Source organism: Rhizobium sp. Leaf262 (assembly GCF_001422245.1).
Classification (GTDB): Bacteria; Pseudomonadota; Alphaproteobacteria; order Rhizobiales; family Rhizobiaceae; genus Agrobacterium.
Window position 1 is genome coordinate 115,343 of sequence record NZ_LMMM01000021.1, and the last position, 230,686, is coordinate 346,028.

Annotated in this window: 204 protein-coding genes and 3 riboswitches (2 of these 207 cut by a window edge); of the genes, 96 read left to right on the plus strand and 108 right to left on the minus strand. The window is 58.2% G+C overall.

The window, feature by feature from the left end; all coding sequences use genetic code 11:
• Nucleotides 1-128, plus strand: partial view of a DUF1737 domain-containing protein gene (locus ASF29_RS22650; protein WP_062452936.1) — the 3' portion only. 79 nt of this gene lie to the left of the window's left edge; the window shows 128 of its 207 coding nt (coding positions 80-207); its start codon lies off the left edge, out of view; its stop codon occupies nucleotides 126-128.
• 27 nt (nucleotides 129-155) lie between these two features.
• On the opposite strand, the gene ASF29_RS22655 is transcribed toward ASF29_RS22650, so the two are convergent.
• The gene (locus ASF29_RS22655) at nucleotides 156-596 is read right to left on the minus strand and encodes a metallopeptidase family protein (protein WP_062452937.1); all 441 of its coding nucleotides are present in this window, start codon (nucleotides 594-596) and stop codon (nucleotides 156-158) included.
• Between the two features lie 328 nt (nucleotides 597-924).
• Between ASF29_RS22655 and rplU the strand changes: the two genes are divergently transcribed.
• The 14 genes from rplU to ASF29_RS22725 all read left to right on the plus strand — a co-directional run bounded on the left by rplU (nucleotide 925) and on the right by ASF29_RS22725 (nucleotide 13,002).
• Nucleotides 925-1,239 (plus strand): 50S ribosomal protein L21, encoded by a 315-nt coding sequence (rplU, locus tag ASF29_RS22660; RefSeq protein ID WP_045230876.1) that lies wholly within the window; start codon nucleotides 925-927, stop codon nucleotides 1,237-1,239.
• 40 nt (nucleotides 1,240-1,279) lie between these two features.
• On the plus strand, nucleotides 1,280-1,549 hold the full coding sequence (gene rpmA, locus ASF29_RS22665) for a 50S ribosomal protein L27 (RefSeq protein ID WP_062452938.1): 270 nt from the start codon (nucleotides 1,280-1,282) through the stop codon (nucleotides 1,547-1,549).
• A 129-nt stretch (nucleotides 1,550-1,678) separates the two neighbouring features.
• The gene (locus ASF29_RS22670; RefSeq protein WP_062452939.1) at nucleotides 1,679-2,311 is read left to right on the plus strand and encodes a GNAT family protein; all 633 of its coding nucleotides are present in this window, start codon (nucleotides 1,679-1,681) and stop codon (nucleotides 2,309-2,311) included.
• A gap of 14 nt (nucleotides 2,312-2,325) precedes the next feature.
• On the plus strand, nucleotides 2,326-2,898 hold the full coding sequence (locus ASF29_RS22675; protein ID WP_244473630.1) for a GNAT family N-acetyltransferase: 573 nt from the start codon (nucleotides 2,326-2,328) through the stop codon (nucleotides 2,896-2,898).
• A gap of 179 nt (nucleotides 2,899-3,077) precedes the next feature.
• Complete coding sequence (obgE, locus tag ASF29_RS22680) at nucleotides 3,078-4,145, plus strand: GTPase ObgE (protein ID WP_062452941.1); 1,068 nt, start codon at nucleotides 3,078-3,080, stop codon at nucleotides 4,143-4,145.
• Nucleotides 4,142-5,311, plus strand: a complete 1,170-nt coding sequence (proB, locus tag ASF29_RS22685) for a glutamate 5-kinase (RefSeq protein WP_062452942.1) — start codon at nucleotides 4,142-4,144, stop codon at nucleotides 5,309-5,311. The genes obgE and proB overlap by 4 nt, the downstream gene beginning before the upstream one ends.
• Nucleotides 5,304-6,590 (plus strand): glutamate-5-semialdehyde dehydrogenase, encoded by a 1,287-nt coding sequence (locus tag ASF29_RS22690; protein WP_062452943.1) that lies wholly within the window; start codon nucleotides 5,304-5,306, stop codon nucleotides 6,588-6,590. The genes proB and ASF29_RS22690 overlap by 8 nt, the downstream gene beginning before the upstream one ends.
• A gap of 42 nt (nucleotides 6,591-6,632) precedes the next feature.
• Nucleotides 6,633-7,217: a nicotinate-nucleotide adenylyltransferase gene (locus ASF29_RS22695; protein ID WP_062453138.1), complete on the plus strand. Its 585-nt coding sequence runs from the start codon at nucleotides 6,633-6,635 to the stop codon at nucleotides 7,215-7,217.
• 49 nt (nucleotides 7,218-7,266) lie between these two features.
• Entirely contained in the window at nucleotides 7,267-7,752 is a 486-nt protein-coding gene (rsfS, locus tag ASF29_RS22700) for a ribosome silencing factor (RefSeq protein ID WP_113086096.1), read from the plus strand.
• Nucleotides 7,753-7,854: 102 nt separating this feature from the next.
• Nucleotides 7,855-8,337 carry a 23S rRNA (pseudouridine(1915)-N(3))-methyltransferase RlmH gene (rlmH, locus tag ASF29_RS22705; RefSeq protein WP_062452944.1) on the plus strand — a complete coding sequence of 161 codons (483 nt, stop codon included), beginning with the start codon at nucleotides 7,855-7,857 and terminating at the stop codon, nucleotides 8,335-8,337.
• 127 nt (nucleotides 8,338-8,464) lie between these two features.
• Nucleotides 8,465-9,871, plus strand: a complete 1,407-nt coding sequence (locus ASF29_RS22710) for a murein hydrolase activator EnvC (protein WP_062452945.1) — start codon at nucleotides 8,465-8,467, stop codon at nucleotides 9,869-9,871.
• Nucleotides 9,861-11,189 (plus strand): S41 family peptidase, encoded by a 1,329-nt coding sequence (locus ASF29_RS22715; RefSeq protein ID WP_062452946.1) that lies wholly within the window; start codon nucleotides 9,861-9,863, stop codon nucleotides 11,187-11,189. Before ASF29_RS22710 ends, ASF29_RS22715 begins: the two co-directional genes overlap by 11 nt.
• 66 nt (nucleotides 11,190-11,255) lie before the next feature.
• Nucleotides 11,256-12,458, plus strand: coding sequence for a divergent polysaccharide deacetylase family protein (locus tag ASF29_RS22720; RefSeq protein ID WP_062452947.1), 1,203 nt, complete (start codon nucleotides 11,256-11,258; stop codon nucleotides 12,456-12,458).
• A gap of 31 nt (nucleotides 12,459-12,489) precedes the next feature.
• Entirely contained in the window at nucleotides 12,490-13,002 is a 513-nt protein-coding gene (locus tag ASF29_RS22725; RefSeq protein ID WP_082453708.1) for an RNA pyrophosphohydrolase, read from the plus strand.
• Nucleotides 13,003-13,049: 47 nt separating this feature from the next.
• Here ASF29_RS22725 and bfr read toward each other — a convergent pair whose 3' ends face one another.
• The 4 genes from bfr to ASF29_RS22745 form a co-directional block, all read right to left on the minus strand.
• Entirely contained in the window at nucleotides 13,050-13,541 is a 492-nt protein-coding gene (gene bfr / locus ASF29_RS22730; protein WP_062452949.1) for a bacterioferritin, read from the minus strand.
• Complete coding sequence (locus tag ASF29_RS25130) at nucleotides 13,507-13,818, minus strand: (2Fe-2S)-binding protein (protein WP_062452950.1); 312 nt, start codon at nucleotides 13,816-13,818, stop codon at nucleotides 13,507-13,509. Before ASF29_RS25130 ends, bfr begins: the two co-directional genes overlap by 35 nt.
• A gap of 255 nt (nucleotides 13,819-14,073) precedes the next feature.
• Nucleotides 14,074-14,799 (minus strand): acetoacetyl-CoA reductase, encoded by a 726-nt coding sequence (gene phbB, locus ASF29_RS22740; protein WP_062452951.1) that lies wholly within the window; start codon nucleotides 14,797-14,799, stop codon nucleotides 14,074-14,076.
• A 121-nt stretch (nucleotides 14,800-14,920) separates the two neighbouring features.
• Nucleotides 14,921-16,102 carry an acetyl-CoA C-acetyltransferase gene (locus ASF29_RS22745; RefSeq protein ID WP_062452952.1) on the minus strand — a complete coding sequence of 394 codons (1,182 nt, stop codon included), beginning with the start codon at nucleotides 16,100-16,102 and terminating at the stop codon, nucleotides 14,921-14,923.
• A gap of 226 nt (nucleotides 16,103-16,328) precedes the next feature.
• Between ASF29_RS22745 and phaR the strand changes: the two genes are divergently transcribed.
• A complete protein-coding gene (gene phaR / locus ASF29_RS22750) occupies nucleotides 16,329-16,904 on the plus strand; it encodes a polyhydroxyalkanoate synthesis repressor PhaR (protein WP_062452953.1) in 576 nt (191 codons plus the stop codon).
• On the opposite strand, the gene ASF29_RS22755 is transcribed toward phaR, so the two are convergent.
• Both ASF29_RS22755 and ASF29_RS22760 read right to left on the minus strand, forming a co-directional pair.
• On the minus strand, nucleotides 16,895-18,280 hold the full coding sequence (locus ASF29_RS22755; protein WP_062452954.1) for an MFS transporter: 1,386 nt from the start codon (nucleotides 18,278-18,280) through the stop codon (nucleotides 16,895-16,897). The two genes, phaR and ASF29_RS22755, sit on opposite strands and share 10 nt — an antisense overlap.
• A 73-nt stretch (nucleotides 18,281-18,353) precedes the next feature.
• Nucleotides 18,354-23,117, minus strand: coding sequence for an NAD-glutamate dehydrogenase (locus ASF29_RS22760; RefSeq protein ID WP_062452955.1), 4,764 nt, complete (start codon nucleotides 23,115-23,117; stop codon nucleotides 18,354-18,356).
• Between the two features lie 544 nt (nucleotides 23,118-23,661).
• On the opposite strand from ASF29_RS22760, the gene ASF29_RS22765 reads away from it, so the two are divergent.
• On the plus strand, nucleotides 23,662-24,231 hold the full coding sequence (locus ASF29_RS22765; protein ID WP_062452956.1) for a CarD family transcriptional regulator: 570 nt from the start codon (nucleotides 23,662-23,664) through the stop codon (nucleotides 24,229-24,231).
• An 84-nt stretch (nucleotides 24,232-24,315) separates the two neighbouring features.
• Here ASF29_RS22765 and ASF29_RS22770 read toward each other — a convergent pair whose 3' ends face one another.
• The 7 genes from ASF29_RS22770 to ASF29_RS22800 all read right to left on the minus strand — a co-directional run bounded on the left by ASF29_RS22770 (nucleotide 24,316) and on the right by ASF29_RS22800 (nucleotide 32,608).
• On the minus strand, nucleotides 24,316-25,794 hold the full coding sequence (locus ASF29_RS22770; RefSeq protein ID WP_062453140.1) for a M48 family metalloprotease: 1,479 nt from the start codon (nucleotides 25,792-25,794) through the stop codon (nucleotides 24,316-24,318).
• A gap of 306 nt (nucleotides 25,795-26,100) precedes the next feature.
• On the minus strand, nucleotides 26,101-26,817 hold the full coding sequence (locus ASF29_RS22775; RefSeq protein ID WP_062452957.1) for an ATP-binding cassette domain-containing protein: 717 nt from the start codon (nucleotides 26,815-26,817) through the stop codon (nucleotides 26,101-26,103).
• Nucleotides 26,814-28,433 (minus strand): thiamine/thiamine pyrophosphate ABC transporter permease ThiP, encoded by a 1,620-nt coding sequence (thiP, locus tag ASF29_RS22780; RefSeq protein WP_062452958.1) that lies wholly within the window; start codon nucleotides 28,431-28,433, stop codon nucleotides 26,814-26,816. Before thiP ends, ASF29_RS22775 begins: the two co-directional genes overlap by 4 nt.
• A gap of 16 nt (nucleotides 28,434-28,449) precedes the next feature.
• Nucleotides 28,450-29,463: a thiamine ABC transporter substrate binding subunit gene (gene thiB, locus ASF29_RS22785; RefSeq protein ID WP_062452959.1), complete on the minus strand. Its 1,014-nt coding sequence runs from the start codon at nucleotides 29,461-29,463 to the stop codon at nucleotides 28,450-28,452.
• A gap of 41 nt (nucleotides 29,464-29,504) precedes the next feature.
• Nucleotides 29,505-29,613, minus strand: a riboswitch (TPP riboswitch).
• Nucleotides 29,614-29,657: 44 nt separating this feature from the next.
• Complete coding sequence (locus ASF29_RS22790; RefSeq protein ID WP_062452960.1) at nucleotides 29,658-30,050, minus strand: VOC family protein; 393 nt, start codon at nucleotides 30,048-30,050, stop codon at nucleotides 29,658-29,660.
• An 82-nt stretch (nucleotides 30,051-30,132) separates the two neighbouring features.
• Nucleotides 30,133-31,953 (minus strand): ABC-F family ATP-binding cassette domain-containing protein, encoded by a 1,821-nt coding sequence (locus ASF29_RS22795; protein WP_062452961.1) that lies wholly within the window; start codon nucleotides 31,951-31,953, stop codon nucleotides 30,133-30,135.
• A gap of 4 nt (nucleotides 31,954-31,957) precedes the next feature.
• A complete protein-coding gene (locus ASF29_RS22800; protein ID WP_062452962.1) occupies nucleotides 31,958-32,608 on the minus strand; it encodes a thiamine diphosphokinase in 651 nt (216 codons plus the stop codon).
• A gap of 91 nt (nucleotides 32,609-32,699) precedes the next feature.
• A riboswitch (SAM riboswitch) is annotated at nucleotides 32,700-32,776 on the plus strand.
• Between the two features lie 80 nt (nucleotides 32,777-32,856).
• Between ASF29_RS22800 and metA the strand changes: the two genes are divergently transcribed.
• Nucleotides 32,857-33,783 carry a homoserine O-succinyltransferase gene (gene metA / locus ASF29_RS22805; protein ID WP_062452963.1) on the plus strand — a complete coding sequence of 309 codons (927 nt, stop codon included), beginning with the start codon at nucleotides 32,857-32,859 and terminating at the stop codon, nucleotides 33,781-33,783.
• A gap of 71 nt (nucleotides 33,784-33,854) precedes the next feature.
• Nucleotides 33,855-34,877 carry an aldose epimerase family protein gene (locus tag ASF29_RS22810; RefSeq protein WP_062452964.1) on the plus strand — a complete coding sequence of 341 codons (1,023 nt, stop codon included), beginning with the start codon at nucleotides 33,855-33,857 and terminating at the stop codon, nucleotides 34,875-34,877.
• Between the two features lie 5 nt (nucleotides 34,878-34,882).
• On the opposite strand, the gene mtgA is transcribed toward ASF29_RS22810, so the two are convergent.
• A complete protein-coding gene (mtgA, locus tag ASF29_RS22815) occupies nucleotides 34,883-35,629 on the minus strand; it encodes a monofunctional biosynthetic peptidoglycan transglycosylase (protein WP_062452965.1) in 747 nt (248 codons plus the stop codon).
• Nucleotides 35,630-35,799: 170 nt separating this feature from the next.
• Between mtgA and ASF29_RS22820 the strand changes: the two genes are divergently transcribed.
• The 5 genes from ASF29_RS22820 to ASF29_RS22840 all read left to right on the plus strand — a co-directional run bounded on the left by ASF29_RS22820 (nucleotide 35,800) and on the right by ASF29_RS22840 (nucleotide 41,013).
• Nucleotides 35,800-36,699: a polyprenyl synthetase family protein gene (locus ASF29_RS22820; protein ID WP_062452966.1), complete on the plus strand. Its 900-nt coding sequence runs from the start codon at nucleotides 35,800-35,802 to the stop codon at nucleotides 36,697-36,699.
• A 139-nt stretch (nucleotides 36,700-36,838) separates the two neighbouring features.
• The gene (locus ASF29_RS22825; protein WP_062452967.1) at nucleotides 36,839-37,627 is read left to right on the plus strand and encodes a DeoR/GlpR family DNA-binding transcription regulator; all 789 of its coding nucleotides are present in this window, start codon (nucleotides 36,839-36,841) and stop codon (nucleotides 37,625-37,627) included.
• Between the two features lie 33 nt (nucleotides 37,628-37,660).
• Entirely contained in the window at nucleotides 37,661-38,851 is a 1,191-nt protein-coding gene (locus ASF29_RS22830; protein ID WP_062453141.1) for an MFS transporter, read from the plus strand.
• A gap of 177 nt (nucleotides 38,852-39,028) precedes the next feature.
• Nucleotides 39,029-40,279: a flavodoxin-dependent (E)-4-hydroxy-3-methylbut-2-enyl-diphosphate synthase gene (gene ispG / locus ASF29_RS22835; RefSeq protein WP_062452968.1), complete on the plus strand. Its 1,251-nt coding sequence runs from the start codon at nucleotides 39,029-39,031 to the stop codon at nucleotides 40,277-40,279.
• Between the two features lie 68 nt (nucleotides 40,280-40,347).
• On the plus strand, nucleotides 40,348-41,013 hold the full coding sequence (locus tag ASF29_RS22840; protein WP_062452969.1) for an OmpA family protein: 666 nt from the start codon (nucleotides 40,348-40,350) through the stop codon (nucleotides 41,011-41,013).
• Nucleotides 41,014-41,090: 77 nt separating this feature from the next.
• Here ASF29_RS22840 and pyc read toward each other — a convergent pair whose 3' ends face one another.
• The gene (gene pyc / locus ASF29_RS22845; RefSeq protein ID WP_062452970.1) at nucleotides 41,091-44,552 is read right to left on the minus strand and encodes a pyruvate carboxylase; all 3,462 of its coding nucleotides are present in this window, start codon (nucleotides 44,550-44,552) and stop codon (nucleotides 41,091-41,093) included.
• Nucleotides 44,553-44,671: 119 nt separating this feature from the next.
• A complete protein-coding gene (locus tag ASF29_RS22850) occupies nucleotides 44,672-45,409 on the minus strand; it encodes a LuxR family transcriptional regulator (protein WP_062452971.1) in 738 nt (245 codons plus the stop codon).
• Between the two features lie 353 nt (nucleotides 45,410-45,762).
• On the opposite strand from ASF29_RS22850, the gene ASF29_RS22855 reads away from it, so the two are divergent.
• Nucleotides 45,763-47,538, plus strand: coding sequence for a glucan ABC transporter ATP-binding protein/ permease (locus ASF29_RS22855; protein WP_062452972.1), 1,776 nt, complete (start codon nucleotides 45,763-45,765; stop codon nucleotides 47,536-47,538).
• Nucleotides 47,539-47,621: 83 nt separating this feature from the next.
• Here ASF29_RS22855 and ASF29_RS22860 read toward each other — a convergent pair whose 3' ends face one another.
• Nucleotides 47,622-48,326, minus strand: a complete 705-nt coding sequence (locus tag ASF29_RS22860) for a DUF1013 domain-containing protein (RefSeq protein WP_062452973.1) — start codon at nucleotides 48,324-48,326, stop codon at nucleotides 47,622-47,624.
• 234 nt (nucleotides 48,327-48,560) lie between these two features.
• On the opposite strand from ASF29_RS22860, the gene acs reads away from it, so the two are divergent.
• From acs to ASF29_RS24770, 5 genes are all read left to right on the plus strand, one after another.
• Nucleotides 48,561-50,519, plus strand: a complete 1,959-nt coding sequence (acs, locus tag ASF29_RS22865) for an acetate--CoA ligase (protein WP_062452974.1) — start codon at nucleotides 48,561-48,563, stop codon at nucleotides 50,517-50,519.
• 159 nt (nucleotides 50,520-50,678) lie between these two features.
• Entirely contained in the window at nucleotides 50,679-51,575 is an 897-nt protein-coding gene (locus ASF29_RS22870; RefSeq protein ID WP_062452975.1) for an NAD(P)-dependent oxidoreductase, read from the plus strand.
• Between the two features lie 161 nt (nucleotides 51,576-51,736).
• Nucleotides 51,737-53,170, plus strand: a complete 1,434-nt coding sequence (locus ASF29_RS22875) for an aldehyde dehydrogenase family protein (RefSeq protein WP_062452976.1) — start codon at nucleotides 51,737-51,739, stop codon at nucleotides 53,168-53,170.
• A 116-nt stretch (nucleotides 53,171-53,286) separates the two neighbouring features.
• Complete coding sequence (locus tag ASF29_RS22880; protein WP_062452977.1) at nucleotides 53,287-54,264, plus strand: threonine/serine dehydratase; 978 nt, start codon at nucleotides 53,287-53,289, stop codon at nucleotides 54,262-54,264.
• A gap of 336 nt (nucleotides 54,265-54,600) precedes the next feature.
• Complete coding sequence (locus ASF29_RS24770) at nucleotides 54,601-54,744, plus strand: hypothetical protein (RefSeq protein WP_200925569.1); 144 nt, start codon at nucleotides 54,601-54,603, stop codon at nucleotides 54,742-54,744.
• Between the two features lie 57 nt (nucleotides 54,745-54,801).
• On the opposite strand, the gene ASF29_RS22885 is transcribed toward ASF29_RS24770, so the two are convergent.
• Complete coding sequence (locus ASF29_RS22885; RefSeq protein WP_062453142.1) at nucleotides 54,802-55,980, minus strand: M20 aminoacylase family protein; 1,179 nt, start codon at nucleotides 55,978-55,980, stop codon at nucleotides 54,802-54,804.
• A 565-nt stretch (nucleotides 55,981-56,545) separates the two neighbouring features.
• Here ASF29_RS22885 and ASF29_RS22890 point away from each other — a divergent pair.
• Entirely contained in the window at nucleotides 56,546-65,038 is an 8,493-nt protein-coding gene (locus ASF29_RS22890; protein ID WP_062452978.1) for a glucoamylase family protein, read from the plus strand.
• 324 nt (nucleotides 65,039-65,362) lie between these two features.
• Here the strand turns inward: ASF29_RS22890 and ASF29_RS22895 are convergent, their stop codons facing one another.
• Entirely contained in the window at nucleotides 65,363-66,022 is a 660-nt protein-coding gene (locus ASF29_RS22895) for a YggS family pyridoxal phosphate-dependent enzyme (protein ID WP_062452979.1), read from the minus strand.
• A gap of 207 nt (nucleotides 66,023-66,229) precedes the next feature.
• On the opposite strand from ASF29_RS22895, the gene leuS reads away from it, so the two are divergent.
• Genes leuS through holA form a run of 3 tightly spaced genes read left to right on the plus strand, consistent with a single transcriptional unit; the run spans nucleotide 66,230 to nucleotide 70,446 of the window.
• Complete coding sequence (gene leuS, locus ASF29_RS22900) at nucleotides 66,230-68,860, plus strand: leucine--tRNA ligase (protein ID WP_062452980.1); 2,631 nt, start codon at nucleotides 66,230-66,232, stop codon at nucleotides 68,858-68,860.
• Nucleotides 68,850-69,398: a hypothetical protein gene (locus ASF29_RS22905; protein WP_244473631.1), complete on the plus strand. Its 549-nt coding sequence runs from the start codon at nucleotides 68,850-68,852 to the stop codon at nucleotides 69,396-69,398. The genes leuS and ASF29_RS22905 overlap by 11 nt, the downstream gene beginning before the upstream one ends.
• A gap of 10 nt (nucleotides 69,399-69,408) precedes the next feature.
• Nucleotides 69,409-70,446: a DNA polymerase III subunit delta gene (holA, locus tag ASF29_RS22910; RefSeq protein WP_062452982.1), complete on the plus strand. Its 1,038-nt coding sequence runs from the start codon at nucleotides 69,409-69,411 to the stop codon at nucleotides 70,444-70,446.
• 152 nt (nucleotides 70,447-70,598) lie between these two features.
• On the opposite strand, the gene fdxA is transcribed toward holA, so the two are convergent.
• The 4 genes from fdxA to ASF29_RS22930 form a co-directional block, all read right to left on the minus strand.
• Entirely contained in the window at nucleotides 70,599-70,937 is a 339-nt protein-coding gene (gene fdxA / locus ASF29_RS22915) for a ferredoxin FdxA (RefSeq protein ID WP_042615693.1), read from the minus strand.
• A 238-nt stretch (nucleotides 70,938-71,175) separates the two neighbouring features.
• Nucleotides 71,176-71,586: an RNA-binding S4 domain-containing protein gene (locus tag ASF29_RS22920; protein ID WP_062452983.1), complete on the minus strand. Its 411-nt coding sequence runs from the start codon at nucleotides 71,584-71,586 to the stop codon at nucleotides 71,176-71,178.
• 101 nt (nucleotides 71,587-71,687) lie between these two features.
• Nucleotides 71,688-74,756, minus strand: a complete 3,069-nt coding sequence (locus ASF29_RS22925) for a helicase-related protein (RefSeq protein ID WP_062452984.1) — start codon at nucleotides 74,754-74,756, stop codon at nucleotides 71,688-71,690.
• A 285-nt stretch (nucleotides 74,757-75,041) separates the two neighbouring features.
• Nucleotides 75,042-76,283, minus strand: a complete 1,242-nt coding sequence (locus tag ASF29_RS22930) for a ubiquinone biosynthesis hydroxylase (RefSeq protein WP_082453711.1) — start codon at nucleotides 76,281-76,283, stop codon at nucleotides 75,042-75,044.
• Between the two features lie 59 nt (nucleotides 76,284-76,342).
• Here ASF29_RS22930 and tesB point away from each other — a divergent pair, with 59 nt between their 5' ends.
• The 6 genes from tesB (at nucleotide 76,343) to ASF29_RS22960 (ending at nucleotide 83,753) form a co-directional block, all read left to right on the plus strand.
• On the plus strand, nucleotides 76,343-77,227 hold the full coding sequence (gene tesB, locus ASF29_RS22935) for an acyl-CoA thioesterase II (protein ID WP_062452985.1): 885 nt from the start codon (nucleotides 76,343-76,345) through the stop codon (nucleotides 77,225-77,227).
• Between the two features lie 213 nt (nucleotides 77,228-77,440).
• Nucleotides 77,441-77,791, plus strand: a complete 351-nt coding sequence (locus tag ASF29_RS22940; protein WP_042615577.1) for a P-II family nitrogen regulator — start codon at nucleotides 77,441-77,443, stop codon at nucleotides 77,789-77,791.
• Nucleotides 77,792-77,819: 28 nt separating this feature from the next.
• Nucleotides 77,820-79,181, plus strand: coding sequence for an ammonium transporter (locus ASF29_RS22945; RefSeq protein ID WP_062452986.1), 1,362 nt, complete (start codon nucleotides 77,820-77,822; stop codon nucleotides 79,179-79,181).
• 216 nt (nucleotides 79,182-79,397) lie between these two features.
• Nucleotides 79,398-82,022 carry a DNA translocase FtsK gene (locus tag ASF29_RS22950; RefSeq protein ID WP_156462797.1) on the plus strand — a complete coding sequence of 875 codons (2,625 nt, stop codon included), beginning with the start codon at nucleotides 79,398-79,400 and terminating at the stop codon, nucleotides 82,020-82,022.
• Between the two features lie 168 nt (nucleotides 82,023-82,190).
• Nucleotides 82,191-82,856 carry an outer membrane lipoprotein carrier protein LolA gene (locus ASF29_RS22955; protein WP_062452987.1) on the plus strand — a complete coding sequence of 222 codons (666 nt, stop codon included), beginning with the start codon at nucleotides 82,191-82,193 and terminating at the stop codon, nucleotides 82,854-82,856.
• A 93-nt stretch (nucleotides 82,857-82,949) separates the two neighbouring features.
• A complete protein-coding gene (locus ASF29_RS22960) occupies nucleotides 82,950-83,753 on the plus strand; it encodes an exodeoxyribonuclease III (protein WP_062452988.1) in 804 nt (267 codons plus the stop codon).
• A gap of 3 nt (nucleotides 83,754-83,756) precedes the next feature.
• Here ASF29_RS22960 and ASF29_RS22965 read toward each other — a convergent pair whose 3' ends face one another.
• A complete protein-coding gene (locus ASF29_RS22965; protein ID WP_062452989.1) occupies nucleotides 83,757-84,212 on the minus strand; it encodes a cyclic nucleotide-binding domain-containing protein in 456 nt (151 codons plus the stop codon).
• A gap of 115 nt (nucleotides 84,213-84,327) precedes the next feature.
• Entirely contained in the window at nucleotides 84,328-85,011 is a 684-nt protein-coding gene (locus ASF29_RS22970) for a response regulator transcription factor (RefSeq protein ID WP_062452990.1), read from the minus strand.
• Between the two features lie 193 nt (nucleotides 85,012-85,204).
• Here ASF29_RS22970 and ASF29_RS22975 point away from each other — a divergent pair, with 193 nt between their 5' ends.
• Complete coding sequence (locus ASF29_RS22975) at nucleotides 85,205-85,750, plus strand: L,D-transpeptidase (protein ID WP_062452991.1); 546 nt, start codon at nucleotides 85,205-85,207, stop codon at nucleotides 85,748-85,750.
• A 41-nt stretch (nucleotides 85,751-85,791) separates the two neighbouring features.
• On the opposite strand, the gene leuC is transcribed toward ASF29_RS22975, so the two are convergent.
• A complete protein-coding gene (gene leuC, locus ASF29_RS22980; protein WP_062452992.1) occupies nucleotides 85,792-87,201 on the minus strand; it encodes a 3-isopropylmalate dehydratase large subunit in 1,410 nt (469 codons plus the stop codon).
• Between the two features lie 425 nt (nucleotides 87,202-87,626).
• On the opposite strand from leuC, the gene ASF29_RS22985 reads away from it, so the two are divergent.
• Together ASF29_RS22985 and ASF29_RS22990 are read left to right on the plus strand one after the other, a co-directional pair.
• Complete coding sequence (locus tag ASF29_RS22985; RefSeq protein ID WP_062452993.1) at nucleotides 87,627-88,919, plus strand: MFS transporter; 1,293 nt, start codon at nucleotides 87,627-87,629, stop codon at nucleotides 88,917-88,919.
• Nucleotides 88,920-89,039: 120 nt separating this feature from the next.
• On the plus strand, nucleotides 89,040-89,555 hold the full coding sequence (locus tag ASF29_RS22990) for a nuclear transport factor 2 family protein (protein ID WP_082453713.1): 516 nt from the start codon (nucleotides 89,040-89,042) through the stop codon (nucleotides 89,553-89,555).
• A gap of 1 nt (nucleotide 89,556) precedes the next feature.
• Here the strand turns inward: ASF29_RS22990 and ASF29_RS22995 are convergent, their stop codons facing one another.
• From ASF29_RS22995 to ASF29_RS23035, 9 genes are all read right to left on the minus strand, one after another.
• On the minus strand, nucleotides 89,557-90,372 hold the full coding sequence (locus tag ASF29_RS22995) for an amino acid ABC transporter permease (protein ID WP_062452994.1): 816 nt from the start codon (nucleotides 90,370-90,372) through the stop codon (nucleotides 89,557-89,559).
• 33 nt (nucleotides 90,373-90,405) lie between these two features.
• The gene (locus ASF29_RS23000; protein ID WP_062453146.1) at nucleotides 90,406-91,149 is read right to left on the minus strand and encodes a transporter substrate-binding domain-containing protein; all 744 of its coding nucleotides are present in this window, start codon (nucleotides 91,147-91,149) and stop codon (nucleotides 90,406-90,408) included.
• A gap of 189 nt (nucleotides 91,150-91,338) precedes the next feature.
• Nucleotides 91,339-92,133, minus strand: coding sequence for an ABC transporter ATP-binding protein (locus ASF29_RS23005; RefSeq protein WP_062452995.1), 795 nt, complete (start codon nucleotides 92,131-92,133; stop codon nucleotides 91,339-91,341).
• Nucleotides 92,130-93,011, minus strand: coding sequence for an ABC transporter permease (locus ASF29_RS23010; protein WP_062452996.1), 882 nt, complete (start codon nucleotides 93,009-93,011; stop codon nucleotides 92,130-92,132). The genes ASF29_RS23005 and ASF29_RS23010 overlap by 4 nt, the downstream gene beginning before the upstream one ends.
• Before the next feature lie 156 nt (nucleotides 93,012-93,167).
• A complete protein-coding gene (locus ASF29_RS23015) occupies nucleotides 93,168-94,121 on the minus strand; it encodes an ABC transporter substrate-binding protein (RefSeq protein ID WP_062452997.1) in 954 nt (317 codons plus the stop codon).
• Nucleotides 94,122-94,226: 105 nt separating this feature from the next.
• Nucleotides 94,227-95,420 carry a 23S rRNA (adenine(2503)-C(2))-methyltransferase RlmN gene (gene rlmN, locus ASF29_RS23020; protein WP_200925570.1) on the minus strand — a complete coding sequence of 398 codons (1,194 nt, stop codon included), beginning with the start codon at nucleotides 95,418-95,420 and terminating at the stop codon, nucleotides 94,227-94,229.
• A 246-nt stretch (nucleotides 95,421-95,666) separates the two neighbouring features.
• On the minus strand, nucleotides 95,667-96,170 hold the full coding sequence (locus tag ASF29_RS23025) for an invasion associated locus B family protein (RefSeq protein ID WP_062452999.1): 504 nt from the start codon (nucleotides 96,168-96,170) through the stop codon (nucleotides 95,667-95,669).
• A 279-nt stretch (nucleotides 96,171-96,449) separates the two neighbouring features.
• Entirely contained in the window at nucleotides 96,450-96,827 is a 378-nt protein-coding gene (locus tag ASF29_RS23030; RefSeq protein WP_062453147.1) for a YkvA family protein, read from the minus strand.
• 52 nt (nucleotides 96,828-96,879) lie between these two features.
• Nucleotides 96,880-97,185 carry a 4a-hydroxytetrahydrobiopterin dehydratase gene (locus ASF29_RS23035; protein WP_062453000.1) on the minus strand — a complete coding sequence of 102 codons (306 nt, stop codon included), beginning with the start codon at nucleotides 97,183-97,185 and terminating at the stop codon, nucleotides 96,880-96,882.
• Nucleotides 97,186-97,216: 31 nt separating this feature from the next.
• On the opposite strand from ASF29_RS23035, the gene ASF29_RS23040 reads away from it, so the two are divergent.
• Nucleotides 97,217-97,696 (plus strand): low molecular weight protein-tyrosine-phosphatase, encoded by a 480-nt coding sequence (locus tag ASF29_RS23040; protein WP_062453148.1) that lies wholly within the window; start codon nucleotides 97,217-97,219, stop codon nucleotides 97,694-97,696.
• Here the strand turns inward: ASF29_RS23040 and thpR are convergent.
• Nucleotides 97,630-98,223 carry an RNA 2',3'-cyclic phosphodiesterase gene (thpR, locus tag ASF29_RS24220; RefSeq protein WP_082453715.1) on the minus strand — a complete coding sequence of 198 codons (594 nt, stop codon included), beginning with the start codon at nucleotides 98,221-98,223 and terminating at the stop codon, nucleotides 97,630-97,632. The genes ASF29_RS23040 and thpR overlap by 67 nt on opposite strands.
• Nucleotides 98,224-98,291: 68 nt before the next feature.
• Nucleotides 98,292-98,942, minus strand: a complete 651-nt coding sequence (locus tag ASF29_RS23045; RefSeq protein WP_062453001.1) for an arylesterase — start codon at nucleotides 98,940-98,942, stop codon at nucleotides 98,292-98,294.
• 83 nt (nucleotides 98,943-99,025) lie between these two features.
• On the opposite strand from ASF29_RS23045, the gene ASF29_RS23050 reads away from it, so the two are divergent.
• From ASF29_RS23050 to ASF29_RS23060, 3 genes are all read left to right on the plus strand, one after another.
• A complete protein-coding gene (locus ASF29_RS23050) occupies nucleotides 99,026-99,736 on the plus strand; it encodes an ABC transporter ATP-binding protein (RefSeq protein WP_062453002.1) in 711 nt (236 codons plus the stop codon).
• Nucleotides 99,736-102,291 (plus strand): ABC transporter permease, encoded by a 2,556-nt coding sequence (locus ASF29_RS23055; RefSeq protein WP_062453003.1) that lies wholly within the window; start codon nucleotides 99,736-99,738, stop codon nucleotides 102,289-102,291. Before ASF29_RS23050 ends, ASF29_RS23055 begins: the two co-directional genes overlap by 1 nt.
• A gap of 239 nt (nucleotides 102,292-102,530) precedes the next feature.
• Nucleotides 102,531-103,268: a Bax inhibitor-1/YccA family protein gene (locus ASF29_RS23060; RefSeq protein WP_062453004.1), complete on the plus strand. Its 738-nt coding sequence runs from the start codon at nucleotides 102,531-102,533 to the stop codon at nucleotides 103,266-103,268.
• A gap of 78 nt (nucleotides 103,269-103,346) precedes the next feature.
• Here ASF29_RS23060 and ASF29_RS23065 read toward each other — a convergent pair whose 3' ends face one another.
• The 3 genes from ASF29_RS23065 to acnA form a co-directional block, all read right to left on the minus strand.
• Nucleotides 103,347-103,739 carry a DUF2794 domain-containing protein gene (locus ASF29_RS23065; protein WP_062453005.1) on the minus strand — a complete coding sequence of 131 codons (393 nt, stop codon included), beginning with the start codon at nucleotides 103,737-103,739 and terminating at the stop codon, nucleotides 103,347-103,349.
• A gap of 287 nt (nucleotides 103,740-104,026) precedes the next feature.
• The gene (locus ASF29_RS23070; protein WP_062453149.1) at nucleotides 104,027-104,779 is read right to left on the minus strand and encodes a thioredoxin family protein; all 753 of its coding nucleotides are present in this window, start codon (nucleotides 104,777-104,779) and stop codon (nucleotides 104,027-104,029) included.
• Between the two features lie 211 nt (nucleotides 104,780-104,990).
• Complete coding sequence (gene acnA / locus ASF29_RS23075) at nucleotides 104,991-107,684, minus strand: aconitate hydratase AcnA (protein ID WP_062453006.1); 2,694 nt, start codon at nucleotides 107,682-107,684, stop codon at nucleotides 104,991-104,993.
• Nucleotides 107,685-107,957: 273 nt separating this feature from the next.
• On the opposite strand from acnA, the gene ccmA reads away from it, so the two are divergent.
• From ccmA to ASF29_RS23105, 5 genes are all read left to right on the plus strand, one after another.
• The gene (ccmA, locus tag ASF29_RS23080) at nucleotides 107,958-108,599 is read left to right on the plus strand and encodes a heme ABC exporter ATP-binding protein CcmA (protein ID WP_062453007.1); all 642 of its coding nucleotides are present in this window, start codon (nucleotides 107,958-107,960) and stop codon (nucleotides 108,597-108,599) included.
• A 229-nt stretch (nucleotides 108,600-108,828) separates the two neighbouring features.
• Nucleotides 108,829-109,488 carry a heme exporter protein CcmB gene (gene ccmB, locus ASF29_RS23090; protein ID WP_062453009.1) on the plus strand — a complete coding sequence of 220 codons (660 nt, stop codon included), beginning with the start codon at nucleotides 108,829-108,831 and terminating at the stop codon, nucleotides 109,486-109,488.
• Nucleotides 109,489-109,533: 45 nt separating this feature from the next.
• Complete coding sequence (locus ASF29_RS23095; protein ID WP_062453010.1) at nucleotides 109,534-110,304, plus strand: heme ABC transporter permease; 771 nt, start codon at nucleotides 109,534-109,536, stop codon at nucleotides 110,302-110,304.
• The gene (ccmD, locus tag ASF29_RS23100) at nucleotides 110,301-110,477 is read left to right on the plus strand and encodes a heme exporter protein CcmD (RefSeq protein ID WP_062453011.1); all 177 of its coding nucleotides are present in this window, start codon (nucleotides 110,301-110,303) and stop codon (nucleotides 110,475-110,477) included. Before ASF29_RS23095 ends, ccmD begins: the two co-directional genes overlap by 4 nt.
• On the plus strand, nucleotides 110,474-111,076 hold the full coding sequence (locus ASF29_RS23105; protein WP_062453012.1) for a DsbE family thiol:disulfide interchange protein: 603 nt from the start codon (nucleotides 110,474-110,476) through the stop codon (nucleotides 111,074-111,076). Before ccmD ends, ASF29_RS23105 begins: the two co-directional genes overlap by 4 nt.
• 161 nt (nucleotides 111,077-111,237) lie before the next feature.
• Here the strand turns inward: ASF29_RS23105 and ASF29_RS23110 are convergent, their stop codons facing one another.
• The 6 genes from ASF29_RS23110 to ASF29_RS23135 form a co-directional block, all read right to left on the minus strand.
• Nucleotides 111,238-111,819: a DUF2585 domain-containing protein gene (locus tag ASF29_RS23110; RefSeq protein WP_062453150.1), complete on the minus strand. Its 582-nt coding sequence runs from the start codon at nucleotides 111,817-111,819 to the stop codon at nucleotides 111,238-111,240.
• Between the two features lie 11 nt (nucleotides 111,820-111,830).
• Nucleotides 111,831-112,481 (minus strand): septation protein A, encoded by a 651-nt coding sequence (locus ASF29_RS23115; protein ID WP_062453013.1) that lies wholly within the window; start codon nucleotides 112,479-112,481, stop codon nucleotides 111,831-111,833.
• Nucleotides 112,482-112,483: 2 nt separating this feature from the next.
• Entirely contained in the window at nucleotides 112,484-113,932 is a 1,449-nt protein-coding gene (gene ftsY / locus ASF29_RS23120; protein ID WP_062453014.1) for a signal recognition particle-docking protein FtsY, read from the minus strand.
• Between the two features lie 21 nt (nucleotides 113,933-113,953).
• Nucleotides 113,954-115,228 (minus strand): tRNA (N(6)-L-threonylcarbamoyladenosine(37)-C(2))-methylthiotransferase MtaB, encoded by a 1,275-nt coding sequence (mtaB, locus tag ASF29_RS23125; protein WP_062453015.1) that lies wholly within the window; start codon nucleotides 115,226-115,228, stop codon nucleotides 113,954-113,956.
• Nucleotides 115,225-116,127, minus strand: coding sequence for a diaminopimelate epimerase (gene dapF / locus ASF29_RS23130; protein ID WP_062453016.1), 903 nt, complete (start codon nucleotides 116,125-116,127; stop codon nucleotides 115,225-115,227). The genes mtaB and dapF overlap by 4 nt, the downstream gene beginning before the upstream one ends.
• Before the next feature lie 1,827 nt (nucleotides 116,128-117,954).
• Nucleotides 117,955-119,025 carry an MBL fold metallo-hydrolase gene (locus tag ASF29_RS23135; protein ID WP_062453017.1) on the minus strand — a complete coding sequence of 357 codons (1,071 nt, stop codon included), beginning with the start codon at nucleotides 119,023-119,025 and terminating at the stop codon, nucleotides 117,955-117,957.
• Nucleotides 119,026-119,167: 142 nt separating this feature from the next.
• Here ASF29_RS23135 and ASF29_RS23140 point away from each other — a divergent pair, with 142 nt between their 5' ends.
• The 6 genes from ASF29_RS23140 to trmD all read left to right on the plus strand — a co-directional run bounded on the left by ASF29_RS23140 (nucleotide 119,168) and on the right by trmD (nucleotide 123,734).
• Nucleotides 119,168-119,749, plus strand: coding sequence for a hypothetical protein (locus ASF29_RS23140; protein WP_062453018.1), 582 nt, complete (start codon nucleotides 119,168-119,170; stop codon nucleotides 119,747-119,749).
• 276 nt (nucleotides 119,750-120,025) lie between these two features.
• Entirely contained in the window at nucleotides 120,026-121,603 is a 1,578-nt protein-coding gene (ffh, locus tag ASF29_RS23145; RefSeq protein WP_062453019.1) for a signal recognition particle protein, read from the plus strand.
• An 8-nt stretch (nucleotides 121,604-121,611) separates the two neighbouring features.
• On the plus strand, nucleotides 121,612-121,929 hold the full coding sequence (locus ASF29_RS23150) for a chorismate mutase (protein ID WP_062453020.1): 318 nt from the start codon (nucleotides 121,612-121,614) through the stop codon (nucleotides 121,927-121,929).
• Between the two features lie 32 nt (nucleotides 121,930-121,961).
• Nucleotides 121,962-122,339, plus strand: coding sequence for a 30S ribosomal protein S16 (gene rpsP / locus ASF29_RS23155; RefSeq protein ID WP_062453021.1), 378 nt, complete (start codon nucleotides 121,962-121,964; stop codon nucleotides 122,337-122,339).
• Between the two features lie 119 nt (nucleotides 122,340-122,458).
• The gene (gene rimM, locus ASF29_RS23160; protein WP_062453022.1) at nucleotides 122,459-123,031 is read left to right on the plus strand and encodes a ribosome maturation factor RimM; all 573 of its coding nucleotides are present in this window, start codon (nucleotides 122,459-122,461) and stop codon (nucleotides 123,029-123,031) included.
• Nucleotide 123,032: 1 nt separating this feature from the next.
• The gene (gene trmD, locus ASF29_RS23165; protein WP_062453023.1) at nucleotides 123,033-123,734 is read left to right on the plus strand and encodes a tRNA (guanosine(37)-N1)-methyltransferase TrmD; all 702 of its coding nucleotides are present in this window, start codon (nucleotides 123,033-123,035) and stop codon (nucleotides 123,732-123,734) included.
• Here trmD and ASF29_RS23170 read toward each other — a convergent pair.
• The gene (locus ASF29_RS23170) at nucleotides 123,716-124,462 is read right to left on the minus strand and encodes a sulfite exporter TauE/SafE family protein (RefSeq protein WP_062453024.1); all 747 of its coding nucleotides are present in this window, start codon (nucleotides 124,460-124,462) and stop codon (nucleotides 123,716-123,718) included. The genes trmD and ASF29_RS23170 overlap by 19 nt on opposite strands.
• A 274-nt stretch (nucleotides 124,463-124,736) precedes the next feature.
• On the opposite strand from ASF29_RS23170, the gene rplS reads away from it, so the two are divergent.
• Complete coding sequence (gene rplS / locus ASF29_RS23175; protein ID WP_062453025.1) at nucleotides 124,737-125,282, plus strand: 50S ribosomal protein L19; 546 nt, start codon at nucleotides 124,737-124,739, stop codon at nucleotides 125,280-125,282.
• A gap of 308 nt (nucleotides 125,283-125,590) precedes the next feature.
• Here the strand turns inward: rplS and ASF29_RS23180 are convergent, their stop codons facing one another.
• Nucleotides 125,591-126,238: a LysE family translocator gene (locus tag ASF29_RS23180; protein ID WP_062453026.1), complete on the minus strand. Its 648-nt coding sequence runs from the start codon at nucleotides 126,236-126,238 to the stop codon at nucleotides 125,591-125,593.
• A 104-nt stretch (nucleotides 126,239-126,342) separates the two neighbouring features.
• Nucleotides 126,343-127,197 carry an SDR family NAD(P)-dependent oxidoreductase gene (locus tag ASF29_RS23185; protein WP_062453027.1) on the minus strand — a complete coding sequence of 285 codons (855 nt, stop codon included), beginning with the start codon at nucleotides 127,195-127,197 and terminating at the stop codon, nucleotides 126,343-126,345.
• Between the two features lie 242 nt (nucleotides 127,198-127,439).
• On the opposite strand from ASF29_RS23185, the gene ASF29_RS23190 reads away from it, so the two are divergent.
• A complete protein-coding gene (locus ASF29_RS23190) occupies nucleotides 127,440-128,663 on the plus strand; it encodes an argininosuccinate synthase (RefSeq protein WP_062453151.1) in 1,224 nt (407 codons plus the stop codon).
• 46 nt (nucleotides 128,664-128,709) lie between these two features.
• On the opposite strand, the gene ASF29_RS23195 is transcribed toward ASF29_RS23190, so the two are convergent.
• Nucleotides 128,710-129,888, minus strand: coding sequence for a multidrug effflux MFS transporter (locus tag ASF29_RS23195; RefSeq protein ID WP_062453152.1), 1,179 nt, complete (start codon nucleotides 129,886-129,888; stop codon nucleotides 128,710-128,712).
• 17 nt (nucleotides 129,889-129,905) lie between these two features.
• Nucleotides 129,906-130,376, minus strand: coding sequence for a MarR family transcriptional regulator (locus ASF29_RS23200; RefSeq protein WP_062453028.1), 471 nt, complete (start codon nucleotides 130,374-130,376; stop codon nucleotides 129,906-129,908).
• Nucleotides 130,377-130,581: 205 nt separating this feature from the next.
• Here ASF29_RS23200 and ASF29_RS23205 point away from each other — a divergent pair, with 205 nt between their 5' ends.
• The 7 genes from ASF29_RS23205 to leuB all read left to right on the plus strand — a co-directional run bounded on the left by ASF29_RS23205 (nucleotide 130,582) and on the right by leuB (nucleotide 138,387).
• Entirely contained in the window at nucleotides 130,582-132,642 is a 2,061-nt protein-coding gene (locus ASF29_RS23205) for a M3 family metallopeptidase (protein WP_062453029.1), read from the plus strand.
• Nucleotides 132,643-132,751: 109 nt separating this feature from the next.
• On the plus strand, nucleotides 132,752-132,931 hold the full coding sequence (locus ASF29_RS23210) for a hypothetical protein (RefSeq protein WP_062453030.1): 180 nt from the start codon (nucleotides 132,752-132,754) through the stop codon (nucleotides 132,929-132,931).
• Nucleotides 132,924-133,589: a Fic family protein gene (locus tag ASF29_RS23215; RefSeq protein ID WP_062453031.1), complete on the plus strand. Its 666-nt coding sequence runs from the start codon at nucleotides 132,924-132,926 to the stop codon at nucleotides 133,587-133,589. The genes ASF29_RS23210 and ASF29_RS23215 overlap by 8 nt, the downstream gene beginning before the upstream one ends.
• 167 nt (nucleotides 133,590-133,756) lie before the next feature.
• Nucleotides 133,757-135,577, plus strand: coding sequence for a translational GTPase TypA (gene typA, locus ASF29_RS23220; protein WP_062453032.1), 1,821 nt, complete (start codon nucleotides 133,757-133,759; stop codon nucleotides 135,575-135,577).
• A 236-nt stretch (nucleotides 135,578-135,813) separates the two neighbouring features.
• Complete coding sequence (locus ASF29_RS23225; RefSeq protein WP_062453033.1) at nucleotides 135,814-136,320, plus strand: GNAT family N-acetyltransferase; 507 nt, start codon at nucleotides 135,814-135,816, stop codon at nucleotides 136,318-136,320.
• Nucleotides 136,321-136,472: 152 nt separating this feature from the next.
• Nucleotides 136,473-137,078, plus strand: coding sequence for a 3-isopropylmalate dehydratase small subunit (gene leuD / locus ASF29_RS23230; RefSeq protein ID WP_062453034.1), 606 nt, complete (start codon nucleotides 136,473-136,475; stop codon nucleotides 137,076-137,078).
• 196 nt (nucleotides 137,079-137,274) lie between these two features.
• On the plus strand, nucleotides 137,275-138,387 hold the full coding sequence (gene leuB, locus ASF29_RS23235; protein WP_062453035.1) for a 3-isopropylmalate dehydrogenase: 1,113 nt from the start codon (nucleotides 137,275-137,277) through the stop codon (nucleotides 138,385-138,387).
• On the opposite strand, the gene ASF29_RS23240 is transcribed toward leuB, so the two are convergent.
• The 4 genes from ASF29_RS23240 to ASF29_RS23255 form a co-directional block, all read right to left on the minus strand.
• The gene (locus tag ASF29_RS23240) at nucleotides 138,368-139,606 is read right to left on the minus strand and encodes a cytochrome-c peroxidase (protein ID WP_062453036.1); all 1,239 of its coding nucleotides are present in this window, start codon (nucleotides 139,604-139,606) and stop codon (nucleotides 138,368-138,370) included. The genes leuB and ASF29_RS23240 overlap by 20 nt on opposite strands.
• A 103-nt stretch (nucleotides 139,607-139,709) precedes the next feature.
• Nucleotides 139,710-140,090, minus strand: coding sequence for a hypothetical protein (locus tag ASF29_RS23245; protein ID WP_062453037.1), 381 nt, complete (start codon nucleotides 140,088-140,090; stop codon nucleotides 139,710-139,712).
• A 10-nt stretch (nucleotides 140,091-140,100) separates the two neighbouring features.
• The gene (gene yghU, locus ASF29_RS23250) at nucleotides 140,101-140,997 is read right to left on the minus strand and encodes a glutathione-dependent disulfide-bond oxidoreductase (RefSeq protein WP_062453038.1); all 897 of its coding nucleotides are present in this window, start codon (nucleotides 140,995-140,997) and stop codon (nucleotides 140,101-140,103) included.
• 104 nt (nucleotides 140,998-141,101) lie between these two features.
• Nucleotides 141,102-142,415: a cobyrinate a,c-diamide synthase gene (locus ASF29_RS23255; protein WP_062453039.1), complete on the minus strand. Its 1,314-nt coding sequence runs from the start codon at nucleotides 142,413-142,415 to the stop codon at nucleotides 141,102-141,104.
• A gap of 226 nt (nucleotides 142,416-142,641) precedes the next feature.
• Between ASF29_RS23255 and ASF29_RS23260 the strand changes: the two genes are divergently transcribed.
• Entirely contained in the window at nucleotides 142,642-143,772 is a 1,131-nt protein-coding gene (locus ASF29_RS23260) for a cobalt-precorrin-5B (C(1))-methyltransferase (RefSeq protein WP_062453040.1), read from the plus strand.
• Here the strand turns inward: ASF29_RS23260 and cobM are convergent.
• The 3 genes from cobM to ASF29_RS23275 are packed head-to-tail and all read right to left on the minus strand — an operon-like array spanning nucleotide 143,727 to nucleotide 146,127.
• Nucleotides 143,727-144,500, minus strand: coding sequence for a precorrin-4 C(11)-methyltransferase (gene cobM, locus ASF29_RS23265; protein WP_062453041.1), 774 nt, complete (start codon nucleotides 144,498-144,500; stop codon nucleotides 143,727-143,729). The genes ASF29_RS23260 and cobM overlap by 46 nt on opposite strands.
• Nucleotides 144,497-144,892 carry a cobalamin biosynthesis protein gene (locus ASF29_RS23270; RefSeq protein WP_062453042.1) on the minus strand — a complete coding sequence of 132 codons (396 nt, stop codon included), beginning with the start codon at nucleotides 144,890-144,892 and terminating at the stop codon, nucleotides 144,497-144,499. The genes cobM and ASF29_RS23270 overlap by 4 nt, the downstream gene beginning before the upstream one ends.
• Entirely contained in the window at nucleotides 144,871-146,127 is a 1,257-nt protein-coding gene (locus ASF29_RS23275) for a bifunctional cobalt-precorrin-7 (C(5))-methyltransferase/cobalt-precorrin-6B (C(15))-methyltransferase (protein ID WP_062453043.1), read from the minus strand. The genes ASF29_RS23270 and ASF29_RS23275 overlap by 22 nt, the downstream gene beginning before the upstream one ends.
• On the opposite strand from ASF29_RS23275, the gene ASF29_RS23280 reads away from it, so the two are divergent.
• Nucleotides 146,126-146,893, plus strand: coding sequence for a cobalt-precorrin-6A reductase (locus tag ASF29_RS23280; RefSeq protein ID WP_062453044.1), 768 nt, complete (start codon nucleotides 146,126-146,128; stop codon nucleotides 146,891-146,893). The two genes, ASF29_RS23275 and ASF29_RS23280, sit on opposite strands and share 2 nt — an antisense overlap.
• On the opposite strand, the gene ASF29_RS23285 is transcribed toward ASF29_RS23280, so the two are convergent.
• Genes ASF29_RS23285 through ASF29_RS23315 form a run of 7 tightly spaced genes read right to left on the minus strand, consistent with a single transcriptional unit; the run spans nucleotide 146,860 to nucleotide 155,191 of the window.
• Complete coding sequence (locus tag ASF29_RS23285; RefSeq protein WP_062453045.1) at nucleotides 146,860-147,621, minus strand: precorrin-3B C(17)-methyltransferase; 762 nt, start codon at nucleotides 147,619-147,621, stop codon at nucleotides 146,860-146,862. The two genes, ASF29_RS23280 and ASF29_RS23285, sit on opposite strands and share 34 nt — an antisense overlap.
• The gene (locus tag ASF29_RS23290) at nucleotides 147,618-148,400 is read right to left on the minus strand and encodes a precorrin-2 C(20)-methyltransferase (protein ID WP_062453046.1); all 783 of its coding nucleotides are present in this window, start codon (nucleotides 148,398-148,400) and stop codon (nucleotides 147,618-147,620) included. Before ASF29_RS23290 ends, ASF29_RS23285 begins: the two co-directional genes overlap by 4 nt.
• Nucleotides 148,397-149,029 (minus strand): precorrin-8X methylmutase, encoded by a 633-nt coding sequence (locus ASF29_RS23295; RefSeq protein ID WP_062453047.1) that lies wholly within the window; start codon nucleotides 149,027-149,029, stop codon nucleotides 148,397-148,399. Before ASF29_RS23295 ends, ASF29_RS23290 begins: the two co-directional genes overlap by 4 nt.
• Nucleotides 149,026-150,390, minus strand: coding sequence for a precorrin-3B synthase (gene cobG, locus ASF29_RS23300; protein ID WP_062453048.1), 1,365 nt, complete (start codon nucleotides 150,388-150,390; stop codon nucleotides 149,026-149,028). The genes ASF29_RS23295 and cobG overlap by 4 nt, the downstream gene beginning before the upstream one ends.
• On the minus strand, nucleotides 150,387-153,731 hold the full coding sequence (gene cobN / locus ASF29_RS23305; RefSeq protein ID WP_062453049.1) for a cobaltochelatase subunit CobN: 3,345 nt from the start codon (nucleotides 153,729-153,731) through the stop codon (nucleotides 150,387-150,389). The genes cobG and cobN overlap by 4 nt, the downstream gene beginning before the upstream one ends.
• A gap of 3 nt (nucleotides 153,732-153,734) precedes the next feature.
• On the minus strand, nucleotides 153,735-154,772 hold the full coding sequence (gene cobW, locus ASF29_RS23310) for a cobalamin biosynthesis protein CobW (protein WP_062453050.1): 1,038 nt from the start codon (nucleotides 154,770-154,772) through the stop codon (nucleotides 153,735-153,737).
• Entirely contained in the window at nucleotides 154,766-155,191 is a 426-nt protein-coding gene (locus tag ASF29_RS23315) for a DUF1636 family protein (RefSeq protein ID WP_062453153.1), read from the minus strand. Before ASF29_RS23315 ends, cobW begins: the two co-directional genes overlap by 7 nt.
• Before the next feature lie 114 nt (nucleotides 155,192-155,305).
• Nucleotides 155,306-155,515: riboswitch (cobalamin riboswitch) on the minus strand.
• A gap of 106 nt (nucleotides 155,516-155,621) precedes the next feature.
• Here ASF29_RS23315 and cobO point away from each other — a divergent pair.
• Nucleotides 155,622-156,239 (plus strand): cob(I)yrinic acid a,c-diamide adenosyltransferase, encoded by a 618-nt coding sequence (gene cobO, locus ASF29_RS23320; RefSeq protein WP_062453051.1) that lies wholly within the window; start codon nucleotides 155,622-155,624, stop codon nucleotides 156,237-156,239.
• A gap of 3 nt (nucleotides 156,240-156,242) precedes the next feature.
• A complete protein-coding gene (locus ASF29_RS23325) occupies nucleotides 156,243-157,700 on the plus strand; it encodes a cobyric acid synthase (RefSeq protein WP_062453052.1) in 1,458 nt (485 codons plus the stop codon).
• Here the strand turns inward: ASF29_RS23325 and cbiB are convergent.
• Entirely contained in the window at nucleotides 157,687-158,652 is a 966-nt protein-coding gene (gene cbiB, locus ASF29_RS23330) for an adenosylcobinamide-phosphate synthase CbiB (RefSeq protein ID WP_062453053.1), read from the minus strand. The two genes, ASF29_RS23325 and cbiB, sit on opposite strands and share 14 nt — an antisense overlap.
• Here cbiB and cobD point away from each other — a divergent pair.
• Nucleotides 158,651-159,715 carry a threonine-phosphate decarboxylase CobD gene (gene cobD, locus ASF29_RS23335; RefSeq protein WP_062453054.1) on the plus strand — a complete coding sequence of 355 codons (1,065 nt, stop codon included), beginning with the start codon at nucleotides 158,651-158,653 and terminating at the stop codon, nucleotides 159,713-159,715. The genes cbiB and cobD overlap by 2 nt on opposite strands.
• Nucleotides 159,716-159,806: 91 nt before the next feature.
• On the opposite strand, the gene ASF29_RS23340 is transcribed toward cobD, so the two are convergent.
• From ASF29_RS23340 to ASF29_RS23370, 7 genes are all read right to left on the minus strand, one after another.
• Nucleotides 159,807-161,084 carry an L-fuconate dehydratase gene (locus ASF29_RS23340; RefSeq protein ID WP_062453055.1) on the minus strand — a complete coding sequence of 426 codons (1,278 nt, stop codon included), beginning with the start codon at nucleotides 161,082-161,084 and terminating at the stop codon, nucleotides 159,807-159,809.
• A 58-nt stretch (nucleotides 161,085-161,142) separates the two neighbouring features.
• A complete protein-coding gene (locus ASF29_RS23345; protein WP_062453056.1) occupies nucleotides 161,143-162,153 on the minus strand; it encodes a zinc-binding alcohol dehydrogenase family protein in 1,011 nt (336 codons plus the stop codon).
• Between the two features lie 3 nt (nucleotides 162,154-162,156).
• A complete protein-coding gene (locus ASF29_RS23350; RefSeq protein ID WP_062453057.1) occupies nucleotides 162,157-162,978 on the minus strand; it encodes an amidohydrolase in 822 nt (273 codons plus the stop codon).
• Between the two features lie 2 nt (nucleotides 162,979-162,980).
• Nucleotides 162,981-163,994 (minus strand): aldo/keto reductase, encoded by a 1,014-nt coding sequence (locus ASF29_RS23355; protein WP_062453058.1) that lies wholly within the window; start codon nucleotides 163,992-163,994, stop codon nucleotides 162,981-162,983.
• A gap of 98 nt (nucleotides 163,995-164,092) precedes the next feature.
• Complete coding sequence (locus ASF29_RS23360) at nucleotides 164,093-165,034, minus strand: ABC transporter substrate-binding protein (RefSeq protein ID WP_062453154.1); 942 nt, start codon at nucleotides 165,032-165,034, stop codon at nucleotides 164,093-164,095.
• A 96-nt stretch (nucleotides 165,035-165,130) separates the two neighbouring features.
• Nucleotides 165,131-166,153, minus strand: coding sequence for an ABC transporter permease (locus ASF29_RS23365; protein WP_062453059.1), 1,023 nt, complete (start codon nucleotides 166,151-166,153; stop codon nucleotides 165,131-165,133).
• Entirely contained in the window at nucleotides 166,143-167,693 is a 1,551-nt protein-coding gene (locus ASF29_RS23370) for a sugar ABC transporter ATP-binding protein (RefSeq protein ID WP_062453155.1), read from the minus strand. Before ASF29_RS23370 ends, ASF29_RS23365 begins: the two co-directional genes overlap by 11 nt.
• 276 nt (nucleotides 167,694-167,969) lie before the next feature.
• Here ASF29_RS23370 and ASF29_RS23375 point away from each other — a divergent pair, with 276 nt between their 5' ends.
• Together ASF29_RS23375 and ASF29_RS23380 are read left to right on the plus strand one after the other, a co-directional pair.
• Nucleotides 167,970-168,662, plus strand: a complete 693-nt coding sequence (locus ASF29_RS23375; RefSeq protein ID WP_062453060.1) for a FadR/GntR family transcriptional regulator — start codon at nucleotides 167,970-167,972, stop codon at nucleotides 168,660-168,662.
• Nucleotides 168,663-168,697: 35 nt separating this feature from the next.
• Nucleotides 168,698-170,230 (plus strand): altronate dehydratase family protein, encoded by a 1,533-nt coding sequence (locus ASF29_RS23380; RefSeq protein WP_062453061.1) that lies wholly within the window; start codon nucleotides 168,698-168,700, stop codon nucleotides 170,228-170,230.
• 62 nt (nucleotides 170,231-170,292) lie between these two features.
• On the opposite strand, the gene purH is transcribed toward ASF29_RS23380, so the two are convergent.
• The 4 genes from purH to htpX form a co-directional block, all read right to left on the minus strand.
• Entirely contained in the window at nucleotides 170,293-171,909 is a 1,617-nt protein-coding gene (gene purH / locus ASF29_RS23385; RefSeq protein WP_062453062.1) for a bifunctional phosphoribosylaminoimidazolecarboxamide formyltransferase/IMP cyclohydrolase, read from the minus strand.
• Nucleotides 171,910-172,055: 146 nt separating this feature from the next.
• A complete protein-coding gene (locus ASF29_RS23390; RefSeq protein ID WP_062453063.1) occupies nucleotides 172,056-173,678 on the minus strand; it encodes a heparinase II/III family protein in 1,623 nt (540 codons plus the stop codon).
• A 285-nt stretch (nucleotides 173,679-173,963) separates the two neighbouring features.
• Nucleotides 173,964-175,277 carry an RsmB/NOP family class I SAM-dependent RNA methyltransferase gene (locus tag ASF29_RS23395; protein WP_082453719.1) on the minus strand — a complete coding sequence of 438 codons (1,314 nt, stop codon included), beginning with the start codon at nucleotides 175,275-175,277 and terminating at the stop codon, nucleotides 173,964-173,966.
• A gap of 65 nt (nucleotides 175,278-175,342) precedes the next feature.
• Nucleotides 175,343-176,302, minus strand: a complete 960-nt coding sequence (gene htpX / locus ASF29_RS23400; RefSeq protein ID WP_062453065.1) for a zinc metalloprotease HtpX — start codon at nucleotides 176,300-176,302, stop codon at nucleotides 175,343-175,345.
• A 107-nt stretch (nucleotides 176,303-176,409) separates the two neighbouring features.
• Here htpX and ASF29_RS23405 point away from each other — a divergent pair, with 107 nt between their 5' ends.
• Nucleotides 176,410-176,610, plus strand: coding sequence for a DUF1674 domain-containing protein (locus ASF29_RS23405; RefSeq protein WP_062453066.1), 201 nt, complete (start codon nucleotides 176,410-176,412; stop codon nucleotides 176,608-176,610).
• Nucleotides 176,611-176,659: 49 nt separating this feature from the next.
• Here the strand turns inward: ASF29_RS23405 and ASF29_RS23410 are convergent, their stop codons facing one another.
• The 8 genes from ASF29_RS23410 to hemE all read right to left on the minus strand — a co-directional run bounded on the left by ASF29_RS23410 (nucleotide 176,660) and on the right by hemE (nucleotide 185,423).
• On the minus strand, nucleotides 176,660-177,544 hold the full coding sequence (locus ASF29_RS23410) for a ParB/RepB/Spo0J family partition protein (RefSeq protein WP_062453067.1): 885 nt from the start codon (nucleotides 177,542-177,544) through the stop codon (nucleotides 176,660-176,662).
• A 51-nt stretch (nucleotides 177,545-177,595) separates the two neighbouring features.
• Nucleotides 177,596-178,387, minus strand: a complete 792-nt coding sequence (locus ASF29_RS23415) for a ParA family protein (protein WP_062453068.1) — start codon at nucleotides 178,385-178,387, stop codon at nucleotides 177,596-177,598.
• Nucleotides 178,388-178,406: 19 nt separating this feature from the next.
• Nucleotides 178,407-179,027, minus strand: a complete 621-nt coding sequence (gene rsmG / locus ASF29_RS23420; protein WP_062453069.1) for a 16S rRNA (guanine(527)-N(7))-methyltransferase RsmG — start codon at nucleotides 179,025-179,027, stop codon at nucleotides 178,407-178,409.
• Between the two features lie 11 nt (nucleotides 179,028-179,038).
• Nucleotides 179,039-180,919: a tRNA uridine-5-carboxymethylaminomethyl(34) synthesis enzyme MnmG gene (mnmG, locus tag ASF29_RS23425; protein ID WP_062453070.1), complete on the minus strand. Its 1,881-nt coding sequence runs from the start codon at nucleotides 180,917-180,919 to the stop codon at nucleotides 179,039-179,041.
• Between the two features lie 47 nt (nucleotides 180,920-180,966).
• The gene (gene mnmE / locus ASF29_RS23430; protein WP_062453071.1) at nucleotides 180,967-182,289 is read right to left on the minus strand and encodes a tRNA uridine-5-carboxymethylaminomethyl(34) synthesis GTPase MnmE; all 1,323 of its coding nucleotides are present in this window, start codon (nucleotides 182,287-182,289) and stop codon (nucleotides 180,967-180,969) included.
• Nucleotides 182,290-182,392: 103 nt separating this feature from the next.
• On the minus strand, nucleotides 182,393-183,658 hold the full coding sequence (rho, locus tag ASF29_RS23435) for a transcription termination factor Rho (RefSeq protein ID WP_112501108.1): 1,266 nt from the start codon (nucleotides 183,656-183,658) through the stop codon (nucleotides 182,393-182,395).
• Between the two features lie 188 nt (nucleotides 183,659-183,846).
• Complete coding sequence (gene hemJ, locus ASF29_RS23440) at nucleotides 183,847-184,392, minus strand: protoporphyrinogen oxidase HemJ (protein ID WP_062453072.1); 546 nt, start codon at nucleotides 184,390-184,392, stop codon at nucleotides 183,847-183,849.
• Nucleotides 184,389-185,423 (minus strand): uroporphyrinogen decarboxylase, encoded by a 1,035-nt coding sequence (gene hemE / locus ASF29_RS23445; RefSeq protein ID WP_062453073.1) that lies wholly within the window; start codon nucleotides 185,421-185,423, stop codon nucleotides 184,389-184,391. Before hemE ends, hemJ begins: the two co-directional genes overlap by 4 nt.
• A 405-nt stretch (nucleotides 185,424-185,828) precedes the next feature.
• On the opposite strand from hemE, the gene ASF29_RS23450 reads away from it, so the two are divergent.
• From ASF29_RS23450 to dnaQ, 5 genes are read left to right on the plus strand one after another with little or no spacing between them, the layout of a single operon-like run.
• The gene (locus ASF29_RS23450) at nucleotides 185,829-186,650 is read left to right on the plus strand and encodes a pyruvate, water dikinase regulatory protein (RefSeq protein WP_062453074.1); all 822 of its coding nucleotides are present in this window, start codon (nucleotides 185,829-185,831) and stop codon (nucleotides 186,648-186,650) included.
• A gap of 33 nt (nucleotides 186,651-186,683) precedes the next feature.
• Nucleotides 186,684-187,283, plus strand: coding sequence for a Maf-like protein (locus tag ASF29_RS23455; RefSeq protein WP_062453075.1), 600 nt, complete (start codon nucleotides 186,684-186,686; stop codon nucleotides 187,281-187,283).
• A complete protein-coding gene (locus ASF29_RS23460; RefSeq protein ID WP_062453076.1) occupies nucleotides 187,276-188,139 on the plus strand; it encodes a shikimate dehydrogenase in 864 nt (287 codons plus the stop codon). The genes ASF29_RS23455 and ASF29_RS23460 overlap by 8 nt, the downstream gene beginning before the upstream one ends.
• Nucleotides 188,136-188,744 (plus strand): dephospho-CoA kinase, encoded by a 609-nt coding sequence (gene coaE / locus ASF29_RS23465; protein WP_062453077.1) that lies wholly within the window; start codon nucleotides 188,136-188,138, stop codon nucleotides 188,742-188,744. The genes ASF29_RS23460 and coaE overlap by 4 nt, the downstream gene beginning before the upstream one ends.
• Entirely contained in the window at nucleotides 188,737-189,435 is a 699-nt protein-coding gene (gene dnaQ / locus ASF29_RS23470) for a DNA polymerase III subunit epsilon (RefSeq protein WP_062453078.1), read from the plus strand. Before coaE ends, dnaQ begins: the two co-directional genes overlap by 8 nt.
• 50 nt (nucleotides 189,436-189,485) lie before the next feature.
• On the opposite strand, the gene secB is transcribed toward dnaQ, so the two are convergent.
• Together secB and ASF29_RS23480 are read right to left on the minus strand one after the other, a co-directional pair.
• Nucleotides 189,486-189,974 carry a protein-export chaperone SecB gene (secB, locus tag ASF29_RS23475; RefSeq protein WP_062453079.1) on the minus strand — a complete coding sequence of 163 codons (489 nt, stop codon included), beginning with the start codon at nucleotides 189,972-189,974 and terminating at the stop codon, nucleotides 189,486-189,488.
• Between the two features lie 81 nt (nucleotides 189,975-190,055).
• Complete coding sequence (locus ASF29_RS23480) at nucleotides 190,056-190,568, minus strand: FxsA family protein (protein WP_062453080.1); 513 nt, start codon at nucleotides 190,566-190,568, stop codon at nucleotides 190,056-190,058.
• Nucleotides 190,569-190,822: 254 nt separating this feature from the next.
• Between ASF29_RS23480 and ASF29_RS23485 the strand changes: the two genes are divergently transcribed.
• The 5 genes from ASF29_RS23485 to gyrB all read left to right on the plus strand — a co-directional run bounded on the left by ASF29_RS23485 (nucleotide 190,823) and on the right by gyrB (nucleotide 196,183).
• On the plus strand, nucleotides 190,823-191,521 hold the full coding sequence (locus ASF29_RS23485) for a Tim44/TimA family putative adaptor protein (protein WP_062453081.1): 699 nt from the start codon (nucleotides 190,823-190,825) through the stop codon (nucleotides 191,519-191,521).
• Complete coding sequence (locus ASF29_RS23490) at nucleotides 191,518-192,636, plus strand: murein transglycosylase A (protein ID WP_062453082.1); 1,119 nt, start codon at nucleotides 191,518-191,520, stop codon at nucleotides 192,634-192,636. The genes ASF29_RS23485 and ASF29_RS23490 overlap by 4 nt, the downstream gene beginning before the upstream one ends.
• On the plus strand, nucleotides 192,636-193,226 hold the full coding sequence (locus tag ASF29_RS23495) for a Smr/MutS family protein (protein WP_062453083.1): 591 nt from the start codon (nucleotides 192,636-192,638) through the stop codon (nucleotides 193,224-193,226). The genes ASF29_RS23490 and ASF29_RS23495 overlap by 1 nt, the downstream gene beginning before the upstream one ends.
• Nucleotides 193,223-193,588, plus strand: a complete 366-nt coding sequence (locus tag ASF29_RS23500) for a helix-turn-helix domain-containing protein (protein ID WP_062453084.1) — start codon at nucleotides 193,223-193,225, stop codon at nucleotides 193,586-193,588. The genes ASF29_RS23495 and ASF29_RS23500 overlap by 4 nt, the downstream gene beginning before the upstream one ends.
• A gap of 159 nt (nucleotides 193,589-193,747) precedes the next feature.
• On the plus strand, nucleotides 193,748-196,183 hold the full coding sequence (gene gyrB, locus ASF29_RS23505) for a DNA topoisomerase (ATP-hydrolyzing) subunit B (protein ID WP_062453085.1): 2,436 nt from the start codon (nucleotides 193,748-193,750) through the stop codon (nucleotides 196,181-196,183).
• Nucleotides 196,184-196,296: 113 nt separating this feature from the next.
• On the opposite strand, the gene ASF29_RS23510 is transcribed toward gyrB, so the two are convergent.
• A complete protein-coding gene (locus ASF29_RS23510) occupies nucleotides 196,297-196,899 on the minus strand; it encodes a nitroreductase family protein (protein ID WP_062453086.1) in 603 nt (200 codons plus the stop codon).
• Nucleotides 196,900-197,094: 195 nt separating this feature from the next.
• Between ASF29_RS23510 and ASF29_RS23515 the strand changes: the two genes are divergently transcribed.
• The 8 genes from ASF29_RS23515 (at nucleotide 197,095) to ASF29_RS23555 (ending at nucleotide 205,565) form a co-directional block, all read left to right on the plus strand.
• Nucleotides 197,095-197,937, plus strand: coding sequence for a fumarylacetoacetate hydrolase family protein (locus ASF29_RS23515; protein ID WP_062453087.1), 843 nt, complete (start codon nucleotides 197,095-197,097; stop codon nucleotides 197,935-197,937).
• Between the two features lie 433 nt (nucleotides 197,938-198,370).
• Nucleotides 198,371-199,606 (plus strand): polyhydroxyalkanoate depolymerase, encoded by a 1,236-nt coding sequence (locus tag ASF29_RS23525; RefSeq protein WP_062453089.1) that lies wholly within the window; start codon nucleotides 198,371-198,373, stop codon nucleotides 199,604-199,606.
• Nucleotides 199,607-199,651: 45 nt separating this feature from the next.
• Nucleotides 199,652-200,419: a M48 family metallopeptidase gene (locus tag ASF29_RS23530; RefSeq protein ID WP_062453090.1), complete on the plus strand. Its 768-nt coding sequence runs from the start codon at nucleotides 199,652-199,654 to the stop codon at nucleotides 200,417-200,419.
• A gap of 103 nt (nucleotides 200,420-200,522) precedes the next feature.
• Nucleotides 200,523-201,179, plus strand: coding sequence for a phosphoribosylanthranilate isomerase (locus ASF29_RS23535; RefSeq protein WP_062453091.1), 657 nt, complete (start codon nucleotides 200,523-200,525; stop codon nucleotides 201,177-201,179).
• Nucleotides 201,180-201,181: 2 nt separating this feature from the next.
• A complete protein-coding gene (trpB, locus tag ASF29_RS23540) occupies nucleotides 201,182-202,402 on the plus strand; it encodes a tryptophan synthase subunit beta (RefSeq protein ID WP_062453092.1) in 1,221 nt (406 codons plus the stop codon).
• Between the two features lie 2 nt (nucleotides 202,403-202,404).
• On the plus strand, nucleotides 202,405-203,244 hold the full coding sequence (gene trpA / locus ASF29_RS23545) for a tryptophan synthase subunit alpha (protein WP_062453093.1): 840 nt from the start codon (nucleotides 202,405-202,407) through the stop codon (nucleotides 203,242-203,244).
• Between the two features lie 37 nt (nucleotides 203,245-203,281).
• On the plus strand, nucleotides 203,282-204,175 hold the full coding sequence (gene accD / locus ASF29_RS23550) for an acetyl-CoA carboxylase, carboxyltransferase subunit beta (RefSeq protein ID WP_062453094.1): 894 nt from the start codon (nucleotides 203,282-203,284) through the stop codon (nucleotides 204,173-204,175).
• 46 nt (nucleotides 204,176-204,221) lie between these two features.
• Entirely contained in the window at nucleotides 204,222-205,565 is a 1,344-nt protein-coding gene (locus tag ASF29_RS23555) for a folylpolyglutamate synthase/dihydrofolate synthase family protein (protein WP_062453157.1), read from the plus strand.
• A gap of 118 nt (nucleotides 205,566-205,683) precedes the next feature.
• Here the strand turns inward: ASF29_RS23555 and trxA are convergent, their stop codons facing one another.
• From trxA to chvI, 12 genes are all read right to left on the minus strand, one after another.
• A complete protein-coding gene (trxA, locus tag ASF29_RS23560; RefSeq protein WP_062453095.1) occupies nucleotides 205,684-206,004 on the minus strand; it encodes a thioredoxin in 321 nt (106 codons plus the stop codon).
• Nucleotides 206,005-206,080: 76 nt separating this feature from the next.
• A complete protein-coding gene (gene addA, locus ASF29_RS23565) occupies nucleotides 206,081-209,638 on the minus strand; it encodes a double-strand break repair helicase AddA (protein WP_062453158.1) in 3,558 nt (1,185 codons plus the stop codon).
• Nucleotides 209,628-212,804: a double-strand break repair protein AddB gene (gene addB, locus ASF29_RS23570; RefSeq protein WP_062453096.1), complete on the minus strand. Its 3,177-nt coding sequence runs from the start codon at nucleotides 212,802-212,804 to the stop codon at nucleotides 209,628-209,630. The genes addA and addB overlap by 11 nt, the downstream gene beginning before the upstream one ends.
• Nucleotides 212,805-212,829: 25 nt before the next feature.
• Nucleotides 212,830-213,549 (minus strand): nucleotidyltransferase family protein, encoded by a 720-nt coding sequence (locus ASF29_RS23575; RefSeq protein ID WP_062453097.1) that lies wholly within the window; start codon nucleotides 213,547-213,549, stop codon nucleotides 212,830-212,832.
• 10 nt (nucleotides 213,550-213,559) lie between these two features.
• Entirely contained in the window at nucleotides 213,560-215,074 is a 1,515-nt protein-coding gene (tsaE, locus tag ASF29_RS23580) for a tRNA (adenosine(37)-N6)-threonylcarbamoyltransferase complex ATPase subunit type 1 TsaE (RefSeq protein ID WP_062453098.1), read from the minus strand.
• Complete coding sequence (locus ASF29_RS23585; protein ID WP_062453159.1) at nucleotides 215,071-217,557, minus strand: PAS domain-containing sensor histidine kinase; 2,487 nt, start codon at nucleotides 217,555-217,557, stop codon at nucleotides 215,071-215,073. The genes tsaE and ASF29_RS23585 overlap by 4 nt, the downstream gene beginning before the upstream one ends.
• 302 nt (nucleotides 217,558-217,859) lie before the next feature.
• Nucleotides 217,860-219,260 (minus strand): adenosylhomocysteinase, encoded by a 1,401-nt coding sequence (gene ahcY, locus ASF29_RS23590; RefSeq protein WP_062453099.1) that lies wholly within the window; start codon nucleotides 219,258-219,260, stop codon nucleotides 217,860-217,862.
• A gap of 128 nt (nucleotides 219,261-219,388) precedes the next feature.
• Nucleotides 219,389-219,664: an HPr family phosphocarrier protein gene (locus ASF29_RS23595; protein WP_062453100.1), complete on the minus strand. Its 276-nt coding sequence runs from the start codon at nucleotides 219,662-219,664 to the stop codon at nucleotides 219,389-219,391.
• 16 nt (nucleotides 219,665-219,680) lie between these two features.
• Nucleotides 219,681-220,082, minus strand: a complete 402-nt coding sequence (locus tag ASF29_RS23600) for a PTS sugar transporter subunit IIA (RefSeq protein WP_062453101.1) — start codon at nucleotides 220,080-220,082, stop codon at nucleotides 219,681-219,683.
• Between the two features lie 125 nt (nucleotides 220,083-220,207).
• Nucleotides 220,208-220,672: a serine kinase gene (locus ASF29_RS23605; protein ID WP_062453102.1), complete on the minus strand. Its 465-nt coding sequence runs from the start codon at nucleotides 220,670-220,672 to the stop codon at nucleotides 220,208-220,210.
• On the minus strand, nucleotides 220,662-222,455 hold the full coding sequence (locus ASF29_RS23610; protein WP_062453103.1) for a sensor histidine kinase: 1,794 nt from the start codon (nucleotides 222,453-222,455) through the stop codon (nucleotides 220,662-220,664). Before ASF29_RS23610 ends, ASF29_RS23605 begins: the two co-directional genes overlap by 11 nt.
• 54 nt (nucleotides 222,456-222,509) lie before the next feature.
• Nucleotides 222,510-223,235, minus strand: coding sequence for a two-component system response regulator ChvI (gene chvI / locus ASF29_RS23615; RefSeq protein ID WP_103587306.1), 726 nt, complete (start codon nucleotides 223,233-223,235; stop codon nucleotides 222,510-222,512).
• 336 nt (nucleotides 223,236-223,571) lie between these two features.
• On the opposite strand from chvI, the gene ASF29_RS23620 reads away from it, so the two are divergent.
• Together ASF29_RS23620 and arfB are read left to right on the plus strand one after the other, a co-directional pair.
• Entirely contained in the window at nucleotides 223,572-225,182 is a 1,611-nt protein-coding gene (locus tag ASF29_RS23620) for a phosphoenolpyruvate carboxykinase (protein ID WP_062453105.1), read from the plus strand.
• 112 nt (nucleotides 225,183-225,294) lie between these two features.
• Nucleotides 225,295-225,729 (plus strand): alternative ribosome rescue aminoacyl-tRNA hydrolase ArfB, encoded by a 435-nt coding sequence (arfB, locus tag ASF29_RS23625; protein WP_062453106.1) that lies wholly within the window; start codon nucleotides 225,295-225,297, stop codon nucleotides 225,727-225,729.
• 25 nt (nucleotides 225,730-225,754) lie between these two features.
• Here the strand turns inward: arfB and coaA are convergent, their stop codons facing one another.
• From coaA to hisB, 7 genes are all read right to left on the minus strand, one after another.
• A complete protein-coding gene (gene coaA, locus ASF29_RS23630; protein ID WP_200925571.1) occupies nucleotides 225,755-226,738 on the minus strand; it encodes a type I pantothenate kinase in 984 nt (327 codons plus the stop codon).
• Nucleotides 226,739-226,752: 14 nt separating this feature from the next.
• Complete coding sequence (locus ASF29_RS23635; protein WP_062453108.1) at nucleotides 226,753-227,076, minus strand: phosphoribosyl-ATP diphosphatase; 324 nt, start codon at nucleotides 227,074-227,076, stop codon at nucleotides 226,753-226,755.
• Nucleotides 227,077-227,097: 21 nt separating this feature from the next.
• Nucleotides 227,098-227,874, minus strand: coding sequence for an imidazole glycerol phosphate synthase subunit HisF (gene hisF, locus ASF29_RS23640; protein WP_062453109.1), 777 nt, complete (start codon nucleotides 227,872-227,874; stop codon nucleotides 227,098-227,100).
• Nucleotides 227,871-228,605: a 1-(5-phosphoribosyl)-5-[(5-phosphoribosylamino)methylideneamino]imidazole-4-carboxamide isomerase gene (hisA, locus tag ASF29_RS23645; protein ID WP_062453110.1), complete on the minus strand. Its 735-nt coding sequence runs from the start codon at nucleotides 228,603-228,605 to the stop codon at nucleotides 227,871-227,873. Before hisA ends, hisF begins: the two co-directional genes overlap by 4 nt.
• A 1-nt stretch (nucleotide 228,606) precedes the next feature.
• The gene (hisH, locus tag ASF29_RS23650) at nucleotides 228,607-229,257 is read right to left on the minus strand and encodes an imidazole glycerol phosphate synthase subunit HisH (RefSeq protein ID WP_062453111.1); all 651 of its coding nucleotides are present in this window, start codon (nucleotides 229,255-229,257) and stop codon (nucleotides 228,607-228,609) included.
• Between the two features lie 2 nt (nucleotides 229,258-229,259).
• Nucleotides 229,260-229,751 (minus strand): DUF2628 domain-containing protein, encoded by a 492-nt coding sequence (locus tag ASF29_RS23655; protein ID WP_062453112.1) that lies wholly within the window; start codon nucleotides 229,749-229,751, stop codon nucleotides 229,260-229,262.
• 74 nt (nucleotides 229,752-229,825) lie between these two features.
• Entirely contained in the window at nucleotides 229,826-230,422 is a 597-nt protein-coding gene (gene hisB / locus ASF29_RS23660; protein WP_062453113.1) for an imidazoleglycerol-phosphate dehydratase HisB, read from the minus strand.
• Between the two features lie 198 nt (nucleotides 230,423-230,620).
• Between hisB and hslV the strand changes: the two genes are divergently transcribed.
• A protein-coding gene (gene hslV / locus ASF29_RS23665) for an ATP-dependent protease subunit HslV (RefSeq protein WP_062453114.1) crosses the window boundary here: on the plus strand, nucleotides 230,621-230,686 show its start. The gene runs 462 nt beyond the window's last position; 66 of the gene's 528 nt are visible here — the first part of the coding sequence; the start codon lies at nucleotides 230,621-230,623; its stop codon lies off the right edge, out of view.

Consider the following 230,686-nt stretch of genomic DNA (forward strand, 5'->3'; position numbering starts at 1 on the left):
GGGAACTCGCTGGCTCCCCCACCTATGCCTTCAACGCGGCAACGGGCGTGATGCACTGCGGCCAGCCGGTCATCAAGACTGTAGAAGGTAAGGAATATCATCCGGATATGAAGCTGGGCGAGCAGTAAGGGCCAAAACGCTGACGCAACGGCGGATCAACGATCCGTCGCTGCCTCGTCGGCGCTTTCTTCGATCCGCTCCATGTCGTCATCCGACAGGCCGAAATGGTGGCCGATTTCGTGGATGAGGACGTGGGTGATGATGTCGCCCAGCGTTTCCTCGTTTTCGGCCCAGTAATCCAGGATCGGGCGGCGATAGAGGGTGATACGGTTCACCATCTCGCCGGTTTCCATGGTAAAACGCTCGGAGATGCCGCGCCCTTCGAACAGGCCGAGCAGATCGAACGGCGTTTCGAGTGCCATGTCCTCGAACACCTCATCGGTCGGGAAATCCGCGATCTCGATGATCAGGTCCTTGGTCAGTGCGCGAAACTCTTCCGGCAGATGGCCATATGCCTCGATGGCAAGCGATTCGAACGCTGAAATTGTCGGCGCGTGGCGATCCCGCCAATCGTCGGTTTTGTCTATGCGGGCCATTTCTGCTCCTTGTTGTGAGGCCCATATAAACCCTTGACGTAAAAATTTCGAGGCCTCTTTGCCACAAGCAGCAAAATCGCCCCAGAATCTTGCGCATCAGGGTTATTTTTCAGGGCCTGATGACCTTGACAGAAAGGGGCTCCTCGCATATCCCACACGCAAATTGATGGCGTATTGCGCCTTCTGTTTGCATCGCTTTGTCAAAAGCGGTTTCACCGGCAGGGTTTCAAGAGGTCTCGAGCCTCCCAAATCTCCGCTATTCGACTGATAAAAAGACGGCCAGACCGCATTTGCGGGCAGAGCCGGAACGAACATGAAAGGATAAAAAATGTTCGCAGTCATCAAGACCGGCGGTAAGCAGTACCGCGTAGCGGCCAACGACGTGCTCACAATTGAAAAGTTGGAAGCAGACGCTGGCGCAACTGTAGAATTCACCGAAGTTCTCGTGATCGGCGTTGGCGCTGACGCACAGTTCGGCGCACCTTTCGTTGCGGGCGCAACGGTCAAGGCCGAAGTTGTCGAACACAATCGCGGCAAGAAGGTCATCGCCTTCAAGAAGCGTCGTCGTCAGAACTCCAAGCGTACGCGCGGTCATCGTCAGCATCACACCGTCGTCCGCATCACGGACATCGTTGCTGCCTAATCGGCGCGACACGGGAAACTAGGTTTAAAGGAGCAATCCAATGGCACATAAAAAAGCTGGTGGTTCTTCGCGTAACGGTCGCGATTCCAACTCCAAGCGCCTTGGCGTAAAGAAGTTCGGCGGCGAAGCTGTCATTCCAGGCAACATTATTCTGCGCCAGCGCGGCACGCAGTGGCATCCGGGCGCCAATGTCGGCCTCGGCAAGGACCACACGATTTTCGCGCTGACCGCCGGTAATGTATCCTTCCGCACGAAGGGCAATGGCCGCGTATACGTGTCTGTGGCACCGAAAGCGGAAGCAGCAGAATAAGCCGGTAGCGTCATATGCAGCCGGTGTCCCAATGACCCGGCTGAGACGTAACAGGTTCAGTCACAAAAAAGGGGAGTTGGGGCACCACCCAACTCCCCTTTTTTCTTAACCTCATGGAGGGACTGAACCATGCAAGCTGAATTGTTAAGGGTAGACCAATCACGGTCACCCGAAGAACGGCCGAGACCCGATCGGTCAAGGAGCGATTGCCCCGTCTTATTATCGTCAAGGCTCGTTATGCGCGCCCCTCACGAAGAAGACATTGACGCCCTTGCCCATCTTGCCAACAACGCCAATATTGCGACCATGGTGTCGCGTATGCCGCACCCTTACACGGCCAAAGACGCCGCGGATTTCGTGCGACGTGCAAAAGTGGGCGAGATTGGCAAGTGCGTCTATGCGATTACCCGCATGGAGAACGGCGAGTTTATGGGCTGCTGCGGGCTGGAACCGCAGGAAGACGGCAAGACGCTCGAAATGGGCTACTGGCTGGGCGAACCTTACTGGAACAACGGCTACACCACCGAAGCGGCTCATGCCCTGATCGACATGGCCTTCCGCACGCGTGACATCGAGCAGATCGATGCCCGTTGCCGCGTCACCAACATCGCATCGCGCCGCGTCATACAAAAGTGCGGTTTTCAGCTTCAGGGTTCCGGCATGGTCGGTTCTCTGGCGCTTGGCGGCATGGTTCCGGTCGAATGGTACAGGCTGGATCGCAAGACATGGGTATCGCTCAGAAGCTGGGGAGATATGCGATGAGGACGGCTCAATCGATGCGGTCCCCAGCCGCCGCGACAGCGGCTTCGCAAAGCCCCTGCCCGACATTGAAGACCAACCGTCTGGCGCTGCGCCCGCAGCGCCTTGCGGATGCGGGCAGCATTGCGGAATCGTTGAGCGATTTTCAGGTCACGCGCATGTTGGCGCGTGTTCCGGCCCCCTATTACAAGCAGGATGCTCTGGAATGGCTGATCCTTCGCACGTCCGGCACCCTGCCGGATTGGGATTTCGCCATAACCTGCGGCGATGACACGCTGATCGGGGTCGTCTCGATCGAACGGCTTCATGACGAGTGGCGTCTTGGCTATTGGCTCGGTCGCGCCCATTGGGGCAAGGGCTACATGACTGAAACCGTGGCTGCGGTCGTTGAGCATTTCTTCGAGCGCAAGCCCGGCGAAGTGCTCTATTCCGGCGTGTTTGCCGACAATCCTGCCTCGTTGCGGGTGCAGGACAAGCTCGGTTTCCACATCAACGGATGCAAGGAAGTCTATGCGGTTGCCCGGGCAAGCATGGTCACGCATCTGGATACCGCACTGACCGCAGAGGCATTTCGCGCGGCCCGACCATGAAGAAATCGAAACGAGGCCGGTTTCATCGCAAACCGGCCTTGCTCTATCGGCTCTCACGCCACGATAATCTTTGACCTTGAGAGCCTGCGCCTATATTTGGATCGGCAGATCCTTTTTTAAAAAGCAAGACCGCAAACCTTTGCTGGAATTGCCACTAAGCTGACAGAACGGCCAAGACGATGAAATTTCTCGATGAAGCAAAAGTTTATATTCGCTCCGGCGATGGCGGCGCGGGTGCCGTGTCCTTCCGGCGTGAAAAATTCATCGAGTTCGGTGGCCCTGATGGCGGTGACGGCGGACGCGGCGGTGACGTCTGGGTCGAGGTCGTCAATGGCCTCAACACGCTGATCGATTTCCGCTTCCAGCAGCACTTCAAGGCCACCATCGGCCAGCACGGTATGGGCAAGACCCGCACCGGCGCAAAAGGTGCCGACGTCGTCTTGCGCGTGCCCGTCGGTACGCAGATCTTCGAAGAAGACAATGAAACGCTGATCATCGACCTGACCAAGGAAGGCCAGCGTTTCCGCTTGGCCGCCGGTGGTAACGGTGGTTTCGGCAATGCCTATTTCAAATCCTCCACCAATCAGGCACCGACCCATGCCAACCCGGGTCTTGCAGGCGAGGAAAAGACAGTCTGGCTTCGCCTGAAGCTGATTGCCGATGCCGGTCTGGTCGGTCTGCCCAATGCGGGCAAGTCTACTTTCCTGGCTACGGTCACGCGCGCGCGCCCCAAGATCGCCAACTATCCCTTCACCACGCTGCACCCGAACCTCGGCGTCGCCACCATTGATGGGCGTGAATTCATTCTGGCCGATATTCCCGGCCTGATCGAAGGCGCGCATGAAGGTGTCGGCATTGGCGACCGTTTCCTCGGCCATGTCGAGCGCACCCGCGTTCTGCTGCACCTTGTTTCAGCGCAGGAAGAGAATGTCGGCAAGGCTTACAAGACGGTCAAGAAAGAGCTCGATGCCTATGGCGGCGGGCTGACGGAAAAGCCTGAAATCGTAGCACTTTCGCAGATTGATGTTCTCGACGAAAAAGAGCTGAAGAAGAAGGCGAAGGAACTGGAGAAGGCCTGTGGCCGTCCACCGCTTCTTCTGTCTGCCGCAGCTCATATCGGTATGCTCGAAGCCCTGCGCGAGCTTCGCGACATCATCGTATCCGACAGCCGTGGCGGCAGCACCGCCATGCCTGACCGTTCCATGCCAGTCGAAGACGAGATCGAGGATGGAGACGACCGCCTATGACATCGGCGCGAAAACCTCTCGGCAAACATCACCGAATCGTCATCAAGATCGGTTCTGCCCTGCTGGTTGACCGCAAAAGCGGGTTGAAGACCGACTGGCTGGATGCGATCTGCGAGGATATCGCGGCACTGAAAAAGAATGGCGCGGATGTGCAGGTCGTATCGTCAGGCGCCATTGCACTGGGTCGCACCGTTCTTGGCCTGCCCTCCGGCGCCTTGAAGCTGGAGGAAAGCCAGGCGGCGGCGGCTGTCGGCCAGATCGCACTGGCACGGGCATGGTCGGAAAGCCTGTCCAAGCACGAGATCGTCGCAGGCCAAATTCTGCTGACGCTGTCGGACACGGAAGAGCGTCGCCGTTACCTTAACGCGCGCGCGACCATCAACCAGTTGCTCAAGATCGGCGCGATCCCGATCATCAACGAAAACGACACGGTTGCGACGACAGAAATCCGCTATGGCGACAATGACCGTCTGGCAGCACGCGTCGCCACCATGACGGGCGCAGACCTTCTGGTCCTGCTATCCGACATTGACGGGCTTTACACCGCACCGCCGCATCTTGATCCCGATGCGCAGTTTCTGGAAACCATCGCCGAAATCACGCCTGAGATCGAAGCCATGGCAGGCGGTGCGGCGTCGGAACTGTCGCGTGGCGGCATGCGCACCAAGATCGATGCGGGCAAGATTTCGACAGCAGCCGGTTGCGGCATGATTATCGCCTCCGGCAAGACGCTCAATCCGCTGAAAGCCATCGAAAACGGCGCGCGCTCCTCTTGGTTTGCACCATCGGGCACGCCCGTCACAGCCCGCAAGACCTGGATTGCCGGGCAGCTTCAGCCTGCTGGCGAACTGCATGTGGATGCAGGTGCGGAAAAGGCGCTTTACGCTGGAAAAAGCCTCCTGCCTGCCGGTGTGACGCTGGTGAAAGGCAATTTCGGTCGCGGTGACGCCGTCGCCATCATGGGCGCGCAGGGCCGCGAGATTGCCCGTGGTCTTGCCGGTTACGACGCCGAAGAGGCACGGCAGATCAACGGCCACAAGTCCAACGAGATCGAGGCGATCCTCGGTTATGTCGGTCGCGCCGCGATGATCCATCGCGACGATCTGGTGATGACGGGTGTGTCCGTCAAAATAAACGATACGAAGAAGGATGAAGTCGATGCCTGAACAGGCCGTGAAGCAGAGCCATGATATTGAAACGCTGATGATGTCCATCGGCGCTCAGGCAAAAGCTGCTTCGCGACCGTTGTCCATCGCGAGCGCAGATCAGAAGAACCGCGCTTTGCTGGCGATGTCATCTGCCATCGAGGCTTCGAAAGACAGAATTCTCGAAGCCAATGTCAGAGACCTCGCTGCCGCCGAAAGTACAGGCGTTGTCGCCTCCTTCATCGACCGCCTGAAACTGGACGATGCACGGATCGCAAGCATTGCCGAGGGCATTCGCTCCATCGCAGCCCTTGCCGATCCCGTCGGTGAAGTCGTCGCTGCCTGGGATCGCCCCAATGGCCTCAAGATCGAGCGTGTTCGCACGCCGCTCGGCGTCATCGGCGTCATCTATGAAAGCCGCCCAAACGTGACGGCGGATGCCGGCGCGCTATGCCTCAAAGCAGGCAACGCCGTGATCCTGCGCGGCGGCTCCGATTCGCAATATTCATCGCGTGCTATCCATGCCTGCCTCGTGGAAGGTTTGAAGATCGCGGGACTTCCAGAGCATGCGATCCAACTCGTGCCCGTCACAGACCGCGCCGCGGTCGGCAGCCTGCTTGGTGGTCTGCGCGGCACGGTGGATGTGATCGTTCCACGCGGCGGCAAAAGCCTCGTTGCACGCGTGCAGTCTGAAGCGCGCGTTCCCGTCTTCGCCCATCTGGAAGGCATCTGCCACGTCTATGTCGATCAATCCGCAGATCTAGATATGGCGAAGAGAATTGTGCTGAACGCCAAGATGCGTCGTACCGGCATTTGCGGTTCTGCGGAAACGCTGCTGGTCGATGCCGCTGCCGTATCCACGCATCTGGAACCGTTGGTCAGGATTTTGCTGGACGCCGGTTGCGAAGTGCGTGGCTCCGAGATCGTGCATAAATCCGTCGAAGGTGTGAAAGCAGCGACGGAAGAAGACTGGCGCACGGAATATCTCGACGCCATTATTTCGGTCACCGTCGTGGACGGTATTTCCGGTGCGATCGAACATATCGGCACCTATTCCTCCAATCACACCGAAGCGGTGATTGCAGAAGATTCCACTGTGGTCGAACGTTTCTTCAACGAAATCGACTCAGCCATCCTGCTGCACAATGCCTCGACGCAATTTGCCGATGGCGGCGAGTTCGGCATGGGTGCGGAAATCGGCATTGCCACCGGCAAGATGCATGCGCGAGGCCCTGTCGGTGTCGAACAGCTGACGTCCTTCAAATACCGTGTGCATGGCACCGGCCAGACGCGGACATGATATGTGACTGACGATACCGGTCTGAACAAGCACCACCTCACCATGCCGCATACGGAGCGCGGCATGGTCATCGGCCTGTTCGGCGGGTCGTTCAATCCACCCCATGCGGGCCATGCGCTGGTTGCCGAAATCGCACTGAGGCGTCTCGGCCTTGATCAGCTGTGGTGGATGGTCACACCCGGCAATCCCTTGAAAAACAAGGCAGAGCTTGCACCGCTGAAAACCCGCATCGAGGCCTGCGAAAAGCTGATGAGCGATCCGCGCGTCAAGGTCACGGCGTTCGAGCAATCGCTCGGCATCAGTTACACGGCCAATACGCTGGCGAAGATCAAGGCCAGAAATCCGCATGTGCATTTCATCTGGATCATGGGCGCGGATAATCTGCGCACATTCCATCGCTGGCAGAAATGGCGCAAGATCGCTGAAACCTTCCCGATTGCCGTCATCGACCGGCCCGGCGCGACCTTGGCCTACCTGTCCTCCACCATGGCGCAGGCTTTTAGCCATGCGCGGGTGGATGAGGACGATGCCGGTGTTTTGTGGACCAAGACCGCGCCCGCCTGGGTTTTCATCCACGGACCGCGCTCGACGCTCAGTTCCACGGCGCTGCGCAACGGTCATAGATAAAGTATGACGTGCGGATTGCGTCCCCACATCTTGAAAACTTAACGCTTTGATGCCAACTTTACTCTGTGGCGTGAAGAATCGCTGCACAGTATCTGGTTTGTCATTTCGGAAAGGGAAACCACTGACAACAGTACACACCAAGGGAAGAGCTTTCAGCGCTATCCCAAAGAGCATGGAGAGTGGCGTTGATGCTGCCCGTCGTGCCCTCGGAACCGTCCTCGCAAGCGTAGAGGACTCCAAAGCAGAAGACATCGTTTACCTGAACATTGCCGGAAAATCGGCGCTTGCGGACTACATGGTTGTAGTCTCCGGGCGATCCAACAGGCATGTCTCGGCCATTTGCGAGCATCTCATCTCCGATATGAAGGATGAGGGCTTCGGCCACTCCCGCGTCGAAGGCTTAGAAGCCGGTGACTGGGTGGTGATCGACGCAGGCGATGTCATCATCCATGTGTTCCGTCCCGAAGTCCGAGCGTTCTACAACATCGAAAAGATGTGGGCCGCCCCTGACATCGAGGAAGAAACGCTGCATTGATGCGGTATCAAGGCCGATGCGCCGCATCGGCCGCATAGAAATCCGCCGCCTGTCCTGATAGATACGCAAACGACTGAGTTTGCGATATGGATGGATGTGTGAATGCGGATTTCAATTTTTGCGGTGGGACGGCTTAAATCCGGCCCTGAAAAAGATCTTGCGTCGCGCTATCTGGACCGTTTCGCCAAAACGGGACCGGCCATCGGTCTCGAATTTTCCCGTGTCATAGAGGTGGCGGAAAGCCGCGCCTCCAACGCCGAAACGCGCAAGCGCGAAGAAGCTGCGATGCTCGAAAAACATCTAGCCGACGGCGCTGCCCTCATTTTACTCGACGAGCGCGGCAAGGCGCTCGACAGCCCGGCCTTTGCCGATCTGTTCGGCAATATGCGCGACAGCGGCAAGCGCGATCTGGTGATCGCCATCGGCGGCGCGGATGGGCTTGACCCTTCACTTTACGACAAGGCCTCCGCCACCCTGTGTCTCGGCAAACTCACATGGCCGCACCAACTCGTGCGAATCTTGATTGCGGAACAGCTTTATCGTGCGGTGACGATCCTATCCGGCCATCCCTATCACCGCGTTTAAAGTTTCCCGAAGCCGTATCTCGCCACAAATCCGGCCATCATATTGCCTAGTCCGAGGACGACCCTCTTGGCGCGACGCGCCGAAGCAGCGTATGGTCGCCAATCTTTTCGACGGTTAGACATATTCCATGGCAGATGCACCCCGCAGACACAGGTGGACGACCCTTTCGGGCGCGATCCTTGCTGCCTGCATGGTCGCCTCCTATCCGGCTCTTCGCGCATGGGCTCAGGAAGACGTTGCGCCAGCCACGACAGAGGGTGCGGCCCAACAGCCAAACGATCTCGATGCGCTCGAAAAACGCCGCGACCAGAACCGGGAGGATTTGCAGGAACTGGTCGATAGTATCGGCCTGTCCGAAGACAAATCCCGTCAGCTGCAAGACAGTATTGCAGCGCTCAATCAGGATACGGCCCGCATCAAGGACGAGCTGATCGCTTCGGCCGCACGCCGCAAGGATCTGGAAGACAAGATCAGCGATGGCGAAGATCGCCTTGCCAAGCTCGGTATTCGCGAAGATGAGGTCAAGGCGTCTCTGCAAGAACGGCGCGACGTGCTGGCAGAGGTGTTGGCCGCGCTGCAACGCATGGGCCGCAATCCGCCCCCCGCCCTTCTCGTTTCGCCGGAAGATGCGCTGGCATCCGTCCGCAGCGCCATCCTGCTCGGCGCCGTCGTTCCGGGCATTCGCTCGGAGACGGACAAGCTGGTTTCCGCTCTCAAAGAGTTGACCGACCTGCGCCAGGCCATCGCGGGCGAAAAACAACAGCTGACCGGCACAATGACGGCGAGCCTCGAAGAAGAAAAGCGGCTCGATCTTCTGCGGCTCGAAAACGAGAAACGCAACACGCAAACGGCGAGCGATCTGGAGGCAGAACGCAAGCGTTCTGAAGAACTTGCAAGCAAGGCAACCAGTCTCGAAGGGCTGGTTTCATCGCTTGAAAGCGAGATTTCCTCGGTGCGGGAAGCCAAAGAAAAAGAGCGTCTGGAGCAGGAAAGACTGGCCGCTTTATCGCAGTCCGAACGGGACAAGGTGCAGGCCGAAACCGACGCCGGAATGCCCGATAAAAACCGCATTGCGCCCGCATATCCGTTTTCGAGTCTGAAGGGCAAGCTGGCCATGCCGGTCTCTGGCGATGTGCTGCGAAAGTTCGGTGATGCCGACGGAACCGGGCATTTTTCCAAGGGAATCGTCGTTGCAACCGGCCCCGAGGCACTGGTGACTGCGCCTGCTGATGGGTTCGTCGTTTTCGCCGGGGAATTTCGCAGTTATGGCCGCATGATTATTCTCAATGCCGGTGACGGTTATCATCTGGTGCTGACAGGCATGGACAATGTGAGGACAAGGCAGGGCATGTTTGTGTTCGCTGGCGAACCCATTGCCTCCATGGGCGCAAAAAGAGTGGCGAGTGCCGCTGCATTGGCGCTGGAAACTGACAGGCCGACACTTTACATTGAATTCAGGAAAGACGGCGTACCAGTTGATTCTCAACCATGGTGGACCGTAAAAAATACCGGAAGGGCGCGCAATGATTCGTAAGGCTTCACTTCTCCTCATTGGTGGACTTATGGGTGCCACAGCGATGAGCGTTATCTACTCGGCAAGCATGCCGGCACAGGCTGCCGGTCCTTCGACGTATAAGGAGCTGTCGATTTTTGGTGACGTCTTCGAGCGTGTGCGTGCCCAATATGTGACGCCCCCCGATGACAAGAAGCTGGTCGAAAATGCCATCAACGGCATGTTGAGCTCGCTCGATCCGCATTCGAGCTTCCTGAACGCCCAGGACGCCAACGACATGCGTTCGCAGACCAAGGGTGAATTCGGCGGTCTCGGCATCGAAGTGACGATGGAAAACGAGCTGGTCAAGGTGATCTCCCCAATGGACGATACGCCAGCAGCCAAGGCCGGCATTCTTGCCGGCGACTTCATCTCCGAAATCGATGGCCAGCCGGTGCGCGGCCTGAAGCTGGAAGATGCCGTCGAAAAGATGCGCGGTGCGGTCAAGACGCCGATCAAGCTGACGATCATCCGCCAGGGTGCCGACAAGCCGCTCGACATCACCGTCATGCGTGAGATCATTGCCGTACGTGCCGTCAAGTCGCGCGTCGAAGGCGGCGATGTCGGTTATCTGCGTGTCATCTCCTTCACCGAAAAGACCTATGACGATCTCGAAAAGGCGATCAAGAAGATCAAGGAAGACGTTCCAGCCGACAAGCTGAAGGGCTACGTCCTCGATCTGCGCCTCAATCCGGGCGGTCTTCTCGATCAGGCCATCAACGTCTCCGACGCCTTCCTCGAACGCGGCGAGGTCGTTTCGACCCGCGGTCGTAACCCCGAGGAAACCCGCCGCTTCAACGCAACGGCTGGCGATCTGACCGATGGCAAGCCCGTGATCGTTCTCGTTAACGGTGGTTCGGCTTCCGCGTCTGAAATCGTGGCCGGTGCGCTTCAGGATCTTCGTCGTGCAACGGTTCTGGGAACCCGTTCCTTCGGCAAGGGCTCCGTCCAGACGATCATTCCGCTGGGTGATACCGGTGCGCTTCGCCTGACGACGGCGCTCTATTACACGCCATCGGGCAAGTCCATTCAGGGCACGGGCATCACGCCTGACATCAAGGTCGACCAGCCACTGCCGGAAGAGCTTCAGGGACGCGTGCGTGCCGAAGGCGAATCCAGCCTGCGTGGCCACATTCAGGGCCAGAGCGAGACGGAAGAAGGTTCGGGCTCTGCAGCCTATGTGCCGCCGGAAGCCAAGGACGATATCCAGCTCAACTACGCGCTGGACCTGTTCCACGGCACCAAGACGGATCCGTCCTTCCCGCCAAACCCTGAAAAGGCTGTCGTCAACAAGCAGTAAGATGAGGGCGCATCGGCTCAAGCCGGTGCTCTTTCTCTCCGCTCGCAGTCAGTCACGGATAGTTCATTGCCTTCAGACCTGCGCAAACCGCTCATGGGTCGACAGAGAAAAAAAAGCGCCGGCTCGTTCCGGCGCTTTTCTGCGCTTGCGGCTCTGGCCGTTGTTGTCATCGGAGGCATTGGCGGCCTTTCGATCTATACCGCTCTGTCTCCCGGCAATCTGGAAAAGAACTCCACCGCTCCTGATGTCGTTGTGAACGACACGGCGACAACCCCGGACGAGACTGCAAAAGCAGAGACCAGCGCCGAAAATGGCGGTGCATTCTCGCCGCAGAGCGGTCGCTCTGGCGCCAATGTACAAAGAAACACCATGCCGGATGGCAATGTCGTTTCGGTCTTCTCACCGCGCACACGCGATGCCGATGGCCCGGTGCTGATGAGTGGCCAGACCTACGGGCAGGACATCCGCATCGCCGCGCAACCCAATGAGGATTTGCTGGAAGATTCCGCCTTTGGCAGGTTGCCGAAAGTCAGCGCCGATGGTCTGCGCCCGATGGAGCAATATGCCCGACCGTGGTCGGGCGCCAGAGGTACACGCATCGCCATCATCGTCGGCGGGTTGGGGCTCAGCCAGACCGGAACGCAAAAGGCCATCCGCGATCTGCCGCCCGAAGTCACACTCGGCTTTGCCGCCAGCGGCAACAGTCTACAACGCTGGATGCAGGAAAGCCGCCGCAAGGGCCACGAAATCTTGCTTCAGGTTCCATTCGAACCCTTCGGTTATCCCGGCACCAATCCAGGGCCAGACACGCTGCTGGCATCCGATCCCGCCAAGCTCAATCTGGAACGTCTGCACCGCTCCATGGCGAAGATCACCAATTACACCGGCATCATGAACTATCTCGGCGGGCGCTTTATGGCCGAAGACAAGGCGCTGGAGCCGGTCATGCGCGATATCGGCGCGCGTGGCCTGCTTTTCTTGGACGATGGCTCATCGGCCCAGTCGAAAAGCGGGCCCATCGCCAAGGCGCTCTCGGCACCGGCAGGCTTTGCCGATCTGCAGCTGGATGATCAGGTCAATGAAAACGCCATTCTGCGCAAGCTGGACGATCTGGAGCGTATCGCACGACGTAACGGCTCCGCAATCGGCGTCGCCTCCGCCTTCGATGAGAGCATCGGCGCAATTTCCAAATGGTCTGTTGAAGCAGCAGGCCGCGGCATCGAGATCGTTGGCGTTTCCGCGCTTGTCTCGGAGCAGGCCGCGCAGTAAGCCATTCACCTGTTCAATGAAGAGGTTCGAGATGACGATCAAGGCAGACGATCTTCCCTATCGCCCCTGCGTGGGAATCATGGTTCTGAACGCAGAGGGGCTCGTCTGGGCCGGTCGGCGTATTTCGGCTGAGAACTCGGAATTCGATGGCTCTCCGCAGCTATGGCAAATGCCACAAGGCGGCATAGACAAGGGCGAAAACCCGCTTCCCGCCGCTCTTCGTGAGCTTTACGAGGAAACGGGCATGAAGACGGTCACGCTTCTGGCGGAAGCGCCTGATTGGATCAATTACGACCTGCCGCCACAACTGATCGGCATCGGCCTGCGCGGAAAATATCGCGGCCAGACCCAACGCTGGTTTGCCTTCCGCTTCGAAGGCGACGAAAGCGAAATCCAGATCAACCCACCGCCGGGAAGCCACACGGCGGAATTCGATGACTGGGGTTGGAAACCCATGGAAAGCCTGCCGGACCTGATCGTGCCGTTCAAGCGCGGCGTTTACGAAAAGGTCGTCGCAGAGTTTAGACACCTCTCGGACAAATAAACAAAAAAGGCGGCCCGAGAGCCGCCTTTTTCAATAGAATGATCGTCTTATTCGGATTCGGCAGCGTCGGCAGAATCTGCGTTGAGCTGGCCGTACTTGGCCTCACCGATCTTGTTGAGAAGATCGAGCTGGGTTTCGAGGAAGTCGATGTGACCTTCTTCATCGATAAGCAGGGTTTCGAACAGCTTCATCGAAACATAGTCACCCGCATCATGACAGATGTCGCGCGACTTCTTGTAAGCCGTGCGGGCGTCGTATTCGCCAGCGAGGTCGGCTTCCAGAACTTCCTTGACGTTCTGACCGATACGCAGCGGCGCAACGGTCTGAAGGTTCGGGTGGCCTTCGAGGAAGATGATACGGTCGATGATCTTGTCGGCGTGCTGCATCTCTTCGATGGATTCGGCACGCTCTTTCTTGGCGAGCTTCGTGTAGCCCCAGTCGTTCAGCAGTCTGTAATGCAGCCAATACTGGTTGACCGCACCGAGTTCGAGGAACAATGCCTCATTAAGCTGCTCGATGACTCTTGTGTCGCCTTTCAATGTCCGCTCTCCTGTTGTCTTCATGCAATTGTCTCAGGCGGGACATAAAATCAAAAACGTCGGCCTCCGTCGAGTGGCGACGGGCATGATATTCTTCGGTTGTCTTGATAATCAGTTCGACGACGGTCGGAAAGCAGCCACAGCAACGGCCACGCTTTGCCATCGCGTGATACACTTTCGCCGGCACGATCAACTGCCAACAGTCCTCATCGAGCATCTCGTTGATGACGTCGCGGATATCGTTATCAGTGATGTAATTGCAGCTGCAAACGAGCATGGATCATTGCCTGTGTGACGCAACACTTTGTTTTCATTCTTAAACCAAAACAGGACCGTTGGTGTCAAGTAAAACCTCTAATATTAAGATATCGAGCATATTAGACTCACTCTAAACTAAACGAAAATCCTCTTATTTTCATAAAGTTAGCAGGCTCTTACATGAGAAAGCATGAAGTCAACTTTTGTTGAGAGACTGTTTGAGTGGAATTCAAATCACGGAAATTTTACTGGGGATAAGGTTTTCTCTGACACCTTAGACGAAATACTGCCCACCATTCGCCGTCACCGTTGACCCCGTGATAAAACCTGCATCATCTGATGCCAGAAACAGGACGCAGCGGGCAATTTCTTCTGGCTCTCCCAGACGCCCTACTGGAATTTGCGGTAAAATACGCTCGTTCAGTATGTTTTCAGGGATAGCACGCACCATTTCCGTACCGATGTAACCGGGGCAGATGGCGTTGACGGTGATGTTTCGTGACGCCCCTTCCTGAGCAAGAGCCTTGGTCAGGCCGATATCTCCAGCCTTGGCGGCGGAATAATTGGCCTGCCCTGCCTGGCCCTTTTGGCCGTTGATGGACGAAATGTTGATGATGCGCCCGAAGCCGCGCTCGCGCATTCCGGGCCAGACAGGATGCGTCATGTTGAATGCCCCGGTCAGATTGGTATCGATGACATCGCGCCATTGCTGCGGTGTGATCTTGTGAAACATGGCATCACGGGTAATACCCGCGTTGTTGACCAGAATTTCAACGGGGCCGAGGTCGCTTTCGATTTCTGCGATGCCAGCCACGCAGGCGTCGTAATCGCGAATATCCCAGCAATAGGCGGGAATGCCGGTCTCGCGGCGAAAATGCTCGGCGCGATCTTCGGTGAATGCATAATTGACAGCGACTTTGTAGCCTGCGGCTTGAAATGCCTTTGCGATGGCCGCGCCTATACCGCTTGTTCCACCCGTTACCAATGCCACCCGGTTCATTTCAAGCCCCCTGTTGTTAAGTCTACCGACCTCAGCGCGTCGCATATCGAAGATGTAGTCCCCTGCGCCAAGGAGACCGCTAACAAGAAGGCCAAAGTGGCATTTCGATGATCGAAGACCGTCACATGCCTTCAATACACATGGCGACACCCATGCCGCCGCCGATGCAAAGCGTGACCAGCCCCTTTTTCGCGCTCCGGCGTTTCATTTCGAACAGAAGCGTGTTCAAAACGCGGGCACCCGATGCACCGATAGGGTGACCGATCGCTATTGCGCCGCCATTGACGTTGACGATGTCAGGATCGAGCCCAAGCTCACGCACCACCGTGCAGGATTGCGCGGCAAAGGCTTCATTCGCCTCCACAAGGTCAAGGTCGGACACGGCCCAGCCGGCTTTCGACAACGCCTTGCGCGACGCAGGGATGGGACCGGTGCCCATGATTTGCGGATCGACGCCTGCCGTTGCCCAGGATGCGATTCGCCCCAGAGGTTGAAGACCGCGCCGGTCTGCCTCCGCTTCGCTCATCAAAAGTACCGCGGCCGCACCATCATTGAGTCCCGAGGCATTGCCCGCGGTGACGGTTCCGTTCTTGTCAAAGGCGGGGCGCAGTTTTGAAAGCATGTCGAGCGAGACACCGGCACGGATATATTCATCCTTATCGAGGCTGACGTCGCCCTTACGGCCCTTGATGGTGAAGGGTACGATCTCGTTGACAAACCGCCCGCCACTCTGTGCGGACTCCGCCCTGTTTTGCGACGTTACCGCGAACTGATCCTGCTCTTCTCTGGAAAGCTGCCACTTGCTTACGATGTTTTCTGCCGTAATGCCCATGTGATAGCCATAAAAGGCGTCCGTCAGACCGTCCTTTAACATGGTGTCGGTCATCGTGAAATCACCCATTTTCACGCCACCGCGCAGATGCGCGCAATGCGGCGCCATCGACATGGATTCCTGACCACCGGCGACGATGATGGAAGCATCGCCGGTAGCAATCTGCTGCATGCCGAGAGCGATTGCGCGCAAGCCAGAGCCACACAACTGGTTGATACCGAAAGCAGTCGCTTCCTGCGGTATACCCGCCTGCATTGCGGCTTGTCTCGCCGGATTCTGACCAGCGCCCGCCGTCAATATCTGGCCCAGAATAACCTCATCGACCTCGTTTGATTGGATGCCAGACCGGTCGAGCACAGCCGTGATGGCAGCGGCACCCAGTTCATGCGCGGGAGTGTTGGCAAAACTCCCATTGAAAGAACCGACTGCCGTGCGTGCTGCACTGACAATAACGATAGACGTCGACGCCATTCCATATCTCCCATTTTGCAACGCGAGATTGGCAAAGCTTCGAGACCGAGTCAAACCGTCCCATGCCACCATCGCAGCTGCGTTCATCGTAAAATGCTGCGCAAAAAATTGACTGTTGCAACGCACAAAACGTTTGTCAGCACGCCTGATTTCAGCATAATCTTAAAAACGGGAAGAGCAAAAACACCTGATAAAAAGAATATACCGGCGTCGCGAGGAGGCGAGCATGGCAAAACATACTGGCGAGACCATCATCAAAAAATACGCCAACCGGCGGCTGTATAACACCGGCACCAGCACTTACGTGACGCTGGAGGACTTGGCGAAAATGGTTAAGCGTGGGGAAGAGTTCAAGGTTCAGGATGCCAAGACGTCCGAAGATATCACGCACGCCGTTCTGACACAGATTATCGTGGAGCAGGAAGCGAAGACCGGCAACACACTTTTACCGACAGCTTTCCTGCGGCAGCTGATTTCCTATTATGGCGATCAAATGCAAATGGTCGTGCCGACGTTTCTCGAACACTCGATGAAAACCTTTTCCGAACAACAGAACCAGATGCAGGAGCAGATGGCAAAAGCCTTTGGCGACACCTCCGCATCCAAAAGCTTCGCCACGCCTTTCGGCTTCATGGAAGAACAGGTGAAGCGCAATACCGAACTCTTTCGTCAGGCCATGCAGGTCTTCACGCCCTTCCCCGTACCACCGGCACCGAAGGAAACCAAGAAGCCGGACGCGTCCGAACTTGACGATTTGAAGGCACAGCTTCGCACACTGCAAACCAAACTCGATCAGCTCTGACGCGCTTCTGCCCGCTCGGATACTTGCAGCAACAGAATAAAACCCACACCCAGGAAAATGGTCAGCATCGCCATGCCCATATGGGCTGATCCCGTCATGGCGGTGACGACGGAAAAGGAAAGTGTTGCCATGAAACTCGTGGCGCGGCCAGACAGCGCATAGATTCCAAAATAGCGCCCAGCCTCAGCGACGGTGACATTCCGGGCGAGATAAGACCGGGATGACGCCTGGACCGGGCCAAAGGCGATACCAATCAACATGCCATATAAGAGATAGGCTTTTTCCGCACCCGTGGAAAACAATCCCTCATGGGTGCCGGTGGGTAGCGGAATGAGACCGAACAAGGTCGAATCTGTCTGCGTCGACACGATACCGATCGTTGCGCAAAGAAGGAGAGCAAGACTGATCAGGACAGTCGTTTTCGAGCCCAGTCGCTGGTCGACCCGACCGGCGGCAAGGCAACTTCCTATGGCGACGATATTGAGGATGATGCCATAGATGCCGATTTCCATAGTTCCCCAACCGAACAGCCCCGCCGCGAACGCGCCGCCGAGGATCAGAACACCGTTCACCCCATCCTGATACAGCATCCGGGCAATCAGGAACCGTGCGATCATCGGGCGCTGTCGAAGCTCGCCTATCGTTGCCTTCAGCTCCGTCAAACCGGAATGAACCGCCTTGGCAAGCGGCAACCCTTTTTTGACATCAGGCGTAAAGAAAAACATCGGCAGGATGAAAACCAGATACCACAGCGCCGCAATCGGTCCGGTTATACGGGCATCTTCTCCGGTTACCGGGTCGAGACCGAACAAAGGCGGAATGCCTATGATGGTGACGCCCGTGCTGGGAGAGGCCGCCAGAAACAGCACCACGAAAATGAGAACCACCATGCCGCCGAGATAACCCAGCCCCCAGGCCGTATTGGAGATCCTGCCGACATTTTCAGGCGTCGTCAGTCTGGGCATCATGGAATCGTTGAAGACGATCGAAAACTCTGCCGCGATCGACGCGAGGATCATGAAGGTGACGGGCCAGATGATTGCTGAACCCGGCGCTGCAAACCACAACATCGCCAGACTTGTGATCTTGAAAGCCGCGAAGAAGGCTATCCAGGGCTTTCTTGACCCGGATTGATCGGCAATGGACCCGAGGATGGGTGAGAAAATGGCGATGACGACAGAGGATATGGTCGCCATGTTGCTCCACGTCGTCTGAGCGGCGATCGGATCAGACGTCAGCCTGGCAACGAAGTAGGGGCCGAAAATAAAGGTCGTCACCACCGTAAAGAACGGTTGCGCCGCCCAGTCGAACAGCATCCAGCCCCAGATGCCGCGCTTGGTCACCGCAGGTGCGGTCGGAAGGGAAGGTGAGGCCATGGTTGCCCTTTCGGCCGCGGTCGTGAATCGATGGAAACTGCCCGGCGCACTGCCGGGCAGTTGACGCCCGATGTCAGACGTTTCGAGCCTGGACTATATCCGAAAGCAATCCGGCAGCAACCGTTAGCCGTGCAAGGTTCGTCTCGCCGCTGTCGCTCAATGCCGCCAGCTCCGAGACGATACGGTTGACCCGTACCCGGTCCGCCGCATACCAGGCCTGAACCGGATTTTTCTCCTTCGAATATTCGGTCAGGGCAGAGACGACGATCCGTCGACGCGAAGACGAGATTTGATCCTGGCTGCGCAGCAGCGCAAGGCTCTCGTAATGGTCGGCAGGGGTGACGCGCTGACCCGCCTCGAGCAGTCGTGCGACGCGGAATGTGGTCGAAACTGCTCCGTAACTGTCGGCGGCGCGCGCCAGCGTGGTATTCGCCTGTTCGGCTATCAACATGATCTCCGGTACGTAAACGAGCAGGGACAAGGTCTCCAGTTCGCGCACCAGCTCAGGCGCCACACCATCGATCTCGGTAAAGCCGACCTCTTCCTTGTATTTCACGGCACCCGGCGAAAGCGACTTGATCGCTGCCTTCAACCGTTCGATCTCGTCCGTCATTGTTGCGGATGCAGCGCTGGCTGTCTGAAGGTAAAGACGCGTCGCATCCGTGTAGATGCGTGCCACCATCGCGTAGAGGCCATTCTGAACGTCACCGGAAATGCTCCCATCCAGCCTGTCGATTTCGCTCCACAGCCGTTTCAGGCCCAGACCATCTTCGACGATCATGGCCGCCTTGACGACCGCCGGTGCCAGCATGCCGCTGGCATCAGCCAGCTTTTGGACGAAGCCTGGCCCACCCCGATTGACGACTTGGTTGGCAAGCGACGTCGCGACGATTTCGCGGTGGAGGCGATGGCTTGTGATATCGCCTGCATAGGTTTTCTGCATCTTGCTCGGGAAGTAGTCCGTCAGGAGGTGCTGGAGATAGGGCTCGTCAGGCAACGAGCTGGCCACAAGCGTATCGAACAGCGTCAGCTTGGCATAAGACAGCAAGACGCCGATTTCGGGTCTGGTCAGTGGTTTCGCAGCCGCATAGCGTTCTGCGAACTCGGCATCGTTGGGCAACGTTTCCACTTTACGGTTCAGCTGCCCGGCGGCCTCCAGAGCCGCCATCAGGCGACCGAGCTCTTCGCGATTTTCGATGCCACGCCGCTCCGTGAGCGATATCGCCAGCGACTGGAGATAGTTGTTGCGCAGCACGAGTTGCGCGACCTCGGACGTCATCGAGGCAAGAAGCTGGTTCCGCTTGGGCAAGGTCAGCCGACCGTCATTAACAGGGGATGCCAGGGCAATCTTGATGTTGACTTCCACGTCGGACGAATTGACGCCAGCCGAGTTGTCGATTGCGTCCGAGTTGCACCGTCCCCCTGCAAGCGCATAGGCAATGCGCGCCTTCTGCGTAATACCCAGATTGGCACCTTCACCGATGACCTTGGCGCGAACTTCGGTCGCATTGATGCGGATCGGATCGTTGGCGCGGTCACCGACCTCCGCATTTGTCTCAACGGCAGCCTTCACATAGGTACCGATGCCGCCAAACCAGAGAAGATCGACAGGGGCCTTCAAAATCGCCGTCATGATCTCGAACGGTGTGGCTACGGACTTGTCGAGACCAATGGCGGCAACCGCCTCAGGTGTCAGTGCCACTGATTTCTCAGATCTCGAAATGATCATGGCACCTTGCGAAAGTGCTGCGCGATCGTAATCCTGCCAGCTGGAGCGGGGAAGATCGAACAAACGCTTCCGCTCAGCAAAAGACTTGGCGGTATCGGGCGTCGGATCGATGACGATATCGCGGTGATCGAAGGCCGCAATCAGTTCGATCTTTTCCGACAACAGCATGCCGTTGCCGAAGACGTCACCCGACATATCGCCCACCCCGACGACCTTGAACGGCGTCGTCTGGATATCCGTATCCATCTCACGGAAATGCCGCTTGACGGTTTCCCACGCGCCGCGCGCGGTGATGCCCATTTTCTTGTGATCGTATCCGGCAGAGCCACCGGAGGCAAATGCATCGTCCAGCCAGAACCCTGCTTCGCGCGCCAGCGCATTGGCAGTATCCGAAAATGTCGCCGTGCCCTTGTCCGCAGCAACAACGAAATAAGGGTCATCCCCATCCAGTCGCAACGTGTCGGCAGGCGGCACGATGTCATCGCCGACAATGTTGTCGGTTATCGACAGCAATGTGCGGATATAGGTCTGATACGCGTCCTTACCCGCTGAAAAAATCTCGTCGCGATTGCCACCGACGGGCAGGTTCTTGGGAAAGAACCCACCCTTTGCGCCAACCGGCACGATAACAGCGTTCTTGACCTGTTGGGCCTTCACCAGACCCAGCACTTCGGTACGATAGTCCTGACCACGGTCCGACCAGCGGAGACCACCGCGGGCAACCTTGCCGAAGCGCAGATGCACCCCTTCGACTTCCGTTCCGTACACGAAGATTTCCCGGAAAGGACGGGGATCGGGAAGTCCATCCAGAAGTTTCGGATCAAACTTGAAGGCCAGCATCGGCTTGGGCGATCCATCCTCATTGCGCTGGAAGTAATTGGTGCGAAGCGTCGAATCCACCGCGTTGACATAGCGGCGAAGTGTGCGGTCCTCATCAAGGTTGGGAACACCTGACAAGGCTGCCTCGATGGCCTTGTGAACATCGGAAAGTTTGCGCAGACGCGGCTTGTCACCCAGCTTTGGATCGAAGCCATGGGAAAAGAGCTCGAAAATCCTGACGGCAATGGCGGGATATTTGAACAGTGTTTCGGAAATATGCTCCTGCGAATAGACGATACCGGTTTGACGGAGATAGCGTGCATAAGCGCGCAATACCGAGACTTCCCGCACGTTCAGCCCTGCGGTGAGAACAAGACGGTTGAAATTGTCATTGTCGACGCGCCCGTCGAAGGCAGCCAGAAACGCTTCCTCCAGTCGTGACCCATAGACGGAAAGATCAAGCTTTACGCCCTGCTGAACCCTCAATTCCATATCGTGCAGCACGATGGTGCGGGTGTCGTTACCGGACACAACACCGACATCAAAGGTGCGTTCGCTGATCACGCTGAAGCCGAGATTTTCCAGCAGTGGCACGCGGCGGGACAATGGCAGATGACCATCCCGGTGGAAAATCTTCAAACTCAGGACATCGTTCGCCTGATCGTCGCGCCTGTAAAACTCGATGCGAACGGGTTCACCGCCAGCGGTGGCGGTGATGTCGGCCATATCGCCGATCGCCTCATCAGGGGTGAAAGCTTCCTGATAGGCCTGATCGACATCCAGCACCGGCGCACCTGATGGAGACAGCGCTACGAAATGATCGATCCAGCGCGCAGCGATATCGCCAACCGCGTCCTCGAGCTTTTCCTGAGCCACACGCGGTGTCTTGTCATTGGTCCTGCCCACAATGAAATGGACGCGCGCCACCGCTCCTTCCGGGAAGGCAGGGTAGTAGGCGGAAATATGTCCGTCATATACCTGCGCGAGGTACTCGCCGATCTTCTCGCGCACATAGGAATTATACTCCTCGCGCGGAACGAAGATGATGACCGATACGAAACGATCGAAACGGTCGATACGTGGCAGGACGCGCACGCGAGGGCGATCGCTCAGCTCCATGATCTGCTCGATGAAACGGATCAGAAGATCTGCGTCGATCTGGAAGAGATCGTCGCGCGGGTAGGCTTCCAGTGTGTTGTGCAGGATGCGGCCAGAATGGCTGTTCGGGTCAAAGCCGAAATGATGCTCGACATCAGCGACCTTGGCGCGCAGCAATGGAATATGCCTCACGGAATGCGTATAGGCCGTGGCCGTAAACAGGCCGACGATGCGCAGCTCTCCCACCACGTTGCCATCGGCGTCGAAACGCTTGATGCCGATATAATCCATGTAGGCCCGGCGGTGGACGATGGATTTGACATTGGCCTTGGTGACGATGAGAAAATCGGGACCATCGAGAAAGGCCAGAATTTCCGGCGTGGTCGTGACGGCATCCTTGCCAAGCCGCAGGACACGCACATTCGGGTCGGTCAGGGTACCAAGTCCGCTGCCTTCACCACGCTCGACCCTGGCGTTTTTGCCCTTGCCGGAATAGCTGTAGTCGCGCATGCCAAGGAAAGTGAAATTATCGTTGCGCAGCCACTCCAGGAAAGCGACCGCCTCGCTGCGTTCCGACTTGCGCCGGCTGGAGCCGCGTGCCTTCAGCTCCTCGAGCGCCTCATCCAGTTTGGCCAGCATCGGCTTCCAGTCGCTGTAGGCCGACTGGACCTGCGACAAAACGAAGCGTATTTTTTCTTCCAGAACCTCGGCGGATTGCGCGGTCACAGGGGCGATGTGCAATTGGATAACACTGATATTGTCTTCAGGCGCGTCCGTTTCCGGGTCGGCCAGACGGTAGCCGCCTGAAACGGAAGCGTCTGAAACCAGGATCGGATGGACCGCCAGATACAGATTGCGATAGCCGCTGGTCACTTCTCCCATCACCGAGTCGTACAGGAACGGCATATTGCGCCCGATGACCGTAAGAACAGACACAGGAATATCCCGCGGCGCAACATCGTCTAATTGCGTGATGCCAATATAGGGCTTATCTTTTTTCCAGCGTTTGAGTTCTTCCGCTGTGTGATGGGCAGCGGCTGCAAGCATTTCTGGAGAGTAATATTGAATATCATCTCCGCTCGCTCGGCCAAAGACGATAAAAGGATCGAGGAAGGGCTTTCCGGATGCTTCTGCCAGTTTTCTGGATTTTTCGAGTTGTTTGTCGCGTTTTGGATTGTTCCGATAGCCCATTTTGCCTTTTTCCTCTCAAAGAATGAGGGTTTATGAATGAAAGTCGAAATTTTGCGTCGTTTTCATCAAATTCGAATCGGATATTGGCGCGGAATTATGAATAGTTTAAGTGGCCATCTATGCTTTAACCGACATCTGCAACATTTATTCGATTGAAATCTGCTGGTGTCGCGTTCAAAACAAATTGGAAAGTATCAATTGCGCCATTCCCGTTAATGAGCGAGCGACCCTATTGTGACGCTATAGTCACGATTGAAGCAAATTATTGATTTCCACGTATTTTTGTGGTACACCTTAGAAACTGATCCACAGCGTGGCATTTGCGTGCCCAAAAACACCACGAAAGCAACTCATCACTTGCACGCGGTTTCCGTGACATATCGAACGTTTGTGTTGTCGACCTGCCGGTTGCAAGGTGATTTATTTTTGAGCGCACGTCTGTACCAGTACGAAGTCACCTGACGGTTTCCCCCGTCTCATCCGGGCCTGACCGACCCGACCCCCGGAAATCCCGGGTGTATGTAACAGGGAGTTTTTAGAACGAATGACCATCCAGCAGAAAAAATCTCCAGCGCGTCACGGTTTCAAGACCGGCGAAGCGATCGTTTATCCCGCTCATGGTGTCGGTACTATTTCGACGATTGAAGAACAAGAAGTTGCGGGCATGAAGCTCGAACTTTTCGTCATCGATTTCGAAAAGGACAAGATGCGCCTTAAGGTTCCGGTAGCAAAAGCTGTCAGCATTGGCATGCGCAAGCTTTCCGAAGGGGATTTCGTCGAGCGCGCGCTGAAGGTTGTTCAGGGCAAGGCCCGCGTCAAGCGCACCATGTGGTCGCGTCGCGCGCAGGAATATGATGCCAAAATCAACTCCGGTGACCTGATTGCTATCGCTGAAGTCGTACGCGATCTTTATCGCGCCGAAAATCAGCCTGAGCAGTCCTATTCGGAACGCCAGCTTTATGAAGCAGCTCTTGATCGCATGGCTCGCGAAATCGCAGCCGTGAACAAGATGTCTGAAACGGAAGCTGTTCGCCTCGTTGAAGTCAATCTCAACAAGGGTCCCAAGCGCGGAAAAACCGTCGAAGAAGACGACGCACAGGAAGAAGCCGCCTAACCGATTTCTTTTTGACCGATCAAACCCGGCCTTTGAATTTCATCTCGCAATCGACGCGAGATTTAAGTCAAAGGCCGGGTTTTTTTATTCCGAAATGATTTTAACCCGCTCACCGGCTTGGATAGTGGACGTCGCACTCATGGCGTTCAGGACGCGGAAAAGTTCGACTTTCCGGTCTGTTCCCATCATTCGGGCAGACAGAGAGGCCACCGTATCACCGGGTTTCGCGGTGATGACGCGGACACGCAGAGGCTTCAAGGCAGAAATTTCAGCAGGCGTCATCTTGCGGAAGCTCGTCCGCAGCACGTTTGAAACACTGTCCAGCTGTGCACTACCCTTGGGTACCGCAGTCAGGAAACGGAAAATCTGCGACCCGACACGGATGACGGTCACATCGAAATCCCACTTATCGGCACTAGCACGGGCCGTCGCGGCGGGCAGTCCGTTGATCTCGGTTTCCCGAACGGTTTCCGGCACAAGCCCAGCAACCCAACCGCTGGTGAGATAATTGGCAAGGCTGGTCTGTTTGGGGTCGGCAACACCATCGAAGCGGATCGCCATTTCCCCGGGACCGGTGGCAAGAACGGCCTCCACCTTGTTGTCGATCTGAAAACCGTCCGGCACGTCGAAGCGAATGCCCAATGTGCCATGCAGGAACGTATTGCCGCGCACATAACCTTCCTGCGGGCTGTCGCCGTACAGAAGGCCGTCGATACCATTCAAAAACCAGTCGCGTCCCTTGTCTCCAACCTGCCCTTCCTGACCGAAAGCGCGGGCATGGCGTTTTGCCAGCTCGATGCGCTGCGGCGTGTTGGGGTGGCTGGACAGGAAGTCGAGGCTCTGGTCGCTGTCGGGATCGGCGGATGTGAAGCGGGCATAGGCCGCCATGGAATCCAGGAAGCGTGGTGAAGCATAGGGATCATAGCCCGCCTCACCCAACATCCGCACACCGATGACGTCGGCTTGTAACTCCTGCTGCCGCGAGAAAGCTGCAAGACGCAGCTTGCCCCGCGCCAAGGCTTGTTTTCCGGCCAGATCGCTGGATAGAACCTCGGCGACCACACGGCTGGCGATGACCTCGGCTTCCTCGCGACGCTGCCGCTCGATCCCATGGTTGGCCGTGACATGACCCATTTCGTGGGACAGCACCGCCGCCACTTCGGATGCATCATTGGCAAGCGCCAGAAGACCACGCGTCACATAGAGATAACCGCCGGGAAGCGCAAAAGCATTGATGGCAGGTGAGTTCAGAATCGTGATGCGATAGGACTGCTGGGGATTCTCGGAAACGGCGGTCAGGGCGCCAGCGATGCGGGCAACCAGGCGTTCGGTCTTATCGTCGTGATACTCGCCGCCGTAACTGGCAACGATGCGTGGATGCTCACGTGCACCCATCTGCGCGCGCGGATCGTTTTTCTGGACCTGCTCCACGGTCTGCGGATTGTCAGAAGGCTTCAGGCTGGACTGATAGGCCGGGCTGAAAAGAGACTGACAGGACGACAGCACGAGACCAGCAGTCGCCAGCGTCAGCACACGCCCTGGGAGCCTGGCCTTTTCCCGCACATTCTGACCGGAGGTGTGGCTCTGCAGAGCCTTCACACACGTCATCATCCTGCTCGTCTGCTCCTAACGTTCCTGATCATCCGTTATGTGCAGACCAGTGTACCATATTACCCCTAGGGGCATGTGAATGCGCAAACAACGAAAACGATCCTTCATACGAAGATATTTCATCGGGACCAATTGTTTGCATAGTTTTTCAAGCAGTTGTTACAAATTCGCAAGTGCAAAAATGGTGCATCGACATTGTGTTTTTGCAGACTTGACAGCCGCCCGCGTCGAAATTGTGGCCTTTACCACGCCGATTCTTCAAGCCGCCAGAAACGCCCCTATCTCTCCAATGTCCGTGGCTGAAAAGAAATCGTCAGCCGCACCTTGAAAGAGCGCCCGACCTTTCGACAGAAACACGACGCTGTCTGCCAGTCTGCGTATGTCGTCTGGATGATGCGTGACCAGAAGAACGGTATTGCCCAGTTCGGCATGAAGGTCCTGCAAAAGGCCAGTCATGCCGGAGCGAAGGCCGGGGTCGAGCGCTGCGAAAGGCTCGTCCAGCAGCATGACGGGGCGACGCCTCACCAGAGCTCTCGCGAGCGCTGCCCTCTGTCTCTCACCGCCCGACAGGCTGGATGGAAGCCGCTTGTCGAAGCCACCAAGTCCCACCCTGTCCAGCGCAAGCGCTATTGCGGCCTTGTCTTCTGCTGTAAGCTTCAGGGATGGACTTATACCAAGCCCGACATTGGTCAAGACGTCGAGATGAGCGAAGAGATTGTTATCCTGAAAGATCAGCGACACCGGGCGCTGCGAGGGACCGAGCCCGCTCATGTCGAGACCATCGATAAACACACGGCCCTTATCCGGTGTTTCGAAACCTGCCACGAGATTGAGAAGTGTGGACTTCCCCGAACCCGACGGACCAACAACGGCCGTTACCCTGCCGCGTTCGAAACCGCAATCGAAGGCAAAAGCCTGCTCACCCAGTTTGAGCGACAGATTGTCCAGTTTGACACCTAGCTCATGCCCGTTCATGCGTTGGCCCTCATTTGCTGACGAGGGACGCCACCGGCGGCAAGAAGAAGGCAGATGACGCCAAGAATGAATGCGTATCCGGCCGCATCGTTTGTTCTGTAGCTACCCATATTGCTGTAGATCAGCCAGGGCAGCGTGGTGAAACTTTCCGAGCCGAATAAGGCTACGGCTCCAAGGTCACCCAGCGAAAGCGCCATCGCAAAGGAGAAAGCCATCGCCAGCGGCCTCCACAAGACCGGCCAGTCTACAAAACGAAACCGCGACAGCCCTTCCATCCCCAGACTGGCGGAGAGCCGGCCGGTTCTGGCCTGATGGGTGGTGAAGGCAGGCTCCAGCACACGCATGACGAATGGCAGCGCCATCAGCATATTGATTGCACAGACAAGGGCAGGGGCAAACATTGCAACATCGCCGAAGGGGCGAAGCAGCAGGAACCATCCACTGCCCAGAACCACGGGCGGCACCAGCAGGACAAGAGAAGAGCCTGCCCCACTCACGAGATAAAATATGCGCAACGCTCTTGCCGGGTGCCGCTGCACTTGAACAACTTGGCGCGCGCGGATGAGCGCAACCGAAACCAGAAGCGAAAGAGCCGCTGAAGCAAGGGCGATGATCAGGCTCGTTCTGGCCGCGCCGAGAAAGGCCTCGGACGAAGCCAGCCGAAAAATATCCGCCCTTAGACCCGAAGCGGTAACGGCAATAAGCGGAAGGCCGACGAGGACCAGCGCCAGAGCAATGACGGCCCCATCCCACAAACGTGACGGGATAGCTGCGCCATCGAAACGGCGAACCGCCTTTCCGTGACTGGAAGCCTCGGCGTCGACGGATGGCAGACGCGCGAGCAATGTCAGCAAAAACCCGGTCATGGCGATCTGCATGAGGGACAGAGCGATGGCGCGTGGCGGATCGAAATCAAAGCGAAGCGCCTGATAGATCGCCACTTCGATGGTTGTCGCCGCAGGGCCGCCACCCAAAAGCAGAACCAGTGTGAAGCTGGTTGCACATAACATGAAGATCAACCCGGCCACACCAGGGACGAGCCGGACGACAGCAGGCCATTCGATGAAGCGGAAGGTGGAAAGCGAACCGAGATTAAGGCTCGCCCCCATACGCCAATATTCCGCAGGCACCCGTTCAAGCCCGGCCAGAAAAAACCGTACCACCAGCGGCAGGTTGAAGAACACATGGGCAATCAGAATCCCCGAAAGCCCGTAAATGCTGAAGGGCTGCGACAGTCCGATATCCAGCAGCATCGCATTGAATACCCCCTGCCGTCCCCAGATCGCGATAATACCCAGTGCACCGACAATAACGGGCAACCCCATCGGCACGGCCATAAGACGAATGATCCAGATGCGCCCTGGAAAACGCGCCTGGCGGGCAAGTGCCAGAGCCACCGGCAATCCGAAGAGGATCGAAAGCAACGTGGAAAGCGTTGCCTGCCAGAGCGTGAACTGAAGAATGCGCAAAGTGTAGGGATCGGTCAGCGAGGCGGACGCCGCGCCCGTATCGAAGGAAGACAGCGCGGCAATGGCAAGCCCTATGAAGAGGAGAACGACGGTAAATGCCACGACCCCGAGGCACACGAACCTGCGGCTTTCTCGACGCTCGAACATGGCGGCAGCGTTCCGCCTAGTTTCCGCTCATGGCGGCTAGCCATTCGTCGATCCAGGCTTTTCTATTTTTGGCGACCTCTTCGGGAGACATCAGAAATGTCTTGGAAGGCTGGACGAGTTTCGAAAACGCCTCAGGCAAGGGTGAGGATGTGTCGGAAACCGGCATCATCCAGTTGTTCTCGGGAATCGCATCCTGAAAGCCGGGTGTCAGGGAAAAGGCCAGAAACTGTTTCGCCAGTTCTTTTTGCGGCGCATTCTTCAAGATGCCCGCCACTTCTATCTGGATGTAATGCCCTTCCTCGAAGGCTGCGGCCTGATACCGTTCGCTGTGTTCGGCCACCATGTGATAGACGGGCGATGTCGTGTAGGACAGTACCATCGGCACTTCGCCTTTGGTGAAAAGTCCGTAGGATTCGGACCAACCCGGCGTCACCGTCAGTACTCGGTTCTTGAGTTTTGCCCACGCTTCAGGTGCCTTGTCACCGTAAACGGACTTCATCCACAACAGCAGGCCAAGACCAGGCGTCGAGGTTCGCGGATCCTGAATGGCGATCTTTTGAGCCGGATCGCCTTCCACGAGTTCCTTGAGGCTTTTGGGTGGATTCTTGAGGGTCTGCGTATCGTAGACCACGGCGAAATGCCCATAGTCGTAAGGAACGAAAATATCATCCTTGAAGCCGCCGGGGACCTTTGCTGCGGAGGCATCGACCCCGGATGCCTCAAACAGTCCCGTTTCCCTAGCTTCGGCGATCAGGTTTGTATCGAGACCAACGACGACATCCGCCTTGGAACCTTCGCCTTCCAGCTTCAGTCGATTGAGAAGCGCCACACCGTCGGCAACGCCGACGAAATTCACCGTGCAGTCGCACGTCTTTTCAAAGGCAGCCTTGACCTTGGGACCCGGGCCCCATTCGGACACGAAGCTTTCATAGGTGTAGACAGTCAGCGTCTTCTTGTCCTGCGCGTAAAGAACGCCTGGCAACAGGAAGGACGCAACGACAAGACCTTGGACAAAAAAGCGACGATGCATTCAGACAGCCTCCTCAAGTGGACAAACGGGAGTAGGCGTCTGGATGGAAGCCGTCTAATCCCTCCGCCGGTGTTAACCGGATCAGGTTCTTCGGGTTGGCGAAAGCCTCTCAGCCCTGCCCAAAAAGACAAAGCACCCCGTTAGATCTGGCTAAATCTCTATTCTCTCGCTGCCAGCTTGGCAAGGAAGGAATCTCAGGCTTGCTCTGTCATGTGAACCAGTTCCCAGACGTGACCATCCGGATCCTGAAAACTGCCGCCATACATGAAACCATGGTCCTGAACCGGCTTCCATTCGCGACCACCCGATGCAAGAGCCTTGGCAAGCATCGTATCGATCTCTTCGCGACTGGAGGCGGAAAGACAGTTGAGCACCTCCTTGGTGCCTGAGGCATCGGCTATATCGCCGTTGATGAACTCCCGGAACCTCTCTTCCTGAAGCAGCATGACGAAGATGTTCTTCTCCACGATCATGCAAAGAGTACGCTCATCGGAATATTCCGGATTGAAGCTGAAGCCCAGACCGGTAAAAAAAGCCTTCGATATCTCGATATTCTTGACCGGCAGGTTGATGAATAGCATACGCATATCTTAACTCCTCCATGCAGCGACAGGAAAACGCACTTTCGCATGCTTGTCAAAACACGGCTGGCGTCTCACCTGGAAAGGATCAGCCCTCCATTTCCTCACGCAGCATTTCCAGCTCAAGCCATTCCTCTTCCATCGCCTCCAGCTTTTCGCGGAGTTTCGACATTTCATCGGCCAGCGTGTTGAACGTGGCAGGGTTCTTGGCAAAGAGTTGCGGGTCAGCCATGCGCTCCTCGCGTTTGGCAATTTCGGCCTGGGTCTTTTCCATTTCCTTTGGCAGATTTTCCAGTGCGAATTTCTGCTTGAACGACAGCTTGGCTTTCGCTTTTACCGGCTCGGTGCTCGCTGTCGATGACGACTTGGCCTTTTCCTGCTTATCCGCCTTCTTCTTTTCGTCCGAGGCGCCCTTGCGCTGCGCCATCATATCCGAATAACCGCCCGCATATTCGATCCAGCGTCCGTCAGGCGCATCCGGGTTTGCAGGCGCAATGGTCGAGGTTACCGTACGATCGAGGAAGTCACGGTCATGGCTGACGAGGATGACGGTGCCGGAAAAACCGGCGACGATTTCCTGCAACAGATCCAGCGTCTCGATGTCGAGATCGTTGGTCGGTTCGTCGAGGATCAGAAGATTGGTCGGCCGCGCCAGAATGCGCGCCAGCATCAGACGCGCGCGCTCGCCGCCCGAGAGATTGCGAATGGGCGTGCGTGCCTGCTCCGGCTGAAACAGGAAATCCTTCATATAGCCGGTGACGTGTTTCAGCTCGCCATTGACCAGCAAATTTTCGCCGCGACCATCTGTCAGATAATGCGCCAGCGTATCGTTGGGGTTCAAATCCTCACGCTTCTGGTCCAGTGTGGCAATTTCCAGATTGGTGCCGAGCTTGACCCAGCCGCTATCCGGCTCCAACTGACCCGTCAGCATCTTCAAAAGCGTCGTCTTGCCCGCACCATTGGGGCCAACGAAGCCGATGCAATCGCCGCGATGCACGCGAAGCGAAAACGGCGCAACGATCGTGCGCTCACCGTAGGACTTGGTGATCGTATCGGCCTCGATCACCAGCTTGCCGGATTCGCGGCCTTCCGCAGCCGTCGCCTGTACGGAGCCCGTTGGCCCCTTGTGCCCGCGATATTCGGCGCGCATGGCCTGAAGCTCACCCACACGGCGCATGTTGCGCTTGCGGCGGGCGGTGACACCATAACGCATCCAGTGTTCTTCGCGCTCGATGGCCTTGCCCAGCTTGTGCTGCTCCAACTCTTCCTCTTCCAGCACCTTGTCGCGCCATTCTTCGAAATGGGCAAAGCCGCGGCTGAGGCGACGCGACGTACCGCGATCCAGCCAGACAGTGGCGGTTGAGACTTTTTCGAGAAAACGACGGTCATGCGAAATCAGAACCAGCGCGCTACGCGTCTGCTGCAATTCGCTTTCCAGCCACTCGATGGTCGGCAGATCCAGATGGTTGGTCGGCTCGTCCAGCATCAGAATGTCAGGCTCTGGGGCCATGACGCGCACGAGCGCGGCACGACGCGCCTCACCACCCGAAAGGCTGGACGGATGTTCCTGGCCCGTCAGGCCCAGATGTTCCAGCAGATAGGTAACGCGATAGGCATCGTCCCCCGGTCCCAGACCCGCTTCCGCATAGGCCTGCACCGTCTCGAAACCGACAAAATCCGGCGCCTGTTCCAGATAACGGATCGTCGCGGAAGGGTGCCGGAAGATTTCGCCCGACTGCGCTTCGACCAGACCGGCGGCAATCTTCATCAGCGTCGATTTGCCCGAACCGTTGCGGCCAACGAGGCAGATGCGATCTCCCGGCTCCACTTGCAGATTGGCACCATTGAGCAGCGGGGTAACGCCGAAGGTCAGCTTGATATCGTCGAGTTTCAGAATGGGGGGTGCCAAGGGTTCAGGCTCCGGTCAAATCGTAAGGACGGGCAAGCACGATGGCTTTGCCGCTTTTGAGGCGAAGGCGCAAAGGCCCTTCCGCCACGTTGGAAATAGTGCGCGACGAGCCGAAAGCAAGCGCGAAATCGATCAGAGGATAGCGGGCATTTTCAATATCGAGACCATCTAACGCTGTGAAACCGGCCACCGAAAACAGCGATCCGGCTGGCAGATCAAGCGAGCGCTTACCCTCCAGCAGCGGATAGGCCTCTTCCTCGCCGGAGGTCAGCACGACCTCTACACCGCTCTCGGCAAGCGAGACGGCATAGAGCAGATGAAACACCGCGTGGTCCGATCGCTCGCCCGCCAGCGCACCGACCAGCGTCAGCCGCGTTGCGCCGCGCGCCAGCGCCTCGGTCACCGCAATCTCTCCATCCGTCACGCCTTTTTCGGCGGGAAAGGGCTGCTGCTCGACACCGGGCCAAAGCTGCTGCAAGGCCTTGTCGGAAGAGTCGAAATCCCCCACCCACAATTCCGGTGTGAGACCGAGCGGCTGTGCATGGCGCATGCCGCTATCTGCCGCAATCACGCGCGTCTCCGCCACCGCCTTTTGCAGGCGGTCGGTGACGGTAATGGTGCCGCCGAGCAGAATGGTGAAGTGGGTGGTCGTCATGCCCCTGCCATAGCCCGGAACGGTGGCGAATGGAAAGGCCGAAACGCCGGATAAGACGGCGATATTGATTTTCTGCCCGCACAGGATTATGACACCTGCCAGTGGTCATTTGCCGGTCGGCTTGCAGCCACTTTAAAGAAATTGCTAAAGGACCGAGGAAACAGGCAATTTCCCAGGACCGGTTGCGATTTCGCCGCCGGTTTTTTTGTTTCGCGGTGACCTAGGTACCGCCGGAAGTGAGTGTGGAAATGCCAATCAAGATTCCCGATACGCTGCCCGCTTTTGAGACCCTCGTAAATGAGGGCGTGCGGGTCATGACTGAAACAGCGGCCATCCGGCAGGATATCCGCCCGCTTCAGATCGGGCTTCTCAACCTCATGCCGAACAAGATCAAGACCGAAATCCAGATGGCGCGCCTTGTCGGCGCCTCGCCGCTACAGGTGGAACTGTCGCTGATACGCATCGGCGGTCACCGCGCCAAGAACACGCCGGAAGAGCATCTGCTGTCCTTCTACGAGACATGGGAAGAGGTGCGCCACCGCAAGTTCGATGGCTTCATCATCACCGGTGCACCCGTGGAAACGCTGCCCTATGAAGACGTGACCTACTGGGACGAAATGCAGAAGATTTTCGACTGGACGCAGACCAACGTCCATTCGACACTGAATGTCTGCTGGGGCGCGATGGCCGCCATCTACCATTTCCACGGCGTGCCGAAACATGCGCTGAAAGAAAAAGCCTTCGGCGTTTACCGCCACCGCAATCTCAGCCCCTCGTCAATTTACCTCAACGGTTTCTCGGATGATTTTCAGGTGCCCGTGTCCCGCTGGACGGAGGTGCGCCGCGCCGACATCGAGCAGCACCCGGAACTGGAAATCCTGATGGAATCCGAAGAGATGGGCGTGTGCCTTGCGCACGAACCGCAGGGCAAGCGGCTCTATATGTTCAACCATGTGGAATATGATTCCACATCGCTGTCCGACGAATATTTCCGTGACGCCAATGCGGGCGTGCCGATTAAGCTGCCGCATGATTATTTCCCGCATAACGACCCGGAACTGACACCGCTGAACCGCTGGCGCAGCCATGCCCACCTGTTTTTCGGCAACTGGATCAACGAGATCTACCAGACGACCTCATACGATCTGGATGAGATCGGAAAAGACCGAGGCTAATTCGGTCATTGCGAAGGGCTGGAAAATAACGCAACGTCCGGCCCTGTTTTATCGATTGGGAGAGTGACACGATGAGCGAAGCCGGTACACGGGAAAATTTCGGATTTACGTCTACGGGCGAGAAGGTCGAGCGCGTAACGATTTCCGCAGGTGGTTTGACCGCACATGTCATGACCTGGGGTGCCGTCATTCAGGATTTGCGCCTTGAAGGCCACCAGCCGCCGCTCGTTCTCGGCTTCGACAAGTTCGATGATTATCCGAAATACTCCTCCTATTTCGGTGCCACACCGGGCCGGAATGCCAATCGCATCGGCGGTGGCAAGTTCTCCATCGATGGCAAGGCCTATCAGCTGGAACTGAACGAAAAAGGCGTTACCCACCTTCACGGCGGCAGCGACAATATCGGCAAACGCAACTGGCTGATCATGGAACATGGCCCAAGCCATGTCGTGCTGCAGATCGTCGATCCCGATGGCCGCGCCGGTTATCCCGGCAATTGCGCAATCACTGCAACGTATACGATCCGTGAGGGTGGCGTGTTGTCGGTCGCTTATGAGACGACCACCGATCAGCCGACGCTCGCCAATGTCTGCCAGCATTCCTATTTCAATCTGGATGGCGCCGAATCTGCACTCGGCCACGAAATCGAAATCGCTGCCGATCACTATCTTCCAACGGACGAGCGACAGATTCCGACCGGCGAAATCCGCCCCGTGGATGGCACCGTCTTCGACCTGCGCAAGTCCACCCCGATGCGGCGCGAAGAAAACGGCCAGCAGGTCGGCTACGACCACAATTTCTGCCTCTCGCCCCAGCGCGTGGCAAAGCGCAAAGTGGCGCGCGTCTATGCCCCTGCCTCAAACATCACAATGGATGTCCACACCACAGAGCCGGGCGTGCAGTTCTACTCGGCCTTCAAGCTCAACGTCGCCGTACCGGGCCTCGATGGCCGCCATTACGGGCCCGTCGCAGGCTTTTGCCTGGAAACCCAGATATGGCCTGACGCCGTCAATCAAGAAGGCTTCCCCGACGCCATTCTGCGCCCCGGCGAAACGTTGCGGCAGGAGACGGACTACATCTTCAAGAAGAGCTGAGAATTTTAGTTCAGCACGCAGCCGACATAGGCGCCGGAACCACGGGCTCGTCGTTCGATGAGCCCCGCCAGCCGCTGCATTCCCCGACCCGGTTTGCTGGCAACGCGGTCGATGGGGTTTGGAAGCGCCACCGCCAGAAGTGCGGCCTGTCTGGAACTGAGCTTCGAAGCCGGAACCTTGAAGTGGTATTGCGCCGCCGCCTCGATGCCATAGATGCCCGGTCCCCATTCGGCTACGTTGAGATAAATCTCCATCATCCGCTTTTTCGACCAGACGAAATCGGACACCACTGCCAGCGGCAATTCCAGCCCTTTCCGCAGGAAAGAACGACCATTCCAGAGAAACAGGTTTTTTGCCGTCTGCATGGGAATGGTGCTGGCACCGCGTGTCGCCTCGCCGTCCAGGGCGCTGCTGACAACCGTCTGCATCTGGCCCCAATCCACGCCTGAGTGAGAACAAAACTGACCGTCTTCGGACATCATCACCGATTGAACGAGGCGCGGAGAGATATTTTCAAGCGGCACCCAGCGGCGATCATAGCCCTGAAACGTCACCAGATCAGCCAGCATGAGAGTGGAAACCGGGCGCATGAAAGGCAGAGCATAGACCGGTATCAGCAGATAGGGCAGAGCCAGCAGGACGATGACGACCAGCAAAACGCGTCTGATGAGGCTTCGAACATCCACCTTCGGTTTACTCCCGCTTTCGGCGAGCGCTTCATAATCCGTCTCGCTATCCGGCGTGCTGCTCAAAAAACCTGCCCCCACTTGGCTATTGCTCAAAGCCTTTCATATTCCGCATGACGCATCAAGGCTACTGACGATAACGAAGTTCCACATCGTCCTCACAAAAACGATTGCCAGCCATTTTTCCCCATGCGAAAGAGCCAATCGTCACCTGATAGGGTAAGGAAACTGGCAAGATGACATTCGAGATGCGGCTGCGCGACAATGCGGCAAGAACCGAAGCCTTGCTCGGCGAACTCCTGTCCGGCAATGCACGCGCCGACGAGATCACCCGCCCGCAAAACCTGCTGGAAGCCATGCGCCATGGCGTTCTGAACGGCGGCAAGCGGCTGCGTCCCTTTCTCGTCATCGAAACAGCCGCACTTTTGGGCGGCGACGCGAAAGCCGCCCTGCATGTCGGCGCAGCGCTGGAATGTCTGCATTGCTATTCGCTTGTTCATGACGACCTTCCCGCCATGGACAATGACGACCTGCGCCGCGGCCAGCCCACGGTTCACAAGAAATTCGATGAAGCCACGGCCATTCTGGCAGGCGACAGCCTGCTGACGCTCGCCTTCGATATCATCGCCTCCACCGACACCAGCCTGCCCGATGATCGCAAGGCCGCACTCGTGCTGGCCTTAGCAAAAGCCGCCGGTATCGGCGGCATGGCAGGCGGTCAAGCGTTCGATCTGGCCGCCGAGAAGAATGCGCCTGATGAGAACGGTATCATTACATTGCAGGCTATGAAAACCGGCGCGCTCATCCGCTTTGCCTGCGAAGCCGGTGCGATCATCGCTGGACGTGATGCCACCGAACGCCAGCGGTTGCGCCATTTCGGTGAAAAGATTGGCCTTGCCTTCCAGCTGGCCGACGATCTCCTCGACCTCACCTCCGACGCCGCCACCATGGGCAAGGCCACCGGCAAGGATGCCGCCCGCGGCAAAGGCACCCTCGTCGCCCTACGCGGTGCGGACTGGGCAACCACCCGTCTACGCGAGCTGGTGAAAGAAGCCACGGACCTGCTGGCACCCTATGGTGACCGCGCAGAGATTCTCATCGAGACGGCGTGCTTCGTCGCAGAGCGGAAGAGCTAAAGCGACCACGACATCATCGCTTCAGGTTTCAATCGCGAACCAGCGTGGGTCCGTGTTACCGCCCCTCGCTTATTTCGCTTGAGAAACTTCTCTTACCGGGTTATGCATGTTTATGCACGTTTTATCCGATTGAGTCACGATGTCCAAAACCGATCATTTCGTCAGCGAGCGGCAGGCTCTCATTTACGCGCAGTTGCAGCAGCATGGCCGCGTGCTGGCGCAGGAGCTTGCGCAAACCTTTGACGTGTCGGAAGACACGGTGCGGCGCGATCTGCGGGAGATGGCGGCACGGGGTGAATGTGAGCGGGTCTATGGCGGCGCTTTACTTGCGTCCGGCACCACCGTCCCGCTGAAAACCCGCATCGTCGAAATGCCGGATCGCAAGGCAAGACTTGGCAAGACAACCGCCTCGTTTTTGAACGAAGGCATGAAAGTCTTTCTCGATGCTGGCTCTACCAATCTGGCCGTTGCAAAACATCTGGTGCCGGGTGTTAAACTCACCGTCATCACCAACACGCCAGCCATCGCCGCAGAACTTGCCGGGAACATCGATGTCGAGCTCATTCTGATCGGCGGCAGGGTCGATCCGGCGGTGGGTGCGGCCATCGATACGACCGCGATTCGCCAGCTGGAGCAAATTCGGCCGGATCTCTGCATTGTCGGCGTCTGTGGCCTGACGGTTGATCGAGGTCTCTGCGCCGATATCTATGAGGACGCCGTGTTCAAGCGGCTGGCCTGCGAGACCAGCGGCAAAACGCTGGCCGCCATCACCTCCGAAAAGCTGGGAGCGACGGCACCGTTTCAGGTCTCACCGCTTTCCGCAACGCTGACACTGGTTGTCGAAGAAGATGCCGATCACGCGATGATCGATGCCTTCGCCGCCAGCAGTGTCACCATTCATCAGGCCGAATCGAATTCCGGCGCATAACCCTATCAAGCAATGATCGAAGGACCAGTCGCGATGACCGGAACTGCCACGCAAACGCCAACGACCGCCCGCCTTCCCTATATGACCAGATCGCGACTTGGCGTCGCGCTGCTGTTTCTCATGAACGGTTTCATGATGGGCTCCTGGGCACCGATGATCCCGGAATTCGCCAAGCGCTTTGCGCTCAGCGAAAGCACGCTGGGCCTCGTCATCCTTGTCTACGGCCTCGGCTCCCTCTCCTTCATGCCCATTGCCGGTTCGCAGATCGGTCGCCTTGGCTCGCGAACCGTCACACTGACGGTGGCTCTCATCATGGTGCCGACGCTGCTCTTGATCACGCTCGCCAATTCGCTCTGGGCTGGCGTCATCGCCGTCTTTCTGTTCGGCGGACTGACGGGGGCCATGGATGTGGCCATGAATGCCAATGCCGTCGTGGTGGAACGCAGCATGCGCCGCGCCATCATGTCGTCCTGCCATGCCTTCTGGAGCCTGGGCGGCTTGATCGGGGCGGGTCTTGGCGGTCTGCTGATCACCAAAACCGGCATTTACGGCCACGCCATTGCCGTCACGATCATCGCCGCAGCCCTGCTTGCCGTCGCATGGCCACGGGTGCAGGTGGATCGCCCTCACCCGGAAGAAGAACGCCCCAAGGGTGGCCTGCCGATGACACCGCTTCCCTGGATCATCGGCATCATGGCCCTGTTTTCGATGATCCCGGAGGGTGCCATTCTCGATTGGGGCGCGCTTTATCTGCGCAATGAGCTCGGCGCGTCCATCACCCTGTCCGGCTTCGGCTTTGCGGCCTTCTCGCTCACCATGGCCATCATGCGCTTTGCAGGCGATCTGGTCCGTGACCGGTTCGGTGCCGTCCGTACGCTGCAATTCTGCTCGACCATATCCATCGTCGGTCTGTTGATTGCTGGTTTCGCACCCAATGCCTTTATCGCCATTACAGGCTTTGCCATTGCCGGGATCGGCATTTCCAACATGGTGCCGATTGCCTTTTCGGCGGCAGGCAACATGCCGGGCATGGCGCCGGGCATCGCGCTGTCCGTGGTCACGACCATGGGCTATTCCGGTATTCTCGTCGCACCATCGGCCATCGGCTTCATTGCCGAACATACCGGCCTTGCCGCCGTGTTCATCGGCCTGCCCGTGCTACATCTGGTGGTGCTGTCGCTTTCCAGACTGGCGCGCCATGCGGATGGCGCAAGCGCCCATTAAGGACGCCCGCCACACGATTGATGGCGAAATTTGCGAAACTCTGAGGCCTCAGCTTCACGCAGTCTCGAATTTCGCCATGATTGCGGTAAAGTAGGAGTTGATCGCTTCGATGTTGACAAGGCGCGCGCCTTGTTCCACCTGAAAGAGTAGATTTCACCGCAATTGTCCGAGAAAACCATGACGTCACACGCCGATTTTGATCCCAAGCCGCGCCGCGCCTCCGTTGCTGTCGATGTCGGTGGCGTTATCGTCGGCGGCGGCGCACCGGTCGTGGTGCAATCCATGACCAATACGGATACGGCTGACATCGATGCCACCGTGCAGCAGGTGGCGGCCCTGTTTCGCGCCGGGTCCGAAATCGTGCGCATCACCGTCGACCGCGATGAAAGTGCCGCTGCCGTTCCGAAAATCCGTGATCGCCTACTGCGTCTCGGCCTGAATGTGCCGCTGGTTGGCGACTTCCATTATATCGGCCACAAGCTGCTGGCAGATCATCCCGCCTGCGCCGAGGCACTCGCCAAATACCGCATCAATCCCGGCAATGTCGGTTTCAAGGACAAGAAGGACAAGCAGTTCGGCGATATCGTCGAAATGGCGATCCGTTACGACAAGCCGGTGCGAATCGGCGTCAACTGGGGCTCGCTCGATCAGGAGCTTCTGACAACCCTGATGGACAAGAACAAGGATGAAGGTTTTCCCTTGTCTGCCCGTCAGGTCACCCGCGAGGCCATCGTCCAGTCCGCCTTAATTTCCGCAGAGCTTGCCGAAGACATCGGCCTGCCGCGCAACCGCATCATCCTGTCGGCAAAAGTCAGCCAGGTGCAGGACCTGATTGCCGTCTACTCCATGCTGTCCGAGCGCTCCGACCATGCCCTGCATCTCGGCCTTACCGAAGCAGGCATGGGCTCGAAGGGCATCGTCGCCTCCTCTGCGGCCATGGGTTACGTGCTGCAACACGGTATCGGCGATACCATTCGCGTATCGCTGACACCGGAGCCGAATGGTGACCGCACCCGCGAGGTGCAGGTCGCGCAGGAAATCCTGCAGGTCATGGGCCTCCGCCAGTTCATTCCCGTCGTCGCAGCCTGTCCCGGCTGCGGGCGCACCACCTCCACTGTGTTTCAAGAACTGGCGCAGAACATCCAGAACGACCTCCGGAAGAACATGCCGGTCTGGCGCGACAAATATCCGGGCGTGGAAGCGCTCAACGTCGCCGTCATGGGCTGCATCGTCAACGGCCCCGGCGAAAGCAAACATGCCGATATCGGCATTTCACTGCCCGGCACCGGCGAAAACCCGGCCGCTCCCGTCTTCATCGATGGGGAAAAGGCGCTGACGCTGCGCGGTCCTGACATCGCCAAGGATTTCGAGGCACTGGTCATCGACTACATCGAAAAGCGTTTTGGCCGAAAGGACGCGGCGGAGTAGGTTTCGACCCTGAAAATGCCGAAATTCATCTGTCTTACGTAACGTGAACTCACGGAGCACTGGAATTCATGATCAAGAAGTTTGTCGTTCTTGCGCTTGCCGCAACCTACCTTTCCGCCTGCACCACCACCGACCCTTACACCGGTGAGCAGAAGGTTTCCAACATGGCGGGCGGCGCTGGCATCGGTGCGCTGGCAGGTGCGGTCGGCGGTCTGGCCATCGGTGGCGGCAACAAGGGTCGCAATGCCTTGATCGGTGCCGGTATCGGCGCGCTGGCCGGTGGCGCCATCGGCGGTTACATGGACAATCAGGAAGCCGAACTTCGCCAGCAGCTTCAGGGCACCGGCGTATCGGTGACCCGTCGCGGCGACAGCATCGTTCTCAACATGCCGTCAAACGTCACCTTCGCAACGGATCAGGATCAGGTCATTCCGCCGTTCTACCCGACGCTGAACTCGGTCGCCATCGTGCTGAACAAGTTCAACAAGACCTATATCGACATCAACGGTCACACCGACTCCACTGGCAGCCTTGCCCATAACCAGGGCCTGTCCGAGCGCCGTGCGGCATCCGTCGCCAACTATCTCGGCGAACGTGGTGGCGTAGACCAGCGCCGTATCTCCACCATGGGCTTCGGTCCATCGCAGCCGATTGCATCCAACGCAACAGCCGATGGCCGTGCCCAGAACCGTCGTGTGGAAGTGCTGATCTCGCCACTGACGCAGAACGGATGATCGGGAAGACGCGGCTGACGCCACCCGCACAAAAAAGCCCACCTTTCGGTGGGCTTTTTCGTTTCTATTGCATCGCCTCACTCGCCATAGGCGATCAGCAAATCCTTGGCATCGATCTGGTCGCCGGGCTTGACCAGCACTTCGACCACCTTGCCATCCCGCTCCGCATGAAGCGCCGTTTCCATCTTCATGGCTTCAATGGAAACCAGCACGTCGCCCGCCTTCACATCCTGCCCCTGATTGACGAAGACGCGGGAGATGACGCCCGGCATCGGCGCACCCACATGGGCGGCATTGCCGGGTTCGGACTTACGACGTACGGCAGAGCCGGATGCGCCATGCGCACGATCCGGCACCTTGATGCGGCGCGGCTGGCCGTTGATCTCGAAGAACACCGTAACCATGCCCTTGTCATCGATACCGGATGAGGCCTGATTGACGATGACAAGCGTCTTGCCGCGCTCGATATCGGCAAACAGTTCCTCGCCATCCTGCATGCCGTAGAAATAGGCGGGCGTCGGCAGTACCGAAACCGGGCCATAGGTCTCAGACGCAAGCGCAAAATCGGTGAAGACCTTGGGATACATCAGGTAGGACGCAAATTCGAAATCATCGACCGGGCGCTCCAGCTTGGTCTCGATCTCCTTGCGCTCCGCATCCAGATCGGCATCCTCCAGCAGCGAGCCGGGACGAACCGTATAGGGCTTGTCACCCTTCAGCGCCTTCTTCTGCAAGGCCTCCGGCCAACCGCCCGGCGACTGGCCGAGATCGCCCTTCAGCATGGAGACGACCGAATCCGGGAAGGAGACTTCCTTGTCCGGGTTTTCGACATCCGCTACCGTCAGATCCTGAGAGACCATCATCAGCGCCATATCGCCCACCACCTTGGAAGACGGGGTGACTTTGACGATATCGCCAAACATCTGGTTGACGTCCGCATAGGTCTGCGCGACCTCATGCCAGCGGCTTTCGAGACCCAGCGAGCGGGCCTGTTCCTTGAGATTGGTGAACTGACCACCGGGCATTTCGTGCAGATAGACTTCCGATGCCGGCCCCTTGAGATCGCTCTCAAAGGCCGCATATTGGCCGCGCACCGCTTCCCAATAGAAGGAGATACGACGGATCCATTCCGTATCGAGACCGGTGTCGCGTTCGGTGCCTTTCAGCGCCTCGACGATAGAGCCAAGGCATGGCTGCGAGGTGTTGCCCGAGAGCGCATCCATGGCCGCATCCACGGCATCCACACCCGCCTCAACTGCCGCAAGCACGGTCGCTGCGGAAATACCGGACGTATCATGCGTGTGGAAATGGATCGGCAGGCTGGTCGCCTCACGCAGCGCCTTGAACAGAACCCGCGCGGCAGCAGGCTTCAACAGCCCCGCCATATCCTTGACGGCGATGATATGCGCGCCCGCCTTTTCCAGCTCGACCGCCAGATTGGTGTAATATTTGAGATCGTATTTCGGGCGAGCGGAATTCAAGAGATCGCCTGTGTAGCAGATGGTCGCCTCGCAGAGCTTGTTCTCTTCTGCAATCGCATCCATCGACACGCGCATATTCTCCACCCAGTTCAGGCAGTCGAAAACGCGGAACAGATCGATCCCGCCCTTTGCCGCCTGACGGACGAAATATTTGACGACATTGTCGGGATAATTCTTGTAGCCGACGCCGTTGGCACCACGCAGCAGCATTTGCAGCAGCAGGTTTGGCGCACCTTCGCGCACCAGCGCCAGACGCTCCCACGGGTCTTCGGTGAGGAAGCGCATGGACACGTCAAACGTCGCACCGCCCCAGCATTCCAGCGATAGAAGCTGCGGCAAGGCCTTGGCGTAAACGCTGGAAACGCGAGCGATGTCATGGGTTCGGACGCGGGTTGCCAGCAGCGACTGGTGTCCGTCGCGCATGGTCGTATCGGTCACCAGAACGCGCTTTTCGTTGCGCATCCACTCGGCAAAACCCTTAGGACCAAGCTTGTCGAGAAGCTGCTTGGTGCCGTCAGGTGTCGGCTGGTCGATATAGGGAACGATGGGTGCCGGTGCATTGGCAGCAGGCTTCACGCGACCCTTGGTTTCGGGATGGCCGTTAACCGTCACATCGGCCAGATAGGTCAAAAGCTTGCTCGCGCGGTCCTGTCGCTTGACCTGCTCGAACAATTCAGGCGTCGAATCGATGAAGCGCGTGGTGTAGGTGTTTCCGACAAAGCTCGGATGGCTGATGATGGCTTCCAGGAAGGTCAGGTTCGTTGCCACGCCACGAATACGGAATTCGCGCAGCGCACGATGCATGCGGGCAATGGCTTCGTCAGGCTGCGGAGCCCAGGCTGTCACCTTGACCAGCAGCGGGTCGTAATAGCGGGTGATGATCGCGCCCGAATAGGACGTGCCGCCATCCAGACGGATGCCGAAGCCCGAAGCGGAACGATAGGCGGTGATGCGGCCATAATCGGGAATGAAGTTGTGCTCGGGGTCCTCAGTCGTGATACGGCACTGAAGCGCATGGCCGTTGAGACGGATGTCCTTTTGCGCTGGCACGCCCGATTCCGGCGTACCGATGGTTTCGCCCTCGAGAATATGGATCTGCGCCTTGACGATATCGATGCCGGTGACCACTTCGGTCACCGTATGCTCCACCTGAATGCGCGGATTGACCTCAATGAAATAGAATTTGCCGGTATCGGCATCCATCAGATACTCGACCGTACCAGCGCCGATATAATTGGTGGCACCGGCAATCTTCAGCGAATAATTGGCCAGTTCCTGACGGCGTTCCTCGGAAAGATATGGCGCAGGCGCGCGTTCGACCACCTTCTGGTTACGCCGCTGGATGGAGCAGTCACGCTCGAACAGATGCACGACATTGCCGTGGGTATCGCCGAGAATCTGGCTTTCCACATGGCGGGCACGTTCCACCAGCTTTTCCAGATAGACTTCATCCTTGCCGAAGGCTGCCTTCGCCTCGCGCTTGGCTTCCGTCACCTCGCGGGCAAGGTCTTCTCGTCTGCGGATGGCGCGCATGCCGCGGCCACCGCCGCCCCAGGAAGCCTTGAGCATCACGGGATAACCGATCTCTTCGGCCATGCGCTCGACCTCGGCCATATCATCAGGCAGCGGTTCGGTTGCGGGAACGACGGGCACGCCGACGGAAATTGCCAGATTGCGCGCGGCAACCTTGTTGCCGAGGCGGCGCATCGTATCTGCGGTCGGTCCGATGAAGATGAGACCCGCTTCGTTGCAGGCCTCCACGAACTCAGGGCTTTCCGACAGAAGGCCATAACCGGGGTGGATGGCATCCGCACCCGACAGCTTGGCAACGCGGATCACTTCCTCGATCGACAAATAACTCTCGATCGGCCCCAGATCCTTGGCCAGATGGGGGCCGCGACCGACCTGATAACTCTCATCCGCCTTGAATCGGTGCAGCGAAAGCTTGTCTTCTTCTGCCCAGATCGCGACCGTTTTTATGCCAAGCTCATTGGCGGCACGGAACACACGGATCGCAATCTCCGAACGATTGGCGACAAGGATTTTCGATATTTTCAAGACGGCCTCCCAAACCTCGCAGGCAAATGTATTTGCTGCACCGCGAAATTAAGCAGTAATTGCCGCGGTTGGAAAGGCCAATTTTAGCAATGTCCGTACTCTTGGGTACCGGAAACGTTTCAGGAAATTATGCCGTGACGCAGCGCAATCGCTACCACGTGCTGGCGGTTTCTCGCATCCAGCTTGCGCTGTATTCCATTAATGTACCAGTCGACCGTGTGACTGGAAATGGAAAGACTCTTGCCAATTTCCGGCGATGTGCGGCCCTGCGCCAAAAGGGTCAACACATCCAGTTCGCGCCGAGTAAATTGTGTTTCTGCCAGATCCGGCAATTGCAGAACGGCGTTTGATTGGTCGGAAAACTCCAGAAGACGCCAGAACGTCACACGCATGGCCGAGTCGACGATCAGCAGTTCTGAATTGGAAAGGGGTCGGCCCTCCCCCAGAATGAAAACGCCGCCCAAAAGTCCGCTGCGACCATGGATAGGGAAAGCATAACCCTCTCGAAGGCCGAATCGCGCTGCATCCTGAAATAGTTTCGCCGCCCGTTTGCGTTGTGTGGCTTGCGGAAGAAGGTTCACCATGTCACGACAGCGAAACGGTTGATGCAAAAGACCGAGAGCCCGCTTGACGGGGTCGAGATTGCCGTATTTCTTGGCGTGGTAGACTTCCTTCCAGCCACTAGGCAGATGTTCCGCCAAAACCGTCCCCGTGAAGGTCAGATCCTCGGGATCCCTCTGCATCACGCGGTAGAAATTGAAACCAAGGCGACGTATCAGCTCATGGAAAGCGGAAAGAAACCGCTCCTCGGTTTTTGCCTCATAAGACAGAGCCAAAAACTGAAAAACATTGTGCATAGAAGCGAATACCCTGCAAGAAATGAAACACTTGTCGACTTCTGCTGAAAGACATTCCTGATAACCGGAACCCAACTGCCTGGATGAATCGCCTGCGCTAGGTTGTACCTTATAAGGTAATCAAACATTAAAACCATACCGCGAATTCTTGTACGGGTCCCGAAATGCGTTTTTGCAACCATGTGGTCTTTTTTTGCATCAGATCTGAAAGCAGGAGCGCCCGTTAAGCGCCCATTCATGTGGAAAGAGCGATAAAACAACGGCTTGCATAATCTTCGGTGATTTTTGAAACCGTGCAGGCACTTGGCGCTTTGAGTGGCGCTGAATGATGAAATGAAGACGGGATTTGGGAATTGACACTGTTTCAGGTTTATACTCGCGCCCTGCGCTACCTCGCCGACAACAAGTGGCGCGTCACCGTCGTCGTCGTTGCGAACATCATTCTCGCTGCGATCACCATTGCCGAGCCGGTACTGTTCGGGCGCATTATCGATGGGCTGTCATCCGGCACTATACCGGTGAACATCCTTATCCTTTGGGGTGCTTTTGCCCTCTTCAACACGGTCGCCTATGTCGCTGTGGCGCGAGAGGCAGACCGGTTGGCCCATGGTCGCCGTGCATCCTTGCTCACCGAGGCCTTCGGCCGGATCATTTCCATGCCGCTGTCATGGCACCACCAGCGGGGTACATCCAACGCGCTGCATACGCTTCTGCGCGCCAGTGAAACGCTGTTCGGCCTTTGGCTGGAATTCATGCGAACCCATCTCGCGACCTTCGTTGCACTGGTTCTTCTCATCCCCACCGCCATCTCCATGGACGTCCGCCTCAGCTGTGTCCTGTTGGCGCTTGGTATTGTCTACTGGTTTATTGGCAAATGGGTGATGGAGCGGACCAAGGAAGGTCAGGCTTCCGTCGAAGAACATTATCACACTGTCTTCGCGCATGTCAGCGATTCGATCAGCAACGTTTCTGTCCTGCACAGCTACAACCGCATTGAAGCGGAAACCAAAGCGCTGAAGTCATTTACCGAGCGCCTTCTCAGCGCGCAGTACCCGGTTCTCGACTGGTGGGCCTTTGCAAGTGCCTTGAACCGGACCGCCTCTTCGGTTTCGATGATGGTCATCCTCATCATCGGTGCGATTCTGGTGAAGAACGGCGAGTTGCGGGTTGGCGACATCATTGCCTTCATCGGCTTTGCGAACCTGCTGATTGGTCGTCTGGACCAGATGCGCGCCTTCGCTACCCAGATCTTCGAGGCCCGCGCCAAGCTCGTGGACTTCTTCAAGCTGGAAGATTCCGTGCAGGAGCGCGAAGAGCCGACGGGCGCGATCGAACTTGGCCACGTCTCCGGCAAGGTGGAGTTCCGCAACGTCGATTTCGGCTTCGCCAACACGAAACAGGGCGTGCACGACGTCTCGTTTACTGCCAATGCTGGTGAAACAGTTGCTATCGTCGGACCGACAGGCGCTGGCAAGACCACGCTCATCAATCTGCTGCAGCGTGTGTACGACCCCAATAATGGGCAGATATTGGTGGATGGAACGGATATCTCGACCGTTACGCGCCAGTCACTGCGTCACTCCATCGCCACGGTCTTTCAGGATGCAGGTCTTCTCAACCGCTCCATCCGCGACAATATTCGCCTAGGACGGGAAACGGCCACGGATGACGAGGTGGCGCAGGCTGCCGCTGCCGCTGCGGCGACCGATTTCATCGACAGTCGGTTGAATGGCTACATGACGCAGGTCGGCGAGCGCGGCAACCGCCTCTCCGGCGGCGAGCGCCAACGTATCGCCATTGCCCGCGCCGTGCTGAAGAACGCGCCGATCCTCGTTCTCGATGAAGCGACCAGCGCGCTCGACGTCGAAACCGAGGCCCGTGTCAAGGACGCCGTGGACGCCCTTCGCAAGGACAGAACCACCTTCATCATCGCCCACCGCCTCTCCACCGTTCGCGACGCTGATCTGGTCCTGTTCATGGATAACGGTCGCATTGTCGAAAAGGGCACGTTCGATGAACTCAGCATGCGTGGCGGCCGCTTCTCCTCGCTGCTGCGCGCCAGCGGTTTGCTGAACGATGATGAAAAGACCGGTGCGCCGGTGCTTTCCCTGCCTGCAAAGTCGGCGTGATCGCCGACTTACCTCATGGCATCAGCTCAAACAAAAGCCCCGGTCGATGCCGGGGCTTTTTCGTATCTCGATGGCGATAAAGATCAGTAGTTGTTGTCGTCGTCTTCGTCGTCCTTGCGCGTCGACTTGAGCGAGCTGAGCTTGGCGAAAACGGCGTTGGCGTCGATTTCTTTTTCGTCTTCGCGCTCGTAGTTGAAGCCAAGGCCTTCGGTCGCGGCGGCTGGCTGCAGCGTTGCGTCCAGCTCTTCCTGCGTTGGCAGCGGACGGCCGCGCGATGCACGCTCGACTTCAAGATCGAGATCGATCTGGCTGCAAAGGCCCAGCGTGACCGGGTCCATCGGCGTGAGGTTCGCCGAGTTCCAATGCGTACGGTCCCTGATCTGTTCGATGGTGGACTTGGTGGTGCCGACGAGGCGCGAAATTTGCGCGTCCTTCAATTCGGCGTGATTGCGCACCAGCCACAAAATGGCGTTTGGGCGATCCTGGCGCTTGGAAACCGGCGTATAACGCGGACCACGGCGCTTGGATTCAGGCACGCGAACCTTAGGCTCGGAAAGCTTGATCTTGTGAGCAGGATTGGCTTCGGCGCGCGCGATTTCATCGCGGGAAAGCTGTCCGGTGGAAATAGGGTCGAGACCCTTGATGCCCTGTGCAGCTTCGCCGTCGGCAATAGCCTTGACTTCAAGCGGATGCAGTTTGCAGAACGTCGCAATCTGTTCGAAAGACAGCGCAGTGTTGTCTACCAGCCAGACGGCCGTCGCTTTCGGCATAAGCAATGTTTGAGCCATAGATACAGTCCTTCTGTCCGTCCGCTCCGGGGGGCGCGGGCCGTGGATGTTAACCACTAATTTCCGGGATATGAGCGGTCTATAGCTCCATTGCATCAGAATTGCAATTCTTTGCGAAACAAATGACCTTTGTCTAATTGCCTGAGGTCTCCGAACTGCTATGAATCTGGCACATGACTGGAGATGAGGAGTCTCTGGTATGCCGTCAAGACGCATTGGCCTGAGGAGGAATTCATGTCTGCAAAAATCTATCCAGTTCTGAAATCGGCAAAGACGCGCACGCTGATCGACAATGATCGCTATCTGAAATGGTACGAGCAGAGCGTGGAGGACCCGGATGCATTCTGGGGCAAACATGGCAAGCGGATCGACTGGTTCAAGCCCTACACGAAAGTGAAGAATACATCCTTCAAGGGCAAGGTGCCGATCAAGTGGTTCGAGGACGGCCTGACCAACGTCTCCTACAATTGCATCGACCGTCATCTCAAAACCCACGGAGAGCGCACCGCGATCATCTGGGAGGGCGACAATCCCTATATCGACAAGAAGATCACCTATAATCAGCTTTACGACGCCGTCTGCCGTCTGGCCAATGTGATGAAGAAGCACGGCGTCAAGAAGGGCGACCGCGTCACCATCTATATGCCGATGATTCCAGAGGCTACCTATGCGATGCTGGCCTGTGCGCGTATCGGCGCTGTCCATTCGGTTGTCTTCGGCGGCTTTTCCCCGGATGCGCTGGCAGGCCGCATCGTTGACTGCGAATCGACCTTCGTCATCACCTGTGATGAGGGTGTGCGCGGCGGAAAGCCGATTCCGCTCAAGGAAAACACCGACAAAGCCATTCACATTGCTGCCAAGCAGCATGTCATCGTCAACAAGGTGCTGGTGGTGCGTCGCACCGGCGGCAAGACCAACTGGGCGCCCGGTCGCGACCTCTGGTACCATCAGGAAGTCGCCAGCGTAAAAGGCCATTGCGAGCCAGCAAAGATGAAGGCGGAAGACCCGCTGTTCATTCTCTACACGTCTGGTTCAACCGGCAAGCCGAAGGGCGTGCTGCACGCCACCGGTGGCTATCTGGTCTACGTCTCGATGACGCATGAATATGTCTTCGATTATCAGGATGGCGACATCTACTGGTGCACCGCCGATGTCGGCTGGGTGACAGGGCACTCCTATATCGTCTACGGACCGCTCGCCAATGGTGCGACGACATTGATGTTCGAAGGTGTGCCGAATTTCCCGGATCAGGGTCGCTTCTGGGAAGTCATCGACAAGCATCAAGTCAATATCTTCTATACCGCACCAACCGCATTGCGCTCGCTGATGGGTGCAGGCGACGAATTCGTCAAACGCTCCTCGCGCTCCAGCATTCGACTTCTGGGAACGGTCGGTGAGCCGATCAACCCCGAAGCATGGGAGTGGTATTACCATGTCGTGGGTGAGGATAAGAGCCCGATTGTCGATACATGGTGGCAGACGGAAACCGGCGGGATCCTGATCACACCGCTACCGGGTGCGACCGACCTGAAACCCGGTTCGGCAACCCGTCCATTCTTCGGCGTCCAGCCGCAACTGGTCGATGCCGAGGGCACGGTGCTGGAAGGGGCAGCGGACGGCAATCTGTGCATCGCTGATAGTTGGCCGGGCCAGTCGCGCACGGTCTATGGCGATCACCAGCGTTTCATCGATACCTACTTCTCGACCTACAAGGGTAAATATTTCACCGGCGATGGTTGCCGTCGCGATGAGGACGGCTATTACTGGATCACCGGTCGTGTCGATGACGTGCTGAACGTCTCGGGCCACCGGCTTGGAACGGCGGAAGTGGAATCGGCGCTTGTCTCCCACAATCTGGTCTCGGAAGCAGCCGTGGTGGGGTATCCGCATTCCATCAAGGGTCAGGGCATCTATTGCTATGTCACCCTGATGGCCGGGCATGACGGCGACGATGCCCTGCGCCAGGAGCTGATCAAGCATGTACGCAACGAAATCGGACCCGTGGCAACGCCCGACAAGATCCAGTTTTCCCCCGGCCTGCCGAAAACCCGCTCCGGCAAGATCATGCGCCGCATCCTGCGCAAGATCGCCGAAGACGATTTCGGCGCGCTCGGCGACACATCGACGCTGGCAGATCCAGCCGTTGTCGATGACCTTATCGAAAACCGGCAAAACAAGGCAGAGGCGGCGTAAAAGTCCTGTGTCTCACCCGGCGGCGACAACGCTGCCGGGTGTTTTGATTTTTGGCATGGGCTGAAAACAAATTCGGACGTGCCGAACCAACCCATATTCAAATGACCTTTCAGAGGCAGCGTTAATGTGCACACTGACGCCCATTCGGGAGGACTGCCTATGACCAAAGACAATAGCCGCGTGATCGCCTTTATCGGGACGGGCCTGATGGGCGGGCCCATGGCGCGCAATCTCTTGAAAGCTGGATTTACAGTCCGGGTCTGGAACCGCAGCACCGAAAAGGCGAAGGCGCTGGTGACCGACGGTGCGGTGCTGGCCTCGTCTCCGGCAGACGCCGCCAAGGGGGCCGATGTCGTCATCACCATGTTGAGCGATGGCAAGGCGGTGGGCGACGTGCTGTTCGATAGCGGCGTGGCGCAGGTGCTGGAAAAAGGTGCGGTCGTCATCGACAGCAGTTCGATTGCCCCGCCTATCGCGCGTGACCATTCCGGCAGGCTGAACGAACTCGGCATCGGTCACATCGATGCGCCGGTATCCGGTGGTGTCGTCGGCGCAAGTGCGGGCACGCTGGCCATCATGGCGGGTGGTGATGAGACGCTGGTCGCTAGCTTTTCGGATGTTTTTGCCGCCATGGGCAGGCTGACCTATGTCGGCCCCTCGGGTGCCGGGCAACTCTGCAAGCTGGCCAACCAGCAGATCGTTGCCATTACCATCGGTGCCGTTGCCGAGGCGATGATGCTGGTGGAAGCAGGCGGTGCCTCGCGCGAAGGGTTCCGCAATGCCATTCGCGGCGGTTTTGCCGAAAGCCGGATATTGGAACTGCACGGCGAGCGCATGGTCAAACGCGATTTTGCGCCCGGCGGTCCTTCCAAATTCCAGCTGAAGGATCTGAACGGCGTGCTGGCGACGGCGAAAGACCTGTCGCTGGATTTGCCGCTGACGCAGACGATCACGCAAGAGTTCGATCATTTCGTCGGCGATGGCGGTGCAGATATCGACCATAGTGGCCTCCTTCTGCACCTCGAAAAAATGAACGGTCGGCAGCGATCTTCATAAAATCTGATAATATTATGATATGGTGACTTTTCCAGACAGATAAGATGACATAAGGTCGCGACCAATTTTGCCGCTTATCCGCGCGGCTAGCTTTTGGCCGGTTGGCCTTGGACGAAAGAGGGTGACGAGATGTCGCCGCTCGACATCACAGGGAGCACTTCATGACAGTTCACCAGAATCTTATCAACGGCGAGTGGATCGGCGCCGACACGTCGAAAAACATCAACCCGTCCGACACTAACGAGGTCGTTGGTCTTTATGCGCAGGCAAGCGCAGAAGATGCAAAAGAGGCGATTGCTGCCGCCAAGGCCGCCTTTCCGGCATGGTCGCGATCCGGCATTTTGGAACGCCATGCGATTCTGAAAAAGACCGCTGACGAAATTCTGGCCCGCAAGGAAGAACTCGGCGCGCTTCTGGCCCGTGAAGAGGGCAAGGTTCTGGCCGAAGGTATCGGCGAGACCATCCGCGCCGCGCAAATCTTCGATTTCTTTGCCGGTGAAGCGCTGCGCCTTGCTGGCGAAGTCATTCCCTCTGCCCGCCCGAATATCGGCGTCGAAATCACCCGTGAACCGCTGGGCGTCATCGGCATCATCACGCCATGGAATTTCCCGATTGCCATTCCGGCCTGGAAGATCGCGCCAGCGCTTTGCTACGGCAACAGCATCGTCTTCAAGCCTGCCGATCTGGTTCCGGGCTGCTCCTGGGCGATTGTCGACATTCTCCACCGCGCCGGCCTGCCGAAGGGCGTTCTGAACCTGGTCATGGGTCGCGGCTCTGTCGTCGGTCAGGCCATGCTCGACAGCCCGCATCTGTCCGGCATTACCTTTACCGGCTCCACAGGCACAGGCCAGCGCGTTGCAGCATCTTCGCTGCCATTCAACCGCAAATTCCAGCTGGAAATGGGTGGCAAGAACCCCTTCGTCGTGCTTGACGATGCCGACCTCAACGTTGCCGTGGAAGCGGCGGCCAATTCCGGTTTCTACTCCACCGGACAGCGCTGCACGGCGTCTTCGCGCATCATCGTCACCGAAGGCATTCACGACAGGTTCGTCGCCGCCATGACCGAGCGTCTGGCCAAGATCAATGTTGGCCACGCCATGGATAAGGAAACCCATGTCGGCCCGGTCGTTGATGAAAAGCAGCTGAAGCAGGACACCGATTACATCGAGATCGGCAAAAAGGAAGGCGCCAAGGTTGCCTTCGGTGGCGATCTCGTCAAGCGCGAAACACCCGGCTTCTTCCTTCAGCCGACGCTGTTTACCGAAGCCACCAACAGCATGCGCATTTCGCAGGAAGAAATCTTCGGACCTGTCGCGGCCGTCATCCGCGTCAAGGATTATGACGAGGCGCTGGCCGTTGCCAATGACACGCCATTCGGCCTGTCTTCCGGCATCGCCACCACTAGTCTGAAGCATGCGACCCACTTCAAGCGCAATGCGGAAGCGGGCATGGTGATGGTCAACCTGCCGACCGCAGGCGTGGACTTCCACGTTCCCTTCGGTGGCCGCAAGGCATCCTCCTTCGGCCCGCGTGAGCAGGGCAAATACGCGAGCGAGTTCTTCACCACGGTGAAGACGGCCTATACGCTGGCCTGACATCGGCATCTAAAAAAACGATCCCCGGCACTGTCCGGGGATTTTTTTTGCCTCTTTTCCGGAGGCGATTTCTGCCTATGGTGGGAGCGCAAAACAGGTAGAGAGACAGGGACAGCATGACAGATATTTCGATGATCGAGGCGGCACGCCAGCGTATTGGTTCCGAGGCGGTCCGCACGCCGTTGCTGTCATCGCCCTTTCTGGACGAGATTGCCGGGCGCAGAATTCTGGTAAAGGCCGAATGCCTACAACGCACCGGTTCTTTCAAATTTCGCGGCGGCTGGTCTGCCGTTTCAGGCATTGCCGAGGATGTGCGCCAGCGCGGCGTCATCGCCTTTTCCTCCGGCAACCACGCGCAGGGCGTGGCGCTGGCTGCAGCCTTGCATGGTGTTCCCGCCGTCATCATCATGCCGCAGGATGCGCCGAAGATAAAAATCGACAATACCAAAGCCTACGGGGCCGAAGTCGTCCTGTTCGACCGCTCCAAAGACGACCGCGACGCCATCGGCGCGAAACTTTCGCAGGAGCGAGGCCTGACGCTGATCAAGCCCTTCGATGAACCCCTGGTCATTGCCGGGCAGGGCACGGTGGGTCTAGAAATTGCCGAGCAGGGGCAGGAGCTGGGCATCGATGAGGCCGAGGTTCTGATTCCCTGCGGTGGCGGCGGCCTGACATCGGGCATCGCGCTGGCCCTGGAAGCTAGAGCACCGCGTTACACGGTGCGGACCTGCGAGCCGGAAAAATTCGATGACGTTGCCCGCTCGCTGGCATCGGGCAGAATAGAGCGCAATCAGGCACTGTCAGGTTCGGTCTGCGACGCGATCATCACGCCGCAGCCTGGCAATATCACCTTTCCACTGATGGTGACGCGCTGCGGCAAGGGAATAGCCGTTTCGGAAAACGAGGCTTTGAAAGCCATGGTTCTCGCCTTCCTTAGATTGAAGATCGTCGTGGAGCCCGGTGGAGCGGTTGCGCTCGCCGCAGCGCTCTTTCACCCCAATGAATTCGAAACGGACACGATGATCGCGGTCGCGTCGGGCGGCAATGTCGACCCTGATGTCATGGCGTCAGCCCTGTCGCGTTTTGCGACTTAACCGTCTTCTTTCTCGACAGGCAAACAAGGGCAGCCAGCTGGGTGGCAGCCATAGTTCTGGTTCGGAAACCGGCGCGAAAGGTTCCGACAATCGGGGCCGATGCCTAACACGTTACTCAACCGTTAACATTCGCGTTGAACCGAAGACGCTGCTGCGCGTTATTTCGCCAAGATCGGAAAGATCGATAGGGGTTGGGAGGCCCTCACGATCAGTATTTTTCCCGATTGTGGCAACATATGGAAAATCATCTCTACAGAATAGTCGGAAATAGCGATATTCTAACGTCCATGATCGCAGTGCCGTTCAATCGGCCAAGTGTCAACGAGGGAGGGTTCGATGTCTTATTCCAAAGCCGGAAAAATCAGAGATTTCACGCCATCGCCCGCACCGGTACGCGGTTGGCAAGCAGCACTACACACCGCCATTGTCGGCTTGTGCTTCGCATTCGTCGGTGCCGTCATCTTTGGTCTGGTGCCCTGATCCGCACACACCGACCAAAAAAAGCCCGGTATATCCGGGCTTTTTTGTGAGAGAAATTCACACCTTCAAATAGTCTTCTGCCAGTTCAACCCAAAATGCCGTGCCGATCGGCAGAATATCGTCGTTGAAATCGAACTTGGGGTGATGAAGCGGCGGATCGTTCTCCGTTCGCTGGGTTCCCAGAAAGAAATAGGCGCCAGGACGCTCTTCAAGCATATAGGCGAAATCTTCTGCCCACATGTTTGGCCGTGGCATCTGGCTAATTTTGCCCGCGCCTGAAAATCGCGTCGCCAGATCAATAATGTAGTCGGTTTCCGCCTTGTGATTGACCGTGGGGTTGTAACCGCGCTGATAATCGAGCGTCACCTGCATGCCGTAGCTGGCCGCCTGCCCTTCGGCGATAAGACGGATACGCTTTTCCAATTCGTCGCGGGCGTCGGGATCGAATGAGCGAATTGTCAGCAGCATTTCCGCCGTCTGCGGAATGACGTTGCTGGCCACGCCGGCATGGAAAGCACCGACCGTCACGACGGCTGGAGTCAAAGGATGGATGTTGCGGGAAACGATCGTTTGCAACGCCATGACGATGCTGGCACCAGCAACGATCGGGTCGAGGGCGCTCTGCGGTTCGGCACCATGCCCACCATAACCATTCACGGTGATCTTGCACTCGTCGACGGCGGCCATGATCGGCCCATCCCGCAAGACGAAATGACCAAACGGCAGGTTCGGCTCGTTATGAAGGGCAAAAACGGCATCGCAGGGAAACCGTGTGAATAGGCCGTCATCGATCATGAGCAACGCGCCGCCGAAATTTTCTTCCGCGGGCTGAAAGATCAGGTGAAGCGTGCCATCGAAATTGCGGCGCTCGGCAATGATCTTCGCTGCCCCAAGAAGCATGGCGGTGTGCCCATCGTGGCCACAGGCATGCATGACACCCGGATTCTCGCTCGCATAGTCGGCACCCGTTTCCTCGTGAATTGGCAAGGCGTCGATGTCGGCGCGAATGCCGAGAGAACGCTGGCTGCTGCCGTTGCACAACGTCGCAACCACACCCGTACCGGCCAAACCGCGTGTGACCTCATAACCCATGTCCACCAGCCTGGAGGCGATGAAATCCGACGTCTTGAATTCGGACAAGCCGATTTCCGGATTGCGATGCAGATGATGACGGATCGCCATCACATCCGGCATGTGGTTGGCAAGGGCGGCAACAGGGTCAAGCGATTTCGTCATGGGAAAGTCCGGCATGGTTATGAGGCACTGTATTTTACTGCAGCCTTGCTTAGCAGTGTTGCGCGCTGCTGATAAGCCGCATCCCGAGACGAAACATCGGCTTCAGCTAATCGGCTCCATCACGGCTGGTCTTTAATTCACCCCTCGGCATGGAACGGATAGCGGCTGAACTCATTCCACCCGTGGGCCATTCTGCTGCCAAGCAAAAAGACGTGGACATCGGGGAATTTTCATGACCGAATGCAATACGATCAGTACGGGATGTTTCGCTTCGGGGGAGTACGCGAAACAGGCTCAGACACCACTGCCGCAACTCCGCGCAGGAACAGAATATGCTTCCCAAATGATTGTTTTTCTTGGAGACATGAGTACCCATGCCTAAAAACGCCACGATAGTGGGCAACGACATGTCCTGCAACCATCGTTCGCGGGTCCGCGATGGTTCAGCAAAGGTTCAGGATCGGCACGAAATAAAGCCTTCAAAGTTGTTTCAATTTCGAAAAGCAATCTGAAACAAGTTCCGGTTAGATAGACCAGACCCTCACAGAGTGCAGAATACGAGCCGATGTCATTTCATATTACGCCGACCGCCGCCGCCCGTGATTCCGAAGCAAAGCAGATCGATCACAATGATTCGATCCGTTCCGTCTACTTCACAATAGAGGAGTTGAGGGACTGCGGAGCCGAATTGTCGAAATCGGGAGCAGACGATCTCCCCGGTTTCATGGAGTTCGACTTCTTCGCGCGCCATCGTGAAAACGAAAAGGAAATCCTGCGCGTTTACCGCACCACGGCTGTCGATGCCGAAAACGGCGCGACGATCACGCCTGCTGCGGAATGGCTGCTCGACAATCATTACGTCATCGAAGAAGCCATTCAGGAAGTGCGCCGTGATTTCCCGCGCAAATTCTACCACCAGCTACCGACGGTAAAGATCGGCAATTCGGAAATACCACGCGTCATGGCGCTGGCCTGGCTCTATGTGGCCCATACGCACAGCACGATTTCCCGCGAAAGCATGACGGCACTGGTCGAAGGTTACCAGACGTCGAAGACGCTCCAGATCGGCGAACTCTGGGCCCTCCCCTCGATCCTGCGTTTCGTTCTCATCGAAAATCTGCGCCGTATCTCCATTCGCGTCGAGCGTTCGAGACGCATGCGCCAGCGCGCCAATGAGGTCGTCGATGAGATCATCCGCCTCAACGACGCCGAAGGCTCTGCGGAACTTCTCAAGCAGATCGATTCGCTCGTGGAAGACCCGACCTTCTCGACGCAGTTCCTCTATCGCCTCAGAAACGGTTCGCAGACGTCCGGTTTCGCTCTGAACTGGCTGGAAGAGCGCCTTCGCAGCGCTGGCACGGATGCTGAAAACACCATGATGGCGGAGCATAATCGCCTCGCCTCCGGCAATGTGACGATGGGTAACATCGTTCGAAGCCTGCGTGAGATCGACGATACGGAATGGTCTGTCTGGTTCGAGGAAGTCAGCCATATCGACAAGGTCATGCGCGAGCAGACCGATTACGAGACACTGGATTTCGGATCCCGTAACACCTACCGCAACACCATCGAACTTCTGGCGCGTCGCTCGCCCAAGACTGAAATCGAAGTGGCGCAGGCTGCCGTCGACATGGTGGCAGAAACGGCCAACTCGACTGAAAAGCATCCGCATGCGCCGAATGTCGGAAGTTTTCTGATCGGTCAGCGCCGCAAGGAACTGGAAGAGCGGATCGGTTACAATCCGCTGTTTGCGCAGCGGGTCGTTCGCTTCATGCGCAAGTTTAACTGGCTATCCGTTGCCGTGCCGGTCATTGCCCTGACGGCTCTGGCGATGGCAGCGGTAGGCTGGTTCCTGGCGGATGCAGGCATGCCATGGTACGTCGTGACGGCATTCCTGCTGATGTTTGCGTTGCCGGCATCGGAAGGCGCAACCGGCCTGTTCAACACCGTGGTCACCTTCTTCGTGAAGCCGTTCCGTCTGGTCGGCTACGAGTTCAAGGAAGGCATTCCGCAGGACGCACGCACGCTCGTTGCCGTTCCCTGCATGCTGACGAGCCGCGACAGCGTCGACGAGATGGTTCGCAATCTCGAGGTTCACTATCTCGCCAATCCGCACGGTGAGATCTCCTTCGCACTGATCAGCGACTGGCGCGATGCGCAGTATGAGCAGTCGTCGGAAGACGTCGAGATTCTCGAATATGCCAAGCGCGAAGTCGCCGCATTGTCAGAGCGATATGCGTTCGACGGCAGAACACGTTTCTTCCTTCTGCATCGTCGTCGCCTCTACAATCCTGCAGAAGATTGCTGGATGGGCTGGGAGCGCAAGCGCGGCAAGCTGCATGAGCTGAACATGCTGCTGCGTGGCGACAAGGACACGACCTTCCTCAACGGCGCAAATATGGTGCCTGAGAACGTCAAATACGTCATGACGCTGGATGCCGACACGCGCCTGATGCGCGATGCCGTGACCAAGCTCGTCGGCAAGATGCACCACCCGATCAACCGCCCGGTCCATGACCCGGTGACAGGACGCGTGATCCATGGCTACGGACTGCTTCAGCCGCGCGTGACGCCATCGCTGACGACAGGCAAGGACGCCTCCGTCTTCCAGCGGGTCTTCTCCATCAATCGCGGTATCGACCCTTACGTCTTCACCGTTTCCGATGTCTATCAGGACCTCACCTCCGAAGGCACCTTCACCGGCAAGGGTCTTTATGACGTCGATGCTTTCGAGACCGCCCTGAAGGGCCGGATCGATGAAAATGCCGTTCTCAGCCATGACCTTCTCGAAGGCTCGTTTGCGCGTTGCGCGCTGGTGACGGATGTGGAACTGGTCGAAGACTTCCCGACCCGTTACGAGGTGGAAGTCTCGCGTCAGCATCGCTGGGCGCGTGGCGACTGGCAGCTTCTGCCCTACATCATGGATATGAAGCGTGGCGTGACCGCCATCGGTCGCTGGAAGATGATCGACAACCTGCGCCGCTCGTTGACGCCGATTGCCTGGTTCGTCGCGTCTGTTCTCGGCTGGTACTTCATGGGCCCGCTCGGCGCGCTGATCTGGCAAATCCTGCTGATCTTCTCGCTCTTCGTCGCCCCGACGATCTCACTGCTGTCGGGCCTCGTGCCGCGCTCCACCGATATTGTTCCCCAGGCGCATTTCCATACATTGTGGTCTGAGGTTCGTGCCACCAACGCACAGGTCGCGCTTCGCATCGTCTTCATTGCCGATAGCGCCTGCATGATGGCGGACGCCATCGGTCGTTCGCTCTATCGCCTATTCGTCAGCGGCAAGCTGATGCTGGAATGGCGTACCGCTGCCTCCATTCAGTCCAGCGCACAGGGCACGATCTTCGACTATTATCGCCAGATGTGGCACGCTCCGGTCGTCGCACTTCTGGGCCTGCTGTTTGCGTCTCTTCCGGGCGATAACGCATTCCTCGTCGGCCTGCCTTTTGCGCTCCTTTGGGTCTTTTCCCCCGCCGTTGCATGGTATGTCAGCCAGTCTGCCGAAACCGAAGACCGCCTTTTCGTCTCCGAACACGTGTCGAGCGAGCTGCGCAAGATCGCTCGCCGCACATGGCGCTACTACGAGGCCTTTGTTACCTCGGGTGAAAATTACCTTCCACCTGACAACTATCAGGAAACACCCGAACCCGTCGTCGCCAGCCGTACCTCGCCAACCAATATCGGCGTCTACCTGCTGTCGGTGATCTCGGCGCGCCAGTTCGGCTGGATCAGCTTCTCGGAAACCGTCGAGCGGATGGAAAAGACCATCGAGACGGTCGAGAAGATGGAGAAATATCGCGGCCATCTCTACAACTGGTACCACACGGACACGCTTCAGACGCTTGGTCCAAAATATGTTTCTGCCGTCGACAGCGGCAACCTTGCCGGCCACCTCATTGCCATTTCCTCGGCCTGCCGCCAGTGGGCGGAAGCACCATCGGCGCATCTTCAGGGCAATCTCGATGGCATCGGCGATGTCGCCGGTATCCTTCGCGAAACGCTGAAGGAATTGCCTGACGATCGCAAGAACCTGCGGCCTCTGCACCGCCGTCTGGAGGAGCGCATCATCGGCTTCTCCAACGCCCTTGCCTCGGTCAAGCGCGAGCATGAATTCGCCTCGATCCGTGTCATCAATCTGGCCGTACTGGCCCGTGATATCCAGAAGTTGGCCTCTAACCTCAATCTCGAAGTCAAGTCGGAGCAGAGCGCCGAAGTTACCCGCTGGGCGCAATCGCTCGTCGATTGCTGTGAAGCGCATATTTCCGACAGTGCATTCGATCTCGCCACCATCGATCCGTTGCGTGACCGGTTGAACTCGCTACGCGACCGCAGCCGTAACCTCGCTTTCTCGATGGATTTCGGCTTCCTGTACCGCAAGGACCGTCGCCTTCTGTCGATCGGTTATCGCGTGGACAGCAAGGAGCTGGACGAAGCCTGCTACGACCTTCTGGCGTCGGAATGCCGTCTCACCAGCCTGTTTGCGATTGCCAAGGGCGATCTTCCGACGGAACACTGGTATCGTCTGGGCCGTCAGGTCGTGCCGATTGGCGCGCAGGGTGCGCTGGTGTCCTGGTCCGGTTCGATGTTCGAATATCTGATGCCACCGCTCGTCATGCAGGAGCGTCACGGCGGTATTCTGAACCAGACCAACAATCTGATCGTCAGGGAGCAGATGAACCATGGTCGTCGTCTCGGCACACCATGGGGCATCTCGGAAGCGGCGTTCAACGCCCGCGACCACAATATGAACTATCAGTACACCAACTTCGGTGTACCGACGCTGGGCCTGAAGCGCGGCCTTGGCCAGAACGCCGTCATCGCTCCCTATGCATCGATCCTCGCGTCGCAATACGATCCTGACGCAGCCCTGGAAAACCTGAACAAGCTCCGCAAGCTCGGTGCGCTCGGCCAGTACGGCTTCCACGACGCGGTCGACTTCACGCCGACCCGCGTGCCGGATGGAAAGGTCTGCGCCGTCGTCTATAACTACTATGCCCACCACCATGGCATGTCGATCGCAGCCGTCGCCAACGTCGTACTCGATGGTGTGTTGCGTGAACTGTTCCACGCCGACCCTGTCATCGAAGCAGCAGAACTGCTGCTTCAGGAAAAGGCGCCGCGCGAAGTGCCTGTGATGAGCGCCAAATACGAGCCGGAAACACCCGGTAAGGAACAGGCAGACCTTCTGCGTGCCGAAGTGCGCACCATCGCCGATCCTGCCATCCGCGACCGCGAAGTGGTTTTCCTGTCAAACGGTCACTATTCCACGATTCTGACGGCAACCGGTGCTGGCTATTCCAAGTGGAACGGTCAGGCGATCTCGCGCTGGAAGGCAGACCCGACCGAGGATCGCTGGGGCACATTCCTGTTCCTGCGCGATACGGCTTCAGGTCAATGGTGGAGCGCCACCGCAGAACCACGCGTTGCCGAGGGTGAAAAGACCAAGACGGTCTTTACCGACGACAAGGCCGAGTTCCACAAGACGGTCGGCGACCTGCAAAGCGTGGTCGAATGCATCGTTGCCACCGAACACGATGCCGAAGGCCGCCGCGTGACGCTTCTCAATGTCGGTTCCGAAGACCGCTACATCGAAGTGACCTCCTATATGGAACCGGTCATTGCCAATGATGACGATGACAGCGCCCATCCTCTGTTCTCGCGCATGTTCGTGCAGACCGAAATCGGCAAGCGCGGCGACGTCATCCGCGCCTGGCGCAACAAGCGGTCTCCGGGTGAACCAAGCACGGTCATTGCGCATCTGGCTGCCGACAATGCCGGTCCTGCACGGCCGACCGAATTCGAGACCGACCGCGCCAAGTTCGTTGGCCGTGGCCGTTCTCTGGGTGAGGCCGCAGCCTTCGATGCGGGTGCCGCACTTTCCGGCACGGATGGCTTCACGCTTGATCCGATCCTGTCGCTACGCCGCGTCGTGCGCGTCCCCGCGGGCAAGAAGGTCAGCGTCATCTTCTGGACCATCGCTGCGCCTAGCCGCGAGGAGGTCGATAAGGCCATCGATCGTTATCGTCACCCCGATGCTTTCGCCCATGAACTCGTTCATGCCTGGACCCGGACACAGGTGCAGATGCGTCATGTGGGTGTGACCTCGCAGCAGGCGGCGGCCTTCCAGCATCTGGCGCGCTACCTCGTCTATCCCGACATGCACCTGCGCGCGGATGCCGATACGCTGAAAACGGGTCTCGCCTCCCAGCGCTCGCTTTGGCCGCTGGCGATTTCTGGTGACTTCCCCATCTTCAGTCTTCGCATCAACGATGACATGGACATGGATGTCGCCCGTGAGGCGCTGAGCGCGCACGAATATCTGCGTGCGCGTGGCGTGATCTTCGATCTCGTCATCGTCAACGAACGTGCAGCTTCCTATGCTCAGGACATGCAGCACGCCCTCGACTTCATCTCAGAGGCGCAACGCCGCATCAACCCGGCCGATGGCGGCAGACCCCACGTGTTCTCGGTTCGCCGCGACCTGATGGATGAGGAAACATGGACAGCGCTGCTTGCGGCCTCTCGTGTTGTTCTTCATGTTCGCAACGGCAAGATCGTGGATCAGGTCAATCGCGCCGTCTCGCTGTTTGCCGCCCACCGCGGACCGGAAGGCAGCGAACTGGCCGGGGCACGTCTTCCTGCAAACGTCTTCCCTGTCGCAGAAGCCATCGAAGATGCCCATGATCTCGACTTCTGGAACGGTTTCGGCGGCTTTACCAAGAGCGGCGACGAATATGTCGTGCGTCTTCACGGTGGCCAGTCGACGCCGCAGCCTTGGATCAACGTGATCTCCAACGAGCGCTTCGGTTTCCACATCTCTGCCGAAGGCGCTGGCTTCACTTGGAGCCGCAACTCGCGTGACTACCAGTTGACGCCATGGAGCAACGACCCCGTGACCAACCGTCCCGGTGAAGCGATCTATGTCAGCGATGTCGAAAGCGGCAAATTGCACTCGCCCTTCGCAGCGCTCTCGCGCAACCCGGATGCGGTGTTCGAAACCCGTCACGGCCTTGGATATTCCGTGTTCAGAAGCGTCGATGATGGCTTGGACATCGAAGTCACCCAGACGGTCGATCGCGAAAAGCCGGTCAAGCTTTCGCGCCTCACCGTGCGCAACGTCGGTACGCAGAACCGTCGCCTGAAGACCTATGGCTATGTAGAATGGGTTCTGGGTAACAATGCCCAGAAATCGGCACCTTTCATCCTCAGCAGTCATGATGCGGAAACCGGTGCGCTGTTTGCTTCCAACCCCTACAGCATCGATTACAATGCCCGCACGGCATTCCTTGCTCTGGAAGAACCGGCGAGCAGCTTCACGACCAGCAAACGCGAGTTCATCGGTCGTTATGGTTCGGTACACGCACCACAGGCTGTTGTATCGGGTGCGACCCTGTCGGGCAGCACCGAACTGGATGGCGCGCCTTGCGCCGCCATCATGCAGGAAATCCACCTGAAGCCCGGCGAAGAACGACAGGTCTTGTTCTTCATGGGCGATGCCGATACCGCTGATGAGGCACGCGCCTTGGTCAAGGACATTCGCCAGAGCGACTTCGACGCGGTTCTGAGCGAAAACAAAACCTTCTGGAACGGATTTACCGGCCAGTTGCAGGTGTCCACGCCCGATGCGGGCTTCAACCACATGGTCAATAGCTGGCTGCCCTACCAGGCACTGGCGTGCCGTATCCTTGCGCGCACGGCCTTCTACCAGTCCAGCGGGGCCTTCGGCTTCCGTGACCAGTTGCAGGATACGCTGGCCTTCCTGCTGTACCAGCCGGAACTTGCCCGCGAGCAAATTCTGCGTGCAGCAGGGCGTCAATTCCCTGAAGGCGATGTGCAGCACTGGTGGCTGCCGTTGACGGGTGCCGGTGTCCGCACGACCATTTCCGATGACGTGGTCTGGCTGGGTTACGCCACGCACCAATATATTTCGGCAACCGGCGACAAGGCCATCCTTGACGAAAGCATCCCCTTCCTCAAGGGTCCTGCGCTCACGCCGGGCCAGCACGACGCCTTCTTCCAACCGGAAACCAGCGACAAATCCGCAAGCCTTTACGAGCATGCGGCATTGGCACTGGACCTTGCCATTCATCGCACCGGCGAAAACGGCCTGCCCCTCATTCTGGGCGGCGACTGGAACGACGGCATGAACGGCGTCGGCGTCGGCGGCAAAGGCACGAGCGTCTGGCTCGGCTGGTTCCTTGCGGGCACTCTGCGCGATTTCATCGAGATCGCTGAAGAACGCCGCGATCTCGACCGGGTCGGGAAGTGGAAGACCCATCGCGACAAGCTGCGTGCGGCACTGGAAACAGCGGGCTGGGACGGCGACTATTACCGTCGCGGCTACTTCGATGACGGTACGCCGCTGGGCTCCATTACCAGCGAGGAATGCCGTATCGATTCGCTCGGTCAGAGCTGGAGCGTCCTATCAGGCGAGGGAGAGGAGCAGCGTTCTGCTCAGGCTATGGACGCGGTCCTGAAGGAACTGGTCGACGAGAAGGCGGGCATCATTCGTCTCTTCACTCCGCCATTCAAGCGTTCGCCGCAGAACCCGGGTTACATCAAGGCCTATCCGCCTGGTGTACGCGAAAATGGCGGTCAATATACCCATGCAGCAACATGGGTCGTATTGGCGCTGGCCAAGCTGGGCCGCAACGAGGACGCATGGAAATGCTTCTCGCTGCTGAACCCGGTCAACCACGCGCTCGACCGCCCGTCCTCAGAGACCTACCGTGTGGAGCCCTATGTGGTGACGGCGGATGTCTATGGCGAAGGCGCCTATGCGGGCCGTGGCGGCTGGAGCTGGTATACGGGTTCTGCCGGTTGGCTCTACCGCGCTGCCGTTGAAGGCATCCTCGGCATCACCCGCATCGGCGGCACGCTGCACATCGCACCGTCATTGCCTGAGGCGTGGGATGGCTTCTCCGCCAAGATCACGCTGGATGGCAAGATCCGCGAAGTCGCGGTCAAGCGCACCGCTGGGACGCCAGACATCGAGGTCTCCCTCGATGGCAAGCCCCTGACGGGTAAAGACCGGGCGATCCCGTTCGATTAAGGGTTTGGGGCGTCAGTCCCGACCACTCAGCAAAAAGCCACGGCTCTGGAAAGATGCCGTGGCTTTTCTGTTTGGTAAGCTCTGTCAGGACGCAACATATAGCGGAAGTGACGCTGGCTCGTGACGTTAAGCCTCACCCACCGCCCTCATGTTGAGGTGCTTTGACCGAAGGGCAAAGCCTCGAAGCATCCTTGGTTGGCGCATTCTTTGGCCTCATAGCCCGCAACCCCCGTCCTTCGAGGCCCCTACGGGGCACCTCTCCTTCGACAAGCTCAGGATGATGGATGAGGGTTGCTCCGCTGTGCCCCCTGACCCGAAAAGCGTTCAGCGAGTGCCGAAGATCGCCGAACCGACGCGCACGCTGGTTGCGCCGAATTCGATGGCGGTTTCGAAATCGCCCGACATGCCCATGGAGAGCTTTTCCAGGCCGCATTCCTTGGCGAGCTTCGCCAGAAGCGCGAAATGCGGGCCGGGATACTCGTCCGCGGGCGGAATGCACATCAGGCCTTCGACGTTGAGCTTCAGTTCGTCCCGGCACAGGGTGACGAAGGCCGCCGTTTCGCGTGGGTCGAGACCCGCCTTTTGCGGTTCCAGCCCGGTATTGACCTGCACATAAAACCGAAGCGCCTTGCCCTGCTTCTGGCATTCATCGGCAAGCGCCCGGGCGATCTTTTCACGGTCGATACTCTGGATAACATCGAACAGGGCCACCGCATCGGCAGCCTTGTTGGATTGCAGCGGCCCGATCAGATGGAGTTCGATATCGGACGTCCTTTCCTTAAGCGCCGGCCACTTGCCCTGCGCCTCCTGCACGCGGTTTTCGCCGAAAATGCGCTGGCCGCAATCGATCACCGGCTGGATGGCATCGGCATCGAATGTCTTGGAGACGGCCACGAGGTTGACGCTGCCGGGCTTGCGGCCCGCTTTTTCCGCAACCGTCGCAATGCGCTGGGTGACATCTTCAAGACGCGCTTCGATTTCCATGATCAGACCTTCACTTATATAACGGGCATTTCAACAATGGAGAGGGTTCAGTAGCCGCCACGGGGCTTGATGCCAAGCGCCATTGTCACCATTTGAACGCTGTCGACCAAGATTGCACCATGACCAGCCCTGCCAAACTTGACGCCCCGGTCGTTTCGTGGTGAAGGTCAGCGCGAATTTTCCCCTTGATACCCGGATTACACAAGTATGGCCATCGAACGTTATAATCCTCGCGACGCCGAGCCGCGCTGGCAGCAAAAATGGAACGAAGACAATGTCTTCGTGACCGACAACAGCGATGCCCGCGAGAAATATTACGTTCTTGAGATGTTTCCCTATCCATCGGGCCGCATCCACATGGGCCATGTGCGAAATTACGCCATGGGTGACGTCGTCGCACGCTACAAGCGTGCGCGCGGTTTCAACGTGCTGCACCCCATGGGCTGGGACGCATTCGGCATGCCTGCGGAAAATGCCGCCATGCAGAACAACGTCCATCCCAAGGACTGGACCTATCAAAACATCGCCACTATGCGCGGCCAGCTGAAATCCATGGGCCTGTCTCTGGACTGGACACGTGAATTTGCGACCTGTGACGTGGAATATTACAGCAAGCAGCAGGCGCTGTTCGTTGATTTCATGGAAAAGGGCCTGGTCTACCGCAAGCAGTCCAAGGTCAACTGGGACCCGGTCGATCACACGGTTCTGGCCAATGAGCAGGTCATCGACGGTCGTGGCTGGCGCTCCGGCGCGCTGGTGGAACAGCGCGAACTGACGCAATGGTTCTTCCGCATCACCGATTTCAGCCAGGATTTGCTGGACGAGCTGGATGTGCTGGACCAGTGGCCGGAAAAGGTGCGGCTGATGCAGAAGAACTGGATCGGCAAGTCCGAGGGACTATCGCTGCGCTGGCAGACGGTGGCGTCCACTGCGCCTGCCGGCTTTGACGACATCACCGTTTACACGACCCGCCCCGACACGCTGTTTGGCGCATCCTTCCTTGCCATTGCCGCGGACCATCCGCTGGCGAAAACCCTGTCGGAAAACAGCCCCGAAATTGCCGAGTTCTCCGACGAATGCCGTCGTCAGGGCACATCTCTGGCTGCTCTGGAAACGGCGGAAAAGCGTGGTCTGGATACCGGCGTCAAGGTTGTCCATCCGCTCGACCCATCCTGGGAATTGCCAGTTTACATCGCCAATTTCGTATTGATGGATTACGGCACCGGTGCCATTTTCGGTTGCCCATCCGGCGACCAGCGCGATTTGGATTTCGCCCGCAAATATGATCTGCCTGTCGTGGCCGTGGTCATGCCGGAAGGCGAAAATGCCGAGACCTTCACCATTGGTGATACGGCGTTCGTCGATGACGGCGTGATGATCAATTCGCAGTTCCTCGATGGTATGACGACAACGGATGCTTTCGAGGCTGTGGTGTCGAAGCTGTCTGCACAGACGCTGGGTGCCGAGCCACAGGCCGAGCGCAAGGTCAACTTCCGTCTGCGCGACTGGGGCATCTCCCGCCAGCGCTATTGGGGCTGCCCGATCCCGGTCATTCATTGCGAAGTCTGCGGCGTCGTGCCCGTGCCGAAGAAGGATCTGCCGGTCAAGCTGCCTGACGATGTGACCTTCGACGTGCCCGGCAACCCGCTGGATCGTCACCCGACATGGCGTCACGTCTCCTGCCCGCAATGCGGTCATGCTGCGCGTCGCGAAACCGACACGATGGACACCTTCGTCGATTCCAGCTGGTATTTCACGCGCTTTACGGCGCCGTGGGAAGAGCAGCCGACCGACCCAAAGGTCGCCAGCCACTGGCTGCCCGTGGACCAGTATATCGGTGGTATCGAACACGCGATCCTGCATCTGCTCTATTCGCGCTTCTTTACCCGCGCCATGAAGGCCACCGGCCATGTGGACGTGAAGGAGCCCTTCAAGGGCCTGTTCACCCAGGGCATGGTGGTGCACGAAACCTACCGTCTGGGCGAAGGCCAGAACGGGCAATGGGTCGTGCCAGCCGATATCCGCATCGAGGAAGTTGACGGCAAGCGCCGCGCTTTCCTCCTGTCAGGCGGTGACGAGGTTCAGATCGGCTCGATCGAAAAGATGTCGAAGTCGAAGAAGAACGTGGTCGATCCGGACGATATCATCGCGTCCTATGGTGCCGATACGGCCCGCTTCTTCGTTCTGTCGGATAGCCCGCCGGACCGCGACGTCATCTGGTCGGAAGCCGGTGTAGAAGGCGCACACCGCTTCGTGCAGCGTGTCTGGCGCATCATCGGCGAGGCTGCCGAAGAATTGAAGTCGGTCAAGCCCGCGCCTGCAAGTGAGGGCGAAGGCCTTGTCGTCTCCAAGGCAGCCCACAAGACGCTGAAGGCGGTTCAGGACGATCTGGACAAGCTTGCCTTCAACAAGGCCATTGCCCGCATCTATGAGCTGGTCAACACGCTGGCTGGTCCCTTCGCTGAGGTGGCCAATGGCGGCAAGTCCGACGATGTGAAGGCCGCAGCCCGCGACGCTGCTGAAATCCTGATCCGCATGATTGCGCCGATGACGCCGCATCTGGCCGAAGAATGCTGGACGGCGCTGGGCAATGAAGGTCTTGTCGCCCAGAGCGCGTGGCCCGTTTTCGTGCCCGCGCTGATCGAAGAAAATGACGTGGTCATGCCGGTTCAAATCAACGGCAAGAAGCGTGGCGAATTGACAATCGCGCGCGATGCGGATCAAGATGCCGTCCGCGCGGCGGTGATTGAACTGGATGCCGTCAAAGCGGCTCTGGCCGGTGCCGAGCCGAAAAAAATCATTGTGGTTCCACAAAGGATTGTGAACATTGTTGTCTGATGCCTATTCCAGATGGGGCCGCGTAGCAGCCGCAATTTCTGTTGTTATGTTCGCCGGTCTTCTGGCGGGTTGTCAGGTGCGCCCACTCTACGGCGAGGCCTCCGGCACCCGCGAGAAGCTGCTGACGGTCAATTTTGCTCCGGCAACCGACCGCATCACGCAGGAAGTGCGCAATCACCTCATCTTCCTGGCCTATGGTGGCGCCGGTGCGCCGACCAACAAGGAATATGAGGTGAAGATCACTGTCCGGTCGAGCGCGACCTCGACGGAAGTCACCGATGACACCAGCCTTTCGCTTGCGAAGAACAACTATGACGGCCCGTTCCCCGGTCGTGTCAGCATGACGGGCAACTACGTGCTGACGCGCATTTCCGATGGTCAGGTCCTGCGCTCCGCACGCCGCACCGTCACCGCCATGCTTGATCTTCCGCAGCAGGAATTCGCCAAGATTCGCGCCATCCGCGATGGTGAAAACCGCGCCGCTCGTGAACTTGCCGAGATCATCCAGACCGACATCGCCGCCACGATCAGCCGTTGAAAGCGGTGTCATGACGGAAATAAAGTCGCATGAATTCGAACGCTTCGCCGAAAGACCGGCGGAGCGTTTTCGCGTTTTCGTGCTCTATGGTCCTGATCGCGGCCTTGTGTCCGAACGCGCCGCGCTTATCGCCTCCAAGACCGGTATAGACCCCAACGACGCCTTTGCCTCGCTGAAGATGACGGCAACCGACCTACAGGGCGATCCCGGTCGCTTGCTGGATGAGATCAATTCCATCGGCCTGTTCGGTGGTGAAAAGCTGGTCTGGGTCAAGGGTGCCGCCAATGAGAAGGCGCTGGTGGATGCGTTGCAGGTTCTCTCGGACGATCCGCCCGAAGCAAGCTTCCTGATCGTCGAAGCGGGCGACCTGAAAAAAGGAACCGGCCTTCGCAAGATCGCAGAACCGTCGCGCGCCATCGCCGCCATTCCCTGTTATGCCGATGATGCGCGGGCGCTGAATGCGCTGATCGACCAGGAGCTTTCGACGGAAAATCTGCGTATCGCACCTGCTGCACGCCAGCGGCTGGCCGAATCGCTCGGCGGCGACCGTATCGCCTCGCGCAACGAGGTGCGCAAGCTGGCACTCTATTGCCGTGGCCATGATGTCATCGAAGAAGACGATGTCATGGCGATCATCGGCGATGCCAGCACGGTATCTGCCGATGACGCGGTGGATGCCATTCTGAAGGGCGACCGCAACGCCTTTTTCCATGCAACGCAAAAGATCATCGCCTCCAAGACGCCGATCTTTCTGGTTCTGCAAGGCTGCCTGCGGCAATTCCAGTTGCTGGACCAGATGCGGGCTGAAATGGATGATAAGAAATTGCAGGCCGGACAGGTCATGCAGACCATGGGACGCAGCGTTCACTTCCGCCGTAAACCCGTCATCGAACGAGCGCTGCGCACGTGGCAGCCAGCAGCGATTGCGCGCGAGATGAACCGACTACAGGCAGCGATTCTGCAAAGCCGTCAGCGGCAAAGCCTGGAGGAAAGCGTGGCATTGCTGACGCTGTTGTCCACGACCTTGCAGTCGGGGCGCGCTGGATAAGTGTCTTGCGGGCAATAAAAAGCCTCCGCAGCGTAGGCCGGGAGGCTAAGACTTACACGTCTATCGTCATCCTCGGGCCGAGGATCTAACGAACCACGACATCAACCGTGATCAGATCCTCGGGACAAGCCCGAGGATGACGTCTCAGACACTCAGTCGCCCTTGCCGGGCTCTGCCGAGAAGTAAAGGTCGAGCTTGCCCGAAACGCCGTCCATTTCCTTTGCTTCAGGCATCGGGTCGCGCTTGACGGTGATGTTGGGCCAGATAGCGGCATATTCCGCATTCAGCGTCAGCCACTTGTCGAGACCCGGTTCCGTGTCCGGCTTGATGGCTTCTGCGGGACATTCCGGTTCGCATACACCGCAATCGATGCATTCATCGGGATTGATCGCCAGAAAGTTCTCACCCTCATAGAAGCAATCGACAGGGCAGACCTCGACGCAGTCGGTATATTTGCAGCGAATGCAGTTATCGGTCACGACATACGTCATGATGGACTCCAGATATGCAGGCCGGGTCAAAGGGCTTGAAAGACAAGCCGTCGCCCGGAATTCAGACAGGGCATTTTGGCAAGTGAGGTAATGCCTTTGACCCAATATAGCAAGGATAAACCATACTGAAAAAGCCGCGCTTCTTGGTGGTTTATTCCAAGCGACTGATACGAGCTGCCGGAATGGCTTTCACGAAGCGGCTGAGTTTGTCACAGGCAATGGCGCACCGGGCGCGTGTCTAGTCGTCGTCGCTCTCGGTCATGAACCGGTCGAGCGCGCGGCGCTCCTTCTTCGTCGGGCGTCCGCTGCCCGGTTCGCGCACTGCCTGCTCCAGAAGCGTCAAACGCTCGCCCGGAGCACGCGGCGGGGTCTTATCGTCATAGAGAAGCTTTGCTTCCTCAAAAGGCCCGCGCCTATCGCCGGATGCCTTGACCACGAGAATACGGTCCATGCGTTCGAAGCTGATGTCCAGCCGGTCGCCGATCTTCACCATATGGCTTGGCTGGCGAACGGGGGCACCGTTCACGCGAACATTGCCGGACTGGATATAGCTTTGGGCGAGCGAGCGGGATTTTGCCATGCGGGCGAAGAAAAGCCATTTGTCGAGGCGCTGACGCCCTGCGTCCTGTGGCTGTTGCTTCTCACCCATCGAGCATTCCAGAAACTACGCTGTGGTTTTCCGTCCAGATATGCGTTGGACCATAGATGGAAAAAGCCTCCTGCTTTTACGACAAGCAGGAGGCTCTGATCTTACTTCTTCAGCTGTTCCTTGAGAGCAGCCAGTTTTGCGAAAGGTGAATCCGGGTCAAGCGGCTTCTCCTTGCGGGGTGGCTTTGCCTCGAAACGCTGCTGACCCTGCGGCTTGCCGCCACGGTCGTTACGATCGGGCCGATCCTTGCGCTCGCCACGGTCATGGCGCTCGTTGCGATTGTTGTTGCGGTCGGGGCGGCCGCCCTCACGCTTCTGCTCACCATCGCGCTTGCGCTCACCATCACGGTTGCCACCGCGTGGAGCCTGACGCTCCTCGCCACCTTCCGCACGGCGTTCGCCATGGTTGCGGTTGGCCGGGCGACGATTGTCGCTGCGCTGGTTGTCGTTACGGCCACCGGGACGCCACAGAAGAACAGGCTTCGGCTCGACAGCTTCGGTCGCAACGGCGTCCGTTGCAGCCGCATCCTCGGCTTTTGCCTCTTCTGGCTTTGCTTCGGCAGCAGCTTCGACAGGAGCGGCAGTTTCTTCCGCAGTCGCCTGCGTGTCGGCATCGTCCTGAACGGTCTCGCTCTCAGAGACTTCTTCGGTTGTTGCAGCCTCGGCAGCGAGTTCGCCCGCCTCCGAATCTGGCTTGGCCTTGTCAGCAGTCTCACCACCCAGGAAGGCCGCAGCTTCTTCGGCGCTCACCTGATCGGCGCGGTAACCGAGGCCCTTGAGGATTTCTTCCATGTCATCGAGCGTAGCACCCAGAATGGAGAGCATGGCTGTCGTCGTGGTGAAACGACGGCCGTCATAGGCACCTTCCGGACGCGGCTGCGTCCCCGGCTTCCACTGCAGCAGCGGACGGATGAGATCGGCCAGACGCTCGAGAATGTCGATACGCACCGCACGCTTGCCGAGGAAACGGAAGCCTGCGAGCTTGTAGAACATGCGCTCATAGCTGCTGTCGGTCACGACAGAGGTGCGGCCAGCTGCCAGCACGGGAATGAGATCGCCGTAACCGAGCTTGCCCAGACCGTCATTCTTCAGGGCCCAGAGCAGCGTGACGAGCTCGGCGGGAGCGGGCTTGAGCAATGCAGGCAGGAAGACGTGGTAAGCGCCGAAGCGGATACCATAGCGGCGCATGGACGCGCGCGCATCCTGATCCAGCGTCTTGACCTCTTCGGTCACGTCGCGACGGAACAGAACGCCGAGATTTTCCACCAGCTGGAAGGCCAGACCCTTCGCCAGACCCTGAAGGTCCTCGGCGCGGGAAATGTCGTCCAGCGGCTTCAGCACGGTTGCGATCTGGTGATTGACGAAGCGCTCGATGCGGGCAACCGCATGGTCGCGCGCATTGCCGCTCAACTGTTCGTCGGCCAGCATGATGACGCGTGGCTTCATGATGTTGTCGCCGCTTGCAAGACGAGCAACGGGCTCACCCAACCAGCGAACCAGACCATCCGAACTCAGCGCGAGATCGCCGTTGCCACTGGCATGCAGGCGCGCAGCCCGCGCCTCATATTCCAGCGCAAGCGCCTTCTGCGCTGCGCCTTGCACAGCCTTGGCATCTGGCCCTTCGGCTCCGGCCACCGGTGTAAACCGGAAACCCGCCAACTGGCCGACATGATGTCCTTCAACAAAGACATCACCATTCACACTGATTTCAGCTTCAAGCATCGCATTCTCTCTTAGGCGCCTCATGAGCACAGATGTCCTGCGATCAACAAAGCGTTTCGTCAACCTTTCATGTAGAGCATCGGACAATCGATCTTCGATTTCCCGCGTCTTTTCTTGCCAGTGTGTCGGATCGGCAAGCCATCCTGGGCGGTTTGATACATACGTCCATGTTCTGATCTGCGCAATCCTTGCAGAAAGCGTATCGATCTCTCCGTCGGTGCGGTCCGCCCGGCGCACCTGTTCGGCCATGAAATCCTCGTTGACGGCACCGCGTTTGACGAGGTCGAAGTAGAGTGTCGAAATCAGATCGGCGTGTTGTGCAGGCGCGATGCGGCGATAATCCGGCAGCGCGCAGGCCTCCCACAGTTTTTCCACCCGCTCGGCATTGGTGGTGACGTCGATGATTTCAGTGTAACGCGACAGATATTCCAGCGCCTGCTGGTCGATGGCGGGCAAAGCGCGCGACAGCCCCTGAACGGTGGGAGCCGCATCGAGACTTCCGCGCAGATTGGCAATGGAGGAATAATCGAAATTCTTCGTGCGCCATTGCAGCACTTTGACCGCATCGAACTGATGTGATTCGACGCGTTCCACCAGCTCGTCATCCAGCGGATCGACCCGACCCGTCACGCCAAAGGTGCCATCGCGCAGATGGCGACCGGCGCGACCGGCAATCTGGCCCATTTCACCGGGATTAAGATTGCGGAACTGATAACCGTCGAATTTGCGATCCTGCGCAAAGGCCACATGATCGACGTCGAGATTGAGGCCCATGCCGATGGCATCCGTCGCCACAAGATATTCGACGTCTCCATTCTGATAAAGCCCAACCTGCGCATTGCGGGTGCGCGGCGACAGCGCGCCCAGCACCACGGCGGCACCGCCGCGCTGACGGCGCACCAGTTCGGCAATCGCGTAGACCTCTTCTGCGGAAAAGGCGACGATGGCGGTACGTTGCGGCAGGCGGGTGATTTTCTTCTGTCCCGCATAAAACAGCTGCGACAGCCTGGGCCGTTCCACGACGACAATGCCGGGCAGGAGCTTTTCCAGAATGGGCCGCATGGTGCCCGCGCCCAAAAGCAGCGTTTCCTCGCGTCCGCGCAGATGCAGAATTCGGTCTGTGAAGATGTGGCCGCGCTCGAGATCGCCAGCAAGCTGCACCTCATCGATGGCGACGAAGGCTGCGGTCGTTTCACGCGGCATGGCCTCGACGGTGCAGACGGAATATTTCGCTTTGGGTGGAGAAATCTTCTCTTCACCGGTGACGAGCGCCACATTGGGCGCGCCGACCTTTTCCACCAGCCGCGTATAGACCTCGCGCGCCAGAAGGCGCAACGGCAGCCCTATGACGCCACTTCCATGCGCCACCATCCGCTCGATGGCATAGTGGGTCTTGCCTGTATTGGTGGGTCCAAGAACGGCCGTAACACCGCGGCCGCTCAAGATCATGGGGCGAAAATTCAACGTACTATCCGTGAAATCGACTAACTGACTGTTGGCAACGCACTCGAAACATATCCGCCCGCGTCTTCTACCACACATGGCAATGGTGACGGTCAAAGGCAAGGAAGGAATGCAGGAAAGCTGAAAATGCCCTCCTCTTTCGCGCAATAAACCGCGCAGAACAGGAAAGGAACGAATCAGCGACGAATCACTGACTCCGTCTGATTCAGCTTTTGTTCACGGCAATATCTCGCCCGGCCAAGGCTGCGACCCGCAAAATCGTGAATCGGCTCAGAGCGGCTGACCGGCCAGAAGCCGGGGACCGTTCGGATCGGCCGTGCCTGCCGCCTGCCCGATGAAATAGGTTTTGAGACGCGGAATCCGGTCCACGATGCCAAGGCCAAAATCACGTGCGATGCGGATCGGCGCGACGTCGTTCGAAAACAGCCGGTTCAGCACATCCGTGGTGATGCCCATGCGCACTGTGTCGAACCGCCGCCAGGACTGGTAGCGCTCAAGCACATTGAGAGAACCGATATCGAGCCCCAGACGGTCGGCATCGACAATGGTTTCGGCAAGCGCTGCCACGTCCTTGAAACCGAGATTGAGACCCTGTCCCGAAATCGGATGAATGCCGTGGGCCGCATCGCCTGCAAGCGCCAACCGTGGCGCGACGAAGGCACGTGCCAGTGTCAGCCCCAGCGGGAATGCGCGTCGCGGCCCCACCGGCCGCACAGGTCCGAGCTTGTGGCCGAAACGACGCTCCAGTTCTTCTTCGAAGACGAGGTCGTCGGAGGCGACCAGCCGGTCGGCGTCAACGGTACGTTCCGTCCAGACGAGCGAGGAGCGATTGCCCTTGAGTGGCAGAATGGCGAAGGGGCCGGATGGAAGAAAATGCTCCTCCGCACATCCATCATGCGGACGTTCGTGCTCCACCGTCGTCACGATGCCGGACTGATCGTATTTCCACTCGACCGTCTTGATGCCCGCCATGCTGCGCAAGGCAGACCGGACGCCGTCGCAGGCAACCAGCAGACGCGTCTCGAAGGACGATCCGTCCGAAAGCGTGACCCTGTTGCTCTGCGGACCTGCGTCGAAACCCGAAACCTTCAGGCCGTGGCGTATGGTCACGCCAAGGCGCTCGCACGCACCGCGCAAGGCTCCCACCATCGCGACATTGGGGATCATATGTGCAAAGGGCTGGCCTTCGGCGACATCGCCATCGAAGGTCAGAAACACCGGGCGCACCGGATCTGATGTCTTCGAATCGGTGACGATCATTTTCCTGATCGGCTGCGCTTCCGGCTCCAGTTCGTTCCAGATGCCGAAAACCTCCAGCATCCGTGCAGCCGCAGCAATGATGGCCGAGGCCCGCATGTCCTTTTTCCAGACATCGTCAGGCGCGGCCTCGATGACCTGCACCTCCATATGCGGCGCGGCCTGCTTGATGGCGACCGCGACACCCAGCCCGACATATCCGCCGCCTGCAACAACCACATCCAGCATCGCGTCTTCTCCTGCATTCTTGTGCATATGACACTTGCACTATAGACCATCCCTATGGGTCTTCCTACAGCCGGAGCATGTCGAAAATGTCGCGCCCCCTCGAAAATACCGCACCGCTTGAAAAACTGATTTCCACGCTCGATCTCGAAAAGCTCGAGGAAAATCTGTTTCGCGGCACGAGCCCCCAGGTCGGCTGGCAGCGCGTTTTCGGTGGACAAGTCATTGCCCAGGCCCTGATGGCGGCGCAGCGCACGGTAAGTGACGAACGTTTCGTCCACTCGCTGCACGCCTATTTCATGCGCCCCGGCGACCCCAAGGTGCCCATCATCTATCAGGTCGACCGCATCCGCGATGGCTCCAGCTTCGCCACGCGGCGCATCGTCGCCATTCAGCACGGCCATGCCATCTTTTCCATGTCGGCCTCCTTCCAGATCGATGAGGGTGGCTTCGATCACCAGGCGCAGATCCCCGATGTGCCGCAGCCGGAACAATTGATGAGCGAAGACCAGATGCGCGACGCATTTCTGGCCAAGGCACCGCCCGCCATCCGCAAATACTGGGAGAACAAACGCCCCATCGAAATCCGTCCGGTCTCGCTGACGCATTATATCTCCCGCGAAAAGCTCGAGCCGCATCAGGATATCTGGGTGCGGGCGGTGGGGCATGTCCCCGATGACCGGCACTATCAGGCCGCAGTCCTTGCCTATCTTTCGGACATGACCCTGCTCGATACCTCGCTCTACGCGCATGGCACGACGATCTTCGATCCATCGGTGCAGGCCGCCAGCCTCGACCACGCCATGTGGTTTCACCGCCCCTGCAAGCTCGATGACTGGCTGCTCTATACGCAGGATAGCCCGAGCGCTTCGGGTGCACGCGGACTCACCCGCGGCAATCTTTTTACCCGCGACGGCGTTCTCGTGGCGTCGATGGCCCAGGAAGGCCTGATCCGCAAATTGGCAGACGCCTAAATTCTAAGCATTTTTTATTTTTTGCCCGTTAATTGCGCAGGGAGGAATATTTCCTGCGCCTATTTTGCAGGCTTATTTATTATTTTCTTTTTATTTCAATAACTTATATCATCCCTTTCAAACTGGCACGCGCCTTGAATGGAGAGAGCCAGTCGCTGTTGTTGATCTGCCAGCGTCGGGACACGTCGGCTCCGTGCCGAGGGCAAACAAAGGATGGGAAACCAGATGAAAATTGTGATGGCCATTATCAAGCCGTTCAAGCTGGACGAAGTGCGCGAAGCACTGACGGCTGTCGGTATTCAGGGCCTGACCGTGACCGAGGTCAAGGGTTACGGACGCCAGAAGGGACACACCGAGATTTATCGCGGCACCGAATATGCCGTCAGCTTTCTTCCCAAGTTGAAGATCGAAATCGCGGTCGCGTCCGACCTCGTCGAAAAGGCTGTCGAGGCCATCGCCGCGTCGGCAAAGACCGGACAGATCGGCGACGGCAAGATTTTCGTCTACTCGATCGAACAAGCCGTGCGCATCCGTACCGGCGAAACGAACACAGAAGCGCTTTAAGCACGGGCGACAGGGGAGTTTTCCAACCATGCCATTCAACAGAATTTCCAAACTTGGCGCACTCGGCGCCAGCGCGGCGGCCCTGCTGGCCCCCATTGCAGCCTTCGCGCAGGATGCAGCGGCTCCAGCGGTTGCAGCTGCTGCGGCGGCACCTGCGCCCGACAAGGGCGACACAGCCTTCATGTTCCTTGCCACCATCCTCGTGCTGTTCATGATCATTCCTGGTCTTGGCCTGTTTTACGGTGGTCTGGTTCGCAGCAAGAACATGCTGTCGGTGCTGATGCAGGTCACGGTCATCGCTGCCAGCGTCATGATCATCTGGGTCGTCTACGGCTATTCCTTCGCCTTTGGCGGTTCTGAAAGCCCATTCTTCGGCGGCTTCGCCAAGCTCTTCCTGTCTGGCGTCACCAAGGACAGCACGGCTGCGACCTTCTCGCAGGGCGTCGTCATTCCGGAATTCATCTTCGTGATGTTCCAGATGACATTTGCCGCCATCACACCGGCGCTGATCATCGGTGCCTTTGCTGAGCGCATCAAATTCTCTGCCTCCATCCTGTTCTGCATTCTCTGGGTCACCTTCGTCTACTTCCCGATCGCCCACATGGTTTGGGACGCAAAGGGCTACCTCTTCGGCCTCGGCGCGCTCGATTTCGCTGGCGGCACGGTCGTTCATATCAACGCCGGTGTTGCAGGCCTGATCGGTGCGATCATGGTTGGCAAGCGCACGGGCTTCGGCAAGGACATGATGGCCCCGCATTCGATGACACTGACCTATGTCGGTGCAGCCATGCTCTGGGTCGGCTGGTTCGGCTTCAACGCCGGTTCCAACCTCGAAGCGTCCAGCGGCGCGATGCTCGCAACCGTCAACACCTTCGTTGCAACCGCGGCTGCTATCCTGTCGTGGTGCGTTGTTGAAACCTTCACCCGCGGAAAAGCCTCCATGCTGGGCGCGGCATCCGGCATGATCGCCGGTCTGGTCGCCATCACACCGGCAGCCGGTATCGTTGGCCCGATGGGTGCCATCGTCATGGGCGCGATCGTATCGCCACTGTGCTACTTCTTCGTCTCCGTCGTGAAGAACAAGTTCGGTTATGACGACACGGCAGACGTCTTCGGCGTTCACGGCGTCGGCGGCATCTTCGGTGCGCTGGCAACCGGCATCTTCGCAAGCGCATCGCTCGGTGGCGTGGGCTATGCCGGCGAACAGACGATGAGCGGCCAGTTCCTGGTTCAGGCTCAGGCTGTCGTCATCACGCTTCTGTGGACCGGTATCGGCTCTGCCATCCTCTACAAGGTCGTCGACATCATCGTTGGTCTGCGCGTGCCGGTCGAAGCCGAACGCGAAGGTCTCGATCTGGCCTCGCACGGCGAAGCGGCCTACCACTCCTAAAGATCGGGCCGGACTTCGTTCGGCCTCATCCTCCCGAAAAGATCGAAAAGCCCGGCTCGCGCCGGGCTTTTTTCGTAAGAGAGCTTAAGAGTTACGCCTGAATTTGCATGGTTAATGCCATATTAACCACCAGCCCGCTATTTTGCCCTGTCATCCCGTCTGCGCCAGCTCGTGTGCGGACTTCGGAAAAAACGAAAAGAACGACAGGTTCAGAATATGGACAGAGTGACGTCTCCGGCATTTCAGGGTCGTGATAACCGTTTCGTACTGACGGCATTCGTCGTGCGCCAGTTGATGGCGCTCGCGGGATTTGGCGTGCTGGCATTGCTGGCACTGGGCATCACGGCGCTGGCCACATGGAATGTCGCCGATCCCAGCCTGTCCTATGCCACCGGCAACGAACCGGCCAATCTGCTGGGCCGCAGCGGCGCGATCTTTGCCGACATCATGATGCAGTTCCTCGGCCTGTCGGCGCTGATCGCCATGCTGCCCATTCTCGCCTGGGCCTTCGCACTGATTTCCGGTCGCCGTTTCAATCGCATTCCAGCCCGCCTCGTGGCCTGGGTGAGCGGTGCTTTCATCGCATCCGCATCGCTTGGCTGCTTCCCCGCCCCTCTGACCTGGCCACTGCCCAACGGCATCGGCGGTGTCATCGGCGATATGATCCTGCGCTTCCCGGCACTCTTCATCGGCGCTTATCCCACCGGAACCTTTGCCACCGTTCTGGGCGCGATCTTCGCGGCTCCCGCCGCTTGGCTCATGCTTTTTGCCTCCGGCCTCCTCGGCTCGCCCGACGATGAGGAAGGGAGCTTTGCAGCCCAGCCGGCAGCGCAAAGCAAGGCGCAGAAGGTGCAGCAGCTGGACGACGAGGAAGATGACGGCGATGGCTTCTTCGGCAGCCTGCTCGCCTTCGGCGCAATGGCTCACTACTGGTACATCACCCAGGCCCGTTTCCGCCGCCTGTTCGGCCTGAAGCCCAAGTCGATGCGCAACGAGTTCGAGCAACCCTACGACTTCAACGATTACGAATTCGGCACGCTCAACGAGCCCTCGCGCCTCAAGACCGCCATCAACCGTCTGGAGCGCGCAGACCCCTCCTTTGAAGAACGGGCCGAAGCCCGCGCCCGCCGTGAAGTCACTCCACCACCGATTTCCATGGGTGATAATGAGGACTTCGAGGAAGACGATGCCCTGCCGAACGGCGTGCTGTCTGCGGACGCAAAATTCTCACCGCGTCCGGCACCGGGCCAGACGCGTATCACCGTTCCACCTGCCCGTCCCAAGCCGAGTGACCGGGTCGCTCGTGATGCGCAAGCCTCCTTCATCGCGCCCGATGGCTTCCAGCTTCCCTCTATCCATCTTCTGGCGGAGCCGAAAAGTGTCGTGCGTGACGCCACGCTCAACGCCGAGGTTCTAGAACAGAATGCCCGGCGACTTGAAGGCGTGCTCGAAGATTTCGGTGTCAAGGGTGAGATCATCCATGTCCGTCCCGGACCTGTCGTCACGCTTTATGAACTGGAACCAGCACCGGGCATCAAGTCGTCTCGCGTTATCGGTCTTGCCGATGATATCGCGCGTTCCATGAGCGCAGTCGCTGCCCGTGTTGCCGTCGTTCCCGGTCGTAACGCCATCGGTATCGAGCTACCAAACCGTACTCGTGAAACGGTCTATCTGCGCGAATTGATCGGCTCACGCGATTTCGAAAACACCAAGGCCAAGCTGCCCATGTCGCTCGGCAAGACGATTGGCGGCGAAGCCGTCATCGCCGATCTGGCCAAGATGCCGCATCTGCTGGTCGCCGGTACCACGGGTTCCGGTAAATCGGTTGCCATCAACACCATGATCCTGTCGCTGCTCTACCATATGACGCCCGAACAGTGCCGTCTCATCATGATCGACCCGAAGATGCTGGAACTGTCGATCTATGACGGCATCCCGCATTTGCTGTCTCCTGTCGTAACCGATCCGAAGAAGGCCGTCGTCGCGCTGAAATGGACCGTGCGGGAGATGGAAGAGCGCTACAAGAAAATGTCGAAGATCGGCGTGCGCAACATCGACGGCTTCAACGCCCGCGTTCAGCAGGCACTCGACAAGGGCGAGGTGCTGACCCGCACCGTGCAGACCGGTTTCGACCGCCAGACGGGCGAAGCCATGTACGAGACCGAAGAATTCGACCTGAAGCCCCTTCCCTATATCGTCGTCATCATCGACGAGATGGCCGACCTGATGATGGTCGCCGGCAAGGATATCGAAGGTGCCGTGCAGCGTCTTGCGCAGATGGCGCGTGCAGCAGGCATCCACGTCATCATGGCAACGCAGCGACCATCGGTCGATGTCATCACCGGCACGATCAAGGCCAACTTCCCGACCCGCATTTCCTTCCAGGTCACCTCCAAGATCGACAGCCGCACCATTTTGGGCGAACAGGGTGCCGAACAGCTGCTCGGCATGGGCGACATGCTTTATATGGCCGGTGGCGGGCGTATCCAGCGCGTCCACGGTCCTTTCGTTGCCGACAATGAGGTCGAGGAAATCGTGTCTTACCTGAAGACACAGGGATCGCCGGAATATCTCGAAGCCGTTACCGAAGAAGACGACGATGAAGACGGCGGCGGCCCTGCCGGCACCGGCAACATGGCCGAATCGGACGACCCTTACGATCAGGCTGTGGCGGTTGTCCTTCGTGATGGCAAGGCATCCACCTCCTATGTCCAGCGTCGCCTCGGCATCGGTTACAACCGTGCTGCTTCGCTGATCGAGCGTATGGAGCAGGAGGGCATCATCGGCCCGGCAAACCACGCCGGCAAACGCGAAATACTGGTGCCGACCGAAACGGAATGAAGCGGGGAGATGCGGGTGCACGCCACCATCTTGGCCGGTTCCTGAATACCGCATCTCTTCACGCAGATATCAGCAACCAAGGTTCAGCTTCGGCGTTATAGCAAGTGCTTCATGTCATGAAGCCGCCGCGTTTTTTTGAAACATTGGGATGCGATGAAGGAGAAAAGAATGAAGAAGAATACCCCGGTCGTTTCCGCGCAGCCCCATGGCCTCGACAGCCAGATGACGCGCCGTGGCGTGATGACCTTGTTTTCCGCGACCGCAGCTATTGCCGCCCTGCAGCCTTTTACCGCCTTTGCACAGGCGGATGCGACGGCACAGAAAATCGCCAATCATTTCTCTTCCGTCAAAACTATGATGGGTGAGTTCGTACAGTTCGGCCCACGCGGCGAACAGACAGGCGGCAAATTCTACATCGCACGCCCTGGCAAGCTGCGCTTCAATTACGAAGACCCCTCGCCCATGCGCGTGATTTCCGATGGCCGCAACGTCGTGATTGGCAACAACAAGCTGAAGACATGGGACCTCTATCCTCTGTCGAAGACGCCGCTTAGCCTGCTGCTTTCAGATAAAATCGATCTAGGAAACCAGAAGGTACGCGACGTCAAACAGGAATCCGATCTGACCACTATCGTGCTCGGCGACAAGAGCGTCTTCGGCGATTCCACCATTACCTTGATGTTCGACCCGAAAACCTTTGATTTGCGCCAGTGGACCACGACGGATGCGCAGAACAAAGACACCACGGTCATGATTTTCAACGTCCAGACAGGCATGGCTTTGGACGACAAGGTCTTTGCGATCAACTACGAGGAAGTCCGCAGCCGCGGCTGATATTTCTCCGGGAACGTCGAGAAAAGAATTTCCGTTTCTCGAGCCATGTTATAAGCCTGCCTCCACCTTTCAAAAGGCTGATGGAGCGCGGGCATGACCTTTTCGATAACCACCTGGAACATCAACTCGGTGCGGCTGCGCATGCCGATCGTCGAGCAGTTCTTGGTACGTTACAAACCAGATGTCCTGTGCCTTCAGGAAACGAAATGCCCGAATGGCGAGTTTCCGCTAAAGCCACTAAAGGCGCTCGGCTATGAGCATGTCATCATTCACGGACAGAAGGGCTATCATGGCGTCGCCATCGCCTCCAGGCTGCCACTGACCGAAGACCATCGTCAGGATTATTGCGGTATAGGTGACGCCCGCCATATCTCCGGCATCGTTCAAGTCGGTTCGCGCAAAATCCGTCTTCACAATTTCTATGTTCCCGCTGGCGGCGACGAGCCTGATCGTACGATCAACCCCAAATTCGGCCACAAGCTCGATTTCATCGAAGAGATGAAGGCGCTCAGCGCTGACGGTGTGCCCGGCACCTCATCCATTCTCGTCGGCGATCTCAACATTGCGCCGCTGGAAAACGACGTCTGGTCCCACAAACAGCTCTTGAAAATCGTCAGCCACACGCCGGTCGAGACAGAGGGCCTGCTGGAGATCATGAAGAAGGGTAACTGGCTCGACCTGATGCGCCTCAACGTGCCGGACAGCGAAAAGATCTACACCTGGTGGAGCTACCGCGCCAAGGACTGGGAAGCCGCAGACCGCGGTCGCCGCCTCGATCACATCTGGTCCTCCCAGGACCTCGGTCCGTCACTGGATCGCATTGAAATCCTGCGCGAAGCCCGCGGTTGGAACCGCCCCTCGGACCACGTTCCGGTGACGGCGCATTTCAAATTCTAAGTCTTACGAAAACCGTCCCTGAAGCGCTGCTGCACCGGATGCGAGTGAGGCGATGTTGTCGCGGATGCGCGCCAGAACCACATCGGCAACATCAGGAAACTCTTCGATCATACGATGGAAAAGGATCCGGGTGATGCGGATGACCTCGGAGTCATCCGTAGCAACAGCCGTATATTTGCGTTCGCACAGCGTAAACAGCGCCAGTTCGGACAGGAGCGTTCCTGTCTTTACGCTTGCCTGAAGCTCGGCTTTGTTGCCGCGTGCCGTGCTGTAAAGGTCAAAAGTCCCGCGCGCGACAACGAAGGCACATTCGGCCGGGGAATGCTCGCGAAACAGCGCCTGCCCCTCGCCAATCCTGCGGCGTTCGGCACCGAATGCGATCAGCCGCAACTGGTCGTCGGTGAAGCCCTGGAACAGGGGCACCTTGGCCAATAGCTTGATATCGTCGTTCAATGCCATATGTTTCGAAACCCCGGATTTGCAATCACAACGGTTTTCGAACAAAGGCGCAGCCAAGACAAGGGCCACGCCTCTATTAATTTCACGGGATCAGTTCCTGCAAGTGCCGGAATAATCAGGGTACGATCTTGTAGCCACCGTTTTCCGTTACGAGCAGTTCCGCATTCGACGGGTCACGCTCGATTTTCTGACGAAGGCGGTAGACGTGGGTTTCCAGCGTGTGCGTCGTCACGCCGGAATTATAGCCCCAAACTTCTTCCAGAAGCACGTCCCGGGTCACCACCGCGCTACCTGCGCGGTACAGGTAACGAATGATCGCCGCTTCCTTTTCGGTGAGACGGATCTTCTTTCCGTCTTCGCCTGTCAAAAGTTTCTGGCTCGGCTTGAACTGGTAAGGCCCCACGGTAAAGACCGCATCTTCGCTCTGTTCGTACTGGCGCAACTGCGCACGCACGCGGGCCAGAAGAACGGCAAAGCGGAAGGGCTTGGTCACATAGTCGTTGGCACCGGCCTCCAGACCAAGGATGGTGTCGGAATCGGTATCGTGGCCTGTCAGCATGATGATCGGGGCCTTGAAACCATTCTTGCGCATGATCTTGACGGCTTCGCGTCCATCCATGTCCGGCAGTCCGACATCCATGATCAGCAGATCGACCTGTGTCGACTTCGCCGTCTGAATGGCGGCATTGGCGTTGGCACCGGTCAGAAGAGAGAATTCCTCGTAGGGAGACAGTTGCTCGGCAAGGGTCTCGCGCAGGTCGTCGTCATCGTCAACCAGAAGAAGTGTACGGGCCGTCATGGGATATCTCAGCCTTTCTTTATGACTTGAAAGCAGTCGCGCAAACGTGTTCGTCTCTTGCCATTGCGACATGCTTTTCGCTTTAGTGAACCAATTCAGCGGTTTGACGCAGCTACGTCAAGCCTTGGTCGGCATATAACGCGGTGCTAGGACGTCCTGGACCACACCTGCAAAGCAAAATCTCGTGAGAACGATGGTATCGAAAGCAAAAAAACAGCCCAAACGCCTCGCCAAGGTTCTGGTCCGTCCCGCGCCGCGACACAAGAACCGCGCCTTGCTCCAGCTCGGCCACCTCACCTTCCCCGCCGCTATCGGTCGCAACGGGCGTACTGTCTTGAAACGCGAGGGCGATGGAAAAACGCCGATCACCTCGATGCCTTTGCTACACGGTTTCTACAGAGGCGACCGTCTTGCAATCCAAACATCGCTGCCGATGCATCGTATACGAAAGGATATGCTCTGGTGCGATGCTCCAACCGATCCCAACTATAACCGTCTCGTCACGACACCCTTTACACCGAGCCACGAGGAGATGCAGAGGCAAGATGGTCTCTACGATGTCTGTCTCGTCATGGATTGGAACGTCACGTCACGGCGACGCTATCGTGGCTCGGCGATTTTCATGCACATGATCCGCCCGGGATTCGAGCCCACTGCCGGATGTGTGGCGCTTCATCCACGCGACATGCGTCGAATTCTTCCGCACCTGCGTCGAGGCAGGAGAGTGACGGTTCTCTGACGAAAAAGGCCGGAGGCATGTCTGCTTCCGGCCTTTCGCGTTTACTGCCACTCGCGAATATCCACGAAATGGCCCGCAACGGCTGCCGCTGCCGCCATGGCAGGGGAGACGAGGTGGGTGCGGCTCTTATAGCCCTGACGTCCCTCGAAGTTGCGGTTGGAGGTGGAGGCGCAGCGTTCGCCGGGGGCGAGGCGGTCGTCATTCATGGCAAGGCACATGGAGCAGCCGGGCTCGCGCCACTCGAAACCTGCTTCGAGGAAAATCTTGTCCAGACCTTCCTTTTCCGCCTGTTCCTTCACCAGACCGGAGCCGGGAACGATCATGGCGGAGACCGTGGGGGCGACCTTGCGGCCTTCGACCACCTTGGCGGCAGCGCGCAAATCCTCGATGCGGCCATTGGTGCAGGAGCCGATGAAGACGCGGTCGATGGCGATATCCGTCATTTTGGTGCCGGGCTTCAAGCCCATATAGTCCAGCGCGCGATGCTTGGAATTGCGCTTGTTCTCGTCGGCAATCTCATCCGGATCGGGAACCGTGCCCTGCACCGAGACTACGTCTTCCGGCGAGGAGCCCCAGGAAACGATGGGCGGCAGGTTGGCGGCATCCAGCACAACGACCTTGTCGTAATGCGCGCCTTCGTCGGACTTCAGCGTCTTCCAATAGGCGATGGCCTGTTCCAGCGTCTCGCCCTTGGGTGCGCGCGGCTTGTCCTTGATATAGTCGAAGGTGGTTTCATCAGGCGCGATGAGACCGGCACGCGCGCCGCCTTCGATGGTCATGTTGCAGACCGTCATGCGGCCTTCCATGGAGAGCGAACGGATCGCCTCACCGGCGAATTCAATGACATGGCCGGTGCCGCCAGCCGTGCCGATTTCGCCGATGATGGCCAGAATGATGTCCTTGGCGGTGACGCCGTCTGGCACCTTGCCATCGACACGCACCAGCATGTTCTTGGCCTTCTTCTGGATCAGCGTCTGTGTAGCCAGGACGTGTTCGACCTCCGATGTGCCGATACCGTGCGCGAGCGCACCGAAGGCACCGTGGGTGGAGGTGTGGCTGTCACCGCAGACGATGGTCATGCCCGGCAGCGTAAAGCCCTGTTCCGGCCCGACGATGTGAACGATGCCCTGGCGCTTGTCGCGCTCGGAGTAGTATTCGACGCCGAATTCCGCAGCATTCTGCGCCAGCGCTTCCACCTGAATGCGGCTTTCCTCGTTCTTGATGCCCTCAAGACGGTCAGCGGTGGTGGGAACATTGTGGTCGACCACGGCCAGCGTGCGGGTGGGCGAATGAACGGGGCGACCGGCCAGGCGCAGACCTTCGAAGGCCTGCGGGCTCGTCACCTCATGCACGAGGTGACGGTCGATGTAGAGAAGACAGGTTCCGTCCGGGTCACGATTGACGACGTGGTCGTCCCAGATTTTATCATAGAGGGTACGAGGTGCGCTCATGGCTATATCCATCAGATATTGAAAAGGATTTGGGTTCGCGAAAAGACTGACAGCGAGGGGCTATCAGGCGAACGTAAGTCGCGTATTCAGCGCGCCGGAAATATCCGCGAAAAAGCGTGCCGGCAGACGCTTGTGGTCCTGCAGCACGAAAATGTTTTGCGCGAGACATCCGAATTTCGATCCCATGCATCTCTCATATCAGATCGGCTTTTCAACGGCAATATTGCCGCGCCGAATGAAATCCGCCTGACCGCGCGGTTTCGCTGTTGCGAGATAGATCAGCCGGCGCGGGATAAAAACGCCGTCTCGCGCGTTACGCTCACGCGCAGTTGTGATATCACGACGCCGTAACGCTTGCGTGAAGAGCTGCGCTCTCGATTGTATTCGGCCTGCATTTTCATGCAGCGGACAGGGGAGGGTACATTTTGGTATCTGAAAAAGCACTCATTTCAAAAATCACCTGGCGGCTGATGCCGTTTCTGGGGCTTCTCTACCTCATCGCCTATATCGACCGGCAGAATGTGAGCTTTGCCAAGCTGCAGATGGTGGGCGATCTGGGACTGAGCGAATATGCCTATGGCCTTGGCGCATCGCTGTTCTTCATCGGTTATTTCATCTTCGAAGTTCCGAGCAACTTGCTGCTGACCCGGTTCGGGGCCAGTCGCTGGTTTGCGCGCATCATCATTTCCTGGGGTCTGGTGACGATTGCGCTGGCCTATACCAGCAGCCAGACGATGTTCTATATTCTGCGCTTTCTGCTGGGTGCCTGCGAAGCGGGTTTCTTTCCCGGCGTTCTCTATCTCCTGACCCTATGGTTCCCGCGGGATTATCGCGGACGGATGGTCGGGCTGTTCATGATCTTCAGCGCGCTGGCCAATGCCGTTGGCGCACCGCTGGGCGGCATGCTGCTCGATCTCGACGGGCTGTTCGGTTATGCGGGCTGGGAATGGGTGTTTCTTGCCACGGGCGTTCCGGCCGTCATCGCCGGTATCTTCACCATCTTCTATCTGGACGACACGCCTGAAAAGGCGAAGTTCCTGACCCAGGAGGAAAAGGACTGGCTGAAGAACCGCATCGCGTCTGAAAACTCCGACATGGAAGAACATGCCGAAAACGGTTTCAAGGCATTGATCAACCCGCGCGTGCTGTTCATGTCTTTGTGCTTCGTCGGCTTTCCGCTGGCAGCCTATGGTCTCAGCTACTGGCTGCCGACCATCGTCAAGGGCTTTGGCGTTTCCAACACCACCAATGGCTTCATCAACATCATTCCGTGGATCGTGGTCGCGGTTGCGCTCTATGTCATCCCAGCTGCTGCCGACCGGGCGGAAAACAAGACGCCCTACATCGTCGGCCCTGCTTTCCTCGGCGCGTTCTGCCTGCTGATGTCGGCGCTGGTGACGATGCCGGTTCTGCAATTTGCGTTCCTGTGCATCGCAGCCGCTGGCATTTTTGCAGGCCAGCCGGTGTTCTGGAGCCTGCCGGGCCGGTTCCTCAAGGGTGCCGGTGCGGCGGCGGGTCTTGCCGCCATCAATTCGGTGGGCAACCTCGGCGGCTTCGTGGCGCAGAATGTGGTGCCATGGATCAAGGATCAGACGGGCAGCACGATTGCGCCGATGTTCTTCCTCTCCGCATGCCTGGCGGCGGCGGGCGTGCTCGTCATCATTGCCGGTCGCATGATTGCGGCGCAGGCGAAGAAGCAGGCTGAAGCGCACGCCTGACGCCTCTTTCCGCCGCTGGTTCCCTGCATGTGACCAGCGGCGGAAAAACTGCCTTCTTTCGGCAGCGTTCTCCGCGTTCTATGGTCCGGCATCCACTGCCCGCATCCATGAGGAGAACCCATGATCCGCTTCATCAGACACATCGCGCTTGGTTGCGCTCTTTCGCTGCCCGTATTTGCGCTGGCCTCTCCGCCAGCCCAGGCTCAGGAAGCCGTCGTCAAGGCGCCTGACGCCGAAGCGCTGTTCACCAGCCCGGACCCGAAGCTCAATGCCAACAAGCAGGTGACCTACAAGATCATCCGCGATCTGCTGGAAGCCGGCCATTGGGACAAGGCGGATCAATATCTGACCGAGCGTTATATCCAGCACAATCCTAATGCCGCATCGGGCCGTGACGGTGTGATCAAGTTCTTCACCGAGGTGTTGAAAGTGCCGAAGAAGCCCATTCCGGACAAGATAAGCTCGCCCGTCGCTTTTGTGACCGCCGAGGGCGATCTGGTGACGGTTGGTTTCGTGCGTGAGGTCAAGGACCCGAAAGACCCGTCCAAGACCTACACGACGACATGGTTCGACACATGGCGTTTCGTGGATGGCAAGGCGGATGAGCATTGGGATTCCGCGCTCAAAGGCCAATGATCTATCCGCGTGGGCTGCGGCGGAGGGATTTTTCCACGCGCCGCAGCGCCAGCGACAGGCCGAGCGTCAGGATGAGGTAGATATAGGCGACGATGGAATAGGTTTCGAAAAACCGGAACGAGCCTGCCGCATAGACCTTGCCGAGCTGGGTGATATCCATGACGCCCAGCACGGAGACCAGCGAACTGTCCTTGACCATGGACACGAAATCATTGGAGAGCGGCGGGAAGATCGTGCGGATGGCCTGCGGAAAGGTGACGAGGCGAAAGCGCTGAAAGCGGTTGAGGCCAAGCGCCTTGGCGGCTTCGATCTGCCCCTCATCCACCGCCTCGATACCGGCGCGGAAGATTTCGGCGATGAAGGCGGCGTAGCAGATGGTCAGCGCCAGAATGGCCCGCCATGTCAGCGAAAAATCGCGCACCAGCATCGCTTCAACCCATCCGGCCTGAACGAGCGGGGTGATAACCCAGTTGAACAGGCTGACGAAGGCGGGTGCGCCGACGAAGGCGATATAGAACAGGACGACGAGAACGGGAATGCCACGCACCGTTTCGATATAGAAACGGGCAATCTGGCGCAGCACGAGCGTATCGGCCATGCCCATGATGGCGATGAGCAGACCCCAGAGCGAGGCGAGCGCGAAGGCCACCAGCGTGACGAAGACCGTCATGCCGATGCCCTTGATGACGGTGGCAAAGACCTGCGCGTAGATGCCGTTGACTGCAATGACCACGGCCAGCACCAGCCCGATGCCGACGAGCGCCACCAGCCACCATGGAAAATCATCCGTTGCGGTGGATCTGCGTCTCTGGCTCACACTGTCGTCTTTCCGTCATTGCCAGTCATGGACTTACTGGCCGAGTTTGTAGTCCAGAAACCACTTCTTATCGAGCGCGGTAAACGTGCCGTCCGCCTTCAGCGCGGCAATGGCGGCATTGACGGGCGCGACCAGATCAGAGCCCTTTTTGAAGATGAAGCCGAAATCATCGCCGCCCAAGGGGCCGCCGATCAGCTTCAGTGTGCCGCCGGACGCATCGACATAGCCTTTGCCAGCCACGCCATCCGTCAGAACCAGATCGACATCGCCGGTTTTCAGCGCCTGCACGGTGGCGCCGAAGGTTTCCATCAGTTTTACCCTCGGGTTCTGCTCATTGCCGTCGAGAATGTCGTAGACGGCGGTATAGAAAGGCGTGGTCCCGGCCTGCGCGCCGACCAGCCCCTTGTCGAAGGCGGCGAAGCTCTTGGCATCGGTAAAGCGCGTCTCATCGGCGCGCACCAGCATGAACATTTCCGAGCGCATATAGGGATTGGAGAAATCCACCTTCTGCTTGCGCTCGTCCTTGATGCTGATGCCGGTCATGCCGATGTCGTATTGCCCATCGGAGACGGCCTGGATCATCGCATCCCAGGATGTGTTCTGATACTCGACCTTGAAATTCAGCCGCTTGGCGATCTCGCCCATCGCATCATATTCCCAGCCGATTGCCTTGCCGGAGGCGGGGTCGACGAATTGGAGCGGCGGATAGGCATTTTCCGTGACCACGACCACGGTTTTGCCCTTCAGGTCCGGCAGGTCGGCTGCACGCGTGGCCATGGGAGAAAATAGTGCAACGGCAAAGGCTGTGATCAAGAAACGTCGGAACAATGTGCTTCTCCTGCTGGCAATGCAGTGAAAATGGCATGGTTCAACAGCTTGAGGCAAGGTATCCTGTTCCAACAATCGACCTTGCAATATCCGGTTCGTGCGCGAGAGCGAGCCCGGGAGAGCCGGGTCGCCTCATCATCAGCCAATCAGCAACTCGTCATCGTCAAGCTTCTGGCCGCGTATGTTGCGGAACATCTCGATGAGGTCTTCCACCTGCAGGCCCTTGCGGCTTTCTCCTGACACGTCAAGAACGATCTCGCCGGCATGCAGCATGATCGTGCGGTCACCGTAATCCAGCGCCTGTCGCATGGAATGCGTCACCATCAATGTCGTCAGCTTGCGCTCCTCGACATTTTTACGGGTCAGTTCCATGACGAATTCGGCCATGCCGGGGTCAAGCGCTGCCGTGTGCTCGTCCAGCAGAAGAACATCCGATCCGGCCAGCGTCGCCATTACAAGCGATACCGCCTGCCGTTGACCGCCTGACAAGAGGTCCATACGATCCTTCAGCCGATTTTCAAGACCAAGGCCAAGCGACGCAATACGCTCCTTGAAGAAGGCACGGCGTCCGCCACCCAGCGCTGGCAACAGGCCGCGCATCTTGCCCCGTGCTGCCGCCAGTGCCAGATTTTCCTCGATGCTGAGCGCGCCGCAGCTTCCCGCCAGCGGGTCCTGAAACACGCGAGCCACCTGCCCTGCGCGGTTTGCCGTCGGCTTGCGGGTCACGTCCACGCCACCGATGGTCACCTTGCCCACCGTCGGCAGAACATCACCCGCCAGCACGCCCAGCAGTGTGGATTTTCCAGCACCGTTGGAGCCGATGACGGTGACGAAGGAGCCGTCTTCGATGGTGAGGTCGATCTTTGCCAGCGCCTGCTTTTGCAGCGGCGTGCCGCGCCCGAAGATGACCTGAATATCGGAAAGCGAAATCATGATGTTGCTCCCCCACGGCGCAGACGCGGCAATATCAGCGCAACGGCAACCAGCACGGCGGTGACGAAATTGAGGTCGGAGGCCTTGAGGCCCAACACATCGCTGGACAGCGCCAGCTGGATCGCCAGGCGATAGGCGATGGAGCCGAGAACACAGCCGATCAGCGCAATCAGAATGCCGCGCGATCCAAACAGCGTTTCGCCGATGATGACGGCGGCCAGACCCACGACGATGGTGCCGACACCTGATGTCACATCGGCAAACCCGTTGGTCTGCGCAAACAGTGCGCCACCCAGCGCCACCAGCGCATTGGAAATCGCCATGCCGAGATAGATCTGGTTGCCCGTTTTCACACCTTGAGCCCGCGCCATCCGCGCATTGGCGCCGGTGGCACGCATGGCAAGGCCTGCATCGCTTTCCAGAAAGCGCCAGACAATGATGACGGCGATAACCACCAGCACGCCCACGAAAAGCGGGCGCAGCAGATATTCGGCAATGCCGAGACCGTAGAAGGGCTCGATCACCGTTTCCTGATTGAGCAGCGCGACATTCGGTTTTCCCATCACCCGCAGGTTCACGGAAAACAGCGCGATCATGGTCAGGATCGAGGCCAGAAGATTGAGGATTTTGAAGCGGACGTTCAAGACCGCTGTCACCAGACCGGCTGCCGCACCGGCAACCATGGCAATGGCCGTTGCAGCCCATGGGTTTAACCCCGCAACAATCAGCACCGCCGCCACGGCAGCGCCCAGCGGAAACGACCCATCGACGGTAAGATCGGGAAAGTCGAGCACGCGAAATGCGAGATAAACGCCGATAGCAACAAAGGCAAAAACAAGCCCCAGTTCAACGGCGCCCCAGAAGGCGATTTGGCTCACGGTAGAATTCCTTGGTTTGCGACCAACCACTCTTTCGTCATGCCCGGCCCCCGGATCAAGTCAGAGGATGTGAAGCATCTGCTGCCGTACAGTTTCCGTTGAACGAGGGTAGATCCTCGGGACAAGCCCGAGGATGACGAGAGGGTAGTTGGTCTTTTAGTCGATAATCTTCGTCGCACGCTTCGTCACGCTCTCGGGGAACGTCACGCCAGCCTTTTCAGCAGCCTTCTTGTTCAGGACGAGATCGGTGCCGACAGCAACGGTCGCCGGAATGTCGCCGGGCTTTTCACCCTTCAGAATGCGAACGACAACCGCACCCGTCTGCTTGCCCACGTCGAAATAGTTGAAGCCGAGAGCGGCAACAGCACCACGGGCAACGGAATCCGTATCGGCAGCAAACAGCGGAATCTTGGCTTCCGAGGCGACGCTGGCGGCGGCTTCGAAGGCCGACACGATGGTGTTATCCGTGGGCACGTAGATCACGTCAGCCTTGCCCACCAGAGCGCGGGTCGCGCCCTGCACTTCGGCAGATTTGGTGGCGACGGATTCAACGACCGTCAGACCGGCCTTTGCGGCCTCTGTCTTCAGAAGCTCCAGCGTCGAAACGGAGTTGGCTTCGGCGGAATTGTAAATGTAGCCAACGGTCTTGGCATTGGGAGCGATTTTCTTGATCAGCGCCAGATGCTCGTTGACGGGCAGCGCGTCGGAAAGACCGGTGACGTTGCGGCCGGGCTTGTCCATGGACTTGATCAGCTGTGCGCCGACGGGGTCGGAAACGGCGGTGAAGACGATGGGGATATCGCGTGTTGCGGAAACGACGGCCTGTGCGGAGGGTGTGGAGATCGGAACGATGACGTCGGGCGCATCACCGACGAACTGTCGGGCGATCTGAGAAGCGGTGCCGGGGTTACCCTGTGCGGACTGGTAGACGAATTTCAGGTTCTCGCCTTCCTTATATCCGGCATCGGCAAGAGCCTGCTTCACGCCGTCGCGGGCGGCGTCGAGTGCAGGATGCTCGACAATGGCGGTGACGGCAACCGTCACATCTTGCGCCTTTACGGGCAAGGCCAGGGCTGATGCAGCGGCGAGCGCCAGAACGAGTGCGCGCATGGGATATTCCTCCGATTGTTTCGCTTGTCGTGGCCCTCTTTAAGAAAGGGTTAAAACGAAATCAATCGCACAATGCCGAACTCATCGATCAATTGTTTTTCTTGATCAGTCGTCCGCGCCGTGATTGGCGATCATCATCGCCTCGAAAGCCATGCGTTCGGTCTTGCGCATACGCTCAGATTCCGACTTCAACTGGCCGCAGGCCGCCAGAATATCGCGCCCACGCGGGGTGCGGATCGGCGAGGCATAACCGGCCTGATTGATGAAGTCGGCGAATTTCTCGATCTGCGCCCATTCCGAGCACTGGTAGTTTGTGCCGGGCCATGGGTTGAAGGGGATGAGGTTGATCTTGGCAGGCACGCCCTTCAGAAGCTGCGTCAGCATCTTGGCGTCTTCCAGACTGTCGTTGACGTCTTTCAGCATCACATATTCGAAGGTGATACGGCGGGCATTCGACAGGCCGGGATAATTGCGACAGGCCTCGATCAGCTCTTTCAGCGGATATTTCTTGTTGATCGGCACCAGCATATCGCGCAGCTCGTCGCGCACGGCATGCAGCGAGATGGCCAGCATCACGCCGATTTCGTCACCCGTGCGGAAAATTTCCGGCACGACACCCGATGTGGACAGCGTCACGCGGCGCTTGGACAGCGACAAGCCATCGCCATCGGTCGCGATCAGCAATGCGGTCTTCACATGCTCGAAATTATAAAGCGGTTCGCCCATGCCCATCATGACGATGTTGGAAACCTTGCGGCCTTCGGCTGGCATGATGGTGCCCTGCGGTGCTTCGCGATCGGGAAAATCCCCCAGACGGTCGCGGGCGACCAGAAGCTGAGCCAGAATTTCCTCTGCCGTCAGGTTGCGCACCAGTCTCTGGGTGCCGGTGTGACAGAAGGAGCAGGTGAGCGAACAGCCGACCTGGCTGGAAATGCACAGCGTGCCGCGACCTTCTTCGGGAATATAGACCGTTTCAATTTCAACGGGACGCCCGGCACCGCGCGGCGGAAAGCGCATCAGCCATTTGCGGGTGCCGTCGTTGGACACCTGCTCCTCGACGATCTCGGGACGCGCAATGGTAAAATGGACTTTCAGCTTTTCGCGCAGGTCCTTGGCCACATTGGTCATGTGGTCGAAGTCGGAGACGCCACGCACATAAAGCCAGTTCCACAACTGGCTGACGCGCATCTTGATCTGCTTTGGCGCAACGCCGACATCCAGCAGCGCATCGCCCATCTCCTCGCGGGTGATACCGATCAGCGAGGGTTTGTCGGCCATCAGATCCTTGTTGGCGACCATTGGTGCCTTGATCGCCAGACCGGCAGTTGCTTCCAGTACGGACATCGTCTGTATCCCATCAGCCATTGCAGAGCGAAACCGGCCCGAAAACGAGGCGGAACATCATCTGCATGTCGAGAAAAATCCACAAGGCAAGGCGCGTGTTTCGCGTCCGCCTGTTTTGTTGACGGGCCTTTAACATCAAAAAGGCCCAAACGCAAATGGCCGGTCATCGACCGGCCATTGGAAAAGATCGACAGAAAGGCGTTACTTGCAGCGTTCGATCTGCTTCAGCGCAGCCGAAATACCCGACAGCGAATAGGAGTAGGAGGTTGCCGTGCCACGGGCGGAGGTCGCCTTGACTGTCATCGATTTGCCCACCTTCATCGCAGCCACGAGCGCAGGTTCCTCGGCGGCATTTTCGACCCAGGCAGCCTTGTCCTTGGTAAACATCACGAAATTCTTGCTGTCGATGGTGACGTTGACCTTGGAGCCTTCACGAAGGCTGTATCCGACCATGGCCTGAGGCTCATAGGAGATGTTCTGTCCCGGGCGCTGGGAAACGATGAAGAAAATGTCGCCGTGGTCGACGCTGGTCGGTTCCTTGGCGGTTGGAATGGACAGAACATAGCAAACGGTGCTGTTACCCGACTTGTACGAATAGGCACCCCAAGCATTGAACTGCTGGATGCGCGTGGGCGACTGTGCAGATGCTATGCCGACACTTGTCAGCAAAATGGCGACTGCGGTTGCTACACTTCTTACAAACATAGAATTTCCTGCCGGGTTATTGTCTTCCAGTTGGCCGAACGGCTACGCCGGGCCGATGCTAGGTGAAGTCCGTCATCTTGATATTGGCTAAAGATCGGTTACCAAACCGTCAACGCTGACGCTAAAACTTGAGATTTGCATCATCGTGTAACAGATAAGCGTCTCCCAGCGCCAGCGAAGCAAACACGAACCGTGGTTGCATCTCCAGCACTGACACAAGAATTCAGGCAAGAATTTGTCAGCCAACGGCAGCATCGCCAACACGGCATCACAGAGCCGTTACTCTGTCTTGAGGGCGTCGATTGCGGCGTCTGCAGCCTCGTAATGTTCCATTCTGATGTGGGCGCGCACCATGGCGAGCGCAGCCGTCAGAACGGCAATATCGTCCGTAAAACCGATGACGGCAAACACGTCTGGAACCACGTCCATCGGCATGATGAAGTAGCCCAACGCGGCCAGAAGCACACCTTTTGCGCGAAACGGCGTGTTGCGGTCCGTCGCGCAGTAATAGGCCGCAACCGCATCGCGCGCGAACGGCACCTTGCTCATCACGCGCTTCATTTTCGGCCAGAACTTGGCGCGAACCTCATGCTCGCGTTCCTCCTGCTTGTCGGGCTCGCCGGGCAGCAGGATTTCACCAATTTTCACGTCATCCATCGTCGTGTGTCCTTTGGTCATGGAAGATTATATAGGGGGTAAGCCCTTTCATTCAATCGCTTCGGCCTGCCGCTGCTTTTTGCATCGCGTTGGCCAGAAGGACGTCTCGCTCGGTAATGCCCTGGGAATCATGCGTCGTCAGGCAAACTTTCACGCGCGAATAGACATTCGACCACTCGGGGTGATGGTTCAGTTTCTCGGCAGACAGCGCGCACTCCGCCATGAAACCGAAGGCTTCGGCGAAATTGGCGAATTTGAAGGTCCTGACGATTGCGAGCCCGTCTTCGCGCAAGGCCCATCCCTTCAAATCGGCCAGTTCGCGATCGATGGCATCTTTGTCGAGTTTGGGATATTTCATGGATGTCATCCTTTTTCGGGGCTATGGATTCATGAAACGCACAGCGGTCCTGTTTGTTTGCATGGGAAATATCTGCCGCTCGCCACTGGCGGAAGGCATATTCTCTCACATCCTCGCTGCACGGCAAATGCAGGACCGGTTTTTCGTCGATTCTGCAGGCACCGGCGGCTGGCATGCGGGTGACGCGCCGGATCCTCGCTCCATCGACACGGCCCGCCGGCACGGCATCGATATCTCCACTCAGATTGCCCGTCAGTTTCGACAGGAGGATTTCGAGATATTCGATCTTATCCTCGCCATGGATGAGAAAAACCTCGCCCATCTTCGTACGCTGGCGTCCGATCCACAGATGCAAAAGCTGCACCTGTTTTCAGACTACGCAGACGGCCGGCGGGAGAATGTTCCCGACCCCTATTACGGCACGGGAGACGGCTTCGAGACCGTCTACAACATGCTCTTGGCGGGGTGCATGTCCATGCTCGAAAAGATCGAGACGGGGCGGGCCTCATGAAGTGGGAAGGCCTCCTCCACGATATAAGGACCGCCCCCGACCGATTCCTTTGACGACATCAGCACGAAGCGCCCGACCGTAAAGGTGGAGGTCCTAAAATCGCCGCGCCCGGACAGGTAATGCACGACATCATCCAGCCTTGAGCTTCTCAGCCGGGCGAGTGTGACATGAGGCGTGAATTTGCGCGGGTCCGGCGGCAGTCCCAGTCGCTGGCAGATCCGCTCTATCTCGCCCTGCAAGGCACTCATTTCCGCAGAGGGCGAGACACCTGCCCAGATCGAGTGAGGCTTTTTGGAGCCGAAGGAGCCGATCCCCGTGAGGTTGATCTGGAATTCAGGCCTCTCGATCCGATCGAGCCTGTTGACGACCTCATCGGCCGTACGATTATCGATATCGCCTATGAAGCGTAAAGTGATGTGATAATTCTCCACATCAATCCACCGGGCACCCGGCAGACCACCGCGCAACAATGAGAGGCTCATGGCCGCATTGCGCGGAATTTCGAGGGCGGTAAACAGTCTCGGCATGGCGAGCTCCCCGAATCTTTTGGCAGAACATGTACAGCGAATCATGCAACGCAGTCTGGCGCAAGCGCTTATTTTTTTTGCGCACCGATAGTGTTTATGAAGTCTTCCACCGTGGGCAGGGATTTCTCCACCATCACGGCTATACCCTTGGTATTCGGATGCATTTTATCCTCCAGCTGCAGGGACTGGTCGAGTACGACACCATCGAGAAAAAACGGATAGAGAGGCAAGCCATGCTTTTGTGCAAGGCTTGGATAGATGGCATTGAAGCGGTCGGCAAAGTCTCCACCCATGTTCGGCGGGGCCATGATGCCAATCAGCAGAACGGGAATCTTGCGCTTTTGGAATCCGGAAATGATGGCATCGAGGTTCTTTTCGGTTTCTTCGGGAGCGATTCCGCGCAGCGCGTCATTGGCACCGAGTTCCAGGATGACCCCATCCGTTCCGTCGGGTACGGACCATTCCGCCCGCGCAAGTCCGCCGGCGCTGGTATCACCCGACACCCCCGCATTGGCGATGGACACATTGACGCCCTTCGCTTTCAACGCCGTTTCGAGTTGGGCTGTGTAACTGTCTGACGGTGGCAGCTGGTAACCGGCCATCAGACTGTCCCCGAGACCCACCAGTTGCACGGGCTTGTCCTGCGCCTGAACCGAGAAAGCACCAAGCGCGGTTGCGCAGATGACGATGAATTGAGCGGCAACGGCTTTAAATCGCATGATGGCATTCCTAATTTGACAGGCAGTGACGGGACCATCCGATATGTCAGACTGCCCTTATCCTTCATATAGGAACGCGAATTGTGACGAAAAGCATCATCGATCTGAATAAAGCCGATCTCACTCTGGGCAGTGCCGCCGCTTCCGTCCATGTTTTGAAAAAGATCGATCTGAGCATCGCAGAAAGCGAAGCCGTCGGTATCGTCGGGCCTTCCGGCTCGGGAAAATCGACACTTCTGATGGTTCTGGCCGGGCTGGAGCGTCTGGACAGCGGCGAGATCACGATTGCTGGAACGCCCCTCCACAAGCTTGGCGAAGACGCATTGGCGGAATTTCGCGGCAAGAATATCGGCATCGTCTTCCAGTCTTTCCACCTTATTGCGAACATGACGGCACTTGAAAACGTCGCTGTCCCGCTGGAGCTCGCAAACATCGCCAATGCTTTCGAGATCGCGAAGAAGGAATTGGTCGCAGTCGGGCTGGGAGAAAGGCTCAATCATTACCCAGGCCAACTTTCGGGCGGTGAACAGCAGCGTGTGGCCATTGCCCGTGCGCTGGCCCCCTCGCCTGCCGTGCTGATTGCCGATGAGCCCACCGGCAATCTCGATACAGACACAGGCAAGCAGATCGCAGATCTGCTCTTCGCAAAGCAGGCGGAACGCGACATGACCATGATCCTCGTCACGCACGATATTTCCCTTGCAGCGCGATGCTCGCGCCAGATCAGGGTTCGCTCCGGCACCATCGAAGGCGATAGTGCAGCCCCGGCAGAAAAACAGGCGGTTTCCGCGTGATGGGGGCGTTGCCGTCGGCGCTCAACATCCGCAATGCGCTACGTCTCGCGCGGCGGGAGATACGCGGCGGACTGGGCGGATTTTACATTTTCCTCGCCTGTATCGCCTTGGGTACCGGTGCCATCGCGGCGGTCAACTCCGTGTCTCGTGCCGTCACCAGTTCAATTGCGACACAAGGCCAGTCCATTTTAGCAGGCGACGTGCGCTTCGAGTTGCGCAATCGCGAAGCCTCTGATGACGAGCGCGCCTATATGGACAGTCTCGGTCAGGTCGCAGTTTCCTCCGGCCTGCGCTCCATGGCACGCCTTGCCGATGGATCCCGGCAAACGCTCGCCGAAGTGAAAGCGGTCGACGGCGCATACCCGCTTTACGGCACCTTCGAAGCGGAACCGGCTGCCCCCCTTTCCCAACTCTTGGCAAAACAGGGCGATACCTATGGTGCGGTCGCCGCGCCTCTCCTTCTGGAACGGCTGGGAATTAAGATTGGCGACGAGTTGCTGCTCGGCAATGTCCGCCTCAAGCTGTCTGCCACCGTCGCCACCGAGCCGGATGCCCTCTCGGATGGATTCGGCTTTGCACCGCGTCTGATGATCAGCCGTGATGCGCTCTTTGCTTCCGGCCTCGTGCAGGCGGGAAGTCTGGTGGAGCACGCCTACAAGATTCGCCTCATTGATCCCGCCAAGCGCGCGACGATCACAGATGCGACGAACAATGAACTGCCCAATGCTGGCTGGTCCATTCGCACCAGTGACCGCGCCGCGCCGTCGCTGACCGAAAACGTCAACCGTTTTTCCCAGTTCCTGACACTTGTCGGGCTCACGGCCCTTATTGTCGGCGGTGTCGGTGTCGCCAATGCCGTGCGTGCCTTTCTGGATTCCAAACGTACAACGATTGCGTCTTTGAAATGCCTTGGCGCGCCTGCCAGCGTCGTCACGATGACCTATCTGTTTCAGATCGCGTTCATCGCATTGATCGGGGTATTGATCGGCCTTGTGCTAGGCGCCATCGCACCTCTGGTGGCGATGCGTTTTTTGGAAGGCGTTCTGCCGGTACCCCAGGGCCTTGCCATCTACCCCGCCGCACTGGGTCTGGCGGCCATCTTCGGACTTCTGACAACGCTTGCTTTTGCCATCCTTCCCCTGGGACAGGCACGCGAAGTGCCTGCGACGGCATTGTTTCGCGAGCAGGGGTTTGAAGAGAACCGCTTGCCGTCATGGCCCTATCTTCTTGCCACGGCTTTCCTCCTGGCAGCGCTGGCAGCTTTGGCCATTTTCTCTGCCGAACAGCGTTTTATCGCTTCCGTCTTTCTGGGTGCCGTCGCCTTTGCCTTCATCGTGCTGCGACTGGTGGCCTGGGGCATCAAGGCATTGGCGAAAAGAAGCCCGCGCGTTCACTCCGCCGCGCTGCGTCTGGCCATTGGCAATATCCACCGCCCCGGCGCCCTGACGCCATCGGTCGTTCTGTCGCTCGGCCTTGGGCTGACATTGCTCGTCACCTTGACCTTGATCGATGGCAACCTCCGCCGCGAACTGACTGGAAGCCTGCCCGAGCGCGCACCCAATTTCTTCTTCGTCGATATTCAAAGTGCCGACCGCGACGGTTTTCGCGGCCTACTGGAAAAGCAGGCGCCCGAGGGCGTGCTGACCGAGGTGCCCATGCTGCGCGGGCGCATCCTTGCGCTCAATGGCCAGGACGTGACCAAGATGGACGTTCCTGCTGCCGGCCGCTGGGTGCTTCGGGGAGATCGCGGTATTACCTATTCGCAGGACATTCCCGAAAATGCCAAGCTCTCGCAGGGCACATGGTGGGAAAAGGATTACAGTGGCGAACCGCTCGTGTCCTTTGCCAGCGAGGAGGCGGGTGAGCTCGGTCTCAAGATCGGCGACAGCGTCACCATCAACGTTCTGGGACGCAACATCACCGCGAAGATCGCCAATCTGCGCGACGTGCAGTGGGAGTCTCTCTCCCTCAATTTCGTCATGGTCTTCTCCCCCAACACCTTCCGGGGTGCGCCACATGCCTGGCTGGCAACCCTGTCGGACCCATCGGCGACGCCCGCAAAAGAAGGCGAAATCCTTCGCAGCGTCACCAACGCTTACCCAACCATCACCACGGTTCGGGTCAAGGATGCTCTTGACGTGGTCAACCGGCTCGTCGATCAGCTCGCCACCGCAATCCGGGCTGCCGCAGCCGTTGCGCTGATTGCGTCCGTTCTGGTGCTTGCCGGTGCGCTTGCAGCGGGCAACCGTGCCCGCACCCATGACGCGGTCATATTGAAGACCCTGGGCGGCACACGCATGATGCTGATCCGGGCCTTCTCCTATGAATACGTCATACTCGGATTGGCCACCGCTGTCTTCGCGCTGCTGGCAGGTGGGGTATCGGCCTGGTTCGTCATCGCCCGCATCATGAAGCTTCCTTCAATCTTCCTGCCCGATGTTGCCATAACAACAATCGTCGTCGCGCTGGTCATGACCGTGGGCATCGGCCTCATCGGCACCTGGCGCATTCTGGGACAGAAGGCGGCTCCGGCGCTAAGGCAGGCTGGTGAATAAACCAGGAAAGTTGTGCACGACATAACTTTAGCGTTCAATCCCGGCAAACGATCTCTAAAATGTTATCGCTTTTCGCGCATACGGTGTTTTTTCGTTTTTTGAAGCTCTTGTAACTGAAACGCGATACCCTCATATTCTTCGATAGGCTTGCTGTAGCTCCGCAGCGGCGCCTGGGATATAGTCGTGATGACGGTCATATCCCGACACCGTAGAAATTTCGGAGCTCATAAGAGGAAACAATGGCTGATTTTAACAATTACCAGAACCGCATGGCCCAGGGCCGTGTCCAGTCTGGCGCGATGATCGACGAAGGTCTTCGCACCTACATGCTGAAGGTCTACAACCTGATGGCTCTTGCGCTGGTCATTACCGGCGTGGCGTCGTTCGGTACCTACACTCTGGCGGTTTCCAACCCGGCCGTCGCACAGGCACTTTATCAGTCGCCGCTGCGCTGGGTCATCATGTTCGCACCGCTGGCTCTGGTGTTCTTCCTGAGCTTCCGTATTCAGAAGATGAGCGTACCGGCCGCGCAGGCAACCTTCTGGGGTTATGCCGCGCTGATGGGTATTTCTCTGTCCTCGATCTTCCTGGTCTTCACCGGCCAGAGCATCGTCCAGACGTTCTTCATCACGGCTGCTTCGTTTGGTGCCCTGTCGCTTTACGGCTACACCACCAAGAAGGACCTATCCGGCATGGGCTCGTTCCTGATCATGGGTCTGTTCGGCCTAATCATCGCGTCCATCGTCAACATCTTCCTTCAGTCGTCTGCCATGGGCTTTGCGATCTCCGCCATCGGCGTGCTGATCTTCGCGGGTCTGACAGCCTATGACACGCAGAAGATCAAGGAAATGTATTTCGATGGTGACGACGTCGCCGTGGCTGGTCGCAAGGCCATCATGGGTGCGCTGACGCTGTACCTCGACTTCATCAACCTGTTCATGTTCATGCTGCAGTTTCTCGGAAACCGCGACGACTGATCAGGTTTGAAATGAATATGCAAAAGGCGGCTCTCGGGCCGCCTTTTTTGTTGTCCGCTTTGCTGGAATCGAATCAATTCACTCAATCAGCTTGAGAACCTTGTCGAAGACCTTCAGGACCTGCGGCAGGTCGTGCCCACGCTTCAGAATACGGCCATTGACATTGACGACGCTGAAAGCGCCCTGCTTTGCAGCAAGCTTGGGGTTCTTTTCGATCCGGAACAGCGGCATTTCGCCGGAACGCTTGAAGACGGAAAAAACGGCCTTGTCCTTCAGATGATCAATGGCGTAATCGCGCCATTCACCCTCACCCACCATGCGCCCGTAAATACGAAGTATCGCATCCAGCTCCCGACGATGAAAGGTGATCGGAAGAGGATCCTTGCTCTGCTTATATTCCCGAAGGTCGATGACGGAAGAGCTGTCTCTATGGGATGAAGCTGCACGCTGCAAATCCGGCTGATCGGTCATCAGGCAACCTCGCTCAACTGCGAATGACATTTTCACGACAGTCTGCCGCCGCTGACACCAAATTGCAAGTCTCGCATGGGGCGCAGAAAAACGCGCGCGCTGGTAATAATTTGGGCAGGCGCTACATCTGAAATTGCCCTATTTCGGTCAAACCATGGCCCGAATTGGGTGGAATATTGCTGAAGTCAATTGATGCCTAGGCACCAAGATGACCCGGTCCGGTGCATTGACCCTTTACCCCCAGCCCCCAATGCCCGGATCGGATCTCCCCGCTTTCAGCGGACGACTTACCCCCCCGATGTCAGCAACACACTCGCGCCTATGATGGCAGCAGGGTTTCCCTGTGCATCCGTCGTTTGCAGCAGCACCGCGCAGCCACCATCCTTGGCCTTGCTCATGATGCTGGCTGGCAGTTTGACCGTCATGGATTTTCCATCCCACATGCCGACTGTCTGCACGTCATAGACGCTGTGCCAATAGGAAATCTTCTTTCCCTGGTTATCGCCCTTCTGGACATCGACGATCTGTTCGCGATTGAAATAGGCAACGACCACATCGGCCTTGCCATGTCCCTGTCCGATATCGATCGCAATTTCATCGTTGAGCCGCTGCGCCTTTACCGGAACGCTTAAGCCCTCGCCTGCCTTCTTGAACGCGTCGAGGCGATTATAGATGGCCTGCGTATCAGCGCCCTTCACGTGGTCGCGACCGTTTACCACCGCCTGTGGCGTGTAGACATTGTTGCGGCCAAGAGCCCGCGCATATCCATATTGGCGTTCGGTATTCTCCTTAGACGCCAGCGAATCCGCCCAGCCCAGATAATTCCAGTAATCGACGTGATAGGACAGTCCCACGACGTCACCCTTCTGGATCAGCTTTCGCAACGCTTCGTCCGCAGGCGGGCATGACGCGCACCCTTGAGAGGTGAACAGTTCAACGACGCCCTTCAATTGTTCCTGCGCCTGAGCGGATGCCGCCGCCAGCGCACCCAGTGTGCACAGCGCGAGACCGAATGTAAGAGGCCCGTATTTCAGAGACATTGCAAGAACCTTTGTCTGGACGCCAATCCAGACCATTGATGCTATCAATAAATGTCAGGACGCAGGCGGAAAATAGCGCCAGAGCCCCCTCAATAGAAAGTAACGATGGGGTGAGTGCCGATCACGAAGCACTCTGCACCCAGATACCTCATCCTTCAACGCAAAAACGCCGGGAGTGCTCCCGGCGTTTTCATGTGTGACGAAGACCAGCTTATGCAGCCAGATCGCGAAGAACGGTCTGCAGAATGCCGCCATTGTTCATATAGATCACTTCATCCAGCGTATCGATGCGGCAAAGGATCGGAATTTCCTTCACGGTGCCGTCGCCATAGGTGATCTTGGCGATCTTCTTCTCGCGTGGCTTGATGTCGCCTTCGAGACCGTCGATCTCGACCGTTTCATCGCCTTTGAGGTTGAGGCTTGCCCATGTCGTGCCTTCTTCGAAGACGAACGGGACAACGCCCATGCCGACGAGGTTGGAACGGTGGATACGCTCGAAGGACTGCGCGATGACGGCCTTGACGCCGAGCAGGTTGGTGCCCTTGGCAGCCCAGTCACGCGAAGAGCCGTTGCCGTATTCCACGCCTGCGAAGATGACGAGCGGAACGCCTTCGGCCTTGTACTGCATGGCCGCATCGTAAATCGACATCTCTTCCTTGGACGGATAGTGGATGGTGTAGCCACCTTCCTTGCCGTTTGGCCCAAGCATGTGGTTGCGAATACGGATGTTGGCGAAGGTGCCGCGCATCATCACTTCATGGTTGCCACGGCGTGTGCCGTACTGGTTGAAGTCGGCAACGCCCACGCCATTGTCGGTCAGGTATGCACCGGCAGGGGACGCAGCCTTGATCGAACCGGCCGGAGAAATATGGTCGGTGGTGATCTTGTCGCCGAAGAGACCGAGAACGCGTGCGCCCTTGATGTTCTTGAGGCCCGTGCCGGTCTTGCCCATGCCCACGAAGTAAGGCGGGTTCTGGACGTAGGTCGACTTGTCGTCCCAGGCATAGGTCTGGCCCGGAGGAACCTGAACGGCCTGCCAGTTCTCATCACCCTTGAATACGTCGGCATATTTGGACTCGTAGAGTTCACGCGTGACGTATTTCAGGATGAATTCCTGAATTTCCGCAGATGTCGGCCAGATATCCTTGAGGAATACAGGCTGTCCATCGGAACCCGTACCAAGCGGCTCCGTCGTCAGGTCCTTCTGAACCGTACCGGCCAGAGCATAGGCAACGACGAGCGGCGGAGAAGCGAGGTAGTTCGCCTGAACGTCCGGCGAGATACGGCCTTCGAAGTTACGGTTGCCGGAGAGAACGCCAGCGGTGATCAGACCCTTGTCGTTGATGGTCTTGGAGATCGGCGCAGGCAGCGGACCGGAGTTGCCGATGCAGGTCGTGCAGCCGAAGCCGACGAGGTTGAAGCCGATGGCATCCAGATCCTTCTGCAGACCGGACTTTTCCAGATATTCGCCAACGACCTGAGATCCCGGTGCGAGCGACGTCTTGACCCAAGGCTTGGATTTCAGACCCTTGGCAACCGCGTTGCGGGCCAGAAGTCCGGCAGCAATCAGAACCGATGGGTTGGACGTGTTGGTGCACGAGGTGATAGCAGCAATCGCAACGTCACCATGGCCAAGATCGAAAGCTTCGCCTTCAACCGCATAACGCGTGTCGAGCTGGCCGGGCTTCTTGTAGTCGTTTTCGAGCGCAGTCGCGAAGTTCGGTGCGATGGTTTCGAGCGGCAGACGGCCTTCAGGACGCTTTGGACCAGCCATGGATGGCACGACGTCGCCGAGGTCGAGTTCCAGCGTGTCGGTGAAGACGAGGTCGGAGCCGTCGCCGGTACGCCACATGTCCTGCGCCTTGGAATAGGCTTCGACCAGCGCGATGCGGTCCTTGGTGCGGCCAGACATGGTCAGGTAGTTGATGGTTTCGCCATCAACCGGGAAGAAGCCGCAGGTCGCGCCGTATTCCGGACCCATGTTGCCAATGGTGGCGCGGTCGGCCAGCGTCATCGAATCAAGACCGGGGCCGAAGAATTCAACGAACTTGGACACGACGCCCTTCTTGCGCAGCATCTGAACGACTGTCAGCACGAGGTCGGTGGCGGTGACGCCTTCCTTGACCTTGCCCGTCAGCTTGAAGCCGATGACTTCAGGCAGAAGCATGGAAACCGGCTGGCCAAGCATGGCTGCTTCGGCTTCGATACCGCCAACGCCCCAGCCCAGAACGCCCAGACCATTGATCATGGTCGTGTGGCTGTCGGTGCCGACGCAGGTGTCTGGGTAGGCGATGGTTTCGCCGTCTTCTTCCTTTGTCCAGACGGTCTGGCCAAGATATTCGAGGTTCACCTGGTGACAGATGCCGGTGCCGGGCGGAACGACGCGGAAGTTCTTGAACGCCTGCTGGCCCCACTTCAGGAAGCGGTAACGCTCGCCGTTGCGCTCATATTCCAGCTCCACGTTGCGGGCAAACGCTGTCGGCGTGCCGAATTCATCAACGATAACAGAGTGGTCGATGACCAGATCGACGGGAACGAGAGGGTTGATCTTTTCAGGATCGCCACCCAGAGCCACCATCGCATCGCGCATGGCGGCAAGGTCGACCACGGCTGGAACGCCGGTGAAGTCCTGCATCAGAACGCGGGCAGGGCGGTAGGCGATTTCGTTTTCGACGCGGCCCTTGTTGTTCAGCCATTCGGCAACGGCCGTGATGTGCTCCTTCGTAACGGTCTGGCCGTCTTCGAAGCGCAGCAGGTTCTCAAGCAGAACCTTCATCGAGTAGGGGAGCTTGGAAACGCCTGTCAGGCCGTTCGCTTCCGCCTTCGGCAGGCTGAAATAAACATAGTCCTTACCATCGACGGTAAGAACGGAGCGACAATTGAAACTGTCGAGAGATTTAGCCACGGATAGAAACCCCGCTTCCTCTGATAGCCAACACGCGCGTGCGGACCCCTGTGCAAAGTGTGCACATCAGGATGCGGGTACGGTCATTTCCGCTGTCCGCACGAGAGGGATGTTTTCACACCCTTCAGGTCCGGCGCTATATGATGATCACGCCGACCGCTGGCGTGGTTGAAAGTCATATAGATAATTTCATCGAAACGTGCCAGACCGGAAAAAGACCTAAATCGATTTTTTTGTCATCGAGATGATTAAAATCTTAAACGAGATGATCCCATGCTGCTGACAGCAGAAAATCTTTCCGCCCGCCGTGGGGAAGATTTGATATTCATGAATGTTTCCTTCAAGTTAACGAGCGGGCAGGCGCTGGTGCTGACGGGGCCGAACGGGTCGGGAAAGTCCACGCTTTTACGCGTTCTTGCGGGACTTTTTCGACCGGAAACAGGCAGCGTAAAGATAGCCGGCGAAGGGATCGAAACCGGCACGCAGGCCAGCGAAGCCAGCCACTATCTCGGCCACCGCAACGCCATGAAACAGGAATTGAGCGTGTTCGAAAATCTCTCCTTCTGGAAAGATTTTTTGGGTGATTTCAACGGAGGTGCGTCGCTGACTATCGAAGAGGCGGCGGAAACTGTCGGCCTCTCGGGAATCACGCATCTCCCGTTCGGTTATCTCTCGGCAGGCCAGCAACGCCGATTCGCCATGGCAAAACTTCTGGTCTCCTGGCGGCCGGTCTGGATATTGGACGAACCGACGGCGGCACTGGATGCGAGCGCGGATGTGATGTTTACCGGGTTGGTGAAGGCGCATCTTGCTCGTGGCGGCATTGTCGTGGCTGCGACGCATCAACCGCTTGGGTTGGAGACTGCGCAGGAGTTGCGGATGACGGGGTTTGCTGGGGTGGAGATAGCGTGGTGATCGTCGAGTATGCCGCTACCCCCCTCTGCCCTGCCGGGCATCTCCCCCACAAGGAGGGAGATCGACTCGCGGCGACCTTTCGGCCATCTCTCGCGTCGAGAGTGAAGTGGTGTCAGAGCGCCCAGCCGATCTCCCTCCTTGTGGGGGAGATGCCCGGCAGGGCAGAGGGGGGTAGCCACACCCACTGCGTCCAGACCATCCCCTTCAAACCCCATAAAGGCGGCACCACATGACCGCCCTCTTCCTCCGAGACCTCAAACTCTCCATCCGCGCGGGCGGCGGGGCGCTGATCGGCGTCCTCTTCTTCATGACCGTCGTCGCCGTCATCCCCTTCGGTGTTGGCCCTGACCTCAATCTGCTGTCGCGCATCGGCCCGGCAATCGTCTGGATCGGCGCGCTTCTCGCAGCCCTTCTCGGCCTCGACCGTCTGTTTCAGGCCGAACGCGACGATGGCTCGCTCGATCTTATTCTGATGCAGGAAAACCCGCTGGTGCTGACGGTTCTGGTGAAATGCCTCGCGCATTGGACCGCCACCAGCCTGCCGCTGGTCATCGCCTCACCGCTGCTGGGCCTGTTCATGAATATGAGCGAGGTTGCCATCGGCGCTGTCATGCTGACGCTTCTCGTCGGCTCACCTGCGCTGACCTTCATCGGGGCCGTGGGTGCGGCGGTGGCCGTGGCTCTGCCACGCGGCGGATTGCTTGTATCGATCCTCGTTCTGCCGCTCTGCATCCCGGTACTGATCTTCGGTGTCAGCGCGTCCTACGCCGCCGTGCAGGACCCCGCTCCCTTCATGCCGCCATTCCTGATCCTAATCGCCATCACGCTTTTTTCATCGGTCGTCGGTCCGTTCTTTGCCGCTTTGGCATTGCGCAGTTCGATGGATTGATAAGGATCAATTGCGGCCATCACGCTCTCGCTGTAGAAAGACGCCATGAACGATACGAGCCTCGCCATTACCAAATTCAGCGATCTTGCCAACCCGACGCGGTTTTTGGCATTGGCCACTCGCATTCTGCCGTGGCTGGCGGGGCTGTCGGCACTCTGTCTCGCCGTCGGTCTCTATCTGGCCTTTACGACAGATAGCGATTACCAGCAGGGCAACACGGTGCGCATCATGTATGTGCATGTGCCCGCCGCCTGGCTGTCGATGATGTGTTACACCGTCATGGCGGCATCGGCCATTGGCACACTGGTCTGGCGTCATCCGCTGGCCGATGTCGCCCACCGGTCCGCCGCGCCCATCGGTGCCGCCTTTACGCTGATCGCGCTCGTTACCGGCTCGCTGTGGGGCAAGCCTATGTGGGGCACATGGTGGGTGTGGGATGCCAGACTGACCTCCGTCTTCATCCTGTTTCTGATGTATCTTGGCCTCATCGCCTTCAACAAGGCCATGGACGATCCTTCAAAGGCTGCCCGCGTAAGCGCGGTGCTGATCCTCGTCGGATTCGTCAACATCCCCATCATCAAGTTCTCGGTTGAATGGTGGAACACATTGCACCAGCCTGCCAGCGTCATTCGCATGAATGGCCCGGCCATTGCATCGGAGTTTCTCTGGCCGCTGCTCATCATGGCGCTCGGCTTTACGCTTTTGTTCTTTACCCTTCACATCGCTGCCATGCGCAATGAAATCTGGCGCAGACGCATTGCGGCCCAACGCCGTCTGGCTGCCCGCATGGCAAGCCGGGAGAGTGCCAAGCCATGAGCCACGCTTTTTATATCGGCATGTCCTATGGACTGACCGGCCTGATCGTCGTCGCCCTTATCGCCTGGGTCTGGTTGGATGGCAGCGCCCGAAAGCGTGAACTGGCGCAATTGGAAGCCTCCGGCATCCGCCGCCGTGCGCGCCCTGCCCCATCCGACGGAGCATCCGCATGACGAAGGATAGTCAGATCGCGCCCGCCTCTTCGGGCAAAAAGGCACGCGTGCTTCTTGCGCTTTTGCCCTTGCTCGCCTTCGCAGGCTTTGCCGCCATCGCCGCCAAGATGCTGTATGAGCAGGATGTGAATGGGCTGGATGTCAGCGCCATTCCATCTGCGCTGATCAACACCAAGGCGCCATCGCTGGCACTGCCGCCGCTGGAGGGCTCCGGCCTTCCCGGGCTCACCGATGCGGTCATCAAAGACAAGGTGACGCTGGTCAATGTCTTTGCCTCGTGGTGCGTGCCGTGCCGTCAGGAACATCCGATGCTGAAGGAAATATCGAAGGACGAGCGGCTGAATGTCGTCGGCATCAATTACAAGGACAAGTCGGACAACGCACTGCGTTTCCTCGGCGAACTCGGTAATCCCTACGACGCCATCGGTATCGATCCGAATGGCAAAGCTGCCATCGACTGGGGTGTCTATGGCATTCCCGAAACCTATCTGGTCGGCAAAGACGGCACCATCGTCTACAAAAAGGTCGGCCCTATCGATGCCGCCACCTATGAGCGCGACCTTATACCGGCGATCGAAAGAGCGATCGCAGGCGACTGAGCCTTAGAGCGTTTCCTTGTTAAATGGAGACGTTCTGCCGGAGCAGATTTTCGCCAGGACAAAGGCGATTGGCGAAGGGCATACCCCACGGTACGGTCGAGCCGATCGCCTTTGTCCTGGCGGAAATTTCCATTTAACAAGGAAACGCTCTAGTCTCGTCTTTACGAAGCTGGCAGAGCGTTTTGCCATTCCTTGATGGCGTCTACAGGTGCAACCAGCATCAGCACGTTCAGCGTCAGATTATCGCGGATCAGCCAGCCGGTGAATATCTCGAAGAAGATCGCAATGACGATGGTCAGCCAGATCGGCATGCGGGCCGCGAAGAAGAAGCCCAGCACCATGAACACTGTGTCCATGGCCGAGTTCAAGATGCTGTCGCCGCTGTAACCCAGCGCCATGGTGGCGGTGCGGTAGCGATCGATGATGATGGGCGAATTTTCAAGAAGCTCCCAGGCAGCCTCGATCAGAACCGCAAAGGACAACCGCATCCCGATGGTCTGCTTGCGAAACAGGAGCCAGGCAAGACCGTAGAACAGGAAGCCGTGGATGATGTGCGACGGCGTGTACCAGTCGGCCAGATGCTGGGAATTGCCCGGTGTGTTCACGCCCGGTTCGAACAGCTTGACATAGCCACACTCGCAGATGGGAACGCGGCCCATAAAATACAGAATGACGATTTGCGCGACGAGCAGAGCCGCGGCGACACCGAACCATTTGTAGGACGTCGAACGCGATACGGACATGCCCGGAACTGTCATTTCTTGTCTTTCGTCAACGGCTCGACGGAGTGGCGCATGATGAGCGGCATCTGCGCCATGGTGAAGATGATGGTGATGGGCATGGTGCCCCAGACCTTGAAGGCGACCCAGGTATCGGTCGAGAATCCGCGCCAGACGACTTCGTTGAGGACCGCGAGGAACAGGAAGAAGAAGCCCCAGCGGAAGGTGAGCTTGCGCCAGCCTTCATCATTGAGCTTGAAGGCCGAGTTGAAGACGTAGCCGAGAAGCGACTGGCCGAACAGCAGGCCACCCAGCAGGATGACGCCGAACAGCGCATTGACGATGGTCGGCTTCATCTTGATGAAGGTATCGTTCTGCAGATAGAGCGTCAGCGCGCCGAAGACGAGCACGACGATGCCGGAGATCAGCGGCATCATCGGCAGGGTGCGCGTCAGGATCCACGAGACCGTGAGCGCAACGATCGTCGCGATCATGAACAGGCCGGTGGCGATGAAGATCGGGCCACCGAACTCGGTCAGAACCGGGAAAGTCGTTGCCAGCCACTCGCCCTTGGAATTGGCAAAGAAGAAAATCAGCAGCGGTCCAAGCTCGAGCGCGAACTTCAACAGCGGGCTGATTTCCCGCACCATTTTTTCGCTTTCGCGCTGATTGCTTTCCACGTCCATACTCAAACTCCCGCAATCGCTTTCGCGAAATCTTCCGCTTCGAACGGCTCCAGATCGTCCACGCCTTCGCCGACACCGATGAAATAAACCGGCAGCTTGTGCTTGGCAGCGATGGCGACGAGGATACCGCCGCGGGCCGTGCCATCCAATTTTGTCATAATCAGGCCGGAGACGCCCGCGATGTTGCGGAAAATCTCCACCTGGTTCAAGGCATTTTGCCCGGTCGTCGCATCCAGCGTCTGCAACACGGTGTGCGGCGCATCGGGATCGAGCTTGGCCAGCACGCGCACGATCTTCTCAAGCTCGGCCATCAGCTCGGCCTTGTTCTGCAAACGGCCAGCCGTATCGATGATCAGCACATCGCTTTTCTTCGCCCGCGCCTGCTCGAAGGCGTCATAGGCAAGGCCCGCAGCATCGGCGCCCAGCTTGGTGCCGATGAATTCCGAACCGGTGCGATCCGCCCAGATCTTCAACTGCTCGATGGCAGCGGCGCGGAACGTATCGCCCGCCGCCAGCATGACCTTGAGGCCGGAACCGGACAGCTTCGCCGCCAGCTTGCCGATAGTCGTGGTCTTACCGGTGCCATTGACGCCGACGACGAGGATGACATGCGGCTTGTGCGACAGGTCAAGCTCCAGCGGCTTGGCGACCGGTGCAAGGACCTTGGTGATTTCACCGGCCATGATGCGCGCCACGTCTTCACCGCTGACATCCTTGCCGTAGCGTTCGGATGACAGCGCGCCGGTGATGCGCATGGCGGTTTCCAGCCCGAGATCGGACTGGATCAGCAGGTCTTCCAGCTCATCCAGCGTGTCTTCATCCAGCTTGCGCTTGGTGAACAGGGCCGAAATCTGGCTGGTCAGTTGCGATGATGTCCGGGAAAGTCCGGCGCGCAGACGCTGGAACCATGTCAGTTTGATTTCTGGCGCGGGCTCGACGGCCAAGACCCGGTCGCTTGCCGATGCGAAGCCCTTGGGGAGGGCAGCGGGCGTAACAGCAGTTTCCGAGGGCTCTTCGACGCTGGCAGCTTCCGCCTCGGCCAGAATATCATCCATTGCATCGACATCGAGCGGTGCGTCAGCGGCTACATCTTCCAGCGCGGCGGCGGGCTGTTCCTCGGCTGCAGCCTCTGCCTGCAACAGCGATAGCGGCACCATGCCGATATCGCCGACCTGCTCGGTGCCCGGCAGAAGCGGCGCGTCTTCGTCCTCATCGTTGATCGTGGCATCATCGACCACATCATCCGGGGCAGGGCCGCCTGCGGTGTCCATCTCGATATCGGAGACCGGATCGTCGGCAACGGGCGCATGCGCTTCGGCCTCGCTCAACACCTCTTCGAAGGTGGTCGGGTGATCGCTCGTGGAGAGAGGCGTCTGGTCCGCGTCCGGCTTATCCGTCTCGGCCTTGTCCTTGCCGAAGGAAAACACTTTTTTGATGAAGCCGAGGGCCATGACTGTTCCGTATCCTTGACGTCAGGCGGCTTGCGCCGACAGACATTGCATATGCAGGTGTTTTCCGTTGTGACCGGTAATCAGCACCTGCGCAAGGGTGCGCGGCGCAAGATCGCCTGCGGCAACGAGGGTGAAATTGTCCGTATGGGCAAAGCCGTTATTCTCGACCAGCACCGTCTGCGTGGTGCCGACCATGCCGGTCAGATGCGCATCCCGCAAGGCTTCGCCGCGCAGCCGCAGCCTTGCTGCCCGCTGCTTGATCAGCCCACGGTCCAGTTGCGGCATGCGCGCCGCTGGCGTGCCGGGACGCGGGCTGTAAGGGAAAACATGCAGGTTGGAGATGCCGCATTCTTCCGCAAGGGTCGCGGCGTTTTCGAACATCTCCTCGGTTTCGGTCGGGAAACCGGCAATCATATCCGCACCGAACGCCATCTCCGGGCGCAGCGCCTTGACCTGATGACAGAAGCTGACGGCATCGGCGCGCAGATGGCGGCGCTTCATACGTTTCAGGATCATGTCATCGCCATGCTGGAGCGAGAGATGCAGATGCGGCATGAAGCGTGGCTCATCGGCGATGAGATCCAGCAGATGTCTGTCCACCTCGATGCTGTCGATGGAGGACAGCCGCAGCCGCAGGATATCCGGCACCTGTTTGAGAAGCGTCTTGGCCAGATAGCCCAGCGAGGGCTCGCCCGGCAGATCCGCCCCGTAGCTGGTGGCATCGACGCCGGTCAGCACGATTTCGCGGTATCCGTTTTCCGTCAGCTTGCGGGCCTGATCCACCACGGCACCCATCGGCACCGAGCGGGAATTGCCGCGCCCATAGGGAATGACGCAGAAGGTGCAGCGATGGTCGCAGCCGTTCTGCACCTGAATGAAGGCGCGCACATGCCCGTCGATGTGCTTGATCATCTGCGGCGCGGTGGCGCGCACGCTCATGATATCGTTGACGCGCAGCTTTTCTTCCGCCGACACGCCGAAATCCGGCAAAGCGCGGTAGGAGGCGCTTTTCAGCTTTTCCTCATTGCCCAGCACGGCATCGACCTCCGGCATTTCGGCAAAGGTTTCTTTTTCCGTCTGCGCGGCACAGCCGGTGACGATGATGCGGGCATGCGGGTTTTCGCGCCGCGCACGGCGGATGGCCGAGCGTGCCTGACGCACAGCCTCGCCTGTTACGGCGCAGGTGTTGACCAGCACGGCATTGTTCAGCCCCGCCTTTTCGGCCTCCGCCCGCATAACTTCCGATTCGTAGGTGTTGAGGCGGCAGCCGAAGGTTATGACCTCGACGCCGCTCATAGGGCCGCCTGTGCCAGTGCCGCATCGCGAGCCCAGGTGCCGGTGACCGGATCGACTGTGCCAGCCCATTCCCATTCGGCAGGGCCCGTCATGACGACATGGTTGTCTTGCCGCCATTCTATGGTCAGCGGAATGCGGACCGGGCTGGAGGCGACATCGATCTCGACGGTGCGTCCCGTTCTGCCCGTGCGGGCAGCGGAGACGGCGGCGGCACAGGCGGCAGAGCCACAGGCCAGCGTCAGCCCCGCGCCACGCTCGAAGGTGCGGGTGCGCAACGTGCTGTCGGAGATGACCTGCGCCAGCGTGATATTGGCCTTTTCGGGAAACATCGGGTGGTTTTCCAGCAGCGGCCCGAAGCGCTCCAGATCGAACTCCATCGGATCGCTGTTGACCCAGAACACCGCATGCGGATTGCCCATCGACATGACGGCGGGCGAATGCAGCATGGGGTTGTCGATCGGCCCGATCTGAAGCTCGATGCGGCTGGTATCGTGGAATTCTTCGGCAAGCGGAATGTCGTTCCAGTTGAAGCGTGGCATGCCCATATCGACGGATATCATGCCGTCCTCGTGTTCACTGGCGTTCAAAATGCCAGCAACCGTCTGGAAGGTGAAGCTCTTCTTGCCGGTCTCCGACGCCAGCGCCTGCACCACGCAGCGCGTTCCGTTGCCGCAGGCCTGCGCCTTGGTGCCATCGCAATTGAGAATGTCGATATAGGCATCCGTGCCCTGCGCGCGCGGATCGTGGATGGCCATGATCTGGTCGAAGGCGGTGTCAGCATCCGCATTCAGCGCAATCGCCGCCTGCGGGGTCACCATGTCCTTGCGGCCGCGCATATCGACAACGAGAATCTTGTTGCCAAGCCCGTTCATCTTCGCGAATTCGACCGTATCCGTCATGTTGTTGAGCCTGTGTTGTGGGTTTTGAGCTTATATGGCGGAAATGGCTGGGAATTACCAGTGTGGTGGTGAGTCTGAGAGTTGTGTTTTGGTAGGGGCGTTTTGGGTGTTGAGTGTACCGTATGGGTGCGGCGGGTGTGGCATACCCCCCTCTGGCCTGTCGGCCATCTCCCCCACAAGGAGGGAGATCGGCTGGGCGCAGGCCCGCCGGTTCATCCGCACCCTCTGCGCCAACCTCCTCCGCAGTCGTCGAAATGGCCGGGAGCGAAGCCACCTGCCGATCTCCCCACCTGTGGGGGAGATGGCCGGCAGGCCAGAGGGGGGTGAGCGGCGTGCACTGACCTCTCGATAGGCTCCCGGTTGCCACACCCGCCGCCCTCATGCTGAGGCGCCCCGCAGGGGCCTCGAAGCATCCGCCGCGCATCCTGCCCCAAGCCCGCAACCCTCATCCTTCGAGGCCCCTGCGGGGCACCTCAGGATGAGGGTTGCTTCCTCACCAAATCCAATCCTATCAAAAACCCGGCCACCGCTCACACAAGCTTCGCCGTTCACGCGGCAGCACCTGCCCGTGGCATGACCTTCTCTCATCTGTCCATCACCATTCGCGGCCATGGGTATTCGGACGGGGCGCTGTAAGTTGCCTCGTTGGGTAGTCTAAGAATGGCACCTCGCAGCGCCCCGTTCAGCTCTTTTGGCCAAACAGCGATCCTTCGGACGGGGCGCTGTAAGTTGCCTCGTTGGGTAGTCTAAGAATGGCACCTCGCAGCGCCCCGTTCAGCTCTTTTGGCCAAACAGCGATCCTCTTGCCACGGCTGGCAGAACCCGGGAGGGCAAGGGGGCCTTGCCGTTGGAACGGTCGGACATTTCAAGGTCCGACCCTCAACCCTCCGGGTGGCGATGGCCCGTTGCCGGATCATCACCCTGCCAGTTCGGCCACATCTGCCYTCGAGGATGCGAGGCTTCATTCTGACGAAGCGCCCGCAGCCATCGATCCGTTCTCCGCAAGGGCGWTCCACAGCGCACATGGCTGCGGTTTCCCTTGCGATCCGTCCGCGTCGTCTCACAACGGTGCGGGGCAGATGCAGCGTGTTCCTGTGTACCGCCTGACTTTCGCTTCAATCCCCATGGCCGCGTTCGACCAGAGGACGATGAGCTGTCGGTACACCCGGTGGTGGGCACCTCACCCGCAAAACCCGAAACGGTGTTTTGCAGCAAAGACATGCCGGGCCGGTCCGGACATTGGAAAGGCAACGACAGCCGGTCCGAAACCGCCGCCRCCTTTCTCCCGTCCCACCGGGGAGATCGCTGCCCGACCCCGAGGTTGAAAGGTTTGCGTCACCCTTCCAACCCCAGCGCCGGTCCCGCCTCGCCGCAACGCCTTGCGGTGTATCCGAGGGCGGAACGGGACCATTGTGCGGGTGATTCGCGCGCCATTGAGAAAGTTGCGGGGGGATTTCTGGTGTTTTTTGCGGGGTTTTGGGTAAGGGATTGATTTGGTTGGGAAGTATTTTGGGTGTGGGTGGTTTGGGGTGCGTATCGTGAGGTTGGAGGTTGGGGCTTACCCCCCTCTGGCCTGCCGGCCATCTCCCCCACAAGGAGGGAGATCGGCAAGACGGGCGCTCCCCGCTTTATCCGCAGCCTTTGAGGTGGCCGGGGCACCATCCACGAGTCGATCTCCCCACCTGTGGGGGAGATGTCCGGCAGGACAGAGGGGGGTGAGCGGCTGGCTCTGCCAATCAACTAAAATAGCGGAAGAGAGAGCAATTCCAATATCTTAAAAAAATCTCAATATGAGAAACCGCAAGCGAGACGTCTTGCCTCTCACCCTCAAACCATCGGCACGTCAAACACCTCGCTCGGTCGCATCGGGTGGAAGCGGTCTTCGGCAACACCGTGTTCACTCAACGCTGCCTTCAGCGCAATGATCGGGGCATCGATGGCTTCGTCGGTGAGCTGGACTGTGCCCCAATGGTGGCCGCAGGCGTAGGCGGCGTTGCAGATTTTCATGCCTTCCACCGCTTCGGACGGGTTCTGGTGCTGGCCTTTCATGAACCAGCGGGGCTCGTAAGCGCCAAACGGCAGGTTGGCGAGGCGGAAAGAGCCGTGTTTTTTAGCAGCGGCGTGGTAATTCAGGCCGCCGTGGAAGCCGGTATCGCCGATGTGATAAATCTTGCCGCTTGGTGTTTCGATGACAAAGGCGGCCCAGAGCGCCATGCGGCGATCGTTGAGGCCGCGGGCCGACCAGTGATGGCAGGGCTCGAAATGGATTTTGACATCGGGAGCGATGGTCAGCACATCGCCCCAGTCACCCACGGAGATCTTGGCCGCTTCGACACGGGTGCGGATGACGGCATCGTTGCCGAGTGGCGTGATGAAATGCGGTTTGTGGTGGATGTGCAGCTGGTGCAGCGTTTCCGTATCCAGATGATCGTAATGATTATGCGTAACCAGCACGAGGTCGATCGGCGGCAGATCCTTGAACTGGATCCCCGGCGGATTGACGCGCTTGGGACCGGCGAAGCTGAAGGGGCTGGTGCGCTCCGACCAGACGGGATCGACCAGAATATTCAGGCCCGCCGTCTGGATGAGGAAGGACGCGTGGCCGACGAAGGTGACGCGCAGGTTCGTGCCACCAACACGCTCATCCGGTTTGACGAAGGGGAAGGGGCTGGGATAGGCGTCCGGCCATGTGGCCTTGTTGCCATCGAAACGCCACTTCATCAGGTCCATGAAGCCATTGGGCGCTTCGCCGCCGGGGTTGAAGAAGCGCACGCCATCGAAATGATCCGACAGGGGCCCTTTATAATAGGCGCTGGCGCTGGACTGGCGCGCGTAAAGACCGCCGCCTGCCAGAAGCGCGCCGAGGAATGAGAGTTTGAAGAGGCTTCGTCTTTTCATCCCTCATGTGTAAGTCTGCGAAGCCCCGCATTCAATGCCGGCGGCGTCAGGCTTGTCGAATTTTGAAAAATTGTTGTAAAACTCCCGACGTACAACCATTTCGATTTTTCATGTTCGTAAACATATTTCAGGAGACGCCACCATGACGATCCTCAGATTTCTTGCCCTTCCGTTTGTGCTTCTGCTCATGCTGGCGGCTACGGTGCGGGCCGAACCATTGCCCGAACCGGTGAACGGCGTGACCTTCGAGGAATGGGCCTCGGCCAACGGACGGATCGCCAACCATCAGGACAAGCAGGAGGTGATCGCCGTACTGGGTCTCGACATGCATTCCTATGAGGCCGTCGATGTTGCCTTTACCGAGGCGCTGAAGACATCCGCCCCCGATGGCGACGTCATGCGGGTGTTCGGCGAGGCATTCGGCGATCCCAACCGGGGCCGTTTCGCCAAGACCGAGCAGGTCGACATCGAGGGCAAGCTGGCGACGCTGGACGATTATGCGCGCGTGCAGGGGCATTTGCAGGCGGCAACCGAACTCAAGCTCGACCCTGCCAAGGTTCTTGAAGAGCATAACCTCACGCCCTACGAGTTTTCGCAGGAAGCCGGGCGCTGGGTCCGCGTCATGGCCATGGAAGCGTCCAAGAGCTCAGACAATGTCATGAAATACAATGTCGCCATCGAGCGCTACCGCCTGGAATATCTCGCCAAAGGCTCGAAGAATTGATCTGACGGCGCGCGGACGACAGCAGCCGGAACGGCAAAAGCCAGCTTTGGCTTGACTCTTGCCGCCTTTTCCTGTTTACCCGCGCCCATCAGCTGGCAGTTTCATGACCGCAGCCGCCGACCGGGACCCGCAAGGTATAGATGATCCCGGAGGCAAACATCCGACAGCGCGATGCGCCCTCGGGTGCTTTTTGGCTATGCCCTTTGCCGGGCGTCTTGTTTTTGACAGCAAAAGAACCGACGTTTCGGTGACCCCGAAACGAAGAAGGATGACGCGATGTTTGAAAACCTCCAGGACCGCCTTGGCTCCATTCTGAATGGACTGACCGGCCGTGGCGCGCTTTCGGAAGCCGATGTGACGGCGGCCCTGCGCGAGGTTCGCCGTGCGCTTCTGGAAGCGGACGTGGCGCTGGAAGTCGTGCGGTCCTTTACCGACAAGGTGCGTGAAAAGGCCGTCGGCGCCTCGGTTCTCAAAGCCATCAAGCCCGGCCAGATGGTCGTCAAGATCGTCCATGACGAGTTGGTCGAGATGCTGGGCTCCGAAGGCGTGGCCATCGACCTGCATGCGGCTGCCCCCGTCGTCATCATGATGGTGGGTCTGCAGGGTTCGGGTAAGACGACGACCACCGGCAAGATTGCCAAGCGCCTGACCGACCGCGACAAGAAGAAGGTGCTGATGGCATCTCTCGACACGCGTCGTCCGGCAGCGCAGGAGCAGTTGCGCCAGCTCGGCGTTCAGACCGGCGTCGATACGCTGCCGATCATTGCTGGACAATCGCCGACCGATATCGCTTCGCGCGCCGTGCAGGCGGCCAAGCTCGGCGGCCATGATGTCGTGATCCTCGATACCGCCGGTCGTACCCACATCGACGAGCCGTTGATGATGGAAATGGCGGATATCAAGAAAAACGCCAAGCCGCATGAAATCCTGCTGGTCGCGGATAGCTTGACCGGTCAGGACGCCGTCAATCTGGCGCGCAACTTCGATGAGCGCGTCGGCATTACCGGCCTCGTCTTGACCCGTATGGACGGTGATGGCCGTGGCGGCGCAGCGCTTTCGATGCGTGCCGTGACCGGCAAGCCGATCAAGCTGATCGGCACCGGCGAGCGCATGGGCGAGCTGGACGAGTTCCACCCGCGCCGTATCGCCGACCGAATTCTGGGCATGGGCGACATTGTTTCGCTGGTCGAAAAGGCTGCTGAAAACATCGATGCGGAAAAAGCCGCGGCGATGGCCAAGAAGATGCAGTCCGGCAAGTTCGATCTGAACGATCTGGCCGACCAGCTGGGTCAGATGAAGAAAATGGGCGGCATGGGCGGCATTATGGGCCTGATGCCCGGCATGGCGGGCATGAAGGACAAGATGGCGGCGTCGGGTTTGAACGACAAGATGTTCGACCGCCAGATCGCCATCATCTCTTCCATGACCAAGGCCGAGCGCGCCAACCCGGATATTCTGAAACACAGCCGCAAGAAGCGCATCGCTGCCGGTTCCGGCACGGATGCGGCTGAAATCAACAAGCTGCTCAAGATGCATCGCGGCATGGCCGACATGATGAAAGCCATGGGCGGCAAGGGCAAGGGCGGCATCATGAAACAGATGATGGGCGGCCTTGCGGGCAAGATGGGCCTTGGCGGCGGAATGGGCGGCATGCCTGATCTGGCCAATATGGACCCCAAGCAGCTGGAAGCGCTTCAAAAGCAGGCGGAAGCCGCCGGTCTCGGCAAGGGCGGCGGACTGCCGCCGGGCCTTGGTGGCATGGGCGGAATGCCCGGTCTTCCCGGTCTGGGCGGACCGAAGCTGCCCGGTCTCGGTGGTCTTCCCGGCCTGCCCGGTTTTGGCAAGAAGAAGTGAGAGCTGGCATGACCGATGCAGAGATAAAGGCCCAACTTTCGCAATATCGCCAGTCCATCGACAATATCGATGCGGCGCTGGTGCACATGCTGGCCGAACGGTTCCAACGCACCAAGGCGGTTGGCGTTTTGAAAGCAACCCACGAATTGCCGCCGGCAGACCCGGCGCGCGAGGAATACCAGATCGAACGTCTGCGCCGTCTGGCAAAGGACGCCGATCTGGACCCGGATTTTGCTGAGAAGTTTTTAAACTTCATCATCAAGGAAGTCATCCGGCATCATGAAGCAATTGCCGCTGAACACAACGGCACCGACAAGACCGCCTGACCGGCGGACAAGCCATTATAAGGAGAAACAACATGGCACTGAAAATTCGTCTCGCACGCGGTGGTTCCAAGAAGCGCCCGTACTACCAGATCGTCGTTGCTGACGCCCGTTCGCCACGCGACGGCCGTTTCCTCGAGAAGGTCGGTTCCTGGAACCCGATGCTTGCCAAGGACAACGCTGATCGCATCCAGATCAACGGCGACCTCGTCAAGGAATGGATTGCCAAGGGCGCACAGCCAACAGACCGCGTTCTGCGCTTCCTCGCAGAAGCCGGCATCGCAACCCGCGACGCCCGCAGCAACCCTGAAAAGGCAAAGCCAGGCAAGAAGGCTCTCGAGCGCGTTGCCGAGAAGAAGCAGAAGGCTGACGACGCCGCTGCTGCTGCCGCAGAAGCATCTGCTGCCGAATAATTCCGGCTTGCACGGTTATGAAACGGGTGGCGTGGATTTCCGCGCCACCCGTTTATGTTTATTTTGACGGCGACATGCCGTACATAGATTTTAAAGACGAACACCGAAACGGACGACCGATGGCAAAGCTGGAAAACCCCATTCTCATGGCCAAGATCGGCGCGGCGCAGGGGCTGCGTGGCGAGGTGCGGGTCAGCTCGTTTACGGACGATCCGACGGCGCTCGGCGATTACGGCAATCTGGTTTCCGCGGATGGCCGGGTTTTCGAAATTCTCGAGATACGCGAAGCCAAGACCGTGGTCATCGTGCGTTTTCGCGGCATCAACGACCGCAACGCGGCGGAAGCTCTGAACGGGGTCGAACTGTTCATCGAGCGCGATAACCTGCCCGACGACGGTCTGGACGAAGACGAATTCTACTATACCGATCTGGAAGGGCTGGAAGCCGTCGATGCCGAGGGCAAGAGTTATGGCTCCGTCAGCGCTGTGCACGATTTCGGCGCAGGCGATCTGCTGGAGCTGAAAGGCGCTGGCCGCCGTCCCGCGCTCATTCCCTTTTCCGAGGCTGCGGTTCTGGAAATCGACCTTGAAGGCGGCAAAATCCTGATCGACCCCTTGGCTGCCGGGCTGATCGACAATCCCGAAGATGGCAAGGATGACCCGGATCATCCGATCTTCGGCAAGAAAAACTAACATGACATTCAAGGCAACCGTGCTGACGCTCTACCCGGACATGTTTCCGGGTCATCTGGGCCATTCGCTGGCGGGCAAGGCGCTGGAGCGCGGCCAATGGCAGATCGAGCCGGTGCAAATCCGTGACTTCGCCACCGACAAGCACCGCAGCGTGGATGACACGCCCGCCGGTGGCGGTGCGGGCATGGTGCTGAAGCCGGATGTGCTGGCGGCGGCCATCGATGCCGTCTCGACGGACGATACACGTCCGTGCCTGCTGATGAGCCCGCGTGGGCGACCACTCACACAGGAGCGGGTGCGCGAGATTGCCGCCGGTGACGGCGTCATCATTATCTGCGGTCGCTTCGAGGGCGTGGACCAGCGGGTGATCGATGCGCGCGATCTCGAAGAGGTCTGCATCGGCGACTACATCCTATCCGGTGGCGAGCCGGCGGCGCTGACGCTGCTGGATGCCGTGGTGCGCATTCTGCCCGGTGTTATGGGCAACGACCTCTCGGGCGTGCATGAGAGCTTCGAGGGCGGATTGCTGGAGCATCCGCACTACACCCGCCCGCAGGTGTGGGAGGAGCGCGATATTCCCGCCGTTCTGACCTCCGGCAACCACAAGGCCATCGACACATGGCGGCATGAACAGGCGCTGGCGCTGACGAAAGAGCGCCGCCCCGACCTCCTTGTGAAGCCAAATCAGGCCGAGACGAAATAATAGACCGAGAGTAACAGCCCCACCGAGATCACCAGGGCGCGGACGATCCATTGCGGGACGCGGCGGGCGATATAGACGCCGCTGTAGCCGCCGAGGGCAGATGCCGGGATCATGATCAGCGCGGAAGGCCATGCCACCACGCCGCCGCCGACGAAGACGACGATGGCAACGGCGGCGATGACCACCGCCAGCAGGTTTTTCAGCGCGTTGAGGTGATGATAGGTGCCGCCGGATGTGAGGCCCAGCACGGCCAGCATCATGATGCCCATGCCCGCGCCGAAGAAGCCGCCATAGATGGATGTGAAGAACTGGCCGGTGAGGCTTGCGGCATTGCCGGGAGAGCGCTCGGCGCTGGTGCGCGGGCGCAGCCAAGGACCTGCGGCAAACAAAAGCGTGGCGGCAAGCAGAAGCCATGGCACGAGTTGGCGGAAGGCCGGGTTGTCCAGCGACAGAAGCAGCAGCGCGCCTGCGGTCGATCCGGCGATGGAAAGAATGGCGAGAACGATGGCACCTTTCCAGTGAGCGCGGATTTCCGGCCAGTAGGCGATGACCGAAGTGACGTAGCCGGGAAACTGCACGATGGAGGAGGTGGCGTTGGCCGAAATCGGCGCGATGCCGGCAATCGTCATGGCCCCGAAGGTCAGAAACGTGCCGCCGCCTGCGATGGCGTTGACCGCACCGGACAGAAAGCCGCTGGCAAGCAGCAGCAGAATGATGAACACAGACATGGCCCCTCCCGGCGCGTCATTGAGAGCGCCCCGATCCTCCATATCCGGTGACGCGGTGGACGACAATCAGGCAGCGACCGACAAAATAATGTCACAAGAGGGATGACAAATGCGTCGTCTTGCTGTAATGGCCCGCGTGGAACTGGGGTTTACCCCTTTAACCGCAAGCAAAGAATGGTGAACCCGCTCCTGCCGCAAGGCATGGTCCCGAGACAAGGTTTCAAGGGATGACAGTTGAGCGCTCTGGCTGTTTCAGAAGAAATCAGAGGTTAATATGACCAACATTATCGCACAGCTGGAAGCCGAACAGGCTGCCAAGATCGAAGCCAAGCGTACGCTTCCAGAATTCTCCCCAGGTGACACCGTTCGCGTCAACGTACGCGTAACGGAAGGCAACCGTACCCGCGTACAGGCATACGAAGGCGTCGTTATCGCCCGTTCCGGCGGTGGCCTCAACGAAAGCTTCACCGTTCGCAAGATCTCCTACGGCGAAGGCGTAGAGCGCGTATTCCCGGTTTACTCGCCGCTGGTTGAAGGCGTTGAAATCGTTCGCCGCGGTAAGGTCCGTCGCGCGAAGCTCTACTACCTGCGCGACCGTCGCGGCAAGTCTGCCCGTATCGTTGAAGACACCGGCGTTCGCGCCCGTAAGCTCAACGACGCTGAGCGTCAGGCTGCTGCCGAAGAAAAGGCACGTATCGAAGCTGAAAAGGTTGCAGCAGCACAGGCTCTGGCCGCTGAGAAGGCCGCAGCAGAAGCTGCTGAAGCCAAGGCAGCTGAAGAAGCCGCAGCAGCAAAGGCCGCTGAAGGCGCAGCTGAATAATATTTCCCGTCATCGGGAATGTCTTAAAGGCGGTCTTCGGGCCGCCTTTTTTCGTTTGGTGCTGGCGAGGCGATGATTGATTACGCTCGTCCCGGTGAGGCCGACTGCTGTTCGGTTTTGATGGTCGAGTTATCAGGCTACCAGAAAATCAGGAATGAACGTGGCTACGCCACTGCCGTCATCCTCGGGTCAAGCCCGAGGATGACGGCAACAGGGTGTGGTGCGCTCGTCACTCCCTAGCAAGCGTGGACAATTTGTTTGGTTTGCCAATCGGGACAGACGCCCAAAGAGGGTGGCGTTGAGAATTCCTACTTCGCCTGCGTCAGGAAAATCTTCACGGCAAAGAGAGAGAAGACGCCTGCGATGGAATAGTCCAGCCCGCGCAGGACCTTTCGGTTGCGCTGAAGCCAGCCGGACAGGCCATCTGCCGCCATGACGATGCCGATACCGATGGGTAGCGCGACGAGGATGGACCAGAACCCGAGGAAAATCAGTTTTCCCGTGACATGCGGGTCGGACGCACTGACGAATTGAGGCAGGAATGTCATGAAGAAGATGATGACTTTGGGATTGAGCAGATTGACCCACAGACCATTGAGCAGCGCCGACTTCTTGGACGCCTTCGCCTTTTGCTCCTTGGGACGCTCCATGACGAAATTCGAGCCTTTGCGGATGGCCTGAATGGCAAGCCAAACCAGATAGGCCGCGCCACCGGTTTTCAGCACCAGAAAGGCCGTCGGTGATGCCACGATCAGGGCTGCCACGCCGAAGGCGACAAGCATCGTGTGCACTGTAATGCCCAGATTGGTGCCCACCAGCGTCATGAAGCCGGAGGTGCGCCCTTCACGCAAGGAGCGACTGATCCACAGCGTCATATCGGGGCCGGGGGTAACCGCCAGAAGCAGGATGGCGATGGTAAAGGCAATCAGGGTCGGCAGGCTGGGCAGAAAATCCACGGCGGCACCACACTCGCAAGGGTTTGATGCATGTTCATAACGCGGTTTCCTCAGCCTGCCAAGCCAAACGAAAGAATGCCGCGCCCGAGGGCGCGGCAGGCATATCAGCTGTTCAGGAAGGATTTGAAGTCGTTGCTGTAATCCTCATGCCAGCGCGACAATGGCGGGCGATTTTCAACGATATCATTTGCCGCCCACAGGATGCGTTTTTCATCCGTCTTGCGGTCCACTTCGCCATCCGGGCACAGAATGTAGAAATCGCCCTTGCCGATGCTCTCGACCATGAAATCCACCGTCTGCTCGGGCGTCCATGCGCCAGATGGCTTTTCCGTCCGGCCATTGGCGGTAAGGCCGGTGAAGACAAAGCCGGGAATGAGAAGATGCGCGGAGATATTGCCGTTGGAGGCGTTTCTGAGCTCATATTCCAGGGCTTCGGTAAAGGCTTTGACGCCCGCCTTGGACACATTGTAGGCCGGATCGCCCGGCGGGGTGGTGATGCCCTGCTTGGAGCCGGTGTTGATGATGAGGCCCGGTTTGCCGTGGGCCAGCATGCCGGAACCGAACACACGGCTGCCATTGACGACGCCCATCAGATTGACGCCGAAGACCTTCTCCCAGTTGGCCTGCGGTCCGAAAATGGCGCTGCCGGGCTGCACACCGGCATTGTTCATCAACACATGGACACGCCCGAACCGCTGGATAACGGCGCGCTCCAACGCTTCCAGCTCATCGATTTTCGAAACGTCGGTCGGGATGGAAACGATCTGCTCATTGCCGTTTTCGGCAAGTGCAGCGATCTCGCTTTGTACCGCAGCCAGTTTCTCGCCATCGAGGTCAACCAGCACGACGCTCATGCCGAAACCGGCGAATTTACGCGCGGCGGCAAGGCCGATGCCAGATGCCGCGCCGGTGACGACGGCAACATTGTCCTTCGTGAATGCGTGGTGAAGTATCGTCATTGGTTTCTCCTTTTCGCTGCCGCTTCAAATCTCCGGCAGTGACGTCCCATGGAACCATGCGCTCTACTGACGCGGTGGAAGTTTAGTATTTTTATCCCTCTAAGTCACATGACGATGAAGGCGTTCCATCCGCGCCTCGTTTTGCATTTTTGTTGCGCCCGCCGATAAACTCGCTAAAAGTGCCGAAATCCCAAGGAAATGGCGATATCCAAATGTCGCCGGCACGCAAATGGATTTCACTGATGGCACTCCCGAAAGACGTAAAGAAAGTCGTTCTCGCCTATTCCGGCGGGCTCGATACTTCCATTATCCTCAAATGGCTTCAGACCGAACTGAATGCGGAGGTGGTGACCTTCACCGCCGACCTCGGACAGGGCGAAGAGCTGGAGCCCGCACGCAAGAAGGCCGAGATGCTGGGCATCAAGGAAATCTTCGTCGAGGATGTGCGCGAGGAATTCGTGCGCGATTTCGTCTTCCCGATGTTCCGCGCCAATGCCGTCTATGAAGGCGTCTATCTGCTGGGCACCTCGATTGCCCGCCCGCTGATTTCCAAGCACCTGATCGACATCGCCAAGAAGACCGGCGCAGATGCCATCGCCCACGGCGCGACCGGCAAGGGCAACGACCAGGTTCGTTTCGAGCTTTCGGCCTATGCGCTGAACCCCGATATCAAGATCATCGCCCCATGGCGTGACTGGACGTTCAAGAGCCGTACCGATCTTTTGAACTTTGCCGAACAGCACCAGATCCCGGTTGCCAAGGACAAGAAGGGCGAAGCACCGTTCTCCGTCGATGCCAACCTGCTGCACTCGTCCTCCGAAGGCAAGGTTCTGGAAGACCCGGCGGTCGAAGCGCCAGAATACGTGCATATGCGCACGATTTCGCCGGAAGCAGCGCCTGACAAGGCAACCACGATCAAGGTTGGTTTCCGCAACGGTGACGCCTGCTCCATCAATGGCGTCGAAATGTCGCCTGCGACATTGCTGGCAGCGCTCAACGATTACGGTCGTGACAACGGCATCGGCCGCCTCGATCTGGTCGAGAACCGCTATGTTGGCATGAAGTCCCGCGGCGTTTACGAAACACCCGGTGGCACCATCCTCCTGGCCGCCCACCGCGCCATCGAGAGCATCACGCTCGACCGGGGTGCAGCCCACCTCAAGGACGAGATCATGCCGCGCTACGCCGAGCTGATCTATTACGGCTTCTGGTTCTCGCCAGAGCGCGAAATGCTGCAGGCCCTGATCGACAAGAGCCAGGAGCATGTGGAAGGCGAAGTGACGCTGAAGCTCTATAAGGGCAACGTCATGGTCACCGGTCGCGAATCGGCAAAGTCGCTCTATTCCGACAAGCTGGTCACCTTCGAGGACGACCAGGGCGCTTATGACCAGAAGGATGCAGCAGGCTTCATCAAGCTCAATGCGCTGCGCCTGCGCACGCTGGCCAAGCGCAATTACGGCAAGTAAGACTTGCTGAAACCGATCTTGAAAGCCCCGGACCTCCGGGGCTTTTTCATGTCTGCCTGCGCGACAGAATGACGAAGCCGATGTAACTCGCCACCGCACTCAGTTCCATCAAGGGAATAATCGTGCCAAAACTCGTGAGTGGCGAACCGAGCAGCGAGGCGGCGACACCCGCCAGAAATCCCGCACTCATCTGGATAAAACCCATCATGGCCGATGCCGATCCGGCAATATGCGGAAACGGGCCCATGCCCGCCGTGATGATGTAGGGCGTCAACAGTGCAAGCCCGAAGGTCGCGACCGCAACCGGCCCCATGATCGAGAGAAACGAAGGCGAGATGAGGTGGACCGAGAGAAAGATCAGCACCCCACCTGTTGCCGACATGCAAAGACCCATCACCGCCGAGCGACGGTCGCCAATCCTGCGCGCGATGAAACGCAGGGCGATAGACCCCAAAAAATAGGCGCCCGATTGCATCAACATACCCACACCAAAGGCGGTTGGCGATAATCCGACCTCGTTGATGAGGACGAAGGGCAGCATGGTGGATTGCGCGTAGAGGGCCCCGACAGATCCGCCCAGCACCAGCGCCGAAAGCAGGAAACGCGGTGACGCCAGAAGCTCTCCATAAGCGCTGAGCAGGCGGGATGGCCGCAGACGGCTAGGGTCCGGCACCGTCGTCTCACGAAGACATAAAATGACGGCTGTGACCGATATCAGCCCGAAGGCGAGCATCAGCACAAAGACCGATTGCCAGCCGAAGGCCAGCAAAGACAGGCCGCCAATCGTCGGCCCAGCCGCCGGGCCGACCGCCAGCATGATGCCGATGAGGTTCAAGATGGCCGTGGCCTGCGGGCCGCTGAACTGGTCACGCACGACAGCCCGGGCAACGGTAACCCCGACGGATGCGCCAATACCCTGAATGAGACGGGCCGCCAGCAGAACCCCGACACTGGGCGCAAAAGCTGCAAGAGCGCCGCCTGCCAGATAGATCAGCAAAAACAGGATGGTCGCCTTGCGTCGACCGAAAGCATCCGACATAGCGCCGGACACGAGTTGGGCCACGGCGAAACCGCCGAAATAGAGCGTCAGGCTCATCTTGATGGCAGATTCGGTCGTCGCAAAGGCTCTGACGAGTTCCGGCATGGCGGGCGTATAGATCGCCATCGACACCGGCCCGAGCGAGGTCAGCATCGCGCCGAGAATGGCAGTGCGTCGCACCGTCATCGGAGGGTGGCCTTGGGTCATTGCGAGATCTGCTTGCTTTTGTCGCTCGCCGCCATCTGCAGGTTTTTCTGCAGGATCGTCAGGAGAGTGTGAAATTTGGACAGATCGTTCTCATCGAAACCATCGGTCGCCTGAACGATGAGGCTATCCACCTCGCGGCGAATGGCGACGAGCAGGTCCGATGAAGCCTGGGTGAGATAAATGCATTTGGAGCGGCGATCATCGGGGTTCGGTCGACGCTCTACCAGATCGAGCGATTCCAGCTTGTCGAGATAGGTGCAGACCGTCATCGGCTCGAGCCCGATGCGGCTGGCAATATCGGCCTGTTTGCTGCCATCGATGGCGGCGACCGTCAAAAGCGCGCGCGCCTCCCCCGGCGTCAGCCCAAGCCCAGCCTCACCGATACGCCGCTCAAAGACGCTGTTGAGAAACCGCGCACTGCTGTTGAGCAGGAAGGCCAGTGATTCTTTTTCGAGGGACGTGTTCATGGCGCGCCTTGTTCGTAAGGCTCTCTTATTAAAAATTCCAACCTTGCTGGCAAGGCTTGCTGCCCACGCCCACAGGCCTGCGCGGAAATAGTTTTGCGCCCACAGCAGTAAAGCAAGCAACCCATCTTGTTGATCCGACCATATTGAAACGTGGCCGCAGCCATGCCCATATGGTTGCAAATCGCATCTGCATGAGGACTTGACCATGACTTCCACCGCCACGCTCTACCCATCCTTGACAGAATGGAATGGAAAAAATGGTCTGCCCCGGTTTGAACAGGTCCGCGACGAGGATTTTGCTGGCGCTTTCGATGCGGCGCTGACCTCGCATGACGCCGAAATCAACGAGATTGCTGAGAGCACCGAAGAACCGAGCTTCGCCAACACCATCATTGCGCTTGAAATCGCTGGCGATGCCCTGTCGCGGGTATCCGCGCTGTTCTGGAACAAGGCAGGCGCGCATACCAATCCGGCCATTCAGGCGCTCGAACGCGAGATCGCGCCGAAAATGTCGCGACATTACTCCAAGATCAGCATGAATGAAGCGCTGTTCAAGCGCGTCGATACGCTCTGGGAAAAACGCGATGAGCTTGGCCTGACGGGCGAGGAACTGCGCGTTCTGGAACGGCATTGGAAGGGCTTCGTGCGCTCTGGCGCGAAACTGGAAAAGGACCATCAGGAGCGGCTTGCCGCCATCAATGAAGAACTTGCCGGTCTCGGAGCAAAATTCGGACAGAACGTTCTGGCCGACGAGAAAAGCTGGAAACTGCTTTTGTCTTCCGATGAAGAGCTTGCGGGCATTCCCGGCTTTCTGCGCGATGCCATGGCTGGTGCTGCGCGCGAACATGGCGAAGAGGGCAAATTCGCCGTGACCCTTTCCCGCTCGATCATCGAGCCGTTCCTGACATTTTCCGAACGCCGCGATCTGCGCGAGCAAGCCTTCAAAGCGTGGGTCGCACGCGGTGAAAACGGTGGCGAAACCGACAATCGCGATACGGTGAAACGCACGCTGGAACTGCGCGATGAAAAGGCAAAGCTTCTGGGCTACGACAATTTTGCCGCCTACAAGCTGGACAATACCATGGCGAAGACGCCAGACGCGGTGAACACGCTGCTGATGCAGGTTTGGGATAAGGCCGTTGCCCGCGCAGGCGAAGAAGAAGCTGAACTGGCCGAGGTGATTGCCGATGAGGGCAAGAACCACGACGTCATGCCATGGGACTGGCGTCATTACGCCGAAAAACTTCGCGCAAAGAAATTCAGCTTCTCCGAAGCCGAGCTGAAGCCCTATCTGCAAATGGAAAAAATCATCGAAGCCTGCTTCGATGTGGCGCACAGACTGTTCGGCATCAAAGCAATCGAACTGAAAGACGTCACAGCCTATCACCCCGATGTACGGACCTTCGAAATTCGCGATGACAAGGGCGATCTCGTCGCCATGTTCCTCGCCGATTTCTTCGCCCGCCCTTCGAAGCGGTCTGGCGCATGGATGAGTTCATTCCAGTCGCAGCACAAGCTGCCGCTGAAGAATGGCACGGCAGGCGAATTGCCGATCATCTACAATGTCTGCAATTTTGCCAAGCCTTCCGAAGGAAAGCCTGCTCTCTTGTCTCTGGACGATGCACGCACGCTGTTTCACGAATTCGGCCACGCGCTGCACGGCATGCTGTCCAACGTGACCTACCCCTCGGTATCGGGCACAGGGGTTTCGCGCGACTTCGTGGAACTGCCGTCGCAGCTTTACGAACACTGGCTGACCGTGCCGGAAATCCTTGAGACATACGCCCTGCACTACGAGACAGGTGCACCGATGCCAAAGGCGCTGCTGGACAAGGTTCTGGCAGCCCAAACCTTCAATGCCGGTTTCAACACGGTCGAATTCACCTCCTCGGCACTGGTCGATATGGCGTTTCACACACGCGGTACCGTTGCCGATCCGATGGCCGTTCAGGCCGAGGTTCTCATCTCGCTCGACATGCCGAAATCCATCGTCATGCGCCACGCCACCCCGCATTTCCAGCACGTCTTTTCCGGCGATGGCTATTCGGCGGGCTACTATTCCTACGTGTGGTCCGAGGTCCTGGACGCCGATGCCTTCGCAGCCTTCGAGGAAACCGGCGACCCCTTCAATGCGGATATGGCGCGCAAGCTGAAGGACAACATCTATTCCGTCGGCGGTTCGATCGATCCGGAAGAGACCTACAAGGCATTTCGCGGCAAGATGCCGAGCCCGGATGCAATGCTGGAAAAGCGCGGACTGGTGTAAGGGGATTTCTCCAGCCCGACACAATTTTATCTCGTCATCATGAACGCTACATTGTGAGTGTCAGCATGTGCGATATAATAGCGCTTACACGCATACCTAGGAGAACGACTTGAACGAACCTCTGAAAAAGCTGATTGAGGCTGCGAAGAACGTTCCGCAAACACGCCAAGACATCGAGATGCAACGGCGGAGCTTTGCCTATGGAAATACACATTTCGAAAATGAGCTGATTACGCGGGATATGGTTGATCGCATCGCAGACGAGATGGCGAACAAGAAGAATGACTGACGGAATACGGCGTCATAGCGTTGCAAGCGAGGCACCGGTTATCACCGACCCGCTGAAGCAAGCCGAGGCTGAAGCCCTTAATGGGCTGCTTCAGTTCGATCTTGCGCGCAATATGATTGTCGATGCCTTGGACAAGCAAGGGAAATGGAAGCTGCGGCCTTCGACAATCCTCAGTCTTCACCGAGAGGCTTTGCAAGGCATCAGCAATTACGCCGGCAATTTTCGTCCTGCTTCCGTTGAAATACAGGGAAGCAGACATAAGCCCGTAGACGCATTTCGCGTGCCTGAACTTGTCGAAGACATGTGCGATTACGTGAATGATCACTGGACTGAATCTACCGCCGTCCATTTGTCATCATTTATCATGTGGCGCTTGAACTGGATTCACCCATTCAGTGACGGTAATGGCCGGACGTCGCGAATGGTGTCCTATCTCGTTCTGTCGATAAAGCTAGGCCTCTTGCTTCCCGGCAAGAACACGATCCCCGATCAAATCGTAGACAACAGAGGCCCGTATTTTTCTGCGCTTGAGCATGCCGACCTTAGTCCTCTGGAAGGCCCCTATGATTTATCCGAGATGGAAGCATTGCTTGAAGGCATGTTGGCGAAGCAACTTGCTGGCGTCTTGGAGACTGCGACCGGAAAGTCGTTTCTTTAACACTTTTTTCCGCATTCGAAACTCTGTCATGTTTCTCAGCTAGAACCTGATCGCAGAGGGCTTATGTCACAAGCCCCCTTTCGCATTTGCAAAAAAAAGGTTATAGGCCCGCCAGACTAAATTGGCGCATCCAAGATATGACGCCCCAACTTCAGAGATATTGAACAATGGCAATTCGCAACATCGCGATTATCGCGCACGTTGACCATGGCAAAACGACGCTCGTTGACGAGCTTCTGAAACAGTCCGGTTCGTTCCGCGAAAACCAGCGCGTTGCGGAGCGCGTCATGGACAGTAACGACCTGGAAAAAGAACGCGGCATCACCATTCTGGCCAAGGCGACGTCGGTCGAGTGGAAGGGTGTTCGTATCAACATCGTCGACACCCCCGGCCACGCCGACTTCGGTGGTGAAGTCGAGCGTATTCTGTCGATGGTGGACGGCGCGATCGTTCTGGTCGACTCGTCCGAAGGCCCAATGCCACAGACCAAGTTCGTGGTCTCCAAGGCTCTCAAGGTTGGCCTCAAGCCTATCGTCGCGATCAACAAGATCGACCGTCCCGATGGCCGCCATGAAGAGGTCATCAACGAAGTATTCGACCTTTTCGCGAACCTCGATGCCACCGACGAGCAGCTCGACTTCCCGATCCTTTACGGTTCCGGTCGCGATGGCTGGATGAACGTCAATCCTGAAGGTCCGAAGGAAGACGGTCTCGCACCACTTCTCGACCTCGTCCTCAAGCACGTGCCTGAGCCGACTGTCGAAGAAGGTCCCTTCCGTCTGATCGGCACGATCCTCGAAGCCAACCCCTTCCTCGGCCGCATCATCACCGGTCGTATCGCTTCCGGCTCGATCAAGCCGAACCAGGCCGTCAAGGTTCTGGGCCAGGATGGCAAGACCATCGAAACCGGTCGTATTTCCAAGATCCTCGCATTCCGCGGTATCGAGCGCACGGCCATCGAAGAGGCCCATGCGGGCGACATCGTTGCTATCGCTGGCCTGTCCAAGGGCACGGTTGCCGACACGTTCTGTGATCCTTCCGTTACCGAAGCGATGACTGCACAGCCAATCGATCCGCCAACGGTTACGATGTCCTTCATCGTCAACGACAGCCCGCTGGCTGGCACCGAAGGCGACAAGGTGACATCGCGCGTTATCCGCGACCGTCTCTACAAGGAAGCCGAAGGCAACGTTGCGCTGAAGATCGAAGAAGCCGAAGGCAAGGATTCGTTCTTCGTGTCCGGTCGTGGCGAATTGCAGCTTGCCGTTCTGATCGAGACCATGCGTCGCGAAGGCTTCGAGCTTGCCGTGTCGCGTCCACGCGTCGTCATGCAGAAGGACGAGAGCGGCCAGACCATCGAGCCGATCGAAGAAGTCGTCATCGACGTCGATGAAGAGCATTCTGGTATCGTCGTTCAGAAGATGTCCGAGCGTAAGGCAGAAATGACCGAGCTTCGCCCATCCGGCGGCAACCGTGTTCGCCTGAAGTTCCTCGCACCGACCCGTGGCCTTATCGGCTACCAGTCCGAACTGCTGACAGACACACGCGGCACGGCGATCATGAACCGTCTGTTCCACGACTACCAGCCGTTCAAGGGCGCTATCGGTGGTCGCGTCAACGGCGTTCTGCTGTCGAACGGTGCCGGTGAAGCCGTTGCCTACGCCATGTTCAACCTGGAAGATCGCGGCCCGATGATGATCGAGCCCGGCGAAAAGGTTTATGCTGGCATGATCATCGGCATTCACACCCGCGACAACGACCTTGAGGTCAACGTTCTCAAGGGCAAGCAGCTGACCAACATCCGCGCTGCCGGCAAGGACGAAGCCGTCAAGCTGACGCCGCCGATCCGCATGACGCTGGACCGCGCCCTGTCGTGGATTCAGGACGACGAACTGATGGAAGTGACGCCAAAGTCCATCCGTCTGCGCAAGATGTTCCTGGACGCCAACGACCGCAAGCGTTTCGACAAGGCAAAGCTTGCCGGCTGATATTCGGCATCATTTCTGAATTTGGAAAACCCGGCCATTGCGCCGGGTTTTTTATTTGCGGCTGCGCGTTAACCGTCTCACCGTTTTATTTGGGGCTTGAGTCGCATGCGGCTTGCCTCAATGGTAAATATAGCGTTAATTTTTACCCTTCATCCACATGAATAGGCTGTGGGTAAGCTTCAAGCCGTTAACCTTTATGGCTGGTAAGTTTTCTCCGCCGGGGTCAGAATCGCGTTATGAAAACGTTATCCATAGACATTCGCCGAGCAGAGCCGGACGATGCGCACGCCATTTCCGATGCGCACAGATCGTCGTGGCAGCAGGCCTATGCGGGTCTCATTCCCCATAAGCCCCTGCGGCAAATGCTGGATCGTCGCAACGAGACATGGTGGCGCAAGGCCGCTCGTGGGTCTGCCACAATGCTGGTTGTGGAAGTGGCGGGCGTGATTGCCGGCTACACCACCCTTGGCCTCAGCCGCGCCCGTGGCCTGCCCTATGATGGCGAAATCTACGAGATTTATCTGCGCCCCGAATATCAGGGCATGGGCCTCGGGTCCGTTCTGTTTACAGAGGCAAGACGCCTGCTGAAATCGCTGGGCTGCAAGGGCGTCGTCGTCTGGTGCCTGGAAGACAGCGATGTCGCCAACCGCTTCTTCCGCTCGCATGGCGGCAAGGACGTGGCGGAAGGCATGGAAGACTTCGCGGGCGTGCAGTTGCGCAAGCTCGGCTTCGCCTGGCACTGAGATTTCGTCAAAACAAGCTTTCCGACACGCCGTCTTTTAACGGGGTGTACCGACTGCGCGCTGTTTGGCCTTCAAATATTCCCGATTGTGCGCTATTGCGGCTTAAAGCGTGCAAGACCTGCGCTTATAGTCGTAACATTTCGGAGTGAGAGATGGATAAGTTCACCAAGCTGACGGGTGTTGCCGCCCCCATGCCGGTCGTCAATGTCGATACGGACATGATCATTCCGAAGGATTACCTCAAGACCATCAAGCGCACCGGCCTCGGCAAGGGTCTTTTCGCCGAGTCACGCTATCTGGATGACGGTTCCGACAATCCCGATTTCGTGCTGAACAAACCCGCCTATCGCAACGCGCAAATCCTTGTCGCTGGTGACAATTTCGGCTGCGGTTCATCTCGCGAACATGCGCCCTGGGCGTTGCTGGACTTCGGCATTCGCTGTGTGATCTCCACAAGCTTTGCCGATATCTTCTACAACAACTGTTTCAAGAACGGCATTCTGCCCATCGTCGTCAGTCCGGAAAATCTGGAAAAGCTGATGGATGACGCATCGCGCGGCTCCAACGCCGTGGTGACCGTCGATCTCGAAAATCTCGAAATCAGCGGTCCTGACGGTGGCACGATCAAGTTCGAGCTGGATGAGTTCAAGCGCCACTGCATGCTGAACGGCCTTGATGATATCGGCCTGACGCTGGAACATGCCGGCGCCATCGAAGGCTTCGAAAAGACCAACGCCTCCGCGCGTCCCTGGGCCTGATCCTTTTCGCACGCATTCAAGGCCGGTTTGGTGCTTCCCGTACCAAATCGGCTTTTGCCTTCCTTGAAATAGGCCATTGCGAAGGTTAAGAAGCCCGCACCCTGCGGCGATTGACGTTGCGGGACTACGGATTTTTTGACGCGCCCGCCATTTCGAGACCATCAGCGGTCTTGCGGTGTGGCCAAGGAGGGTTTTCATGACAGTGCGCACGCTTTTCCTGCTGCCCGGTGACGGCATCGGCCCTGAGGCCATGGCGGAAGTCCGCAAGCTGATCGATTATCTGAACAGCGAGAAGGCCGCTGGTTTCAAGACGGAAGAAGGCCTCGTTGGTGGCAGCGCTTATGACGCCCACGGCGTGGCCATCTCCGATGCGGATATGGAAAAGGCGTTGGCCGCAGACGCCATTCTGTTCGGTGCCGTCGGCGGCCCCAAGTGGGATAGTGTGCCTTACGAGGTCAGACCCGAATCCGGTCTCCTGCGCTTGCGCAAGGACCTGGAGCTTTTCGCCAATCTGCGCCCGGCGATCTGCTACCCGGCGCTGGCTGCCGCATCCTCGCTGAAACAGGAGCTTGTCGAAGGCCTCGACATTCTTATCGTTCGTGAACTGACCGGCGGCGTTTATTTCGGTGAGCCGAAGCAGATCATCGATCTCGGTAACGGCCAGAAGCGCGGCATCGACACCCAGATCTATGACACGTTCGAAATCGAGCGCATTGCCAGCGTCGCCTTCGAACTTGCCCGCACCCGCGGCAACCGCGTCTGCTCCATGGAAAAGCGCAATGTCATGAAATCGGGCGTTCTGTGGAACCAGGTTGTTACCGAAACCCACGCGGCAAAGTTCAAGGATGTTCAGCTGGAGCATATGCTGGCTGACGCCGGTGGCATGCAGCTGGTGCGCAAGCCCAAGCAGTTCGACGTCATCGTCACCGACAATCTGTTCGGCGACATGCTGTCCGACGTTGCCGCCATGTTGACGGGTTCGCTCGGCATGCTGCCATCCGCTTCGCTCGGCGCACCGGATGCCAAGACAGGCAAGCGCAAGGCCATGTATGAGCCCGTACACGGCTCTGCCCCTGACATTGCCGGCAAGGGCGTCGCCAACCCGATCGCCATGATCGCGTCATTCGCCATGTGCCTGCGTTATTCCTTCAACATGGTGGACGAAGCAACCAAGCTGGAAACGGCCATCGCCAATGTTCTCGACAAGGGCATCCGCACCGCCGACATCATGGCGGACGGCAGTCGTCAGGTCAGCACATCTGAAATGGGCGACGCGGTTCTGGCAGAATTCAAGGCGCTGTCGGCCTGATCGAAACATTCTGGGCAGGGGGCGTTGCGTCCTGCCCGGCATCTTCTTTCGGCAGGAGATGCTCGTAGCGCTTGTCTGTCAGCGTTTTCAAAAAGGCGACGATGGCATCCACCCGCTTATCGTCCAGCGCCGGTGCTGCCGTGAGTTCCGTCATGGCGATATTCTCGGGCACCTCTGGCGTATCCCACGCCTGCTCCGTTTCCGGGTTGATCTGACGGCTGGGCTTCTTGCTTTTGTACTTCACGTAAAACAGCACGACGGTGCGCAAATCCTTGAACACGCCATTGTGCATATAAGGGCCGGTGACAGCGACATTGCGCAGGGTCGGCACCTTGAACTTGCCGCGCTGGGCGGGATCGCCCGCAACGGCGGGGTTTTGGGCAAGACCCAGATCGACGGCATCGGGCATCGAACCATTTGCCGCCCTGACCGCCTTGTTGGCGGGAACGCCGATGTTGAAATATTTGTGGTTCGTGAAAATGCCGTCGGAAAGCCCATTGGGGCCTTTGATCTCGTGACAGGTGTTGCAGTTGGTGAACTGTGTCGATGACATCAAGACGCGGCCCAGCTCTTCCTGATCGGTCAGCTTTTCCTCGCCGCGCAGGAAGCGATCATATTTCGAATCGAAGGTCGAAAACTCGTCCGAGCGCTCGAAGGCGGCCAGTGCTTTGCTCATCGCCGCAAAGGCGGCATCATCGGTCTTGAAGACATCATTGCCGAACTGCGTGCCGAAGGCTGCGGCGTAATCCGGGTTTTCCTTCAGCCGCTTGGCGACAGTGGCCTTGTCGGGCATGCCCATTTCAACCGGATTTAAAGGCGGGCCACCGGCCTGCTCTTCCAGCGACGATGCGCGCCCGTCCCAGAATTGCCCGCCGACATATTCGCCAGCCGCGTTCCTGCCGAAGGGTGGCGAGAATTTCGCATAGGCCGCGCTCGGCGCATTGCGATCACCCAGGGAGCCGCCGTCATCGCCCAGCGAAACATCGTGGCCCACCTTGTCGCTCTCGCGCGCATCGGTAAAGCCAGCCGCTTCCATATGGCAGGTGGAGCAGGACATTGTGCGGTTCATGGACAGGTTGTTGTCGTGGAACAGGGCCTTGCCCAGCTTTTCCAGCGTGGCGTAATCCTCGCCGCTATGGGCAGCATCGCCCGTCCCGATACCGGCAGGCAGCAGGAGACACGCACTTGCAATGATGACGCAGAGGATATGCCTGAACATGGCAGACGCCGAAATCGATGAAACTGGCGTGCTCTATATCATCTCAAATCGGCAAAGCACAGAAACTTTCTGGGCCCGCTCCACTTTGCCGCAGCGGATGATTTCAGTCGATCTGGAAGTAGTTCTCGAAGGATTCGGGGAAGTTCTGCCGCGCCACTCGCTCATCGATGACAAGCATCGCCTCATAGGAGATCGGGTCGAAATTCTTTTCCGCAGCCACGACTTCGCGCCCAAATAGCAGGCTGAGACGCGCAGCATCCAGATTGCCGCGTTCGAAGGGCTCGTTGCCGAAGTGGTGCCACAGCGCGTGCAGAAAGGCCGCATCCACCTTGTGTTCCGGTGAATCGTTGCGGGCGCGGCGGGGAATGTATTTGACGGGAGTGACGCCGCGCGGATTTGCGCGGCGTATGGTGAATTGAATACCCGTGCTCGGCATGCCGGATGGAAAACCACGATGTTTGGTCATGTCGGGCAGGTTTGCCATTCTCTTCTCCTTAGGCCTTGCCGATTTTGTCCTGTGTCTTCGTATCGAAGTCGGACGCATCGTGGCGTTCATGCAATTGTTCCGAAGGATCGCCATTGGCCTTGTTGACCATGCGACCCCGCTTGACGGCCGGACGTTCCGCGATCTCCGCCGCCCAACGCTGAAGGTTCTTGTAGCTCTTCACATCCAGGAAGACATCGGCCTTCGGATAAGACTGTCCGCGCGCCAGATTGCCATACCATGGCCAGACGGCGATATCCGCAATCGAATACTCCGAACCGGCCAGATACTGGTTCTCTGCCAGATGGCGGTCCAGCACGTCAAGCTGGCGCTTGGCTTCCATGGCAAAACGATCGATGGCATATTTGATGTGAACAGGCGCGTAGGCATAAAAGTGGCCGAAGCCGCCGCCCAGATAAGGGCCGGACGCCATCTGCCAGAACAGCCAGTTGATCGCCTCGGTGCGTGCCTTGTGATCTTTAGGGAGAAAGGCACCGAATTTTTCGGCGAGATAGAGCAGGATCGAGCCGCTTTCGAAGACTCGCGTCGGTTCTGGCGTGGAATGATCCACAAGTGCCGGGATTTTCGAATTCGGATTGGCCTTGACGAAACCGGAGCCGAACTGGTCGCCATCGCCGATCTTGATCAGCCATGCATCATATTCGGCGCCCGTATGGCCTGCGGCCAGCAGTTCTTCCAGCATGATGCCGACCTTCTGGCCGTTTGGCGTCGCCAGCGAATAGAGCTGCAGCGGATGCTTGCCGACCGGCAATTCCTTGTCGTGCGTCGGACCGGCTATCGGGCGATTGATATTGGCGAACTGACCGCCATTGCCCTTTTCCCATTCCCAGACATCGGCTGGTTCGTAACCGGCAGGAAAGTTATTCTCGGGGGATTTCTCGGTCATGAAAATCTGTCCTTGTTCAATGGATCAAGCGCCAGCGTTCAGCACTCCAAAGCAATATAGGCATCCCCCAGGAATTCCTCCACCGCATCATCGATGAGAAAAATTCAACCTTTGGCGATGGCGTGAAAAAACGTACCCGTAACAAAGCCGCGTCTGCCGCCGGACGCACCAATCGGCTTTCCCTGCCCATCGGCAATCTGCGCAAAGGCTTCATCATGACCTTGATCGATGACGCGTGCATAGTGGAACTCGTGGCCACGCAGGACATCACCAGCACGCCCGATGGGGCTATCTGCTGATATCGTCGCCTGCCGATAGCCGAGGTTCATCTTGCGTTTGGCAAAGCTGGTGGCGTGCGACAAAAGACCGGTCATCGCATGCGTGACGCCATCTGCATCTTCCAAAGCATCACCCAGCACCATGTACCCACCGCACTCACCGTGGACCGGTTTGGTCTGTGAAAACCGGTCAAGACCCGCCTTGAACCGATGCGCCGCTGCAAGCTGTCCTGCGTAAAGCTCTGGGTAGCCCCCCGGCAGCCAGCAGATGTCGCAGGACTCATCCGGCGCTTCATCTGCCAGTGGCGAGAAAGGGATGATCTCGGCCCCCGCTTCACGCCAGTGGCGCTGGAGGTGGGGATAGAGAAAGGTAAAGGCCGCATCCTGCGCCAAGGCAATGCGCTGACCGGGCGGCGCAATGGCGGCATCCACCGAGCCCTGCGATAGATCGACCGGACTGGCGAGCGCCAGGAGTGCATCAAGATCGATAGAGCTTTCCATCGCATCCGCGAGACGTTCGATATGCGCATCGATTTCCGGATGCTCGCTGGCCTGCACCAGCCCCAGATGCCGCTCCGGCAGAACCAGCGAGGGATCGCGCATCACGCAGCCCGCAACCGGCAGACCGATTTTTTCAATGGCGTCCGAACACAGCGTGCGGTGTCTTTCACTGCCCCCACGGTTCAACACCACGGCAGACATTTTGACTGCCGGATCGTAATGGGCAAAGCCGTGGGCGACGGCAGCGGCTGTCTGCGACTGGCCGGAGACATCCAGCACCAGCAACACGGGAATGCTGAACAGCCTCGCTAGATCAGCGGCAGAACCGGTTCTGTTCTCCGGCACGACGATGCCATCGAACAGACCCATGGCGCTTTCGATCAGCAGCAGTTCTGCGTCTTCGGCCTGCTGCGCAAACAAGTGCCGCAGCAAATCCGGCTGCATGGCCCAGCTATCGAGATTGAGCCCCGGCGTGCCAGCCGCAAAGGCATGGAAACCCGGATCGATATAATCAGGCCCGGTCTTGATGCCACGCACCTTTACGCCACGCCGCGCAAAGGCTCGCAGAAGCCCGATAGTGACGCTGGTCTTGCCCGACCCGGAGCGCGGTGCGCCTATGATGATCGCCCGCGCCGTCATACCCGTCTTCCCTCATTCCTGTGCTCGTCACAGGAATCTAGCCAGCCCAAGTCCTTGGGCTGAAAAGACTCGTCCCGCCGCGCAGACGCGCGACGACTGGATTCCTGTGACAGGCACAGGAATGAGGGTGGTGTAACATCTCCAACGGTCTTCAAAATAAGGGCCTTACATTTTATCGTTGCTGTTTCCCCATGACGGCCAAACCCGTAACCGCTATAGAAACACGATGGAAACGGATGGAAAAAATCTGCGTCGCGGCTGGACGACCGGCGCTTGCGCGACGGCGGCAACGAAGGCTGCCTGCACCGCGTTGCTGACCGGTGAGTTTCCATACCCTGTCGAGATCGAACTTCCAAGCGGCAAGCGCGTCGGCTTTTCGCTGGCCACCAGCCATCGAGGCGATGGCTTTGCCAAGGCCGGCGTCATAAAAGACGCGGGCGATGACCCTGACGTGACCCACGGTGCGTTGGTGGAAAGCAGTGTGCGCCCCGGAAAACCCGGCAGCGGCATCACCTTCAAGGCGGGCAGCGGCGTTGGCATCGTTACACGTCCTGGACTGCCGCTGGCCGTCGGGGAGCCTGCGATTAATCCCGTACCGCGCAAGATGATCGAGAAAGCCATCCACGAGGTCGCAGGCGAGAATGCCGATTTCGAAGTGGAGATATCCGTCGAAAATGGCGAGAAGATCGCCGAGAAGACGCTGAATGGCAGGCTCGGTATCATCGGCGGCATCTCCATTCTTGGCACAACAGGCATCGTCATTCCCTTTTCGTGCTCGGCCTGGATTCACTCCATCTGGCGGGGCATAGACGTGGCACGTGCCGAGGGGCTGCCCCATATTCTTGGTGCGACGGGTAATGCCTCGGAAAAAGCCGGACAAGCCCTGCACGGCCTGCCGGAAACGGCCCTGATCGATATGGGCGATTTCATCGGCGGAATGCTGAAATATCTGCGGACCCACCCGGTCGAGAAACTGACCATTGCCGGTGGCGTCGCCAAAATGACCAAGCTCGCCCAAGGCATGCTCGACGTCCATTCCAAGCGTGGCCTCGCGGATCTGGATGCGCTGGCGAAACTCGCGACGGAAGCGGGTGGAGACGAGGCTTTGGTAGACGTCATCCGCCACGCCAACACCGTGTCCCATGCCTTCACCATGGCAGGCAACGCGGGCATAGACTTGGGCAGCGTCGTGGCCGAGAAGGCCTGGAAAACGGCGGCGGATGCGCTCAATACGCCGGAGACTGCGCTCGAAATTCTGGTGTTTGACCGCGAGGGAGCATTAAAGGGGCGCTACGGCTTCGCGCCATCCCATCACGTTTCGGCTTTTCCATCCGGCGAGCGGAACCGCCGCACATAATCCGTGCTGTAAAGCGCGCTTTCGCGGAAATCCTCCGACGCCAAGCCCTTGCCGACGAAAATCAGCGCTGTGCGCTCCACCGGTTCTTCTGCAAGCTTTGCTTCGATATCGCCCAACGTGCCCTTGATGATCCGCTCCTCCGGCCATGACGCCCGCACGACGATGGCAACGGGGCAGTCCGCTCCATAAAGCGGCGTCAAATCCTCGACCACCTTGGCAATGGCATGGATGGCAAGGTGGATGGCGAGCGTCGCACCCGTCGCGCCGAATGCCTTCAACGTTTCCGTCTCCGGCATTTTGGAGGCGCGGCCCGACACGCGGGTCAGCACGAGGCTTTGGGCTACTTCCGGCACCGTCAATTCCCGCCGTAACGTGGCAGCGGCAGCGGCAAAGGAGGGAACGCCGGGTGTGACGGTGTAATCCAGCCCCAGACGCTCCAGACGGCGGATTTGCTCGCCCATGGCGCTCCAGACCGAGAGGTCGCCGGAATGCAGCCGGGCCACGTCCTTGCCGTCACGGGCGGCGGCGGCATATTCAGCCTCGATATCATCGAGCGATAGCGCTGCCGTATCGACGATGCGGGCACCGGGAGGGCAATAGTCCAGCAGCGCCTTCGGCACCAGCGAGCCCGCATAAAGGCAGACCGGGCAGGCAGCGATGAGATCGCGCCCGCGCACGGTAATAAGGTCTGCCGCACCCGGTCCTGCGCCGATAAAATGAACCGTCATTCGTCGTCTCCTAAAGTGGCAAGCGCCACCGTCATATCGCCGATCACCATTCGCGGGGCGATCAGCCTTGATTGTGGTCCCAGAGCCGCAAGCGCCGCGGCCTCGCTGAGGCTTAGCGAACCGGAATGCTTCAGGCTGACAGCCGAATGGGTAATGGTGCGGCCGCTAGCCAGTTCGAAATCGGGCTGCGCCACCACGACGAAGGCCATATTGAGCCGCGTAGCTGCCTCCAGCAAACCTGGCTCATCGGCCTTAATGGGCGCCGTTGCAATGAAATCGATCGCCACGCCGTGTTCTTTCGACGCCGCCTCGAGTGCAGCGATGATCGTCTCTGCACTGGTTCCCTTGCGGCATCCGATCCCGGCAACAATCACGGCTTGACCCATGCCCATTGCGTAACCGGCATGGCCGGACGCCAACCCTGCATGGAACCAACCGGCGACGCGCGCGCGACCTCAAGCCGGATCAGCGAACCACCCAACCGCGCCTGAGCGGCCAGCAGCATCGCCTCCATCTCCAGTGTCACCGCATTGGCCACTAACCGACCGCCGGGCTTCATGGCCTCGATAGCGCCATCCAGCACGCCATCTTCGCTGCCACCGCCGCCGATGAAAATGGCGTCAGGCGTGGCCAAGCCCTCGAAAGCATCCGGTGCCGCACCAATGACCACCTCCAGCCCCGGCACGCCGAAGGCTTCAGCATTGCGCATGGCGCGTTCAGCCCGTTCCGCATTCTGCTCGATGCCGATGGCGCGCAACGAGGAATGTGCCAGCATCCATTCGATGCCGATGGAGCCGGAGCCCGCACCGATATCCCACAGCAATTCGCCGTGACGTGGAGCAAGAGAGGAGAGGGTGACGGCACGTATTTCGCGCTTGGTCATCTGACCATCATGTTCGAACAGAGCGTCATCCAGACCTTGGACGTAGGGTAGGATGCGCGCCTTTTCATCCGCCACGACATGAATTGCCACAACATTCAGCGGATCGATATCGTTATGAGAAAACGCAGCGGCCTTGCCGTGCCTTATTTTCTCGCGCGGACCGCCCAAAGCCTCCAGTAAACTAAAATCCGAAGGCCCGAATCCATTCTCCGACAAAAGTGCCGCCAAAAGGGCAGGGGCTTTTTCATCCGATGTCAGGACGATGAGTTTCGCACAGGCATGCAGATGCGGTCGGATGAGATCGATGGAGCGGCCGTGCAAGGAAACGCATTCCACATCCTGCAAGGCCCAGCCCAGCCGCGAGGCCGCCAGCGAAAAGGCCGATGGGGCAGGGTAGGAGATGGTTTCGCCCAAAGCCACATGCCGCAGGAGTGTGACGCCGACACCGTAAAAGAAGGGATCACCCGAGGCCAGCACACAGACTTTGTGACCACGCAGCGCGATCACGTCGGCCATATCAACATCGAACGGTACCGGCCATAGCCGCGCTTCACCTTTGATTGCAGCCGCTGCCAGCGCCAGATGACGCTTGCCGCCGAAGACGAATTCAGCGCTTTCGATAGCGCGGCGCGCGTCCTCGCCCAGACCGGCGAGGCCATTTTCGCCAATGCCGACGATGGAAAGCCACGGTTCACCCGGCTTTTTGCTGGATGCGCCATCGATTCCGGCATATTCAGACGCCATGACACGCTCCATACTCATTCTCGGCGGTACGGCGGATGCCCGCATTCTGGCCGGAAAACTGGCGGAAGACTCCGGTTATCGGCTGCTTCTGTCCATGGCTGGCCGCACCCGTGATCCGGTGCCGCAACCCGTGCCGATGCGCACCGGAGGCTTTGGCGGCGCGAGCGGTTTGGCGGCGTTCATCACCGAAAACCAGTTCGATCTGCTGGTCGATGCGACGCACCCTTATGCGGCGCGTATCTCTGCCAACGCAATCGAGGCCGCACGACTGGCCAAGATTCCGCTTGTCACGCTGGAGCGCCCCGCTTGGGAAAAACAACCCGATGATGACTGGCAGAGCGTGGCCGATGTCGAGAGTGCTGTGGCTGCTCTCGGCGCGGAAAGCACAAACGCCTTCCTCGCGCTCGGTCGTCAGGAACTTCTGCCCTTCGAGGCAGCACCGCAGCACCATTATCTCATTCGCAGCGTCGATCCGGTCGAGCCACCGCTCAACATTGTCCACGCGCGTTACATCACCGCTCGCGGTCCCTTTGCGCTGAACGACGAAATGACCTTGCTGCGCGATAACCGTATCGCCTTCATCGTTTCCAAAAACTCCGGCGGCACGGCGGCCTATGCAAAGATCGAGGCGGCGCGACGGTTGGGCATCACGGTACTGATGATCGAGCGCCCGGCGCTTTCCCGCACAGCTAACGTACCGACCGTCGATGCCGCCCTGGCCGCCATCCGCCATCAGCTTTCCCTTTTGGACGAACGGGGCGAATAGACGATGGGCGGCTGGCCATCACGCTCGATCAGCCGCGTTTCCACCGAACCGACAATGATACAGGTAGCCATATCCGCCAAATCGCTTGCCGCGTCAGACAGCGGCACCACCCGCATACGCTCATCCGCCCGCCCGGCAGCACGCCCGAAAATGACGGGGACGGTGCCCGGCAGATGGGCGCGCAGCACATCGAAAGCCGTTGTCAGCTGGTGCGGGCGCGCCTTGCTGACGGGATTGTAGAACGCCATCACGAAACCGGCCTCAGCCGCCGCAATCAGTCGCTTTTCGATCAGAGACCAGGGTTTCAGATTATCCGAAAGAGAAATCGCGCAGAAATCATGCCCGAGTGGTGCTCCCGCTTTTGCAGCAACCGCCAGCATGGCCGTCACACCCGGCACGACGGACAAATCGATCTCGCGCCATTCCGCAGGGCCGTTTTCGATAGCCTCGCAAACCGCCGCCGCCATGGCGAAAACACCGGGATCTCCGCCAGAGACGACACAGACCTTGCCGCCAGCCGCTGCTATCGTCAGCGCCGCCTCGGCGCGGGAGAGTTCTTCGCGATTATCGGAGGCGTGGCGACGTTGGTGGGGTGCTAGCGAAAGCCGGTCGAGATAGGGAATATAGCCGAAAAAGTCCTCCGCCTCGCGCACCGCCTCCAGCGCTTCCGGCGTGATCTGGCCCTTTTTGCCCGGGCCAAGCCCGACGACGGTGAGACGACCGCTCATGCTGGCTCTCCACCCGAAGGCCTGTCTTTCCAGCCCGGAACCAGAACCAGCGAGAAGTAAGGGGCGGGCGAACCATCATGCTCCACCAGACGCATGGCATGGCCGTTTTCCATCGTACCGCGTTCGACATAAAGCGCGCTTTGCAGTTTGCCCGCTCTTTCCAGCGCCCGGCGGATTTTCGGCAGGTTGCGCCCGACCTTCATGATGACAGCGCCATCGGTACCGGAAAGCCGTTCCGTCAATGTCTCCTCGCCCAGAGTACCCGGCAAAACGCTCAAGATGTCGTCGCCCTGCACCAGGGGCAGCCCGGCCATGGACCAGCAACCGGACATGGCGGTGATGCCCGCCACGACCTCTGCCGGATAAGATGGCGCAAGCCGAAGGTGCAGATGCATATAGGAGCCATAAAACAGCGGATCGCCTTCTGACAGAACCGCGACGCTGCGCCCGGCATCGAGATGAACCGCGATATCCTTCGCAGACTGATCGAAAAACCCAGCAATAGCGCCGCGATAATCATCCCCGTCCTTGTCGCTTTCGACAGTTACCGGATAGACCAGCGGCATTTCCAGCGTGCCGGGGCGAATGAAGCTCTCAACGATGCCGCGCCCGTTGCCCTTGCTGCCCTTCTTGCAGAAGAAGGCGACGACATCGGCATTCTCGATGGCGCGCACCGCTTTCAGCGTCAGGAGCTCGGGATCACCCGGGCCAGTACCGACACCGATCAGCCTGCCCTTCAGCGCCGTCTGCGGCGCGGGATCGAACAGTGCCGCGCTCATAGGCCGGGCCTCGCGACGGCGTTGACCGCCGCTGCCGTCATGGCCGAACCGCCGAGGCGGCCCTTGACGATGGCGTAGGGAATGCCCAGCGGACTTTCCTCCAGCGCATCCTTCGATTCCATCGCGCCGACGAAACCAACCGGCATGCCGATGATGGCGGCAGGGCGGGGTGCGCCGCGCTCCAGCATTTCCAGAAGATAAAACAGCGCGGTCGGCGCATTACCGATGGCCACCACAGCGCCATCCAGCTTTTCGCCCCAGAGATCGAGGGCTGCAGCTGAACGGGTATTGCCGATGGCCTTTGCCAGTTCGGGTGTTTGGGGGCTGCGCAAGGTGCAGATCACTTCATTGCGGGCGGGTAGGCGCGCGCGCGTTACGCCATGCGCCACCATTTCGGCGTCGCAGAGAATGGGCTTGCCCGCTTCCAACGCACCGCGCGCAGCTGCCACGAAATCGGGAGAAAAGCGAAAATGCTCTGCCGCCTCCACCTGTCCGCAGGCGTGGATCATGCGGATGGCAATTTCGGCCTGGTCAGGCGTAAAGGCAGACAGATCGGCCTCTTCCCGCACCATCGCGAAGGAGCGCTCATAGATCGCGTTTCCATCGCGAATATAGTCGTATTCAATCATCGATCATCCTGTCGGAGCGCCGCGACAATCTTTTGCCTGCCAAGACGGGCAAGCAGCGCGCGGGCATTTTCTCCGGGCTTATGTTCTTTTTCATACAAACGGGCAAGTCGCGAAAGTGCGGCCTTCTGCTCCGTGACGGGCAAAATCACGTCTGGTGCATCCGAAACACGGCCCGAATAGCGAAATGCCAGCCCTTCGGAAGAGCCGGAGAAAGCCAGCGGCGCTGCCGTGGGATGAGCGCAACCCTTGCCGCAGCCGGAAAGATGCAGCGTGATCGAGCCATCCAGCAGGGCGGCACAGTCATCCGCCGCGTGTTCGGCCAGCTCTCTCGTGGCGATGAAGGCGGAGGCGCAAGCGGGTTCACCAGCGCACACGGCAATGGCGGAACGCGGATCATGCGCATTCGTGACGAAGCCTGCTTCGTGCGCCTGGACAAGAAGCGTTTGGCAAGCGTCTTCGTTTCCGAGACAATAGAGGGCATGGGCTGGGCCGGGTCTGACAATGCTGATGCCAAGCGTCGAAGCCACAGTGCAAAGGGAAGACAGCGCCTCTGCCGCGATTTGTCCGTAGGCTGGCGCAAGGGCGGCGGTGAAGAGGTTCTGCGAGAGGCGCATCAGACCGTATTGGTGTGCTTCTTTATCGCCGTCAATATTTTGTCCCGAAACACTTTCGAGCAGCCTGCCCGCACATACGGCCCGCACCGTTTCAATATCCAAGTCACGACCGCGCGCGTCCTGACCGCGATCGGCGAGATACGTCAGAATATCGATGACGACGTCAGCAGCATGTTCGGTGCGCAGCAGACCGGTCTGCAATGCCTTGGCTTCCGTGCCACCCAGCATAAGCTGCCACAGCAAGCCATCATCGGCGCGAACGGCATTCAGCCTGATATCCGCCATCAGATCACCCATGCTCACATGGCCGCCGCCATCGATGACGACAGACATTTTCGCAGCCAGCCTTTCGGACAGGTGAAGCGCATCGCTACGCTCCTCTATCCGCCTGACGATATTGCGCGGATCGGCAATGGCCGTGTCATCCATGCCTGCCAGAGGCGAAGTTTCTACCGCCAAACCCTGCCGCAGCGGCAGACCAAGAGCCGGAACATCATGTTCAAGCGCCACGGCACTCTCAGCCGTCAGACCACGAAATTGCAAACCACCACGCGCGGTGATGTCGATCAGCCCGTTTCCGTGCTGGATGGCGAGGGCACATAGCGCCGCAAGATCGCCCGGAGAAATAGCATCCGTGAAGGCAATGCGAGACAAAAGGCCATCGCCCGTCGGCATGGGGGCAGACAGGGCCGGGCAGGTGCCGCGACGGGTGAAAGGCTTGATATCGGCTGGGCGGCTTGCGCTCATGCACTCACCCTCACCGGCTTTGGCGCAATCAGCATTTCAAGCTCGGCATCCACAGCGTTGCGGTGGCTGTGCCAGAGGCCTCGGCGGCGGGCGGAGAGAAAGCGTTGCGCCATCACTTCTGCGGCCTGCGGATTTTCCCGCAGAATGAAATCGCGGACCTCTTCATTGCCGAAATAGGCATCGTAGAGCGCCTCGATCAAAGACGATGACACCGCATGCGTCGTTTCGGCAAAACCGATCAGCCGGTCCACCGTCTCGGCAAATTCCGCCGCCCCGCGTGGCCCATGCCGCATCTGCCCGGCAATGAAGCGCGGATTGATGGCGCGGGCGCGCACGACGCGGGTGATGGCCTGCGCAATGGAGCGCGCACGGGGGCGGGCTGGATCGGTCGTATCAAGCGCCACCACATCGGCAGATTGACCCAGCGCCGCCTTGGCCGCCGCAAAGCCGCCGATAAAGGCGACATCGGAGGAGCCATCGAGAAGATCGCGACCCGGATCGTCGCCGGTGTGTACCAAGAGGTCGGCCTTTTCCACCTGGCTCGCAAAGCCCGCATCTGCAGAAACGCCAAGCCCATCTGCGCCGCCGAAAGCATGGCTGGCGGCATCCAGATAGATCTGGCCGAGCTCTTCGCGCTCATCCCAGCGCCCGTTTGCCAACTTTTCTTCGATACCAGCGCCATAGGTACCTGGTGCGGAGCCAAAAATGCGCGCCGGTATGTGGCCGAGGTGCGCTGCTTCTTCGCCCAAAGGGTTATCACCCGGAGATTCCTCCCGCCGCGCAATCGCCTTCGCGGCAGCATCGAGCAGGGCAATCAAAGCCGGGAACATATCGCGGAAGAGGCCGGAAATGCGGAATGTCACATCCACGCGGGGGCGTCCCAGTGCGGCGGGCGGCAGCACTTCGATGCCGGTGACGCGGCCGGTGGCCTGATCGTAAATGGGCCTTGCACCCATCAGGTGCAGCGCCTGGCCTACATCCTCGCCGCCATTGCGCAAAGAAGCCGAACCCCAGAGATCGAAGACCAGATGTTTCGGCCAGTCGCCATGGCTCTGCAAATAATGCCTCAGGACCTCCTCGCCCGCCATTCGGCCCAACTCGAAGGCAGTCGGCGTCGGCATGGTGCGCGGGTCTGCGGCGTAGAGATTTCGGCCCGTCGGCAACACATCCTGTCGTCCACGCGCCGGAGCGCCCGCTGGACCCGATGTGATGTGCCGCCCATCAAGCGCCGCCAGCAGCGCTATCTTTTCCGCTGCTGCACTTTGCATTCGCAGAGAATCCGGCTCATCATCCGCGCAGCGGCCAAACACGTGCTGGCCGTCCTTGATGGCAAAATCCTTGAGGTCGCAGAGAAAGGCATCGATCCGCGAGAGCGCGGTATCAGCATCATCCTGCGTGCCGACACCAGCATCCGCCGCGAGCCCAGTTTCCTGCGCCTTTTCGACAATCAGTTTCGCCAGCCGGTCACGGCGGCGGCGGTCCAAGCCATCCGCCTGCGCATATTCATCGACCAGCTGTTCCAGCGCCATCTGCTCTGGCGACAGACCAGCATCGACCAAGACAGGGGGAATATGCCCGATGGTCACGGCAGCGATGCGCCGCTTGGCAACCGCGGCTTCGCCCGGATTGGAGACGATGAATGGATAGATCACCGGCAGCGGGCCGGTCACGATTTCCGGGAAGCAGGCTTGCGACAGCGCCACCGTCTTTCCCGGCAGCCATTCCAGCGTGCCATGGGCGCCGACATGGATAATGGCATGTGCGTCGAGGCTTTTCTGCATCCAAGCCCCGAAGGCGACCAGCGCATGCCGAGGCGGCAGGGCTGGGTCGTGGTAATCCACCCGCCGATCTTCATTGCGGCCACGATCCGGCGCAAGTGCCACCGTTACGGTGCCGAATCGAGCGGCGCGGAAGTGGAACATACCATCGGTGACGGCATCGTCCGCGTCGCCCCATGTCTCATCCAAGGCCAGATCGGCATATTGTGGCAGGTCACTGCGAAAGGCTGAATAATCGGCAAGGCGGAAACTGGCGGTTTCGTTTTCAACACGGTCTAGTAGCGCCCGCGCCGTCTCTGGAATATCATCCACCGCGTAATTGGCATCGCGCAGGTCGCGCAGCATCTCCAGCACGCTTTGCGGCACATCCAGACCAACGGCATAACCAGTCCGTCCCGGCGCCGCGCCCGGATAATCCGGCATGAGAATGACGATCTTCCGCTCAGAGGGAGCGGCATTCTTCAAACGAAGAAAAGCGGCGATGCGGTTTGCAACCTGCTCGACACGATCCGGCTCAGCCTGATGAACGAGGCCACGCCCACCCTCCGGGTCGGGTGCCTTGAAGGAAATCGCCCCGGCCAGAAGACGGCCATCCAGCTCCGGCAGCACCACATGCATGGCGAGATCGGACGGGTTGAGGCCACGCATATTGTCCGCCCAGCCATCGCGGCGGGTGGTGGCCATGATGACCTGAAAGGTCGCCACGCCCAGCCGGTCGAACAGGCTCCTGCCGTCCCCATCCGACTGGCTGGCAAAAGCCGTTGCCGTCACCATCGCCGCCGGCTTCAAACGACCGAGCGTCTCTTCCAGAAACCGGATCGCTTCATTGTCCTTCAAGCCGCTGACGAAGATGGGCAAAGGGGCAAAGCCGCGCTTTCGAAGTGCTGTGTAAAGCGCATCAATTGGCGCGACATCGGCGGCCATGAGCATGGAGCGGTAAAACAGGATCGGCAGCAGTGGCGCACCATTTGCGAAGCCATTCAGCGCAGCATCGAGGTCAACGACGCCTTCATCGGGCTTGTAAAATCCGCTTTTTGGCAAAGGCTCTGCTGCCATGTCCGGCCAGACTTCCCCCTGCGCAAAGGCCGAAAGCCCTTTTGCTACCCGGTCCATATTCTCAGGCCCGCCTTCCCGGAAGAAAGACAGGATTTTGAACTGCGTCGGCAGATCGACTGTGGACGCCGCTTCAAGCTTCTCATCGCGCTCGCTGCATTCCCCAGGCAAGAGCACCAGCTTGATACCGCGCCGCCGCGCCATTCTCGACAGTTCGTCGACGCCATAACGCCAGCGGTCCGCACCGCCGAGAATCCGGATAAGGATTAGCTTGGCATGTTCCGCCGTCTTTTCGATCCACAGATCGACCGACATGGGATGGCGAAGTTCGGAAAGGTTGGCGGAGAGGAGCGAGACCGACCCATCCGTACTGCGCTGCCATCCGCGTTCCAACCCGCCCAGATCGCTGGCCGAAAAGGACAGCACCACCACATCCGCCTGACCCTGGTTGAGATCAACAGGCTCGATCAGATCGTCCAGAGACGAGGATGTGGTGGCGAGGATGTGCATGGATCAGGCCGCCAGCATCCGCTCGATTTTCGCGCGGTCGAGACCCTTTTCACCGATCACCACCAGACGGCTGCGACGAACTTCACCTGTCGCCCATGGACGGTCGAAGTAATGGTTGACGCGCGAACCGACCGCCTGCACCTGCAAACGCATCGGCTTGGACGAGACCTCGACAAAACCCTTGATGCGCAGAACATTTTCGGAGGCCGCCGTTTCGGAAATGCGTGCAGCCAGCGCATCGGCGTCCGTTACAGCATCCAGTTCCACGACGAAGCTGTCGAACTCGTCGTGATCGTGGTCTTCTTCCTCATCGTGATGGGTGTGACGGTTTTCGATGTCCTCTTCCACCGCAAGACCAAGCCCGATCAGCACGGCGGGATCGACCGCACCATTGGAGGCGACCACAATCTTTGCCGCTTTCGGCAGATGCGCATTGATATGCGCCTTGGCGCGCTCCAGACCTTCGGCATCCAGCAGATCGCCCTTGGTCAGAACGATGAGGTCGGCGCAGGCAATCTGGTCCTCGAAGACTTCTTCGACCGGATCGTCGTGATCGAGCGCTTCGTCATTCTGGCGCTGGGCTGCCAGTGCCTCCAGATCATGCGAGACCATCCCTTCGGCAAGGGCTGCACCATCGGCCACGGCCACCACAGCATCCACCGTCACCCGGCTTTTGATGGCGGGCCACTGGAAGGCCTGCACGAGTGGCTTTGGCAGAGCAAGGCCCGATGTCTCGATCAGAATATGCTCGACGCGCGGCTGACGGCTCAGAATCTGTTCGATGGCGGGCTGGAAATCATCGGCCACGGTGCAGCAGATGCAGCCATTGGCCAGTTCCACAATGTTTTCTTCCGGGCAGCTTTCGATGCCGCAGCCTTTCAGAATTTCGCCATCGATGCCGACATCGCCGAACTCGTTGACGATGATCGCCAGCCGTTTGCCCTCGAGCTTTTCCAGAAGGCCGCGCAAAAGCGTGGTTTTGCCCGCGCCCAGAAAGCCGGTGATGATGGTGCAGGGAACGCGATCGAGCGTGGTCATGATGTCTCCTCGGTAAAATGCAAAGGGGGAATGCGCGACACAAGGCCACGCTTCAAACTATCAGGGCGTCCGCGCCAGGGCATCAGCCCATCCGGTGCTGCGGCTAGCAAGCGCGCGCCCGTCGTCAGGTCTGCGGCATCGTTTTCCGTCAGGCCGCCAAACATGTAGGACCAGCCGTCGGCGCTGCGCATGGCGGCGCTGAGGCCACGCTTGCAATTGGCGAGGCAATTGACGCTGCGAACGGTCACGCCTTCACTCGCTCCAAGCGCTAACGCAGCCTCCGTCAGAAGTGCGCCGGGGCGGGGGTCTGCATTCGGTTCGGCTTCAGACCGGCAGCTGCGGCAGACGAAGACCACGACGCCGGGTGCGGTGTCACGGTCCGTCTTTTCGGTCTGGCTGGTCGATGTTGCTGTAATATCCAAGGGTCTGCTTTCCGCGCCTTCAAAATGCTTCAGGGGTGCGGATATCGAAAACGGAATGCGGGACACGCACAACCATCGTTCGAACAACCGGCTGACCGGAGCACCCCGCCCGGCAGACGTTTTTCCTGAAACGGCAGGTCTCCTGGCTTGCGGCTTCAACACCCTTGCGCTGCCTTCCCGGATTGTCATCCAGTGGCTTTCAGCGCGGGCTCACCGCTTACAGTTGCGGGGGCAGCCACGGATTTGTCCGCTCAAGCGAAATGCACCGTGTTCCCTCTTAGCTTTTCCCGTTGCCGGAAAAAGACCGTCAGTCCTTAACCCTTATGCCCTGCGATGCTTTTGTGTCAATGCCGCGCATCATTGCCGCGGCACGCGTTTTGGTTATAGTCGCCGCTTTGAAAAAGCATGAGACCCGGAAGGACCAGCCGCCATGACCCGCGACATCAGCGACAGCGAAGCCGAACGTCACCGCGCCAAAATGGTCAACCGCAAGGCCGTTCAGGACGCCGAAGTCTCGGAAAAGACCATCGAAAAAGGTCTGCTGATGATCAACACCGGCCCGGGCAAGGGCAAGTCCACCGCCGCCTTTGGTCTGGCCCTGCGCATGCTGGGCACCGGCAGACGCGTTGGCATCGTGCAGTTCATCAAGGGCGCATGGTCCACTGGCGAGCAGGGCGCTCTGGCACTGTTCGGAGATCGGGTGGAATGGCGCACCATGGGTGAAGGTTTCACGTGGGACACTCAGGATCTCAAACGCGACGTCGCCGCCGCCACCAAAGCATGGGAAGAGGCAAAGACGCTGATGGCCGATGACACCATCGGCCTCGTGGTTCTTGATGAACTCAACATCGCGCTGCGCTATGACTATCTGCCGCTGGAAGAGGTCGTGGAGACCCTGCAGAACCGTCGCCCCGGCCTGCACGTCATCGTCACCGGCCGCAACGCCAAGCAGCCGCTGATCGATGCCGCCGATATGGTGACGGAGATGACGCTGGTGAAACACCACTTCAAGGCAGGCGTCAAAGCCCAGTCCGGTATTGAGTTCTGATCAATGACAGCACGCGTTTTGATGTTTCAGGGAACCGGCTCCGATGTCGGCAAATCGCTGATGGTGGCGGGGCTGGCGCGTGCCTTTACCCGGCGCGGGCTGTCCGTCATGCCCTTCAAACCGCAAAACATGTCCAACAATGCCGCCGTGACCGCCGATGGTGGTGAAATCGGCAGGGCGCAGGCCTTGCAGGCGCGCGCCGCAGGCGTTCCCCTTTCCGTGCATATGAACCCGGTGCTGCTCAAACCCCAGAGCGAAACGGGCGCACAGGTGGTTGTGCAGGGCAAGGTCATCGGCAATGCCAAGGCGGCGGATTATCAGCACATGAAAGCGGGTTTGATGCCGCGCGTGCTGGAAAGTTTCGAGCATCTCAAAACCAAGGCAGATCTGGTGCTGGTGGAAGGCGCGGGCAGTGCATCCGAAGTCAATCTCCGCGCCAATGACATTGCCAATATGGGCTTTGCCCGGGCAGCCGATGCGCCTGTCATCCTCATCGGCGATATCGACCGTGGCGGCGTCATTGCCAGCCTCGTGGGCACGAAGACGGTTCTGGATGCGGATGATGCGGCCATGATCGAAGGTTTCATCGTCAACCGCTTCAGGGGTGATCCCAGCCTGTTCGATGAGGGGATGCGGATCATCGCAGACAAGACCGGCTGGAACCCGATTGGCCTGTTGCCGCATTTTGCAGATGCCAGTCGCTTGCCTGCCGAAGATGCGCTGGGGCTTTCGGCACCGGGACAGAGGAAACCGGGTGCCAAAATCCGCATTGCGGTGCCCATCCTGCCGCATATCTCCAATTTCGATGACCTCGACCCGCTGGAGGCGGAACCGGATGTCGAACTGATCCGGGTGCGCCAAGGGGATGTCATCCCGGCAGATTGCGCGCTGGTGCTGCTGTGCGGTTCCAAATCCACGATTGCCGATCTCACCACTTTGAAAAATGCAGGTCTGGATGTGGATATCAAAGCGCATCTTCGGCGCGGCGGTTCTGTGCTTGGCCTATGCGGCGGTTACCAGATGCTGGGCAATAGTGTTGCCGACCCTGATGGGATCGAAGGCGCGCCGGTGACCGTGCAGGGGCTAGGTGTGCTTGACGTCGATACCGTGCTGACCGGCGACAAGAAGCTTGTGTCGGTGACAGGTCGCAGTTTCGACGGCGTATGCTTCTCCGGCTATGAAATGCATGTCGGCGTGACAAAAGGGCCAGACGATATCAGACCGTTTTCGACCATCGGCAATCATACAGACGGAGCCATCTCCCCGGACGGGCGCGCGCTCGGTACCTATATCCACGGCCTTTTTGCAGACGATGCCCAGCGCAGCGCATGGCTTCAACGTCTTGGGGCTGATCGCTCCGTACTGAATTACGAAGAACAGGTCGATGCTGTGCTGGACGGGCTGGCCGATCATATGGAACGGCACCTCGATCTCGATACGCTGCTGGCTATAGCGCGATAACGAGTGCGAGGGCCCCAAACAGGCCTATCAGCAACGCGTCCGCAATGCGGGCGAGCTTCAACGCCCGGCGAATATCAGCCGCGATCAAATCCCGCCGTCCGCCTTCGCCCATGAAGCGGGCCTCGATCATCTGTCCGCCATAGGAACGTGGTCCGGCCAGCGCAAAACCCAGTGCGCCCGCCATTGCCGCTTCCGGCCATCCGGCATTGGGCGAGCGGTGGTGGCGCGCATCGCGAAACACGGCGCGCATTCCGTTGCGGGGCGAGGCCCCTTTCACAAAACAAGCCGCCAGAATGAAAAGAAATCCGGTGAGACGGGAAGCGGGTAGGTTGACCAGATCATCCAGCCGCGCGGATGCCCATCCAAACGCCTCGTGGCGGGGCGAGCGATGGCCGATCATACTGTCAGCCGTGTTGATGGCCTTATAGCCTGCACCGCCAGCAAGGCCGAGAAGCCCAAGCCACAGCGAAGGCGCGACGATGCCATCGGAAAAATTCTCTGCCAGGCTCTCAATCGCCGCCCGGCACACTGCTGCCTCGTCCAGTCTTTCAGGATCACGCCCGACGATCATCGACACCGCCTTGCGCCCGCCTTCGATACCGTCACGCTCCAGCGCAATGGCTACCGCCTCGACATGCTGTTCCAGACTTTTCTGCGCGGGAAGCGATGCACCGAGAAGCGCGACGATCAGCAAGCCAAGGGGAAGCAGGAGGAGCCAAGTCTGCAACAGTCCGGCCATCAACGCCGTCAAACCGAAGAAGACGGTCAGAGCCGCGACACCCATCATCTTCCGGCGTGAAAATGAATCGCTCTCCCGGTTCCATTTTTTGTCCAAGAGCGCGATAAGCGAACCGATCCAGGTCACGGGGTGGCCGATGCGCTTGAACAGCCAATCGGGATAGCCGACAAGGCGTTCGATCAGCAGGGACAGGAAAGCGAGAGCGAAGAACATGGGCGAAAGGGTACCAGAAAAAGCGCAGCCAGCGATCCGCCATGGTGGCAATCTGGGTCGGGTGCGTCTGCTTTTTCCGAAAGCGCCCGAACCGTGGATCGATCTTTCCACCGGGATCAACCCGCACTCCTACCCGCATTCGCCCATTCCCGCCAGCGCCTTTGCCCGCCTGCCGGAACCGAGTGCCGTGGAAACGCTGAAAGAGATCGCCGCAACGGCTTTCGGCGCACCATCGGCGGCGCACACCGTAGCGGCACCGGGAACGCAGATGCTGATGCCGCTGCTTGCGCAGATCGCTGTCGGGCGGGGCGCCAAAAGCTGCGGCGTTCTCTCCCCCGCCTATGCGGAACACGCCCGCACCGCCCGCATGGCAGGGCTTTCCGTCACCGAGGTATCCGATATCGAGGCCTTGGCCGCCTTCGATTATGCCGTCGTCATCAACCCCAATAATCCCGATGGACGCGTGTGGGAGCGGTCAGAAGTGCTCAAACTGGCCGATGCTTTAGGCCAAAAGGGCGGCATGCTTGTGGTGGATGAGGCCTTCATCGAAACGGGCTATGCCGAAAGCGTTGCGGATGCAACAACCTCGGATGGCCTCGTCGTCCTGCGCTCCTTCGGCAAGTTTTACGGCATGGCAGGCATCCGCCTCGGCTTCGCCATCGCCTGTCCCGATATCGCAGAAAGTCTCGAATCGCGGCTGGGACCATGGGCCGTCTCCGGTCCGGCCCTGCATATTGCGAGCGAAGCTTTGGTGGATCAAGCATGGCGGGATGGGATGAGACTCCGGCTAAAAGAGGATTCCCAAAGGCTAAACGGTCTATTGGAAAAAGTCAGTCTTTCGATTGCTGGTGGCACCTCGCTGTTCACACTTGTGCGTGATGCGCAGGTGCAGGACCTTTCCATCCACCTGATGCGAAACGGTATTCTGACGCGAACTTTCGATGAGAGACCAGACGACCTGCGCTTCGGACTTCCGGGGGTGGAAGCTGAATGGATTAGACTGGAAGCGGCTTTGGTGGAATTCCACTCGGCCCCTGGGACCTCCCGTCATCCTCGGGCTTGATCTGAGGAACTAACGAATCCCAACGTCAAACGTGGTCAGATCCTCGGGACAAGCCCGAGGATTACGTTTGCGGCGAGGGCTTCCGCATTGTTCACCCCTTGAACGTATAAGCCTCAATCGTTTCAGGCTTCATCTCGATCGAGAAACCCGCCATTTTCGGTGGCATATAGGCGGCATCGCGGATGTCGCATGGCTCGATGAAATGCTCGTGCAGATGGTCGACATATTCGATCACGCGGCCTTCCTTGGTGCCGGATACGGCCAGATAATCGATCATCGACAGATGCTGCACATATTCGCAGAGCCCGACGCCACCGGCATGCGGCCAGACGGGCAGGCCGTATTTCGCGGCGATCAGCAGCACGGCCAACACTTCATTGAGACCGCCCATGCGGCAGCTATCGATCTGCACCACGTCAATCGCACCTTCGGCGATGAACTGCTTGAACATGATCCGGTTCTGGCACATTTCACCCGTCGCAACCTTGACCGAACCAATCGCCTTGCGGATTTTGCGGTGGCCGGCAATGTCATCCGGGCTGGTCGGCTCTTCGATGAAGAAGGGCTTAGCGAAGGCGAGCTTGTTGACCCACTCGATGGCCTGATCGACCTCCCAGACTTGGTTGGCATCGATCATCAGATAACGATCGGGGCCAATGACCTCACGGGCGATGGTCAGGCGACGAATATCGTCTTCGAGATCACGCCCCACCTTCATCTTCACATGGTTGAAACCGGCATCGATGGCTTCCTGGCACAAACGGCGCAGCTTCTCATCGCCGTACCCCAGCCAGCCAGCGGACGTCGTATAGCAGGCATAACCCTCGTTTTTGAGGATATCGATGCGCTCTGTCTTGCCGCTCTCGGCCTTTTTGAGGATCGCTAGCGCCTCGTCGCGTGTCAGAACATCGGTGAGATAACGGTAATCGACGATATCGGCGATCTGCTCCGGGCTCATCTCGGCCACCAGTTGCCACATCGGCTTGCCCGCCTGTTTCGCCAGCAAATCCCACACGGCATTGACGACGGCACCGGTCGCGAGGTGCATCGCGCCCTTATCCGGCCCGATCCAGCGAAGCTGGCTATCGCTTGTCAAATGACGCCAGTATTTGCCCGGATTTTCCAGCACCGTGGAAAGATCGGTACCAACGACCAGATGCCGCATCGCTTTGATGGCCATGCAGCAAATGTCGTTGCCACGCCCAATGGTGAAGGTCAGGCCATGGCCTTTCAATGCCGCGTCATCGGTATCGAGAATAACGTAAGCCGCCGAATAATCCGGGTCCGGGTTCATCGCATCCGAGCCATCGAGGCTCTGGGATGTGGGAAAACGCAGATCGAAAACGCGCAGGTCTGTGATTTTGGTCATGGCCGTTTACTCGCGGTCAGAGGTCATAAATTCGTTTCGTCAAGCGTGGTCGAAAGGCTCACGCCACTTCGACCATGCCCTTGATGACACCAGCCTTGGGATTGGTGAGATCGGCAAAGCGGGATGGAACATCGGCAAGCACCATGCGGTGGGTAATCAGTGCTTCCGGCACTTTGCCAGCGCGCTGCGCTTCCAACACCGCCCGGAAATCCTCGAGCGTCGCATTGCGACTTCCCAGCAGCGTGGTTTCGCGCTTGTGGAACTCAGGATCGTTGAAACTGATGTCGCTGGCAACGATGGAGACGAGAACGTAAGAGCCGCCGTGGCCGACGAAGGAAAAGCCACGCTCCATCGCTTTCGGATTGCCCGTGGCATCGAACACTACGTCAAAGAAATCACCGCCGGTGATCTCCGAAAGCCTGTCCTTGTCACCCTCACCGAGTTGCACGATGTTAGAGACACCTAGCTGGTCCTTGCAGAAGTCCAGCCGGTCTTCTCGGCTGTCGATCATCGTCACCACGCCGCCATTTAGAACCGCAAAGACGGCAACCGCCATGCCAATGGGACCAGCACCGACGATCAGCACCTGCTGACCTTTTCCCACCGACGCGCGACGCACTGCATGGGCGCCAATGGCCAGAAATTCCGTCATAGCCGCCTGATCGAGAGTGAGACCATCCGCCTTCAGCACGAATTGCTGGGGAACGCTGAGATATTCCACCATGCCGCCATCGCGATGAACACCGAGGACGCCGATGTTGCGGCAGCAATTGCTCTTGCCCTTCAAGCAGGCATTGCACTTGCCGCAGGAGATATAGGGAATGATGGTGACGACATCACCCTTGGCCAAACCGCTGCCTTCAGGTGACTCTTCGACCGTGCCTGACAATTCGTGGCCCATGATGCGCGGATAGGAAAGATATGGCTGGTTGCCGGTGAAAATGTGCAAATCCGTACCGCAGACACCGATACGGCGAATGCGCACCAGAACCTCGCCCTCGGCGCGATGTGGCTTTGGCAATTCCTTTGCGGAAAGAAGCCCCGGTTTATCACAAAAAATCGCCAGCATGGATCACCTGTCAGAAAGAGAATAAAAACGCACGGCATTGCCGCCAAAAATGGCTTCGTGATGGGGAGCGGGGATGATTTCGCGGCAGAAATCGAGCCACTGCTGATAATCGCCCGCCAAGCGCAGAACTGGCCAGTCGCTGCCGAAGATCACACGGTCCGGCCCAAAGAGTTCAAGAATGGTTTCGGCGTAGGGTCGCACCGACTCCGGCTTCTGCTCGCCGCGTTCCGTCAACAGGCCGGAAAGTTTGCAATGAACATTGCGCAGTTCTGCCAGTGCCGCCATGTCCCCACGCCAGGCGCTATAATGGCCTGTGGCAATCAATGGCTTTGCGCCATGGTCGATGACGATGGGAAGGGCAGGATAGCGCTTCGCAAATGTGACGAGATGCGGTAGATGCGGCGGTAGAACCAGCGCATCGAAGACAAGACCATGGTCGATCAAGGCCGCCACGGCAGGTTCGAGCGCCGGATCATCGATCCAGCCGATATCCGCGATATCCTGCAACATGGGTCGCACAGCCTTGAAGGCGGGGTGGGCAGCGCGGCGGGCGATCTGCGCAGGCGCATCCGCTGCTTTCATATCCACCCAACCGACGACGCCTTTGATGAAACCATGCTGATCCGCGAGTCCCAGCATGAAATCGGTATCAGCAGCCGTCTCCATCGTCTGCACCAGCACCGTTCCGCTCACACCGGCCTTTTCCAGCAAAGGTAAGAGATCATCCGGCAAGAAATCCCGATAGATCGCACCCAGGGAAGGCGGCGGCCACTGACCGGCGCGGTCTTCCAAAAGCCAGAAATGCTGATGAGCGTCGATGATCATGGTTACACCTTGGCCCGCGGCACCGGTGCGCCCTCGGCAAGCAAGCCACGCACTTCCAGCTCAGACCAGAACTCGGCCGGAATATCCTGCTCGAACCAAACGATGTTGGAAGAAAGCTGTTCTGCATTGCGCGCGCCGGAAACCACCGTCACGCAGGCCGGGTGGGCAAGGGGAAATTGCAATGCGGCGGCCTGCAAGGAGACATCCAGCTCTTCGCAGACACTATGCAGCGAATCCACCCTAGCCAGAATGTCCGGCGGCGCATCCGCGTAGTTGAATTTGCGATTGCCGGCGAGAATTCCGGAATTGAACGCACCAGCAGCGACGATAGCGACGCCGCGCTTTGCGCAATTGTTCATGAAATCCAGGCTTTCCTGCTCCAGCAGCGTATAGCGCCCGGCAAGCATGGCGACATCGATGTCGAAAATCTCCATCGTGTCACGCACGACTTCCCATTCATTCACGCCAAGACCAACCGCGCCGGTCGATCCCTCATCCCGCAGCTTTGCGAGCGCCTTGAAGCCACCACCGGTGGTCAGTTGCTCCCAATAATGCTGGTGCTCGTCCCCATGGGTCACAGGGCCAATATCATGGATGTAGAGAATATCCGGCTTCAGAATGCCGAGCCGCTGCTGGCTGGCCTCGAAGGACCGCAAAATGCCGTCATGGGAATAATCGTAGACTGGACGGAAGGGCAGGGGTGCGACATAGGCGTCCTCTTCCGGCCCGACCGATTCGTCCGGCACCATGACGCGACCGACCTTGGTACTGAGCGTATAATCGGCGCGCTCATGCTCCGTGACCATGGTTCCAAGCCGCCGTTCCGAGCGCGTGTAACCGTAAAAAGGAGCCGTGTCGAAATAACGGATGCCGTGTTTCCAGGCCGTATCGAAAGCGCCCTTGGATTCCTCGTAGGGCGTCACGCGATAGAGATTTCCCATCTGGGCACAGCCGAGACCCATCAGGGTGACCTCTACGTCGCGACGGGGCAGCTTGCGTGTATCGGAGACTTTCATTGCGGCACTTTCGAGAACTGGATCTTAATAGTTGAAATTTTGGGACGTCATCTTGACGCGATGCTCGGGGCAAGCCCGGGCATCGCGTCTGGTAGAATCTAGTAAAGAACGTTCTTTGCTTCCGGCTTGTCGATATTGTCCTTGGTCACCACGACCACACCCGTATCGACGAACTTCTCAACCTTTTCCTTGGCGATCAGCTTGGAAACGGTCTGAACACCGAGTTCGCCCATCTGGTAGGAACCCTGCACAACGATGCCAGCCAGCGTGCCATCCTTGACGAAGTTCTGGAGATCCTGATTGCCGTCGAAGCCAATGGCCACGACCTTGCCAGCCTTGCCGGATTGAGCCAATGCGCGGCCAACACCAATCGCCGTCGGCTCATTGGCGCCGAAAATGCCCTTGAGGTCGGAATTGGCGGCAAGAACGTCGGTGGTCTGGTTCAGCGCCGTTGCCATCTGCGACTGCGAATAATAGGGGCCGACGATCTGGAGCTTGGAATTGGCCTTGATGTAATCGGTGAAACCACCGACGCGACCGATTTCCGAGCCTGCACCGGCGACATAGGACATGACGGCGATCTTGCCTTCCTTGCCGACCTTGTCGATCAGCGCCTGCGCAGCCAGTTCACCGGCCTTCTTGTTATCGGTCGCCAGGAAAGACTGGTAATATTGCTCGGCACCCTTGGCCAGCTGCGAGTCGACGATTACAACGGGAATGCGTGCTTCCCAGGCTTTCTTGACGGCGGGGACCAGCGCGTCAGGATCGGACGGTGCCAGAACAATACCGGATACCTTACGGTTGACCGCATTTTCCACCATGTTGACCTGATCGGCGATGGCCGATTCCGACGCCGGACCCTGGAAGGTCATGGTATTGCCGGTCGACGTCTTGATTGCCGCATCCGCACCTTTCTGGACGTTCTGCCAGAAGGTTGAGTTGACTGTCTTGACGATGACGGCGATTTCGCCTGCCTGAACCGTCGAGACACTCCACAAGGCGATGACCGAGGTCAAAAGGGCAGTGGTCAATTTTTTCATGTTTTCCTCCATTGTGCCGACACGCGATATCTCCTCTTCGCCATGCCGGTAACCCGCGGAAAGGGTCCGCACCCTATTGAAAGCTTTACATTCCGATCAGCGGCGATTGCGCAGCTGATCGATCCAGACGGTGCCCAGAATGACCAGGCCGATAATGATCTGCTGGGTAAAGGCAGATACGCCGTTCATGTTGAGACCATTGCGCAGGATGCCGATGACGAAGGCCCCGATGGCTGTGCCGGAAATCGTACCAACGCCACCGATGAGCGACGTGCCGCCGATGACGGCACTGGCTATGGCATCCAGCTCGTACATCACACCTTCATTCGGCTGCGCCGTGACCAGCCGCGACATCAACACGCAACCGGTCAGGCCCGCCAGCGTGCCCGACAGGATATAGGTAAAATTCGTCACACGGGCGACATTAACCCCCGAAAGGCGGGCCGCCTCCGCATTGGAGCCGACCGCATAGATGTGCCTGCCCAGAACCGAGCGGTTGAGCATGAAGGACACGGCAATCGCAATCACGATCATCAGGATGACCGGATAGGGAATGCCCGGAAAGACCACATTCGGGAACCCGTCATCGCCAATGGTGACGATGCGAAACAGTGCGCCGTTGCCCAGTTCACCGAAGGATTCGCCAAGACCGGAAACGGCACGCGCACCGGTGATCTGCAAGGCGACGCCGCGCGCGATCAACATCATGCCAAGTGTGGCAATAAAGGGCGGAAGCTTGAAGCGCGTCACCAACAGCCCGTTGATGAGGCCGCATAGAGACCCGGTCAGAATTCCGAGGAACATGCCGATGGGCACCGGCATGCCGAGTTCCTTCACCGCAAGCGCTGCGACCACACCAGCCAGCGCCAGCACCGAGCCCACCGAAAGATCGATGCCGCCGGTGATGATAACGCAGGTCGCGCCGATGCCCAAAAGGGCAATCGACGTAACCTGAAGCGCAATCGTCATGGCATTGTTGACGGTGAAAAAGGCGCTGCTGGTAGCGGAAAATACCATTGTCAGCACAACCAGACTGCCCAGTGCCGCGAATTTCTGGATGATGTCCTTCTGCCGGTCGCTGAAGGTGAAGCCTTTTGACGGCGATACGTTATCTGACATGTCTATCCCCGCTGCTATAGCCGGAGGCATAGCGCATGATTTCTTCCTGTGTGGTCTTGGCCGTCTCTACGATGCCTGTGATCGTCCCCTCGTGAAACACGGCGATGCGATCGGTGAGCCCCAGCACTTCGGGCAATTCGGAACTGATGAGGATGACGCCGATGCCTCTGGCGGCCAGCTCATCCATGATTTTGTAGATGGCAAATTTCGCGCCGACATCGATGCCGCGGGTGGGCTCGTCGAAAAACAGGACCCTTGACTGACGAAACAGCCATTTGCCGATGATGATCTTCTGCTGATTACCACCCGACAGCAGACGCACCGTCTGCTTTATCGATGGCGTACGAATGTTCAGCAGTTCGACATAGCGCCGTGCCACGTCGTCATGTTTCTTGAAGTCGATGAGACCGAAACGGTTGGAGACTTCGTCCATGTTCGCCAATGACGTATTGGCCGCGACCGACATCTTGAGCGCAAGCCCATCACTCTTGCGATCTTCCGAGAGGTAGGCGATGCCCTGTGCAATCGCGTCCTGTGGCGAGGCGATGGACAGCTGGCGACCCTCGAATGTGATGGTGCCCGAATCAAAAGCATCGGCACCGAAGATCGCCCGTGCCACCTCCGTGCGTCCGGCGCCCATAAGCCCCGCAAAGCCGAGAATCTCTCCGCGCCGCAGCTGGAAACTCACATCATGGAAAACACCGTTCCGGCTCAAGCCTTCGACGGCGAAAATCACCTCGTCCGTCGGTTTCGATGTCCGCTCTGGAAACTTTTCTTCGAGAGAACGACCGACCATGCGCGTAACGATGTCATCAACGGTAATGTCTTTGAAATTATCGGTCGAAATATATCGCCCGTCGCGCAACACCGTCACGCGGTCGACGATCTCGGCCATTTCGTCGAGCCGGTGGGAAATATAGACGATGCCGACCCCTGAGGCCTTGAGGTCACGGATGACCTTGAAAAGAAGCCGGGTCTCCTGTTCGGTCAGGGACGATGTGGGTTCGTCCATGATCAGGACTTCTGCATCGAGCGAAAGCGCCTTGGCGATTTCCACCATCTGGCACTGGGCAACCGACAAACCGCGAACTAGGCGATTGGGATCGAGGTCGATCCCAAGCCGGTCGAGACACCGTTTCGCGTCGGCGGCCAGCTTCCTGCGGTCGACGAGGAAACCGCGTCTTGGTTCTCTGGCAAGATAGATGTTCTCGGCAACACTCAAATGCGGGACGAGATTGAGTTCCTGGTGGATGATGGCAATACCCGCCGCTTCGGATTCGAGCGGCGACGCATATTGCACGGTTTGCCCCTTGTGAAGGATGGTGCCACTGGTCGGCTGATAAACGCCGCTGACGATCTTCATCAGGGTCGATTTACCCGCACCATTTTCTCCACACACGGCATGAACTTCGCCGGAGCGCAGATCGAACTGCACATCGCTCAGGGCTTTGACGCCCGGGAATTCCTTGCTGATGTGATCCAGCCGCAGCAGAATGCGGCCATGCTCGCGCACCGGTCCGGTGGCGGCAGCGTCGTTCATAACCGGCGCACCTGGCGACATCGTCTTCCTCCCGAAAGCGCCTTAACTCCACCCAAGGCGCTGCGACAGACGGAATGGTTAGGCCGCATTCCACCCTTGGTCAAGCCAATTGTCGATCACATAATAAAAAAGATATCGCTACTATGAAGCTTCACTCCTAAAAAACACCTGAAAGACTATTAAATTCAATAGAATAAACATTATCTTGCTTCGCCGTTGCTCTGAGAGTACGGTAAGGCCAAATTTCTGGAATTGTGAAAGACGATAGATCGCGCCATGAATGGTCAGGCCAAAATTGCCGAGCCCCGCAGGCTTTATCAACAGATCGCGGATCAGATACGCGAACTGATCGAGAATGGCGAGTTTCAGGCGGGAGCGCGGTTGCCTGCGGAGCGAGAGCTTGCGCAGAAACTCGGCGTCTCACGTCCTTCCCTTCGCGAGGCTCTCATTGCGCTCGAAATCGATGGAAGCGTCGAAATCCGCATGGGTTCTGGCGTTTACGTATCCACCGAACCCGCGCAGCCTGCCAGCCGCACAAAATCCCTCGGTGAAAGCCCGTCGGAACTGATGCAGGCCAGGGCGGCGCTGGAAGGTACGACGATCCTGCTGTCCGCCAGTCGAATAGCGCCAGAAGCGCTTGTGGCTCTGCGAGACACTCTCGACGCCATGCGGGTGGAAATCGACGCCGGGCGAAAGCCGCTCGATCAGGATCGCCAGTTCCACGTTCTCATTGCCGAGCAATCCGGCAACAGCGTTCTGTCGCGGCTCGTGGGCGATCTCTTCGATGAGCGCCACAGTCCTATTTCGGCGCAGTTTCGCGTGAAGTTCGAAGACAAGGACACATGGATTTTCGCCTTGCAGGAGCACGAGGCCATTCTGGCTGCGCTCGAGGCGAAAGACCCGCTGCTGGCGCAGGCCGCCATGCATCGGCATCTTGACAGTTCCAGACGCCGCTGGGTTGAAAACTAGATCGGCAAGACAGGCATTCGCGAGGAGGAGACCGCGTGACAGAGAATATCGAAGCCACCATCGTACTGAACGCGCGCGACAATGTTGCCGTGGCGCGTCGCTCCATTCAACCCGGAGGCTCGACAGGGCGGGGCGACCTCAAGGCCGCAGAACTGATCGGGAGAGGGCACAAGGTCGCGCTGACCACCATTCGCAGCGGCGATGAGGTGCTGAAATACGGACAGGTGATCGGCATCGCGACGCAGGACATCGAAGCGGGACGTCACGTTCATCTCCACAATCTCGCGATGGTCCCGTCCGAACATGCGCATCAGTTCAGTGTCGATATCGAGGAAAAGGACATGGTGCCGGTGTCGGAACGGCGCACCTTCATGGGCTTTGATCGTGGTGCCGGCGGCATCGGAACCCGCAACTATATCGGCGTCATTGCATCGGTGAACTGTTCCGCCACCGTGTCGCGTTACATCGCCGATTATTTCAACAAGCAGGGCGGTCTTGCCGAGTTCGACAATGTCGATGGCGTCGTTGCGCTGACCCACGGCGGTGGCTGCGCGCTCAACACCAAGTCGGAAGGCTACCGCCTGCTGATCCGCACCATCCAGGGCTACGCCCGGCATCCGAATTTTGGCGGAATATTGCTGATCGGTCTTGGCTGCGAGACGAACCAGATCGCTCCCATCCTTGAACATTACAAGATGGAGGAGGGTGACCGCCTGCGCACAATGACGATCCAGCAGCATGGCGGCACGCGCAAAACCATCGAGGCGGCTATCGCCAACATCAAAGAGATGTTGCCGGGCGTCAACGCGGCCAAGCGAACGCAACAGCCTCTCTCTGGTCTGAAAGTGGCGCTGGAATGCGGTGGATCGGATGGTTATTCCGGCATTTCCGCCAACCCTGCATTGGGCTACGCATCTGACCTCATCGTTCGCAATGGCGGCACCACAGTGCTGTCGGAAACCCCGGAAATCTACGGCGCGGAACATTTGCTGACGCGCCGCGCAGTAACCCCCGCGGTTGCGGAAAAGCTTCTGCAACGCATCGATTGGTGGCGCGACTACACTGCCCGAAATGGCGACGAGTTGAACAACAACCCGTCCCACGGCAACAAGCTGGGTGGCCTCACCACCATTCTGGAAAAATCCCTGGGTGCCGTGGCCAAAGGCGGATCGATGCCGCTGAAGGCCGTCTATGAATTCGCGGAAACCGTCACCGAGCCCGGCTTCGTCTTCATGGACACACCCGGATACGATCCAGTTGCCGTGACAGGTCAGGTCGCGGGTGGCTGCAATGTCATCTGTTTTACCACCGGACGCGGCTCCGTATCCGGCTTCAAACCTTCGCCCTGCATCAAGATTGCCACCAATTCCGAAATGTTCGAACACATGAAGGAGGACATGGACATCAACTGTGGCGAAATCGTCACCGGCAATGAAACCATCGAGGAATCCGGCAAACGAATCTTCGAACACATCATCGCCGTTGCCTCCGGCGATAAGACGGTGAGCGAAATCTATGACTACGGCGACAATGAATTCGTACCATGGCAGGTCGGCGCCGTAACCTGAGCGACTGTCTCACGTGAAACATTTCAGCTCGCCCCCCCCATTGGAGAGGGCGAGCGACAACATCAGTGCCTGAAGTGGCGCATACCTGTGAAGACCATCGCCACATCATGGGCATTGGCAGCGTCGATCACATCCTGGTCGCGCATCGAACCGCCCGGCTGAATAACCGCAGTTGCGCCAGCAGCAATGGCGGCCAGCAATCCGTCTGCAAAGGGATAGAAAGCCTCCGACGCCACGGCGGAACCCTTGGTCAATGGCTCGGACAGACCCATCGCCTTTGCCGCATCTTCAGCCTTTTGCGCTGCGATACGTGCCGAATCGATGCGGCTCATCTGACCGGCGCCGATACCAGCCGTCTGGCCGTTCTTGGCATAGATGACCGCATTGGATTTAACATGCTTGGCGATCTTGAACGCAAACTTCATGTCTTCAAGCTCTTGCGGCGTCGGCGCGCGACGGGTGACGACCTTAAGTTCGAGATCTTCCACCATGCCATTGTCACGGCTCTGCACCAGAAGTCCGCCTGATACAGTCTTTGCCGTAAGGCCCGGAGCACGCGCATCCGGCAGACCACCAGCCGAGAGAAGACGCAGGTTCGGCTTGCGCGCCACGATCTGCTTGGCTTCCTCGGTTATATCGGGCGCGATGATGACTTCTGTAAACAGCTGAATAATTTCCTCGGCCGTCTCGGCATCAAGCGTCTGATTGAGCGCAATGACGCCACCGAAAGCCGACACAGGATCACATGCCAGCGCCCGCTTATAGGCATCGAGCAATGTCTTTCCCGTAGCGACGCCGCAGGGATTGGCATGCTTGATGATTGCCACCGCAGGTGCATTCTCCGGCAGGAATTCGGCCACCAGTTCATAGGCCGCGTCCGTGTCGTTGATATTGTTGTAGGAAAGCTGCTTGCCCTGCAGAAGAGTGGCTGTCGCCACGCCGGGACGCTTGTCGCCGGTCAGATAGAAACCCGCGCTCTGATGCGGATTTTCACCGTAACGCATCTTTTCTTTCAACACCCCGCCAATGGCGCGGTAATGCGGTGTCTCGATGGAGAGCGCTTCGGTGAACCAGTTCGAGATCATCGCGTCGTAGGCTGCGGTCCGCGCATAGGCTTTTGCAGCAAATTTCTGTCGCAGGGCGTAACTTGTCTGGCCGTCATCGGCCTGCAGCGCTTCCAGCAATTCCGGGTAGTCGCTTGGATCAGTGATAACGGTGACGTAAGCATGGTTCTTGGCAGAAGCGCGGATCATGGCCGGACCCCCGATATCGATATTCTCGACCGTCGTGGGATAATCGCCGCCTTTGGCACGCACGTCTTCGAACGGGTAGAGATTGATGATCGAGAGATCGATGGCTTCGATGCCATGCGCATTCATGGCTTCGACATGGTCCGCATCATCCCGGATCGCCAAAAGGCCACCGTGGACGTTGGGGTGCAGCGTTTTGACGCGACCGTCCATGATTTCCGGAAACTTGGTGATGTCGGAAACATCCGTCACAGGCAGTCCGGCATCGGCAATCGCCTTGGACGTTCCGCCCGTCGACAGAAGCTTGACGCCCAGCTTCACCAAAGCACCGGCAAGCTCGATGATATCGGTCTTGTCGGAGACCGAAAGAAGCGCAGTGCGAATCTTGACCTTGTCGGGCGCGGGAATTTTCTTGGAAACGACAGCCATGGGACTACTCCGTCAAGCGTGGAGGAAGGGCCGGAAACCGATCGTTCCGGCGGTTGCCGCCGCGTTAGCACAGCTTTGCAGATTAATAAACAGAGGCAGCGCCGTGAGTTGGCCCCGTTAAACGTTTTCCGACCTCACGATGGCCGTTACAGCTTTCGTTCGATCAGCCAGCGAATATCCGTGGCATCGTGAACTGCAAAGACGATTTCGATCTGCTGTGAGGGACGAATGCCAGACGCGTCGGCCATAAAAACATCGTCGGCGATGCGAACCGTTTGGCCGGGCGCAGAAAATGTCCAGCTCGTTCCGTCACCTGCCCGCATCAAAACCGTTTCCTCATCCTCATCAAACAGCTCAATGGAGGGGTGAATGTGAAAACGGGAAACAGCCTCGAGTGGCATAGACGATTTCCTGCTCTCCTTATCCGTAAGACGCAGAAGATCACGCCCCTTTATCTTCGTGCCAGCCGCATTCAGCTCCAGCTCACGCTCGTGAATATAGCCGAATTCCTTCAGATATCCGTCATGCGCCGCGATCAGTACGTCCGCACCTTTTTGATCCGTCTCGCGTTTCACCTCGACCTCACCGATACCGGCGACCATGATAGGCCCGAGCAGGCGCGAGCGAGACAGCCGCGACGATGAGGTGTCGCCGATGGTGACGGTGGAATGGGCTGCAGTTGACCGGCTTGCGCGCTTGAAGTCGGCGGCGGCATAGGAGGGAAATCCGGAATTGACGATGAAGCGGTTGCGGACCGATGAAAATTCAAAGGAAAGGCAACCGCAATGCGCGCCGCGCGACAATTCCATAGACTGCGGCATACCGGTATCCACGATGACCACCGTATCGTCGGACGACAGGCGCTGATAACCGATATCAGACAGCGCCCGGGAAGGGCGTCCGGACGTTTCGTCATACCGAAGCACGGATGCCAGCTCATTGGCTAGCGTCGCTGTTGATCCATTAAACAGCGCCAGATCTCCGTCCTGATGACGGAAAAAGCGAATGGCGGGAAACATACGGTCGATTGCTGGCACCAGTCCGGGCGGAACGTCGTGACCCAGATTGATATAGCTCTGCCGCAGCGGCAAAAGATCCAGCAACAGTTCCAGCATGACCCGCGGGTTGCGAGACACATGCCCGCCATCCGGAAGAATCTGGCGCTCAAGCTCCCGATCCAGCTTCATGCCGACACGGGCGATGCGGGTGGGACGGTTGGGCAGTGAAATCGAAGCCACCGCCAGGGCAATACGAATTTTAAGCCGCGTTTCCCCGTCTGCGGCGTATTTGCCAATCAGGCTAAGGTAAGCAACCTGCACCCCGAGGCTCTTGAGAAACCGGCGATAAAAGCCCGCATCTGCATTTTGCAGGATAATGGGAGAGTGCGACAGCCAGGCGATCAATCGCTGAGCCGTCGTTTCCGGCGCCCAGGCTGTGCCACCGATTTTTCGGCCGTAAAGCGCGATCCAGTCCGAGACCAGAATGCGCGCGCGGGTGCAGGCCTCATCAGACTTGCTGGCCCTGACATGCCGCAACCAACTAAAGGCATGCAGCCGTTCCTCGAATGCGGCAGATGGCATTTCCAGCGAGAACGGCGATCCCCTACCGCATTCCAGAATACGTCCCGCCAGAGCAATACGACCATGAACGAGTTCCTGCGCAATATAGGGATCGACAGCACGCAGATCGGTGGGTGCAGCAACCAGGCCGCTTGGCGCACGATCGGCCAGTTTCGATATTTTGAGGCGCAGAGGTGCCACACCGATCATGATCTGGTTTCGAAGGGTGCGTAAAAAAAGCCCCACAGAACGGACGCTGCTGTTCAGGGATCTCACCAAACTCTTGTTTCCCGCCTGCGCGACGATTGATGATGAATGGCAGAATGAAGGATGCTGGATAGCTGACAAGTCACTCAATGTTTCACGAAAAACTTCATAAGATGTAAATGATCCCATTATGCGAAGGGCGTTTTAGCCAAAGCAGGGCAACGGTTGTTCAGCCATGCCGGAAGAACTCAAGGCACGCCAAAACAAAGATGGAGGATAGTCCGTCTGCTAGGTCCTGCGAAGCGTCACGGCATAAAAGCCATCGACACCGCCGAACATATCGGGCGTGGTACGCAGATCGCCATTTGCATCTATGGCGGCCTCCAGACCAGGAAATGCCGCAGAAGAAACGGGAACACGCTTGAGCGTGGGTTCGCTTTTCAGAACCTTCGCCACCATCTCCTCGCCTTCGGAAGGGTCGAGCGAGCAGTTGGAAAAGACCACGATGCCGCCGGGCTTTACCAGAGTGATGGCATGACGCAACATCTGTTCCTGTAAGGCAGCAAGCTTGGCGATATCTCGCTCATCCTTGGTCCAGCAAACGTCAGGATGCTTGCGCAACGTGCCTGTCGAGGAGCAGGGCGCATCCAGAAGCACGGCGTCGAAGAGGTCATCCGGGTGGAATTTCAACATGTTGCTTTCGACCGTTTCTGCCTCAAGCTTCAGCCGCTTCAGATTATCACGCAGCCGTTTCAATCGATTGCCGGATTGGTCGAGCGCGGTGACCGCGGCACCACTCAATATCAACTGGGCCGTCTTGCCGCCGGGAGCAGCGCAAAGATCTGCGACGCGCTTGCCCGTGAGATCGCCCATGAGGCGAACCGGCATGCTGGCAGAGAAGTCCTGCACCCACCATTCGCCTTCGTCGAAGCCCTCCAGCGCAGAGACCGCCCCCTCAAACGAAGCCAGCCGCACGCTTCCGTTGGGCATGACAGTGCCGTTCAGCGTCTTTGCCCAGCGTTCGGGATCGGACTTGACAGTGATATCGATGGAGGACGGAATGAGCTGCGCTTCCGCCATACGTTTTGCTGCTGTCTCACCATAAACTGTCGCGAGACGGGCATAGAACCATTCCGGCAAAACCGGGATGCCGCTGATGGCCTGCAATACGCTTTCCTTCTCACGTCCCAGCCGCCGTAGAACGGCATTGACCAGTTTCACGAAGCGTTTGTTGCGGGGATCGCGGTGGGCCTGTTCGACGGCAAGGTCGACGGCGGAGTGATCGGGAACATCGAGATACAGCATCTGCGTCGCACCAACGACAAATACGTGGTGCAGCGAGCGGGCGCCTTGCGGAAGCGGTCCATCGAGCAACATGCCGAGAGCCGCCTCGATGCGGGGCAGATGACGCAGCGCGGTATTGACGATGGCGCGCACGAGGGAACGGTCGGCAACCGTCAGTGCACGATAGGCCGGATTGCCGTTCTCCGCATCCATCATGCCATCCAGCGATGTCTTTTTGTCCAGAACCGCGGAAAGAATTTTTACCGCAGCCACACGTGAGCCGAGCCCCGGCTTCCATTCTTCTCCCGATGAGGACATGTCATGATTTCCACCAGACCGTTTGGATTTTGAAAATTTTGCCGGTTTGGCGGAGGAATTCGCTGTCAAGACCAGGGCCCTTTACGATCGTTTTGATCATTGCGTCCTGTACCCGTGTTGGGAACGGAACGTGATTTGCGCACGGGCTTAGCATTTGTGGACGAGTAGGTCGATGGCTGTGCGAAGCCGCCGGACATGGCTTGCAACGCCGCAATGCGGTTTTCCGTATTAGGATGCGTAGAAAACAGATTGTCCATTCGCTCACCTGAAAGGGGATTGATGATGAACATATGCGCCGTTGCCGGGTTGCGTTCCGCATCGTCATTGTGGATTTGGCGCGCGGCACCGGAAATCTTCTGCAAAGCGGATGCGAGCCAAAGGGGATTGCCGCAAATTTCCGCGCCGCGACGATCCGCCGAATATTCACGCGTCCGGCTGATCGCCATCTGAACGAGCATGGCTGCGAAGGGAGCAACGACCATCGCGACGATCACGCCGATAAAGCCCAACGGATTGTTGTTTTCCCGATTGCCGCCGAAAAACAGCGCAAAGTTACCCAGCATGGATACCGCACCCGCGAGTGTCGCAGTGATCGTCATCGTCAGAGTATCGCGGTTCTGGATATGTGCCAACTCATGCGCCATGACACCAGCCACTTCCTGAGGCGTCAACTGCTCCATCAGGCCAGTAGAGGCGGCCACGGCCGCATTTTGCGGATTGCGGCCCGTCGCGAATGCATTGGGCTGAGGGCTGTCGTAGACATAGACCTTCGGCATTGGAAGGCCGGCATTGTGAGACAGATCGCGAATCATGGCAAAGAAATCAGGCGCGTTGTGCTCATCTACTTCCTGTGCATGATAAGCTTTGAGAACCATCTTGTCCGAATTCCAATAGGAAAACAGGTTCATGCCCGCAGCGATGAGAAATGCGATCATCATACCGCCCGTTCCACCGATCAGGAATCCGACACCCATGAACAACGCGGTCATGAACGCCAACAACATGGCCGTGCGCATCAGGTTCATTCAAAAATCTCCGTTTCAAGGTGAAATCGCTTATCAAGCCGTTTCGACTTCTATAATCTGGTTACGAAGAAACGCATTTCAATATGCCGTCATGAGGCAAGGAGATCATGCAAAACGCTGATAACGACAATAGCGGCGAGGAACGCAAGACGCTTTCACCTGCGGCACAGCGCGCCCTTCAGGAAGCGGAAGACCGCCGTAAGCGAGCTCAGGAGCTTGAACTGCCGCCGGAAACGGGTGGTAGGGGAGGCGCAGAGCCCGTGCGCTTCGGCGATTACGAAATCAAAGGCCGGGCAATCGACTTTTGATCGACCCCGGCTTTGACGTTAAATAATTTAATGAAAACAATAGTTTATACTATTTCTGTTCCAAGAGCCGGCAGACGGCTTCAAGCTGTTCCAGTGAACGGTAATTGATACGAATAAATCCGCTGTTGCCCTTATGATTGATTTTTACATCGAGACCAAGCGCATCCGCCAGCGTCCTTTCAAGCGCGATCGTGTCGGAATCCTTCTCCGTCTCCGGCTTGCGCGCATGGGTAGGGTCGAGCTGTGCCTTGATATCGGCTTGAGCAAGACGCTCAGCATCGCGAACGGACAGACCACGAGAGACGATCGTTCTCGCCAGATAGGCGGGGTCGGATGTTGGGACCAACGCACGAGCATGACCGGCCGACAAGGTGCCTTCCGCCAACATGTCTCTCACGGGGTCGGGTAGTTTCAGAAGTCTGAGACTGTTTGCGACGTGACTACGGCTTTTGCCGATGATTTCGCCGAGATCGTTCTGCGTATAGCCGTGTTCTGCTATCAGCTGGTCGTATCCAAGAGCTTCTTCCAGGGGGTTGAGGTCTGAGCGCTGTACGTTTTCCACAATCGCGAGCTCTAGCGCCGTGCGGTCATCAACGTCGCGAACGATAACAGGAACTTCCGTAAATCCGGCAAGCTGTGCAGCACGCCAGCGACGCTCACCTGCGATGATTTCATAGCGGTTCTGTTCGACCGTGCGGACGACCACAGGCTGAACGATGCCATGTTGACGAATGGATGTCGCGAGATCCTGAAGTTCGTTCTCGTCGAAGTGACGGCGCGGGTTGCGCGCGCTTCTTGAGATGAATTCGATGGGAATCATGCGATCAGGGCTGACGGCGCGTTGGGTTTCTCCAACAGGAAGCGGCTGATCCATTTCACCGATCAAGGCAGCCAATCCCCGCCCAAGACGGCGCTTCGACAAATCATCACTCATCATCAAACTCCAATATCAAAAACGCAACGCAAAATACTGGCGCTAAGGCTCTCACGCCGCTTTGCGCAAGCGTTCGCGCTGAATAACCTCAGAAGCCAGCTGAAGATAGGCCTGGCTTCCGGCACATTTCAGATCGTAAAGAATGGCGGGCTTACCGTAAGAAGGGGCCTCTGACACGCGTACATTCCGGGGAATAAGCGTATGATAGACCTTTTCTCCAAGATGCGTCCTGACATCGCTGACAACCTGCTGCGCCAGATTGTTGCGTGAATCGAACATCGTCAACACGATACCCTGGATATCAAGAGCCGGATTAACCGTACCGCGAATTTGGTTGACCGTATCAAGAAGCTGGCTCAAACCTTCCAATGCGAAAAACTCGCATTGCAGAGGCACGAGAACCGAATGCGCCGCTGCCATTGCGTTCATGGTCAAAAGATTAAAAGACGGCGGGCAATCGACCAATATGTAGGAGTAGGCACGTGCTTCATCGGTCTGCAACGCATTACGAAGCAGAAAAACGCGGTTGGACGCGTTGGCGACTTCCATCTCAAAGCCAAGGAGGTCCATCGTCGAGGCGACGATGTCGAGGTTCGGAACCGCTGTGGGAACCGCCACTTCGCCAATTGTATTGGTGCCGATCAGCAAATCGTAGGATGACAGTTTGCGTTCGCGCCTGTCAATTCCAAGCCCGGTGCTCGCATTGCCTTGAGGATCAAGGTCGACCACCAGAACGCGTTCACCGATGGCAGCCAGCGCGGTGGCAAGATTAATCGCTGTCGTTGTTTTACCTACGCCACCCTTTTGGTTTGCGATCGTAATAATCCGATTTTTTTCAAACATGATGCCGCACCTGACCTAGTCAATCAGCTTTTCGACGGAGATGACTGATTTCGAGGACGACCGAGCTCGCCTCGACACTGCTTTGATGTCTTATCAGATCAAATTCCCATCGACCACGCGCTTTCTGCACTTCGGATTCATAATCCCGGCCTTTGTTGAGAAAAGACTTCAATTGCGCGTTCATCTTGGCCCAGGGCTCGATATATCCCAGTAACATATCGAGCTCGGCCAGCGCCCGCGCTGAAATTGCATCACATTCGCCAACCATCTGAACGGCATTTTCGATACGAATCGGATGAACGGTCCCACGAGCACCCGTCTCCTTCAAGGCGATGCGGAGAAAGGCGGCTTTCTTATTGTTACTTTCGACGAGGTTGATCCAGCCGTCTTCGAGCTCTGCCAAAAAAATTGCTGTGATAACGCCAGGAAAGCCACCCCCACTGCCGAGGTCCACCCATCTTTTGGGCTGCGGTGATAGCTGAAAGATCTGGGCACTGTCAGCGACATGGCGCGACCAAAGGTCGCCCAAGGTCGAGGGAGCAACGAGATTTGTTGTTGCATTCCATTTCTTGAAGAGATCGATAAAATGCTCGAGCCGCTCCTGTGTTTCACGTGAAACACTTAGACCGTTTATGTTCATATTCAGACTCGTTATAGCTGTGCTTGCAACTTCTGAGACTGGGTATAGGAACCTTTTTTTACCAAAGCAAGGATAAGAGAAACAGCGGCTGGGGTCATTCCATCCACGCGCGATGCCTGCGCAATATTGGTGGGACGGGCCAGTTGCAATTTTTGCTTCAGCTCATTTGATAGGCCTGACAACTGACTGAAGTCGAAATCGTCAGGAATTTGCCGATCTTCGTCACGTTTGATGTCGATAATATCGGCATTCTGGCGACGCATATAGACGGCGTAACTTGCTTCGATTTCCAAGACTTCCGCGACCTTCGGCGTAACGTTGGCGAGCTCCGGCCAGAATGCATTCAATGTCGCAAATGTTACCTCGGGGTAGGCGAGGAGTTCGTAGGCCGATCTGCGGTTACCATCGTGGTTAAGCTTCAATCCGCCCTTTGCTGCTTCAGACGGAGTTATGCTCAGTGCGCTCAATTGCGAACGACCGCGATCTAATGCGTCTGTGAATGCATTATATCGGCTAGCTCGGTCACTTCCAACGATCCCGGATGCCAGACCGAGAGGGGTCAGTCGCAGATCGGCGTTGTCGACGCGGAGCGACAACCGATATTCCGCCCGTGAGGTGAACATACGATACGGCTCGGTCACGCCCTTCGATGTCAGGTCGTCAATCATAACGCCGATATAGGATTCGGTACGACTGAAATGGAAAGGTGAAGATCCGCTGGCTAACAATGACGCATTGAGACCGGCAACCAAGCCCTGCGCTGCAGCCTCTTCATACCCTGTCGTTCCATTGATCTGTCCGGCGAGGAAGAGCCCCGGAATTTTTCGGCATTCCAGGGAAGGGCGCAATTCTCTTGGATCGACGTAATCATACTCGATCGCATATCCAGCCTGAATAATCCGAACTTTTTCAAGCCCGGGAATAGTGTGAATAAATTCTTCCTGAACATGAAGAGGGAGCGAGGTCGAAATACCATTTGGATAAATCGTGTCGTCATTCAAACCCTCTGGCTCCAGAAAGATCTGATGTCCGTCGCGTTCACCGAAACGGACTATCTTGTCCTCGATCGACGGGCAATAACGAGGGCCCACGCCTTCGATCTGACCAGAATACATGGCGGAAAGGTGGATATTGTCCTGAATGATTTTGTGGCCGGCTGGCGTTGTGCGCGTAACACCACATTCGATTTGAGGATTGACGATGCGATCTGTCATGAAAGAAAACGGAACCGGGTCTTCATCCGGGCCTTGCCGATCCACAGCGCCCCAATCAATGGTTTTGCCATCAAGCCGCGCTGGCGTTCCGGTTTTCAAACGCCCCATTCGCAAGCCAGCCCGCGCAAGCGTGTCCGATAGGCCAATCGATGGCTGCTCTCCGACCCGGCCTGCGGGAATCTTTTCGGAACCGATATGAATGAGGCCCTTCAGGAAGGTGCCGCTCGTGATGACAACGGCGCGGCAAGAAAGCTTTCGTCCGTCTGAGAGGACAACAGCGACAATGACGCCGTCTTTCGTTTCAAGATCGAACGCATCGCCTTCGATAACAGTCAGGTTTTCGATCTGAGCGATTTCCTGCTGCATCGCCATTCTGTAAAGATATCTGTCCGCCTGGGTGCGGGGACCACGGACGGCGGGACCCTTTTTGCGGTTCAGCATACGAAACTGAATGCCACCAGCATCTGCGACACGACCCATCAATCCGTCGAGGGCATCCACTTCACGAACAAGGTGACCTTTTCCAAGGCCACCAATCGCAGGATTGCAGGACATGACGCCGATGGTCTGCCTATTGTGGGTCAGTAATGCGGTTTTGGAACCATGCCGCGCTGCCGCAGCTGCCGCCTCGCTACCCGCATGGCCACCACCAATCACAACGACATCGTAGGTCATCATAGTCCTCTATCGCACTCTGCCTCTGGCAGGCCGATGTTTCACGTGAATCATTTTCCGATACAGAACTCTGAGAAGATGACGCCGAGAAGATCCTCGACATCGACGCGGCCAGTGATGCGCCCTAGTGAGGTTGCGGCCAGCCTTAAATATTCTGATCGGATCGCAAGATCCAACTCCTGCGCTTGGAGCGCTTCCCTAACATAATTTAGCGTTTCTTCCACGCGTTTTTTATGGCGCGCTCGGACGGGCGACAAAGTGGATGTGGAGCCGACCCGCCGCTGGATCTCTTCCAAAATCTTAGAGCGGAGCGCATCGATGCCAGATCCGTCTTTGACCGAGATCGCCAGATCGTGTTGTCCGTCAATCAAATCTCGAATATCAGACTTTGTTGCGATTCTAATTACGGGCAAAATGGTTTCGGAAAATTGTTGCGGTTCCGAATCGTTATCTGACATCGAAAAAATGAGGTCCGCGTCTTCTGCAGTTTGGCGCGCCCGCCTCATGCCTTCAAGTTCTACGACATCGTCGGTATCGTCCCGCAACCCTGCTGTATCGAAGATTGTCACAAGATAGCCGTCTAGGTTTAGGTCGGTACTGAGAACGTCTCGCGTGGTCCCCGCGATATCGGTGACGATAGCGACATCGCGACCCGTCAAGACGTTGAGGAGGCTGGATTTCCCGACATTGGGAGCACCCACGAGCGCAACCTTGAAGCCATCACGAATGATCTCTCGAGAAGTGCCCGAATTCAGATGGTCGGCAATCTCAACGGATAGCAAAGACACGTCTCGCCACACCTGATCGGCAACCGAATCCGGGACGTCTTCCTCATCGGAAAAGTCCAGCTCTGCTTCAATCATAGCCCGGCAACGCGTCAGGCGGTTTGCCCATACGTCATAGAGGTCCGACAATCGACCACTGGTCTGCTCGATAGCGAGCCGACGCTGCATCTCTGTTTCTGCCTTCAGGAGATCAGCGAGACCTTCGACCTCCAGCAGGTCCATCTTGCCATTATCATAAGCCCGCTTGGAAAATTCACCCGCTTCAGCATGCCGGACGCCAGGCATGGAGTCTAGCTGGGCAAACACGGCATCAACGACCGCCCGACTGCCATGGAGTTGAAGTTCCACGCAATCCTCGCCGGTAAAGGACCCGGGACCGGGAAAGGTCATGACCAACGCTTGATCAATAACGTCATTATTTCGGTTGCGAATCGTTCTTAAACTGACCGTCCGGGGGGGTGGAGGGCTTTTTTCCAGGAAAGATGCCAAAGCTGACATCGCCTGGTCACCGCTGATCCTCAGAACCGCCACACCCGCCGGCAACGACCCGCTTGAAAGCGCATAGATCGTGTCTGTGGAGAGGGACATCAGTTTGCTCCCTTGAGAGTAATCTCTTGCCTATATCCAGTAAAACGAAAACCGCGCCCTTATAAGGGACGCGGTCATGTCGAATGTCTGAAGAATCCGGCTATCAGGTGTTCATTGAATCGAAGAAATCGCCATTCGTCTTGGTCTGCTTCAACTTGTCGATCAGGAACTCGATAGCGTCGGTCGTTCCCATCGGGGCCAGAATGCGGCGCAGGACGAAGATTTTCTGAAGGTCCTGACGCGGAACGAGTAGGTCTTCCTTACGCGTACCGGACTTGAGAATATCCATGGATGGGAAGATGCGCTTATCTGCAACCTTGCGGTCCAGCACGATTTCCGAGTTACCCGTACCCTTGAATTCTTCGAAGATGACTTCGTCCATGCGGCTTCCGGTGTCGATCAGGGCGGTCGCGATAATCGTGAGCGAGCCACCTTCTTCGATGTTACGCGCAGCGCCGAAGAAGCGCTTTGGACGTTGAAGCGCATTCGCATCCACACCACCGGTCAGAACCTTGCCGGAAGACGGAACGACGGTGTTGTAAGCACGGCCCAGGCGCGTGATCGAATCAAGCAAAATAACGACGTCACGGCCGTGTTCGACAAGACGCTTGGCCTTTTCGATCACCATTTCGGCGACCTGGACGTGGCGCACTGCGGGCTCGTCAAAGGTCGAGGAGACGACTTCGCCCTTTACCGAGCGTTGCATGTCCGTCACTTCTTCCGGACGCTCGTCGATCAAGAGAACGATCAGGTAGCATTCCGGGTGATTTGCGGTAATCGAATGGGCGATGTTCTGCAACAGAACGGTCTTACCGGTACGTGGCGGTGCCACGATCAAACCGCGCTGGCCCTTGCCGAGCGGAGCGACCAGATCCATAACACGCGCGGACAGGTCCTTGGACGTCGGTATTTCCAGTTCGAGCTTGAAACGCTCGTTCGGATAAAGAGGTGTCAGGTTGTCGAAGTGAACCTTATGACGAATTTTTTCGGGATCGTCGAAGTTGATCGTGTTGACCTTGAGAAGCGCGAAATAGCGTTCGCCTTCCTTTGGGCCGCGGATCGGGCCTTCCACTGTGTCGCCTGTTTTCAAGGAGAAGCGGCGAATCTGCGAAGGCGAAATGTAGATATCATCCGGACCGGGCAGGTAATTCGCGTTCGCGGAACGCAGGAAGCCGAAACCATCCTGAAGAACTTCGACGACGCCTTCGCCGATGATCTCGATGTCCTGACTTGCCAAAACCTTGAGGATTGCAAACATGAGCTCCTGCTTGCGCATCGTGCTCGCATTTTCGACTTCCAGGGATTCGGCGAAGGTCAGCAAATCGGTTGGAGATTTGCTTTTGAGTTCCTGAAGCTTCATTTCAGCCATGAAGAGAAAGACCGTCTCTAAAAATATGTGTGTGGGGAAAGGCTTGTTCGCGAATCAGGTACTGAGGATGGCCCGCAGACGTCTGAAAAATTCACATGCCATTGAGATGAGTGAGCGGAAAATAGCGGTTCAACCCGAAAGCCGCAAGAGGAAAGCACCAATTCCGAGAAATTTATCGTGATCACCCCTCAAGCGAAGGGTTTCACAACCACGAGTATGACTATCAGGATCATCAGAACTGTCGGCACCTCATTCATCAACCGCCAGTGACGGGCGCCACGGGTGTTTTCATCAAGCAAAAAACGTCGTGCGCTGCGACTGAAATAAATGTGGGTCAGCGTCATCAGAACGACGAGACCGATTTTTGCGTGCAGCCACCCGCCAGAAAAACCGTAAACCGACCAGGCGAGATAAAGCCCGAGAACCCAGGATATCATCATCGCTGGGTTCATGATCACCTTGATCAGCCGTTGTTCCATGATCTTGAAGGTTTCAGACTTGTCAGAACCGGGCTGTGCATCCGTGTGATAGATGAAGAGCCGCGGCAGATAAAACAGGCCCGCCATCCATGAAATGACGGCGACGATGTGCAAAGCCTTGATCCAGAGATAGCTCTCGGCCGGGTCGACGTGCAAAACAAGTGCGATCATGGTAACGAAAACGACCAGCGCCACCGCAGCGCGCAGCCGCGCCTTTCGGCCGGCCTTCTCAGAGGTTTGACTGTCCTGGCTCATGAATGGCCCCCGTGGGATCTCACCCTGCGTACCAACCGGGAAACGTTTTCAGGGTCGGCCTGCGGGGTAATCCCATGACCGAGATTGAAGATCAAAGGTCCTGCTCCAAGACCGTCGAGGATTGCGTCTATCCCTTCGTCCAGTGCCTTGCCACCCGCTACCATACGCATCGGATCGAGGTTGCCCTGCACTGGCCCATCCTTTTGCAAATCACGGGCGAAGGAGAGTGGCACGCTCCAGTCGAGACCTATGGCATCAGCCCTGGTTTTCTGGCGGTAATCCTTGAGCAGAATACCAGCGCCTTTTGCAAAAGCGATGATCTTGGCACCAGGGCGGCGTGACCGAACGGATTCGATGATGCGGGCAACCGGCTTGACGGCGTAATCTTCAAATTCCTTTTCACCCAGCACACCCGCCCAGGAATCGAATATCTGGACGGCATCCGCCCCGGCATCAAGCTGCGCCACGAGATAATCGGCAGACGCCTCAGCGAGAAAGGCCAGAAGCTTTTCCATAGCCTCGGGGTGTTGGTAACCGAACAGCCGAGCAGGCGCCTGATCGGGCGTTCCGTGGCCGGCGATCATGTAGGTCGCCACCGTCCAGGGTGCACCACAAAAGCCAAGCAGCGTCGTTTTGGCGGGCAGTTCTCGCCTCAAACGCGTAACCGTTTCAAAGACAGGTGCCAGATGGGGCAGGATGTTATCAGCCTTCAGCGCCATGATACCGGCAGGGTCGATCGGATCCATGGCCGGGCCCCTGCCCTCAGTGAAGGACACATTGCGCTCGAGCGCATCTGGTATCACCAGAATGTCGGAAAAGAGAATGGCTGCATCGAGATCGAAGCGACGAATGGGCTGCAGTGTTACTTCCGTTGCCAGTTCGGAATTGTAACAGAGGTCAAGGAAACTTCCTGCTGCCTTGCGCGTTTCCCGATACTCCGGGAGATAGCGGCCTGCCTGTCTCATCAGCCAGATTGGTGGTGGGCTCAGCGTCTCCCCATTCAGGACCTTCAAAACGCTACGATCGGACATGGGCTCACTTCTCTAAAAATAAAATCTAATAGATCTGAAAGATTTTCTATTTCTTAGAGTCTGTGAGTAGCAAGGATTAATATCCATCCGGCGGAAATGCCGCATCCCGCAAATCAGCGGGACAGGTGGGAAAGCTTTGCTCAAGCTTGGGAAAACGTTCTTTATAATGAATAATATCAAATAAATTTCAGTATGTTATCGGAAATCTTATGAAGATAACGCCTGTGGATGAGCTGTTAAATACTTTTAATGTTTTTCCTTTCTCCTCACAATTCACAGATGACGCTTTGATTGCTGCACAGAAGGGCCGATTGTGGATAAAACGGCAGTTATGCGCCGACCCGACCCGCTTGCGCCGTGACCGAGCATGTTGTGCACCTTTATCAACAGGGAGACAAAAACAGCGTGGAGAACCAAAAAAGCTTCTTTCATCTCCATCTTATTTCTGACTCGACGGGTGAAACCTTGATGTCGGCGGGCAGGGCTGTCTCGGCGCAGTTTCATGCGGCGATGCCGTTGGAGCATGTCTACCCCATGATCCGGAACCAGAAGCAACTTCAGAAAGTCATAGACAGCATCGATAAGGAGCCAGGGATCGTGCTCTATACAATTGTCGATGAACAATTGGCGGAATTTCTGGATCTTCAGTGTCATGCGATCGGCGTTCCCTGTGTGAATGTTCTGGAACCCGTGATCGGCATTTTCCAGACCTATCTCGGAACCGCTTCCCGACGCAGAGTGGGTGCCCAGCATGCGCTCAATGCAGATTATTTTGCCCGGATCGAAGCGCTGAACTTCGCGATGGATCACGATGATGGGCAAATGCCGGAAAGCTATGACGAGGCGGATGTCGTCTTGATTGGTATCAGCCGGACATCCAAGACCCCAACATCGATCTATCTTGCCAATCGCGGCATCAAGACCGCCAATATTCCCGTGGTGCCGGACGTCCCGCTTCCCGACAGTCTCTATCACGCGACGCGGCCTTTGATTGTCGGGCTTGTGGCGACATCGGACCGGATTTCACAGGTGCGGGAAAATCGGGAGCTTGGGGTGACCGGCGGTTTCGATCGCGGGCAGTACATTGATCGCGCGACCATCATGGAAGAGCTGAAATATGCGCGCTCACTCTGCGCGCGCAACAATTGGCCGATTATCGATGTCACCCGTCGTTCGATAGAGGAGACCGCAGCCGCCATTCTTGCCCTTCGCCAAAGGACACGTTAATGGCTTCGAACCCTTGTTCGGAGACCGTGGTTGATGAGACCAGACCTGATCCTTGCTTCGTCCAGTGCGTCACGTCAAATGTTGATGCGCAACGCCGGACTGACCTTTCGCGCAATCCCTGCCGATATCGATGAACGCGCTGTCGACGCGCGGCTTGAGCAGGAAGGCGCGTCGCCGGATCGGATCGCAGTGGAACTCGCAAAAGCTAAGGCGCTGTCTGTTAGTGTGACACACCCGGATGCCCTGGTGTTGGGCTGCGATCAGACCATGTCACTGGGCTCGCGTATCTTTCACAAGCCGAAAGACATGACCGAAGCCCATTCCCATCTGATGTCCCTGTCTGGAAAAACGCATCGGCTCAACTGTGGTGCAGCCTTGGCCCGGAACGGTGAAATCCTCTGGGAGGTCGTCACCATAGCCGACATGACCATGCACGAATTCGATACGGCCTTCGTGAGCAGGCACCTCCAACGTGTTGGCGAAAAGATATTATCGAGTGTGGGCGCCTATCAACTCGAAGGAGAAGGGGTTCAGTTGTTCAGCGCAATCAACGGTGATTACTTCACGATCCTTGGGCTTCCCCTGCTGCCTTTGTTAACGAAACTCCGAGAGCTGGACATGATCGATGGTTGATTCACGTGAAACATTAACCATCAAAGCCTTCGTGACCGGCTATCCGATCAGCCACTCGAGATCACCTCTCATTCATGGATATTGGCTCAACAAGGCGGATATTGCGGGCAACTATGAGGCTATCTCTGTTCCGGCGGAAAGTTTTCATACTTTCATGGACCAGTTGAGGGCTGGCACGAACGGCGGTTTTGTCGGCGGCAACGTCACCATTCCCCACAAGGAAGCGGCCTTTCGTTTCGCCGACCGTAATGACGAGATCGTTGAAGAACTCGGTGCAGCCAATACCTTATGGCTAGAAGACGGATTGATCCACGCGACCAATACCGACGGTTATGGTTTTACCGCTAATCTCGACCAACGCCATCCGGGCTGGGATAAAACGGATAGAGCATTGGTTCTCGGGGCTGGCGGTGCGAGCCGATCCGTAGTGCAGGCTTTGCGCAATCGTGGAATTTCTGAAATCCATGTCGTCAATCGCACCCTTGATCGAGCCCTTGAATTGCGGGACAGATTCGGCGTGAAAGTTTTCGCGCATCCGCTTCTGGCTTTACAGGAGGTCATGAGTGGGGCCGGCCTTTTCGTCAATACGACATCCCTGGGGATGGATGGACGTAAAACACCCCCAATCGATTTTTCGAAGCTCAAGCGCGGCGCGGTCGTGACTGATATCGTCTACGTTCCTCTGAACACGCCCATTCTCCAGATGGCGCAAAAGCAAGGTTTTGCGACTGTAGACGGCTTGGGAATGCTGCTCCATCAGGCCAGACCTGGCTTTGAAAAATGGTTTGGTCGATTGCCTGAGGTCGATGATACGCTCAGAAAACACATCATCGATGACATTGCGAGGCATGGATGATTACCATCGGGCTCACCGGCTCCATCGGCATGGGCAAATCAACGACGGCGCAATTGTTTGTCGACGAGGGTGTGGCGGTCTTTGACTCGGACTCTGTAGTTCACGATCTCTATCGTCATGAGGCAGTTCCCCTTGTAGAGGCGGCTTTCCCCGGTACGACTGAGAATGGCGAAATTAATCGTCAGAAGCTCGGGGAGCAATTGCGCCAGAATCCGGCTAATTTCGCAATGCTTGAGAAAATCGTCCATCCACTGGTTCGAAAAAAGCAGGAGGATTTTCTTCTTGCACAGAGAGCGGCGGAAGCAGACTTTGCCGTTCTGGATATCCCACTGCTGTTCGAAACCGGATCGGAAGATCGGGTCGATGTCATTGCCGTCGTAAGCTGCCCACCGGACATTCAGCGGCGGCGGGTGCTTGCGCGGGAAGGGATGACGGCAGAAAAGTTCGATATGATCCTTGCGCGGCAGATGCCAGATGGTGAAAAGAGGAAGCGCGCAGACTTCATCATCGAAACAGGTTTTGGAATTGCGGACGCTCGCGAGCAGGTCAAAGCGGTGCTGCACACGCTGGCTGCGGGACAGGAAGGAAAAACGAACGATGCGTGAGATCATATTCGATACGGAAACCACGGGTCTGGAATCCAAGTTCGACCGCATCATCGAAATCGGTGGCATCGAGCTGGACAATCACTTTCCCACGGGTCGCAGCATTCACCTCTTTATAAATCCCGAAGACCGCAAGGTTCATCCCGACGCGTTGGCCGTCCATGGAATTACCGACGAGTTTTTGCGCGACAAGCCGAAATTCGCCGATGTCGTCCAGGAAATAAGTGATTTCTTCGAAGGTGCACGCTGGGTCGCACATAACGCGACCTTCGACATGGGCTTTATCAACGCCGAGTTTGGCCGATTGGGAATAGAGCCGGTTTCGCCGGAACTGGTGACCGACACCCTGTCACTGGCGCGGCGCAAACATCCGATGGGTCCAAATTCGCTCGATGCCCTCTGCCGTCGTTATGGCATCGACAATTCGCACCGCACGAAACACGGAGCCTTGCTCGACTCCGAACTGCTGGCCGAGGTCTATATCGAGATGATTGGCGGTCGACAGACCGCTCTTGGGTTCGGCATCGCCGCGAAGTCGAAAACCAGTGAGATCATCGAAGAGGGGCCGATCGAGATTGTCGCACGACCGCGTGTCCTGCCGTCCAGATTGGATGCCGACGCAGCTGCAGCCCACGGCAAACTTGTCCTCGCCATGGGCGACAAGGCCATCTGGCATAACTATAAGCATTAAAAAACCCGGGGCTTGCGACCCGGGTTCAAATGTCGATCTTGTTATCGATATCAGTTCGGAACAGCCTGAACCTTGGCACGGGCTTGTTCTTCGGCAACACGCTGCGCAAACATCTGCGAGAAGTCGATAGGGTCGATCATCAGCGGCGGGAAACCACCGTTGCGGGTAACGTCGGCAATGATCTGGCGTGCGAAGGGGAACAGAAGGCGCGGGCACTCGATGAAGAGAACGGGCAGCATATGTTCCTGCGGGAAACCGGTGATGCGGAAAACGCCGCCATAGACCAGCTCTGCCACGAACAGAACCTTGTCGCCATCCTTGGCTTCGGCGTTCAGCGTCAGGACGACATCGAAATCGGAACCGGAACCGGAAATCGGGTTCGCATTGACGTTGACATTGATGTTGATGGCAGGTGCGCCATCACGGGCCTGAAGCGAACGCGGTGCGCCCGGATTTTCAAACGACAAATCCTTGGTGTACTGCGTTAGAATGTTGAGGGAAGGGTTTGCCCCTTCCTGCGCACCGTTTTCAGTGGTCATAATATGTCCTCGCGGATTGAATTCTTGGAAGCCCGTCTATCATTTAGACAAAACGCTTACAACCCTTCGATCTGACGGTGGTCAGGGTTTCGGAAGATCACGATCGTCTCTGTTTGCAGACCATGGTGACTGGCCGGAACCTTCGCGATGGAAGTCGTCTTCATCGAGATCGACGACCTTGGCAGAGTCGCGCGACTGCGCACCGGGACGGAATCCGGCATTCTTGAAGGATCCTGCCACCACCACGCGTGGACCGATCGCTTTCCAGATAAAAGCTCTGATCGCCGGGACAAGCAGGAGAAGGCCGATGATGTCGGTAATGAAGCCAGGGACAAACAGAAGGATGCCAGCGATAACGCGCATGCCGCCGCTGATCATCGCCTGCGCAGGCTCGGCGCCGGTTCTGCTGGCATTTTGCAGATTGCGGACCATGCCGAGGCCGCCTGAGCGCAAGATGACAAGGCCGAGAAAGGAAGTGAGGAGAATGAGCCCCAGTGTCAACCAGAGACCAAGCGCCTTGCCGACCACGATGAAGCCGGCGATCTCAAGGATCGGCATGGCAAGAACGAGGACGGGTAGGAGTGAGAAACGCATTATATCAGCCTTGCGTGTTTGTTGAAAAACGGTTCGAAGAGCGGTTTCTGCATAAGGTCGCACGCGCTTGGCGAATGCAAGTGTCGACCGAAACAGGGCGCGCTCTTCGCGTTAACGACGGTGAATCGGCTCACGATAGAGCCAATTTGTCCATCTTTGGAGACCTGCGATTGAATCTGCCTGTTTGAATGATGGACGGATGCAGACTATATGATGTTTAGAAAATTGAATTTAAATGGCGGTTTCGGTAAAAGATGGGCTCAAGCGACTTCATTACATTGTTTTTCCTGGTAGCTGCAGTGCTGATTTTTCTTCAGCTACGAAGTGTCCTCGGTCGCCGTACTGGCAATGAAAAGCCTCCAGTCGATCCCTATAGCCCTCGCGATTTGGCCAAATCCAACTCCATGGACGATAACAAGGTCGTGACCTTGCCGCGCCGTGGCGAGGAGGAGGAAGAAAATCGCTATGCGGAGATCGATGCAGTTGCACCGGTTGGATCGCCCGTCAATGATTCGCTGCGGGAGCTGACGAAGACCGATCCGACCTTCCGTCCGAAGGAATTCCTCAATGGCGCACGGATGGCCTATGAGATGATCGTCACGGCTTTTGCGGATGGCGATCGCAAAACCCTCAAGAATCTCCTCTCCAAGGCGGTCTATGAGGGCTTCGATGCCGCCATCAAAGAACGCGAAACACGGGGTGAGGTCGTCAAGTCGACCTTTGTCGGTACGGAAAAAATCGACATCACCCATGCCACCGTTCGCGACTCCGAAGAGCAGATCACGTTGCGCATTCTCAGCCAGCTTATTTCTGCGACCTATGACAAGGACGGCAAGCTGGTGGACGGCGACCCTGAAAATGTCTCCGAGGTCGACGACATCTGGACCTTCTCGCGTGACGTCCGCTCCCGCGACCCGAACTGGAAGCTGATTGCGACCGAATCCGAGCAATGAGCACAGCTGGCCGGGATTTTGATCTGAAAGAAGTGTCGTTTGCGCAACTGCCGGGTTGGCAGGCGGACGACCCTTCTTCGCTTCAGACGGCCATGCGGTCCATCTCGGCGCATCTGCGAACTGCAAAGCCATACCGCACCGGTGCCCTCGGGCTTGGTGCCGATGAACTCCTGGTCTTTTTGGAACAGGCGCAGGCAGCCGAGTTTGCTGACGCGCAAACCGCGCGCCGCTTTTTCGAAGATCATTGCATCCCATTTCACATCTCGCCGTCATCCGGAAAAACTGGCTTCGTCACCGCTTTCTACGAGCCTGAGTTGGCCGTGTCGGCATCGCCAGATGCAATCTTCAAATATCCGATCTATCGCCGCCCGACTGATCTGATCGATCTTGACGACACAAACAGACCATCCGGGATCGATCCCTACTATGCCTTCGGTCTTAGCCGGAACGGCGAGATTTTCACCTATCCCGATCGCGGCGAGATCGATCGCGGGTACCTGGATGGTCAGGGGCTGGAAATCGCCTGGGCCAAATCCAAGGTCGATCTGTTTTTCGTCCACGTGCAGGGCGCTGCCCGGCTGGTCTACGGCGATGGCACGATCAGGCGCATTACCTATGCCGCCAAGGCCGGTCATCCCTTTTCGCCCATTGGTCGCCTGTTGCTGGACCGGGGCGAGCTCGACCCCGCCACCGTCTCGATGCAGACCATTCGCCAATGGCTGAATGCGCATCCCGACAAGGTCGATCAGGTGCTGTGGCACAATCGGTCCTACATTTTCTTTCGGGAAGCGGATGTGGAAGGGCTTGAACTGGGACCGATCGCGGCTGCCAAGGTGCCGCTGGTTGCGGGCAGGGCACTTGCGGTGGATCGTCTGATCCACACGTTCGGTTTCCCGTTTTACATCGCGTCCGAAAGCCTGACCCATCTGGATGGGGGACGTCCGTTCGGTCGGTTGATGCTGGCGCTCGATACCGGCTCAGCCATCGTCGGGCCAGCACGCGGCGATATCTTTACCGGCTCCGGCGATGAGGCAGGCGAACTGGCCGGGACCGTGCGCAACAACGCGGATTTCTATATCCTCATTCCGCGTGGGGCAGCGGAAAGGTATCGGTAATGAAGGGTGGCCGCAAACTCGGCAGAGACGAGCGCATCCTGTGGGGCAAGGTTGCCAAGACCACGCGGCTGATCTCCGGCCGTGTCGAAGACCTCCTGGCGTTCGAGGCGCTGGAGGCCGAGAGTGAACCGACGCCCCAGCTTCAGCCCCAGCCCCAACCGGCAAAGAAGCCCATTCCGCCATTTCCGCAGATGATCATCGAGACGGTGCCGTCATCGGCGATGCCGGATGCGGACAAAAAGCGCATTCACAGTCCGCTGGAGAAACCGGTCAAACGCAAGCTCACGCGCGGGCGTCTGCCGCTTGAAGCCCGCATCGATCTGCACGGTATGTTCCAGAGCGAGGCCCATGCGGTTCTTCTCGACTTTCTGGTGCGCGCCCATGAGCGCGGCCTGCGCCATGTGCTTGTCATCACAGGCAAGGGTCGCTCGATGGGCAGTGACGGTGCCTTGAAGCGCGCCGTGCCGATGTGGTTCTCCAAACCGGAATATCGCCACCTGATCTCGTCCTATGAAGACGCCTCCATGAACCACGGCGGCGATGGCGCGCTCTATGTGAGGCTGGCGCGCCGCCGCGGAGACACGTCATGACGCCGTTTGCGGAAGCGGTTCGCAATCTTCGCGAAAAGAAGGGCGTGACGCAAAAGCAGATGGCGTTGGCGATCGGCGTGTCGCCTGCCTATCTCTCGGCACTGGAACATGGCAGGCGCGGCAAGCCGAGCTTCAACCTGCTTCAGCGCATCGCCGGATATTTCAACATCATCTGGGACGAAGCGGACGAGCTCTTCTCGCTGGCTGGAACATCCGACCCGCGTGTCGTGATCGATACAGCCGGTCTGCCGCAGGAATATACCGCTTTCGCCAATGGATTAGCGCGGAATATTCGCAAGCTGCCGCCAACTGTGATAGAGGAATTGACAGAGGTGCTGCAAAAAAGCCGTTCTTGCGATTGAAACCCGCGCTATCCCCTGCTTTGTGGCGGGTTTGGTGCTTGTGGACTTTGGATATCGAGGCGGAATTTCTATAGTCACACGTCAGATTTAAAGTGATTCGCTGCCGCGCTGTCTTCATTCAAGACTGCGCTGCGACAGACACATTTGGAAAGAGTGCTTATGACTGAAACGACGTCGAGCGAAAACGCCGCCAGTGCAGCCTATGGAGCCGACTCGATCAAGGTCCTGAAGGGCCTTGATGCGGTGCGCAAACGGCCCGGCATGTATATTGGCGATACCGACGATGGTTCCGGTCTGCATCACATGGTCTACGAAGTCGTTGATAACGCCATCGACGAAGCGCTGGCCGGTCATGCCGACCTGGTAACGGTGACCCTGAACGCCGATGGCTCCGTGTCGGTGACCGACAATGGTCGCGGTATCCCCACGGATATTCACACCGGCGAAGGTGTTTCGGCTGCCGAAGTCATCATGACCCAGCTTCACGCGGGCGGTAAGTTCGACCAGAACTCCTATAAGGTTTCCGGCGGTCTGCACGGCGTGGGCGTATCTGTGGTGAATGCCCTGTCGGTCTGGCTGAAACTGCGCATTCGTCGCAATGGCAAGATACACGAGATTTCGTTTACGCATGGTGTGGCCGATGGCCCGCTGGAGATCGTGGGCGAATATGAAGGCCGTTCCGGCACGGAAGTAACCTTCCTCGCCAGCACCGACACCTTCACCATGACCGAATATAATTACGCGACGCTGGAACACCGGCTGCGCGAACTCGCCTTCCTGAATTCCGGCGTGCGCATTCTTTTGACCGACAAGCGCCACTCCGACATCAAGCAGGAAGAAATGCTCTATGACGGCGGTCTCGCAGCCTTCGTGCGCTATCTCGACCGTTCCAAGAAGCCGCTGGTGGAAAAGCCCGTCTACATCATCGGCGAAAAAGACGGCATCACCGTCGAAGTGGCCATGTGGTGGAACGACAGCTATCACGAAAATATGCTGTGCTTCACCAACAACATCCCGCAGCGCGATGGCGGCACGCATATGGCCGGTTTCCGTGGTGCACTGACGCGCCAGGTGACCTCCTATGCGGATAGCTCCGGCATCACGAAAAAGGAAAAGGTCTCGCTTCAGGGCGAAGATTGCCGCGAAGGCCTGACCGCAGTCCTGTCAGTCAAGGTTCCCGATCCGAAATTCTCGTCGCAGACCAAGGACAAGCTGGTCTCCTCGGAAGTGCGTCCGGTCGTTGAAAATCTCGTCAACGAAGCACTCAGCACCTGGTTCGAAGAACATCCGAGCGAAGCCAAGATTCTCGTCGGTAAGGTGGTGGAAGCCGCGATTGCGCGAGAAGCTGCCCGCAAGGCGCGTGAACTGACCCGCCGCAAGGGCGCACTCGATATCGCTTCGCTGCCCGGCAAGCTTGCCGATTGCTCCGAACGCGATCCGGCCAAGTCCGAAGTCTTCCTCGTCGAGGGCGATTCCGCTGGCGGTTCGGCCAAACAGGGACGTTCGCGTGAGACGCAGGCTATCCTGCCGCTACGCGGCAAGATCCTGAACGTGGAGCGTGCGCGTTTCGACAAGATGCTGTCGAGCCAGGAAATTGGCACGCTGATTACCGCGCTCGGTACATCCATCGGCAAGGATGAGTTCAACGCCGACAAGCTGCGCTATCACAAGATCATCATCATGACCGATGCTGACGTCGATGGCGCCCATATTCGAACGCTGCTCTTGACCTTCTTCTTCCGCCAGATGCCGGAACTGATCGAGCGCGGCCATCTCTACATCGCCCAGCCGCCACTCTATAAGGTTACGCGTGGCAAGTCCGTTCAGTATCTGAAGGACGAAAAGGCGCTGGAAGATTATCTGATCTCGATGGGCATCGAGGAAGCGTCTCTTACCCTGGGTTCCGGCGAAGTCCGCGTTGGCGAGGATTTGCGCGAGGTCATTCTCGACGCGGTGCGCATGCGTTCGCTCATCGACAACCTGCATTCGCGCTACAGCCGCTCGATTGTAGAGCAAGCGGCTATTGCCGGTGCGATGAACCCGGAACTGTCGGCGGATGCCAGCAAGGCAGAGGCGACCGTTGCAGAGGTGGCGCGCCGTCTGGATATGATCGCGGAGGAAACCGAACGCGGCTGGACCGGCGAAGTGCTTGATGATGGCGGCTTGCGTTTCTGGCGCATGGTGCGAGGCGTGAAGGAAGTCTCCACGCTGGACATGGGCCTGATGGGTTCGGCAGATGCGCGTCACATCGACCAGCTGGCGACCCGCATGGGTGATATCTACAAGACACCGCCCGTGCTGCAACGCAAGGATGGAACGCTGACGATATCAGGCCCGCGTTCGCTGCTCGATGCGATTTTCGCAGCCGGTCGCAAGGGCCTGTCTATGCAGCGTTATAAGGGTCTTGGCGAAATGAATGCCGAACAGCTATGGGAAACCACGCTCGACGCCAATGTCCGCTCGCTGCTTCAGGTCAAAATCCCTGATGCGACCGACGCCGACAGCCTTTTTGCCCGCCTGATGGGTGACGAGGTGGAGCCGCGCCGCGACTTCATTCAGGAAAATGCGCTGAACGTCGCCAATCTCGATATCTGATTTTTGCGGTGGATCGTCGTCTCAGACGATTCACGTGAAACGCAATTTTAACAAAAGGCCCGATGGACATTCTCCACCGGGCCTTTTGTTTGCTTGATGCTGGTGAAGGGAGATTACTGCGCCTTGCCGGTAAATTTGCCTTCAAAAGCCACGTCGGAAAGCGGCAACCGGTCACTCGGAATTTCCCGCTCCGCAAGCTCTGCTGGTAGCGTTGATTTGTCGGCCATGGTCCCGATTGCGACGGCGGCCTCAACAATGAAGCCATCAGGAATGCCGAGGGTCTCGACAATCTTGTCCTTGAAGATGCCCGCCATGCCGTGGGCATGGTAACCCAGCATATGCGACTGCATGGCAAGCGACAGCCAGGCTGCCCCGGCATCGAAGGAATGGGTCGTTGCCGGCTTTTTCTCGCCATCGCGAGAAATGGTGAAGTCGCGCGAAATGACGAAGAGCAGCACGGCGGCGTTTTTCGCCCAGCGCTGGTTGCCTTCCACCAGCAGGCTGACGAAGGTGTCCCATTGGTCTGTGCCCTTATGGGCAAAGACGAAACGCCACGGCTGCTGGTTGGATGAAGATGGTGCCCAATGTGCCGCATCGAGAATCGTCAGCAGATGCTCCCTCGGCATTCCCTTTCCGTCGAACGCGCGTGGCGACCAGCGATCCAGAAAAATGGGATCGACCGGATACTCGGACTGGCGTGAATTGCTGTAGGTCATATCATCTCCTCGACAATGTTTGACGTTATGCTCGACAAGCGCCGATGCAGGCGCTTTCCACTGTCATACACGTCTGTGGCGAATAATGCGTCGACAATCCAAAACGCGATGTTTTTTGGCTGGCGAGCAGGGGTGACACGGATAAATAGTTCGTTCATATATGCATGAACAAGTCAGATAACGGGAGAAGACCTCATGAAATTGTTGCGTGTCGGCCAGCCGGGGCAGGAAAAACCAGCCATTCTCGATGCGGATGGGAAAGCGCGTGATCTGTCTGCGCATGTGAAAGACATTGCCGGTGAGGCGATTTCTCCCGAAGGTCTCAAAAAGATTGCGGCGCTCGATCTCGCCTCATTGCCCGTTCTGAACGACGATCGTCTCGGTGCCTGCGTTGCCGGTACGGGCAAGTTCATCTGCATCGGCCTCAACTTCTCAGACCACGCCGCCGAAACGGGTGCGACGGTGCCGCCGGAGCCTGTCATTTTCATGAAGGCGACATCCGCCATCGTCGGTCCCAACGATAACGTCGTCATCCCACGCGGCTCGCAGAAAACGGACTGGGAAGTCGAACTCGGTGTCGTCATCGGAAAGACCGCGAAATATGTGTCGGAAGCCGATGCTCTGGATTACGTTGCCGGCTACTGTGTGTCTCACGACGTGTCGGAACGCGCCTTTCAGTCGGAGCGTCAGGGCCAGTGGACCAAGGGCAAATCCTGCGACACCTTCGGTCCTGTCGGGCCGTGGCTTGTGACCAAGGACGAAATCGCCGATCCGCAAAACCTCGGCATGTGGCTGAAGGTCAATGGCGAAACGATGCAAAACGGCTCAAGCAAGACCATGGTCTATGGCGTGGCCCATGTCGTCTCCTATCTCAGCCAGTTCATGTCGCTGCACCCCGGCGACATCATCTCAACCGGCACGCCACCCGGCGTCGGCCTCGGCATGAAGCCCCAACGCTTCCTGAAAGCGGGCGACGTGGTGGAGCTTGGTATCGAAGGGCTTGGGACGCAGAAGCAGACATTCGTGGCTGACATCTGAATCTGACCTTGAACTTTGCGGAATAAAAAGGGGCAGGCCATCGGCTTGCCCTTTCGCATTAAAAGGTAGCAAATGCCATCTTCCTGCGGAGGCAGTTTGTGAAAATATTCAAGATTATGCTGGTGGTCCTGTCCACAGGAGGCGTCTGCGTCATATCAGGATACTGGCTAGCGCTCCAGGCAGGCCTATCCGGTCTCTACAAATGCGAGGACGTCGCTTGTCCCTCGATCGTGGCTCTGGTGACTGGTCCGATCTTCTCGGCAGCTTTGGCAACGATTGCTCTCCTGATCTTCGTCGCGATCAGAGTTTGGAAGTCTTCTATAAATAAGCACGGTGACAACCTTCCCTGAAATTGATGTCGTGATTTTGTGCAGGTGCGAAAAGATGCTATCCTGCAAAAGAGAAAACGATAAACGACGGGAGGCGTTCATCCATGTTCTATCAGTTCTATGAAATGAACCACGCGGCCATGATGCCGCTGCGGGCCAGCCTCGACATGATGCGGCAGGCCTGCAACAACCCGATGAATCCCTTGTCCAACACCGCCTTCGGACGAAGCCTCGATGCTGGCTTCGAGGTTTTCGAGCGGTTGACGCGTCGTTACGGCAAGCCGGAATTCGGGCTTGCGGAGACGACGATCGACGGGCAAGCCGTCGTTGTCCATGAAGAGATCGTTTGGTCACAGCCCTTCTGTAATCTCATCCATTTCCAGCGCGACCTTCCACTTGGCCATGAAGGGGGCTCGAAAGTTCTCCTCGTCGCACCCATGTCCGGCCACTACGCGACATTGTTGCGTGGCACGGTCGAGGCGCTGCTGCCGTCCGCCGATATTTATATCACCGACTGGCTTGATGCCCGTACCGTGGCATTGAGCGATGGGCGCTTCGATCTGGATGATTACATCGATTATCTGATCGACATGCTTCACCATATCGGAGAGGGCGTGCATGTCGTTGCCGTCTGCCAGCCATCCGTGCCCGTGCTCGCTGCCGTCTCGCTCATGGAAGCAGATAACGATCCTTGCGCACCCGCATCCATGACGCTGATGGGCGGACCGATCGACACGCGCATCAACCCGACTGCGGTCAACGAAATGGCCAAAGGCAAGCCCATCGAATGGTTCAGGGACAATGTCATCATGCATGTGCCCTGGCCGCAGCCCGGTTTCGGCCGTTCGGTCTATCCGGGTTTTCTGCAACTGACCGGTTTCATGTCGATGAACCTCGACAAGCACATGACGGCGCACAAGGATTTCTACATGAACCTTGTGAAGAACGACGGTGATTCCACCGAAACGCATCGCGAGTTCTATGACGAGTATCTGGCGGTGATGGATCTGACGGCGGAGTTTTACCTCCAGACGGTGGAGACCGTGTTCATCGAACACGCCTTGCCGAAGGGAACGATGCTGCACCGGGGCAGGGTGGTGGACCCGTCGTCGGTCAGGCGGACCGCGCTGTTTACCGTCGAAGGCGAAAATGACGACATTTCCGGCGTCGGCCAGACCAAGGCTGCCCATGATCTCTGTCTCAATCTTCCGGCAGAAAAGCGCGAACATTACATGCAGCCGGATGTCGGGCATTACGGCGTCTTCAACGGCTCGCGCTTCCGCCGTGACATCGTCCCACGCATGCGCGATTTCATGCGGAAGCACGAGCTTAACGTCTGATGGTCACCGGATAGCTTTTTGCGGCGCGAATCGCTATGAAAGGCGATGTTCTCGCTTCTCCGCAAATCCGTAAAATCCACCTCGCACACCAAGGCTACGCCTTTGCAGCGGAAGGTGGATGTCGGTGACCGCAGCCTGCCCATCACCATCACGGAAAACCAGCGCGCCACCCGCATCACGCTGCGCATCGAACCGGGTGGCAAGGCGCTGAAGATGACCATTCCCTACGGGCTTCACCATCGCGAAGTGGATGACTTTCTGGAGCGGCACAATGGCTGGCTGAAAGCCAAGCTCTCCAAATTTTCAGAAGAAGGCAGTATCCGAGACGGCGGCATCATCTCCATCCGTGGCGTGGCGCATCGCATCGAACACACCGGCACATTGCGGGGCGTGATGCAGCTGACAACGAGTGCTGAAGGGGAAGCAGTTCTTCGGGTCAGCGGATTGCCGGAACATATGGGCCGACGCATCGCGACTTTTCTCAAGAAAGAAGCACGTGCCGATCTGGAAAGGCTGGTCGCTCACCATGCCAAGGCAGTCGGCAAGCCGGTTCGCTCCATTTCCATGAAGGACACGCGCAGCCGCTGGGGCTCCTGTTCTTACGAGGGAAATCTGAGCTTCTCCTGGCGCATCGTCATGGCACCGGAAAGCGTCATCGATTATCTCGCCGCCCACGAGGTCGCCCATTTGCGGGAGATGAATCACGGGCCGAAATTCTGGACCCTGTGCGAAAAACTCTGCCCGCACACTGAAGCCTCGAAGGCATGGTTGAAACGTAATGGATCACAACTCCACGCCATCGATTTCGACTAATTCCTTTCGAAATGGTTTGGATTCACGTGAAACATTCGCTCCATCTCTGCGCCAGTTTCGATTTGGCTCGACTCGACGCGCAATTCATGGCACCTCCCAAGCCATGATACCGGAAATCAAGATTTGCGGATTGAAATCTGCTGATGCCATCGAGCGGGCCGTTCGGCGCGGTGCGAGCCATATCGGATTCATCTTTTTCGAAAAGAGCCCACGCAACATCGAGCCTGATATCGCTGGCAAGCTCGCAGACGCCGTGCGGGGCAGCGTCAAGATCGTCGCGGTGACCGTCGATGCTGATAATGATGAGCTGGACGAAATCATCGATCTTCTGAAGCCCGACATGCTGCAGCTTCACGGAAGCGAAAGCCCGGAGCGGGTGCTCAACGTAAAGGCTGTCTACGGACTGCCAGTCATAAAAGCGTTTTCCATTCGCGACGGCGATGATCTTGCCAAAATTGATTCCTATATAGGAATTGCCGACAAATTTCTGTTCGATGCCAAGCCACCCAAGGGTTCCGATCTTCCCGGCGGCAATGGCGTTTCCTTCGACTGGACCTTGCTGCGCTCTCTTGACGAGGGCGTGGATTACATGCTTTCCGGGGGATTGAACAAAGACAATATCGCTGAAGCCCTCGGTATAACCGGGGCGAGGGGAATAGATGCATCTTCCGGTGTCGAAAGCGCGCCGGGTGTCAAGAATCTGGCGATGATCGACGCATTTTTCGATGCGGTTCGATCAGCCAGACCGCAGGGAGTTTGAGAGTGAACGAAACGGTGAAACCCAATTCTTTTCGCGCCGGTCCCGATGAGGACGGTCGCTTCGGTATCTATGGAGGCCGCTTCGTTGCCGAAACGCTGATGCCGCTGATCCTGGATCTCCAGGACCAGTGGAACAAGGCCAAGACCGATCCGCAGTTTCAGGCAGAGCTCAAGCATCTCAACACGCACTATACCGGTCGCCCGAGCCCGCTCTATTTCGCTGAACGGCTGACGCAGGAACTGGGCGGCGCAAAGATTTATTTCAAGCGCGACGAGCTGAACCACACCGGTTCGCACAAGATCAACAATTGCCTGGGCCAGATCCTGCTCGCCAAGCGCATGGGCAAGACCCGCATCATCGCGGAAACAGGTGCCGGTCAGCATGGCGTTGCTTCCGCAACCGTGGCTGCCCGTTTCGGCATTCCATGCGTCGTCTACATGGGTGCGACGGATGTCGAGCGCCAGGCGCCGAACGTTTTTCGTATGAAGCTTCTGGGCGCGGAGGTCATTCCGGTGAACTCCGGTCACGGCACGCTGAAAGATGCCATGAACGAGGCTCTGCGTGATTGGGTCACCAATATCGACGACACCTACTACATGATCGGCACCGCAGCCGGACCGCATCCTTACCCGGAAATGGTCCGCGACTTCCAGTCGGTCATCGGGCACGAGGTGCGCGAACAGATGATGGCAGCCGAAGGCCGTCTCCCCGATCTGCTCGTGGCAGCGGTTGGCGGTGGTTCCAACGCCATCGGCCTGTTCCACCCGTTCCTGGATGACGCCAGCGTTAAAATCGTCGGCGTCGAAGCAGGCGGAAAAGGCCTTGAGGGCGAAGAGCACTGTGCATCTTTGACGGCAGGCTCGCCGGGCGTTCTGCACGGCAACCGCACCTATCTGCTGCAGGATAGCGATGGCCAGATCAAGGAAGGTCACTCGGTCTCCGCCGGTCTCGATTATCCCGGTATCGGCCCCGAACATTCCTGGCTGAAAGACGCGGGCCGTGTCGAATATGTGCCGATCAAGGACAACGAAGCGCTGGATGCTTTCCAGTTGCTGACGCGAACCGAAGGCATCATTCCCGCTCTCGAGCCCGCCCATGCACTGGCCGAAGTCGTCAAGCGTGCGCCGAAGATGGATAAGGATCAGATCATCGTCATGAACCTGTGCGGCCGTGGTGACAAGGACATCTTCACCGTAGCGAAACTTCTGGAAATGGGTGCCTGAACATGACTGCACGTATGGACAAGCGCTTTGCTGATCTGCGCGCTGAAAACCGCCCAGCTCTGATCACCTATTTCATGGGCGGCGACCCGGATTTCGAAACATCGCTCGGCATCATGAAAGCCTTGCCGGAAGCCGGTGCCGACGTGATCGAGCTCGGTATGCCGTTTTCCGACCCGATGGCCGATGGCCCGGCCATTCAGATGGCCGGTCAGCGCGCGCTGAAAGCTGGACAGACTCTGAAGACGACGATCGATCTGGCGCGTCAGTTCCGCAAGGGAGATGATGCAACACCGATCGTGCTGATGGGATATTACAATCCCATCTATATATACGGCGTCGAAACATTTCTGGATGAGGCTCTGGCCGCAGGCATCGACGGTCTGATCGTCGTTGATCTTCCGCCCGAAATGGACGATGAGCTTTGCGTTCCGGCGCTTGAGCGCGGCATCAACTTCATTCGTCTGGCCACCCCGACGACGGATGAAAAGCGCCTGCCGGCGGTTCTGAAAAACACATCGGGCTTCGTTTATTACGTCTCGATGAACGGCATCACCGGTTCGGCCTTGCCCGATCCATCAACGATATCAGGCGCTGTCGGTCGCATCAAATCCCATACCGGCCTTCCGGTCTGTGTCGGCTTCGGCGTCAAGACGGCGGATCACGCCCGCGCAATCGGTGCTGTGGCCGATGGTGTGGTGGTGGGGTCTGCCATCGTCAACCAGATCGCCGGCAGCCTGACCAAGGATGGTAAGGCCACCAATGACACTGTCCCCTCCGTGACAACACTGGTAAAGGGACTTTCAACGGGCGTGCGTGCATCGCGCCTTGCCGCTGCCGAATAAGTTATCGGTTCAGCGCAGATAGTCAGGAGTATTAAACGTGAACTGGATCACCAACTACGTACGGCCCCGGATCAACTCCATGCTTGGCCGCCGCGAGACGCCGGAAAACCTCTGGATCAAGTGCCCGGAAACGGGCGAGATGGTTTTTCACAAGGATCTGGAAGAAAACAAGTGGGTCATTCCCGCTTCCGGTTTCCATATGAAGATGCCTGCCAAAGCACGCCTTGAAGACCTCTTCGATGGTGGCGTCTATGAGGCGTTGCAGCAGCCGAAGGTGGCTCAGGACCCGCTGAAGTTCCGCGATTCCAAGAAATACACCGACCGTCTGCGCGACAGCCGCGTGAAGACGGAGCAGGAAGACACGATCCTTGCAGGTGTTGGCAAGCTCAAGGGCCTGAAGATCGTCGCCATCGTGCACGAGTTCCAGTTCATGGGCGGCTCGCTCGGCATCGCCGCAGGTGAGGCTATCGTCAAGGCATTCGATCGCGCCATTTCCGAGCGTTGCCCGGTGGTGATGTTCCCGGCCTCGGGTGGCGCGCGCATGCAGGAAGGCATCCTGTCGTTGATGCAGCTGCCGCGCACAACTGTTGCCGTCAATATGCTCAAAGAGGCTGGCATGCCTTACATCGTCGTGCTCACCAACCCGACAACGGGTGGTGTAACGGCATCTTACGCGATGCTGGGCGATGTTCACATTGCCGAACCGGGCGCGGAAATCTGCTTTGCGGGCAAGCGCGTGATCGAACAGACGATCCGCGAAAAGCTGCCTGAAGGCTTCCAGACATCGGAATATCTGCTGGATCACGGCATGGTCGACATGGTCGTGGATCGGCGTGAAATTCCCGATACGCTGGCCAGCCTGTTGAAGATCATGACGAAGGCACCAGCCAATACGTCAACGGAAGTCCTGCCACTGGCAGCGTCCGCCTGACGTCTATCGTGACTGGGCTCTGGAGGGGCCGATGACGGATATGACTATGACGACGCCCGCCCACAGCGAGGCAGAACGGATCATCGAACAGCTCCTGGGGCTACACCCCAAGGGCTTCGATCTCTCGCTGGACCGCATCACCCGCCTTCTGGAAAAGCTTGGCAATCCGCAGAAGAGATTGCCGCCTGTCATCCATGTGGCGGGCACCAACGGCAAGGGCTCGGTTACGGCTTTCAGCCGCGCGCTACTGGAAGCGGCGGGTCTTGGCGTTCACGTCCATACCTCTCCGCATCTGGTCAACTGGTACGAGCGCTACCGCCTTGGCATCCGTGGCGAAAAGGGCCGCTATGTCGAAGACGCGGTTTTGGCAAATGCGCTGGAGCGCGTAGCCGCTGCCAATGACGGGCAGATGATTACGGTCTTTGAAATCCTCACAGCCGTCACCTTCGTTCTGTTTGCCGAACATCCAGCCGATGCCGCCATCATCGAGGTGGGCCTTGGCGGACGCTTCGATGCCACCAATGTCATTGCCGACCCGGCCGTGTCGATCATCATGCCGATTTCGCTCGACCACCAGGCCTATCTCGGCGACAGCGTCGAATTGATTGCGGCGGAAAAGGCCGGGATCATGAAGGCGGGAGCACCTGTCGTCATCGGACATCAGGAATTTGATGCCGCGCTCGATGTGTTGGTGCACACCGCAGAGCGCCTGAAATGCCCGACAGCCGTATATGGGCAGGATTACTCCGCGCACGAAGAGTTCGGGCGAATGGTCTATCAGGATGAGTTCAGCCTGGTGGACACAGCACTGCCACGTCTTCCCGGTCGCCACCAGCTTGCCAACGCCGCTGCCGCCATCCGCGCCGTCAAGGCCGCAGGCTTCGAGGTCACGGATCGGATGATCGAAAAGGCGATGGCCTCGGTCGAGTGGCCGGGCCGTCTGCAACGCATCACCACAGGCAAGATCGTTGAACTCGCTCCACCTGGCTCGGAAATCTGGATCGACGGCGGCCATAATCCCGGTGCCGGTGAGGTGATTGCCGAAGCCATGGCCGGTTTCGAGGAGAAGCAGGCGCGTCCGCTGTTTCTGATTGCGGGTATGATCAACACCAAGGATCAGGTCGGCTATTTCAAGGCTTTTGCCGATATCGCGCAATATGTCTTCACGGTGCCAATCCACGGCACGGATGCCGCCATCGACCCGGTGGTGCTGGCTCATGCCGTTTTCGATGCCGGACTGGTCGCCGCGCCGACATCGTCCATCGAGGAAGCGCTGGAGGAACTGACAAAACGTCTCGCACCGGGAAAACCTGCGCCACGGATTTTAATCGGCGGGTCGCTCTATCTGGCAGGCAATGCGCTGGCGTTGAACGGCACGGTTCCGAAGTAGCCATTCCTCCGTCACGCGTCAGACGCTGCAATCGGATTGCGGTTTAAGACCGGAATGACGGGCAAATAAAAAAGCCTCGGAGCGATCCGAGGCTTTACTCATTCTCTATGACACTCAATCAAGCGGCGCTGGAAATCCAGGCCGAGAGCGCAGTCTTGGGCGCTGCGCCGACCTTGATGTCTGCCACTTCACCACCCTTGAACATGGCAAGCGTGGGGATCGAGCGAACGCCGAACTGGGCAGCCAGTTCTGGGTTTTCGTCGATATTGAGCTTCACGACCTTGACCTTGCCGGCCAGTTCGGTGGAAATTTCTTCGAGGCTCGGGGCAATCATCTTGCACGGGCCACACCATTCAGCCCAGAAATCAACGACGACGGGCTCGGCGGAATCAAGAACTTCGGACTGGAAGTTGGAGGTATCGACTTTCACGGTAGCCATGGATGGCTCTCCTTTCGGTGTCTCTTGGTTGACTAGAATGTGATGCCGATGCCCGGCAATTTCAATGTCCGGTATCTCACTTTGTCTCGATTGCAGCAAGGGCAGCCGATAAAGCATCGTCGCTGAGCGTCACGAAGGATGCGTTTTCCGTGTAAACCAACGCGCAGGTAAAGCTCTTGCCCGGGTAGAGCGGTGCCAGAATGCTTTTGTAGATCGCAAGCTGCGCCTTGTGTGCATGGGAGATTTCCGCCTCGCTTGCAGGCGGCACGCGGTTGGTCTTGTAATCCACCAGAATGACGCGGTCACCTTCCACAGCCAGCCGGTCGATGCGGCCCGAGACGGCGTAGTCCCTTGTGCCCAGCCGCAGGGTGCCCATGATGGAGATTTCCGCACGGCTATTGGCGGAAAAGGCGGGTTGCAGCGCGGGTTCCGACAGCACCGCGAGCGTCGAGCGGATCAGCTTTTCGCGTTCCTTGTCCGGCCAGAATCTAGCAGCACGCTCAGCATAGCGGCGGGCGGCATCTTCGCGCTGATCCGGGGGATAGTCCGGCAGGGTTTGCAGCATACGGTGGACAAGCCGACCGCGTTGCAGGGCAAGGCCAGACGATACTTCCTGCTTGGCAAACAGCGGAGAGGTGACCAGCAAATCTTCGGAGCCATCATCGATAATGGTTCCCGCACCGGATGGGCTGAGCGGACGCGGCAGGGCCGGTGGCGGCGGCAGGGGCTGCATTAGCGAGGGTGGCAAAACATCTCGCACTACAGGCGGTGGCGGTTCTGTCTGGGTGATGGCTTTGACGTCGCGCTGGGTGGAGTGCCACAATAACCCGTCCCATTCCTCGCCACCGGCGGAAAATGTCTGGCGTCTGCTGCGGTTCTCATCTGCGGCAAGCGAGCGGGCAATCATGGCATGCCAGCAATCCGGGTTTTCCCGAGGACCGCGGTAACCACAGACGATTAGATGATCGGCCGCACGCGTCATCGCGACGTAGAGAAGGCGGCGATATTCCTGCTCGGCGGAAAGCTTGAGACGGTCTTCGTCTTTCGACACCAGCGTGTTGTCGAAACCCTTGCCCGGCAGCCAGACCGGCAGCGATTTATCATGGCTTTCTATGAAACGCAGCTTAGGCAAGTGGCTGTGAATAAAGGCCTTGGAGCCACCATCCACGAGAAAAACAACAGGCGCTTCCAAGCCCTTGGAGGCATGCACGGTCATGATGCGGACTTCGCCGCGTTCCTTGTCCTGCTCGCGCTTGATCTCCGGTGCGTCGGTTTCCATGACAGAAATGAAGGATTGTAGGCCGGGCAGGCCGGTTTTTTCGTGATCCAGCGCGAAGGACAGGAATTCGTCCAGAACGTCGCTGGCCTCATTGCCCAGCCGACCCAGAAATTTGGCGCGGCCTTCATGTAGGGTCAAAACGGCGGCGAAGAAATCATGGATCGTGCTGGTTTTCGACAGCGTGATGAAGTGCAGCAGCTGCGCGACCGAGGCGGCGAACTGGCGTCCTTCCGGCTGCGCGGAGATCGTCTGCACATGATGCCACACACTGGTATCTGGCGGACGCTTTGCGGCGACTTCGAAAATGTCGTCTTCCGAGTGGTTGAAGAGTGGACTTTTTAGAAGTGCCGAGAGCGAAAGATCGTCTTCCGGCAATAGCACGAAACGGCCAAGCGCCAGCAAATCCTGAATGGCGATGTGGTCGGTCAGACGCAGACGGTCGGCACCGGCGACGGGAATGTTCTTGCGCTGCTTCAGTTCGCGGGTTAGCGCATTGACGAAGGCGTGACGTTTTCGAACCAGAACGAGAATATCGCCCGCCTCGATGGTGCGCTCTACGCCCTTCTCCACCACCGTTTCCGTGCCGATCATCTCCGCAATGCGCGCGACGATGCGGCGTGCGACGATGGCGGGCGGGGCACTTTCGCGCAGCGCATCGAAAGGGGCCGTCCAGTCCTCGTCATTGTCCACCGGCTCGGCGGCAATCATGTCCCAGAGTTCGACCGTGCCGGCCTGTCCGTGGCGGTTGGAGCGGTGTTCGACGGGTTCTCTTTCGGCGCTCAGGCCTTCCGCATGTTCGGGCAGGGAAAAGACCTGATCGACGGCGGCAAGAACATCCGCCGTGGACCGAAATGAAAGAGGCAGGCGTACGGAATGGAATGTTTGCTCCACGGCTTTGACGCGCTGCTGTGTTTCCCGGCTTTCCTGCGAAAACCGTTCCGGTCGTGCGCCCTGAAACGAATAGATCGACTGCTTCTCGTCGCCCACGGCAAAGACCGTGCGCCGACCCTCGCGGGCGGTTTCACCGTGAAAGAAATCGGCGGCCAGTGACTGGATGATGGACCACTGCACCGGGCTCGTATCCTGCGCCTCATCCACCAGAATGTGGTCGATGCCCTGATCGAGCTTGTAGTGAACCCATGCGCCTGCGGTATCGCGGTTGAGGAGCGTTGCGGCTCGTTCGATCAGATCCTCGAAATCCAGCTGGCTGCGCTGCTTCTTCAAATCCTCGAAATCGCCGATCAAACGCTCTGCGAGCGTCAGCGCATGTCTGGTCGCTTCCAGCATACGGATGGTGCGGTAACGATCCCGGCAGGCCACGACATGGGCGCGGGCGGCAGTCAGGTCATCCAGCAGGGCAGGGGCGGATGTCTGCATGGCCTTATTGATCACATAAGCATCGGACTTCGGTGCACCTTGCGATGTCAGAAGTGCTGCCTCGATGAACTCGACTCGCTTGAAGACATCCGTGGCACGCGCGGCTTCGCGCAACGCATAGGCGACATCAATGACGCGCGATCCACCGATTTCATCCGCCAAGGTAAGATAAGTATCCATCGACAGGCCGGAAAGACCGGGCAGTGGCCAATAAGCCGTCGCTGCCGTCTCTTCCGTTTCCTGCGGGCCAATGCCCGCCTTGGCGCGAAGGGCAGTATCAATGTCGCCGCTCTGACTTGCCTGTTCGAGAAAGCCTCTGATAGCATTGCGGTTCGCAACAATGGCGCTGAGCAGGGCTTCGAGCCCGGTCTCGTCGGCGATATCGAGAACATAAGCGAGCGCCTGCGCCAGTGGCTTGTCGTTCTCCATGGAGACGGCGGTCAACAGCGTGCGGCGTGCCTCGGCCAGAAGCGTGCTCGCGGCCCGGTCATCCAGTACCGAGAAATGCCCGGCGACATTGGCTTCCAACGGAAATTGATGCAGCAACGCCTCGCAAAAGGCGTGAATGGTCTGAATTTTCAGGCCACCCGGTGTTTCCAGCGCTTTGGCAAACAGCCGCCGTGCTTCCTTGAGCTTGATGAGATCGGGCACGCGACCTTCGATGGCGGTGATGCGATCGCTCAAGTCTGCGTTGGACAGCGTCGCCCAGTCTGCCAGCCTGTCGAACACGCGGCTCGACATTTCCGAGGCTGCCGCCTTCGTATAGGTCAGACACAGAATGGCAGATGGGCGACAACCGGCCAGAAGCAGGCGTATCACCCGCTGCGTCAAAACGTGAGTCTTGCCGGAGCCGGCATTGGCCGACACCCAGGCGGAACTGGCCGGGTCCGAGGCGCGGGTCTGCTGCGCACTTGTCCAGTCGATCCAGCTTTTTGGATCGTCCTGCTCTGGGCCGTGGTCTGTGATATCATTCAGCATCGCCATCTCCCGGTTCTGCCGTCGACCATTCGGACACGCGGGCAAGATGGTCGTATTCGCCGCCATAGGCCTGCTGCTCTTCGGGGATCAGCCGTGAAACGAAGCCGTTCTTGCCCTCGCGCAGCGAAATCACGAATTTGGCAAGCTGGTCGATGGAATCATTAGCCAGCTCCACCGCCGATTTCGGCGCGGTTTTGGCCGTTGCCTTGGCATGTTCGTTGTTGATGACATCCGTATCAAAGCGTTGGCCAGGCCGCAGACGCACATAGATCAGATCCTCCGGCACCGGTAATCCGGTATCGCGAAACGCGCCGCGCATCAGCGCCGCCGCTTCCAGCGCCAACTGTGGATCGAGCAGGGACCGCGCTTGTTTGATGGAGGGCGACAGGCCGGTCTTGTAGTCGATGATATCGGCCTTGCCGGATGTCTTGATGTCGATCCGGTCGGCAACGCCTGTCAGGCGAATGCCTGCTTCCGGAATTTCCTGTCCGGCCCGGGCTTCGATGTGGCTGCGCTTGACCAGCGCACGACGGTTTTTTTCCCACATGAGAAATTCGCGCGCTACTGCCTCGAAACGGGGTCGCCAGACGACATCGATATGCGGCGGCAGGTTTTCCGAATCGAAACAGGCATGCAGCACACGAAACATGGCCTCTTCGGCAGCGGGTGTGCCGTGCACATGGCCTTCGCGGGAATAGGTTTCCATGATGCGGTGATAGAGCGTGCCACGGTCGGCGGCACCCGGATCGCGATTGAATTCATCCAGCGGATCGAGTTTGAGGATACGCCGTGCATAGATGGAATAGGGATCGCGCCGCAGCCTGCCCACTTCGCTGAAGGAATAGGATTTCGGCTGTAGCTCGGCTGGCGGTGTCGGGGCAGGGCGCTTGGCAGATTGCTGGCTTTCGCCCTCATCCAGCATGGTGGCCCAATGGCGGTATGCGGTTCCGCGCTCTTTCAGCGTCTCGGCAAAGGCCTCTCCGCCCAACGCCAAAAGTCGTTGCAGCCAGCGTGAGGCGACTGCCGGTGTGGAGCCCTGGCGAAGGGCGCGGGTGTAGAAAATTTCCCGCGTGCCATTCGCCATCTCGAAATCATGCGCCAGCTGCCCGATGCGCCGTTCCGGCGGCTCCAGACCGATGGCGGTTTTCATGTTGCGCGACAAAAACGGATTGTTGGCCGTCTGTCCCGGCCAGATGCCTTCGTTCAAGCCGCCGATGATGACGGTATCCACACTTTGCAGACGCGCTTCCAGCGCACCGAAAATGAAGACGCGCGGATGGCGCATGGCGCGGGGCTTGATCGATTCACCGGCTACGAGGGCCGTCATGATATCGATCCACTGCGGTCCATCGGCCTCCAGCACGCTGCCGCAATCCATCAACTCCGCCAGAAGCCCGGACAGTTTCTCGCCCGCTTCACCCGACCAGAGGCTGGCAAGATCACCACGTTCATCAAGGCAGATGGCCTCGATGACGCGGCCCGTACGCTCCGCCCAGTCGGCAAGGGTGAGACGCGCCGTCAGGCGACCGTTGATGGGGTCTTTGCGAATGAAAGCCGCATCCAGCGGCTCAATGGCCAACTTGATGCGGGCTGCGAGATCGGCTGCTGCCGCGTCGCTGCCTTCGGGAAGCGATTTTCGCCATTGCGGCGGGTGCCGGTCATCCGTGTGGAGGGCAAGCTGTTGCTGAAGCAGGGCTTCCAGCGTATCGAGCGTCGTTTCGGTTCGGCCACCGCGTAATGCGAGCAACTCCAGACCAGCAACGGCCTGACCGACTTGCATTTCGCCAAGACCGAAGCGCGACAGCGTATGTTTGAGCAGGGACATGACCGCAACCGGATCACCGGGCCGCAGGATCGCTTCCAGCGCGAGCATCAAGAGCCCCGCCTGCGGGGTGGCAGACAGGGGTGTACCGGCGGAATCATCGGCCTCTATGCCGAAACGGGCAAGCTCCGTCGCCACACGGCGCGCGAGACCGCGGTCTGGGGTGATGAGCGCTGCCTGCGACTGCGCACCGGTGCCGGGCTTTTCAAGTGCCAACCGAAGGGCGATGGCAATGGCCGTTGCCTCTTCACGCTCATTGGCGGCTTCTATGATGGAAGCCGATGCAAAGGCCTCTTCAAAAAATGTGTCGCTTTTTTCAGTCCGCCACTCGTTCCATTCGCTGGTGGCTTTGGCCGGGGCAAGGGCGGTGGAAAAGATCGCGGCACGATTTTTCAGGTCGGCGTCCAGTGTCCCGATCTGCTCGACATCATTGCGCAAGACACCCAGCTTTTGCAGCAGAACGAAGAGGCCATATTGCGAATGGGTGCGGCTGGACGGATCGTTCGGGCTCTCATTGATCGACTGCCATTGATCTTCGGGCATTTCCACATCTAGGCCGGGCAGAACGACGGTGCCCTGAGACAGGGAGGCGACCGATGCAATCAGGTCCGCAGCAGCGGGAATGGAGCCGGTGGAGCCTGCGACGATGATCGGATCATCCGATCCGATTTGTATCAGGCGCTCGGCTTCTGCCCGCAAAATCGCATTGCGGTGCCGCCCGGCAGAAGATTTGTTGAGTTCTTCCAGCCGTGCGGGCCAGAAGATGCTGGCAATCTTCAGGAAGTCGGCGGTCAGCTGCCACCATTGTGCATGGTCAGCGGTGTCGAGCTTGGAGAGCGCATCCCAATCCCGATCTTCGGTGTCCATGGCGTCGATGACTTCGCCGAGCGACCGCGCCAGCCAGATGGCATCCGCCGGGCTGGCAGGGGCAACGAGCGGCGAATCCGAATGCACGGCGCGGATCGCATCCGGCAGGCTGTTGCGCCAGGCAAGGATCAGACGCGCCAGCTCCACCAGTCGCGCCGTGCCGGAAATCGGTGGTGCAAGATCGATGGTGGCAGGCGTTTCGATATCGAAAAAGCCGCTATCGTCATCTGTTTCGCCTAAGGGACGGATGACAGGCAGGATGGCCGATTGCCCGCCCAGCAGATCCACGAATTCGGACCGCAGCACGCGGGCCGAACGGCGTGTCGGGACATAGATCGTGACCTTGGCCAGCGACAGCGGATCGGCGGCGTCATAGCGGAAGCCAGGTGTCAGCCTGCCATCGCACAGACTTTCCGCAAGCGTTTTGAGAAACGGCGTGCCGGGAGCAATGGTTAGAATACGCTTGGCATGCGCCAATGGGTCATCTCACTTGTCGGTTGCTTTAGAGCGTTGCGATGGTTCGTTCCGCATCTTCTATAGCATCCGGCGTGCCGACGGTAATCCATTGACCTGAAAGTGACAGGCCAAAAAGCCTATTTTGCGCAATGGCACGGTCGAAATAGATGTTGAAATTGAAGGCGTCCGCAGGCGCATCAGCCAGAAGCCAGCTATCCATGGCAATGGCACCGGCATAGACAACCGGGCGCGGCTCGCCTTCCTTGTAGCGTGTCAGCGTGCCATCATCGGCAAGATTGAAATCCTTCTTGCCATTGTGGCCGGTCGTCCGGTCCATATCGACGCAAAGCAGCGCCATATCCATGGTCTCAGGGTCGAAGAAACGAGCGAGTTTTTCCAGATTGGTGGTCTCACCGGGCGTTTCGCCGATCCAGAACAGGTCCGCATTCATCACGAGGACCGGGCCGGGTTCCAACAGCTTCAAGCCCTTTGCCAGACCACCACCGGAATTCATCAGCTGATCGCGCTCATCCGAGATCAGAATTTCGGCATCCTTGCGGTTAGCAAGATGCCCGACCATCTGGTCGGCGTGATGGTGCACATTGACGGCGATGGTTTCCACGCCCGCCGCGACCAGCACATCCAGAACATAATCGATCATCGGGCGTCCGGCGATCTTCACCAGAGGCTTGGGGATCGTATCGGTAATCGGCCGCATTCGGGTGCCAAGACCTGCTGCCAGCACCATGGCTTGTGTGATCGTCATGGGAAACACTTCACTGTTGGTGGAGATCGACGCCCGCGCTTTCAAACCAATCACGCAGGGGGGCAAGATCGGGATGCTCAAGTGCGGAGCGCAGATAAGAGAATGTGCGCGGCATATGTTTCATGTAATGCGGCTTGTCATCGCGCTTCATCAGACGAACCCAGATGCCGACAAGCTTGCAATTGCGCTGGGCTGCCATGATGGCAAAGGCTTTCAGGAAGGTTTTTTCATCGAAATCAGTGTTTTTGCGCCTGATATCGAGATAATGCGCCATCAACCGCGCTTGCAGTTCTGGCGAAATGGTGACACGTGCATCCTGAATGACCGAGGCGAGATCGTAGGCCATCGGCCCGATCATCGCATCCTGAAAGTCGATGATGCCAACTCTCTGAATACCGGATTTATCTGCCTGCCAGATGATATTCGGCGAATGGAAATCGCGCAGCAAAAGGCCTTGCTCCGCATCATCCAGCTTTTCGATCAGCTGATCCCAAACGGCAAAGAAGCTCTGCTTTTCGCTCTCATCGATCTCTTCGCCACGGATATGCGGCAGATACCAGTCGAGCAGCAACGATGTCTCGATCTTCATCGCATCCGCGTCGAAGGGCGATATCTCATAGGTCGCGCCGTCAGCCAGCGTGATGTCGCCGGGGGCAGGGGTCTCGTGCAGGGCTGCAAGGCAGGCGACGCTTTCCAGATAGCGCTCCTCGATCGGTGCGCCCTCCTCATCCAAAACGCCATCGCGACCGATATCGCCCAGAAGCAGAATGCCACGTTTCAAATCCTGTGCCAGAATTTGGGGAACCGTAAAATCGTTCTCTCCCAGAAACCTTTGGATCGCGACGAAGGGTTTCACCTCGCGCGCGAGATGAACGATTTCGGCGTAGGTCTTGCCGTCCTTGATGACCGGGCCTCTGGGTGGCGGCTGCCAGTCCATCAGCAGCGCCTGGCCGTTGGCATCGCGCACCAGCTCGTAGGTGCGATAGGCTGCATCACCGCTGAAGTAGCGGCGCGAGGCATTCTTCTTGCCGTTTTCGTCAAGGAATTCGCGGATGGCGAGTACGCGTTCCAGCCGCGCTCGCTGTTTTGGCGGCGCATCGATGGTTGCCACGCGTCCGTCGCCCTGATGGGTAAGACGCAGCGTAATCGTGCTGTCCTTGGGCAATTCGCTGGATGCCATCTCTGGCCATTCGATCAGGCAGACGCCGTCGAACAGCATCTCGTCGATGCCAAGCTCGTCCAGTTCGGACACATCCGACAGGCGGTAAAGATCGAGATGGGCAACGGGAAAGCGCAATGCGTAGGACTGGACGATGGTGAAGGTCGGGCTTGGGACTTCGAGCGCATCCTCATCGGCAATGGCGCGGATCAGCGCGCGGGCCAGCGTCGATTTTCCGGCCCCGAGATCGCCGATCAGCGCAATACAATCGCCGGGCTTGACGGTCAGCGCCAGTTCCTCGCCAAGCCGGATGGTCTCGGCTTCATCGGCGAGAAAGATGGAAAGAGGCAGGTGGCTCTGGTTCATTCGGCGGCAATGGAATGCGGATGCGAACCGGATGGAATACGGCAGCTGACGACAGTGCCTTCACCCGGGCGGCTGTCGATGGTGACATTGCCGCTGTGCAGGCTAACAAAGCTTTCCACGATAGAAAGGCCAAGCCCAGCACCGGTGCGACGTCCGCCATTGCCATGGGTCGAGAAACGGTCGAATACGGTTTCCAGCATGTCCTTAGGGATGCCGGGGCCGCGGTCGGCAACCGAAAAGACGAAATCGCCTTCGCTGCGCTGGCATGTCAGCGTGATGGCCGAACCCTCTGGTGCGAAATTGGCTGCATTGGTCAACAGCTTGATGAGGATCTGCTTCAGGCGCTGGTGGTCGGCAACGATGGCGCCGAGATGGGCAGGTGCCACGATCTCCAGAGACACGCCGCTTTCCTGCAAACGGTCGGTGATCTGGACGGACACATCGTCCAGAAGCTCGGTCAGATCGTTTTCAGTGTAGTTCAGATGCATGATACCGGCATCGACCGTTGCCAGATCAAGGATATCATTGACGATGGTCAGCAGCACCGATGAGGAGGTGGATATGTGATCGAGATATTCGGCCTGTCTTTCGCTTAGATCGCCAATGCCCGGCGTCTTCAACAGATCGGTAAAGCCGATGATATTGGTGAGCGGCGAGCGCAACTCATAGGAGACGTGCTGGACGAAGTCGTTCTTGAGCTCGTCGGCCTTGCGCAGAGCTTCGTTCTTTTCCTTCAATGCCCGCTCGGCCCTCACGCTGTCCGTCATATTGACGAAGGTCAGCATCGTCTGGGAATCCGGCAAAGGAATGATCGCGTAATCCAGTACAAGACCGGACAGAAGCTCGAGCGTGCCCTGTTTTGACAGACGTTCATCATCGAAACTGGTGATGAACTGGCTGAACGCGCGCCAGCCATCCGGCTTGTCGTAGGATTGCGCGCAGACCTCTTCGATGGAGCGAATATGCTTTCCGGCTTCGGCTTCGTCGGCTGTGATAGCCCACAGCGCACGGAAGGCAGGGTTCGACAGCCGCATGCGTCCATCGGCACCGAAAACGGCGACACCTTCGGCCAGATGGTCGATCGTTTCGCCCTGAACCTTGACAAGCGTATTGTAGCGCATCTGCAGATCGACCTGCTCGGTCAGGTTTTCAAAGACCCATGTGGCGCCGCCCTGCGGATGCGCAGTTGCGATCACGCGCAGCGTCTGTCCATTTGGCAGATGCCAGAGATCTGTCTTGGTATCGAGCGAGCGATAGACGGAAAGCGCGGTTTCTTTCCAGCTCTTCCAGCTCAACTGCTCCGGCAGCTTCCCATCGGAGCGCAGCCGGTCGAACAGCTCGGAATTGGCAGGCTTCGATTCCAGCAGGACCAGATCGAGGCCCCACAGACTGACGAAGGCCTGATTGTAAAATTGCAGGCGCTGTTGGCCGTCGAAAATGGCGACCGGTGTTGCCAGATGATCGAGTGTCTCGGCATGGCTTTTCAGCGTCCGCTTCAGCTCTTCGCGAACCGTTTCGGCTTCCGTCGTGTCGATGGCCATACCGGCGGAACCACCCGGCGTCTTGAGATCGACCACATCGAAGAAGGTTCTGTTGCCGGAAACGACGGTCGAGATTCGGTCGTGATACGGCGATTCCGGTGTGGCGCTCACACGAATCTTCTGCCGTGTGACGGTGTTCAGCAATTCGCGCTGCTCGGTCACGGCCTGTTCAGGCGTGCGCGCGTCCACGCTTTGCGCGTAGGCATGGTTCACCCATGTCAGGGCGCCATCGGAATTGCGCCGCCACACCGGCTGTTCAATGCTGTCGAGCAAATCCTGAAATGTTGAAATCGACGATACGAGCCGCTCGCGCTCGACCTGCAGTTCGGCAAGTTCGGCGCGCAGATTATTAAGCGCAACGAAACGAGCAAAAGCCTTTCCGCCCGACACGCGCCCCTGTACCTCGATGACTTCGCCGCGCAGCGTTTCGACGGTCAGATCGAAGCTTTGCGCATGGCTGCGAAGTTTCTCGATCGCCTTTTCAAGAGGGGACGCCGATGTCGGACGCAGCCAGCGACCGAAGGCTAGAAAATCGTGATCGGCACTGGGCACGCCGGTTTCCGGCGGCAACTGACCGATGAACTCAGGACGGTCTCCAGCGCTTTCCCAGATGACGATGCGCCGGGATTTATCTGCTATCAGCGCTTCATATTTGGAAATCTTGGCATTCGCTTCGGACAAAGCCGTCCGGTATTCATTGGTTTCCGCCTCGATGTTTCCGCGTTGGCGCACCAGCCAGACGATGGAGAAAAGCGTTGCCGAGACGATGCCGATAAACAGGGAATAGGTGATCGTTTCAGAAGAGGAGAACAACCGTTCTCCCGTTTGAAGTACAAGGTTCTGCTGGGCGTGGGCCACAGCCGCAAAACCGCTGAGTGCGGTGCCCGCCATCAAGGCAGAAAACGCCACAGCCTTCCTGCGAACGAAGCTCGCAGTGTTCATAAGTGTCGCCGTCAAACGTCTTCGCCCAGGCGCATCACCGCCACCGGACTGAACTTCGTCTTTTGCCCGCGCCTGCGAGCGTGAATCGTCTACCGTCATCCCCGGTCTGTCTCCGTCCTATGTGCCGCATCTTCGACAAGACATCCCATTTCCGCACGCCATGCCCGCGCACGAATCAAGTCTTGTGACAATACCGCCTTCGGAAACCCCCGGAAAGGGAGGGGCTCAAAAAGAAATCACGGACTTTGTCAAGTCCGTGATTTCCATATCTAGTAGCTTATCTGTGGATATTAACTATAAAATCAATATCTGTAGTGTTCAGCCTTGAACGGACCGGTCTTCGAGACGCCGATATAATCTGCCTGAACGTCAGAAAGTTCTGTCAGCTTCACGCCCAGCTTCTCCAGATGCAGACGCGCAACCTTCTCGTCGAGGTGCTTCGGCAGCACGTAAACGTCGTTCTTGTACTCGCCCTGCTTGGTGAAAAGCTCGATCTGGCCAAGAACCTGGTTGGTGAAGGACGCAGACATCACGAAGGATGGGTGACCTGTGGCGTTGCCGAGGTTGAGCAGACGACCTTCAGACAGAAGGATCATGCGGTTGCCCTTGGCAAACTCGATCATGTCGACCTGCGGCTTGATGTTGGTCCACTTGAGGTTCTTGAGAGCAGCAACCTGAATTTCGTTGTCGAAGTGGCCGATATTACCGACGATGGCCATGTCCTTCATCTCGCGCATGTGCTCGATGCGAATGACATCCTTGTTGCCGGTCGTGGTGATGAAGATATCGGCGGAGGCAACGACGTCTTCCAGACGAACGACTTCGAAACCGTCCATGGCAGCCTGAAGCGCGCAGATCGGGTCGATCTCGGTGACTTTCACGCGGGCGCCAGCGCCCTGCAGCGAGGCAGCAGAACCCTTGCCGACATCGCCGTAACCGCAGACGACGGCAACCTTGCCGGCCATCATGACGTCTGTTGCGCGGCGAATGCCGTCAACCAGCGATTCCTTGCAGCCATACTTGTTGTCGAACTTCGACTTGGTGACGCTGTCGTTGACGTTGATGGCCGGGAAGGGGAGAAGGCCCTTCTTGGACAGATCGTAAAGGCGGTGAACGCCTGTCGTGGTTTCTTCGGTAACGCCCTTGATGGCATCGCGCTGCTTGGTGAACCAGCCCGGCGAAGCAGCAAGGCGCTTCTTGATCTGGGCAATGAGGATTTCTTCTTCTTCGGAACCTGGGTTCGACAGAACGTCCTCACCGGCCTCTGCGCGTGCGCCGAGCAGAATGTACATGGTGGCATCGCCGCCATCATCGAGGATCATGTTGGACACGCCGCCGTCAGCCCACTGGAAGATCTTGTCTGTGTATTCCCAGTATTCCGTCAGGCTTTCACCCTTGACGGCGAAAACCGGAATGCCGGTTGCGGCGATTGCCGCCGCGGCATGGTCCTGTGTCGAGAAGATGTTACAGGATGCCCAGCGAATATCGGCACCCAGTTCCTTCAGCGTCTCAATGAGAACGGCTGTCTGGATGGTCATATGCAGCGAACCGGAGATTCGCGCGCCCTTGAGCGGCTTGCTCTGGCCGAACTCGGAACGGCAGGACATCAGGCCCGGCATTTCCGTTTCGGCAATATCCAGTTCCTTGCGACCGTAATCTGCAAGGTTGATGTCTGCGACGATGTAGTCGTGTTCAGCGCTCATAGTTATCTCCTGCTCAAACATGGCAGGGGCCAGCCGCTGCCTCGAAATCCAGGCTGCGGTTTAGCAGGCTGAGGCTAATCTGGCAATAACGATATAAAGAAGTCTTTATGTCTTTATATGTGTGGTTATCAAACCTCTTCGCCGAAACGATCGGCGACGAGCGCTTCCAGCGCTGCAAGGGCTTCTTCGGCCTGATTGCCTGTCGCTTCGACGACGACGGTACATCCGGGGCTGGCTGCAAGCATCATCAAGCCCATGATGGAGGTGCCACCCACAGTCATGCCATCCTTGGAGACGGTAATGGCGGCATCGTAGCTATCTACCATCTGAACGAATTTCGCGGATGCGCGCGCGTGCAGACCGCGCTTGTTGATGATCAGCAGTTCCCGCGAAAGAGACGACATGTCCGGCAATCTTTTCTTATTTGCCGCTGAGAACGCGGCTGGCGACATTGATATATTTTCTGCCAGCATCCGAGGCCTCCTGCAAGGCCTTCTCCATGTTATCTTCCGTGCGAATGCCGGCCAGTTTGATCAGCATGGGAAGATTCACGCCCGCGATGACCTCTACGCTGCCACCGTTCATCACGGATATCGCCAGATTGGAGGGCGTACCGCCGAACATGTCGGTGAGAATGATAACGCCATGACCATCATTGGCGCGTGTCACGGCATCCAGAATATCCTGTCGACGCTGGTCCATATCATCTTCGGGACCGATACAGACCGTCTCGATCAATTTCTGAGGGCCGACCACATGCTCTACAGCGTGACGAAACTCCTCGGCCAGCTTGCCATGAGTGACAAGCACTAGTCCGATCATGAAATGCTCCCTTGCACACGCACCTTGATTGCCGACTATCGCAATGCCGCAATCCTGTCTATCGGTGGGGCCACATCTTGATGAGGAAAATCCGAAGCGCAAGCCCCAAATTGCCGGATTTTCGTTCACATTCCCTTGGTTATGAAAAGATTCTGAGCAAGTGCAGCAAATTTTCCATAAGGCGTGATGCTGTCGCGGGGAATCCGCAGAAGCGGGAGAGACATGCCTGGGATCAATTGCACCACCTCGATTTCGGGCGGAAGTCGTGGCATCTGCGGCGACAGTTCGGGCGTGATGGCATAATGCATCACGGCAGAGGCAATGCTTTCGACCTTGACGATGCCGCTGCCGCGCAGTTCGATCAGTCCGGCAATTGCCTCCGGTCGCTCCGCCGTGACGAGACCGCCACGACAGGTCAGGAAAACCTGATCATCTGCCACAAGCGCGGCGTGGTGACCACATCGCTGCGCCTCGGTGATGAAGCTGAAGGCAAGTTCGCTTTTTCCGCTGCCGGAAGCACCGACAAACAGAAGCCCCGTCCGGTTGACGACGATGGCGGTGGCATGAAAATTTCTGCGTTCAGCGCTCATGATGATGGGCGGCGGCGGGAAGCGACAGGCTGAAGCGTGCGCCGGAAATGACGCCGTATTTGTCGATGATGTTTTCCGCTTTCAGGGTTCCGCCATGCGCTTCTGCAATCTGGCGGCTGATGGAAAGCCCCAAACCGGAGTTTTGCCCGAAGCCCTCGCTTGCGGGCCGGTCCGTATAGAAACGTTCGAAAATCCGGTCGATGTCTTCGGCCTGAATGCCCGGCCCATTGTCCTCGACGCGCACGATGCAGCGGTCCTTGTGCCGCAGCAGGTGTACGAAAATCCGGCCTCCGTCTTGCGAAACGAAGGAGCGGGCATTTTCGATCAGATTGGTCACGATCTGGCCAATACGAAGGTCATGACCATTGACGATGTAGCTGGTTTTGACCCCGGTCTTGTGGTCGGCAGTGTAGTCGATGGTGACGCTCTTTTTCTTGGCGCCGATCTGTCGGGATATCTCGACGAGATTGCCCAGCAGGACTTCCAGATCGACTGGCGAGGCATCCACCCGCGCCAACTCGGCATCGAGACGGGACGCATCGGAGATATCGCTGATCAGGCGATCAAGGCGACGAACGTCATGGAAAATGATCTCGGTCAGACGCTGCTTGGATTCTTCGGTCTTGGCACGTGGCAGGGTTTCCACGGCGCTGCGCAACGAGGTCAGCGGATTCTTCAACTCATGGCTGACATCGGCGGCAAAGCTTTCGATAGCATCGATCCGGTCATAAAGCGCATTGGTCATTTCACGCAGGGCGATGGACAGATTGCCGATTTCGTCCTGACGGGCGGAAAAGTCGGGAATTTCCTCGCGTGCCTTTGCCCCACGCCGCACGCGGATCGCGGCAGCCGAAAGCCGTCTCAGCGGCGTGGCGATGGTAGACGACAACAACAGCGACAACACGATATTGACGAGTGTTGCTATGCCGAAGACGCGCATGATGGCAAGTCGCTCAGCATGCACGATCTTGTCGATATCGCCCGCCTGCGTGGAGAGTAACAGCACGCCGAGAACGGCGCGGAAACGCTGCACCGGCACAGCGACCGATACGATCAGCTCACCCTTCTCGGTCACGCGCACCACAGCGCCGCGAACGCCGGTCAGGGCATTCATCACTTCCGGGTAGATGGAGCCATCGCCGCCAGGCGTTTCCTTGTAGAGCGGAAGGCTGCTGGGCTGCAGCATACGGTTGAAGACGCTCGCAAACCATTCACCCCATGTCTGTGTCTCAGGCGTGACGGGCGGAAGGTCGTAACGCAGCACCTGACCGCGGGAATAAAGATGTCGCGAATCAAGCAGCAGATTGGCATCTGCATCGAAAAGGCGCGCACGCGTGCGGGTCGGCGATATCAGGCGGCGCAACACAGGTGCAACGCGCTCCGGGTTGATCGGAAAGCTCAGATCTTCATCATTGGGAACCGGCGTGATGCTTTGACCGGCTTGCAACTCCAGCAGCTTTTCAGGATTGATGGTGATGGAATTCGTGTCGACAGAAGCCGAAGCGGAAACGGCACCGGCAATAATCTCACCCTGCGTCAGCAGGCTTTCGACGCGCGCGTCGATCAGTCCTTCGCGGAACTGGTTGAGGTAGAGAATGCCACCGACCAGAACCACGGTTGCCGCGACGTTGAAGAACAAAATACGGCGCGTCAGGCTGGAAAACACGGCATTGCCGAAAATACGCCGGACAATCGTCAACGGATGAATACGATACCGGCGACCGCTTTCACGATCGTCGGCATCGGTTTGATCCGATACGCTTTCCTGCGTCTTGTTCAGCAACGTTGTTCCTCAGCACCACTGTCATATGTGGCGTCACTTCGTCTTAGCCGTGTCTCAGGCTGCTTCGCGGAAGCGATATCCTACACCGTAGAGCGTTTCAATCATATCGAAGTCGTTATCGACCAGTTTGAACTTCTTGCGAAGACGCTTGATATGGCTGTCGATGGTGCGGTCGTCGACATAGACCTGCTCGTCATAGGCCGCATCCATCAGCGCATCACGGCTTTTAACGACGCCCGGACGCTGCGCTAGCGAATGAAGAATGAGGAACTCCGTGACCGTCAACGTCACCGGCTCACCCTTCCAGGTGCAGGTGTGACGCTCCTGATCCATGGCCAGCTGTCCGCGTTCCAGCGTGCGCGCCTGCTGATCCGCCGTGGGCTTCAGCGGGCTTGCGCCGGGGACCGCAGCATCGCGGCTGCTGGCGCGGCGCAGGATGGCCTTGACGCGCTCGACAAGCAGGCGCTGCGAAAACGGCTTGGTGATGAAATCGTCGGCGCCCATTTTGAGGCCGAACAACTCATCGATTTCCTCGTCCTTCGAGGTGAGGAAAATAACCGGCAAATCCGATTTCTGACGCAACCGGCGCAGCAGTTCCATGCCATCCATGCGTGGCATCTTGATATCGAAAATCGCTAATTGGGGTGGCCGGGCCACAAGCCCGTCCAGAGCGGATGCACCGTCCGTATAGGTTTCGACCTTATATCCTTCTGCTTCCAGCGCGATCGACACGGACGTCAAAATATTCCTGTCGTCATCCACAAGCGCAATCGTTTGCATAATATTGGTCTCCATCATTCATCAATACTCCCGACATCCACCCCAGCCAAGGTTGCGCGCCGTGAGCCATCCTCATGAGTATAAAGGTGGAACAAATTGTGGCAAACGGAAAGAGGCTGTATTTCTCCCTCTTCTTGGCAAGTCATTTCACCGGAAGGGAGAATGCCGAACGAGAAGGTGAACTAAACCGATTTAAAATGAAATAAAATCTTTTAAATCGATTAATATGTTGAATTTGTTGAATTATTCAGATTTCTTGACTTGTGTTTTTTTTAACGGCGGATTAATTTCCGTGAAAATTTCGACGTCTTTGTTTTCAGAAAAGGGAATGCGCCTGTGAAAGAACTCGGAGTACATAATCCAGAAAATGGAGTGTCGGCACTCGGTCTGACTGGCGCTTCTGTCGTGCACTACAACCTCATTGAGAGCGAATTGTACGAACAGGCCATCCGTAACGGCGAAGCGGACGTCACCGCAGACGGCGCTTTGCGGGCCGTTACGGGTCAGCATACGGGCCGTTCGCCGAAGGATAAATTCGTCGTTCGCGACGCCTCCACGGAAGACAATATCTGGTGGGACAACAACAAGCCGCTGTCGCCAGAGCATTTCGACATCCTCCATAAGGACATGCTCGCGCACGCCGCAGGCAAGACGCTCTATGTGCAGGATCTGATCGGTGGTGCCGATGAAGACAATGCGCTTCCAACCCGCGTCGTGACCGAACTTGCATGGCACGGCCTGTTCATTCGCAACCTCTTGATCCGTCCGGCCCGCGAAAAGCTTGATACCTTCAAGCAGAAGCTGACGATCATCAATCTGCCGAGCTTCAAGGCCGACCCGGCCCGCCACGGCGTTCGCACCGAAACCGTCATCGCATGTGACCTGACCAAGGGTCTGGTTCTGATCGGCGGTACGTCTTACGCCGGTGAAAACAAGAAATCGGTCTTCACCGTTCTCAACTATCTGCTGCCCGCTAAGGGCGTGATGCCGATGCACTGCTCCGCCAATGTCGGTCCTGATGGTGACTCCGCTGTGTTCTTCGGCCTTTCCGGCACCGGCAAGACGACGCTGTCTGCCGATCCTTCGCGCACGCTGATCGGCGATGACGAGCATGGCTGGGGCGAAGAGGGCATCTTCAACTTCGAAGGCGGCTGCTACGCCAAGGCGATCAAGCTGTCTGCGGAAGCCGAGCCCGAAATCTATGCCGCGACCCGCCGCTTCGGCACGGTTCTGGAAAACGTCGTTCTCGATGAAAACCGTGTTCCGGATTTCAACGATACGTCGCTGACGGAAAACACCCGCAGCGCGTATCCGCTGCACTTCATTCCGAATGCATCGGACACCGGCCTTGCCGGTCACCCCAAGACGATCATCATGCTGACGGCGGATGCCTTCGGCGTTCTGCCTCCCATTGCCCGGTTGACGCCGGAACAGGCCATGTACCACTTCCTGTCCGGTTACACGGCAAAGGTCGCTGGCACGGAAAAGGGTGTAACGGAGCCGGAAGCAACCTTCTCCACCTGCTTCGGCGCACCGTTCATGCCGCGCCATCCGGCAGAATACGGTAACCTGCTGCGTGATCTGATCGGCAAGCATGGCGTTGATTGCTGGCTGGTCAACACCGGCTGGACAGGCGGTGCCTATGGCACTGGCAAGCGTATGCCCATCAAGGCAACCCGCGCTCTCCTGAGTGCAGCCCTGACCGGCGATCTGAAGAATGCCCAGTTCCGCACCGATGCGAATTTCGGTTTTGCTGTTCCCACGGCACTCGACGGTATCGACAACGGCATTCTCGATCCCCGTTCGACTTGGGCGGACGGTGCAGCTTACGACGCACAGGCCAAGAAGCTTGTGTCCATGTTCGTCACGAACTTCACCAAGTTCGAAGACCATGTAGACAGCAAGGTCCGCGATGCAGCACCAGGCCTGCTGATTGCCGCTGAATAAGAACTCCAGATTTTGGATTCACGTGAAACCCGGCCTCGAGCCGGGTTTTTCGTTTCTATCGGTGGTTTTCATCAGCATTGATCTGTGGCATCACCGCTGCCGGAGAACGAACATGGCCAGTGCGGCGCTATTTATCAGCAATAGAATAACGATTGCCGGATGGGAACTGACGGAGCAATTTGTGCTGGCTGGTGGTCCGGGCGGGCAGAATGTCAACAAGGTCTCGACCGCCGTTCAGCTGTTCTTCGACGTGGCCGGTTCGCCGTCACTTTCTGACCGCATCAAGGAAAACGTTATCAAACTCGGAGGCAGGCGCGTGTCAAAAGAGGGCGTCCTGATGATCGAGGCCAACCGGTTCCGCACGCAGGAGCGCAACCGTGAAGATGCGCGGGAGCGATTGAAAGAACTGGTTCTGAAAGCCGCCGAGCCGCCGCCACCGGCACGCAGGGCGACCAAGCCGACCAAGGGCTCGGTCGAGCGGCGTCTGAAGGAGAAATCTGGGCGCTCGGATATCAAGAAGATGCGCGGAAAACCCGAAAAGGACTGAGCACTCGGCAGTTGGCGTTAAGTGCTTAGAGCTTGCGAAGCGCAACCGTGTCGATCAGGTGATTCTGACCCTTGCGCAGGATGAGATCGGCGCGCGGGCGCGTCGGTACGATGTTGCGGCGCAGGTTCTTCAGGTTGATGTTTTCCCAAAGACCCTCGGCAATCGCCAGTGCCGCCTCTTCCGAAATCGATGCATAGCGATTGAAATAGGAGGAGGGGTCACGAAACGCCGTCTGGCGCAGGTTCATGAAGCGGTTGACATACCACTGGTGGATCAGTGCCTCATCGGCATCGATATAGATCGAGAAGTCGAAGAAATCCGACACGATCGGGACGATCCGCCCTCCCTCGGGCAGATCGCGCGATTGCAGGACGTTGATACCCTCGAAAATCAGAATGTCGGGCCGGTCTATGGTGGTGAATTCGTTGGGCACCACATCATAGGTCAGGTGAGAGTAGCTCGGTGCCTTCACATCCGGTTGTCCGGCCTTGATAGCCGACAGGAACCGCAGGAGAGAACCGATATCATAGCTTTCGGGGAAGCCCTTGCGCTCCATCAGGTTTTCCCGCCGCAGCACCTCGTTGGGATAGAGAAAGCCGTCGGTGGTGATGAGATCGACCTTCGGGCTGGAAGGCCAGCGCGCCAGGAGTTCTTTCAGAATACGCGCCGTGGTCGATTTGCCGACGGCGACCGATCCGGCAATGCCGATGACGAAAGGCGTCTTGTTCACACCAGCCATATTGAGAAACTGGTTGCGCTGGTCAAACAGAAGCTGAGACGCCTCCACATGCGTGGACAACAGGCGTGATAGCGACAAATAGATACGCCGGACTTCATCAATATCGATGGGGTCGTTGAGCGAACGGAGTCGTTTCAATTCGTCCGCCGTCAACGTCAGGGGCGTGTCGGCGCGGAACTTCGACCATTCGTCGGAGCTGAAGAAGTGGTAGGGCGAATATTCATCGGGGCGGAAATGATCGAGCGTGTTTGGCATGCCTTGTCCTCCCATGCGTGCCAACGTCGTCATTTTGCAGGCCTCGATTCTTTCTCCTGCAAGCCTGACTGCGCGGTGCGGCGCTCAAGCTCCGCATGAACATCCGCCAGCGGAATATCGGCGATCTTCAGCACCACCAGCAGGTGGTAAAGCAGATCGGCTGCCTCATCCGTCAGGTTCTTGCGATCATTGGAAATCGCCGCAATCACGGTTTCCACCGCTTCTTCGCCAAGCTTCTTTGCGGCGCGAGGCTGGCCTGCGGCAACAAGCTTTGCCGTCCAGGATTGATCCGGCGGGGCGCTTGCGCGTTCCGCCACGATGCGCTCCAGATCGGAAAGGGAAAAATCACTCATCTCTCAATACCTTAAGCGAGATCAATCAAGGCGCATGGCAATGCCGTGATCGGCCATATAGGCCTTGGCTTCACCAATGGAATAGGTGCCGAAATGGAAGATGGAGGCAGCAAGCACAGCCGTCGCATGGCCATCCTTCACGCCAGCCACCAGATCATCCAGCGTACCGACACCGCCGGATGCGATAACGGGCACGCGCACCTGATCGGCAATCGTGCGGGTCAGCGCAATGTCATAACCGCTCTTGGTGCCGTCACGATCCATGGAGGTGATGAGCAGTTCACCCGCACCGCGCTCCACCATCTTGATAGCAAATTCGACGGCATCGATGCCTGTCGGCTGGCGACCGCCATGGGTGAAGATTTCCCAACGATCCGTCTCACCTGCGGTTGACACCTTCTTGGCATCAATGGAAACGACGATGCACTGGTTGCCGAACTTATCCGCAGCCTGCGCCACGAAATCCGGGTCTTTCACGGCAGCAGAATTGATCGAAACCTTGTCTGCACCACACAGGAGCAGCTTGCGAATATCGCCAACGGCACGAACGCCACCACCGACCGTCACCGGCATGAAGCAGTGGTCGGCGGTACGGGACACGACATCGAAAATCGTATCGCGGTTGTCGGAGGAGGCGGTGATGTCGAGGAAACAAAGCTCATCGGCACCAGCAGCGTCATAGGCCTTGGCGGCTTCCACCGGATCACCGGCATCGATCAGATCGACGAAGTTGACGCCCTTGACGACACGACCGTCTTTGACATCGAGACAGGGAATAATGCGGGCTTTCAGCGTCATGCGCGGGCCTCCTTGATCAGCGCTAGTGCCTCGATCGGATCGATACGCCCATCATAAAGCGCGCGACCAGAAATCGCGCCTTCTAGTTTGGCCGCATCCGGCTCCAGCATGCGCTTGATGTCTTCGATGGAGGCAAGGCCACCGGAGGCGATGACAGGGATGGAGACGGCATTTGCCAGTTCCAGCGTCGATGCCCAGTTGATTCCGGCTAAAATGCCGTCGCGGTCGATATCGGTATAGATGATGGCGGCAACGCCCGCACCTTCGAAACGTTTGGCAAGCTCGATGACGCCCAGCTCGGACGCTTCCGCCCAGCCTTCCACCGCCACCTTGCCGCCCTTGGCATCGATGCCGACGGCGACCTGTCCGGGGAAGCGCTTGCAGGCTTCAATCACGAGAACCGGATCGCGCACGGCAACGGTGCCGAGAATGACACGGGCAAGGCCACGGCTCAGCCATGCCTCGATATGGTCGAGCGTACGGATGCCACCGCCGAGTTGAACGGGGTTCTTAGTCGACTTCAGAATAGCATCGACGGCATCGCCATTCACGGTCTGGCCTGCGAAGGCACCGTTGAGGTCCACCACATGCAGCCACTCAAAGCCCTGGTCTTCAAAGGCTTTGGCCTGTGCGCCGGGGTCTTCGTTGTAGACGGTGGCCTGCTCCATATCGCCAAGCTTGAGGCGAACGCACTGGCCGTCTTTGAGGTCGATTGCGGGAAATAAGATCATGTCAGGGCTTCCAGCGCAGGAAATTCGAAATGAGGGCGAGGCCGAGCGTCTGGCTTTTTTCCGGGTGGAATTGCGCCCCGACCGTGTTGTCACGACCGACGAAAGCCGTCATCGCGCCACCGTAACTGGTGGTGGCGATAACGTCTTCGGCGTGCTTTGCCGCAAGATGGTAGGAATGGACGAAATAGGCGTGCAGGCCATCCGTACCGGTCTTTATGCCATCAAAAAGCGGGTGAGGGCGGTTGAGCTCCAGTGTATTCCAGCCGATCTGCGGGATTTTCAAGGTTGGATCGGACGGTGTCATCTCCACCACGTCACCTTCGATCCAGCCCAAGCCCTCGCTCGTCGTCTTTTCCAGACCGCGCGAGGACATGAGCTGCATGCCGACGCAGATGCCGATGAAGGGACGGGCCTTGTGTTCCACGACATCGACAAGCGCCTCGTGCATACCCGAGACGGCATCAAGCCCCGCTCGACAGTCGGCATAGGCACCCACGCCCGGCAGAACGATTCGGTCTGCGGAGGCCACATTCTCCGGCCTGTCGGTCAGATCGATGGTTGCATCGATACCGGCTTCACGCGCTGCGCGCTCGAATGCCTTCGTCGCCGAGCGAAGATTGCCGGAGCCGTAATCGATAATTGCCACACGCATGCTCAGCGCCTTCCATTCAAATCGAACTGGAACGACCCCGCCGGGTCGCTCGCTCTGTAACCGCTGGTCCTGCGGTCCTGTTTCCAGTCCGGCTGCGGTATGGTGTTTTCCTGCGAAAGGTAAGTCTCCGGCAGGTTGGAAAAATACATGTCTTCGGCGGTCGCCAGATCGGGCGCGGTGACGATGTCCTTCAGCGCCCATCCCTTCGCGACAAGATGTCGAACCACAATGTTGCGACCTTCGAATCCGGTTATCAGACCGACGCCGAGCGCAAACAGCGCGCCCGTTATCGCAAAGCCCTCAAGTCCCGAAAGCTGACTGGCCGCCACCTGGCAGATCACGATGCCGATGGCGACCCACCACAGGCGCTGAACGGCAAACCACGCCCAGGGAAACAGAAGCGCAAGCCAGGAAAAGCGATCGGCGATGAACCGCGTCGAGCGATGATCGCGGCCGGGACCACCGGGGGCTTCCAGAACCAGATAAGATGTCATCGGCTTTCCTGACAACGGTCACGGCGGCGGGTCAAGACCAATCGGCTCACTACCACCATGACGTTTCATCTAGCTCAGGCCAGCATGCCCTTTGTCGAGGGAACGCGATCTGCCTGACGTGGATCGATTTCGGTTGCCGTGCGCAGCACGCGGGCAACCGCCTTGAAGCAGGTTTCGGCAATATGGTGGTTGTTGGCACCATAATGGTTGAGAATATGCAGCGTTATACCGGCATTCTGGGAAAGTGCCTGAAAGAATTCGCGCACCAGTTCGGTGTCGAAAGTACCGATCTTGGGCGCTGAGAACGCAACGTTCCAGACCAGAAACGGGCGACCGGAAATATCGACGGCGGCCTTGGTCATGGTTTCGTCCATGGCAAGATCGAGCGAGCCATAACGGGTGATGCCGCGACGGTCGCCCAGCGCCTTGGAAATGGCCTGACCGATGGCAATGCCGGTATCTTCGACGGTGTGGTGATCATCGATATGCAGGTCACCCTTCACATCGATTTCCATGTCGATCAGCGAATGGCGGCTGAGCTGGTCGAGCATATGATCGAAGAAGCCCACACCGGTGGAAATTTTCGACTTGCCCGTCCCGTCGATGTCGACGCGCACCGATACACTGGTTTCGTTCGTCTTGCGGGAAATCTCGGCTCTACGCTCTGCCATCTGGCTGCTCCGTATCAATATGGGCGTTCCTTATCAGCACAGCTTGCAAATATCCAGCCATTACATCGTCTTGCCGCGTTGCACCCGGCCTGCGTCGGCTCGTTCATTTGCAATCGCAAAAACCGGACTTACATAAACTTCGAAATGGATCGCAGGGGCGGTCCCGCAAACGCCCTTTCAAGGGCAAACAGGTGTTTGATGACAACGATTATTACTGTGAGAAAGGCCGGCAAGGTGGTCATGGCCGGTGACGGTCAGGTCAGC

What these genes read in the sequence shown, in the direction of transcription:
- ASF29_RS22655 (WP_062452937.1), bottom strand. Translation starts at nt 596, where the DNA reads ATGGCCCGCATAGACAAAACCGACGATTGGCGGGATCGCCACGCGCCG.
- rplU (WP_045230876.1), top strand. Translation starts at nt 925, where the DNA reads ATGTTCGCAGTCATCAAGACCGGCGGTAAGCAGTACCGCGTAGCGGCC.
- rpmA (WP_062452938.1), top strand. Translation starts at nt 1,280, where the DNA reads ATGGCACATAAAAAAGCTGGTGGTTCTTCGCGTAACGGTCGCGATTCC.
- ASF29_RS22670 (WP_062452939.1), top strand. Translation starts at nt 1,679, where the DNA reads ATGCAAGCTGAATTGTTAAGGGTAGACCAATCACGGTCACCCGAAGAA.
- ASF29_RS22675 (WP_244473630.1), top strand. Translation starts at nt 2,326, where the DNA reads ATGCGGTCCCCAGCCGCCGCGACAGCGGCTTCGCAAAGCCCCTGCCCG.
- obgE (WP_062452941.1), top strand. Translation starts at nt 3,078, where the DNA reads ATGAAATTTCTCGATGAAGCAAAAGTTTATATTCGCTCCGGCGATGGC.
- proB (WP_062452942.1), top strand. Translation starts at nt 4,142, where the DNA reads ATGACATCGGCGCGAAAACCTCTCGGCAAACATCACCGAATCGTCATC.
- ASF29_RS22690 (WP_062452943.1), top strand. Translation starts at nt 5,304, where the DNA reads ATGCCTGAACAGGCCGTGAAGCAGAGCCATGATATTGAAACGCTGATG.
- ASF29_RS22695 (WP_062453138.1), top strand. Translation starts at nt 6,633, where the DNA reads ATGCCGCATACGGAGCGCGGCATGGTCATCGGCCTGTTCGGCGGGTCG.
- rsfS (WP_113086096.1), top strand. Translation starts at nt 7,267, where the DNA reads ATGCCAACTTTACTCTGTGGCGTGAAGAATCGCTGCACAGTATCTGGT.
- rlmH (WP_062452944.1), top strand. Translation starts at nt 7,855, where the DNA reads ATGCGGATTTCAATTTTTGCGGTGGGACGGCTTAAATCCGGCCCTGAA.
- ASF29_RS22710 (WP_062452945.1), top strand. Translation starts at nt 8,465, where the DNA reads ATGGCAGATGCACCCCGCAGACACAGGTGGACGACCCTTTCGGGCGCG.
- ASF29_RS22715 (WP_062452946.1), top strand. Translation starts at nt 9,861, where the DNA reads ATGATTCGTAAGGCTTCACTTCTCCTCATTGGTGGACTTATGGGTGCC.
- ASF29_RS22725 (WP_082453708.1), top strand. Translation starts at nt 12,490, where the DNA reads ATGACGATCAAGGCAGACGATCTTCCCTATCGCCCCTGCGTGGGAATC.
- ASF29_RS25130 (WP_062452950.1), bottom strand. Translation starts at nt 13,818, where the DNA reads ATGCTCGTTTGCAGCTGCAATTACATCACTGATAACGATATCCGCGAC.
- phbB (WP_062452951.1), bottom strand. Translation starts at nt 14,799, where the DNA reads ATGAACCGGGTGGCATTGGTAACGGGTGGAACAAGCGGTATAGGCGCG.
- ASF29_RS22745 (WP_062452952.1), bottom strand. Translation starts at nt 16,102, where the DNA reads ATGGCGTCGACGTCTATCGTTATTGTCAGTGCAGCACGCACGGCAGTC.
- phaR (WP_062452953.1), top strand. Translation starts at nt 16,329, where the DNA reads ATGGCAAAACATACTGGCGAGACCATCATCAAAAAATACGCCAACCGG.
- ASF29_RS22755 (WP_062452954.1), bottom strand. Translation starts at nt 18,280, where the DNA reads ATGGCCTCACCTTCCCTTCCGACCGCACCTGCGGTGACCAAGCGCGGC.
- ASF29_RS22760 (WP_062452955.1), bottom strand. Translation starts at nt 23,117, where the DNA reads ATGGGCTATCGGAACAATCCAAAACGCGACAAACAACTCGAAAAATCC.
- ASF29_RS22765 (WP_062452956.1), top strand. Translation starts at nt 23,662, where the DNA reads ATGACCATCCAGCAGAAAAAATCTCCAGCGCGTCACGGTTTCAAGACC.
- ASF29_RS22775 (WP_062452957.1), bottom strand. Translation starts at nt 26,817, where the DNA reads ATGAACGGGCATGAGCTAGGTGTCAAACTGGACAATCTGTCGCTCAAA.
- thiP (WP_062452958.1), bottom strand. Translation starts at nt 28,433, where the DNA reads ATGTTCGAGCGTCGAGAAAGCCGCAGGTTCGTGTGCCTCGGGGTCGTG.
- thiB (WP_062452959.1), bottom strand. Translation starts at nt 29,463, where the DNA reads ATGCATCGTCGCTTTTTTGTCCAAGGTCTTGTCGTTGCGTCCTTCCTG.
- ASF29_RS22790 (WP_062452960.1), bottom strand. Translation starts at nt 30,050, where the DNA reads ATGCGTATGCTATTCATCAACCTGCCGGTCAAGAATATCGAGATATCG.
- ASF29_RS22800 (WP_062452962.1), bottom strand. Translation starts at nt 32,608, where the DNA reads ATGACGACCACCCACTTCACCATTCTGCTCGGCGGCACCATTACCGTC.
- metA (WP_062452963.1), top strand. Translation starts at nt 32,857, where the DNA reads ATGCCAATCAAGATTCCCGATACGCTGCCCGCTTTTGAGACCCTCGTA.
- ASF29_RS22810 (WP_062452964.1), top strand. Translation starts at nt 33,855, where the DNA reads ATGAGCGAAGCCGGTACACGGGAAAATTTCGGATTTACGTCTACGGGC.
- ASF29_RS22820 (WP_062452966.1), top strand. Translation starts at nt 35,800, where the DNA reads ATGACATTCGAGATGCGGCTGCGCGACAATGCGGCAAGAACCGAAGCC.
- ASF29_RS22825 (WP_062452967.1), top strand. Translation starts at nt 36,839, where the DNA reads ATGTCCAAAACCGATCATTTCGTCAGCGAGCGGCAGGCTCTCATTTAC.
- ASF29_RS22830 (WP_062453141.1), top strand. Translation starts at nt 37,661, where the DNA reads ATGACCGGAACTGCCACGCAAACGCCAACGACCGCCCGCCTTCCCTAT.
- ispG (WP_062452968.1), top strand. Translation starts at nt 39,029, where the DNA reads ATGACGTCACACGCCGATTTTGATCCCAAGCCGCGCCGCGCCTCCGTT.
- ASF29_RS22840 (WP_062452969.1), top strand. Translation starts at nt 40,348, where the DNA reads ATGATCAAGAAGTTTGTCGTTCTTGCGCTTGCCGCAACCTACCTTTCC.
- ASF29_RS22850 (WP_062452971.1), bottom strand. Translation starts at nt 45,409, where the DNA reads ATGCACAATGTTTTTCAGTTTTTGGCTCTGTCTTATGAGGCAAAAACC.
- ASF29_RS22860 (WP_062452973.1), bottom strand. Translation starts at nt 48,326, where the DNA reads ATGGCTCAAACATTGCTTATGCCGAAAGCGACGGCCGTCTGGCTGGTA.
- acs (WP_062452974.1), top strand. Translation starts at nt 48,561, where the DNA reads ATGTCTGCAAAAATCTATCCAGTTCTGAAATCGGCAAAGACGCGCACG.
- ASF29_RS22870 (WP_062452975.1), top strand. Translation starts at nt 50,679, where the DNA reads ATGACCAAAGACAATAGCCGCGTGATCGCCTTTATCGGGACGGGCCTG.
- ASF29_RS22875 (WP_062452976.1), top strand. Translation starts at nt 51,737, where the DNA reads ATGACAGTTCACCAGAATCTTATCAACGGCGAGTGGATCGGCGCCGAC.
- ASF29_RS22880 (WP_062452977.1), top strand. Translation starts at nt 53,287, where the DNA reads ATGACAGATATTTCGATGATCGAGGCGGCACGCCAGCGTATTGGTTCC.
- ASF29_RS24770 (WP_200925569.1), top strand. Translation starts at nt 54,601, where the DNA reads ATGTCTTATTCCAAAGCCGGAAAAATCAGAGATTTCACGCCATCGCCC.
- ASF29_RS22885 (WP_062453142.1), bottom strand. Translation starts at nt 55,980, where the DNA reads ATGACGAAATCGCTTGACCCTGTTGCCGCCCTTGCCAACCACATGCCG.
- ASF29_RS22890 (WP_062452978.1), top strand. Translation starts at nt 56,546, where the DNA reads ATGTCATTTCATATTACGCCGACCGCCGCCGCCCGTGATTCCGAAGCA.
- ASF29_RS22895 (WP_062452979.1), bottom strand. Translation starts at nt 66,022, where the DNA reads ATGGAAATCGAAGCGCGTCTTGAAGATGTCACCCAGCGCATTGCGACG.
- leuS (WP_062452980.1), top strand. Translation starts at nt 66,230, where the DNA reads ATGGCCATCGAACGTTATAATCCTCGCGACGCCGAGCCGCGCTGGCAG.
- holA (WP_062452982.1), top strand. Translation starts at nt 69,409, where the DNA reads ATGACGGAAATAAAGTCGCATGAATTCGAACGCTTCGCCGAAAGACCG.
- fdxA (WP_042615693.1), bottom strand. Translation starts at nt 70,937, where the DNA reads ATGACGTATGTCGTGACCGATAACTGCATTCGCTGCAAATATACCGAC.
- ASF29_RS22920 (WP_062452983.1), bottom strand. Translation starts at nt 71,586, where the DNA reads ATGGGTGAGAAGCAACAGCCACAGGACGCAGGGCGTCAGCGCCTCGAC.
- ASF29_RS22925 (WP_062452984.1), bottom strand. Translation starts at nt 74,756, where the DNA reads ATGATCTTGAGCGGCCGCGGTGTTACGGCCGTTCTTGGACCCACCAAT.
- ASF29_RS22930 (WP_082453711.1), bottom strand. Translation starts at nt 76,283, where the DNA reads ATGCACAAGAATGCAGGAGAAGACGCGATGCTGGATGTGGTTGTTGCA.
- tesB (WP_062452985.1), top strand. Translation starts at nt 76,343, where the DNA reads ATGTCGCGCCCCCTCGAAAATACCGCACCGCTTGAAAAACTGATTTCC.
- ASF29_RS22940 (WP_042615577.1), top strand. Translation starts at nt 77,441, where the DNA reads ATGGGAAACCAGATGAAAATTGTGATGGCCATTATCAAGCCGTTCAAG.
- ASF29_RS22945 (WP_062452986.1), top strand. Translation starts at nt 77,820, where the DNA reads ATGCCATTCAACAGAATTTCCAAACTTGGCGCACTCGGCGCCAGCGCG.
- ASF29_RS22950 (WP_156462797.1), top strand. Translation starts at nt 79,398, where the DNA reads ATGGACAGAGTGACGTCTCCGGCATTTCAGGGTCGTGATAACCGTTTC.
- ASF29_RS22955 (WP_062452987.1), top strand. Translation starts at nt 82,191, where the DNA reads ATGAAGAAGAATACCCCGGTCGTTTCCGCGCAGCCCCATGGCCTCGAC.
- ASF29_RS22960 (WP_062452988.1), top strand. Translation starts at nt 82,950, where the DNA reads ATGACCTTTTCGATAACCACCTGGAACATCAACTCGGTGCGGCTGCGC.
- ASF29_RS22965 (WP_062452989.1), bottom strand. Translation starts at nt 84,212, where the DNA reads ATGGCATTGAACGACGATATCAAGCTATTGGCCAAGGTGCCCCTGTTC.
- ASF29_RS22970 (WP_062452990.1), bottom strand. Translation starts at nt 85,011, where the DNA reads ATGACGGCCCGTACACTTCTTCTGGTTGACGATGACGACGACCTGCGC.
- ASF29_RS22975 (WP_062452991.1), top strand. Translation starts at nt 85,205, where the DNA reads ATGGTATCGAAAGCAAAAAAACAGCCCAAACGCCTCGCCAAGGTTCTG.
- leuC (WP_062452992.1), bottom strand. Translation starts at nt 87,201, where the DNA reads ATGAGCGCACCTCGTACCCTCTATGATAAAATCTGGGACGACCACGTC.
- ASF29_RS22990 (WP_082453713.1), top strand. Translation starts at nt 89,040, where the DNA reads ATGATCCGCTTCATCAGACACATCGCGCTTGGTTGCGCTCTTTCGCTG.
- ASF29_RS23000 (WP_062453146.1), bottom strand. Translation starts at nt 91,149, where the DNA reads ATGGCCACGCGTGCAGCCGACCTGCCGGACCTGAAGGGCAAAACCGTG.
- ASF29_RS23005 (WP_062452995.1), bottom strand. Translation starts at nt 92,133, where the DNA reads ATGATTTCGCTTTCCGATATTCAGGTCATCTTCGGGCGCGGCACGCCG.
- ASF29_RS23015 (WP_062452997.1), bottom strand. Translation starts at nt 94,121, where the DNA reads ATGCGCGCACTCGTTCTGGCGCTCGCCGCTGCATCAGCCCTGGCCTTG.
- rlmN (WP_200925570.1), bottom strand. Translation starts at nt 95,420, where the DNA reads ATGGTCGCCAACAAGGATCTGATGGCCGACAAACCCTCGCTGATCGGT.
- ASF29_RS23025 (WP_062452999.1), bottom strand. Translation starts at nt 96,170, where the DNA reads ATGTTTGTAAGAAGTGTAGCAACCGCAGTCGCCATTTTGCTGACAAGT.
- ASF29_RS23030 (WP_062453147.1), bottom strand. Translation starts at nt 96,827, where the DNA reads ATGGATGACGTGAAAATTGGTGAAATCCTGCTGCCCGGCGAGCCCGAC.
- ASF29_RS23035 (WP_062453000.1), bottom strand. Translation starts at nt 97,185, where the DNA reads ATGAAATATCCCAAACTCGACAAAGATGCCATCGATCGCGAACTGGCC.
- ASF29_RS23040 (WP_062453148.1), top strand. Translation starts at nt 97,217, where the DNA reads ATGAAACGCACAGCGGTCCTGTTTGTTTGCATGGGAAATATCTGCCGC.
- thpR (WP_082453715.1), bottom strand. Translation starts at nt 98,223, where the DNA reads ATGCCGAGACTGTTTACCGCCCTCGAAATTCCGCGCAATGCGGCCATG.
- ASF29_RS23045 (WP_062453001.1), bottom strand. Translation starts at nt 98,942, where the DNA reads ATGCGATTTAAAGCCGTTGCCGCTCAATTCATCGTCATCTGCGCAACC.
- ASF29_RS23055 (WP_062453003.1), top strand. Translation starts at nt 99,736, where the DNA reads ATGGGGGCGTTGCCGTCGGCGCTCAACATCCGCAATGCGCTACGTCTC.
- ASF29_RS23060 (WP_062453004.1), top strand. Translation starts at nt 102,531, where the DNA reads ATGGCTGATTTTAACAATTACCAGAACCGCATGGCCCAGGGCCGTGTC.
- ASF29_RS23065 (WP_062453005.1), bottom strand. Translation starts at nt 103,739, where the DNA reads ATGACCGATCAGCCGGATTTGCAGCGTGCAGCTTCATCCCATAGAGAC.
- ASF29_RS23070 (WP_062453149.1), bottom strand. Translation starts at nt 104,779, where the DNA reads ATGTCTCTGAAATACGGGCCTCTTACATTCGGTCTCGCGCTGTGCACA.
- ccmA (WP_062453007.1), top strand. Translation starts at nt 107,958, where the DNA reads ATGCTGCTGACAGCAGAAAATCTTTCCGCCCGCCGTGGGGAAGATTTG.
- ccmB (WP_062453009.1), top strand. Translation starts at nt 108,829, where the DNA reads ATGACCGCCCTCTTCCTCCGAGACCTCAAACTCTCCATCCGCGCGGGC.
- ASF29_RS23095 (WP_062453010.1), top strand. Translation starts at nt 109,534, where the DNA reads ATGAACGATACGAGCCTCGCCATTACCAAATTCAGCGATCTTGCCAAC.
- ccmD (WP_062453011.1), top strand. Translation starts at nt 110,301, where the DNA reads ATGAGCCACGCTTTTTATATCGGCATGTCCTATGGACTGACCGGCCTG.
- ASF29_RS23105 (WP_062453012.1), top strand. Translation starts at nt 110,474, where the DNA reads ATGACGAAGGATAGTCAGATCGCGCCCGCCTCTTCGGGCAAAAAGGCA.
- ASF29_RS23110 (WP_062453150.1), bottom strand. Translation starts at nt 111,819, where the DNA reads ATGTCCGTATCGCGTTCGACGTCCTACAAATGGTTCGGTGTCGCCGCG.
- ASF29_RS23115 (WP_062453013.1), bottom strand. Translation starts at nt 112,481, where the DNA reads ATGGACGTGGAAAGCAATCAGCGCGAAAGCGAAAAAATGGTGCGGGAA.
- ftsY (WP_062453014.1), bottom strand. Translation starts at nt 113,932, where the DNA reads ATGGCCCTCGGCTTCATCAAAAAAGTGTTTTCCTTCGGCAAGGACAAG.
- mtaB (WP_062453015.1), bottom strand. Translation starts at nt 115,228, where the DNA reads ATGAGCGGCGTCGAGGTCATAACCTTCGGCTGCCGCCTCAACACCTAC.
- dapF (WP_062453016.1), bottom strand. Translation starts at nt 116,127, where the DNA reads ATGACGGATACGGTCGAATTCGCGAAGATGAACGGGCTTGGCAACAAG.
- ASF29_RS23135 (WP_062453017.1), bottom strand. Translation starts at nt 119,025, where the DNA reads ATGAAAAGACGAAGCCTCTTCAAACTCTCATTCCTCGGCGCGCTTCTG.
- ASF29_RS23140 (WP_062453018.1), top strand. Translation starts at nt 119,168, where the DNA reads ATGACGATCCTCAGATTTCTTGCCCTTCCGTTTGTGCTTCTGCTCATG.
- ffh (WP_062453019.1), top strand. Translation starts at nt 120,026, where the DNA reads ATGTTTGAAAACCTCCAGGACCGCCTTGGCTCCATTCTGAATGGACTG.
- ASF29_RS23150 (WP_062453020.1), top strand. Translation starts at nt 121,612, where the DNA reads ATGACCGATGCAGAGATAAAGGCCCAACTTTCGCAATATCGCCAGTCC.
- rpsP (WP_062453021.1), top strand. Translation starts at nt 121,962, where the DNA reads ATGGCACTGAAAATTCGTCTCGCACGCGGTGGTTCCAAGAAGCGCCCG.
- rimM (WP_062453022.1), top strand. Translation starts at nt 122,459, where the DNA reads ATGGCAAAGCTGGAAAACCCCATTCTCATGGCCAAGATCGGCGCGGCG.
- trmD (WP_062453023.1), top strand. Translation starts at nt 123,033, where the DNA reads ATGACATTCAAGGCAACCGTGCTGACGCTCTACCCGGACATGTTTCCG.
- ASF29_RS23170 (WP_062453024.1), bottom strand. Translation starts at nt 124,462, where the DNA reads ATGTCTGTGTTCATCATTCTGCTGCTGCTTGCCAGCGGCTTTCTGTCC.
- rplS (WP_062453025.1), top strand. Translation starts at nt 124,737, where the DNA reads ATGACCAACATTATCGCACAGCTGGAAGCCGAACAGGCTGCCAAGATC.
- ASF29_RS23185 (WP_062453027.1), bottom strand. Translation starts at nt 127,197, where the DNA reads ATGACGATACTTCACCACGCATTCACGAAGGACAATGTTGCCGTCGTC.
- ASF29_RS23190 (WP_062453151.1), top strand. Translation starts at nt 127,440, where the DNA reads ATGGCACTCCCGAAAGACGTAAAGAAAGTCGTTCTCGCCTATTCCGGC.
- ASF29_RS23195 (WP_062453152.1), bottom strand. Translation starts at nt 129,888, where the DNA reads ATGACGGTGCGACGCACTGCCATTCTCGGCGCGATGCTGACCTCGCTC.
- ASF29_RS23200 (WP_062453028.1), bottom strand. Translation starts at nt 130,376, where the DNA reads ATGAACACGTCCCTCGAAAAAGAATCACTGGCCTTCCTGCTCAACAGC.
- ASF29_RS23205 (WP_062453029.1), top strand. Translation starts at nt 130,582, where the DNA reads ATGACTTCCACCGCCACGCTCTACCCATCCTTGACAGAATGGAATGGA.
- ASF29_RS23215 (WP_062453031.1), top strand. Translation starts at nt 132,924, where the DNA reads ATGACTGACGGAATACGGCGTCATAGCGTTGCAAGCGAGGCACCGGTT.
- typA (WP_062453032.1), top strand. Translation starts at nt 133,757, where the DNA reads ATGGCAATTCGCAACATCGCGATTATCGCGCACGTTGACCATGGCAAA.
- ASF29_RS23225 (WP_062453033.1), top strand. Translation starts at nt 135,814, where the DNA reads ATGAAAACGTTATCCATAGACATTCGCCGAGCAGAGCCGGACGATGCG.
- leuD (WP_062453034.1), top strand. Translation starts at nt 136,473, where the DNA reads ATGGATAAGTTCACCAAGCTGACGGGTGTTGCCGCCCCCATGCCGGTC.
- leuB (WP_062453035.1), top strand. Translation starts at nt 137,275, where the DNA reads ATGACAGTGCGCACGCTTTTCCTGCTGCCCGGTGACGGCATCGGCCCT.
- ASF29_RS23240 (WP_062453036.1), bottom strand. Translation starts at nt 139,606, where the DNA reads ATGTTCAGGCATATCCTCTGCGTCATCATTGCAAGTGCGTGTCTCCTG.
- ASF29_RS23245 (WP_062453037.1), bottom strand. Translation starts at nt 140,090, where the DNA reads ATGGCAAACCTGCCCGACATGACCAAACATCGTGGTTTTCCATCCGGC.
- yghU (WP_062453038.1), bottom strand. Translation starts at nt 140,997, where the DNA reads ATGACCGAGAAATCCCCCGAGAATAACTTTCCTGCCGGTTACGAACCA.
- ASF29_RS23255 (WP_062453039.1), bottom strand. Translation starts at nt 142,415, where the DNA reads ATGACGGCGCGGGCGATCATCATAGGCGCACCGCGCTCCGGGTCGGGC.
- ASF29_RS23260 (WP_062453040.1), top strand. Translation starts at nt 142,642, where the DNA reads ATGGAAACGGATGGAAAAAATCTGCGTCGCGGCTGGACGACCGGCGCT.
- cobM (WP_062453041.1), bottom strand. Translation starts at nt 144,500, where the DNA reads ATGACGGTTCATTTTATCGGCGCAGGACCGGGTGCGGCAGACCTTATT.
- ASF29_RS23270 (WP_062453042.1), bottom strand. Translation starts at nt 144,892, where the DNA reads ATGGGCATGGGTCAAGCCGTGATTGTTGCCGGGATCGGATGCCGCAAG.
- ASF29_RS23280 (WP_062453044.1), top strand. Translation starts at nt 146,126, where the DNA reads ATGACACGCTCCATACTCATTCTCGGCGGTACGGCGGATGCCCGCATT.
- ASF29_RS23275 (WP_062453043.1), bottom strand. Translation starts at nt 146,127, where the DNA reads ATGGCGTCTGAATATGCCGGAATCGATGGCGCATCCAGCAAAAAGCCG.
- ASF29_RS23285 (WP_062453045.1), bottom strand. Translation starts at nt 147,621, where the DNA reads ATGAGCGGTCGTCTCACCGTCGTCGGGCTTGGCCCGGGCAAAAAGGGC.
- ASF29_RS23290 (WP_062453046.1), bottom strand. Translation starts at nt 148,400, where the DNA reads ATGAGCGCGGCACTGTTCGATCCCGCGCCGCAGACGGCGCTGAAGGGC.
- ASF29_RS23295 (WP_062453047.1), bottom strand. Translation starts at nt 149,029, where the DNA reads ATGATTGAATACGACTATATTCGCGATGGAAACGCGATCTATGAGCGC.
- cobG (WP_062453048.1), bottom strand. Translation starts at nt 150,390, where the DNA reads ATGAGCGCAAGCCGCCCAGCCGATATCAAGCCTTTCACCCGTCGCGGC.
- cobN (WP_062453049.1), bottom strand. Translation starts at nt 153,731, where the DNA reads ATGCACATCCTCGCCACCACATCCTCGTCTCTGGACGATCTGATCGAG.
- cobO (WP_062453051.1), top strand. Translation starts at nt 155,622, where the DNA reads ATGACCCGCGACATCAGCGACAGCGAAGCCGAACGTCACCGCGCCAAA.
- ASF29_RS23325 (WP_062453052.1), top strand. Translation starts at nt 156,243, where the DNA reads ATGACAGCACGCGTTTTGATGTTTCAGGGAACCGGCTCCGATGTCGGC.
- cobD (WP_062453054.1), top strand. Translation starts at nt 158,651, where the DNA reads ATGGGCGAAAGGGTACCAGAAAAAGCGCAGCCAGCGATCCGCCATGGT.
- cbiB (WP_062453053.1), bottom strand. Translation starts at nt 158,652, where the DNA reads ATGTTCTTCGCTCTCGCTTTCCTGTCCCTGCTGATCGAACGCCTTGTC.
- ASF29_RS23340 (WP_062453055.1), bottom strand. Translation starts at nt 161,084, where the DNA reads ATGACCAAAATCACAGACCTGCGCGTTTTCGATCTGCGTTTTCCCACA.
- ASF29_RS23345 (WP_062453056.1), bottom strand. Translation starts at nt 162,153, where the DNA reads ATGCTGGCGATTTTTTGTGATAAACCGGGGCTTCTTTCCGCAAAGGAA.
- ASF29_RS23350 (WP_062453057.1), bottom strand. Translation starts at nt 162,978, where the DNA reads ATGATCATCGACGCTCATCAGCATTTCTGGCTTTTGGAAGACCGCGCC.
- ASF29_RS23355 (WP_062453058.1), bottom strand. Translation starts at nt 163,994, where the DNA reads ATGAAAGTCTCCGATACACGCAAGCTGCCCCGTCGCGACGTAGAGGTC.
- ASF29_RS23360 (WP_062453154.1), bottom strand. Translation starts at nt 165,034, where the DNA reads ATGAAAAAATTGACCACTGCCCTTTTGACCTCGGTCATCGCCTTGTGG.
- ASF29_RS23365 (WP_062453059.1), bottom strand. Translation starts at nt 166,153, where the DNA reads ATGTCAGATAACGTATCGCCGTCAAAAGGCTTCACCTTCAGCGACCGG.
- ASF29_RS23370 (WP_062453155.1), bottom strand. Translation starts at nt 167,693, where the DNA reads ATGAACGACGCTGCCGCCACCGGACCGGTGCGCGAGCATGGCCGCATT.
- ASF29_RS23375 (WP_062453060.1), top strand. Translation starts at nt 167,970, where the DNA reads ATGAATGGTCAGGCCAAAATTGCCGAGCCCCGCAGGCTTTATCAACAG.
- purH (WP_062453062.1), bottom strand. Translation starts at nt 171,909, where the DNA reads ATGGCTGTCGTTTCCAAGAAAATTCCCGCGCCCGACAAGGTCAAGATT.
- ASF29_RS23390 (WP_062453063.1), bottom strand. Translation starts at nt 173,678, where the DNA reads ATGATCGGTGTGGCACCTCTGCGCCTCAAAATATCGAAACTGGCCGAT.
- ASF29_RS23395 (WP_082453719.1), bottom strand. Translation starts at nt 175,277, where the DNA reads ATGTCCTCATCGGGAGAAGAATGGAAGCCGGGGCTCGGCTCACGTGTG.
- htpX (WP_062453065.1), bottom strand. Translation starts at nt 176,302, where the DNA reads ATGAACCTGATGCGCACGGCCATGTTGTTGGCGTTCATGACCGCGTTG.
- ASF29_RS23405 (WP_062453066.1), top strand. Translation starts at nt 176,410, where the DNA reads ATGCAAAACGCTGATAACGACAATAGCGGCGAGGAACGCAAGACGCTT.
- ASF29_RS23410 (WP_062453067.1), bottom strand. Translation starts at nt 177,544, where the DNA reads ATGAGTGATGATTTGTCGAAGCGCCGTCTTGGGCGGGGATTGGCTGCC.
- ASF29_RS23415 (WP_062453068.1), bottom strand. Translation starts at nt 178,387, where the DNA reads ATGTTTGAAAAAAATCGGATTATTACGATCGCAAACCAAAAGGGTGGC.
- rsmG (WP_062453069.1), bottom strand. Translation starts at nt 179,027, where the DNA reads ATGAACATAAACGGTCTAAGTGTTTCACGTGAAACACAGGAGCGGCTC.
- mnmG (WP_062453070.1), bottom strand. Translation starts at nt 180,919, where the DNA reads ATGATGACCTACGATGTCGTTGTGATTGGTGGTGGCCATGCGGGTAGC.
- mnmE (WP_062453071.1), bottom strand. Translation starts at nt 182,289, where the DNA reads ATGTCCCTCTCCACAGACACGATCTATGCGCTTTCAAGCGGGTCGTTG.
- rho (WP_112501108.1), bottom strand. Translation starts at nt 183,658, where the DNA reads ATGGCTGAAATGAAGCTTCAGGAACTCAAAAGCAAATCTCCAACCGAT.
- hemJ (WP_062453072.1), bottom strand. Translation starts at nt 184,392, where the DNA reads ATGAGCCAGGACAGTCAAACCTCTGAGAAGGCCGGCCGAAAGGCGCGG.
- hemE (WP_062453073.1), bottom strand. Translation starts at nt 185,423, where the DNA reads ATGTCCGATCGTAGCGTTTTGAAGGTCCTGAATGGGGAGACGCTGAGC.
- ASF29_RS23455 (WP_062453075.1), top strand. Translation starts at nt 186,684, where the DNA reads ATGAGACCAGACCTGATCCTTGCTTCGTCCAGTGCGTCACGTCAAATG.
- ASF29_RS23460 (WP_062453076.1), top strand. Translation starts at nt 187,276, where the DNA reads ATGGTTGATTCACGTGAAACATTAACCATCAAAGCCTTCGTGACCGGC.
- coaE (WP_062453077.1), top strand. Translation starts at nt 188,136, where the DNA reads ATGATTACCATCGGGCTCACCGGCTCCATCGGCATGGGCAAATCAACG.
- dnaQ (WP_062453078.1), top strand. Translation starts at nt 188,737, where the DNA reads ATGCGTGAGATCATATTCGATACGGAAACCACGGGTCTGGAATCCAAG.
- secB (WP_062453079.1), bottom strand. Translation starts at nt 189,974, where the DNA reads ATGACCACTGAAAACGGTGCGCAGGAAGGGGCAAACCCTTCCCTCAAC.
- ASF29_RS23480 (WP_062453080.1), bottom strand. Translation starts at nt 190,568, where the DNA reads ATGCGTTTCTCACTCCTACCCGTCCTCGTTCTTGCCATGCCGATCCTT.
- ASF29_RS23485 (WP_062453081.1), top strand. Translation starts at nt 190,823, where the DNA reads ATGGGCTCAAGCGACTTCATTACATTGTTTTTCCTGGTAGCTGCAGTG.
- ASF29_RS23490 (WP_062453082.1), top strand. Translation starts at nt 191,518, where the DNA reads ATGAGCACAGCTGGCCGGGATTTTGATCTGAAAGAAGTGTCGTTTGCG.
- ASF29_RS23495 (WP_062453083.1), top strand. Translation starts at nt 192,636, where the DNA reads ATGAAGGGTGGCCGCAAACTCGGCAGAGACGAGCGCATCCTGTGGGGC.
- ASF29_RS23500 (WP_062453084.1), top strand. Translation starts at nt 193,223, where the DNA reads ATGACGCCGTTTGCGGAAGCGGTTCGCAATCTTCGCGAAAAGAAGGGC.
- gyrB (WP_062453085.1), top strand. Translation starts at nt 193,748, where the DNA reads ATGACTGAAACGACGTCGAGCGAAAACGCCGCCAGTGCAGCCTATGGA.
- ASF29_RS23510 (WP_062453086.1), bottom strand. Translation starts at nt 196,899, where the DNA reads ATGACCTACAGCAATTCACGCCAGTCCGAGTATCCGGTCGATCCCATT.
- ASF29_RS23515 (WP_062453087.1), top strand. Translation starts at nt 197,095, where the DNA reads ATGAAATTGTTGCGTGTCGGCCAGCCGGGGCAGGAAAAACCAGCCATT.
- ASF29_RS23525 (WP_062453089.1), top strand. Translation starts at nt 198,371, where the DNA reads ATGTTCTATCAGTTCTATGAAATGAACCACGCGGCCATGATGCCGCTG.
- ASF29_RS23530 (WP_062453090.1), top strand. Translation starts at nt 199,652, where the DNA reads ATGTTCTCGCTTCTCCGCAAATCCGTAAAATCCACCTCGCACACCAAG.
- ASF29_RS23535 (WP_062453091.1), top strand. Translation starts at nt 200,523, where the DNA reads ATGATACCGGAAATCAAGATTTGCGGATTGAAATCTGCTGATGCCATC.
- trpA (WP_062453093.1), top strand. Translation starts at nt 202,405, where the DNA reads ATGACTGCACGTATGGACAAGCGCTTTGCTGATCTGCGCGCTGAAAAC.
- ASF29_RS23555 (WP_062453157.1), top strand. Translation starts at nt 204,222, where the DNA reads ATGACGACGCCCGCCCACAGCGAGGCAGAACGGATCATCGAACAGCTC.
- trxA (WP_062453095.1), bottom strand. Translation starts at nt 206,004, where the DNA reads ATGGCTACCGTGAAAGTCGATACCTCCAACTTCCAGTCCGAAGTTCTT.
- addA (WP_062453158.1), bottom strand. Translation starts at nt 209,638, where the DNA reads ATGCTGAATGATATCACAGACCACGGCCCAGAGCAGGACGATCCAAAA.
- ASF29_RS23575 (WP_062453097.1), bottom strand. Translation starts at nt 213,549, where the DNA reads ATGACGATCACACAAGCCATGGTGCTGGCAGCAGGTCTTGGCACCCGA.
- tsaE (WP_062453098.1), bottom strand. Translation starts at nt 215,074, where the DNA reads ATGAACCAGAGCCACCTGCCTCTTTCCATCTTTCTCGCCGATGAAGCC.
- ASF29_RS23585 (WP_062453159.1), bottom strand. Translation starts at nt 217,557, where the DNA reads ATGAACACTGCGAGCTTCGTTCGCAGGAAGGCTGTGGCGTTTTCTGCC.
- ahcY (WP_062453099.1), bottom strand. Translation starts at nt 219,260, where the DNA reads ATGAGCGCTGAACACGACTACATCGTCGCAGACATCAACCTTGCAGAT.
- ASF29_RS23595 (WP_062453100.1), bottom strand. Translation starts at nt 219,664, where the DNA reads ATGTCGTCTCTTTCGCGGGAACTGCTGATCATCAACAAGCGCGGTCTG.
- ASF29_RS23600 (WP_062453101.1), bottom strand. Translation starts at nt 220,082, where the DNA reads ATGATCGGACTAGTGCTTGTCACTCATGGCAAGCTGGCCGAGGAGTTT.
- ASF29_RS23605 (WP_062453102.1), bottom strand. Translation starts at nt 220,672, where the DNA reads ATGAGCGCTGAACGCAGAAATTTTCATGCCACCGCCATCGTCGTCAAC.
- chvI (WP_103587306.1), bottom strand. Translation starts at nt 223,235, where the DNA reads ATGCAAACGATTGCGCTTGTGGATGACGACAGGAATATTTTGACGTCC.
- arfB (WP_062453106.1), top strand. Translation starts at nt 225,295, where the DNA reads ATGGCCAGTGCGGCGCTATTTATCAGCAATAGAATAACGATTGCCGGA.
- coaA (WP_200925571.1), bottom strand. Translation starts at nt 226,738, where the DNA reads ATGGGAGGACAAGGCATGCCAAACACGCTCGATCATTTCCGCCCCGAT.
- ASF29_RS23635 (WP_062453108.1), bottom strand. Translation starts at nt 227,076, where the DNA reads ATGAGTGATTTTTCCCTTTCCGATCTGGAGCGCATCGTGGCGGAACGC.
- hisF (WP_062453109.1), bottom strand. Translation starts at nt 227,874, where the DNA reads ATGACGCTGAAAGCCCGCATTATTCCCTGTCTCGATGTCAAAGACGGT.
- hisA (WP_062453110.1), bottom strand. Translation starts at nt 228,605, where the DNA reads ATGATCTTATTTCCCGCAATCGACCTCAAAGACGGCCAGTGCGTTCGC.
- hisH (WP_062453111.1), bottom strand. Translation starts at nt 229,257, where the DNA reads ATGCGTGTGGCAATTATCGATTACGGCTCCGGCAATCTTCGCTCGGCG.
- ASF29_RS23655 (WP_062453112.1), bottom strand. Translation starts at nt 229,751, where the DNA reads ATGACATCTTATCTGGTTCTGGAAGCCCCCGGTGGTCCCGGCCGCGAT.
- hisB (WP_062453113.1), bottom strand. Translation starts at nt 230,422, where the DNA reads ATGGCAGAGCGTAGAGCCGAGATTTCCCGCAAGACGAACGAAACCAGT.